This window comes from Bradyrhizobium sp. 160, from assembly GCF_023073735.1.
Lineage (GTDB): Bacteria > Pseudomonadota > Alphaproteobacteria > Rhizobiales > Xanthobacteraceae > Bradyrhizobium.
Genome location: NZ_JADPKD010000034.1, coordinates 1 through 229,117, shown reverse-complemented (window position 1 = coordinate 229,117; position 229,117 = coordinate 1). Strand labels below are relative to the sequence as shown.

At 63.5% G+C, this 229,117-nt stretch carries 208 protein-coding genes, 6 pseudogenes and 3 riboswitches (1 of these 217 cut by a window edge); of the genes and pseudogenes, 124 read left to right on the top strand and 90 right to left on the bottom strand.

The genetic code is table 11. The features are described from left to right. From IVA98_RS14925 to mmsB, 10 genes are all read left to right on the top strand, one after another. A protein-coding gene (locus tag IVA98_RS14925; protein WP_247306194.1) for a sugar ABC transporter ATP-binding protein crosses the window boundary here: on the top strand, nt 1-1,080 show its 3' portion. Its footprint begins 465 nt before the window's first position; the window shows 1,080 of its 1,545 coding nt (coding positions 466-1,545); the start codon falls outside the window, past its left edge; it ends in the stop codon at nt 1,078-1,080. Next, on the top strand, nt 1,077-2,069 hold the full coding sequence (locus IVA98_RS14920) for an ABC transporter permease (RefSeq protein ID WP_247278229.1): 993 nt from the start codon (nt 1,077-1,079) through the stop codon (nt 2,067-2,069). Before IVA98_RS14925 ends, IVA98_RS14920 begins: the two co-directional genes overlap by 4 nt. Continuing rightward, nucleotides 2,066-3,046, top strand: a complete 981-nt coding sequence (gene yjfF / locus IVA98_RS14915; RefSeq protein ID WP_247355155.1) for a galactofuranose ABC transporter, permease protein YjfF — start codon at nt 2,066-2,068, stop codon at nt 3,044-3,046. The genes IVA98_RS14920 and yjfF overlap by 4 nt, the downstream gene beginning before the upstream one ends. Beyond that, the gene (locus IVA98_RS14910; protein ID WP_247306190.1) at nt 3,043-3,819 is read left to right on the top strand and encodes a FadR/GntR family transcriptional regulator; all 777 of its coding nucleotides are present in this window, start codon (nt 3,043-3,045) and stop codon (nt 3,817-3,819) included. The genes yjfF and IVA98_RS14910 overlap by 4 nt, the downstream gene beginning before the upstream one ends. Beyond that, nucleotides 3,816-4,742 (top strand): Gfo/Idh/MocA family protein, encoded by a 927-nt coding sequence (locus tag IVA98_RS14905; protein ID WP_247355154.1) that lies wholly within the window; start codon nt 3,816-3,818, stop codon nt 4,740-4,742. Before IVA98_RS14910 ends, IVA98_RS14905 begins: the two co-directional genes overlap by 4 nt. A 2-nt stretch (nt 4,743-4,744) precedes the next feature. Then, complete coding sequence (locus tag IVA98_RS14900; protein ID WP_247306186.1) at nt 4,745-5,821, top strand: aldose epimerase family protein; 1,077 nt, start codon at nt 4,745-4,747, stop codon at nt 5,819-5,821. Then, on the top strand, nt 5,821-6,699 hold the full coding sequence (locus IVA98_RS14895; RefSeq protein WP_247306283.1) for an SMP-30/gluconolactonase/LRE family protein: 879 nt from the start codon (nt 5,821-5,823) through the stop codon (nt 6,697-6,699). Before IVA98_RS14900 ends, IVA98_RS14895 begins: the two co-directional genes overlap by 1 nt. Before the next feature lie 68 nt (nt 6,700-6,767). Beyond that, the gene (gene chvE / locus IVA98_RS14890; RefSeq protein ID WP_247306183.1) at nt 6,768-7,838 is read left to right on the top strand and encodes a multiple monosaccharide ABC transporter substrate-binding protein; all 1,071 of its coding nucleotides are present in this window, start codon (nt 6,768-6,770) and stop codon (nt 7,836-7,838) included. Nucleotides 7,839-7,958: 120 nt separating this feature from the next. Further along, complete coding sequence (gene mmsA, locus IVA98_RS14885; RefSeq protein ID WP_247306180.1) at nt 7,959-9,536, top strand: multiple monosaccharide ABC transporter ATP-binding protein; 1,578 nt, start codon at nt 7,959-7,961, stop codon at nt 9,534-9,536. Continuing rightward, nucleotides 9,533-10,723 carry a multiple monosaccharide ABC transporter permease gene (mmsB, locus tag IVA98_RS14880; RefSeq protein WP_247278222.1) on the top strand — a complete coding sequence of 397 codons (1,191 nt, stop codon included), beginning with the start codon at nt 9,533-9,535 and terminating at the stop codon, nt 10,721-10,723. The genes mmsA and mmsB overlap by 4 nt, the downstream gene beginning before the upstream one ends. 67 nt (nt 10,724-10,790) lie before the next feature. On the opposite strand, the gene IVA98_RS14875 is transcribed toward mmsB, so the two are convergent. Continuing rightward, nucleotides 10,791-11,066 (bottom strand): cupin domain-containing protein, encoded by a 276-nt coding sequence (locus IVA98_RS14875; RefSeq protein WP_346657720.1) that lies wholly within the window; start codon nt 11,064-11,066, stop codon nt 10,791-10,793. A gap of 3 nt (nt 11,067-11,069) precedes the next feature. Beyond that, nucleotides 11,070-11,216: a cupin domain-containing protein gene (locus IVA98_RS14870; RefSeq protein WP_247306175.1), complete on the bottom strand. Its 147-nt coding sequence runs from the start codon at nt 11,214-11,216 to the stop codon at nt 11,070-11,072. A 280-nt stretch (nt 11,217-11,496) separates the two neighbouring features. On the opposite strand from IVA98_RS14870, the gene IVA98_RS14865 reads away from it, so the two are divergent. The 16 genes from IVA98_RS14865 to IVA98_RS14790 all read left to right on the top strand — a co-directional run bounded on the left by IVA98_RS14865 (nt 11,497) and on the right by IVA98_RS14790 (nt 29,944). Next, entirely contained in the window at nt 11,497-12,162 is a 666-nt protein-coding gene (locus tag IVA98_RS14865; protein WP_247306172.1) for an HAD family hydrolase, read from the top strand. A gap of 8 nt (nt 12,163-12,170) precedes the next feature. Then, nucleotides 12,171-13,121, top strand: coding sequence for a sugar-binding transcriptional regulator (locus IVA98_RS14860; RefSeq protein ID WP_247306169.1), 951 nt, complete (start codon nt 12,171-12,173; stop codon nt 13,119-13,121). A 295-nt stretch (nt 13,122-13,416) separates the two neighbouring features. After that, nucleotides 13,417-14,730, top strand: coding sequence for an ABC transporter substrate-binding protein (locus IVA98_RS14855; RefSeq protein ID WP_247333487.1), 1,314 nt, complete (start codon nt 13,417-13,419; stop codon nt 14,728-14,730). Between the two features lie 91 nt (nt 14,731-14,821). Then, nucleotides 14,822-15,694, top strand: a complete 873-nt coding sequence (locus IVA98_RS14850) for a carbohydrate ABC transporter permease (protein WP_247355153.1) — start codon at nt 14,822-14,824, stop codon at nt 15,692-15,694. Between the two features lies 1 nt (nt 15,695). Next, nucleotides 15,696-16,526 (top strand): carbohydrate ABC transporter permease, encoded by an 831-nt coding sequence (locus tag IVA98_RS14845; RefSeq protein ID WP_247306166.1) that lies wholly within the window; start codon nt 15,696-15,698, stop codon nt 16,524-16,526. 15 nt (nt 16,527-16,541) lie between these two features. Continuing rightward, the gene (locus IVA98_RS14840; protein ID WP_247306162.1) at nt 16,542-17,549 is read left to right on the top strand and encodes an ABC transporter ATP-binding protein; all 1,008 of its coding nucleotides are present in this window, start codon (nt 16,542-16,544) and stop codon (nt 17,547-17,549) included. Nucleotides 17,550-17,580: 31 nt separating this feature from the next. Further along, nucleotides 17,581-18,354 (top strand): SDR family NAD(P)-dependent oxidoreductase, encoded by a 774-nt coding sequence (locus IVA98_RS14835; RefSeq protein ID WP_247278215.1) that lies wholly within the window; start codon nt 17,581-17,583, stop codon nt 18,352-18,354. A 36-nt stretch (nt 18,355-18,390) separates the two neighbouring features. Further along, nucleotides 18,391-20,034 (top strand): FGGY-family carbohydrate kinase, encoded by a 1,644-nt coding sequence (locus IVA98_RS14830; protein ID WP_247306159.1) that lies wholly within the window; start codon nt 18,391-18,393, stop codon nt 20,032-20,034. A gap of 5 nt (nt 20,035-20,039) precedes the next feature. Then, entirely contained in the window at nt 20,040-20,975 is a 936-nt protein-coding gene (locus IVA98_RS14825) for a carbohydrate kinase family protein (protein WP_247355152.1), read from the top strand. Nucleotides 20,976-21,091: 116 nt separating this feature from the next. After that, nucleotides 21,092-22,513: an amidase gene (locus IVA98_RS14820; RefSeq protein ID WP_247306279.1), complete on the top strand. Its 1,422-nt coding sequence runs from the start codon at nt 21,092-21,094 to the stop codon at nt 22,511-22,513. A gap of 81 nt (nt 22,514-22,594) precedes the next feature. Then, nucleotides 22,595-23,545: an ABC transporter permease gene (locus IVA98_RS14815; protein WP_247278213.1), complete on the top strand. Its 951-nt coding sequence runs from the start codon at nt 22,595-22,597 to the stop codon at nt 23,543-23,545. Then, on the top strand, nt 23,542-24,429 hold the full coding sequence (locus IVA98_RS14810) for an ABC transporter permease (protein ID WP_247306151.1): 888 nt from the start codon (nt 23,542-23,544) through the stop codon (nt 24,427-24,429). The genes IVA98_RS14815 and IVA98_RS14810 overlap by 4 nt, the downstream gene beginning before the upstream one ends. 2 nt (nt 24,430-24,431) lie before the next feature. Continuing rightward, the gene (locus IVA98_RS14805; protein WP_247306148.1) at nt 24,432-25,445 is read left to right on the top strand and encodes an ABC transporter ATP-binding protein; all 1,014 of its coding nucleotides are present in this window, start codon (nt 24,432-24,434) and stop codon (nt 25,443-25,445) included. Next, nucleotides 25,442-26,449, top strand: a complete 1,008-nt coding sequence (locus IVA98_RS14800) for an ABC transporter ATP-binding protein (RefSeq protein ID WP_247306144.1) — start codon at nt 25,442-25,444, stop codon at nt 26,447-26,449. Before IVA98_RS14805 ends, IVA98_RS14800 begins: the two co-directional genes overlap by 4 nt. A gap of 56 nt (nt 26,450-26,505) precedes the next feature. After that, on the top strand, nt 26,506-28,002 hold the full coding sequence (locus tag IVA98_RS14795) for an ABC transporter substrate-binding protein (protein WP_247306141.1): 1,497 nt from the start codon (nt 26,506-26,508) through the stop codon (nt 28,000-28,002). A 262-nt stretch (nt 28,003-28,264) separates the two neighbouring features. Next, nucleotides 28,265-29,944, top strand: coding sequence for an amidase family protein (locus tag IVA98_RS14790; protein WP_247355151.1), 1,680 nt, complete (start codon nt 28,265-28,267; stop codon nt 29,942-29,944). A 268-nt stretch (nt 29,945-30,212) separates the two neighbouring features. Here IVA98_RS14790 and IVA98_RS14785 read toward each other — a convergent pair whose 3' ends face one another. Then, the gene (locus IVA98_RS14785) at nt 30,213-31,985 is read right to left on the bottom strand and encodes an adenylate/guanylate cyclase domain-containing protein (protein WP_247306137.1); all 1,773 of its coding nucleotides are present in this window, start codon (nt 31,983-31,985) and stop codon (nt 30,213-30,215) included. Between the two features lie 634 nt (nt 31,986-32,619). On the opposite strand from IVA98_RS14785, the gene IVA98_RS14780 reads away from it, so the two are divergent. Further along, nucleotides 32,620-33,594, top strand: a complete 975-nt coding sequence (locus tag IVA98_RS14780; RefSeq protein ID WP_247306136.1) for a magnesium transporter CorA family protein — start codon at nt 32,620-32,622, stop codon at nt 33,592-33,594. A 42-nt stretch (nt 33,595-33,636) separates the two neighbouring features. On the opposite strand, the gene IVA98_RS14775 is transcribed toward IVA98_RS14780, so the two are convergent. Both IVA98_RS14775 and IVA98_RS14770 read right to left on the bottom strand, forming a co-directional pair. Continuing rightward, nucleotides 33,637-34,263, bottom strand: a complete 627-nt coding sequence (locus IVA98_RS14775; protein ID WP_247306134.1) for an alpha/beta hydrolase — start codon at nt 34,261-34,263, stop codon at nt 33,637-33,639. Then, nucleotides 34,260-35,198: a ring-cleaving dioxygenase gene (locus IVA98_RS14770; protein WP_247306132.1), complete on the bottom strand. Its 939-nt coding sequence runs from the start codon at nt 35,196-35,198 to the stop codon at nt 34,260-34,262. Before IVA98_RS14770 ends, IVA98_RS14775 begins: the two co-directional genes overlap by 4 nt. Before the next feature lie 124 nt (nt 35,199-35,322). On the opposite strand from IVA98_RS14770, the gene IVA98_RS14765 reads away from it, so the two are divergent. Further along, nucleotides 35,323-36,264, top strand: a complete 942-nt coding sequence (locus IVA98_RS14765; protein ID WP_247355150.1) for a LysR family transcriptional regulator — start codon at nt 35,323-35,325, stop codon at nt 36,262-36,264. 192 nt (nt 36,265-36,456) lie between these two features. After that, entirely contained in the window at nt 36,457-36,933 is a 477-nt protein-coding gene (locus IVA98_RS14760; RefSeq protein WP_247278202.1) for a hypothetical protein, read from the top strand. 11 nt (nt 36,934-36,944) lie between these two features. On the opposite strand, the gene IVA98_RS14755 is transcribed toward IVA98_RS14760, so the two are convergent. The 4 genes from IVA98_RS14755 to cobU all read right to left on the bottom strand — a co-directional run bounded on the left by IVA98_RS14755 (nt 36,945) and on the right by cobU (nt 39,468). Beyond that, complete coding sequence (locus IVA98_RS14755; protein ID WP_247306127.1) at nt 36,945-37,202, bottom strand: hypothetical protein; 258 nt, start codon at nt 37,200-37,202, stop codon at nt 36,945-36,947. Between the two features lie 347 nt (nt 37,203-37,549). Then, nucleotides 37,550-38,182, bottom strand: a complete 633-nt coding sequence (bluB, locus tag IVA98_RS14750) for a 5,6-dimethylbenzimidazole synthase (RefSeq protein ID WP_247306125.1) — start codon at nt 38,180-38,182, stop codon at nt 37,550-37,552. A gap of 3 nt (nt 38,183-38,185) precedes the next feature. Beyond that, nucleotides 38,186-38,968, bottom strand: coding sequence for an adenosylcobinamide-GDP ribazoletransferase (cobS, locus tag IVA98_RS14745; protein ID WP_247306122.1), 783 nt, complete (start codon nt 38,966-38,968; stop codon nt 38,186-38,188). After that, complete coding sequence (gene cobU, locus IVA98_RS14740; RefSeq protein ID WP_247306119.1) at nt 38,965-39,468, bottom strand: bifunctional adenosylcobinamide kinase/adenosylcobinamide-phosphate guanylyltransferase; 504 nt, start codon at nt 39,466-39,468, stop codon at nt 38,965-38,967. The genes cobS and cobU overlap by 4 nt, the downstream gene beginning before the upstream one ends. Nucleotides 39,469-39,590: 122 nt before the next feature. Between cobU and cbiB the strand changes: the two genes are divergently transcribed. Both cbiB and cobD read left to right on the top strand, forming a co-directional pair. Continuing rightward, on the top strand, nt 39,591-40,532 hold the full coding sequence (cbiB, locus tag IVA98_RS14735) for an adenosylcobinamide-phosphate synthase CbiB (RefSeq protein WP_247355149.1): 942 nt from the start codon (nt 39,591-39,593) through the stop codon (nt 40,530-40,532). 11 nt (nt 40,533-40,543) lie between these two features. Further along, nucleotides 40,544-41,509, top strand: coding sequence for a threonine-phosphate decarboxylase CobD (gene cobD, locus IVA98_RS14730; RefSeq protein WP_247306113.1), 966 nt, complete (start codon nt 40,544-40,546; stop codon nt 41,507-41,509). On the opposite strand, the gene IVA98_RS14725 is transcribed toward cobD, so the two are convergent. Beyond that, nucleotides 41,498-42,946 carry a cobyric acid synthase gene (locus IVA98_RS14725; RefSeq protein ID WP_247333497.1) on the bottom strand — a complete coding sequence of 483 codons (1,449 nt, stop codon included), beginning with the start codon at nt 42,944-42,946 and terminating at the stop codon, nt 41,498-41,500. The two genes, cobD and IVA98_RS14725, sit on opposite strands and share 12 nt — an antisense overlap. Nucleotides 42,947-42,958: 12 nt before the next feature. Then, a complete protein-coding gene (gene cobO, locus IVA98_RS14720; protein WP_247306109.1) occupies nt 42,959-43,594 on the bottom strand; it encodes a cob(I)yrinic acid a,c-diamide adenosyltransferase in 636 nt (211 codons plus the stop codon). Between the two features lie 40 nt (nt 43,595-43,634). Continuing rightward, nucleotides 43,635-43,855: riboswitch (cobalamin riboswitch) on the top strand. 92 nt (nt 43,856-43,947) lie between these two features. Here cobO and IVA98_RS14715 point away from each other — a divergent pair. Genes IVA98_RS14715 through cobJ form a run of 7 tightly spaced genes read left to right on the top strand, consistent with a single transcriptional unit; the run spans nt 43,948 to nt 51,855 of the window. Beyond that, nucleotides 43,948-44,322: a DUF1636 family protein gene (locus IVA98_RS14715; RefSeq protein WP_247306107.1), complete on the top strand. Its 375-nt coding sequence runs from the start codon at nt 43,948-43,950 to the stop codon at nt 44,320-44,322. After that, complete coding sequence (gene cobW / locus IVA98_RS14710; protein ID WP_247306105.1) at nt 44,319-45,353, top strand: cobalamin biosynthesis protein CobW; 1,035 nt, start codon at nt 44,319-44,321, stop codon at nt 45,351-45,353. The genes IVA98_RS14715 and cobW overlap by 4 nt, the downstream gene beginning before the upstream one ends. Further along, nucleotides 45,353-48,601, top strand: a complete 3,249-nt coding sequence (gene cobN, locus IVA98_RS14705) for a cobaltochelatase subunit CobN (RefSeq protein WP_247306102.1) — start codon at nt 45,353-45,355, stop codon at nt 48,599-48,601. The genes cobW and cobN overlap by 1 nt, the downstream gene beginning before the upstream one ends. Further along, complete coding sequence (gene cobG, locus IVA98_RS14700) at nt 48,598-49,761, top strand: precorrin-3B synthase (protein ID WP_247306099.1); 1,164 nt, start codon at nt 48,598-48,600, stop codon at nt 49,759-49,761. Before cobN ends, cobG begins: the two co-directional genes overlap by 4 nt. Further along, complete coding sequence (locus IVA98_RS14695) at nt 49,761-50,390, top strand: precorrin-8X methylmutase (RefSeq protein WP_247333500.1); 630 nt, start codon at nt 49,761-49,763, stop codon at nt 50,388-50,390. The genes cobG and IVA98_RS14695 overlap by 1 nt, the downstream gene beginning before the upstream one ends. Before the next feature lie 2 nt (nt 50,391-50,392). Further along, the gene (locus IVA98_RS14690) at nt 50,393-51,124 is read left to right on the top strand and encodes a precorrin-2 C(20)-methyltransferase (protein WP_247306095.1); all 732 of its coding nucleotides are present in this window, start codon (nt 50,393-50,395) and stop codon (nt 51,122-51,124) included. Next, nucleotides 51,121-51,855, top strand: a complete 735-nt coding sequence (gene cobJ / locus IVA98_RS14685; protein WP_247306093.1) for a precorrin-3B C(17)-methyltransferase — start codon at nt 51,121-51,123, stop codon at nt 51,853-51,855. Before IVA98_RS14690 ends, cobJ begins: the two co-directional genes overlap by 4 nt. Here cobJ and IVA98_RS14680 read toward each other — a convergent pair. Beyond that, nucleotides 51,831-52,577, bottom strand: coding sequence for a cobalt-precorrin-6A reductase (locus IVA98_RS14680; protein ID WP_247306090.1), 747 nt, complete (start codon nt 52,575-52,577; stop codon nt 51,831-51,833). The genes cobJ and IVA98_RS14680 overlap by 25 nt on opposite strands. Here IVA98_RS14680 and cbiT point away from each other — a divergent pair. From cbiT to cobT, 8 genes are all read left to right on the top strand, one after another. Then, nucleotides 52,576-53,757, top strand: coding sequence for a precorrin-6Y C5,15-methyltransferase (decarboxylating) subunit CbiT (gene cbiT / locus IVA98_RS14675; protein WP_247333501.1), 1,182 nt, complete (start codon nt 52,576-52,578; stop codon nt 53,755-53,757). The two genes, IVA98_RS14680 and cbiT, sit on opposite strands and share 2 nt — an antisense overlap. Continuing rightward, the gene (locus tag IVA98_RS14670; RefSeq protein WP_247306085.1) at nt 53,754-54,122 is read left to right on the top strand and encodes a cobalamin biosynthesis protein; all 369 of its coding nucleotides are present in this window, start codon (nt 53,754-53,756) and stop codon (nt 54,120-54,122) included. The genes cbiT and IVA98_RS14670 overlap by 4 nt, the downstream gene beginning before the upstream one ends. Beyond that, complete coding sequence (cobM, locus tag IVA98_RS14665) at nt 54,119-54,901, top strand: precorrin-4 C(11)-methyltransferase (RefSeq protein ID WP_247306083.1); 783 nt, start codon at nt 54,119-54,121, stop codon at nt 54,899-54,901. The genes IVA98_RS14670 and cobM overlap by 4 nt, the downstream gene beginning before the upstream one ends. After that, nucleotides 54,901-56,208: a cobyrinic acid a,c-diamide synthase CobB gene (locus tag IVA98_RS14660; protein WP_247306081.1), complete on the top strand. Its 1,308-nt coding sequence runs from the start codon at nt 54,901-54,903 to the stop codon at nt 56,206-56,208. The genes cobM and IVA98_RS14660 overlap by 1 nt, the downstream gene beginning before the upstream one ends. Then, nucleotides 56,205-56,936, top strand: a complete 732-nt coding sequence (gene cobA / locus IVA98_RS14655; protein WP_247306079.1) for a uroporphyrinogen-III C-methyltransferase — start codon at nt 56,205-56,207, stop codon at nt 56,934-56,936. Before IVA98_RS14660 ends, cobA begins: the two co-directional genes overlap by 4 nt. Before the next feature lie 45 nt (nt 56,937-56,981). Then, nucleotides 56,982-57,202: riboswitch (cobalamin riboswitch) on the top strand. A 37-nt stretch (nt 57,203-57,239) separates the two neighbouring features. Continuing rightward, on the top strand, nt 57,240-57,917 hold the full coding sequence (locus IVA98_RS14650) for an energy-coupling factor ABC transporter permease (protein WP_247306076.1): 678 nt from the start codon (nt 57,240-57,242) through the stop codon (nt 57,915-57,917). A 45-nt stretch (nt 57,918-57,962) separates the two neighbouring features. After that, nucleotides 57,963-58,712, top strand: coding sequence for a precorrin-6A synthase (deacetylating) (cobF, locus tag IVA98_RS14645; RefSeq protein WP_247333505.1), 750 nt, complete (start codon nt 57,963-57,965; stop codon nt 58,710-58,712). Between the two features lie 10 nt (nt 58,713-58,722). Further along, nucleotides 58,723-59,775 (top strand): nicotinate-nucleotide--dimethylbenzimidazole phosphoribosyltransferase, encoded by a 1,053-nt coding sequence (cobT, locus tag IVA98_RS14640; protein ID WP_247355148.1) that lies wholly within the window; start codon nt 58,723-58,725, stop codon nt 59,773-59,775. Between the two features lie 6 nt (nt 59,776-59,781). Here cobT and IVA98_RS14635 read toward each other — a convergent pair whose 3' ends face one another. Further along, nucleotides 59,782-60,354 (bottom strand): histidine phosphatase family protein, encoded by a 573-nt coding sequence (locus tag IVA98_RS14635; protein WP_247306069.1) that lies wholly within the window; start codon nt 60,352-60,354, stop codon nt 59,782-59,784. Nucleotides 60,355-60,426: 72 nt separating this feature from the next. Beyond that, a riboswitch (cobalamin riboswitch) is annotated at nt 60,427-60,628 on the top strand. A gap of 116 nt (nt 60,629-60,744) precedes the next feature. Between IVA98_RS14635 and IVA98_RS14630 the strand changes: the two genes are divergently transcribed. The 7 genes from IVA98_RS14630 (at nt 60,745) to IVA98_RS14600 (ending at nt 70,241) form a co-directional block, all read left to right on the top strand. Further along, a complete protein-coding gene (locus tag IVA98_RS14630) occupies nt 60,745-63,102 on the top strand; it encodes a TonB-dependent receptor (RefSeq protein WP_247355147.1) in 2,358 nt (785 codons plus the stop codon). Between the two features lie 12 nt (nt 63,103-63,114). Then, on the top strand, nt 63,115-64,548 hold the full coding sequence (locus tag IVA98_RS14625) for a PepSY domain-containing protein (protein ID WP_247306064.1): 1,434 nt from the start codon (nt 63,115-63,117) through the stop codon (nt 64,546-64,548). A gap of 229 nt (nt 64,549-64,777) precedes the next feature. After that, nucleotides 64,778-66,382 (top strand): ABC transporter substrate-binding protein, encoded by a 1,605-nt coding sequence (locus IVA98_RS14620; protein ID WP_247306061.1) that lies wholly within the window; start codon nt 64,778-64,780, stop codon nt 66,380-66,382. Between the two features lie 17 nt (nt 66,383-66,399). Continuing rightward, the gene (locus IVA98_RS14615; RefSeq protein WP_247306058.1) at nt 66,400-67,341 is read left to right on the top strand and encodes an ABC transporter permease; all 942 of its coding nucleotides are present in this window, start codon (nt 66,400-66,402) and stop codon (nt 67,339-67,341) included. Beyond that, a complete protein-coding gene (locus tag IVA98_RS14610) occupies nt 67,338-68,261 on the top strand; it encodes an ABC transporter permease (RefSeq protein WP_247306056.1) in 924 nt (307 codons plus the stop codon). Before IVA98_RS14615 ends, IVA98_RS14610 begins: the two co-directional genes overlap by 4 nt. Nucleotides 68,262-68,277: 16 nt before the next feature. Continuing rightward, complete coding sequence (locus IVA98_RS14605; protein WP_247306053.1) at nt 68,278-69,267, top strand: ABC transporter ATP-binding protein; 990 nt, start codon at nt 68,278-68,280, stop codon at nt 69,265-69,267. Next, a complete protein-coding gene (locus tag IVA98_RS14600) occupies nt 69,264-70,241 on the top strand; it encodes an ABC transporter ATP-binding protein (RefSeq protein WP_247355146.1) in 978 nt (325 codons plus the stop codon). The genes IVA98_RS14605 and IVA98_RS14600 overlap by 4 nt, the downstream gene beginning before the upstream one ends. Before the next feature lie 4 nt (nt 70,242-70,245). Here IVA98_RS14600 and IVA98_RS14595 read toward each other — a convergent pair whose 3' ends face one another. The 11 genes from IVA98_RS14595 to IVA98_RS14545 form a co-directional block, all read right to left on the bottom strand. Beyond that, nucleotides 70,246-70,533, bottom strand: a complete 288-nt coding sequence (locus IVA98_RS14595; RefSeq protein ID WP_247306045.1) for a YciI family protein — start codon at nt 70,531-70,533, stop codon at nt 70,246-70,248. A 66-nt stretch (nt 70,534-70,599) separates the two neighbouring features. After that, the gene (locus IVA98_RS14590; protein ID WP_247306043.1) at nt 70,600-71,574 is read right to left on the bottom strand and encodes a sugar ABC transporter substrate-binding protein; all 975 of its coding nucleotides are present in this window, start codon (nt 71,572-71,574) and stop codon (nt 70,600-70,602) included. Between the two features lie 42 nt (nt 71,575-71,616). After that, a complete protein-coding gene (locus IVA98_RS14585; protein WP_247333509.1) occupies nt 71,617-72,594 on the bottom strand; it encodes an ABC transporter permease in 978 nt (325 codons plus the stop codon). Beyond that, nucleotides 72,591-73,541, bottom strand: coding sequence for an ABC transporter permease (locus IVA98_RS14580; RefSeq protein ID WP_247355145.1), 951 nt, complete (start codon nt 73,539-73,541; stop codon nt 72,591-72,593). The genes IVA98_RS14585 and IVA98_RS14580 overlap by 4 nt, the downstream gene beginning before the upstream one ends. Beyond that, entirely contained in the window at nt 73,534-75,057 is a 1,524-nt protein-coding gene (locus IVA98_RS14575) for a sugar ABC transporter ATP-binding protein (RefSeq protein ID WP_247306037.1), read from the bottom strand. The genes IVA98_RS14580 and IVA98_RS14575 overlap by 8 nt, the downstream gene beginning before the upstream one ends. Beyond that, the gene (locus IVA98_RS14570; protein ID WP_247306035.1) at nt 75,054-76,448 is read right to left on the bottom strand and encodes an FAD-linked oxidase C-terminal domain-containing protein; all 1,395 of its coding nucleotides are present in this window, start codon (nt 76,446-76,448) and stop codon (nt 75,054-75,056) included. The genes IVA98_RS14575 and IVA98_RS14570 overlap by 4 nt, the downstream gene beginning before the upstream one ends. A 59-nt stretch (nt 76,449-76,507) precedes the next feature. Continuing rightward, on the bottom strand, nt 76,508-77,392 hold the full coding sequence (locus IVA98_RS14565; protein WP_247333510.1) for an intradiol ring-cleavage dioxygenase: 885 nt from the start codon (nt 77,390-77,392) through the stop codon (nt 76,508-76,510). A gap of 15 nt (nt 77,393-77,407) precedes the next feature. Continuing rightward, the gene (locus IVA98_RS14560; protein ID WP_247306031.1) at nt 77,408-78,310 is read right to left on the bottom strand and encodes an NAD(P)-dependent oxidoreductase; all 903 of its coding nucleotides are present in this window, start codon (nt 78,308-78,310) and stop codon (nt 77,408-77,410) included. A gap of 21 nt (nt 78,311-78,331) precedes the next feature. Then, nucleotides 78,332-79,699 carry an amidohydrolase family protein gene (locus IVA98_RS14555; RefSeq protein WP_247355144.1) on the bottom strand — a complete coding sequence of 456 codons (1,368 nt, stop codon included), beginning with the start codon at nt 79,697-79,699 and terminating at the stop codon, nt 78,332-78,334. A 4-nt stretch (nt 79,700-79,703) separates the two neighbouring features. Next, nucleotides 79,704-80,783, bottom strand: coding sequence for a maleylacetate reductase (locus IVA98_RS14550; protein ID WP_247306027.1), 1,080 nt, complete (start codon nt 80,781-80,783; stop codon nt 79,704-79,706). After that, entirely contained in the window at nt 80,780-81,103 is a 324-nt protein-coding gene (locus IVA98_RS14545; protein WP_247278159.1) for a Dabb family protein, read from the bottom strand. The genes IVA98_RS14550 and IVA98_RS14545 overlap by 4 nt, the downstream gene beginning before the upstream one ends. A gap of 107 nt (nt 81,104-81,210) precedes the next feature. Between IVA98_RS14545 and IVA98_RS14535 the strand changes: the two are divergent. From IVA98_RS14535 to IVA98_RS14515, 5 genes and pseudogenes are all read left to right on the top strand, one after another. Then, a pseudogene (locus IVA98_RS14535) lies at nt 81,211-82,133 on the top strand (LysR family transcriptional regulator). A gap of 13 nt (nt 82,134-82,146) precedes the next feature. Further along, nucleotides 82,147-83,592, top strand: a complete 1,446-nt coding sequence (gene xylB / locus IVA98_RS14530; RefSeq protein ID WP_247306022.1) for a xylulokinase — start codon at nt 82,147-82,149, stop codon at nt 83,590-83,592. A 131-nt stretch (nt 83,593-83,723) separates the two neighbouring features. Further along, the gene (locus tag IVA98_RS14525; protein ID WP_247306019.1) at nt 83,724-85,247 is read left to right on the top strand and encodes a sugar ABC transporter ATP-binding protein; all 1,524 of its coding nucleotides are present in this window, start codon (nt 83,724-83,726) and stop codon (nt 85,245-85,247) included. After that, on the top strand, nt 85,240-86,277 hold the full coding sequence (locus IVA98_RS14520) for an ABC transporter permease subunit (protein WP_247333513.1): 1,038 nt from the start codon (nt 85,240-85,242) through the stop codon (nt 86,275-86,277). The genes IVA98_RS14525 and IVA98_RS14520 overlap by 8 nt, the downstream gene beginning before the upstream one ends. 122 nt (nt 86,278-86,399) lie before the next feature. Further along, on the top strand, nt 86,400-87,347 hold the full coding sequence (locus IVA98_RS14515) for an ABC transporter substrate-binding protein (protein WP_247306013.1): 948 nt from the start codon (nt 86,400-86,402) through the stop codon (nt 87,345-87,347). Between the two features lie 76 nt (nt 87,348-87,423). Here the strand turns inward: IVA98_RS14515 and IVA98_RS14510 are convergent, their stop codons facing one another. Together IVA98_RS14510 and IVA98_RS14505 are read right to left on the bottom strand one after the other, a co-directional pair. After that, entirely contained in the window at nt 87,424-88,959 is a 1,536-nt protein-coding gene (locus IVA98_RS14510) for a glucosamine inositolphosphorylceramide transferase family protein (RefSeq protein WP_247306010.1), read from the bottom strand. A 30-nt stretch (nt 88,960-88,989) separates the two neighbouring features. Further along, nucleotides 88,990-90,165, bottom strand: coding sequence for a glycosyltransferase family 4 protein (locus IVA98_RS14505; RefSeq protein WP_247306007.1), 1,176 nt, complete (start codon nt 90,163-90,165; stop codon nt 88,990-88,992). A 284-nt stretch (nt 90,166-90,449) separates the two neighbouring features. Here IVA98_RS14505 and IVA98_RS14500 point away from each other — a divergent pair, with 284 nt between their 5' ends. After that, nucleotides 90,450-92,546 (top strand): GumC family protein, encoded by a 2,097-nt coding sequence (locus IVA98_RS14500; RefSeq protein ID WP_247306003.1) that lies wholly within the window; start codon nt 90,450-90,452, stop codon nt 92,544-92,546. Nucleotides 92,547-92,590: 44 nt separating this feature from the next. Here IVA98_RS14500 and IVA98_RS14495 read toward each other — a convergent pair whose 3' ends face one another. After that, entirely contained in the window at nt 92,591-93,937 is a 1,347-nt protein-coding gene (locus tag IVA98_RS14495) for a lipopolysaccharide biosynthesis protein (protein ID WP_247306000.1), read from the bottom strand. A gap of 461 nt (nt 93,938-94,398) precedes the next feature. Between IVA98_RS14495 and IVA98_RS14490 the strand changes: the two genes are divergently transcribed. Beyond that, nucleotides 94,399-95,622, top strand: a complete 1,224-nt coding sequence (locus IVA98_RS14490; RefSeq protein WP_247305998.1) for an FAD-dependent oxidoreductase — start codon at nt 94,399-94,401, stop codon at nt 95,620-95,622. Nucleotides 95,623-95,651: 29 nt separating this feature from the next. Here IVA98_RS14490 and IVA98_RS14485 read toward each other — a convergent pair whose 3' ends face one another. Beyond that, nucleotides 95,652-96,788 (bottom strand): GNAT family N-acetyltransferase, encoded by a 1,137-nt coding sequence (locus IVA98_RS14485; RefSeq protein ID WP_247305995.1) that lies wholly within the window; start codon nt 96,786-96,788, stop codon nt 95,652-95,654. Nucleotides 96,789-97,016: 228 nt separating this feature from the next. On the opposite strand from IVA98_RS14485, the gene IVA98_RS14480 reads away from it, so the two are divergent. Both IVA98_RS14480 and IVA98_RS14475 read left to right on the top strand, forming a co-directional pair. Beyond that, complete coding sequence (locus tag IVA98_RS14480; RefSeq protein ID WP_247355188.1) at nt 97,017-98,297, top strand: O-antigen ligase family protein; 1,281 nt, start codon at nt 97,017-97,019, stop codon at nt 98,295-98,297. After that, the gene (locus IVA98_RS14475) at nt 98,294-99,319 is read left to right on the top strand and encodes a glycoside hydrolase family 5 protein (protein ID WP_247305992.1); all 1,026 of its coding nucleotides are present in this window, start codon (nt 98,294-98,296) and stop codon (nt 99,317-99,319) included. Before IVA98_RS14480 ends, IVA98_RS14475 begins: the two co-directional genes overlap by 4 nt. Before the next feature lie 24 nt (nt 99,320-99,343). Here IVA98_RS14475 and IVA98_RS14470 read toward each other — a convergent pair whose 3' ends face one another. From IVA98_RS14470 to IVA98_RS14375, 20 genes are all read right to left on the bottom strand, one after another. After that, nucleotides 99,344-99,970, bottom strand: coding sequence for an FMN-dependent NADH-azoreductase (locus IVA98_RS14470; protein WP_247305990.1), 627 nt, complete (start codon nt 99,968-99,970; stop codon nt 99,344-99,346). 6 nt (nt 99,971-99,976) lie between these two features. Next, nucleotides 99,977-101,551 carry an isochorismatase family protein gene (locus tag IVA98_RS14465; RefSeq protein WP_247305987.1) on the bottom strand — a complete coding sequence of 525 codons (1,575 nt, stop codon included), beginning with the start codon at nt 101,549-101,551 and terminating at the stop codon, nt 99,977-99,979. 71 nt (nt 101,552-101,622) lie between these two features. After that, nucleotides 101,623-102,471, bottom strand: coding sequence for an MBL fold metallo-hydrolase (locus IVA98_RS14460; protein ID WP_247355141.1), 849 nt, complete (start codon nt 102,469-102,471; stop codon nt 101,623-101,625). Nucleotides 102,472-102,502: 31 nt separating this feature from the next. Further along, complete coding sequence (locus IVA98_RS14455; protein WP_247305984.1) at nt 102,503-103,387, bottom strand: amidohydrolase family protein; 885 nt, start codon at nt 103,385-103,387, stop codon at nt 102,503-102,505. After that, nucleotides 103,384-104,505: a vWA domain-containing protein gene (locus IVA98_RS14450; protein ID WP_247305981.1), complete on the bottom strand. Its 1,122-nt coding sequence runs from the start codon at nt 104,503-104,505 to the stop codon at nt 103,384-103,386. Before IVA98_RS14450 ends, IVA98_RS14455 begins: the two co-directional genes overlap by 4 nt. Beyond that, nucleotides 104,502-105,383, bottom strand: coding sequence for an AAA family ATPase (locus IVA98_RS14445; protein ID WP_247305978.1), 882 nt, complete (start codon nt 105,381-105,383; stop codon nt 104,502-104,504). The genes IVA98_RS14450 and IVA98_RS14445 overlap by 4 nt, the downstream gene beginning before the upstream one ends. Before the next feature lie 10 nt (nt 105,384-105,393). After that, nucleotides 105,394-106,416, bottom strand: coding sequence for a xanthine dehydrogenase family protein molybdopterin-binding subunit (locus tag IVA98_RS14440; protein ID WP_247305975.1), 1,023 nt, complete (start codon nt 106,414-106,416; stop codon nt 105,394-105,396). Then, nucleotides 106,417-108,009: a xanthine dehydrogenase family protein molybdopterin-binding subunit gene (locus IVA98_RS14435; protein ID WP_247355140.1), complete on the bottom strand. Its 1,593-nt coding sequence runs from the start codon at nt 108,007-108,009 to the stop codon at nt 106,417-106,419. A gap of 9 nt (nt 108,010-108,018) precedes the next feature. Further along, nucleotides 108,019-108,495 (bottom strand): (2Fe-2S)-binding protein, encoded by a 477-nt coding sequence (locus tag IVA98_RS14430; RefSeq protein WP_157331004.1) that lies wholly within the window; start codon nt 108,493-108,495, stop codon nt 108,019-108,021. Between the two features lie 12 nt (nt 108,496-108,507). After that, entirely contained in the window at nt 108,508-109,326 is an 819-nt protein-coding gene (locus tag IVA98_RS14425; RefSeq protein ID WP_247305968.1) for an FAD binding domain-containing protein, read from the bottom strand. Between the two features lie 2 nt (nt 109,327-109,328). Then, entirely contained in the window at nt 109,329-109,772 is a 444-nt protein-coding gene (locus IVA98_RS14420) for an SRPBCC family protein (protein ID WP_247305965.1), read from the bottom strand. Between the two features lie 2 nt (nt 109,773-109,774). Continuing rightward, nucleotides 109,775-110,212 carry an SRPBCC family protein gene (locus IVA98_RS14415; protein ID WP_247305963.1) on the bottom strand — a complete coding sequence of 146 codons (438 nt, stop codon included), beginning with the start codon at nt 110,210-110,212 and terminating at the stop codon, nt 109,775-109,777. Between the two features lie 10 nt (nt 110,213-110,222). Next, a complete protein-coding gene (locus IVA98_RS14410; protein ID WP_247355139.1) occupies nt 110,223-113,126 on the bottom strand; it encodes a flotillin family protein in 2,904 nt (967 codons plus the stop codon). Nucleotides 113,127-113,151: 25 nt separating this feature from the next. Then, on the bottom strand, nt 113,152-113,985 hold the full coding sequence (locus IVA98_RS14405; RefSeq protein WP_247278135.1) for a phosphoenolpyruvate hydrolase family protein: 834 nt from the start codon (nt 113,983-113,985) through the stop codon (nt 113,152-113,154). Nucleotides 113,986-113,988: 3 nt separating this feature from the next. After that, nucleotides 113,989-116,199 (bottom strand): ABC transporter permease, encoded by a 2,211-nt coding sequence (locus IVA98_RS14400; protein ID WP_247355138.1) that lies wholly within the window; start codon nt 116,197-116,199, stop codon nt 113,989-113,991. Continuing rightward, on the bottom strand, nt 116,192-116,974 hold the full coding sequence (locus IVA98_RS14395) for an ABC transporter ATP-binding protein (protein ID WP_247305957.1): 783 nt from the start codon (nt 116,972-116,974) through the stop codon (nt 116,192-116,194). Before IVA98_RS14395 ends, IVA98_RS14400 begins: the two co-directional genes overlap by 8 nt. After that, nucleotides 116,967-118,049 carry a branched-chain amino acid ABC transporter permease gene (locus IVA98_RS14390; protein ID WP_247355137.1) on the bottom strand — a complete coding sequence of 361 codons (1,083 nt, stop codon included), beginning with the start codon at nt 118,047-118,049 and terminating at the stop codon, nt 116,967-116,969. The genes IVA98_RS14395 and IVA98_RS14390 overlap by 8 nt, the downstream gene beginning before the upstream one ends. Before the next feature lies 1 nt (nt 118,050). Continuing rightward, complete coding sequence (locus IVA98_RS14385) at nt 118,051-119,061, bottom strand: branched-chain amino acid ABC transporter permease (protein WP_247305950.1); 1,011 nt, start codon at nt 119,059-119,061, stop codon at nt 118,051-118,053. 483 nt (nt 119,062-119,544) lie between these two features. After that, the gene (locus IVA98_RS14380) at nt 119,545-120,372 is read right to left on the bottom strand and encodes a helix-turn-helix domain-containing protein (protein WP_247305948.1); all 828 of its coding nucleotides are present in this window, start codon (nt 120,370-120,372) and stop codon (nt 119,545-119,547) included. A 123-nt stretch (nt 120,373-120,495) separates the two neighbouring features. Continuing rightward, on the bottom strand, nt 120,496-121,746 hold the full coding sequence (locus IVA98_RS14375; RefSeq protein WP_247278130.1) for an ABC transporter substrate-binding protein: 1,251 nt from the start codon (nt 121,744-121,746) through the stop codon (nt 120,496-120,498). 266 nt (nt 121,747-122,012) lie between these two features. Between IVA98_RS14375 and IVA98_RS14370 the strand changes: the two genes are divergently transcribed. The 5 genes from IVA98_RS14370 to IVA98_RS14350 all read left to right on the top strand — a co-directional run bounded on the left by IVA98_RS14370 (nt 122,013) and on the right by IVA98_RS14350 (nt 127,247). Beyond that, a complete protein-coding gene (locus IVA98_RS14370) occupies nt 122,013-123,140 on the top strand; it encodes a mandelate racemase/muconate lactonizing enzyme family protein (protein ID WP_247305943.1) in 1,128 nt (375 codons plus the stop codon). A 223-nt stretch (nt 123,141-123,363) separates the two neighbouring features. After that, complete coding sequence (locus IVA98_RS14365; RefSeq protein WP_247305941.1) at nt 123,364-123,570, top strand: hypothetical protein; 207 nt, start codon at nt 123,364-123,366, stop codon at nt 123,568-123,570. Nucleotides 123,571-124,108: 538 nt separating this feature from the next. Beyond that, complete coding sequence (locus IVA98_RS14360; protein WP_247305939.1) at nt 124,109-124,327, top strand: hypothetical protein; 219 nt, start codon at nt 124,109-124,111, stop codon at nt 124,325-124,327. 783 nt (nt 124,328-125,110) lie between these two features. Beyond that, on the top strand, nt 125,111-125,503 hold the full coding sequence (locus IVA98_RS14355) for a hypothetical protein (RefSeq protein WP_247305936.1): 393 nt from the start codon (nt 125,111-125,113) through the stop codon (nt 125,501-125,503). Nucleotides 125,504-125,954: 451 nt separating this feature from the next. Continuing rightward, nucleotides 125,955-127,247: a WD40 repeat domain-containing c-type cytochrome gene (locus IVA98_RS14350; protein WP_247355136.1), complete on the top strand. Its 1,293-nt coding sequence runs from the start codon at nt 125,955-125,957 to the stop codon at nt 127,245-127,247. Between the two features lie 36 nt (nt 127,248-127,283). Here the strand turns inward: IVA98_RS14350 and IVA98_RS14345 are convergent, their stop codons facing one another. Further along, complete coding sequence (locus tag IVA98_RS14345; RefSeq protein WP_247305931.1) at nt 127,284-129,254, bottom strand: 4Fe-4S binding protein; 1,971 nt, start codon at nt 129,252-129,254, stop codon at nt 127,284-127,286. A 218-nt stretch (nt 129,255-129,472) separates the two neighbouring features. Between IVA98_RS14345 and IVA98_RS14340 the strand changes: the two genes are divergently transcribed. The 10 genes from IVA98_RS14340 (at nt 129,473) to IVA98_RS14295 (ending at nt 138,576) form a co-directional block, all read left to right on the top strand. Further along, complete coding sequence (locus IVA98_RS14340) at nt 129,473-130,159, top strand: biotin/lipoate--protein ligase family protein (RefSeq protein WP_247306274.1); 687 nt, start codon at nt 129,473-129,475, stop codon at nt 130,157-130,159. Next, nucleotides 130,156-130,695, top strand: a complete 540-nt coding sequence (locus IVA98_RS14335; protein ID WP_247305929.1) for a DUF6505 family protein — start codon at nt 130,156-130,158, stop codon at nt 130,693-130,695. Before IVA98_RS14340 ends, IVA98_RS14335 begins: the two co-directional genes overlap by 4 nt. Then, nucleotides 130,692-131,699: a DUF6352 family protein gene (locus IVA98_RS14330; protein ID WP_247305926.1), complete on the top strand. Its 1,008-nt coding sequence runs from the start codon at nt 130,692-130,694 to the stop codon at nt 131,697-131,699. The genes IVA98_RS14335 and IVA98_RS14330 overlap by 4 nt, the downstream gene beginning before the upstream one ends. After that, nucleotides 131,696-132,211, top strand: coding sequence for a DUF3305 domain-containing protein (locus tag IVA98_RS14325; RefSeq protein WP_247305923.1), 516 nt, complete (start codon nt 131,696-131,698; stop codon nt 132,209-132,211). The genes IVA98_RS14330 and IVA98_RS14325 overlap by 4 nt, the downstream gene beginning before the upstream one ends. After that, nucleotides 132,208-132,834, top strand: coding sequence for a DUF3306 domain-containing protein (locus IVA98_RS14320; protein ID WP_247305921.1), 627 nt, complete (start codon nt 132,208-132,210; stop codon nt 132,832-132,834). The genes IVA98_RS14325 and IVA98_RS14320 overlap by 4 nt, the downstream gene beginning before the upstream one ends. A gap of 121 nt (nt 132,835-132,955) precedes the next feature. After that, nucleotides 132,956-133,735 carry a molecular chaperone TorD family protein gene (locus tag IVA98_RS14315; protein WP_247305917.1) on the top strand — a complete coding sequence of 260 codons (780 nt, stop codon included), beginning with the start codon at nt 132,956-132,958 and terminating at the stop codon, nt 133,733-133,735. A 29-nt stretch (nt 133,736-133,764) separates the two neighbouring features. Further along, nucleotides 133,765-133,983, top strand: coding sequence for a twin-arginine translocation signal domain-containing protein (locus IVA98_RS14310; RefSeq protein WP_247278119.1), 219 nt, complete (start codon nt 133,765-133,767; stop codon nt 133,981-133,983). Nucleotides 133,984-133,985: 2 nt separating this feature from the next. Next, nucleotides 133,986-136,928: a formate dehydrogenase subunit alpha gene (locus tag IVA98_RS14305; protein ID WP_247305914.1), complete on the top strand. Its 2,943-nt coding sequence runs from the start codon at nt 133,986-133,988 to the stop codon at nt 136,926-136,928. A 12-nt stretch (nt 136,929-136,940) separates the two neighbouring features. Then, nucleotides 136,941-137,537, top strand: a complete 597-nt coding sequence (gene fdh3B, locus IVA98_RS14300) for a formate dehydrogenase FDH3 subunit beta (RefSeq protein ID WP_027571966.1) — start codon at nt 136,941-136,943, stop codon at nt 137,535-137,537. Nucleotides 137,538-137,568: 31 nt separating this feature from the next. Continuing rightward, nucleotides 137,569-138,576: a formate dehydrogenase subunit gamma gene (locus IVA98_RS14295; RefSeq protein WP_247305911.1), complete on the top strand. Its 1,008-nt coding sequence runs from the start codon at nt 137,569-137,571 to the stop codon at nt 138,574-138,576. Nucleotides 138,577-138,605: 29 nt separating this feature from the next. On the opposite strand, the gene IVA98_RS14290 is transcribed toward IVA98_RS14295, so the two are convergent. The 5 genes from IVA98_RS14290 to IVA98_RS14270 form a co-directional block, all read right to left on the bottom strand. Beyond that, nucleotides 138,606-138,809, bottom strand: coding sequence for a hypothetical protein (locus IVA98_RS14290; protein ID WP_247305909.1), 204 nt, complete (start codon nt 138,807-138,809; stop codon nt 138,606-138,608). A gap of 275 nt (nt 138,810-139,084) precedes the next feature. Further along, the gene (locus IVA98_RS14285) at nt 139,085-140,413 is read right to left on the bottom strand and encodes an SCP2 sterol-binding domain-containing protein (protein WP_247305907.1); all 1,329 of its coding nucleotides are present in this window, start codon (nt 140,411-140,413) and stop codon (nt 139,085-139,087) included. Nucleotides 140,414-140,468: 55 nt separating this feature from the next. Then, complete coding sequence (locus tag IVA98_RS14280; protein ID WP_247305905.1) at nt 140,469-141,629, bottom strand: iron-containing alcohol dehydrogenase; 1,161 nt, start codon at nt 141,627-141,629, stop codon at nt 140,469-140,471. 74 nt (nt 141,630-141,703) lie between these two features. Beyond that, nucleotides 141,704-142,552, bottom strand: a complete 849-nt coding sequence (locus tag IVA98_RS14275) for an alpha/beta fold hydrolase (RefSeq protein ID WP_247305903.1) — start codon at nt 142,550-142,552, stop codon at nt 141,704-141,706. Next, nucleotides 142,545-143,162: a TetR/AcrR family transcriptional regulator gene (locus tag IVA98_RS14270; protein WP_247305901.1), complete on the bottom strand. Its 618-nt coding sequence runs from the start codon at nt 143,160-143,162 to the stop codon at nt 142,545-142,547. The genes IVA98_RS14275 and IVA98_RS14270 overlap by 8 nt, the downstream gene beginning before the upstream one ends. Nucleotides 143,163-143,379: 217 nt before the next feature. On the opposite strand from IVA98_RS14270, the gene IVA98_RS14265 reads away from it, so the two are divergent. The 4 genes from IVA98_RS14265 to IVA98_RS14250 all read left to right on the top strand — a co-directional run bounded on the left by IVA98_RS14265 (nt 143,380) and on the right by IVA98_RS14250 (nt 148,687). Then, nucleotides 143,380-144,489 carry an efflux RND transporter periplasmic adaptor subunit gene (locus IVA98_RS14265; protein WP_247305899.1) on the top strand — a complete coding sequence of 370 codons (1,110 nt, stop codon included), beginning with the start codon at nt 143,380-143,382 and terminating at the stop codon, nt 144,487-144,489. Next, nucleotides 144,489-147,599: an efflux RND transporter permease subunit gene (locus IVA98_RS14260; protein ID WP_247305897.1), complete on the top strand. Its 3,111-nt coding sequence runs from the start codon at nt 144,489-144,491 to the stop codon at nt 147,597-147,599. The genes IVA98_RS14265 and IVA98_RS14260 overlap by 1 nt, the downstream gene beginning before the upstream one ends. Before the next feature lie 15 nt (nt 147,600-147,614). Then, nucleotides 147,615-148,253 carry a TetR/AcrR family transcriptional regulator gene (locus IVA98_RS14255; RefSeq protein WP_247305895.1) on the top strand — a complete coding sequence of 213 codons (639 nt, stop codon included), beginning with the start codon at nt 147,615-147,617 and terminating at the stop codon, nt 148,251-148,253. A gap of 92 nt (nt 148,254-148,345) precedes the next feature. Further along, on the top strand, nt 148,346-148,687 hold the full coding sequence (locus IVA98_RS14250; protein ID WP_247305892.1) for a hypothetical protein: 342 nt from the start codon (nt 148,346-148,348) through the stop codon (nt 148,685-148,687). A gap of 88 nt (nt 148,688-148,775) precedes the next feature. On the opposite strand, the gene IVA98_RS14245 is transcribed toward IVA98_RS14250, so the two are convergent. The 5 genes from IVA98_RS14245 to IVA98_RS14225 all read right to left on the bottom strand — a co-directional run bounded on the left by IVA98_RS14245 (nt 148,776) and on the right by IVA98_RS14225 (nt 154,091). Next, entirely contained in the window at nt 148,776-149,921 is a 1,146-nt protein-coding gene (locus tag IVA98_RS14245) for a mandelate racemase/muconate lactonizing enzyme family protein (RefSeq protein ID WP_247332952.1), read from the bottom strand. 32 nt (nt 149,922-149,953) lie between these two features. After that, nucleotides 149,954-150,943, bottom strand: coding sequence for a Bug family tripartite tricarboxylate transporter substrate binding protein (locus tag IVA98_RS14240; protein WP_247305886.1), 990 nt, complete (start codon nt 150,941-150,943; stop codon nt 149,954-149,956). A gap of 115 nt (nt 150,944-151,058) precedes the next feature. Beyond that, nucleotides 151,059-152,336 carry a lipase family protein gene (locus IVA98_RS14235; protein WP_247355135.1) on the bottom strand — a complete coding sequence of 426 codons (1,278 nt, stop codon included), beginning with the start codon at nt 152,334-152,336 and terminating at the stop codon, nt 151,059-151,061. 146 nt (nt 152,337-152,482) lie between these two features. Further along, nucleotides 152,483-153,466, bottom strand: coding sequence for a Bug family tripartite tricarboxylate transporter substrate binding protein (locus IVA98_RS14230; protein WP_247355134.1), 984 nt, complete (start codon nt 153,464-153,466; stop codon nt 152,483-152,485). Next, the gene (locus IVA98_RS14225) at nt 153,432-154,091 is read right to left on the bottom strand and encodes an HD domain-containing protein (protein ID WP_247355133.1); all 660 of its coding nucleotides are present in this window, start codon (nt 154,089-154,091) and stop codon (nt 153,432-153,434) included. Before IVA98_RS14225 ends, IVA98_RS14230 begins: the two co-directional genes overlap by 35 nt. On the opposite strand from IVA98_RS14225, the gene IVA98_RS14220 reads away from it, so the two are divergent. The 9 genes and pseudogenes from IVA98_RS14220 to IVA98_RS14180 all read left to right on the top strand — a co-directional run bounded on the left by IVA98_RS14220 (nt 154,062) and on the right by IVA98_RS14180 (nt 162,802). Further along, nucleotides 154,062-155,141, top strand: coding sequence for a LysR substrate-binding domain-containing protein (locus tag IVA98_RS14220; RefSeq protein WP_247355132.1), 1,080 nt, complete (start codon nt 154,062-154,064; stop codon nt 155,139-155,141). The two genes, IVA98_RS14225 and IVA98_RS14220, sit on opposite strands and share 30 nt — an antisense overlap. 86 nt (nt 155,142-155,227) lie before the next feature. Next, nucleotides 155,228-155,445 (top strand): annotated as a pseudogene (locus tag IVA98_RS14215) (relaxase/mobilization nuclease RlxS); the annotation flags it as partial. Between the two features lie 697 nt (nt 155,446-156,142). Then, a complete protein-coding gene (locus IVA98_RS14210) occupies nt 156,143-157,402 on the top strand; it encodes an SRPBCC family protein (protein WP_247355131.1) in 1,260 nt (419 codons plus the stop codon). Then, nucleotides 157,402-157,896, top strand: coding sequence for an aromatic-ring-hydroxylating dioxygenase subunit beta (locus IVA98_RS14205; protein WP_247332946.1), 495 nt, complete (start codon nt 157,402-157,404; stop codon nt 157,894-157,896). Before IVA98_RS14210 ends, IVA98_RS14205 begins: the two co-directional genes overlap by 1 nt. Nucleotides 157,897-157,911: 15 nt before the next feature. After that, nucleotides 157,912-158,706: an enoyl-CoA hydratase/isomerase family protein gene (locus IVA98_RS14200; RefSeq protein ID WP_247332945.1), complete on the top strand. Its 795-nt coding sequence runs from the start codon at nt 157,912-157,914 to the stop codon at nt 158,704-158,706. Nucleotides 158,707-158,709: 3 nt separating this feature from the next. Beyond that, nucleotides 158,710-159,462: an SDR family NAD(P)-dependent oxidoreductase gene (locus tag IVA98_RS14195; protein WP_247355130.1), complete on the top strand. Its 753-nt coding sequence runs from the start codon at nt 158,710-158,712 to the stop codon at nt 159,460-159,462. Nucleotide 159,463: 1 nt separating this feature from the next. Further along, nucleotides 159,464-160,399 carry an alpha/beta hydrolase gene (locus tag IVA98_RS14190; protein WP_247355129.1) on the top strand — a complete coding sequence of 312 codons (936 nt, stop codon included), beginning with the start codon at nt 159,464-159,466 and terminating at the stop codon, nt 160,397-160,399. Continuing rightward, on the top strand, nt 160,396-161,589 hold the full coding sequence (locus IVA98_RS14185; RefSeq protein WP_247332940.1) for an acyl-CoA dehydrogenase family protein: 1,194 nt from the start codon (nt 160,396-160,398) through the stop codon (nt 161,587-161,589). Before IVA98_RS14190 ends, IVA98_RS14185 begins: the two co-directional genes overlap by 4 nt. Before the next feature lie 28 nt (nt 161,590-161,617). Next, nucleotides 161,618-162,802 (top strand): enoyl-CoA hydratase-related protein, encoded by a 1,185-nt coding sequence (locus IVA98_RS14180; RefSeq protein WP_247332939.1) that lies wholly within the window; start codon nt 161,618-161,620, stop codon nt 162,800-162,802. A gap of 32 nt (nt 162,803-162,834) precedes the next feature. On the opposite strand, the gene IVA98_RS14175 is transcribed toward IVA98_RS14180, so the two are convergent. The 7 genes from IVA98_RS14175 to IVA98_RS14145 are packed head-to-tail and all read right to left on the bottom strand — an operon-like array spanning nt 162,835 to nt 170,847. Beyond that, nucleotides 162,835-163,995: an ABC transporter substrate-binding protein gene (locus IVA98_RS14175; RefSeq protein ID WP_247332938.1), complete on the bottom strand. Its 1,161-nt coding sequence runs from the start codon at nt 163,993-163,995 to the stop codon at nt 162,835-162,837. A 28-nt stretch (nt 163,996-164,023) separates the two neighbouring features. After that, nucleotides 164,024-165,070 (bottom strand): branched-chain amino acid ABC transporter permease, encoded by a 1,047-nt coding sequence (locus IVA98_RS14170; RefSeq protein ID WP_247332937.1) that lies wholly within the window; start codon nt 165,068-165,070, stop codon nt 164,024-164,026. 4 nt (nt 165,071-165,074) lie between these two features. Then, the gene (locus IVA98_RS14165) at nt 165,075-165,947 is read right to left on the bottom strand and encodes a branched-chain amino acid ABC transporter permease (protein WP_247332936.1); all 873 of its coding nucleotides are present in this window, start codon (nt 165,945-165,947) and stop codon (nt 165,075-165,077) included. 1 nt (nt 165,948) lies between these two features. Beyond that, a complete protein-coding gene (locus tag IVA98_RS14160; protein WP_247355128.1) occupies nt 165,949-167,883 on the bottom strand; it encodes an AMP-dependent synthetase/ligase in 1,935 nt (644 codons plus the stop codon). After that, nucleotides 167,883-168,677, bottom strand: coding sequence for an ABC transporter ATP-binding protein (locus tag IVA98_RS14155; protein ID WP_247332934.1), 795 nt, complete (start codon nt 168,675-168,677; stop codon nt 167,883-167,885). Before IVA98_RS14155 ends, IVA98_RS14160 begins: the two co-directional genes overlap by 1 nt. After that, nucleotides 168,674-169,528, bottom strand: coding sequence for an ABC transporter ATP-binding protein (locus IVA98_RS14150; RefSeq protein ID WP_247332932.1), 855 nt, complete (start codon nt 169,526-169,528; stop codon nt 168,674-168,676). Before IVA98_RS14150 ends, IVA98_RS14155 begins: the two co-directional genes overlap by 4 nt. 5 nt (nt 169,529-169,533) lie before the next feature. Next, on the bottom strand, nt 169,534-170,847 hold the full coding sequence (locus IVA98_RS14145; protein WP_247332930.1) for a phytoene desaturase family protein: 1,314 nt from the start codon (nt 170,845-170,847) through the stop codon (nt 169,534-169,536). 121 nt (nt 170,848-170,968) lie between these two features. On the opposite strand from IVA98_RS14145, the gene IVA98_RS14140 reads away from it, so the two are divergent. Then, complete coding sequence (locus IVA98_RS14140) at nt 170,969-171,721, top strand: TetR/AcrR family transcriptional regulator (protein WP_247332928.1); 753 nt, start codon at nt 170,969-170,971, stop codon at nt 171,719-171,721. Nucleotides 171,722-171,988: 267 nt separating this feature from the next. Here IVA98_RS14140 and IVA98_RS14135 read toward each other — a convergent pair whose 3' ends face one another. After that, nucleotides 171,989-173,143 carry a class I adenylate-forming enzyme family protein gene (locus IVA98_RS14135; RefSeq protein ID WP_247332926.1) on the bottom strand — a complete coding sequence of 385 codons (1,155 nt, stop codon included), beginning with the start codon at nt 173,141-173,143 and terminating at the stop codon, nt 171,989-171,991. A 218-nt stretch (nt 173,144-173,361) separates the two neighbouring features. Next, nucleotides 173,362-174,501 (bottom strand): acyl-CoA dehydrogenase family protein, encoded by a 1,140-nt coding sequence (locus tag IVA98_RS14130; protein WP_247332924.1) that lies wholly within the window; start codon nt 174,499-174,501, stop codon nt 173,362-173,364. Nucleotides 174,502-174,582: 81 nt separating this feature from the next. Here IVA98_RS14130 and IVA98_RS14125 point away from each other — a divergent pair, with 81 nt between their 5' ends. The 5 genes from IVA98_RS14125 to IVA98_RS14105 all read left to right on the top strand — a co-directional run bounded on the left by IVA98_RS14125 (nt 174,583) and on the right by IVA98_RS14105 (nt 180,793). Beyond that, nucleotides 174,583-175,452, top strand: a complete 870-nt coding sequence (locus tag IVA98_RS14125; RefSeq protein ID WP_247332923.1) for a FadR/GntR family transcriptional regulator — start codon at nt 174,583-174,585, stop codon at nt 175,450-175,452. A gap of 56 nt (nt 175,453-175,508) precedes the next feature. Then, complete coding sequence (locus IVA98_RS14120) at nt 175,509-176,318, top strand: enoyl-CoA hydratase/isomerase family protein (protein WP_247332922.1); 810 nt, start codon at nt 175,509-175,511, stop codon at nt 176,316-176,318. A 9-nt stretch (nt 176,319-176,327) separates the two neighbouring features. Continuing rightward, nucleotides 176,328-178,550 (top strand): acyl-CoA dehydrogenase family protein, encoded by a 2,223-nt coding sequence (locus tag IVA98_RS14115; protein WP_247332921.1) that lies wholly within the window; start codon nt 176,328-176,330, stop codon nt 178,548-178,550. Between the two features lie 24 nt (nt 178,551-178,574). Next, entirely contained in the window at nt 178,575-179,759 is a 1,185-nt protein-coding gene (locus tag IVA98_RS14110) for a CaiB/BaiF CoA transferase family protein (RefSeq protein ID WP_346657718.1), read from the top strand. Between the two features lie 65 nt (nt 179,760-179,824). Next, nucleotides 179,825-180,793, top strand: a complete 969-nt coding sequence (locus IVA98_RS14105; RefSeq protein WP_247355127.1) for a Bug family tripartite tricarboxylate transporter substrate binding protein — start codon at nt 179,825-179,827, stop codon at nt 180,791-180,793. Nucleotides 180,794-180,804: 11 nt separating this feature from the next. On the opposite strand, the gene IVA98_RS14100 is transcribed toward IVA98_RS14105, so the two are convergent. Then, on the bottom strand, nt 180,805-181,758 hold the full coding sequence (locus tag IVA98_RS14100; RefSeq protein WP_247355187.1) for a Bug family tripartite tricarboxylate transporter substrate binding protein: 954 nt from the start codon (nt 181,756-181,758) through the stop codon (nt 180,805-180,807). Nucleotides 181,759-181,887: 129 nt separating this feature from the next. Further along, a complete protein-coding gene (locus IVA98_RS14095; protein ID WP_247332918.1) occupies nt 181,888-182,376 on the bottom strand; it encodes a MarR family winged helix-turn-helix transcriptional regulator in 489 nt (162 codons plus the stop codon). 180 nt (nt 182,377-182,556) lie between these two features. Between IVA98_RS14095 and IVA98_RS14090 the strand changes: the two genes are divergently transcribed. From IVA98_RS14090 to IVA98_RS14065, 6 genes are read left to right on the top strand one after another with little or no spacing between them, the layout of a single operon-like run. Next, nucleotides 182,557-182,880 carry a hypothetical protein gene (locus tag IVA98_RS14090; protein WP_247332917.1) on the top strand — a complete coding sequence of 108 codons (324 nt, stop codon included), beginning with the start codon at nt 182,557-182,559 and terminating at the stop codon, nt 182,878-182,880. A 24-nt stretch (nt 182,881-182,904) separates the two neighbouring features. Continuing rightward, entirely contained in the window at nt 182,905-184,224 is a 1,320-nt protein-coding gene (locus IVA98_RS14085) for a Rieske 2Fe-2S domain-containing protein (protein WP_247332915.1), read from the top strand. Between the two features lie 10 nt (nt 184,225-184,234). After that, nucleotides 184,235-185,191 (top strand): PDR/VanB family oxidoreductase, encoded by a 957-nt coding sequence (locus tag IVA98_RS14080; protein ID WP_247332913.1) that lies wholly within the window; start codon nt 184,235-184,237, stop codon nt 185,189-185,191. A gap of 25 nt (nt 185,192-185,216) precedes the next feature. Then, nucleotides 185,217-186,512: a CaiB/BaiF CoA transferase family protein gene (locus IVA98_RS14075; protein WP_346657717.1), complete on the top strand. Its 1,296-nt coding sequence runs from the start codon at nt 185,217-185,219 to the stop codon at nt 186,510-186,512. Next, nucleotides 186,509-187,705, top strand: a complete 1,197-nt coding sequence (locus tag IVA98_RS14070) for a thiolase C-terminal domain-containing protein (protein ID WP_247332911.1) — start codon at nt 186,509-186,511, stop codon at nt 187,703-187,705. The genes IVA98_RS14075 and IVA98_RS14070 overlap by 4 nt, the downstream gene beginning before the upstream one ends. Beyond that, a complete protein-coding gene (locus IVA98_RS14065) occupies nt 187,702-188,157 on the top strand; it encodes a Zn-ribbon domain-containing OB-fold protein (RefSeq protein WP_247332910.1) in 456 nt (151 codons plus the stop codon). Before IVA98_RS14070 ends, IVA98_RS14065 begins: the two co-directional genes overlap by 4 nt. Before the next feature lie 26 nt (nt 188,158-188,183). On the opposite strand, the gene IVA98_RS14060 is transcribed toward IVA98_RS14065, so the two are convergent. The 4 genes from IVA98_RS14060 to IVA98_RS14045 form a co-directional block, all read right to left on the bottom strand. After that, the gene (locus IVA98_RS14060) at nt 188,184-189,035 is read right to left on the bottom strand and encodes a FadR/GntR family transcriptional regulator (RefSeq protein ID WP_247355125.1); all 852 of its coding nucleotides are present in this window, start codon (nt 189,033-189,035) and stop codon (nt 188,184-188,186) included. A gap of 71 nt (nt 189,036-189,106) precedes the next feature. After that, nucleotides 189,107-189,874 (bottom strand): SDR family NAD(P)-dependent oxidoreductase, encoded by a 768-nt coding sequence (locus tag IVA98_RS14055; protein ID WP_247332908.1) that lies wholly within the window; start codon nt 189,872-189,874, stop codon nt 189,107-189,109. A 19-nt stretch (nt 189,875-189,893) separates the two neighbouring features. Further along, a complete protein-coding gene (locus tag IVA98_RS14050) occupies nt 189,894-190,274 on the bottom strand; it encodes a Zn-ribbon domain-containing OB-fold protein (protein WP_247332907.1) in 381 nt (126 codons plus the stop codon). A 4-nt stretch (nt 190,275-190,278) separates the two neighbouring features. Continuing rightward, nucleotides 190,279-191,439 carry a thiolase family protein gene (locus IVA98_RS14045; RefSeq protein WP_247332906.1) on the bottom strand — a complete coding sequence of 387 codons (1,161 nt, stop codon included), beginning with the start codon at nt 191,437-191,439 and terminating at the stop codon, nt 190,279-190,281. 89 nt (nt 191,440-191,528) lie between these two features. Here IVA98_RS14045 and IVA98_RS14040 point away from each other — a divergent pair, with 89 nt between their 5' ends. Genes IVA98_RS14040 through IVA98_RS14025 form a run of 4 tightly spaced genes read left to right on the top strand, consistent with a single transcriptional unit; the run spans nt 191,529 to nt 194,880 of the window. Then, the gene (locus tag IVA98_RS14040) at nt 191,529-193,040 is read left to right on the top strand and encodes an acyl-CoA synthetase (protein ID WP_346657716.1); all 1,512 of its coding nucleotides are present in this window, start codon (nt 191,529-191,531) and stop codon (nt 193,038-193,040) included. A gap of 8 nt (nt 193,041-193,048) precedes the next feature. Then, entirely contained in the window at nt 193,049-193,789 is a 741-nt protein-coding gene (locus IVA98_RS14035) for a Bug family tripartite tricarboxylate transporter substrate binding protein (RefSeq protein ID WP_247355124.1), read from the top strand. After that, on the top strand, nt 193,777-194,010 hold the full coding sequence (locus tag IVA98_RS14030; protein WP_247355123.1) for a type 2 periplasmic-binding domain-containing protein: 234 nt from the start codon (nt 193,777-193,779) through the stop codon (nt 194,008-194,010). The genes IVA98_RS14035 and IVA98_RS14030 overlap by 13 nt, the downstream gene beginning before the upstream one ends. A 9-nt stretch (nt 194,011-194,019) precedes the next feature. Beyond that, on the top strand, nt 194,020-194,880 hold the full coding sequence (locus IVA98_RS14025; protein ID WP_247355122.1) for a MaoC family dehydratase: 861 nt from the start codon (nt 194,020-194,022) through the stop codon (nt 194,878-194,880). A gap of 178 nt (nt 194,881-195,058) precedes the next feature. Here IVA98_RS14025 and IVA98_RS14020 read toward each other — a convergent pair whose 3' ends face one another. The 5 genes from IVA98_RS14020 to IVA98_RS14000 all read right to left on the bottom strand — a co-directional run bounded on the left by IVA98_RS14020 (nt 195,059) and on the right by IVA98_RS14000 (nt 200,748). Then, complete coding sequence (locus IVA98_RS14020; protein ID WP_247332900.1) at nt 195,059-195,547, bottom strand: hypothetical protein; 489 nt, start codon at nt 195,545-195,547, stop codon at nt 195,059-195,061. A 597-nt stretch (nt 195,548-196,144) separates the two neighbouring features. Beyond that, on the bottom strand, nt 196,145-197,050 hold the full coding sequence (locus IVA98_RS14015; protein ID WP_249816902.1) for a carbohydrate ABC transporter permease: 906 nt from the start codon (nt 197,048-197,050) through the stop codon (nt 196,145-196,147). Between the two features lie 44 nt (nt 197,051-197,094). Then, nucleotides 197,095-198,195, bottom strand: coding sequence for a carbohydrate ABC transporter permease (locus tag IVA98_RS14010; protein ID WP_247355121.1), 1,101 nt, complete (start codon nt 198,193-198,195; stop codon nt 197,095-197,097). A 116-nt stretch (nt 198,196-198,311) separates the two neighbouring features. Continuing rightward, a complete protein-coding gene (locus tag IVA98_RS14005; protein ID WP_247355184.1) occupies nt 198,312-199,937 on the bottom strand; it encodes a type 2 periplasmic-binding domain-containing protein in 1,626 nt (541 codons plus the stop codon). A 358-nt stretch (nt 199,938-200,295) separates the two neighbouring features. Beyond that, nucleotides 200,296-200,748, bottom strand: a complete 453-nt coding sequence (locus tag IVA98_RS14000; protein ID WP_247355183.1) for an RbsD/FucU family protein — start codon at nt 200,746-200,748, stop codon at nt 200,296-200,298. A 524-nt stretch (nt 200,749-201,272) separates the two neighbouring features. Here IVA98_RS14000 and IVA98_RS13995 point away from each other — a divergent pair. Further along, nucleotides 201,273-201,749 (top strand): DUF3833 family protein, encoded by a 477-nt coding sequence (locus tag IVA98_RS13995; protein ID WP_247355120.1) that lies wholly within the window; start codon nt 201,273-201,275, stop codon nt 201,747-201,749. Nucleotides 201,750-201,985: 236 nt separating this feature from the next. Here IVA98_RS13995 and IVA98_RS13990 read toward each other — a convergent pair whose 3' ends face one another. Both IVA98_RS13990 and IVA98_RS13985 read right to left on the bottom strand, forming a co-directional pair. Further along, nucleotides 201,986-202,405, bottom strand: a complete 420-nt coding sequence (locus tag IVA98_RS13990; protein WP_247335198.1) for a hypothetical protein — start codon at nt 202,403-202,405, stop codon at nt 201,986-201,988. Nucleotides 202,406-202,416: 11 nt separating this feature from the next. After that, nucleotides 202,417-202,638 (bottom strand): hypothetical protein, encoded by a 222-nt coding sequence (locus IVA98_RS13985; RefSeq protein WP_247355119.1) that lies wholly within the window; start codon nt 202,636-202,638, stop codon nt 202,417-202,419. Between the two features lie 123 nt (nt 202,639-202,761). Between IVA98_RS13985 and IVA98_RS13980 the strand changes: the two genes are divergently transcribed. The 9 genes and pseudogenes from IVA98_RS13980 to IVA98_RS13940 all read left to right on the top strand — a co-directional run bounded on the left by IVA98_RS13980 (nt 202,762) and on the right by IVA98_RS13940 (nt 210,402). Next, the gene (locus IVA98_RS13980; RefSeq protein ID WP_247355118.1) at nt 202,762-202,923 is read left to right on the top strand and encodes a hypothetical protein; all 162 of its coding nucleotides are present in this window, start codon (nt 202,762-202,764) and stop codon (nt 202,921-202,923) included. A gap of 487 nt (nt 202,924-203,410) precedes the next feature. Further along, a complete protein-coding gene (locus IVA98_RS13975; protein ID WP_247355117.1) occupies nt 203,411-203,737 on the top strand; it encodes a hypothetical protein in 327 nt (108 codons plus the stop codon). 329 nt (nt 203,738-204,066) lie between these two features. Further along, nucleotides 204,067-204,495 carry a hypothetical protein gene (locus IVA98_RS13970; RefSeq protein ID WP_247355116.1) on the top strand — a complete coding sequence of 143 codons (429 nt, stop codon included), beginning with the start codon at nt 204,067-204,069 and terminating at the stop codon, nt 204,493-204,495. A gap of 454 nt (nt 204,496-204,949) precedes the next feature. Continuing rightward, nucleotides 204,950-205,276, top strand: coding sequence for a hypothetical protein (locus IVA98_RS13965; RefSeq protein WP_247355115.1), 327 nt, complete (start codon nt 204,950-204,952; stop codon nt 205,274-205,276). A gap of 242 nt (nt 205,277-205,518) precedes the next feature. Further along, nucleotides 205,519-206,265 (top strand): ABC transporter ATP-binding protein, encoded by a 747-nt coding sequence (locus IVA98_RS13960; RefSeq protein WP_247355114.1) that lies wholly within the window; start codon nt 205,519-205,521, stop codon nt 206,263-206,265. Then, nucleotides 206,252-207,625 (top strand): ABC transporter permease subunit, encoded by a 1,374-nt coding sequence (locus tag IVA98_RS13955; RefSeq protein WP_247355113.1) that lies wholly within the window; start codon nt 206,252-206,254, stop codon nt 207,623-207,625. Before IVA98_RS13960 ends, IVA98_RS13955 begins: the two co-directional genes overlap by 14 nt. Then, the gene (locus tag IVA98_RS13950; protein ID WP_247355112.1) at nt 207,622-208,350 is read left to right on the top strand and encodes a LamG domain-containing protein; all 729 of its coding nucleotides are present in this window, start codon (nt 207,622-207,624) and stop codon (nt 208,348-208,350) included. The genes IVA98_RS13955 and IVA98_RS13950 overlap by 4 nt, the downstream gene beginning before the upstream one ends. Before the next feature lie 627 nt (nt 208,351-208,977). Then, nucleotides 208,978-209,502: pseudogene (locus IVA98_RS13945) on the top strand (superoxide dismutase). A 318-nt stretch (nt 209,503-209,820) separates the two neighbouring features. Then, nucleotides 209,821-210,402, top strand: coding sequence for a QcrA and Rieske domain-containing protein (locus IVA98_RS13940; RefSeq protein WP_247355111.1), 582 nt, complete (start codon nt 209,821-209,823; stop codon nt 210,400-210,402). A gap of 237 nt (nt 210,403-210,639) precedes the next feature. Here the strand turns inward: IVA98_RS13940 and IVA98_RS13935 are convergent, their stop codons facing one another. The 4 genes from IVA98_RS13935 to IVA98_RS13920 all read right to left on the bottom strand — a co-directional run bounded on the left by IVA98_RS13935 (nt 210,640) and on the right by IVA98_RS13920 (nt 213,835). Then, a complete protein-coding gene (locus tag IVA98_RS13935; protein WP_247355110.1) occupies nt 210,640-211,446 on the bottom strand; it encodes an ABC transporter permease in 807 nt (268 codons plus the stop codon). Then, nucleotides 211,443-212,039: an ABC transporter ATP-binding protein gene (locus IVA98_RS13930; protein ID WP_247355182.1), complete on the bottom strand. Its 597-nt coding sequence runs from the start codon at nt 212,037-212,039 to the stop codon at nt 211,443-211,445. The genes IVA98_RS13935 and IVA98_RS13930 overlap by 4 nt, the downstream gene beginning before the upstream one ends. Before the next feature lie 4 nt (nt 212,040-212,043). Next, entirely contained in the window at nt 212,044-213,075 is a 1,032-nt protein-coding gene (locus IVA98_RS13925; RefSeq protein WP_247355109.1) for a Cj0069 family protein, read from the bottom strand. A gap of 502 nt (nt 213,076-213,577) precedes the next feature. After that, entirely contained in the window at nt 213,578-213,835 is a 258-nt protein-coding gene (locus tag IVA98_RS13920; protein ID WP_247355108.1) for a hypothetical protein, read from the bottom strand. A 292-nt stretch (nt 213,836-214,127) separates the two neighbouring features. On the opposite strand from IVA98_RS13920, the pseudogene IVA98_RS13915 reads away from it, so the two are divergent. The 4 genes and pseudogenes from IVA98_RS13915 to IVA98_RS13900 all read left to right on the top strand — a co-directional run. Next, nucleotides 214,128-214,388, top strand: a pseudogene (locus IVA98_RS13915) (chromate transporter); the annotation flags it as partial. 381 nt (nt 214,389-214,769) lie between these two features. After that, a complete protein-coding gene (locus tag IVA98_RS13910; protein WP_247355107.1) occupies nt 214,770-216,548 on the top strand; it encodes a PQQ-dependent sugar dehydrogenase in 1,779 nt (592 codons plus the stop codon). 144 nt (nt 216,549-216,692) lie between these two features. After that, nucleotides 216,693-218,477, top strand: coding sequence for a type I secretion system permease/ATPase (locus IVA98_RS13905; RefSeq protein WP_247355106.1), 1,785 nt, complete (start codon nt 216,693-216,695; stop codon nt 218,475-218,477). Further along, a pseudogene (locus IVA98_RS13900) lies at nt 218,474-219,783 on the top strand (HlyD family type I secretion periplasmic adaptor subunit). The gene IVA98_RS13905 and the pseudogene IVA98_RS13900 overlap by 4 nt, the downstream one beginning before the upstream one ends. Before the next feature lie 289 nt (nt 219,784-220,072). Here IVA98_RS13900 and IVA98_RS13895 read toward each other — a convergent pair. Next, the gene (locus tag IVA98_RS13895; RefSeq protein WP_247355105.1) at nt 220,073-220,690 is read right to left on the bottom strand and encodes a xanthine dehydrogenase family protein molybdopterin-binding subunit; all 618 of its coding nucleotides are present in this window, start codon (nt 220,688-220,690) and stop codon (nt 220,073-220,075) included. 2,164 nt (nt 220,691-222,854) lie between these two features. Here IVA98_RS13895 and IVA98_RS13885 point away from each other — a divergent pair. Continuing rightward, complete coding sequence (locus tag IVA98_RS13885) at nt 222,855-223,037, top strand: hypothetical protein (RefSeq protein ID WP_247355103.1); 183 nt, start codon at nt 222,855-222,857, stop codon at nt 223,035-223,037. 1,093 nt (nt 223,038-224,130) lie between these two features. After that, nucleotides 224,131-224,334 (top strand): hypothetical protein, encoded by a 204-nt coding sequence (locus IVA98_RS13880; protein WP_247355102.1) that lies wholly within the window; start codon nt 224,131-224,133, stop codon nt 224,332-224,334. Nucleotides 224,335-224,849: 515 nt separating this feature from the next. Here the strand turns inward: IVA98_RS13880 and IVA98_RS13875 are convergent. Both IVA98_RS13875 and IVA98_RS13870 read right to left on the bottom strand, forming a co-directional pair. Continuing rightward, nucleotides 224,850-225,086, bottom strand: coding sequence for a hypothetical protein (locus IVA98_RS13875; RefSeq protein ID WP_247301110.1), 237 nt, complete (start codon nt 225,084-225,086; stop codon nt 224,850-224,852). A 165-nt stretch (nt 225,087-225,251) separates the two neighbouring features. Then, the gene (locus IVA98_RS13870; protein ID WP_247301109.1) at nt 225,252-225,506 is read right to left on the bottom strand and encodes a DUF6894 family protein; all 255 of its coding nucleotides are present in this window, start codon (nt 225,504-225,506) and stop codon (nt 225,252-225,254) included. Between the two features lie 797 nt (nt 225,507-226,303). Between IVA98_RS13870 and IVA98_RS13865 the strand changes: the two genes are divergently transcribed. Then, nucleotides 226,304-226,612 (top strand): hypothetical protein, encoded by a 309-nt coding sequence (locus tag IVA98_RS13865; protein WP_247301108.1) that lies wholly within the window; start codon nt 226,304-226,306, stop codon nt 226,610-226,612. Nucleotides 226,613-226,667: 55 nt separating this feature from the next. Here IVA98_RS13865 and IVA98_RS13860 read toward each other — a convergent pair whose 3' ends face one another. Together IVA98_RS13860 and IVA98_RS13855 are read right to left on the bottom strand one after the other, a co-directional pair. Next, the gene (locus IVA98_RS13860; protein ID WP_247301107.1) at nt 226,668-227,285 is read right to left on the bottom strand and encodes a hypothetical protein; all 618 of its coding nucleotides are present in this window, start codon (nt 227,283-227,285) and stop codon (nt 226,668-226,670) included. Then, a complete protein-coding gene (locus tag IVA98_RS13855) occupies nt 227,270-228,484 on the bottom strand; it encodes a TAXI family TRAP transporter solute-binding subunit (RefSeq protein WP_247301106.1) in 1,215 nt (404 codons plus the stop codon). The genes IVA98_RS13860 and IVA98_RS13855 overlap by 16 nt, the downstream gene beginning before the upstream one ends. Before the next feature lie 446 nt (nt 228,485-228,930). On the opposite strand from IVA98_RS13855, the pseudogene IVA98_RS37240 reads away from it, so the two are divergent. Next, nucleotides 228,931-229,020: pseudogene (locus tag IVA98_RS37240) on the top strand (taurine dioxygenase); the annotation flags it as partial. Nucleotides 229,021-229,117: the final 97 nt, after the last annotated feature.

The following is a 229,117-nucleotide window of genomic DNA, read 5'->3' as shown; positions in this document are numbered from 1 at the left end:
ACCGCGATCGCGCGGGCCGTCGATCTCTCCGCGCGCGTGCTGATCCTGGACGAGCCGACCGCGAGCCTCGACCGCCACGAGGTCGACATCCTTTTCGGCATCATGCGCCAGCTCGCCAAACGTGGCATCGGTATCGTCTTCGTCAGCCACTTCCTGGACCAGGTCTACGAGATCTCCGACCGCATCACCGTCCTGCGCAACGGCCGCCTGGTCGGCGAGCGCGAAACCGCTTCGCTGCCGCGGCTGGAATTGATCCGGATGATGCTCGGCCGCGAGCTGGCCGAGACCACCCGCGCACGGGCGTCTGCCACTGAGCACAAGGCGCGCGAGATCTGCGCGAGCTTCGAGAATTACGGCAAAGCCGGCTACGTCGCGCCGTTCAATCTCGAGCTGCGACATGGTGAGGTCGTTGGTCTCGCCGGCCTGCTCGGCTCGGGCCGGACCGAGACGGCGCGGCTGGTGTTCGGCGCCGAACGCGCCGATCGCGGCCAGGCGACGGTGGAGGGCGCACCGGTGCGGCTCCAGTCGCCGCGCGACGGTGTCCGCCACGGCTTTGGCTATTGCCCGGAGGAGCGCAAGACCGACGGTATCGTCGCCGAGCTCAGCGTGCGCGAGAACATCGTGCTCGCGCTCCAGGCCAAGCGCGGGCTGCATCGGCCGCTGTCGCGGCGCGAGCAGGACGAGATCGCGCGTCGTTACGTCAAGATGCTCGACATCCGCCCGGCAGATGCCGAACGCCCGGTCGGCCTGCTCTCCGGCGGCAATCAGCAGAAAGTGCTGCTGGCGCGCTGGCTTGCGACCTCGCCGCGGCTGCTCGTGTTGGACGAGCCGACCCGCGGCATCGATGTCGGCGCGCATGCCGAGATCATCCGCCTGATCCGCGAACTCTGCGACGATGGGCTGGCACTGCTCGTGATCTCCTCTGAACTCGATGAGATCGTGACCTATTCCGATCGCGTCGTGGTGCTGCGCGACCGCGCCCATGTCGAGGAGCTCGCGGGCGAGGCGATCGACGTCGGCAGCATTCTCGCGGCCATCGCCGCCGATGGCGCCGCGATCGCGCATGAGGGGCGGGCATGACAGCGCTGTTGCCGCGCCGCGGCCTTGCCCAGATCCTCGCGCTGATCGTCATCCTGGCGGTCGATCGCGTGGTGTCGCCGCAATTCTTCGACCTGCGTCTTCAGGACGGCCGGCTGTTCGGCAGCCTGATCGACGTGCTCAACCGCGGCACGCCGGTGGCGCTGCTCTCGCTCGGCATGGTGCTGGTGATCGCCACGCGCGGCATCGATTTGTCGGTGGGTGCGGTCATGGCGATCTCGGGCGCGATTGCGGCGAGCCTCGCCGACAGCCACGGTCTGCCGATCGTGCTGGGGGCTGCGCTTGGTGCCGGACTCGTCTGCGGCCTCTGGAACGGCTTCCTCGTCGCCGTGCTCGGCATGCAGCCGATCGTGGCGACGCTGATCCTGATGGTGGCGGGCCGCGGCATCGCCCAGCTGATTACCGAGGGGCGCATCGTAACTTTCTCCTCGCCCGATTTGGTGTGGCTCGGCAATGGCGCTGTGCTCGGCCTGCCGGTGCCGGTCGCGATTGCCCTTGGCATGCTGATCCTCACCGGCGCGGTGGTGCGCGGCTCGGCGCTGGGGCTGCTGATCGAGGCGACCGGTGGCAATGCGCGGGCGAGCGAGCTCGCCGGCGTCGGCACGCGCGCCATGATATTGTCGGTTTATGTCTGGTGCGGCGTCTGCGCCGCGCTCGCGGGCGTGATTGCAGCCGCTGATATTATGGGTGCGGATGCCAACAATGCCGGCCTCTGGCTCGAGCTCGACGCCATCCTCGCGGTCGTGATCGGCGGCACCTCGCTGTTCGGCGGCCGCTTCAGCCTGGTACTGGCCGTGTTGGGTGCGCTGATCATCCAAACCATGAACACCGGCATCTTATTGTCCGGCTATCCGCCGGAGTTCAATTTGCTGGTCAAGGCGGTGGTGGTGCTCGCGGTGCTCTTGCTGCAATCGCCGAAATTCGCCGGCATTGCCGGGACAGCCGCGCGACTGCGGAGGTCCAAAGCATGAAAGGCCTGCCGCCCGTCCTCATCACCGCCATCGTGCTGGTCGCCGGCTTTGCGCTCTGCGCGATGCAATTCCCCAACATTGCCTCGACCCGCGTGGTCGGCAATCTCCTCACCGACAACGCCTTTCTCGGCATCGTCGCGACCGGCATGACCTTCGTCATCATCTCCGGCGGCATCGATCTCTCGGTCGGCTCGGTGATCGGTTTCACGACCGTGTTCGTGGCGCTGGCCATCGAGCGCTGGGGCGTGCCGCCGCTGGTGGCCTTCGTCGCCATCCTCGTACTATCGGCAGGGTTCGGGGCTGCAATGGGCGCCGTGATCCACGTCTTCGACCTGCCGCCCTTCATCGTCACGCTCGCCGGCATGTTCCTCGCGCGCGGTGCGAGCTTCCTGCTCTCGACGGAATCGGTACCGATCACCGCGCCGGTCTACTCCACCATGTCGGACTTCGCGCTGCGGATGCCCGGCGGCGGACGGCTGACGGCCATCGCGATCATCATGCTGGTGATCGTGATCGGCGGCGCCCTGCTGCTGCATCTCACCCGCTTCGGCGCCAATGTCTATGCGCTCGGCGGCAGCCGGGCCACCGCGAGCCTGATGGGCGTTGCAGTCGGCAAGATGACGGTGAAGATCTACATGCTGTCGAGCCTGCTCGCTGGCATCGCCGGCATTGTCTTCTCCTTCTACACCAGCGCCGGCTATTCGCTCTCCGCGGTCGGCGTCGAGCTCGATACCATCGCGGCCGTCGTGATCGGCGGCACGCTGCTCACGGGCGGCCAGGGATCGGTGTTCGGCACCTTCCTCGGCGTGCTGATCCAGGGCTTGATTCAGACCTACATCAATTTCGACGGCACGCTGTCGAGCTGGTGGACCAAGATCGCGACCGGCATTCTGCTGTTCGCCTTCATCGCCTTGCAGCAGGGACTGGTCGCGCTGGCACGACGGCCGGTGAGGAAGAGTGCAGGAGCAACCTCATGACCTCACGCATCGTCGTCATCCCGACGCGGCGGGCCCACTCCAACCATGCGGAGGTGGCCCGCTCGATCGGCGTCGATATCATCGCCGGCCGCTATGCGGAGGGAACGCGGCTGCCCGGCGATGCCGAGATGATCGCGATGTTCGGCGTGTCGCGGCCGGTGCTGCGCGAGAGCGTCAAGACGCTGGTGGCCAAGGGGCTGCTCACCACCAAGGCGCGCGTCGGCACCGTCGTGCGCGAGCGCGGCGCCTGGAACATGTTCGACGCCGACGTGCTGGCCTGGCATCTGGACGCCGGCATCGACAAGCGCTTCCTCAACGACCTCGCCGAGATCCGTCTCGCCGTCGAGCCGCGCGCCGCCGTTCTCGCAGCTATGCACCGGTCCGAAGACGACGTCGCTGAGCTCCGTCGCTGCATGGATCGCATGCGGCTTGAAGCGTCGGACTCCGTCGGCTTTGCCGATGCCGACCTCGCGCTCCATGTTGGGGTGGCGCGCGCCTCCGGCAATCTGTTCATGCGCTCGATCGGGCATGTCATCGAGGCAGCGCTGCGCGCCTCGTTCCTGCTGAGCGCCCCGGTCGCGCCGGAGGACCGCGACACCGTGCTGCTCTGGCATCAAAAGATCGTCGATGCCATTGCAGCGGGGGATGCTGACGGCGCCTCGGAGGCGATGGTCTACGTCATTCACAACGGCATGAGCCGGCACGAACACACTGTGATCGAGGCCGCGCCGGCGGATCCGCTGCCACCTGCGAATACTGGAGAGCAAGCGTGACCGAACTTCGCATCGCCATCGTCGGCTTCGGCAAGATCGCGCGCGACCAGCACCTCGATGCAATCGCCGCGACACCGGATGCGACGCTCGCGGCTGTCGCCAGCCGCAGCGCCTCGCTGCCGGGGCTGCCGCATTTCGCCACCATCGAGGAATTGCTGGAGAAGGGGCCGCCGATCGACGCAGTGTCGCTCTGCACGCCGCCGCAGGTGCGCCGCGCCCAGGCGGCCGCGGCGCTCGCCGCCGGCAAGCATATCATGCTGGAGAAGCCGCCCGGCACCGGCGTCGCCGAGCTCGATCCGCTGATCGCGATGGCAGCGGCGGCGAAGCGGACGTTGTTTGCAACCTGGCATTCGCGCTACGCGCCGGCGGTCGAGCCGGCGCGGCAATGGCTCGCCGAGCGCCGCATCGCCACCGTGCACATCAGCTGGAAGGAAGACGTCCGCGTCTGGCATCCCGGGCAGGGCTGGATCTGGGAGCCGGGCGGCCTCGGCGTGTTCGATCCCGGCATCAATGCGCTGTCGATCCTGACCACAATCCTTCCGCAACCCGTGTTCGTCACCGCGGCCGAGCTGGCCTTTCCGGCCAACTGCCAGGCACCGATCGCGGCGAACCTGACGCTGACTGACATCGACGGCCTGCCTATCAGTGCCGAATTCGACTTCCGCCAGACCGGGCCGCAGAGCTGGGATATCCTCGTGGAAACCGATCAGGGCCAGTTGACGCTGTCCGGTGGTGGCAGGCGGATGGCGATCGACGGCAAGACCGTTGCCGAGGCGCCCGATGAGGAATATCGGGAGCTGTACCGGCGCTTCGTCGATCTCGCTGCGACCGGCGCGAGCGATGTTGACCTGGCGCCATTGCGTCTCGTCGCCGATGCCTTCCTGCTCGGCAAGCGGTCGATCGTCGAACCATTTGTGGACTGACAATGGCTGGCTCGAGAATCACAAGAGACGCTTTCGGAACACTGCCGGACGGTCGCGCGGTCGAGCGCGTCGTGCTGCGCGGGGAGGGCGGCTTCGAAGCGCGCATCATCACTCATGGCGCGGTGATCCAGGCGTTGATCGCGCCGGACGCTAAGGGCGGCTATGACGATGTCGTGCTCGGCCACGATGCCTTCCCTGGCTATCTCGCCGAACGAAAGTTCCTCGGCGCCACGGTCGGCCGCTACGCCAACCGCATCGCCAACGGGCAGTTCTCGCTTGACGGCGAGACTGTGCAGCTCGCCGTCAACAACGGCCCTCATGCGCTGCACGGTGGCCTCGATGGCTTCGACCGCAAGCTCTGGGAGATTGCGGAGATCGACGAGAGCGCCGAGCCCGCGGTGACGCTCACCTATGTCAGCCCGCATGGCGAAGAAAATTATCCGGGCCGGCTCGATGTGCGCCTGACCTATCGCATCACCGGTCCGACCGAGCTGTCGCTGAGCATGGAGGCCTGCACGGACCGGCCGACGATCGTCAATCTCACCAACCATAGCTTCTTCAATCTGGAGGGTGCGACGTCGGGTACGCCCATCCTTGATCATGAGCTGACGGTCGCCGCCGAGCATTTTCTCGCGATCGATCCCACGGCCATTCCGCTGCCGGAGCCGCCGCGTCGCGTTGCCGGCACGCCGTTCGACTTCCGCGAAGCCCGACGCGTCGGCGAGCGCATCCGCGACAGCGATCAGCAATTGCGCAACGGCAGAGGCTACGATCACACGTACTGTCTCGCGCGTGACGGCAAGCTTGCTTTCGCGGCCCGGCTGGAGGCGCCGCGCTCGGGGCGCATCATGGAGTTGTTCACCGATCAGCCCGGCCTGCAGGTCTATTCCGGCAATTATCTCGATGGCACGATCTCCGGGAAGGGTGGCAAGCTCGTCCGGCAGTCGGACGCGATATGCCTGGAGCCGCACATCTGGCCTGACGCGCCGAACCGGCCGGATTTCCCGAACCCGCGGCTCTCACCCGGCGAGGTCTATCGCCATCACACGGTCTATCGCTTTTCGGTGAGGACGCCATGATGGAAGAGGTGCCGACGTCTGTGCTCTCGGATCATCCTTGCCATCTCGGCGAGGGGCCAACCTACGACGCGACCACCGACACGGCCTGGTGGTTCGACATCCGCGAAGGGCTGCTGTTCGAGGCGCAGCTCGGCGGAGGTGGCGTCCGCGTCCATGCGCTCGGCCGGATGGCGAGTGCGCTCGGCAGGATCGACGCCGAGCGTCAGCTGATCGTCGCGGAAGACGGCCTCTACGTCCGCGAGCTCGCTGACGGCATGATGACGCTGCTCTGCCCGCTCGAAGCCGACAATCCGGCGACGCGCTCCAATGACGCGCGGGTGCATCAGTCCGGCACGTTCTGGATCGGCACCATGGGCCGCAAGGCGGAGCCGGGGGCAGGCGCGATCTACGCGTTTCATCGCGGCAAGATCTCGCTGCTGTTCCCCCGCATCAGCATTCCCAACTCGATCTGCTTCTCGCCGGAGGGCACCATTGGCTATTTCGCCGACAGCGCGCGGGCTGTGCTCTACGCCGTGCCGCTCAATCCCGGGACCGGCCTGCCGCGCGGCGAGCCGGAGGTGCTGCTGCGCCACACCGGCATCGGCGGCCTCGACGGTTCGGTGTGCGACGCCGACGGGCAGATCTGGAACGCCTGCTGGGGCGCGGGCCGCATCGATATTTACTCTCCGCAGGGCGAGCGCCTGCGCTCCTTGAGCGTTCCAGCGAAACAGGCGAGTTGCCCGGCTTTCGTCGGCCCCGATCTGTCGCGTCTCCTCGTTACCTCCGCCTGGCAGGACATGGACACGGCGGCGCGTGCTGCCGATCCGCAAGCAGGCCACACCTTTCTGCTGGAGGCGTCCGCGCGTGGTCGCGCGGAGCCCGACGTCAAGCTCGCATAGGAGACCCGAAGCAACCGACCTCTGTCCTCGAAACGAAAGAACAGTCTGACACCCAAAGGGAGTGAAACATGCTGAAACTGAAGACGACATTCCTCGCGCTCGCGCTGGCCGGCGCTGCCACGATGGCCACAGGCGTCGCCGCCTTTGCTCAGAAGGCGACAGTCGGCATCGCCATGCCGACCAAATCCTCGGCGCGTTGGATCGACGACGGCAACAACATGGTCAAGGTGCTGAAGGAGCGCGGCTACAACACCGACCTGCAATATGCCGAGGACGACATTCCGAACCAGCTCTCGCAGGTCGAGAACATGGTGACCAAAGGCGCGAAGGCGCTGGTGATCGCCGCGATCGACGGTACCACGCTCTCCGACGTGCTCAAGCAGGCCAAAGCCAAGGGCATCACCGTGATCGCCTATGACCGCCTGATCCGCGGCACGCCGGATGTCGACTACTACGCGACTTTCGACAATTTCCAGGTTGGCGTGCTCCAGGCGCAGTCGATCGAGCAGGGGCTCGGCCTCAAGGAAGGCAAGGGACCCTTCAACATCGAGCTGTTCGGCGGCTCGCCCGACGATAACAACGCCTACTTCTTCTACAACGGCGCCATGAGCGTTCTGAAGCCCTACATCGATAGCGGCAAGCTCGTCGTCGTCTCCGGCCAGATGGGCATGGACAAGGTGGCGACGCTGCGCTGGGATGGCGCCACCGCGCAGGCCCGCATGGACAATCTGCTCAGCGCCTATTACGGCAACAAGAAGATCAATGCTGTGCTGTCGCCCTATGACGGCATCTCAATCGGCATCATCTCCTCGCTGAAGGGCGTCGGGTACGGCAGCGCGGACCAGCCGATGCCCATCATCTCCGGCCAGGACGCCGAGGTGCCCTCGATCAAGGCGATGCTGCGCGGCGACCAGTATTCGACCATCTTCAAGGACACCCGCGACCTCGCCAAGGTGACCGCCGATATGGTCGACGCGGCGCTCGCCGGCAAGCAGGTCACCGTCAACGACACCAAGACCTACGAGAACGGCGTCAAGACGGTGCCGTCCTATCTGCTTAAGCCGGTCGTGGTCTACAAGGACAATTGGGAGAAGGTGCTGGTCGACAGCGGCTACTACAAGAAGTCGCAGTTCCAGTAGGCTCTGGCTTGCTCAGTCATTCCGGGGCGATGCGAAGCATCGTACCCGGAATCTCGAGGTTCCGGGTTCGCCCTTTGGGCTGCCCCGGAACGACGGTGAACTTTCCAAGGACACTATCCGATGACCGCCATGCTGGAGATGCGCAACGTCAGCAAGAGCTTTGCCGGTGTTCAGGCGCTGCGCGACGTCAATTTCGCGGTTCACGCCGGGCAGATCCACGCGCTCGTGGGCGAGAACGGCGCCGGCAAGTCGACGCTGATGAAAGTGCTGAGCGGGGTCTATCCGCACGGCAGCTACGAGGGGACTATCGTCTTCGAGGGCGAGGAGCGGCGCTTCCGCGACATCAACGATTCCGAGGCGCTTGGCATCATCATCATCCATCAGGAGCTGGCGCTGATCCCGCTGATGTCGATCGCCGAGAACATCTTCCTGTCGCATCCGCCGTCGAAGCTGGGGGTGATCGATCGCGACGAGGTCTACCGGCGCACGCGGGAACTGCTTGCGCAGGTCGGCTTGAAGGAATCGCCGGATACGCTGATCACGGATCTCGGCGTTGGCAAGCAGCAGCTGGTCGAGATCGCGAAGGCGCTGTCCAAGCGGGTGCGGATGCTGATCCTGGACGAGCCGACCGCGAGCCTCAATGAGGCCGATAGCGCCGCGCTGCTCGAACGGCTGATGACATTTCGCGAGCAGGGTATCGGCTCGATCCTGATCTCGCACAAGCTGAACGAGGTCGCAAAGGTCGCCGACCACATCACTGTGCTGCGCGACGGCCGCACGGTCGACAGCATCGATTGCCATGCCGAGGCGATCCAGGAGGATCGCATCATCCGCAGCATGGTCAACCGCGATCTTGCCCATCGCTTTCCGGAGCGCAGCGCGAAAATCGGGGAACCCGTGCTCACCGTCGAGAACTGGTCGGTCTATCATCCCGTCCATCCCGAACGGCAGGTGATCAAGACCGTCAATTTCAGTGTCAAGCGAGGCGAGGTCGTAGGCATCGCCGGCCTGATGGGAGCCGGCCGCACTGAATTCGCCATGAGCCTGTTCGGCCGCTCCTGGGGCACCACCATCAGCGGCAGTCTCCGGCTCGAGGGCAGGGAGATGATGCTGCCAAACGTCGCGGCCGCGATCGATGCCGGCCTTGCCTATGTCACCGAGGATCGCAAGCAGCTCGGCCTCATCCTCGCCGACGACGTTCGCAAGAACATTACGCTGGCGAGCCTCGACCAGGTCGCGCCTGGCCGTGTGATCGACGACATCGCAGAGCTCAAGGTCGCCAGCGACTACCGCAACCGGATGCGGATTCGCTGCTCCGACGTCTACCAGGAGACAGGCCAGCTCTCCGGCGGCAATCAGCAGAAAGTGGTGCTGTCGAAATGGCTGATGACCGATCCGAAGGTGCTGATCCTGGACGAACCGACGCGGGGCATCGACGTCGGCGCCAAGTACGAGATTTACTGTATCATCAACGAACTGGCGGAAGCCGGTCGCGGCGTCGTCGTGATCTCCTCGGAAATGCCCGAGCTGCTCGGCATCTGCGACCGCATCTGCGTCATGAACGACGGCGCCTTTGTCGGGGAGTTTGGGGGATCCGAGGCGACGCAGGAAAAGATCATGCGCGCCATCATGCGCAACGAGAGAAGCAACGGGAGCGGCGCTCGTGCGGCCGCGGAGATGGGAGGATCGCAGCCATGACCGACAAGACGGTGTCGCTGCCCGAGGAGCGCCGGCACGGCAGCTTCATCAAGAACAACTTGCGCAGCTACGGCATGCTGATCTCGCTGGTGGCGATCATGCTGTTCTTCCAGGTCGTCACTGGCGGCACGCTGCTCCAGCCGCTCAACCTGACCAATCTGGTGCTCCAGAACAGCTACATCGTCATCATGGCGCTGGGCATGCTGCTGGTGATCGTCACCGGCCATATCGACCTTTCAGTCGGCTCGGTCGCGGGCTTCATCGGCGCGGTGGCCGCCGTGCTCATGGTGACCTACAAGATCGACTACACGCTCGCCTTCATTGCCTGCCTCCTGATTGGCGCCGCCATCGGCGCGGCGCAGGGCTATTGGGTGGCCTATTTCAAGATCCCGTCCTTCATCGTCACCTTGGCGGGCATGCTGGTGTTCAAGGGCCTCGCGCTCGCGGTCTTGCAGGGCCAGTCGCTTGGACCGTTCCCGGCGACCTTCCAGAAATTGTCGTCGGGGTTCATTCCTGAACTGCTTCCGGAGGCCGGCACGCTGCATCCGACCTCCATGCTGATCGGTGCGGTGCTCGCGCTCGGCCTGGTCTATGCCAGCGCCAAGGGACGGTCGCGCGAGCAATTGCATGGCATTGAGGTCGAACCTTATGCGTTCTTCCTGGGCAAGAGCGTTCTCTTGGCCTGCGCCGTGCTCTATTTCACCTATCTGATCGCCTCGCATCGCGGTCTGCCGAATGTGCTGGTCATTATGACGGCGTTGATCGCGCTCTACGGCTTCGTGACCCGGCGCACCGTGATCGGCCGGCAGATCTATGCCGTCGGCGGCAACGCCAAGGCGGCAAGCCTGTCGGGCATCAAGACCGAGCGGCTGACCTTCCTCACCTTCGTCAACATGGGCGTGCTCGCCGCGCTCGCCGGCCTCGTCTTCGCCGCGCGCCTCAACACCGCGACCCCGAAGGCCGGTCTCGGCTTCGAGCTCGACGTCATTGCCGCCTGCTTCATCGGCGGCGCCTCGGCCTATGGCGGGGTGGGCCGCGTCGGCGGTGCCGTGGTCGGCGCCATGATCATGGGTGTGATGAACAACGGCATGTCGATCCTCGGCATCGGTATCGACTACCAGCAGGTCATCAAGGGCCTAGTGCTGCTCGGGGCGGTGTGCATCGACGTGTATAATCAGCGGCGGTAAGCTCGCGGCGAAGAACGTTGGGTGGGCAAATGGCGCCAAAGCCAATGCCAACGATTCTCGCGATCGATCAGGACTGCAGCACCGGTACCAATCCGTAGCGCAGCATCGTCTCCTTCATCTTTGCCGGATCGGGTGTGCCGGCGGCGAGCAGGGCCGCCATTTCCTTGAAATATTGCGGGCCAAGCACGCCGGGGGTGAGTGTGCACAGGCAGGTCGCCGGCCGGGGTGAACGGTTGGTGAAGCTGTGCACCACTCCGCGCTTGATGAACGCGGTCTCGCCCGGCGCCACGTCGACCTCCGTTCCGTCGATCCGCCAGGTCGAGATGCCGCTGAGTCCATAGATCGTTTAGTCCCAGCGATCGTGATAGTGAGGGATCGGCATGCGCGCGTTCGGTTGGAGGGTCATTTCGAACAGATCGAGGCTGCCGGCGGTGTCGTCCTTGCTCCGCAGAAAGATTAGCTGCAGCGCACCAAGATTGATGATCTCAGGCATGGCAAACTCATTGGGTCGTGTGCGGTCGCGAACCTTACCGCGTTCCGGCAATGGGCCAAAGCGCTCTGGCGATCCCATGATCTGGGTGACGCAATTGCGCAATCCTACGTCCCGACCCTGTTCCGCCGCGGCGGCTGCGTATCCTCGGCAGCATCAAGCGTTTGCCGGCGGCGCGCTGCCGGCGATCGACCGGCAGGTGGCGCATTGAGGCGCCGACCGCGCCGGGAGGGTTTGCAGCTGAGCTATTGCTCATCCGGTGGGTATATGATCGAATGGCTGGATGCACCAGGGCCGGCCGAAACCCGATCTGATCATCTTCGACTGCGACGGCGTGCTCGTCGACAGCGAGCTGTTGAGCTGCCGCTGCCTGTCCGAAGTGCTGGCCGAATTCGGCTTCGCGCTCAGTGAGGCGCAGGCACTCGAACTCTTTCTCGGGCGGAGCACCAAGGCGATCGAGCAGCATTACCACGATCTCGGGCAAACCGTGCCGGACGGCTTCCTGCCGCGATTGAAGTCGCGCGTGCTCGAGACGTTTGCCGCCTCGCTCGAACCGATCCCCGGGGTTGGGGCGGTGGTGTCGGACCTGACGGTGCCGTTCTGCGTGGCTTCCTCGAGCGATATCGATCGCGTATCGCTCTCGCTCGACGTCACCGGCCTCAAGCCGCTGTTCGACGATCGCATCTACACGGCCCAGATGGTTAAGCGCGGCAAACCGGCGCCCGACCTTTTCCTCCACGCGGCCGAGAAGATGCGCATACCGCCCGCGCGCACATTGGTGATCGAGGACAGCGTCAGCGGCCTGCAGGCGGGCAAGGCGGCGGGCATGACCGTCTGGGGATTTGTTGGCGGAGGCCATTACAGCACCCGGGACGGGCAGGCTATATTGTCGGCCGCCGGGGCCGATCGGGTTTTCGAGCGCATGAGCGATTTCTGGAAGGACGTCTGACGCCTGCCATGGCCGCCGAGAATGAGAAATCGAGGCTCGACGACGCCGCGCGCGCCGGCTGGCTCTATTTCATTGCCGGTCATACCCAGGACGAGATCGCAAAGATGCTCCAGGTCTCGCGTGCCTCGGCGCAGCGGCTGGTCTCGCTCTGCCTCGCCGAGCGGCTGATCACGTTTCGGCTCGAGCATCCCATCGCCGCCTGCATGGAACTGGCGGCGCGCCTGAAGCAGCGCTTTGATCTGGTTCATTGCGAGGTGGTGCCGGCCGACCCTGCGGCGCCGCAGGCTACCGCAGGCATCGCCGAGCGTTGCGCCAACCTGCTCGATTCCACGCTGCGCTCGGAGACGCCGGTCATCGTCGCCCTCGGCACCGGACGGGCGGTGCGCGCCGCGGTGGAGCGCGTCACGCCGATCGACCGGCCCAATCATCAGATCGTCTCGCTGGTCGGCAACATCTCCGCCGACGGGTCGGCGAGCTTCTACGACACCGTCGGCCGGCTCGCCGACCGTACTGGCGCGCGGCATTATCCGATGCCGTTGCCGTTCCTGATGTCGTCGGAGGACGAGCGCAACAAGATGGTCCGCATCGAGCCGATCGCCAAGGTGAAGGCGGTCGCGGCCAAGGCGGACCTTCGCCTCGTCGGCATCGGCCAGATGGACCAGAAGGCGCAGGTCCATGTCGATGGCTTCGTCACCCGCGATGAATTGTTCGAGATGATGCGGTTAGGTGCCATCGGCGAGATCACCGGCTGGGCCTATGATTCCAACGGTCGCCTGCTCAAATCCGGCACCAACAAGCGCCTGACCAGCATCCCGCCGGAAGTCCCGGCCAAGACCACGACGATCGGCGCCGCGATCGGCGCCCCCAAGGTGCCGGCGATCGCGGCCGCGATGAACGGACGGCTGATCAACGGCCTGATCACGGACGAGGCGACGGCAAGGGCGATCTTGGAGCGGTAGGCGGCTCGGCCCTCTCGCGTCAGCGAAGCGGCCGCTCTCTCCGCCCACACCCCTGTCATCGTCCGCGCAGTGTTTAGACCGGACAGATCACTGACAGGTGTTCGGAGACATAGATGCCCCGCCTTCGCGGGGAATGACAGCTGAGAGTGAAGCGACACCTCGCACCCCTCCCGCACCGCAGCACTCATAAGTTGCCGAAACTCTCGTGCGCCTGCTTGACAAGCACCGCGCGTCCGTTGAACATACGCCCAACGCGTGGGCATATACTCAAAAGCGCGACTCTAGGGAGGTCTCCGTGAAACACGTCCTCGGCGCCGTCTGCGGCGCGTCTTGCCTGCTGCTGGCCATCCCCGCGATGGCCGAAACGACCCTGACCATCGCCACCGTCAACAATGGCGACATGATCCGCATGCAGGGGCTGACGGGTGAGTTCACCAAGAAGAACCCTGACATCACCGTGAAATGGGTGACGCTGGAGGAGAACGTGCTGCGCCAGCGCGTCACCACCGACATCGCCACCAAGGGCGGTCAGTTCGACGTGCTGACCATCGGCACCTACGAGGTGCCGATCTGGGCCAAGAAGGGCTGGCTGGTGCCGCTCGCCAATCTCGGCGCCGATTACGACATCGCCGACCTGCTGCCGAAGATCAAGGATGCGGTCTCCGCCGACGGCAAGCTCTACGCCGCGCCGTTCTACGGCGAGAGCTCGATGGTGATGTACCGCACCGATCTGTTCGAGAAGGCCGGCCTGAAGATGCCGGAAAAGCCGAGCTGGGATTTCGTCATTGATGCCGCCAAGAAGCTCACCGACAAGAGCGCCGGCGTCTACGGCATCTGCCTGCGCGGCAAGGCCGGCTGGGGCGAGAACATGGCGTTCCTGTCGGCCATGGCCAATTCCTACGGCGCGCGCTGGTTCGACGAGAAGTGGGAGCCGCAGTTCAATACGCCGGAATGGAAGGCGACGCTGACCACCTACGTCAATCTCATGAAGGAAGCCGGTCCTCCCGGCGCAAGCTCCAACGGCTTCAACGAGAACCTGGCGCTGTTCAACGCCGGCAAGTGCGCGATGTGGATCGACGCCACGGTCGCGGCATCTTTCGTCACCAATCCGAAGGAGTCCAAGGTCGCCGACAAGGTCGGCTTCGCGCTCGCGCCCAACACCGGGCTCGGCAAGAATGCCAACTGGCTGTGGGCCTGGAATCTCGCGATCCCCGCCGGCTCCAAGAAGACGGAAGCGGCCGAGAAGTTCATCGCCTGGGCCACGAGCAAGGACTACACCAAGCTCGTCGCGTCGAAGGAGGGCTGGGCCAACGTGCCGCCGGGCACGCGGACCTCGCTCTACCAGAACGAGGACTATCTGAAAGTCGCCCCCTTCGCCAAGCTGACGCTGGCCTCGATCGACGCGGCCGACCCGAACAAGCCGACGGTGAAGCCGGTGCCATACGTCGGCGTGCAATACGCCGCGATCCCCGAATTCCAAGGCATTGGCACCCAGGTGGGCCAGCAATTCTCGGCCGCGCTTGCGGGATCGATGACCGTCGATGCCGCGCTCACCGCCGCGCAATCCGCGACCGAGCGCGAGATGAAGCGCGCCGGCTACATCAAATGAACCCGAGCTCTCCCACCTGAGCTCAAACTGGCGGCCATCCGCCCATCCCCGGATGGATGGCCGCCTTACTTCCCGAAAGGAGAAGTCAGGGATGGCAACCCGGCAGACGCGATTTCTTGCGCGCTCGCTTCTGACGCCGGCGGTTGGGCTGCTATTCATCTGGATGATCGTCCCGCTGGCGCTGACGATCTACTTCTCGACCCTGCATTACAGCCTGCTCGATCCCGGCTCGGAATCGTTCGTCGGGCTGGAGAATTTCCGCTACTTCCTCACCGATCCCGCCTTCCTCGCCTCGCTCCAGAACACGCTGGTGCTGGTCGGCTCGGTGCTGGCGCTGACCATCCTGCTCGGTATCCCCCTTGCGCTGTTGATGGACCAGCCGGTGATCGGACGCAATTTCGTGCGGCTGATGGTGATCGCGCCGTTCTTTGTGATGCCGACGGTGAGCGCGCTGGTCTGGAAGAACCTGCTGATGCATCCGGTGTCGGGATTGTTCGCCTGGCTCGCTTCACTGTTCGGCCTGACGCCGATCGATTGGTTCAACGATGTGCCGCTGTTTGCGGTCATCCTGATCGTGACGTGGCAATGGCTGCCGTTCGCGACGCTGATCCTGCTCACCGCGCTGCAATCGCTCGACGAGGAGCAGAAGGAAGCCGCCGAGATGGATGGCGCGAGCGCCCTCTCGACGTTCATCTACATCACGCTGCCGCATCTGGCCCGTCCCATCACGGTGGTGATCCTGATCGAGACCATCTTCCTGCTGACGGTGTTTGCCGAGATCTTCGTCACCACCGGCGGCGGACCGGGCCTGCAAACCACCAACATCGCCTTCCTGATCTATTCGCAGGCGCTGATCCAGTTCGACGTCGGCAGCGCCTCGGCAGGCGGCCTCGTTGCCGTGGCGATCGCCAACGTCGTCGCTTTCTTCCTGGTCCGCATCGTCGGTCGCAATTTGGAGGCCTGACATGGCACGGATGGCGACGACGCGGCGAGTGGCGATATCGACGGCAGCGGCCTGGCTGTTCGGATTTCTGATCTTCTTCCCGATCCTGTGGATGGTGCTGGCGAGCTTCAAGACCGAGCTCGAGGCCTTCGCCATCCCGCCGTCCTTCCTGTTCTTCCACTGGACCACGGAAAACTATGCGACCGTGCAGGAGCGCAGCGACTATCTTCTCCACGCGCTGAACTCGATCATCATCGCTGGCGGCTCGACGTTGATTGCGCTTTTGATTGCCATCCCTGCGGCTTGGTCGATGGCGTTCTCGCCGACCAAGCGCACCAAGGACATCCTGCTCTGGATGCTCTCGACCAAGATGATGCCGCCGGTCGGCGTGCTGGTGCCGATCTACCTGATCTACAAGTCCTTCGGCCTGCTCGATTCCCGCATCGGCCTCGTCTTCATCCTCTGCCTCGGCAATCTGCCGATCGTCATCTGGATGCTGTTCACCTATTTCAAGGAGATCCCGCGCGATATCCTCGAGGCCGCGCGCATGGACGGCGCCACCATCGGCCGCGAACTCGTCTACGTGCTGACGCCGATGGCGATCCCGGGGCTCGCATCGACGCTGCTGCTCAACCTGATCCTCGCCTGGAACGAGGCGTTCTGGACGCTCAACCTGTCGACCTCGAACGCCGCGCCGCTCACCACGTTCATCGCGTCCTATTCGAGCCCGGAAGGGCTGTTCTGGGCAAAGCTGTCGGCGGCCTCCACGCTGGCGATCGCGCCCATTCTCGTCCTCGGTTGGTTCAGCCAGAAGCAGCTCGTGCGCGGGCTCACCTTCGGCGCGGTGAAGTAGAGGGACTGCCGGATCATGGGTCAGATCACACTTCAGGGCGTGCAAAAATCCTTCGGCCCCGTGCACATCATCAAGGGCGCCGATCTGGACATCGCCGACGGCTCCTTCGTGGTGTTCGTCGGTCCCTCCGGCTGCGGCAAGACCACGCTCTTGCGCCTGATTGCCGGGCTCGAGGACGTCTCCGGCGGCAAGATCCTGATCGACGGCAAGAACGTGGTCGACACGCCGCCTGCCAAGCGCGGTCTCTCGATGGTGTTCCAGTCCTACGCGCTCTATCCGCATATGAGCGTGCGCGGCAATATCGGCTTCGGCCTGAAGATGGCGGGCCTTGCCAAGGATGAGATCAACCGCAAGGTCGAGGCGGCGGCCGCGACGCTGAATCTCACGCCCTATCTCGACCGCAAGCCGCGCGAGCTCTCCGGCGGCCAACGCCAGCGCGTCGCGATCGGCCGCGCCATCGTCCGCGAGCCCAAGGCGTTCCTGTTCGACGAGCCGCTCTCGAACCTCGATGCAGCGCTGCGGGTGCAGATGCGCATCGAGGTGACACGGCTCCAGAAGCAGCTCGGCACCACCGCGATTTACGTCACCCACGATCAGGTCGAGGCCATGACCATGGCCGACAAGATTGTCGTGCTCAACGGCGGCAAGATCGAGCAATATGGCTCGCCGCTGGAGCTTTATGAGCGGCCGGCCAATCTCTTTGTCGCCGGCTTCATCGGCTCGCCCAAGATGAATTTCGTAACCGGCGAGCTCGCCAAGCAGCAAGGCGCGGCCACCATTGGCGTGCGTCCGGAGCACCTCAAGATCGAGCGCGACGGCGCCGGCGGCTGGCAAGGAACGATCTCGGTCGCCGAGCATCTCGGCAGCGATACCTTTCTCTACGTCGATGCCGGGTCGCTCGGCATGCTGACGGCGCGCTACATCGGCGAATTGAGCCTGCACGCCGGTGATCGCGTGTCGCTGGTGCCGGACCCCGCGCGCATCCACCGCTTCGACGATGGCGGCAACGCGCTTCGAAGCTAACAAGAAACGGCAAGAAAACGGGAAGACGATCATGTACCTGGACAAATTCAAGCTGAACGGCAAGAGCGCGTTCATCACCGGCGGCGGGCAGGGCATTGGCCTTGCTTGCGCCGAAGCGCTGGCTGAGGCCGGCGCCAGGGTCGTGATCGGTGATCGCGACAGCAAGGTCGCCGACAGCGCCAAAGCCACCCTGAAGGCCAAGGGCTACGACATCGAGACCGCGATCATGGACGTCACCGATACCAAGCGCGTCGCGGAGGTCGCAAACGACCTCGTCGCCCGCCACGGCAAAGTCGACATCCTCGTCAACAATGCCGGCATCGCGCGCAGCGAGACGCCGGCCGAGACCGTCACCGACGAGCACTGGCTCAACGTCATCGACGTCAACCTCAACGGCACCTTCTGGTGCTGCCGCGAGTTCGGCAAGCACATGTTGAAGGCCAGAAGCGGTGCCATCGTCAATGTCGGCTCGATGTCTGGCTTCATCGTCAACAAGCCGCAGGAGCAGTGCTTCTACAACGCCTCCAAGGCCGGTGTGCACCATCTCACCAAGTCGCTCGCCGCCGAATGGGGCGCCCGCGGCATCCGCGTCAACGCGGTGGCGCCGACCTATATTGAAACGCCGCTCAACGCCTTCGTGAAGAGCAACCCGAAAATGTACGACGCCTGGATCGGCGGAACCCCGATGGCGCGGATGGGGCAGGTCGAGGAAATCGCCTCCGTCGTGCTGTTCCTCTCGTCCGAGGCCGCAAGCCTGATGACCGGCAGCATCGTGCTGGTGGATGGCGGCTACACTTGCTGGTAGGCTTGCGTCAAGACTGACGAAGCGACCGGAGCGACAATGCCGCGAGCGTATATCGGCGTCGACGTGGGGACCACAAGCACGCGGGCAGGGGTGTTTGACGAAGCGGGCACGCTGCTCGCTATGGCGCGACATCCGATCCGGACCTGGCACGAGGCCGGCGATATCGTTGAGCAGTCGTCCCAGGACATCTGGGACGCCTGCGCGACATCGGTACGCGCGGCGATGACGGAAGTTGGCATCACGCCCGATAGCGTCCGTGGCATCGGTTTCGATGCCACCTGTTCCCTAGTGGTCCTCGATAGGCAAGGCGAGCCACTCACGGTCAGTGGCTCCGGGGATAAGCAGCGCAACGTCATCGTCTGGATGGACCACCGCGCCACCGCCGAGGCGAGGCTGATCAACGAGACCGAGGATGCCGTGCTGCGCTATGTCGGCGGCTCGATCTCGCCCGAGATGCAGATGCCGAAGCTGCTGTGGCTGAAGCGGCATCTTCGCGCGAGTTTCGACGCCGCGGGTCACTTCTTCGATCTGGCTGATTACCTGGCCTGGCGCGCGACCGGCTCGCTCCAGCGCTCGACTTGCACCGTCACCTGCAAGTGGAACTACCTCGCACATGATGGCGGCTGGAGCGCGCCATTCTTCAAGCGCATCGGCCTGTCGGACTTCGTCAGCGAGACCTACGCGCGCATTGGCACCGAGATGGTCGCCCCCGGCACGCGGCTCGGTGCCGGTCTCACCCCCGCCGCGGCGGCCGAACTGGGCCTGTCGCCGGGCACGCCGGTCGGGGCGTCGCTGATCGACGCGCATGCGGGCGGCATCGGTGCGATCGGCGGCCGCGACGGCTCGGGCGGAGCAGCAGACGCATGCGATCGCCTCGCCTACATCATGGGGACGTCGGCCTGCATCATGGCGACCACGAAGGAACCCTGTTTCGTGCCCGGCGTATGGGGACCTTACTACTCCGGCATGGTGCCGAACTTATGGCTCAACGAGGGCGGCCAGTCGGCCGCGGGCGCCGCGATCGATCACCTCCTCAGGTCGCATCCGGGTTTTGGCGAGGCGAGCGCGGCGGCGCGTAACGAGCGCCTCGACCTCATCGACTTCCTCGAGCGCCGCATCATCGCGCGCGCAGGCGATGCCAGCCGCGCCGCGCTGCTCGCGCGTGACGTGCATGTGCTTCCCGAATTCATCGGCAACCGTTCGCCCTACGCTGATCCTGACACGCGCGCGGTGATCGCCGGCCTCGATCTCGACACCGACATCGCTTCGATGGAGCGGCTATTCGTCGCCGGCCTGTGCGGGCTCGCCTATGGGCTTGCCGAGGTGATCGAGGCCTTTGCCGCGCATGGCGTTCGCTCCAGCATGATGATCATGGGCGGCGGGGCCAGCCGTAGCCCGCTGGTGCGCCAGATCATGGCCGATACGACCGGCCTCACGGTCGCGCTGCCACAGACCAAGGAGCCGGTGCTGCTGGGCGCCGCGATGCTCGGCGCAGTGGCCGGCGGCGCCTATGCCTCGATCGGCGAGACCATGGCAAAAATGTCGGCGTTGGGACGCAAGAGCGAGCCGACCGCTCCCGACATGGCGGCGTTTCACGCCCGCAAGCGCGAGATCTACAAGCTGCTGCGCGACGTCGATCGCGGCAGCCGCGCGGCGATGCGCGACATCGCGAGGGGTTGAAACGGATGCTGATTGCCTGTGGCGATGCGCTGATCGATTTCGTGCCGACGCGAAGCACTGAGGGACGTGAAGCGGTAATACCCGCGGTCGGCGGCGCCTGCCTCAACGTCGCCATCGGCATGGCGCGGCTGGGGGCGCCGACAAGTTTCGTCGGAGGCATCTCGACCGACTTGTTCGGCCGCATGATCGCAGACCATACCGCGGCCTCGCATGTGGATCTCAGCTTCGCCACCCGCAGCGATCACCAGACCACGCTTGCCTTCGTCCGCATCGTCGCGGGCGAGTCGCATTATGCGTTCTATGATGCCGAGACTGCGACGCGGAACTGGAGCTATCGGCGCGGATCGATTCCGTTCGGTAAGGTCGAAGCCCTTCATGTCGGTTCGACGACGCTGGTCAACGACCACGGCGCGGCGGAGACGACTGCATTGGTCGCGGACGCGCGGGCGTCATCAACCATCTCCTTCGATCCGAACTGCCGCCCTAATCTGGTTAAGGAGAAGCCGGCCTATCTCGCGCGCATGGCCGGCTTCGCTGCCAGCGCCGATCTCATCAAGATGTCCGACGTCGACTTCACCTATCTCTTCGGAGACGAGCCATATCAACAACGCGCGAGCGCGCTGCTGGGGCAGGGTACGAGCCTCGTCGTCATCACCCGCGGCAACGACGGCGCGGTCGCCTGGCACGCGGGCGCAGGACAGATCGAGGTCGCCGCGCCCAAGGTCGAGGTGGCCGACACGATCGGGGCCGGCGACAGCTTTCAGGCGGCGCTGCTGTTCGCTCTGCACAAGCAGGGTCGCATTGCCCGGCAAACGTTGAAGGACATCCGTGCCGACGAGCTCCGCCGCGCGCTGTCCTTCGCCGCCAATTGCGCCGGCCTCACTTGCACCCGTCCGGGCGCCGATCCGCCCTGGAGCCACGAGGTGAGTTGGAGCTTGTAGCGAATGCCAGCCCTGCGGTTGCCGCGATTCGGTGGACAATGGTTATGCGCCCGCGGAAATGGACAGGATAGACCCGAGCTGGCAAGGTCCGAGCGTCCATGACGCGGGCCTTCGATATGAGCAATGATCCCTGTTTTTTGTCTGCCACTGAACTGCGCGGCCTCATTGCCGGGAAGCGGATCTCGCCGGTCGAGATCGTCCGCGCCGTGCTTGCGCGCGCCGAGGCGCTCCAGGGCGAATTGAACTGCTTCATCACCCTGTGCGGCGACCAGGCGATCGCAGAGGCGCGCGAAGCCGAGCGCAAGATGATGGCCGGCGAGCCCCTCGGCCTGCTGCACGGCATCCCCGTCACCGTCAAGGATATCGTCAACACCAAGGGTGTGAAGACCACCTTCGGCGCCGTTCCCTACAAGGACAATGTGCCGAACGAGGATGCCGTCGCGGTGGCGCGGCTGCGCAGTGGAGGCGCGATCCTGATCGGCAAGACCACGACGGCGGAATTCGGCAGCAAGTGCCTGACGGACTCGCCCTTGTTCGGCCGCACCCGCAACGCGTGGGATGCGCGCCGTTCCTCCGGCGGCTCCAGCGGCGGCGCGGCGGTTGCCGTTGCGAGCGGCATCGCGCCGCTTGCAATCGCGACGGACGGTGGCGGCTCGACGCGGATTCCGGCCGCCTGCAACGGCGTGGTCGGATTGAAGCAGAGCAACGGCGTGATCCCGCACAGCCAGGCGCTCGATGTGTTCGGTAACCAAACCTATGTCACGCCGACCACCCGCACGGTGGCCGACACAGCACTGATGATGCAGGCGATGGCCGGCGAGGATGCTTGCGATCCCTGGTCGATCGGCGTCCCCGTGCCTGATTTCATCGGCACCGCCGCCCCGCGCGGCGATCTACGCGGGCAGAAAATCCTATTCTGTGCTTCGCCGCCCGGACGTCCAGTGTCGTTAGACGTCGCGGCCAGCTTCAAGGCGAGCCTTGATCGGCTGGCGGAGCTCGGTGCCGAGCTTGAAGAGTTCTCCGGCGACGGCTTCGACATAGAGCCGATCTGGCGCGCCATCAACCACACGGTCTGGCGCACGCGCTTTGCAAAGCTCGCCGCCGAGCATGGGGACGAGCTGAGCGAGGCCTTTCTCAAGCAGCTTGCGCTCGCAAGCGAGGTCAGCGGCGTCGAATACCAGGAGGCGATGTTCGTGCGCACCGCGCTGTTCCGCCGGGTGCAATCGCTGCTTGCGCGCGGGCACCTGCTGGCAATGCCGACACTGACGCGCACGGCGCTGCCGATCGAGCAGGATTTGTTTGGCACCATCGAAATCGACGGGGCGCTTTTCGACAGCGTCCGGCCGCATTGGTTCCCCTGGACCATGCTATTCAACATGACCGGGCATCCCGCCGTCAGCCTACCCTGCGGCTTCGGCCGCGACGGCCTGCCGATCGGGCTGCAGCTCGTCGGCCGCTTCCGCGGCGATGCCGAATTGCTGCGCGTGAGCGCGCTGTTCGAGGCTTCAAGTGACCTTCTGTCCCGCTGGCCGGCCTGAGCCGACGGGCATGCAGCAAAGGGCTTGCCTCCGGCGCCCGGACATGTTGATCGTGCCTGGTAGCCCTGAAGCCGAGCGCGCATGAGCGTCTTTGTCCTCCGACGTCTGTTGACCTTGCTGGCGACGCTGGTCGGCGCATCGCTGATCATCTTCCTGGTGCTCGACGCGCTTCCCGGCAACGCCGCGCAGATGCTGATGGGCGCCGACGCCTCGCCGGACGCAGTCCGCGCGCTCACCGTCAAGCTCGGGCTCGACCAGCCGCTGGCGGTTCGCTACCTGCAATGGATCAAGGGCCTCCTCGTCGGAGATCTCGGCAACTCCTATGTCTACGGCACGCCGGTCGCGAGCCTCATCGCGGAGCGGCTGGTGCTGACCATTCCGCTCGCGATCATGGCCATGACGATCACGGTGACGCTGGCGCTCTCCGCCGGCATCTACACCGCCGCCAACCACAACAAGCTTGGCGACGTCGGCGTGATGTCACTGACGCAGGTGGGCATCGCGCTGCCGAATTTCTGGTTCGCGATCCTCTTGGTCCTGTTGTTCTCGGTGCGGCTGCAATGGCTCTCGGCGGGCGGCTTTGGCGGCTGGGACGATGGCCTCTGGTCGGGCATCAAGTCGCTGCTGCTGCCGGCGATCTCGCTCGCGGTGGTGCAGGCCGCGATTCTCGCGCGGGTCACCCGCTCGGCCGTGCTCGAGGTGCTGCGTGAGGACTTCGTCCGCACGGCCCGTGCGAAGGGCCTCGGCAAGCGCGAGGTGCTGTGGCGCCATGTGCTGCGTAACGCCATGATCCCTGTGATGACCGTGATGGGGCTGCAATTCGCCAATCTGCTCGCCGGCACCATCGTGATCGAGAACGTGTTCTACCTGCCGGGCCTCGGCCGCCTGATCTTCCAGTCGATCGCCAACCGCGACCTCATCGTCGTGCGCAACTGCGTGATGCTGCTCGCGGCCATGGTCGTCATCGTCAATTTCGTGGTCGACGTGCTCTATGCCTTCATCGATCCCCGCATCAAGGTCCACGACCTGTGAGCGACCCCCTGACCATCGACGCGCCGATTGCGACGCGGCCGCTGCCTGCTCGGACGTTCTGGCGCCGCGCGCTGCGGCATCGCAGCTTCGCGCTTGGCGGCGCGCTGAGCCTGCTGGTGCTCGCCTCAGCGCTGTTGTCGCTGGTGTGGACGCCGTGGTCGCCCTATGAGATCGACATCGCCTCGAAACTCCGGCCGCCGTCGGCATCGCACTGGCTCGGCACCGATTCCTTCGGCCGAGACATCGTCTCGCTGCTGCTCGCCGGCGCGCGTTCGACCATCATGGTCGGCATCATCGCGGTGAGCATCGGTCTCAGCTTCGGCGTCTGCCTCGGCTTGATCGCCTCGGCCAGGCGCGGCTGGACCGAAGAGATCATCATGCGCTTTGCGGATTTCAGCTTCGCCTTTCCGGCCGTGCTCTCGGCGATTATGCTCGCGGCCGTGGTGGGACCGGGCATGGTGACCTCGATCGTCGCGATCGGTATCTTCCAGATCCCGACGCTGACGCGGCTGACGCGCGGTTCGGCCAACGCGATCTGGGCGCGCGAATTCGTGCTGGCCGCGCGCGCGGCGGGCAAGGGGCGCTTCCGCATCACGATCGAGCACGTGCTGCCCAACATCCTGTCGATCCTGATCGTGCAGGTCACCATCCAGTTCGCGCTTGCCATTCTCGCCGAAGCCGCACTGTCCTATCTCGGCCTCGGCACTCAGCCGCCGCAGCCGTCATGGGGCCGCATGCTGAACGACGCGCAGACGCTGCTGTTCCAGTCGCCGATGCTCGCGGTCTATCCCGGCGCTGCGATCGCCGTCGCGGTGCTCGGTCTCAATCTGCTTGGTGACGGATTGCGCGACCTGCTCGATCCCAGACTGGCGCGGGAGCGGTAACGATGGCTGATTCCGCAACCATGCCACTGATCGAGGTCGCTGATCTCGGCGTGCGCCTCAACACCAGCCGCGGGCCGGCGCAGGCCGTGCGTGGCGTCAGCTTTGCCCTCAAGCGCGGCGAGACGCTCGGGCTCGTCGGCGAATCCGGCTGCGGCAAGTCGGTCACGGCGTTATCGCTGATGGGGCTGCTGCCGGACAGCGCAGTGGTCGGCGGCAGCATCAAGTTGGATGGCAACGAGCTCGTCGGGCTTTCGGATGCGGATTATTGCCGCCTGCGCGGCAACCGCATCAGCATGATCTTCCAGGAGCCGATGACCGCGCTCAATCCGATGCACACGATCGGCCATCAGGTCGCCGAGCCGCTGCGGCGTCATAAGAAATATTCGGCCTCACAGGCGCGGCGCGAGACCATCGCCTTGCTCGACCGGGTCGGCCTGCCCGATGCTATCAGGCGCGTCGACGCCTATCCGCACCAGTTTTCCGGCGGCCAGCGCCAGCGTGTCACCATTGCGATGGCGCTCGCCTGCGAGCCGGACCTCTTGATCGCGGACGAGCCGACCACCGCGCTCGACGTCACCATCCAAGGCCAGATCCTCGACCTCATCGCTGATCTCGTCGAGGAGCGCGGCATGTCGATGATCCTGATCTCGCACGATCTCGGTGTCATCGCCGAGAACGTGCAGCGCATGATGGTGATGTATGGCGGCACCGTCGTCGAGAGCGGGCCGACCGACGAGGTGTTCCGGCGCATGGGGCATCCCTATACGCAGGGCCTGTTCCGCGCCCGGCCGAAGCTCGGTGCGCGCAAGGGGACGCGGCTGAACACGATCTCGGGCACAGTGCCGGAGCTCGCCGATTTGCCGTCCGGCTGCACCTTCTCCGATCGCTGTCCCCTGGTGATCGATCAGTGTCGTGCCGCGTTGCCGCCGATGGTGGACGTCGGACCTGGCCATGGCGTGCGTTGCATCAGGACCGACGTATCGATGGGCGAACGTGTCGGAGCGCTGACCGCATGACCGCCGCCGGATTGCTTCTCGAGGTGAAGGATCTCGAGCAGCGCTATACGCTGCCGCGCGAAAGCCTGTTTCGCCCGCCGGGGCAGGTGCGCGCGCTGAACGGCGTCAGCGTGCAGGTCGCCGCGGGCAAGAGCCTCGGCGTCGTCGGCGAATCCGGTTCCGGCAAGTCGACCTTCGCGCGGCTGGTGATGGCGCTGGAGCGGCCGACGTCAGGGCAGGTCGCGCTGCTCGGCCGCGATCTCAACCGCATCTCTGCCGATGAACTGCGCCGTGCCAGGCGTGATTTCCAGATGGTGTTCCAGGACCCTTACGGCTCGCTGGATCCGCGCCAAACCATCGCCCGCATCGTCGCCGAGCCCCTCACCGTGCTGGAGGAGGCCGATCGCACCAAATTCCGCGAACGCGTCGCCGCAGTGCTGCGCCAGGTCGGCTTGCGCGACGCCGACATGGACAAATATCCGCACGAATTCTCCGGCGGCCAGCGCCAGCGCATCGCCATTGCGCGTGCGCTGATCACCCAGCCGAAGCTGATCGTCGCCGACGAGCCGGTCTCCGCGCTCGACGTCTCCGTGCAGGCGCAGGTGTTGAACCTGATGCAGGACCTCCAGGAGCAGTTCGGTCTCAGCTACATCCTGATCAGCCACGATCTCGCCGTCGTCGACTATCTCTGCGACGAGGTTGCGGTGATGTATCTCGGCCGGATCGTCGAACAGGGCCGGCCGCAGGACCTGTTCGAGCACTGCGCCCATCCCTATACGCGCGCGCTCTTGGATGCCGTGCCGCGGGCACGCGCCGGCGGCCGTCGGCGGCGGCGCGGGGCCCAGGCGATCGCCTCGCAATCGGCGGCGGCGACCGGATGCCCCTACGGCGCGCGCTGTGCCCTCGCTGACCAGCATTGCCGCGCGATCCTGCCTGAGTTACGCCAAGTAGGCGAGGGGCACCTTGCCGCCTGCCACAAGACGGAGGCGGTGATGGCGTTGCCCCGGCCGACCCTGGAAGGTTAGTCTCCAGGGCAGGATTGGCGTAGGCTTGAAGAACAGAGATGGCCGGGGAGTTACGCATGTTCAGGAAATTATCGATCGTTGCATTCGCCGCCGTGCTTGCCGCAGCGCCGTTGCCGGTGCTGGCGCAGAGCAAGAAGGACAGCGTCGTCATGGCGATGGCGCTGGAGCCGCCGGGCCTCGATCCCACCAACGCCGCCGCCGCCGCGATCGCCGAGGTCACGCTCTACAACATCTATGAGACGCTGACCAAGATCAACGAGGACGGCTCCGTCTCGCCGCTGCTGGCCGAAAACTGGAGCGCCTCGCCCGACCTGAAGACCTATACGTTCAAGCTGCGCAAGGGCGTCAAATTCCACAACGGCGAGCCGTTCGATTCCGCCGCGGTGAAGTTTTCGTTCGAGCGCAACGCCGTGCCGACCAGCACCAATAAAGACAAGAGCCTGTTCCAGAGCTTCGAGTCCGTTGCCGCGCCCGACGCCGACACGGTCGTGATCACGCTGAAGAATTCCGAGCCGAACCTGCCGTTCCTGCTCGGGCAGGCCAGCGGTTCGATCGTCGAGCCGAAGAGCGCTGCCACCAACATCACACAGCCGGTCGGCACCGGGCCTTACCAGTTAGCGGCCTGGGCCAAGGGCTCCTCGATCACCCTGAGCAAGTGGGCCGACTATCGCAACGCCGCCGCGATCAAGCTGTCCAAGGTGACGATCCGCTTCATCTCGGATCCGGCGGCGCAGATCGCCGCGCTGCTCTCGGGCGACGTCGATGCGTTCCCGCGCGTGTCGGCCCAGCGCAGCATCGCCCAGTTCAAGGCCGATCCACGGTTCACGGTGCTGGTCGGCGGCTCCAGGGCCAAGACCATCGTCGCGATCAACCACCGCAAGAAACCGCTGGACGACGTCCGCGTCCGCCGCGCCATCCTCGCCGCGATCGACCGCAAAGCGATGATCGACGGCGCCGTCGACGGTTTCGGCACGCCGATCGGCAGCTTCTACGTGCCGGGCGCGCTCGGCTATGTCGACACCACCGGCATCAATCCCTACGATCCCGACAAGGCCAAGAAGCTGCTCGCCGAGGCCGGCGTCGCCACGCCGCTGGAGCTTTCGCTGAAGCTGCCGCCGCCGTCCTATGCGCGGCAGGGCGGCGAGATCGTCGCGGCCCAGCTCGCCAAGGTCGGCATCGTCGCCAAAATCGAGAACGTCGAATGGGCGCAATGGCTGTCGCAGGTGTTCGCCGGCAATGGTCCGCACAATTTCGACCTCACCATCGTCAGCCATGTCGAGCCGTTCGACCTCGTCAAGATCACCGAGCCGGACTACTATCTCGGCTACAACAACGAAACCTTCAACGCGCTCTACAAGCAGATCGTGTCCACGCCGGATGAGGCGGCTCGTGCAAAACTTCTCGGCGACGCCCAGCGCATGCTGGCCACCGACGCCGTCTCCGCCTACCTGTACCAGCCGCAGCTGATCACCATCACCAACAAGAAACTGAAGGGCGTCTGGAAGGACGTCCCGCAATACGAGAATGATTTCTCGACCTGGTATTGGGAGTAGGGGCCGGCTGAAGTCGAGCCTATCCCTTCCATTTTGACCTCTCCCCATCGGGAAGAGGTCAATCGTTTGCCGTGTCCAAAACAAAAACCTGAAAAACAACCCCATGCACAGTAGGCGTGGATAGTCATTTCAATGGTTTACGCGTTGCGCGGTTCGGTGGTCGGCGCGATGCGCTCGGACGTTGACCCGTCGGGCAAAACACTGGCAATATATCATCATCGCGGCCTCATGGTTCGGGACGCGCCGTCAGGCGAGGCACGCCGTGAAGAAGCCATCCTGCCGCGACGCTGGCATGGTCGCGGCTGCCCCTAGCGCCGAGGCAACGACCCCTCTGAAGCTCGATGATGCGCCACTGAGCAATATCGCTCAGGCGCTGGCCAGTGGGCAGATCACCGCGACGGCGCTGACCAAAGCCTATCTCGCGCGCATCGAGGCCTACGATCGCGGCGGGCCTGCGCTCAACGCCGTGCGCGCGCTCAATCCCGACGCGCTCGCGATCGCGGGCAAGCTGGACACCAGCAGACCGACGGCCAGGCGGCCGCTGGCGGGCGTCCCGATTCTGGTGAAGGACAACATCGCGACCGGAGACAAACAGCCGACGACGGCGGGCGCGCTGGCGCTGGAAGGCGCGCGCGCTCGGGACGATGCAACGATCGTCAAGCTGCTGCGGGACGCGGGCGCAGTGATCCTCGGCAAGGCGAACCTGACCGAGTTCTCCAACATGCTCGCGGTCGACATGCCCGGCGGCTACTCGTCGCTGGGTGGTCAAGTGAAGAATCCTTATGCGCCGGCGCTGATGGGCGAGCATGGCATCCCGATCCTCACTCCCGGAGGCTCGAGCGCGGGTTCGGCGGTGGCGGTGGCGACAGGCCTGTGCGCAGCTTCTATTGGCACCGAGACCTCGGGCTCGCTGCTGTTCCCCGCCAGCCTGAACGGCCTCGTCACCGTCAAGCCGACCGTCGGGCTGCTCAGCCGTGCCGGCATCGTGCCGATCGCGCACAGCCAGGACACTGCAGGGCCGATGACGCGCACAGTACGCGACGCGGCGATGCTGCTGAACGTGCTGGCGGCCAAGGACCCGCTCGATCCGGCCACGCAAAAGCAGCGGCGGCCGGCCGATTACACTGCGGGGCTCGCGCGGGATGCGATGAACGGTGCGCGCATTGGCGTGCCGAGCGACCCGGCTGACCCGCTGAACGATTGCTTCTACGGCAAGCTGCTGCCCGACAGGGTCAAGGTCATGACCGAGACGATCAAGGTGCTGGAGGATCTTGGCGCCGTCATCGTGCGCGCCAATATGCCGACGCTCGGCTGGATCGGCGGACCGGGCACCACCATGGCCGTGCTCAACCGCAATCCGTTGAGCGAGCAAAAAGGCACTGTCGCAAGGCCGCCGGTCGTCTTCCTCTACGAGTTGAAGCACGACCTCAATCTCTATTTGAACACATGGGCCACAAACACGGACATCAAGAGCATCGCCGACATCGTGGCCTTCAACGAAGCGAACGCGGAGAGGGCGCTGCGTTTTGGCCAAGATCATTTCCTCGCCGCCGACATGACCAGGGGCGATCTCAGCGAGCGCGAGTACAAATCGGCGCGCGCCATGGATCTGCTCTCGGCCAAGACGCGCGGCATGGATGCCTACATGAACGAGCACAAGCTCGATGCGGTGCTGTTCCCAGGCGCCACCGGCGCCGCGATCGCCGCGAGGGCAGGCTATCCCAGCGTCATGGTGCCCGGAGGCTTCATCTCGGGAACGATCGACGGCAAGGACACGCCAGACTATCCGCTCGGCGTCACCTTCGCAGGCCGTGCCTGGAGCGAGCACAAGCTGCTGCGCCTGGCCTACGCCTATGAGCAGGCCTCCAACAAGCGCAAGCCGCCGCCCGGTTTGCTGGCGCCTTGGACCTCACCGGCAGGCAAGCGATCAGCCTTGCATTGATGACTTTGATCGCTGCTTTCGATGGTAACGCGGACACCGGGCCCGTCCGCGGGTGCCGCCTTTGTGACCCAACTGAGACATTGGCGCAGAGCTTCTGTCTCGCATCTTGCGTTCAGGAGCCCGGCGGCTCTTCGCTCGCCCCGGCTGCCTCACGTGGATGGTGACACCCTCCAAAATCGTCCGCCTATCGGTGCAGACCGGAAGTGACTAGCGGGCAGCCAGAACAACGCCTTTGACCCGATGCAGACAGGACCGTCTCGCTGCGAGCCTATCCTTCCGGCACACCTGCCAAGCTTAGGCCCTCGTAAATGCGCTCGCGCTGGGCCAGGAAGGTCGGGTTTTCACTGCGCCGCTCGTTGCGAAATCTAGCGACGGTAAAGTTCGGGTCCAGCCGAAGCCCGGCATTCCGGGCCTCCCGCGCCTCCGTAGCGCGACCGCTGAGCGCTGAGGCCGCGGCCAGGAAGAAATGCGGCATGGCGACATTAGGATTTATTTCAACTGATCTACGTAGCCGGTCGAGGGCTGAATCGAGCCGGCCGAGGAAGAGGTCGGCGATCCCAAGCAGGGCAAGCCAGCGATCCAGTCCGGGATCGCGGGGGCTCAGCCGGATTGCGTTCATGAGATCGGCTTCTGCCTCTTCCGCGCGTCCGAGTAGCACCTTCATGAAGCCTGCGTCGGCATGGGCCCAGGCCAGATTGCGATCCAGCGCGATTGCGAACTCAAGCTCGCGCAGCGACCGCTCCGTCGCGCCCGAGACATGCAGGACATTGGCGTGTACGAAATGGGCCAGCGCGTTGCCGGGAGCAAGCGTCAATGCCTGAGTGATCGCGGTATGGGCGATACGTAGCTGTTCCTCGCGATTGGTCGAGGCAAAGGTGCGAAGTTCGTTGCCATGATAGAAGGCGAGACCGACCAACGCCTCGACATTGCGAGGGTCCAACCTGAGCGCCGCGTCGAACAGGTCACACGCCGCGCGGTCGCGGCGCAGCGACAAGGGTTGGTTGAGGATTGCCCAGCCGCGCATCGCCAAGTCTACGGCATCCATGTTGTTCGGCCGTTCACGCTCGGCCCGGCGGCCCTCCGCGGCAACGAGCTGGATGCCCACGGTCCGGGCGAGGCGCGTGGTGATCTCATCTTGCATGTCGAAGATGTCGGCGCGCGGCTTGTCGAAACGTTCGGCCCAAAGGTGCGCGCCGGTTTCCGTGTCGATGAGCTGCGCGTTGACGCGTACGCGGTCGCCGCCGCCCTGCACGCTGCCTTCCATCACGTAGCGCACACCAAGCTCGCGGCCGATTACGCGGACGTCCACTGCCTTGCTTTTGAAGGTGAAGGCGGTGTTGCGAGCTATGACGAAGGCTCCAGGAATGCGCGACAGGTCGGTTGTGAGACTTTCAGTGATACCGTCGACGAAGTAGTCCTGCTCGCTGTTGCCATCGAGGTTGACGAAGGGCAGGACCACGATGGAGAGCCGCGGTGCGATGGCCGTGGGCGGCGCCGTTGCTGCGGCGCGCATGGGTGAAAGCGAGTAGACCTGCACCGGCTCGGCGATGTTCTTCAGTTGCTGCTGGCCGCGATCTTGCGCGGCGACGTCCATTTTGCCACGTACTTGGTGATAGGCCGCACTAGACAGGCAGATACCACCAGGCTCGGCAATCTGCTCCAATCGCGCCGCCACATTGACCCCATCGCCCATGAGGTCGCCATCGTCCTCCACGACCACGTCGCCAAGGTTGATGCCAATGCGGAACTCGATACGCCTATCCGGTGCCAGGCCGGCGTTGCTGTCGACCATAGCCCGTTGCACATCGACCGCCGAGCGAACTGCATCCACCACCGAGGCGAACTCGGCCAGGAAGCCATCTCCAGTGGTCTTGACGATGCGTCCGCGATGGGCCGCGATGACAGGATCGATCAAGTCCTTGCGGATGACTCGGAGGCGATCGAGCGTACCTTCCTCGTCAGTTCCCACCAGCCGACTATAGCCGACTACATCGGCCGCGAGGATCGTGGTCAACCGTCGGTTTGGCCGCTCGATCGCCAAGTTTCCCTCCTGGATCGATCGAGGCCAGTCTACGCATTTAGTTGCAGGTGCCAAGGGATTTGGCATGAGGGAGCGGTCGAGGTGTCTGATCCTGCTCCATAGCCTCGCCGGGCTGGTTCGCTAGCGTCGGCTCATGAAGACGGACCGGAAGCAGCCGGCCAAGCGGCTAAACGGCGCGGATGACCCGAAGCAGACAGGCGGGCCCTTCAGGTGAGTGATTGCCGCGGCCGACGCGATCCTTCCTCCGTCAGCCGTCGCAATTCCGATGATGTCGCCTACGCGCTCTGCAAGCGCTAAATAGAGGGGCCGCGCCGACGCCGACTCCGCTTTCGGGCAAACCCTTATGTCCGGTTGTGACCAGGAAGCGGACGTAAGGTCACCCATCGCTAGGCTGCTGTGGATAGTGGTTGGCGCGTGAGTCGATTCATTTGGAAGAATAACCTTTTTCGTAACTACCAAAGCGTGTGTGACAAAGTGAGGGAGCAACCGGGAAGCCGAACTGTCCAGAGTGGGGCCGGCGACGAAGGAGCTGCGCCGCAAGGGCATTGAACGTTTGGAACCCTCATGCGTTAGCCGCACGGATGAAGGCCGGATGGACCATCCGGCATGACGACGCGGCCACGGAGTTCGGTTCTTGCTTAAGCTTTACAGGTGGCCGTCTGACGACTGGCACGGCATCGGCGCGGAAATGCCCTCGGAGATTATCTGGGCCGATCTCTTGAACGCGAATGACGAGGAAAAGCAGTTCGTCGAACGACTGCTCGGGATCCGCATTCCCTCGGAAGAGTCCCTCAGCGAGATCGAGGCGTCGAGCCGCCTGATCCTCGACCACGGGACGCTCTATCTCAGCTCGCCGGCGCTCCGGCCCAGCGAGAACAACGAGGCCGAGATCACGCCGGTGGGGTTCGTCATTGGCCCGCATGTCTTGGTGACGGTGCGCTTTGCGGAGCTGCCGATCTTCGACGAGGTCGGCGAGCGCATCGGCTCCGACGACAGCCTGGAGAACGGCATGTGCGTGTTCACCAGCCTGCTCGAGGCCATGATCGACCGTGGCGCCGATGTCCTGGAGCATCTCGGCGCGAAGGTGGACCGGCTCTCGCGGGGCGTCTTTAGGGGCGGGCTGGTTCGCACCCAACGGCCGGTGCGCTCCAGCCGTAGGATGCGCGAGGCGCTGGAGAATATCGGCGAGTTGGCCGATCGGCTGGCCAAGGCGCGCGATGTCCTGCTCGGGGTCGGCCGCGTTGCCTCGTTTGCCGGCGATGTCGGCAGTGAATGGATCAAAGCGGCGTCGAAGAAACGTCTCGAGGCGGTCTCGAAGGACGTCGTTTCGCTCAGTGACTACGAGACGCGACTGTCCGACAAGATCCAGTTGCTGCTCGATGCGGTGCTCGGCTTCGTCAACATCCAGCAGAACGAGCTGTTCAAGATCCTGACGATCGTCTCCGTCGTCGGCGTGCCGCCGACCATCCTGGTCGGCATCTGGGGCATGAACTTCAAGCACATACCAGAGCTGGACTGGACCTTCGGCTATCCGTTGGCCTGGCTTGCGGTGATTGCCAGCGGCGTGCTGCCGCTGATCTGGTTCAAGCGGCGCGGCTGGTTCGATTGACGCGGCGGCGCACCGTTGGAAAGCGATGCGCCGCTGCTTTGATCATGCTGCCCTGGCGTCGACATTGCCGATCCAGTCGCGGGCCAGCGTGATGTCGGCTTGCGACAATGGGTGGCCTGCGGGCAGGACCCTGTGGGTGACGCTCGCGCCGGCTTGCGAGAGCAGAGCCGCGAGATGGGCCGAATTGCCAGCCGGCACGATCGGGTCGCCTTGCCCGGACAACAGCAGGATTGGCTTGCCTGCAAGATTGGCTTTTGGCGGATCCGACAACGGCACCATGGCGCGCAACAGGATCGCGCCTGCAAGCACGTCCGGCTCCAGCAGCAACAGCGCGGCAGCGATATTGGCGCCGTTGGAGAAGCCGACCGCGACGGGCGCTGCGAGGCCGTAACGTTGCCGCGCCTCCGTGACGAAGTCGGCGAGTTCGTGTGCGCGCCGGCGCAAATCGTCCTCGTCGAACACGCCCTCGGCAAGGCGGCGGAAGAAGCGCGGCATGCCGTGCTCGAGCACGCGGCCGCGCGGCGAGAGCAGTGCGGCGCCGGGCGATATCATGCGGCCGAGGCCGAGCAGGTCGTTCTCGTCGCCGCCGGTGCCGTGCAGCAGCAGGAGTGGGGCCGAGCCCGCGTTGGTCGCGGGCTCGAAACGATGGATGAATGAACGCTCGGTCATGACACACTCTCTTCAAGGTTGGGCAACACTTCCTCGATCTGCTTGCGGTGCGCTTCGAGGAAGCCAGGCAGCTTCAGGTCGCGGCCCAGGGTCGCGACGGGTTCGTCGACGGCGAAGCCAGGGATGACGGTCGCGATCTCAAACAGCACGCCGCCGGGTTCGCGGAAGTAGATCGAGCGGAAGTAGTTGCGGTCCCTCTGCTCGGTCGGGCGCAGGCCGTGATTGCTCACGAGCTTTTGCGCCATCTGGCCCTGCTCGGCGTCGTCGGCCGCGCGGAAGGCAATGTGATGCACCGAGCCGCCGCCCTGATGTCCCCGCAAGAAGCCCTTGGCTTCGTAGATATCGACGACGCTGCCTTCGGCATCGCCCGCTGCCTTGAAGCGGATCACCGAGCCTTCGCGCGCGGTCTCCTTGAAGCCGAACACGTCGGTGAGGACGGCCGCCGTCTTCACTGCGCTGTCGAGCAGCAGGGTCACGCCGTGGAAGCCGCGGATCGCATGCTCGGCCGGCACGTCGCCATTGCTCCAGCCTGGCTCGTTCTCGGCGCCGGGAATGCCGACTAGCGCGAGCGCCATCCCGTCGGGGTCGCTGAACGGCAGCACGGACTCACCGAAGCGCTTCTCCAAGGCCTCGTGAGCAATGCCCTTCTCGATGAAGCGCTGCGTCCAGTAGGCGAGCGAGCGCTGCGGCACGCGGAAGGCGGTCTGATGGGTTTCGCCGACACCGCGGCGGCCGGCCGAAACGCCGGCCCACGGGAAGAAGGTCAGGATGGTGCCGGGGCGGCCGGTCTCGTCGCCGTAATAAAAGTGATAGGTGGCAGGGTCGTCGAAATTGACCGTCTTCTTGACGAAGCGCAGGCCGAGGTCCCGGGTGTAAAAGCCGAAATTCCTCATGGGATCGCCGGCGATCGCGGTGACATGGTGCAGTCCAGACATTGTCGTCCTCCAAAATTCGGGGAGCGTCTTGCTCTGGTCGCAAATATCGTTCCGCTTTGGATCGGAGACAATCCATGCAAATATGACGGCTATGTCTATGAATTGGAAACAATAGGCCGAGCGATTGGACAAGGTGGCCAGCCTGCGGGCCTTCGTAAAAGTGGTCGAAAGCGGCAGCTTTGCGGAAGCCGGCCGCCAGTTGCGGCTGTCGCGCTCGGCGATCAGCAAATACATCGCCGACCTCGAGGAGAGCCTCGGCGTCCAGCTCCTGAACCGGACCACGCGGCACGCGAGCCCGACCGAGAACGGCCAGCGCTATTTCGAGCGTGCGGTGGTGATCCTCTCGGAGATCGAGGCTGCCGACCAGGCGGTGACGCAGGGCCAGTCGGCGCCGCGGGGCCTGTTGCGCGTCAACGCACCGATGTCGTTCGGCACGATGCGGCTGGGGCCGGTGCTCGCCGATTTCATGGCGCGCTATCCCGAGTTGCAGCTCCAGATCGTGCTCAGCGACGATTTGCTCGATCCGGTCCAGGACGGATTTGACGTGACGTTGCGGATCGCGGAGCTGGAATCCTCCAGCCTGATCGCGCGCAAGATCATGCCGGTGGCGCGCATGATCTGCGCTTCGCCGGATTATCTGGCGTGTCACGGCACGCCTATACATCCGCAGGATCTGCGCGAGCACGCCGCGCTAACCTACGGCTTCCTGCTCACCGGCAATCAGTGGAAGCTGACCGGCACTGATGGCGATCACTGGATCCAGCCGGCCTGGTCGCTCTGCGTCAACAACGCCGAGGTGCTGCGCGACGTCGCGATCAACGGCAGGGGGCTGGCGCTGCTGCCCGAGTTCATCGCCGCGGATGCGTTGAAGAAGGGCGAGCTGCGGACGGTGCTGGACAACTATTTCGCGCCGCCGCTCGCGCTCTACGCGGTCTATCCGCCGACGCGGCACTTGTCGGTCAAGGTGCGTCTGTTCATCGACTTCCTGGTCGAGCGTTTTGGCCGCGAGGAGGACGAAGCCGGCGGGCGCAGACGTGCGGAGGCTAGGGATACTATTATACCGTGACGAAAACTGAACTTTCTTCCGATCGCTCAGGACTCATACTTGCGTCCCGACTTCGCGCTTAGGACCAGAGAGCTTCAGCCGCTGCCGGGGCGTCGCCGAGGGCTCTCTTTCGTGCCGCTGCAAAAAGCGGCGGCGTGATGTGTAGCTCGCCGACACTTCTCGACTTGATTCCAACAAGCGCAGGAGGAGCCTATGCGGAAGTCTCTCAGCTTTTTCCTTTCTGGCGTAGCATTGATCGTCGCGGCGTCAACCGCTGTAGCGGGCGAGCGGGTGCTTGAGTTCAAGCTGGTCACGAAGCCCATTGATCTCAAGGTCATCGAGGCCGCAAACGTCGAAGGACAGACGGTTGTGTCAGGTAAATTCTTTGGGGTCGCCGTTTTCAACGACGGCCGTATCGGAGTGAAAGAGTTCGTCAATACTTCGGACTTGCTCAAAGGGTCGGGCCCCTTCTTCGGCTACAGCACTTACACGTTCGAGGAAGGCTCGATTACGGCGCGCTACACCGGTTCGGCCAAAGACGGCAAGTCAACGGGCGAATACACGATCCTATCGGGCACAGGTGCTTATGCGAACGCCACGGGTACGGGCACAATCGAAAGCGCGCCGAACCCATTCAAGGGCGTCAACCTGCTAAACATAAAGCTCGTCGTTAAAACGTCCGGCTCATGACAGCGCAATGATCACAGGTCCCACACCAAGGAAGTTGATCCCTTGTGTGGCGTGTTGGCCGGCCGGCGGCACATTGCCGGCCGGGCGACCTGCTGAAGAACCGGGCGGGCGCGGTCGCTCCACTGGTTTTGATCGTAGGCCTGCAGAATGCGGACAAAATCGGCCATGCTGGATTGATCTCGGTTTTCGGCCATAGCCTCAACCTGAGTATCGGATGCGGGCTGGCTCGCTTGCCAAAACCGCACGAGGACATCGGCGATGTTTCTCATGGCGTACTCTCTGCAGCCAACTGTGACAGTAGACACCAAGTACTGGAGCGGCATTGCGCCGTTCGCTAGGAGAAAAAGCCGGCGGACGCTACACCGCCGGACTTGTCCCGCAACTGCCGGCTCGCGGGGCCGGTTCCGTTGCTTTTCACTTCGCGTTCATAGCTAGCACTGAGCACTTTGTTGTCGCTATTGTGCGCGGGTATGGCGAGACCATACTGAGGTAGGGTCGGATTGATGAATCGGGATAAGTTCGATTCGCTCTGCCGCGAATTTGATACGCCGCGAAGAGTCGCGATTTCCGGCCTTCACCTTCAGGCATCGAGAGCGTTTCGATACGCTGGTCTCTACTAGCGCCTCAGCGTAAACTCGTCCGCACTGCGCCGGTGCTCCCATTTCGCCTGCTCCAGTTCGGGCTGGTCGCATTGGACTTCCGGATAGCCGATGCAGAGATAGGCGATGAACTTCCATGATTCCGGCACGTCAAGAATGGCGTGAACGCGCGCAGGATTCAGGATCGAGATCCAGCCGAGCCCGATGCCTTCGGCGCGCGCGGCGAGCCACATCGCGGTGATCGCCGCGACGACCGAATATTCCGTCGTCTCCGGCATGGTGGCACGGCCGAGGCCGTGACCGATGTCGCTGGCCTTGTCGGCAAACACGGCGAGGTGGCCAGGAGCCTGTTCGAGACCCGCCAGCTTCAGCGTGGCATAGCGGGTCGCGCGCTCGCCGGTATAGGCGTTCAACGCATCGGCATTGCACGATTGGAAGTCGTCGATCACGGCCTGGCGCCGTGCGGCGTCGTCGACCGTGACGAAGCGCCAGGGCTGGCTGAGACCGACCGATGGCGAGAGACAGGCGGTCTCGATCAGGCGCTCCACCGCGCCGCGTGGTAACGGATCGCTGCGAAAACGCCGGACGTCCCGGCGCCATACGAACAGCTCGCGTAATTGTCGGCGGAAGGCGTCGTCGAACTCGACCATGGGTCAGCGTCCGATCTGGAAGGCCGCGGCAACCAGCAGGATCATGATCTCGCCTGTCTGCTCGAACGCGCCGAGGATATCGCCGGTTTGCCCGCCGATTTGGCGGATGGCGAGCCGCGCCAGCATGAACCCGGCGAGCGACAGCAGGATCAGGGCGACCAGCGCCTTGCCCGGCCCGAGCGCGAGGGCGAGAGCGAGTGTCCCAAGTGCGAAGGCGATGGCGACACTGCGGCCCGGCGGCGGCCCCGCGCTCGCCGAAAGCCCATCCGGTCGCGCCAGCGGGACAAGCGACATGAAGGCCGGCACGCCTGCGCGGGCTGCGATGTGCGCCGCGCACAGCGCCAACGTGACCGTCCATGGATTGGCGATCGCCGCGAGCGCACTCCAGCGCAGGCCGAACGACAGGATCAGCGCGCAGACGCCATAGGTCCCAATCCGGCTGTCGCGCATGATCTCGAGCTTGCGCTCGCGCGTTCGGCCGCCGCCGAGGCCATCGGCGGTATCGGCAAGCCCATCCTCGTGTAGCGCGCCGGTGATGAGGGCGGTGGCGGCCAGCGCCAGCAGGGCGGCAAGGTTCGGCGTCAGTCCGAACCGGCTGCACATCTTATAGACCAGCGCGCCGGCAAGTCCGACCAGCAGTCCCGCGACGGGCAGCGCCCAGGTTGCACGCGCGATGGCGCCGTCGCCTGCAGGCTTCGACGATGCCGCCGGCAGGATCGTGACGAACGATGCCGCCATCCTGAGATCGGCGATGACGTCTCGCAGAAATTCGGCGCGCGGCATCATTTCAGTTTCATCGGCAGGCCGGCGACGACGAACTCGACCTCGTCGGCAGCCACCGCGATAGTCTGATTCATGAGGCCGGCGGCGTCGCGAAAGCTGCGTGCCAGGGCGTTGTCAGGAACGATGCCGAGACCGACCTCGTTGGTGACGAGAACAACCGGGCTTTTCAGCTTGGGCAGGGTGCCGGCAAGCTCTTTTACCTCGCTCTCCCAATCGCGCTCCGCATGCATCAGATTCGAGAGCCACAGCGTCAGGCAATCCACCAGCCTTGCGCCGCCGCCATCGCTTGCGACCAGCACCGGCACGAGATCAAGCGGCACCTCGCGCTCGATCCAGTCAGTTCCGCGCCGCGCACGATGCGTGGCGATGCGCGTCTCCATTTCGGCATCGAGCGCCTCGGCCGTCGCGACATAGACGGGCTGCCCGGGAAAGGCCCTCGCGCGCGCTTCCGCACGCGTGCTCTTGCCCGATCGCGCTCCGCCCGTGATCAAGATGACGGCCATGAAGGTCTCCTATCAGCCCTGACTAATCACCAAACACGGCCAAAGACAAAGCCGAAATCGGGCCTGTAGGGGCTTGCGCTCTGCCTTCGCTTTGCGCAACAGGGGCGGAACAGGAGGCGCGTGTGGGCTTTGCGGGGGCGATGGTGGTGGCGATGGCGGCGGATGCCGTGCTGGGCTGGCCGTCGTGGCTGTTCGCGCGGATCGGCCATCCCGTGACCTGGCTGGGCCGCCTGATTGCGACTGTCGACACCGCCTGGAATCGCGCGTCTGATCCGCCGGCGTTTCGCCGCGCCGCCGGCGTTGCCGGAGCGCTCGCGGTGATCGCGGTCTCAATCGCGCTCGGCTGGGTGCTTCAGTCCGTGCTTCCCTGGGGCTGGATTCAGATCGCGCTGGTCGGCGTCCTGGCCTGGCCCCTGGTCGCGCTGCGCTCGCTGCATGACCATGTCGCGGCTGTCGCGACGCCCTTGCAGGCTCGCGACATCGCCGGCGCGCGCGACGCGGTCTCGCGCATCGTCGGCCGCGATCCCGCGGCGCTCGATGAGCCCGGCATCGCACGCGCGGCAATCGAGAGCCTTGCCGAGAACGCCTCCGACGGCATCGTGGCGCCGGTGTTCTGGGGCGCGGTGTTCGGCCTCCCCGGCATTCTCGGCTACAAGGCGATCAACACACTCGACTCCATGATCGGCCATCGCAGCGAGCGGCACGAAGCGTTCGGCTGGGCCGCAGCGCGCATCGACGATGTCGCCAATTTCGTTCCGGCGCGCGTGACTGGCTTCCTCTTCGTGCTGCTGGCGCAGCGGCGATTAGAGGCGCTGTCGTGCATGAGGCGCGATGCGCGCCGCCACCGCTCGCCCAACGCCGGCTGGCCGGAAGCGGCCATGGCTGGCGCGCTCGGTGTGCGGCTGAGCGGCCCCCGCATCTATCACGGCAGCGTCACGAACGAGCCCTGGCTCAACGAGGGCGCGCGCGATCCGCTCGCTGCGGACATCAATCATGGATTGGCGGTCTATCGCAGGTCCATGCTGCTTCTCGCCGCGGTGCTTGCGATCCTGGCCTTCGCGTGAAAGAACGGGGGATGCGCGAGCACGGTGGAAATCTCGATTTGGCCCAGCAGCGTTTTGGCGGACGCGCAGAGGATTGGATCGACCTCTCGACAGGGATCAACCGGCTGCCTTATCCCGTAGGCGAGGTAAGCACGCGCGCCTGGGGCGCGTTGCCGTCGCGCGCCGAAATCGATGCCTTGCATCAGGCCGCGCAGTACGCCTACCGCACGAGCGCACCTGTTGTCGCGATGGGCGGTGCGCAGGCCGCCATTCAATTGTTGCCGCAGCTCGCGGCGCCTGGCCGCGCGCGCATTCTCGCGCCGACCTACAACGAATATGCCGGGGTCCTGTCGGCCGCGGGCTGGGATGTCCAGGAGGCCGGCGAATTTGACGCGATGGCCGGCGCAGACCTCGCGATCGTCGTCAATCCCAACAATCCCGATGGCCGGCGCCATATGCCGAAGGATCTGCTCGCATTGCTGCCGCGCGTCGGCCGTCTCGTGATCGACGAGAGCTTTGCCGACGCCGTTCCGCAGCTGTCGCTTGCTTCGGAAGCCGATCGGCCAGGGCTGTTGATCCTGCGCTCGTTCGGTAAGTTTTATGGCCTTGCCGGCCTTCGGCTTGGCTTTGCAATTGGCAATGCGGCGGACATCGGCAAGCTTGCGTCGATGTCGGGTCCATGGCCGGTCTCGGGAGCGGCGATCGCAATCGGCTGTCGCGCCTTGCGCGACGATCCCTGGGCTGAGGCTACCTCAGCGCGGCTCGCACGCGATTGTGTTCGGCTCGACGCCATGGCGCAGTCGCAAGGCTGGACGCTTATCGGGGGCACGCCGCTGTTTCGTCTTTACCAGACACCTAACGCGCTGGCCGCGCAGGAAAAGCTCGCGCGCGCCCAGATCTGGTCGCGCGTTTTCGCGCGAGAGCCGGCATGGCTGCGCCTCGGGCTTCCCGGCAGCGAATCCGAATGGACGCGCCTTGCCGAGGTGCTAGCGCGCTAACGCGAGCAGGCCTTCGAGGTCGAGGTGCCTTTCGATGTGATCGGCGAGGGCATCGAGCGCGCTCTCGATCCTGGCATGATAGGGCTCGTTACCCGCGGGAATATCGAGCTTTGCCAGATATGCCTTGCGGAAATCATCCGACGTGAACAGGCCGTGCAGATAGCTGCCCTGGACGCGGCCATCGCGCGAGATCGCGCCTTCCGGCTCGCCGTTCAGTTTCGCAAATGGCCGCGCGCGATCGGGCCCGTCGGTGTGGCCGATGTGGATCTCGTAGGCCTCGATCGGCCGATCTGTGGCGGCATGCACGGCCGCGACCCGCGTCAGCGTCTTCTCCGCGCTCATTTCCGTTGTCACGTCGAGCAGCCCGAGACCCGGCGTGTCGCCCGCAGGTCCCTCGATGCCATCAGGGTCGGCAACGCTGTGTCCGAGCATCTGATAGCCGCCGCAGAGCCCGAGCACATGGCCGCCCCGGCGGTGATGCGCCACGACATCAATGTCCCAGCCCTGTGCGCGCAGGAAGGCGAGATCGCCGCGGGTGGATTTGGAGCCGGGGATGATGACCAGCCTGACATCGCCGGGGATTGCTTCGCCCGGACGCACCATGACGAGATCGACGCCGGGTTCGAGCTTGAGCGGGTCGAGATCGTCGAAATTGGCGATCCGCGACAGGGCGAGGCAGGCGATCTTGCATTGGCCCGGCTTGCGCGCGTCACGCAGGCCCAGCGCGTCCTCGGCCGGCAGCTCGCTGGCGCGCGCGAACCAGGGCAGCACGCCAAAGCCGCGCCATGCGGTTTTCGCTTCGATCAGCCGGTAGCCGTCGTCGAACAGCGTGGGATCGCCGCGGAACTTGTTGATGACGAAGCCCCGGATCATCGCGGCATCGTCGGGGTCGATCACCGTCTTGATGCCGACGAGCTGGGCGATGACGCCGCCGCGGTCGATGTCGCCGACCAGCACGACCGGTACGTCGGCTTTGCGCGCAAAGCCCATGTTGGCAATGTCGGCCTTGCGCAGGTTGACCTCGGCCGGGCTGCCCGCGCCTTCGACCAGCACAAGATCGGCGCGCGTCTTCAAGCGCGCGAAACTCTCCAGCACGGCGCCCATCAGCGAGGGCTTCATCGCCGCATAATCACGCGCACGCGCGGTTGCGATGCGCTTGCCATGGACGATGACCTGCGCGCCGACATCGGTCTCCGGCTTGAGCAGCACCGGGTTCATGTCGGTGTGCGGTTCGACGCGAGCGGCGAGCGCCTGAAGCGCCTGGGCGCGGCCGATCTCGCCGCCGTCGATGGTGACGGCGGCATTGTTCGACATGTTCTGCGGCTTAAAAGGGAGCACGCGCAGGCCGCGCCGCGTGAAAGCGCGCGCAAGGCCGGCGACGATGAGCGACTTGCCCACGTCCGAGCCGGCTCCCTGGATCATCAGCGCGCGCGCCATGGCGAGATCGTATCAGAACTCGACGCCGGCTTGCGCCTTGATGCCGGACCGGAAGGGATGCTTGACCAGCGTCATCTCGGTAACGAGATCGGCGATCTCGATCAGTTCGTCCTTGGCGTTGCGCCCGGTGAGCACGACATGCGTCATCGGCGGCTTTTGCGTCGTCAGGAATTCGACCACCTCGGCGACGTCGAGATAATCATAGCGTAGCGCGATGTTGATCTCGTCAAGCACGACCATGCGCAACGCAGGGTCGCGAATCAGCTCCTTCGCCTTGTCCCAGCCGGCGCGCGCGGCGGCGATGTCGCGGGCGCGGTCCTGCGTCTCCCAGGTGAAACCTTCGCCCATGGCGTGGAATTGGCAGAGGTCGCCGAAATGGCCAGTGAGAAGGCGGCGCTCGCCGGTGTCCCAGGCGCCTTTGATGAACTGCACCACCGCGCAGGGCAAGCCATGGGCGACGCAGCGGACGATCATGCCGAAGGCCGAGGACGACTTGCCTTTGCCGGCGCCGGTGTGGACGATAACGAGGCCTTTTTCGCCGCTCTTGGTCGCCATGATCTTGTCGCGGGCGGCCTTCTTCTTCGCCATTTTGGCGGCGTGGCGGGCGTCGGTTTCCTCGCCCGTTTGGATATCCGGTTCAGGCGTCATCGTACCCGGTCCTTCGGCTTGACAAGTGGCGGCCACCGGCAAATGGTGGGCCTGCGCTGGTTCCTGTCCTATGACAGGCGAAGAGGGAATGCGATAGGGTCCGAATCGGCAAGATTTGGGTCCAAAATGCAGCCGCCCCCGCGACCGTGACCGGAGAGATGCCCGAAGCCACTGACCCCTAGCAGGATCGGGAAGGCGGGGATCGAAGGGCAAAAGCCCTGCTCCGCAAGCCGGGAGACCTGCCAGCGCGGACGATTTTGGACCGGCGGACGGGGTGTTCCGCGACGGGGAAACGGGCCTCTCACAATGGTTCGTGCGCCTCTTCGCCTCCCGCTGTTATTCTGGAAGAGGCGATGACGGTCACACTTCACGTCTGCATTACCTGCCGTGCCGGCGAGACGCTTGGCGAAGGCGACGTCACGCCGGGCAAGCGGTTGCATGGCGCGATCCTGGGCGCCGGCGTGCCCGATGGCGTCAATGTGGTTCCGGTCGAATGCCTCTCTGCCTGCAGCCAGGGCTGCTCGGTCGCGTTGAGTGCGCCCGGCCGCTGGTCCTATGTCTATGGCCGCCTGTCGGAGACGAATGCGCGCGACGTGGTCGCCGGCGCTGCGGCCTATGCGGCCGCGCCCGATGGCCTCGTGCCCTGGCGCAGCCGTCCCGAAATTTTCCGCAAGCAGTCGCTTGCCCGCATTCCCCCCATCGCCGTCGTGCCGGAGGCCGCCGAATGAATTCGCTCGCAAAAGTCCCGGTCACGGTGATCACCGGTTTTCTGGGCTCCGGCAAGACGACGCTGATCCAGCATCTGCTCGCCAATGCCGACGGCAAGAAGCTCGCCGTGCTCGTCAACGAGTTCGGCAGCGAGGGCGTCGACGGCGAGATTTTGAAGTCGTGCGCTGCCGCCAATTGCCCGGAGGAGAACATCATCGAGCTCGCCAATGGCTGCATCTGCTGCACCGTCGCCGACGATTTCATTCCAACCATGGAGCAATTGCTGGCGCGCCCCGTGAAGCCCGATCACATCCTGATCGAGACCTCGGGCCTGGCGTTGCCGAAACCGCTGCTGAAGGCGTTTGACTGGCCGGAGATCCGCTCGCGTATCACTGTCGATGGCGTGATTGCGCTGGCCGATGCTGAGGCCGTCGCTGCTGGCCGCTTCGCGCCGGACCCGATTGCAGTCGAGGCGCAGCGCGCGGCGGACGACAATCTCGACCACGAGACGCCGCTGTCGGAAGTGTTCGAGGACCAGATCGCCTGCGCCGACATCGTGCTGCTGACCAAGGCCGATCTTGCCGGCAGCGCTGGGATCGAAGCCGCCAAGGCGGCGATCACCGCCGAGATGCCGCGCCGCGTGCCGATGCTTCCCGTCACCGACGGCGCGATCGATGCGCGCGTCATCCTCGGTCTCGGCGCCGCCGCCGAGAACGATCTTGCCGCGCGTCCCTCGCATCACGACGGCGAAGAGGAGCATGAGCATGACGATTTTGCTTCCGTCGTGATCGACCTGCCGGAAGTTGCCGATATCGATGCGCTGGTCGCCTCCGTTCAGCGCCTGGCGCGCGAGCAGAACGTGCTGCGCGTCAAAGGCTATATCGCAATCGCGGGTAAGCCGATGCGCCTCTTGCTGCAGGCGGTCGGCGAGCGTGTGCGCCACCAGTTCGACAAGCCCTGGGGCGCAGGTGTCAGGCAATCAAAACTCGTCATGATTGGCGAGCACGGCGATATTGACGAGGCCGCGATCAGGTCAGGGCTAGCAACCTGATGCACGTCGTTTTCCGCGAGAGCCGCGGTCTTGAGGAGACCGCGACGCCAAGGGACATCGGCCAGGACCCGGCCGATCTCGTGGTGCTCTCATATTCGGATTCCGACCTTGCCGCCTTTGCGGCCGGCTGGCGGCGCGGCCGTACCAGCCTGCCGTCGCTGCGGCTCGCAAATCTTGCGGAACTGCGTCATCCGCTCTCGGTGGACACCTATATCGAGCGCACGCTCTCCCATGCGCGTGGCATTCTGGTACGTCTGATCGGCGGTGAATCCTATTGGCCGTATGGTCTCGCAACGCTCCAGCAACTTGCTAAGGACCGCAACATCGTGCTGGCCGTGCTGCCGGCCGACGGCCGTGACGATACGCGGCTCGACGCGTATTCGACCTTGCCGGTCTCGACCCTGCGCCGGCTCAAGGTGCTCTGTGACACCGGCGGCCCGGTCGCGGCCCAAGCCGCGATCGCGCAGCTCGCGCTGGCCTCGGGCCTCTATGCCGGGCCAGTCGTCGGCGAAATGGATGTGCCCGAGACGGGATTTTATGATCCCGCGCGCGGCGTCATTGCTGCGCCGGCGGGCGGCGAGGGGAAGCCGCTCGCGCTGGTGACGTTCTATCGCTCCTATCTCACCGCTGCGGACACCGGGCCGGTCGATGCCTTGATCGCCGCGCTGCGCGATAAGGGTTTTGGTGCCTATGGTGTCTTCGTCACCTCGCTGAAAGCCGCAGGCGTCGCGGATTGGCTGCGCGCGCATCTCGCGCGAAATCCTCCGGCGGCGATCGTCAATGCGACGGCGTTCTCGGCCGTAGGCGACGATGGCACGACGCCGTTCGACGTAGCCAAGTGTCCGGTGTTCCAGGTTGCGCTCTCGACGGCACGGCGCGAGGATTGGGCTACCTCGCTGCGCGGCCTCTCGCCGGGCGACCTCGCGATGCATGTGGTGCTGCCCGAGGTCGATGGCCGCTTGTTCGCGGGCGTGGTGAGCTTTAAAGCCGCTGCGGAGCGCGATCCCGATCTGCAGTTCTCCCATCTTGCGCATCGCGCTGACGAGGAGCGGGTGAAGGCCGTCGCCGCACGGGTTGCGGCCTGGCGGCGGCTCGCCGAGACGCCCGTCGCCAAGAAGCGTCTGGCGATCGTGCTTTCGAACTACCCGGGCCGTCCACACCAGATCGCGCATGCGGTTGGTCTCGATGCGCTGGCGTCCGTCGAGGTCTTGCTGTCCGACCTCGCGCAGACGGGCTTCGATGCCGCGCCAGTTCATGCGCTCGGCGAAACGCTGCTGAGGCAGCAGCTGACCTGGAGCGTCGCTGAGTACCGCACGGCGCTCTCGCGTCTGCCGCAAGCATTGCAGGATGATCTCGCACAAGCTTGGGGTGCGCCGGAGGATGATCCGAGCTGTCGCGACAGCGCGCTCCACTTCGCCGCGATTCGGTGCGGCCAGTCGATCATCGCGGTTCAGCCCGAGCGTGGCGATGCAACCACGCGCGATGTCGATTATCACGATCTCGCCCGCACGCCGCGCCATGCCTATGTTGCGTTCTATCTCTGGCTTCGAGAGCAGGGCTGTGACACCGTCGTGCATATGGGCGCGCACGGCACGCTGGAATGGCTGCCCGGCAAATCCGTGGCGCTGTCATCGAGCTGTTGGCCGGAAGCCCTGATCGGCGATCTGCCGGTCATCTATCCCTTCATCGTCAATGATCCCGGCGAGGCTGCGCAGGCCAAGCGGCGCGTCGGCGCCGTCACGATCGGCCATCTGCCGCCGCCTCTTGCCGCATCCGTCGTTCCGGAGGGCTTGCGCCGGCTCGAACGACTTCTGGACGAATATTCCACTGCCGATGGTCTTGACCCCGCCCGCCGCCAGCGGTTGATCGCGGCGATCCGCGACGAAGCCCGTGCCGCGGGCCTCGAAGACGATCTTGGCCTCGATGCATCGGCCACACCAGCCGAAGCGATTCCACGGATCGATCGTTTCGTCTGCGACCTCAAGGAAAGCCAGTTCGGTGACGGCTTGCACGTGTTCGGCCGCGGCGCCTGCGGCGACGCGGAGCGGGACGCCTTGCGCGCCGCGCTTTCGGGGCAGCGCATTGCGCCGGGGCCGTCGGGCTCGCCTTATCGCGGGCGCCAGGACGTGCTGCCGACCGGGCGCAATCTCTTCGCCGTCGATCCGCGCGCGGTGCCGACGCCGTCGGCGCATGCGCAAGGCATCAAGCTCGCGGAAGAGCTGCTGCGCCGTCACTTGCAGGATCATGGTGACTGGCCGAAGGGGCTCGTGGTCGATCTCTGGGGCTCGGCGACGATGCGCACCGCAGGCGAGGAGTTCGCGATGGCGCTGCATCTGGCCGGTCTTGCGCCGCACTGGGACCACGCCTCCGGCCGCGTCACCGGCTACGACATCATCGCGCCGGCCGAGCTCGGCCGCCCCCGTATCGACGTGACGCTGCGCGTATCCGGCCTGTTCCGCGACGTCTTTTCGGGTCTGGCGCAGTTGTTCGAGGCTGCGTCCGAGGCTCTCGCAAACCGCGACGAAGAGGGCGAGGAGAATCCCTATCGCCACCGTGCCTCACGTGTCTTTGCGCCGCGGCCCGGACAATACGGCGTCGGCTTGTCAGCGATCCCTGGTACCTTCACGCCCGAAACGCGTGATGCCGCCGGGGAAGCGTGGCTGTCGGCATCGTCCTTTGCGTTCTCGGCGGATGGCGCGATCAAGCCGGATCGCGCTGGCATCGAGGCGCGGCTTGCGTCCGCCGATGCCTTCGTCCATGTCCAGGATCTGCCAGAGACCGATCTTCTGCTCGCCGCGGACTATGCTGCGCATGAAGCGGGGGTCGCCGCAGCTGCGGCACATCTCGGCGCGGCAGGACCATCGCTCTATCACATCGACACGACGCGTCCCGAGCAACCGCACGCGCGCACGCTGACCGAGGAAATCTCGCGCGTCGTCCGTGCGCGCGCGGCCAATCCCGCCTGGATCGCCGGCATGATGCGCCACGGGTTTCGCGGCGCGGCCGAGATCGCCGCGACGCTCGAGCACATGGCCGCCTTCGCGCATCTCGCCGGCGCCGTGCCGCCGCATCTGTTCGATATCTATTATGACGCGACGCTTGGCAACGCCGACGTCCGCGCTTTCATGACGCGCGAAAATCCGGCGGCGCTCGCAGCAATGGAGACGTGCTTCATGCGGTTGCATGACGCCTCGCTCTGGCGGACGCGCCGCAATTCGATCGCCGCTGCGTTGAAGGAGGCCTCATGAGCGCTTCCGCGGTCAAGGGCTGGTGTCCCGGCGCGCTGCGGCCGATGCAATCGGGCGACGGGCTCGTGGTCCGCGTGCGCCCGTTCGGCGGTCGCCTTACAGCGGCACAGACTTCCGGCCTTGCTGACCTGGCCGAACGCTTCGGCAATGGTCTCCTCGACGTGACGAGCCGCGCCAACCTCCAGATCAGAGGTGTCAGGGACGAAAGCCACGGTCCGCTGCTCGATGGCCTTGCGCGACTGGCGCTGCTCGATCCCGATGCCGACATCGAATCCCGGCGCAACATCCTGGTAACGCCGTTCTGGAACGAGGGCGACGACACGCAGGCGCTCGCCGCCGAGCTCGAAGAGGCGCTTGCCGACAGCGCGCTCGAATTGCCCACAAAATTCGGCTTCGCCATCGATGACGGGACCTCGCGCGTGCTCGCCGGCGACTCCGCCGACGTGCGCATCGAGCGCGATCGTGCGGGCCGGCTTCTCGTGCGCGCCGATGGTGCGAGCTTCGGTCGTTGCGTCGGACGCGGAGGCGTCGTGAGCACGGCGCTCGCGCTCGCAGACTGGTTCATTACCTCCGGCGGGGTCCGCAGCGGGCGAGGGCGCATGGCGGCCCACATCGCTTCCGGTGCGGCATTGCCGGGGACCTTGCGCGGCGAGACCGAACCTGCCCCCGTGATGGCTGCGCTGCAGCCCGGACATTATCCGCAGGGCGCCATGGTCGGGGTCGCATTCGGGCAGATGCTGCATACGACGCTGCATCAATTCGCCGGTTGCGGAGATGCCCTGCGCATGACGCCATGGCGGATGGTCTTGAGCGAGGGCAAGCGTGCGATGCCGAACGGGGCCGGTCTCATCACCGAACCCTACGATCCCGCGCTGCGCGTCATCGCCTGCAGCGGCGCCCCGCGTTGCCGCGAGGCGCATGCCGACACCCGCGCGCTCGCCGCCGCGCTCGCGCCGCGCATTGCACCCGATACGCGGCTTCACGTCTCTGGCTGCGCCAAGGGCTGTGCGCATTCCGGCGCCACCGCCGTGACGCTGGTTGCGACCGGTGCCGGATTCGATCTCGTGCGCGGTGGATCGGCCCGCGATGAGCCCGCTCTGCGCGGCCTGAACCGCGATGACATCGTCAGCGATCCCTCCATTCTGGTGGGAGGGCACTGATGCCGCACAGTTACGAAACCGACGGCGCGGCGATCTACCGGCAGTCCTTTGCGACCATCCGCGCCGAGGCTGATCTTGCGCGCTTCTCGCCGGACGAGGAGCAGGTCGTGGTGCGGATGATCCACGCCGCCGGCATGGTCGGCCTTGAGGCGCATATCCGCTTCACGCCCGGCATGGTCGCCACTGCGCGCGCGGCCTTGCAGAATGGCGCGTCGATCCTGTGCGACGCGCGCATGGTCTCGGAAGGAATCACGCGCGCAAGACTTCCTGCGGCCAACCCGATCATCTGCACACTCGGTGATGCCACCGTGCCGGCGCTGGCGCAATCCATGCGCAACACGCGCTCGGCTGCGGCGCTGGAGCTGTGGAGGCCACATCTGGGCGGCGCGATCATCGCGATCGGCAATGCGCCGACTGCGCTGTTTCATCTCCTCAACATGCTCGAGGACCGCGATTGCCCGCGGCCCGCGGCGATCATCGGCTGTCCGGTCGGCTTCGTCGGTGCCGCCGAATCCAAGGCCGCGCTGATGGCCGATCCGCCGGCACCTGCGCTGACGGTCGAAGGCCGCCTCGGCGGTTCCGCGATCACGGTTGCCGCCGTGAACGCGCTGGCGAGCGGGAGCGAATAGTCATGGGACGCATCATCTGCTGCGGTCTCGGCCCCGGCGATCCGGATTTGATGAGCGTGCGCGCCGACCGCATGGTGCGCGGTGCCAGGCACGTCGCCTATTTCCGCAAGAAGGGAAGGCCGGGTCAGGCGCGCAGCATCGTCGAGGGCATGCTCGCCGCCGACGTCACCGAATACCCCATGGAATATCCCGTTACGACCGAGATCGCCTTCGACAGCCCCAACTATGTCCATCTGCTCGCCGGCTTCTATGACGAATGGGCCGAGCGCCTGGCGCGGCTTTCGCGCGCGGTCGACCTCGTCGTGCTCTGCGAGGGTGATCCCTACTTCTACGGCTCTTTCATGCATCTGCACACGCGCCTGCAGGGCCGCGTCGAGATCGAGGTGATCGCGGGCATTCCCGGCATGGTCGGCTGCTGGAACGGCGTGGGACAACCGATTGCGCTCGGCGACGATGTGACGACGGTGCTGATGGGGACGCTTGGCGAAGACGAACTCGAGCGGCGCATGCGCGATTCCGATGCACTCGTCATCATGAAGACCGGCCGCAATCTTGCAAAGGTGCGCCGCGCGCTTGCATCCGCCGGCCGGCTGGACGATGCCTGGCTGGTCGAGCGCGGCACCATGCCGGGCGAGCGCATCGCGCGGCTCGCCGAAGTCGATGCCGCCGATTGTCCCTATTTCGCGATCGTGCTGGTGCACGGCAAGGGCCGGCACCTGGACGCCGCCGAATGACGGGTACGCTGACCATCGCAGGGCTCGGCCCTGGCAGTGACGCGCTGGTGACGCCGGAAGTCTCCGCCGCGCTCGCGGCCGCGACCGATATTCTCGGCTACGCGCCTTATGTCGCCCGCGTCTCGCCGCGACCGGGGCTTACACTGCACCCGTCGGACAATCGCGAAGAGCTGCAGCGCGCAAGCGAAGCCTTGCGGCTTGCCTCCGAAGGCGGCCACGTGGTCGTCGTCTCCTCCGGTGATCCCGGCGTGTTCGCGATGGCCTCTGCCGTGTTCGAGGCGCTCGAGCAGGCTCCGCAATGGCGGGAGCTGCCGATTCGCGTGCTGCCCGGCATCACCGCGATGCTGGCGGCGGCCGCCCGCGCCGGCGCGCCGCTCGGCCATGATTTCTGTGCGATCAATCTTTCCGACAATCTGAAGCCCTGGGCGGTGATCGAGAAGCGCCTGCGGCTTGCGGCGGAGGCCGATTTTGCCATTGCGATGTACAATCCGCGTTCGGCGAGCCGAGCGGAGGGATTTGGCCGCGCGCTTGCGGTGCTGAAGGAGTCCGGTTGCGGCGAGCGCCTGATGATCTTTGCCCGCTCGATCAGCGCGCCCGATGAAGAGATCGAGACCGTCGCTCTGAACGAAGCGACACCCGAGATGGCCGACATGCGCACGCTGGTGATCGTCGGCAATTCGCAGACGCGCCGCGTCGGCCGCTGGGTCTATGCGCCGAGGCAGGTCCGATGACCGAGCCACTGCATAACCTCGGAAACGCTCTCCACCCGCAACCGCTCGGGCAGGTTTGGTCGCGAGATCAGGATCACGGGCAGGCCGAGCATGCGGGCCGCATCGATCTTGGCGCGCGCACCGTCTCCGCCGGAATTACGGGCAACGATCCAAGTGATCCCGCGCCCCCGCAGCAGCTCCAGCTCGCTATGAAGCGTGAACGGCCCGCGCGACACGATCACGTCGGCCGGAAAGGGCAGGGTTGTTTCGGGCGGATCCACGAAACGCAGCGTGTAGCGATGCTGCGGCGTCATCGCAAATGGCGCGATGTGTTGGCGGCCGATCGCGAGGAACACTTTGGCCGGCCTTTCGGGCAGCGTCGCGACGGCGGCGTTGACGTCGACGACCTCGATCCAGTTGTCGCCAGGCGCTTTGGTCCAGGGCGCGCGCTCCAGCGCAATCAATGGCGTGCCCGTCTCCGCGCAGGCTTCGACCGCATTGCGGCTCATCTCCGCCGCGAAGGGGTGGGTCGCGTCGACCACATGCGTGATGCCTTCACGACGAAGGTATTCGGCAAGCCTGCCCACGCCGCCGAAGCCGCCGATGCGGGTCGGCAGCGGCTGATCGGCGGGCGTGCGGGTGCGACCGCCATAGGAATAGACGGCCTTGATGCCCGCGCGCGCGATCGCCGCGGCGAGCAGGCTCGCATCGGCTGTTCCGCCCAGAACGAGGGCGCGCATCATGGCTGATCCCTGGCTGACCATCATCGGTATCGGCGAAGATGGCCTTGCCGGGCTGTCCGAAGCAAGCCGAAAGGCGCTTGCCAAGGCAGAAACCGTCTTCGGCGGCGAGCGTCATCTTGCGCTTGCGCAAGTTGGCAGCCGCGGCCGTCCGTGGCCGGTGCCGTTCGATGCAGATATGGTGCTGAGCTGTCGCGGCCGGCCGACGGTCGTGCTCGCCTCAGGCGATCCGTTCTGGCATGGCGCCGGTGCAAGTCTTGCCGACAAGCTGCAGGCTGGCGAGTGGATTGCGCACTCCGCGCCGTCGACGTTCTCGCTCGTCGCCGCGCGGCTTGGCTGGCGTCTGGAATCGGTGATCTGTCTTGGACTTCACGCTGCGCCATTCGAACGTCTCGTGCAGCATCTGGCGCACGGGGCGCGGATCATCTGTCTCGTCCGTAATGGCAAAGCGGCCGGCGATCTCGCGAACTGGCTAACCGAGCGCGGCTGGGGCCCTTCCGCATTCTGGACTCTCGCCGCGCTTGGCGGGCCGAATGAAAGCGTCAGAGAGTATCGCGCTGACAGCTTTACGCGCGCTTCGTCCGGAAACCTCGTTGCGGTTGCGCTGGAGGCGAAGGGCGGGCAGGGGCTGTCTCGCGGTTCGGGCCTGCCGGACGATCTCTTCGCTCACGACGGCCAGATCACCAAGCGGCCGATGCGCGCCTTGGCGCTCTCGGCGCTGGCGCCGTGTCCCGGCAGGACGCTGTGGGACATCGGCGCCGGTTCGGGCTCGATCTCGATCGAGTGGGCGCTGTGCGGCGGAACGGCGGTGGCCATTGAGGCGCGTGATGATCGAACTGCAAACATCCGCAGCAACGCGGCCGCGTTTGGACTGGAGCATCGGATCACGGTCATCGCGGGCGAAGCACCCGATGCTCTGACAGCGCTGGACGCGCCGGACGCTGTCTTCGTCGGCGGCGGCCTCGATGGCGCGATGTTTGACGCCATCTGGTCGCGGTTGGCGCCTGGGGCGCGGCTCGTCGCGCATGCGGTGACGCTGGAGACAGAGGCGCTGCTCGGCGAACTGCACCAGCGCCACGGCGGCGAGCTGATGCGGGTGGAGATCGCGCATGCAGCCCCACTCGGCCGCTACCGGTCATGGGAGGCGGCGCGGCCGGTGGTGCAATGGAGTGTGGTCCGATGAAAGTTGCCGGGCTCGGATTCAAGAAGGATGTGACGCTGGCTTCACTGCGCGAGGCGCTGCTGGCCACCGGCGGTTTCGAAGGCCTTGCTGCGGTGGCAACCGTCAGCGACAAGGCCGATGCCGAAGCGCTGAAGCAGCTCGCGCGCGAATGCGGTGTGCCGATCAAGGCTGTTCCTGCCGATGTGCTTGCGAGCGTCGACACGCCGACGCAGTCGAAGCTTATTGCGGAAAAGTTCGGCACGGGATCAGTCGCCGAAGCCGCGGCGCTTGCCGCGGCTGGCCCTCGCGCGCGGCTGATTGCGAGGCGGGTTGTCTCGCAGGATCGCACCGCGACCGCCGCGATTGCGGAAGGAGACGGCTTATGACCGTGCATTTCATCGGGGCCGGCCCGGGCGCGCCCGATTTGCTGACCTTGCGCGGCCGCGACCTGATCGCCGCCTCTCCACTGTGTCTCTATGCCGGCTCGCTTGTGCCGGCGGGTGTGCTGGCGCATTGCCCGCCGGGCGCGCGGATCGTCAACACCGCGCCGCTGTCGCTCGACGAGATCATCGCCGAGATCGTCGCCGCGCACGCGGACGGCAAAGACGTCGCCCGTCTGCATTCCGGCGATCTCTCGATCTGGTCGGCGATGGGCGAGCAGCTCCGCCGCCTGCGCGCGCTCGGCATTCCCTATTCGGTCACGCCGGGCGTGCCGTCCTTCTCGGCTGCTGCCGCTGCGCTGGAGACCGAACTGACGCTGCCTGGTCTCGCCCAGACGGTCGTGCTGACGCGCACGCCGGGCCGGGCCAGCGCCATGCCCGAGGGCGAGAAGCTTGCTGCGTTCGCCGCGACGGGCGCGGTGCTCGCGATCCATCTGTCGATCCATCTGCTCGACAAGCTCATCGCCGAGCTGACGCCGCATTACGGCGCAGACTGCCCGGTCGCGATCGTCTGGCGCGCGAGCTGGCCGGACCAGCGCATCGTCCGTGCCACACTGGCAACGCTCGATGCGGCTGTAGGCAGCGAGATGGAGCGCACCGCGCTGGTCCTGGTCGGCAGGACGCTGAACGCCACGGATTTTGACGAGAGCCGCCTCTATGCCGCCGACTATGATCGCCGCTATCGGCCGGTTGGCGCCGAGCCGCGCTTCCCGGAGGCGTCCTGATGGCGGCAGGTCTCGTCATCTCCGCACCGGCCTCGGGGGTCGGCAAAACCACGCTGACGCTGGCGCTCGCCCGCGCTTGGCGCAATCGCGGCTTGAACGTGCAGTGCTTCAAGAGCGGGCCCGACTATATCGATCCCGCCTTTCACGCTGCGGCGACGGGACGGGCCTCCGTCAATATCGATAGCTGGGCGATGGATCGCGGGGCGATCGCGCATCTCGTCAGCCGCGGCGCGGATGCCGACGTCGTGCTCGCGGAGGGCTCGATGGGCCTGTTCGACGGCGTCGCCGCGCGCGGCGTCTCCGGCACCGGCGCCACCGCAGACATCGCCGAGATGCTGGGCTGGCCCGTGCTGCTGGTGATCGATCCCTCCGGCCAAGCGCAGACCGCGGCAGCAATTGCCGCGGGCCTTCGCGACTACCGCCCTGGCGTGCGCCTTGCCGGCGTGGTGCTCAATCGTGTCGCCAGCCCGCGCCACGAAGATCTCGTGCGTCGCGCGCTGAGAGACGCCGGCATCGCCGTGTTCGGCGCATTGCCGCGCCATGCCGAGATTGGTCTGCCGAAGCGCCATCTCGGCCTGGTGCAGGCCGAGGAGCAGGCCGGGATCGGCAAGCTGATCGACGAGGCCGCGCGCTTCGTTGCCGAGCATGTCGATCTCGATGCGGTGCTGCGGGCGGCCGCCAACTGGTCGCCGGCAGCGAGCAATGGTTTGAACGTGACGCCGCCCGGGCAGCGCATTGCGCTCGCCCGCGATGCGGCGTTCTCCTTCGTCTATCCGCACATGCTGGAGGCCTGGCGCGCGGCCGGCGCCGAGATCGTGCCGTTCTCGCCGCTGGCCGACGAACCGCCTGACGCGAGCGCCGATGTCTGCTGGCTGCCCGGCGGCTATCCCGAGCTTCATGCCGGCAAGATCGCGGCCAACGCACGCTTTCGCAGCGGCGTGCGGTCCTTCGCCGAGACACGGCCGGTCCACGGCGAATGCGGAGGCTATATGGTGCTGGGGACCGCTTTGACCGATGCCGATGGCGTGCGCCATGAGATGGCGGGGCTGCTCGGCCTGGAGACCAGCTTTGCCAAGCGCCGCATGCATCTGGGCTATCGTCTCGCCGAACTGGCCACGCCGATGCCGGGGCACCGGGCCGGCGCACGCCTGCGCGGCCACGAGTTCCATTATTCGACGATCATCGCCCAGCCCGACACGCCGCTGGCCGTGGTCCACGACGCAACCGGCGCGGTCATTGCCGAGACCGGCTCGCGGCGGGGCCAAGCCACCGGCACGTTCTTCCATCTGATTGCGGAGGACCGGTGAGCGGTTTTGTCAGTTTCGTCTCCGCCGGCCCCGGCGACCCCGAACTCCTCACGGTGAAGGGGACTGCACGGCTGCGCGAGGCCGACGTCGTGCTCTATGATGATCTTGCCTCCGGCGCGATCCTCGATCTCGCCCGTCCCGGCGCCAATCTCGTCGCGGTCGGCAAACGGGCAGGGCGGCCCTCGACCAAGCAGCACCACGTCAACCGCCTCTTGGTTGACTATGCCGCAACTGGCGCGCGCGTGGTGCGGCTGAAGTCTGGGGACGCCGGCATTTTTGGCCGGCTCGAGGAGGAGCTCGAGACGCTGCGCGAGGCCGGCATCGGCTACGAGATCATTCCCGGCGTCACATCCGCCTGCGTCGCCGCCGCGCAAGCCGGCATCCCCCTGACCCGGCGCCACACCTCGCGGCGGGTGCAGTTCGTGACCGGGGCCGACGTCACCGGCGAGCTGCCGCAAAACCTGAATTGGGTGGCGCTGGCAGATCCGGAGGCAACCACCGTGGTTTATATGGGTCGGCGCACCTTTCCGGCCCTTGCCGCAAAATTGATCGAGCATGGCCTCGCCGCAGATACGCCGGCGCTGTTTGCGGAATCTCTTGGCCGTTCCGACGAGCGGCTGGTGCGCACCACCATTGTCGAGCTTGCCGAGCAGCTTGCCCGCGGCGGCGCCGCTTCCACCGCCGCCGTCATCCTGTTCGGGGCGCTGGCAGGAGACGATCTGTCATGATGGCCGCGGCCGCCCTTGGCCCCTTGACGCCCGGCTCGCGAAAGGGGCACACAGGAGAGGCATGGTGCTCGACGCGGCGCAAAGCGCCGGAGCATAATCGGGAATGGGGGCGGGCGGACCCAGTTGCGGCGCCCAAATCCCCAGCCGCCCCCGCGACTGTAAGCGGTGAGGGGCTCCGATCAGCCACTGGGCCGCAAGGCTCGGGAAGGCCGGAGAACCGCAAGTGAACCGCGAGCCAGGAGACCGGCCCTGCACGTTTTGAGGCCAAGGCCGTCGGGTGTGACGGCAGGAAGGATCTGAGCCATGCATATCGAACCCGGAATCGTGACGGGCGCCAAGCTCGTGTTGAGTTACGCAACCGGCATCGCCGCAGGCGGCGTTGCCTTGAAGCTCGCCGTGGGGACCGTGCGCGAGCAGGGCATCGGCTCGTTCGCGACGCGCACGCTCGCCACCACCGGCCTCGTCTTCAGCTTCTTCCAGGTGCTGCCGCACTTCCCGGTTGGCGTCTCCGAGGTGCACTTCATCCTCGGCTCGACGCTGTTCCTGCTGTTCGGTGCTGCGCCCGCCGCCTTCGGCCTTGCGTTCGGGCTGCTGCTCCAGGGCGTCTTCTTCGTGCCGACCGACCTGCCGCAATACGGCATGAACATCACGACACTCCTGGTGCCGCTGTTCGCGATTCAGGCGCTGGCCACGCGGATCATTCCGCGCAACACCGCTTACGTCGATCTGCAATACCGCCAGGCGCTGGCGCTCTCGACCGCCTATCAGTCCGGCATCGTCGCCTGGGTGGCGTTCTGGGCCCTCTATGGCTCCGGCTTCGGCGCGACCAACCTCGCCAACATCGCGGCGTTTGCGGCATCCTATGCGCTGGTCATCGTGATCGAGCCGCTCGCCGATCTCGCGGTGCTGGCGCTGGCGAAGTCGCTGCGCGGTGTCACCGCGCCCGGCCTCGTCACGCCGCGCCTTCATAACGGCGCTTGAGAGACAAGCGAAGGGCGGCCGGTGCGGCCGCCCTTCGCGCTCGCGATGCTCACGCTTTCCTTAATAGGCATCGGTTGCGGCGATCCCGGGCAGCTCACGCGCGCCGCGGCCCGTGCCATCAACGCCGCCGATCTCGTCCTGATCCCGCGCAAGGGGACGGCGAAATCTGATCTCGCAGATCTCAGGCGGACGATCTGCGCGGATGTGCTCACCAGCGCGAGCACGCGCATCGCCGAGTTCGACTTGCCAGTGCGGGACACGACTGAGGCGGACTACCACAAGGGCGTGGACGATTGGCACGATGCCGTGGCGGCAACCTGGTCGCAAACCATCGCAAATCATCTCGGCGGCGAGGGCAAGGTCGCGCTGCTGATCTGGGGCGATCCTTCGCTGTACGATTCCTCGCTGCGCATTGCGCGGCGGCTCCATCCGTTGCCGACGATCGAGGTCGTGCCCGGCATCACCTCGATCCAGGCGCTGTGCGCCGCGCATGCGCTGCCGCTCAACGATATCGGCGAGCCATTCCTGGTCACGACGGGGCGGCGCTTGCGCGAAGGCGGCTGGCCACAAGGGGTCGATACCGTCGCTGTGATGCTCGACGGCGGCACGGCGTTCCAGTCGCTCGATCCGGCTGGTCTCCACATCTGGTGGGGCGCCTATCTTGGCATGCCCGATCAGATCGTCATGTCCGGTGCGCTGGCCGAAATCGGCCCGCGTATTGTCGCTGCGCGGCAGCAGGCGCGCCAGCGGCATGGCTGGATCATGGACAGCTACATTCTCAAGCGCACGCGTTAAGCGAGGCAGCATGCTCCCCGAATGGGTCTACCAAGAGTGTCCCGACATCTCCGCGATGCACCGCGAGGCAGCGATCGCGCGGCAGACGCAATTGACAAAGCCGACCGGCGCGCTCGGCCGGCTTGAGCAACTGGCGATCGAGCTTGCGGGCCTGCAAGCGACGGAATCTCCTCGCGCCGCGCGCGTGCCGATCATCGTCTTCGCCGGCGATCACGGCATCGTCGCGCAGGGCGTGTCTGCCTATCCGCAAGGAGTGACGATCGCGATGATGGCGAATTTTGCCTCCGGTGGCGCCGCGATCTCGGTGCTGGCGCGTGAGCTTGGTTCCAGCCTGGAGGTGGTCGACGCCGGAACGCTGGCGCAGGAACAGATGGCGGGCGTCGTCACCGACAAGCCGCGGAGCGGCACGCGCGATTTCAGCGTGGAAGCTGCACTCGAGCCTGCGGAACTGGCATTCGCCTTCGCAGCCGGGCAGCGCGCGGTTGCACGCGCGGAAGTCGGCCGGCCTGATCTGGTGATCTTCGGCGAGATGGGCATCGGCAACACCACGGTCTCGGCGGCCATTGCGGCGAGCCTGCTCGGCATCAGCGCCGAGGAGATCGCGGGCAGCGGCACCGGTATCGACGCGGCCGGCCGCGCGCACAAGGCGCGGGTGATCGATGCCGCGATTGCGCGCCATGGCATTGCGGGCGCTTCGTCCGAACACATCTTGTGTGCCGTCGGCGGTCTCGAGATCGCGGCGATCTGCGGCGCTATCATCGCGGCGGCGCAACGCCGCCTTCCCGTATTGATCGACGGCTTCATCGTGTCGGTCGCGGCGCTGGTGGCGGTGCAGATCAACCCCTCGTGCCGACCGTTCCTGCTGCCGTCGCATCAATCGGCGGAGCAGGGGCATCGGCTGGTGCTGCGTGCGCTGAACGTGCAGCCGCTGATCAGCCTCGGTCTTCGGCTCGGTGAGGGCTCCGGCGCTGCGATCGCGTTGCCGCTGGTGCGGTCGGCTTGCGCGCTCCACAACGGCATGGCGACTTTTGCGCAAGCCAATGTGCCGGATCGCCCGGCCTGATCGGGCTCAGGCCATCCGCTGATTGACGGAGACGACGCGCCACCCAGTGGCGAGCCGGTCGATCCGGGTGAGCGACAGCGGATCGATCACGAAGCGCAAGGCGGCCTGCGGCGTCAGATCCAGCGCGATGCACAGCGCGGCGCGGATCGTGCCGGAATGCACGACGAGCGTTGCGGAGCCCGCGCTGATCCGCGAGAGCCCAAGCCGGACGCGCGCGACCTGATCCGCAAAGCTCTCGCCGCCCGGCGGACGTTCGCGCGCCGGATCGCTCCAGAATTGCGCATAGGCCTCGTCCCCGGCCGCGCCGATCTCGTCATGCCGACGCCCGGTCCATGCGCCGAAATCCTGTTCGCCGAATTCGGGGATCAGCTCGGGCGTGAGTCCCAGCGCATGCGCGGTCTCGATCGTGCGCCGCGCTGGGCTCGCATGGCTCGCCGCGCCTCTCGGCAGAGACTGCCGCAGCGCCTCTAGCTGCGCGCGATCGCGAAGATCGGCCGGCGCATCGGCGGCATGGATCGTCCCTGTGACGCCATCGACCGGCGCATGCCGTATCAGCCAAAGGAAGGTCTCGCCTTCCATGCTCGTCTCCAAGGAAGTTGGTTGCTGTGGCAATAACGCCGCAGCTTGCACATTGACTCTGTCTTGATCGTAATCCTAGATGCTGGCGACGGTTTCCCCGAGAGGGGATGAAAAGGGAATGCGGTGCGGGGAATTCGTCCCCAATGCCGCGGCTGCCCCCGCAACTGTAAGCGGTGAATCCTTCGTCAGAAGCCACTGGGTCCTCGGTCCCGGGAAGGCGACGAAGCGGTCACGACCCGCGAGCCAGGAGACCTGCCGTCAGCCGTGGTCACACGCGAAGATGTCGGTCGGGGAGTACAGACATTCGGCTTCATCGAAGGGCTGACAGGCCAAAGGTGAGACCTCGTTCGCTGTGACGTGCCACTGACGTCATACCGAGGTTTCGAAACCGTGTCTTCTCTCCGTTTTATACGACCGTACCGCTTCCTGCTTGCCTCCGCGGCGCTTACGTCACTGGCCGCCGTCGATGTATCTGCCGCCCTGGCGCAGCAGGTCCGCGAGTCGCTGCCGCCGGTCGAGGTGTCGCCCGCCCAATCCCGCAAGCAGGCCAAGCCGGCGGGCCGGGAGGCGCCGAGCGCCCGCCGTGCAACGGCGCGCAGGCCAGCGACTGCATCCACAGCGCCAAAGCCTGTCGTGCCGGCCGCCGCGGCACCAACGCCGCTCAACAGCAATGCCGTGGCTGAAAGCGCCTCGCGGCTCGGCCTCACCGTGCGTGAAACGCCGGCGACCGTCGAAGTCATCTCGGCCGAGACGATGCGCGAGCAGAGCTATCGCACTGTCTCCGAAGTGGCGCAGGGCGCGGTCGGCGTCACCTCCGGCGACAATCCGGCTGAACCTTCAGCCTTCTCCATGCGCGGCTTCACCAACAGCCAGATCAACACGCTCTACAACGGCATCAAGATCGGTCCGCAGAACATGACCTCGCGGATCGTAGACACCACCAATCTGGAGGCTGTTGAATTCCTGAAAGGTCCGGCCTCGCTGATATCAGGCGAGGGCGCTGCCGGCGGCGCCATCAACTTCGTCACCAAGCAGCCGCATACAGGACTGGTCCGGAACGAGGCTGATTTCTCTTGGGATTCCCTGAACTCGTTCCGCGTTCACTACGGCTCGGGCGGCAGCACCAACGTGCAGGGCCTGGACTATCGCGTCGACATCAGCCGTTCCACCCTCAACGGCTTTGCCGACGACACCAACGTCAAGACGTTCGGCACGTCCGGCCAGCTCAATTACCGCATCTCGGACAGACTCAAGATCTGGGGCGCAATCGAATACAGGGAGGATCGCTCCAAAGCCTACTGGGGCGCGCCGCTGGTGCCGATCGCCTTCAGCGGCTCGCACGCGACGACGGGGATCGTCTCCGGCAATTACGTCTCCAACTACAACGGAAGCAATCTCGGCGCCGTCACCATTGACGACCGCACCTTCAACACCAATTACAACGTCCTCGACAATCGCAACGCCGCGCAGGAGGTGTGGCTGCGCGGTGGCTTCGAGCTGAAGCTCGCGCCGGACCTGACGCTGAAGAGCCAGGCCTATGGCTACGGTGCAGAACGGACCTGGTTCAACAACGAGATCGAGGCGTTCAATTCCACGACGAACATGGTCGATCGTGAACGCTTCTATGTCGCGCACAGCCAGCGGCTGGTGGGCAACATCACCGACCTGATCTGGGACACGAACATTGCAGGCTTCGACAACCGGCTGGTCACGACGTTGTCGTCAAGCTATCTCGATTTCGTCAGGCCGGGTGCGGCAAACTTCCCAGGCGATTCCGTTTCGCTGGTCAATCCCGACCGCGGCTTTTACGGCCCGCTCACGATCCAGCAGCAAACCGCGCGCATCGACAACGAGGCGCTGTCGTTCGAGGACCGGCTGAAGCTGACACGTACCTTCGCACTGGTCGGCGGCCTGCGCGTCGAGCATATCGGGCTCGACCGCAACTCGATCGATAAGAACGGCCTGGAGAAGGCTGGCTTTCCGTTCACGAAAGACTGGGCGCCGGTCACCGGTCGCATCGGCTACACCTGGGAGGCCGTGCCCGGTCTGACCTTCTTCAGCCAGTACGCCACCGGCGCCGATGTCTCCGCCACCAACATCTTTCTGCTCGGGCCGACCCAGCCGCTCGAACTGACGACCGCGCGCACTTATGAGACCGGCGTCAAGCATCTGTTCTGGGACAACAGGGCGGAATGGTCGTTTTCCGCCTACGACATCGTGCGCAAGAACGTCTACGCCGCGGCCGGCGGCATGCAGTTGAATATCGCCGGACGACAGGAGTCGAAGGGCGTGGAGCTCGCGGCGTCCGTGCGCCCGATCGAGCCCCTGCGTCTCTGGGGAAACATCGCCTATGTCGATGCTCGCTACGCCGACTACAATTTCGTGGGCGGCTCGTTCACCGGCAATATGCCGCCGAACGTGCCGCGCATCGTGGCCAACGCCGGCGCGTCGTATCGGTTCTTCACGCCCTGGCAGGTGGAGCTCGGCATCACCGGCCGTCACGTTGGCGACCGCTACAACACCGATGCCAACGTGGTGACGATGAAGGCCTACACTGTGGCCGACGTCTATGCCTTCGTCGACATCCCCAAGACGGTGTTCAATGCGGTCGACCAGGCTCGCTTGATCTTCCGCGTCCGCAATATAACCGACAAGCGGTATGCGATCTGGGGCGATCCGTTCTACCCCGACCAAATCCTGCTCGGCGCGCCGCGGACCTACGAAATCTCCGCGGCGTTCAAATGGTGAGGTGTTAGACGGATGATGAGTGCGATCGTCCTGCTGCACCGCTGGCTCGGGATCGCCTTCTGCCTGCTGTTCGCGATGTGGTTCGCGACCGGGATCGTGATGCACTTCGTTCCGTTCCCGTCATTGACGGAGGCGGAACGCTTTGCCGGACTCGTGCCGCTGGATCGCGAAGAGACGAGAATACCGGTTGCCGGCGCCGTTGCCGCGAGCGGAATCGCGGATGCCACGCGCGTTCGGCTGATCCAGCGAAGCGACGGCGCGGTTTACATCGTCTCGGGTCCATCGCGTCAGCGCGCAATCCGCGCGGCCGACGGGAACGACGCGTCGGTGAAATCCGCCGATGTCGCACTGGCTATTGCGCAGGCTCATGCGCGCCAGCGCGAGATCGATGCCTCGCATGCGAGGATTGTCGGCCGTGCGGATGTCGATCAGTGGAGCGTACCGAACGGATTTGATCGCCATCGACCCTTGTTTCGCGTGGCCCTCGGTGACGCCGCCGGGACAGAAGTCTACGTCTCGTCGCTCACCGGTGAGATCGTCCTGGATACGACACGGCGCGAGCGCGGCTGGAATCTTGTCGGCAGTGTGCTGCACTGGATCTATCCGACCGTTCTGAGAAGCAACTGGGCGCTGTGGGATCGGCTGGTGTGGTCGCTATCGTTGCTGGCTCTGATCGCGGCTGTACTGGGCGCGGTGCTCGGGATTGTGCGGATCAGGATTGGCAAGAGGCAAATCTCGTCGCCTTACCGTGGCTGGCACGCCTTGCATCACTTGATCGGCTTGGCAGCGACGGTCTTCGTGCTGACCTGGATCTGCAGTGGCTGGCTCTCGATGGACCACGGCCGACTGTTCTCGCGCGGGCAGTTGACCCCGACAGAGGCCGGCCTAGTGAACGCAGCGCCGGATTGGCGGGACGCTTCATCGCTCGATGGCTGGCCGATATCTTCTTTGGCTCGCGAGGCCGAATGGTTCGCCTTCAACGGCAATGTCTATCGGCGCGATCGGGTGGCGCTCGGCCGTCAGACGTTGATCAGGAGAGGGGATGGGCCGCGCGATGGACCGGCGGGATTCCTTGACGTGCACGAGATTCAGGGGCTGACCGGGCGCTTTGCAGACGGCTGCGCTCCACCATCCGTCCTTCCTGACAACGACGACTATCCCGCCCGATCCATGATGCCGGGTGCACCGGTCTACCGCTCGTTCTGCGGCGAGGACTGGTTCGACGTCGATGGCGCCGACGGCGGCGTGCTGCAAAGATTGGATCCGTCGCGGCGCGCCTACCGCTGGCTTTACGGCGCACTGCACACGCTCGACTTCCCGGTCCTGCTCTCGCATCCGCGGTTGCGCGACGTCGTGACCGTCGGGCTCTGTGCCCTCGGGCTGGTGTTCTCCCTCACCGGCATCGTCATCGGCTGGCGGCGCTTGCGGTCCTCGCTGGCAGCCTGAATTAAGGCGCAAGGGCGCCTCGATACGGCAGGGATCTGCAGATCAGCGGTGCGTGGGCTGCGCACGATGCGCCGTGTCGCGGCGGCGCCTGCCAGGACGCGCGAAGTCCGATCCAGATCCCGCTGGCGAAGGCGCGGTTAGTGGCATACCATTTGCACGCCAATGGGCTCTGGTTTCACCTGCCCTTGGCCAATGACGGCCGGCATCACGGCAATACTGGGAGGACTTCATGGATCGCAGGACCGTATTGAAGGGACTGGCTGGTGCGGGCGGTCTGGCGTTGACGGGTGGCCTTTCGGCCCCCGCTCTGTCGCAAGGTTCGGCGGCGCGCACCCTGCGCTTCGTGCCGCAGGCAAACCTCGCCAATTTCGATCCGATCTGGGGCACTCAATATGTCGTGCGCAACGCTGGCGCGATGGTCTGGGACACGCTCTACGGCATCGATTCCTCGCTCCAGCCGCAGCGGCAAATGGTTGAGTCCGAGGAAGTGACGGACGACGGTACGACGTGGACGTTTCGCTTAAGGCCTGGCCTCAAGTTCCACGACGGCGAGCCGGTGCTGAGCAAGGACGTCGTCGCGAGCCTTTCCCGCTGGGCGGCCCGCGATCCGATGGGCCTCATGATCAAGGCGCTCCAGCAGGAACTCACCGCCGTTGACGACCGCACCTTCAAATGGGTGCTGAAGCAGCCCTATCCGAAGATGCTTTACGCGCTGGCGAAGAACAATTCGCCTTGCTCCTTCATCATGCCGGAGCGCATCGCGCAGACCGATCCGTTCAAGCAGATCACGGATTACGTCGGCTCCGGTCCGATGAAGTTCGTCAAGGGCGAATGGGTGCCCGGCGCGAAAGCGGTGTTCGATAAGTTCGCCGACTACGTGCCGCGGCAGGAGAAGGCATCCTGGCTTGCCGGCGGCAAGCAGATCCTGGTCGATCGCGTGGAGTGGGTGGTGATGCCGGATCCGGCCACCGCGGCCGCCGCGTTGCAGAACGGCGAGGTCGACTGGTGGGAGAGCCCGATCGCCGACCTCGTTCCGGTCCTGAAGAAAAACAAGAACATCAGCGTCGATATCGGCGATCCCCTTGGCAATATCGGGTCGTTCCGCATGAATCACCTCTTTGCGCCCTTCAACGATGTGCGGGCGCGCCGTGCCGTGCTGATGGCGCTGAGCCAGGAAGATTATATGCGCGCGATCGTCGGCGACGACACTGCGCTCTGGAAACCGCTGCCCGGCTTCTTCACGCCGGATACGCCGCTCTACAGCGAAACCGGCGGCGAGATCCTGAAAGGCAAGCGCGATTTCGATGCGGCCAAGAAGCTGCTCGCCGAGAGCGGCTATTCCGGCCAGCCGGTGACCTGCCTGGTCGCGCAGGATCAGCCGATCACGAAGGCGCAAGGAGACGTCACGGCGGACCTCCTGAAGAAGCTCGGCATGAATGTCGACTTCGTTGCCACCGATTGGGGCACGGTCGGCTCGCGCCGTGCGCAGAAGACGCCGCCCGGCCAGGGCGGCTGGAACATGTTCCACACCTGGCATGCGGGTGCGGATTGCATCAATCCGGCCCCCTACACCGCCATTCGCGCCAATGGCGACAAGGCCTGGTTCGGCTGGCCGAGCAGCCCCGGCACCGAAAAAGAGGTCACGGCCTGGTTCGACGCCAAGAACATCGATGAGGAGAAGGCTGCGGTCGCCCGCCTCAACAAGGCGGCGCTCGAGGACGTCGTCTATGCGCCGACGGGATTCTTCCTGAGTTACACGGCGTGGCGCAAGAACGTCTCCGGCATCACCAAGGGGCCGCTGCCGTTCTTCTGGGGCGTGTCGAAGTCCGCATGATCCTGCGTTGAGGCCAGATGCTCTCGTACATCCTCCGTCGCATCGTCGCAACACTTCCGGTGATGGCGATCGTCGCGCTGTTCGTGTTCAGCCTGCTCTACATCGCGCCGGGTGATCCCGCCGTGGTGATCGCGGGCGACCAGGCGAGCCCGGAGGATGTCGAGCGCATCCGCCAGAGCCTCGGCCTCGATCGTCCCTTCCTGGTCCAGTTCGGAAGCTGGGTCTGGCGAATCCTGCACGGCGATCTCGGCACCTCGATCTTCACCAATCTGCCGGTGTCGGCGCTGATCGGCCAGCGCCTCGGACCGACGCTGTCACTGATGATGGTCACCCTGCTGCTCACGATCGTGGTCGCGGTGCCGCTCGGCGTGGTGGCGGCGTGGAAGGCTGGCAGCCTGATCGACCGCGTGATCATGGGCTTTGCCGTGTTCGGCTTCTCGCTGCCCGTCTTCGTGGTCGGCTACATGCTCGCCTACGTCTTCGCGCTCGAGTTGGAATGGCTGCCGGTGCAGGGGTATACGCCGCTCGCGCAAGGCTTCTGGCCGTGGCTCGAGAACCTGATCCTGCCGGCGATCGCGCTCGGCTGCGTCTACATTGCGCTGATCGCGCGCATCACCCGCGCCACCATGCTCGAAGTCTTGCAGCAGGATTATATCCGCACCGCCCGCGCCAAGGGCCTCGGGCAGGGCGGCATCCTGTTTATTCACGCGCTGAAGAACGCGGCGGTTCCGATCGTGACCGTGATCGGAATCGGCATCGCACTCCTGATCGGCGGCGCGGTGGTCACGGAGAGCGTGTTCGCGATCCCCGGTCTCGGCCGGCTCACGATCGACGCGATCTTGCGCCGCGACTATCCCGTCATCCAGGGCATCGTGCTGCTGTTCAGCTTCGTCTACGTCCTCGTCAATCTGATGATCGACGTCATCTACACGCTCGTTGACCCGAGGATACGCTATTGACCGATACCACCGTCGATCCGCAATCGCTTCCCGCTGGCTTCGTCGTCGCGCCACAACTACCCGAGATCCTGCGGCCGGTCAGGATCCGGCTCGGTTTCATCGGGTTCTTGCGCGGCCATCCGACAGTCGCGATCGGCGGCGCGCTGCTGCTGACGCTGGTCCTGATCGCGATCTTTGCGCCCTATCTCGGAACAGTCGACCCGACCGCGCTTGCGCCGGCCAAGCGCACGCGGGCGCCGTCGGCCGATTTCTGGTTCGGCACCGACGTGCTCGGCCGCGACATCTATTCGCGCGTGCTGTTTGGCGCGCGGGTCTCGCTCACGGTCGGGCTTTCAGTTGCGATCTTCGCATCCGCGGCCGGCCTTGCCATCGGCATGGTTTCCGGCTTTATCCGCTGGGCCGACGGCATCCTAATGCGCTTCATGGACGGTCTGATGTCGATCCCGCCGATCCTGCTTGCGATCGCGCTGATGGCGCTAACCCGCGGCAGCGTCGGCAACGTCATCCTGGCCATCACCATCGCCGAAATCCCGCGCGTTTCGCGCCTCGTGCGCAGCGTGGTGCTGTCGTTGCGCGAGCAGCCCTATGTGGACGCAGCCGTGGCCTGCGGCACGCGCACGCCGATGATCATCTTGCGCCACATCCTGCCCAACACGGTGGCCCCGATGCTGGTGCAGGCGACCTATATCTGCGCCAGCGCCATGATCACGGAGGCGATTCTGTCCTTCATCGGCGCAGGGACGCCGCCGACTATTCCGTCCTGGGGCAACATCATGGCCGAGGGCCGCGCGCTGTGGCAGGTCAAGCCCTATATCGTGTTCTTTCCGGCTGCATTCCTGTCGGTCACCGTGCTCGCCGTGAACCTGCTTGGCGACGGTCTTCGCGATGCGCTCGATCCGCGCATGGCCAAGAGCCTTTGAAGAGGGGCTGATCGCGATGCCACTGCTCGAAGTCGAGAACCTCCAGACCCATTTCCGCACCCCCGGCGGCATCAACCGCGCGGTGGACGGCGTGTCCTTCCATGTCAACGAGGGCGAGACGCTCGCGATCGTCGGCGAGTCTGGCTGCGGCAAGTCAGTGACGTCGATGTCGCTGATGCGGCTGATCCCGGAGCCGCCGGGCCGGATCGCAGGCGCCATCCGCTTTGCGGGCAGGGACCTGCTGCAACTGTCCGATCGCGAGATGCGCGCCATCCGCGGCAACGACATCTCGATGATCTTCCAGGAGCCGATGACGAGCCTGAACCCGGTCCTCACCGTCGGCCGCCAGATCCGCGAGACCTTGATGATTCATCAGGGCCTGGACAAGCAGGCCGCCGAGACGCACGCCATCGAGATGCTGACGCTGGTCGGCATTCCCGAGCCGAAGCGCCGCGTGCGCGAATATCCGCACCAGCTCTCCGGCGGCATGCGCCAGCGCGTCATGATCGCCATCGCGCTCGCCTGTAATCCGAAGCTTCTCATCGCGGATGAGCCGACTACCGCTCTCGACGTGACCATCCAGGCACAGATCCTGAAACTGATGTTGGATCTGAAGCGCAGGGTCGGCGCAGCCATCATCCTGATCACGCACGATCTCGGCGTCGTCGCCGAAATCGCCGAACGCGTCATGGTTATGTACGCCGGCTGCAAGGTCGAGGAGGCGCCTGTAGCCCAACTGTTCCGTTCGCCGCGCCATCCCTATACGCAAGGCCTGCTCGGCGCGGTGCCGCGGCTCGGCTCCTCGCTGACCGGCACTGCGAGACGACTGGCCGAGATTCCCGGGCAGGTGCCTGACCTGCGCAAGCGGATCACCGGCTGCGTCTTTGCCGGACGCTGTGCGCTTGCGACCGACCTCTGCCGGCAATATGCGCCGGGGCTCGAAGAGAAGGGGCCCCGTCATATCGCCGCCTGCCACTATGCGGCCAAGGGAGCCGTCGCGGCATGAGTGCTCCGCTGCTCCAGGTCAACGACCTCAAGAAGCATTTTCCGGTCAAGACCGGCTTGTTCGGCCGCAAGTCCGAACGGGTCTATGCGGTGGACGGCGTGTCGTTCGAGATCGCGCGCGGCGAGGCGCTGTCGCTGGTCGGCGAATCCGGCTGCGGCAAGTCGACGGTCGGTCGCGCCATCCTGCGGCTGTTCGACATCACCGCGGGGCAGGTGATCCTCGACGGCCAGAGGATTGACGATGCCGCGTCGAGCACGATGCGTGAGATGCGCCGCCGCGTGCAGGTGGTGTTCCAGGATCCGTTCTCGAGTCTCAATCCGCGCATGCGCGTGCGCGACATCCTGGCCGAACCGATCCGCAATTTCGGCCTCGCCAAATCCGCGCAAGACCTCGAGCTGCGCGTCACCACGCTGATGGACACGGTCCGCCTGCCGCGCGAGGCGCTGAATCGCAGGCCTCACGAGTTCTCCGGCGGCCAGCGCCAGCGCATCGGTATCGCGCGGGCGCTCGCGGCCGAGCCCGAGTTGATCGTCTGCGACGAGGCGGTCTCGGCGCTCGACGTCTCGGTCAAGGCGCAGATCGTCAATCTGCTTCAGGATCTGCAGCACGAGTTCGGCCTTGCGCTCTTGTTCATCAGCCACGATCTCGCGATCGTCGAGCACATGACCCACCGCGTTGCAGTGATGTATCTCGGCAAGATCGTCGAGGTGGCGCCGCGCCGCGAGATATTTGCCGCGCCAAAGCACCCCTATACCAAGGCGCTGCTTTCGGCAGTGCCGCTGCCGGAGCCAGGCGCCCAGCGCAATCCGATCATCCTTACGGGCGACGTGCCGAGCCCGATCAATCCGCCGCGCGGATGCCGCTTCCACACCCGCTGTCCCTTCGTCTTCGACCGCTGCCGGACCGAGGAGCCGACGCTTCGCGCGACGGACGCCGAGCAGTGGGTGGCCTGTCACCTCGAAGACGCGCCGTAGCGCCTCAACCCTGGCGGCGCAGGAAGCCCGTAATCGTCACCTTCTCCCAGATGCCGGCGGCGGCAAAGGGATCGGCGCGGTTGAAGGCCTCGACGTCGGCGCGACCTGCCGCCTCGATCAGGAACAGGCTGCCGATCATGGTCGCGCCGTCGTCGGCGACGAGCGGTCCCGACATCACGATCTTGACGCCGAAGCGCGAGGTGTCGCTGAGGAAAGCCTTGTGGGCGTCGTAATTGGCGAGCCTGGTCGGCAGCGCGCCGGCGCGGTCGAGGGCGTGAATGGCGAACAGCATGGAGAGATCCGTTTCTTGGGACGGCCGCGAGGAGGCGGCCGTCCGGGCCTGTCGTGAGCGGTTGGTCTACTTCGCGCTGAGCTTGCCGGCCTCCTCGAAGGTCGGACATTTGCGCTGCTCAAGCGGCACGTCGAACGGCTGGTAATTGTCCTTGGTGATCACGGTCGGCTTCAGCACGATCTCGGCGATGACGGGCTCGTTGCGCAAGGCGCGGATGGCCATCATGGTGCCGAGGCAGCCTTGGGCAAATCCGTTGTAATCCCCACTTGCCAGCAGCTTGCCGGACTTGATCGCGTCGATCGCCTCCTTGGTGCCGTTGATGCCGATCACCTGCGCCTTGCGGTTGGCGCCGTCGAGCGCCTCGATCGCGCCGACCGCCATGGCATCGTTGGCGGCGAGCACGCCGTCGATCTGTGAATTCGACTGCATCAGATTCTCCATCACCTGGAGCGCCTGGAGCCGCTGGTAATTGCCCGGCTGCGAGGCGAGCAGCTTGGCCCCCGGGCTTTCCTTCAGCGCGTCGTTGAAGCCGCGGACCCGGTCGACATTGGTCAGCGAGCCCTTGACGCCTTCGATGATGACGATATTGCCCTTGCCGCCGAGCGTCTTGAGCAGGAAGCGCGCAGTCTCGAGCCCGAGGCTGTAATCGTCGGCGCCGACGAAGGAGAGGAACTTGCCGCCCGCGGAACGATCGGTGATGTTGACGACGGGGATCTTTGCCTCATTGATCTTCTCGACACCGGGCACCATCGCCTTGTAATCGACCGGCGTGAAGACGATCGCGCTCGGCTTCTTCACCACGACGTCCTCGATCTGGCTGAGCTGCTCGGGGATCGAGTCCGGCTTGGTCGGGATGTAGTGAAGCGTCTTCGCGTTCAGCGTCTTCGCCATATTGTCGGCGCCGACCCGAACCGTCTGGAAGAACGGGTTGGTCTGGTTCTTGGTGAAGACGGCGATGGTCTCGCCGTCGGCGCGTGCTTGCGTGGTGAACGCGGCCGCCATTAGCAGCGGTAGCGCCAGATAGCCCAGTTTCTGCTTCATGTTGCCTCCATCCCTCATTTTGCTTGTTGGAACCTCAAAAGCTCATTGCGTGCGGCGGCGGGTCTTCATGTCGAGCCAGACCGCGAGAATGACGATGATGCCGGTCACGAGCGGCTGCCAGTTGGCGCTGACCGAGAGCAGGTTCATGCCGTTCAGCACCAGCGTCAGGATCAGTGCGCCGATGAACGTGCCGAACACCGTGCCAACGCCGCCGAACAGCGAGGTGCCGCCGATCAGCACGGCCGCGATCGCGGGCAAGGTCAGGCTCTCGCCGATATCGGCCTCGGCCGAGTTCAGCCGCGACAGGAAGATGATCGAGGCAAGTCCCGCCATGGTGCCGGAGACGGTGTAGACCAGCAGTAGGCGGCGCGCGACCGGGATGCCGGAGAGGCGGGCGGCGACCGGATTGGCGCCGATCGCATAGATCTCCTGGCCCCAGATCGTGCGCTGCGCGAACAGCGTTCCGATCCCGAGGAACACCAGCAGCAGATAGACCGGGATCGGCAGGCCGAACAGGTAGCCGCTGCCGATCTGGCGGAAGCCTGCGGGGAAGCCGTGAAGGGTCTCGCCCGCCATGTACCAATAGGTGAGGCCGTTCAGCACCCAGAGCATGCCATAGGTGGCGATGAAGGAGGGGATGCGCAGCGCCGTGACCATGACGCCGTTGAGGAGGCCAACGATGCCGCCGCAGGCAAGCCCGGTGAGGATGCCAAGCGCCGGCGAGCCGGTCTTGTGGATCACGGTCCCGGCGATGCAGGCGGACAGCGCGACATTGGCGCCGACGGAGAGATCAAGGCCCGCGGTCAGCACCACCAGAGTCAGGCCGGAGGCGATGAAGAAGGTCAGGCTCGCCTGCCTCAGCACGTTGAGGATATTGCCGAGGCTCAGGAAGGAATCGCTCAGCACGGCGAGCACGGCGCAGATCAGCAGCGCCGCAAGCAGGCGATAGAACAGCTGGATCGCATCCTGCGACAGGAACGAGCGGGGCGGCGCGATGGCGTCCTTGGTGATGTCGGTCATGCGCGGCTCCTGAGGCCATCGAGGAACAGTGCGACGATGACGAGCACGCCGACGCTTGCCACCTGCACCGAGGACGGCAACGAGATCAGGTTCAGCCCGTTTCGCAACACGCCGACGGAAAGAACGCCGAGCAAGGTGCCGAGCAGCCAGCCATTGCCGCGCTCAAACGAGGTGCCCCCGACGGCAACGGCCGCGATGGCATCGAATTCAAGCCCGAGGCCGGCGGTGGGGTGGCCGGAATTCATCCGCGCGGTCATCAAGAGGCCGGCGATGCCAGCCATGGCGCCGCCGATCGCGTAGACCGCGATCAAGAGCCGGTTCGGCGACAGACCCGCATAGCGCAGCGCCTCGCGGTTGCCACCGAGGGCGAAGATGTAGGTGCCGAAGCGGGTATGATAGAGCAGGCCGTGAAACCCCGCGTAGGTCACGAGCGCCATCACGATCGGCACGGGGATGCCCAAAAGCGTCGCCGAGTAAATGTCGCGCACACTGTGGGGAATGCCGACCACGCTCTGGCCGTCACTGACGATCAGCGACAGGCCCTGCGCCATGCCGAGCGTGCCGAGCGTCGCGACGAAGGGCGGAATGCCGAGGATGGCGACCAGCCAGCCATTGGCGACACCGAAGGCGGTGCCGACCAGCAGGCCGGCACCTAAGCCCAGCAACATCGATTTCGTGGCGAGCGATACAATCGCGACGCCGAGCGAGGTCAGCGTCAGCACCGCGCCCATCGACAGGTCCAGCCCCTCGGTCATGATGATCAGCGTCATCGGCAGCGCGAGCATGGTGAGAATGGTCGATTGCACCAGCACGTTGGAGAGGTTGGCGACCGACAGGAAGCCGGGCGCGATCACGCTGAACAGCGCGATCAGCAGCACCAGCACCATGGCGACGCCGGGAATGCGTTGCAGCGGATTCGGCTCTGAGACGATCGCGGCTTCACGCATGATGCATCCCCAGTCGCACGATGTTCTCCTCGGTCAGTTCGTTGCGTGTCAGATGCCCGGCGATGCGCCCCTCGCGCATCACATAGGCGCGGTCGCAGACATGGCAGATCTCGACCTGTTCGGACGAGATCATCAGGGCGGCCGCGCCCTCCGCCACGAGGCGGTCGATCAGGGCAAAGATCTCCGACTTGGCGCCGATATCGATGCCGCGCGTCGGCTCGTCGAAGATGAATAGCTTCGAGCCGGCCGCTAGCCATTTGCCGATCACGACCTTCTGCTGGTTGCCGCCCGAGAGCAGGCCGACGGTCTGCCGCGCGCTCGGTGTCGCGATCCTCAATTGCCGGATCAGTCCGTCGGAGGTGCGCTGCGCACGCCGCTGGTCGAACAGGCCGCTCGGAAACAATTTTCGCAGCGCAGACACGACCAGATTATCGCTAACTGATCGCAGCAAGGCCAAGCCCTCGCTCTTGCGGCTCTCCGGGATCAGCGCGATGCCGCGACGGGTCGCGAGGTCGGGCTCGCCGGAAATGGTCTTGCCGTCGAAGACGATCTCGCCCGACGTTACGGGATCGGCGCCAAAGATGGCGCGCGCAACCTCGCTGCGGCCCGAGCCGACCAGGCCGCAAAGGCCGACGATCTCGCCCCGGCGCACCTTGATGTTGATATCGGAGATGCCGGTCGGCGCGGTCAGGCCCTTGACTTCCAGCAGCACCTCACCGGGCTTGTCAGCAAAATGGCGCGGATAGGTCACGTCGACATTGCGGCCGACCATCATGCGGACGAGTTGGTCCGGCGTGACGTCGGCGGGACGGACACCGTCGATGCGGCGGCCGTCGCGCAGCACGGTGATGCGATCGCCGAGCGCGAACACCTCGGCCATGCGGTGGGAGATGTAGACGATCGAGACCCCGTCGGCCTTCAGCCGCGCAATCAGCGCGAACAGCAGCTCGGTCTCGCGGTCCGACAGTGCCGCGGTCGGCTCGTCCATGACGAGGATGCGGGCGTTCTGGCTGATTGCTTTCGCGATCTCGACCATCTGCTGCTGCGCTACGCCGAGCTTGTCGACGGTGGTGGAGGGATCGATGTCGAAACCGATGGTGCCGAGCACGCGCCTGGCGTCGACCAGGATCTGGCGGCGGTCGATGGTACCGGGAATGCGGCCCTTCGGCTCGCGGCCGAGGAAGATGTTCTGGGCGATGTCGAGATAGGGGACCAGGGAGAATTCCTGGAAGATCACGGCAATGCCGAGCTTTTGCGCATCGGCAGTCGAGTTGACCGCAACCTTCTCGCCCTTGTGGTAAAACTCGCCGGCGTCTGCGCGGTAGGCGCCGCACAGCACCTTCATCAGGCTCGACTTGCCGGCGCCGTTCTCGCCCAGCAGCATATGGACTTCGCCGGGGTAGATGGCAAAGGAAACGTCGTCGAGCGCCTTGACGCCGGGAAATTCCTTGCTGATGCCGCGCAGCTCGAGCAGCGGCGTGGGTGAGGTGACCTCGATCGGAAGCGCGTCGCTCATACCATGGCTCCGCTCGCAAAGATCTTGCCGGGGTTCATCAGTCCATCAGGGTCCAGCGCCGTCTTGATCGACCGCATCACGTCGACGGCCTCGCCGAGCTCGTCGGTGAGATAGCCGATCTTGCCGAGCCCGATGCCGTGCTCGCCAGTGCAGGTGCCGTCCATGGCGATGGCGCGGGCGACCATGCGCGCCTGAAGCGCCCTGGCGCCTTCGGCTTCGTCGGGCTTTGCCGGGTCGATCAGGATCAGCATGTGGAAATTGCCGTCTCCGACATGGCCGACAATCGGTGCCGTGAATCCGTGCGCGTCCGCATCCCGCCGCGTCTCGGTCAAGCATTCCGCCAGCCGCGAGATCGGCACGCAGACGTCGGTGATCACCGCGCGCGCACCGGGCCGCAAGCCGAGGCCGGCATAGAGCGTGTTGTCGCGAGCATGCCAGAGCCGGCTGCGGTCTTCCGGCGCCTTGGCCCAGGCAAAGCCATGGCCGCCATGGTCGGCGGCGATCGCCTGCGCTGCCTCGGCCTGCTCGGCGACGGAAGCCGCGGAGCCATGGAATTCGAAGAACAAGGTCGGGGCCTCACGATAGCCGAGCTTTGCATAGGCATTGATGCCGTGCATCATGACGTCGTCGAGCAACTCGATGCGCGCAACGGGGATCGCCGACTGGATCACGGAGATCGCGGTATCGACGGCATTGTGCAGGCTATCGAAGCTGCACACTGCGGCCGAGATCGCCTGCGGCACGGGATGGACCTTGAGCGTGATCTCCGTGATGACACCAAGCGTGCCCTCTGCGCCGACGAACATGCGTGTCAAATCATAACCGGCCGCCGATTTGCGCGCGCGCCTGGCCGTCCGAATCACGCGCCCGTCCGCGAGCACCACCTCCAGCGCCATGACGTTGTCTTTCATGGTGCCGTAGCGCACCGCCATGGTGCCTGAGGCGCGCGTCGACGTCATGCCGCCGATCGAGGCGTCCGCGCCGGGGTCGATCGGGAAGAACAGGCCGGTCGTCCGTAGCTCCGCATTGAGCTGCTTTCGCGTGATGCCGGGCTGCACCACGACATCCATGTCGCTGTCGTGGACGGCAAGCACCCTGTTCATGCGCGCGAAGTCGAAGCAGACGCCGCCGGCGACCGCGGCCGCATTGCCTTCGAGCGAAGTGCCGGCGCCGAACGGGACGATCGGCATGCCCGCGCTCGCGCAGAGTTTCACGATCTCGGCGACCTCCTGCGTGGTTTCAGGGAAGACGACGATGTCGGGCGGCAAGTTGCGGTAATGCGACTCGCTCTGCCCGTGCTGGTCGAGCACGCCGCGCGCAACGCTCGCGCGCGGGCCGATCATGCCGGTAAGGCGATCGGCCAATATGCTCGTGCTGACCGGCGGTCCCATCCTCAGCTCTCCGTCTGCCCCCTGTTGCCGGACTCTTGTTGGTCCGCCGCCGCTTCAGCTTAAGCGGCCTTTGCGTTGCTCGCGACCTGCTTCAGGCCGAAATCGTAATTCAGGTGAAAATACTCGCGCTGCACCATGCGACCATCCGGCGCACGGCCGGCGGGATGCCGGACGAATTCGCGGATCAGGCTGTCCTTGACGCCGAACACCACATCGCTGTCGAGATACTGGTCGCCCGCGACGAACACGTGCGTCACCAGCTGCTCGAAACCCGGCGCTGAGATCATGAAATGCACATGGGCGGGGCGCCAGGGATGGCGGCCCTGGGCTTCCAGCATCTCGCCGACCGGGCCGTCATGCGGGATCGGATAGGCTGCCGGCTTGATCGACCAGAAATGGAAGCGGTCATTGGCATCGGTGTGAAAGCGCGCGCGCATCGCGAGATCGCCGATGGCGTCGAGCTGCTGCACGTCGTAATAGCCGTCGTCGTCGGAATGCCAGACGTCGACCACGGCGCCCGCAAGCGGCTTTCCGTCGACGCTCGAGACCGAGCCGGTGACCAGCATCGGATCGCCTTGCATCGGACCCGAGATATCGGCGCCACTATCCTTCTCCGGCGCAGCCTGGACGAAAAACGGGCCGAGCACCGTGGTCTCGGTCGCGCCTTCGGGCACCGGGTGATTGATGGCATCGACCAGCATGGAGACGCCGAGCGTGTCCGATAGCAGAATGAATTCCTGGCGCTTGTCGTCGCACATCTGCCCGGTGCGGGTCAGGAAGTCGATGCCGTATTCCCATTCCTTCTGGGTCGGCCGCACCTCGCGGACGAAGGCATGAAGGTGACGGACCAGCGCTTCGCTGATTTGCTTGATGCGCGGATCGGTCGCGGCCGCGATCCGCTCCAGCACCGCGTCTGTGATCGTGTTCTCATTGAAGTTACGCATGTGTGCCTCCATTGATCACAGCTTCGGCTCGCCGAGGCCGGCCAGCCGTTCGAGATGCTTGACGGTCGCAATGAAGTCGGTCTCGCCGTCGCCCTGCGCGACCAGCGAGCCATAGGTCTCGCGCACTTGCGCCGCGAGCTGTAGCGGCACGCCGACGGCGCGGCCGGCGCCGAGGATGAGGTCGAGGTCCTTGGCCATCTGCTTGCAGGAGAAAGTGGACTCGAAATCGCGGTTGCGCAGCGGCGCGGTCTTGTACTTCACCATCGGCGAAGCCACGGCACTGTCGTCGAGCACCTTCAAGATGTCCTGCCAGGCAATGCCGCCCTTGCGCGCCAGCGCCAGGCTTTCCGCCATCATCGCGGCCGAAACCGCGATCATCAGATTGACCGAGAGTTTTGCGTAGCGCGCTTCCTCGGCGGGTCCGAGATAGGTCTGGGCACGGGTGAAGGCGGCGAACAGCGGCTTTGCGCTTTCGAAGGCGTCCTTTGGACCCGAGACGAAGCAGGTCAGCGCGCCGGTGTGGACGATGCTGGCATTGCCGGAGACCGGCGAGCGAAGATAGGCAATGCCGTGCGCCTGCGCGGCGGCTGCAATCTCGGTAGAGGCCTCCACACTCACAGTGCTGGTCTCGATGAGAACAGCTCCGGGCGTCATCGCGGCGATGAGGCCGGCAGGACCGAGCAGCGCGCCGCGCAAGGCGGCGTCGTCGGGCAAGGACGTGACCACTGCCGTCTTGCCGCTCACGGCCTCGGCCGACGTAGCGGCAATTGCAATGCCTTGCGCGCGTGCCTCGGTGATCCGAGCCGCGTTCTGATCGAACGCGGTGACCGCGTAACCGGCCTTGGCGACGAGCACCGACATCGGCAGGCCCATCTTGCCGATCCCGATGAAAGCGACATTCCTTGACGTGTCAGTCATTGCTCTTGTCCATTGACGCCTTCAGGCGGCGCGTCCCTGTCGTTCGATGTCCTGCACCAGCCGCCGGCCCGATTGCGCCAGCAGTTCTTTTTTGCTCTCGAGCCCTTCGATCAGCAGCCGGCCATTTCGCTTCTTCCAGGCGCCGCCGATCATGACCGCCTCGATGTTGACGAGGCTCGTCTGCATCACGACGGTTGCGACGGCGTCGTGCACCGGGAAGAGGTTGAGATCGGAGGCGTTGATGATGACGAAGTCGGCGAGCTTTCCGGGCGTCAGCGAACCGATCTGGTTCTCGCGGCCGAGCATGCGGGCGCCCTCCGTGGTGATCCAGCGCAGCGCCTCGCGCACGGGGATCGTGGTCGTCGCCGGGATGGTGCCACTGGCCTTGCGCGTCTCCGCATTGTCGAGCGCGCGCTGCATTGAGAGCGCGACGCGGGCGGCGGAGAAGAGATCGCCGGCCAGCACGGATTCGAGATCAATGCCGATCGTCGGCCGCACGCCGCGCTTCAGCAACCGTCCGGTAACCGGAAAGCCGTGACCCTGGATCATCTCGTTCTCCGGCGTCACCGAGAACGAGACGCCAAGATCGACCATCCGGTCCAGGAGATCGTCGGGCAAATCGTTGCCATGGACGATGTTGATGCCGGCGCCGACGAGGCCGGCCTCGATCAGCTTCTCCCAGCCGCCGGGCGTTTTGGCGGGACCGCCGCCCTGATGCATGGAGGCGATCAGCTTGAACTCCCGCGCCAGGCGGAAATCGTGCATGGCAACGTCGAGCGTTGAGTAATGCGGGCCGAGAATGGCGAGCCCGAGCGTGACGAGCCCGTCGCGGTCGGCGAGGGGACCTGCCAGCAGCCGCTCGACTTCGCGGCGCGGATGCGGGATCTCAGAGAAATGCGGCTCGCCGGGCTTCGGCTCAGGTTTTGGCGAGCCATGGAAGAAGGCCGCGCGGATGCCACTCTCAATCAAGCCGCCGACCGCGGCGTCGGTATGGTCAGGGGTCGGATTGTTGTGGCACCAGTCGACGAGTGTCGTCGTGCCGCAATTGATCTGGTTCAGCGCGCCAACCAAGGTGGCGATGTAGATGTCGTCCGGCCGGAATACGGTCGCGAGCCCGGCATGCATGCGGCGGAAATATTCGAGCAGCGTCCAGTTCGCTGCATAACCGCGGAGCGCCGTCTGCCAAGTGTGCATATGCGCGTTGATCAGGCCCGGAATGACGATGCGCCCGGTGCCGTCAATGATCTCTGCCTCGCCGCTGCCGATATCGATCGACGGACGCACGCTGGCGATGCGGCTGCGCTCGACCAGCACGTCGCCGGTCTTGAGATCGCCGATCGCGTCATCCATGCTGATGACGGTGGCGGATTGGATCAGCGTGCGCCGCATCGCGTCACGTCACCGCTTTGTTGGCGGCCGGCCGGTCGCCGGCCCAGGCGCGCGCGATCAGGTCGCGGATGGCGGCCCTTTCGAGGGGCCGCGGATTCCAGTAGGGATTGGTGACAGCGAGATCGGCCGCCTTGCCGATGCCGCTCTCGGGCATGCCGACGTCGCGCAGCGCAAGCTTTGCACCTAGTCGCTGCGCAAGGTCGTACAACCCCTGCGACGCATCGGCTGCGCCGATCGCGCGCGAGATGCGCGCAATCGCATCCGGCACCGCCGGTGCGTTGTAGGCCAGCGCATGCGGCAGCACGATCGTGTGCGTTTCGGCATGCGGCAGATCGAAGGTGCCGCCGAGCGTGTGGCAAAGTTTGTGATGCAGCGCCATGCCGACGGTGCCGAGGCAGACGCCGCACAGCCAGGCGCCATAGAGCGCTTCGGTCCGGGCCTCGCGGTCGTCGCTCCTCGCGGCGATGGCGGGGAGGGCGCGGGCCAGCGCGCGGATGCCTTCCTCCGCCATCAGCGACGTGACGGGATTGGCGTCGCGCGCATAGAGCGCTTCCACCGCATGTGCGATCGCATTGATGCCTGAGGTCACAGCCAGGCTCGCTGGCAGCGTCAGGGTCAGCTCGACGTCGTAGATCACCGTCTCCGGCAGCACGGCGGCATCGCGCACCGTGGTCTTCAGGCCGTTCTCGGTCTGGCCGACGATCGGCGTCATCTCCGAGCCGGCATAGGTGGTGGGAATGCAGAGCTGGTTGACGCCGGTGCGCAAGGCCAGCGCCTTGCCAAGGCCGGTGGTTGATCCGCCGCCGAGCGAGACGACGCAGTCGGCCTCGCACGCCTTCATCGCCGCCAGCGCCCGCTCGGTGACCTCGACTGGCGTGTGCATAGTGGCGCCGGAAAACAGGCCGGCATAGACCGGTCCGAGCGCTGCACCGAGACTCTTGCCTTGCGCCTCCTGCTGCGGCGTCGTCAGCACCAGTGCGCGCTTGCCGCCGAGCCGTTCGACCTCGGCCTTGACTGAAGCAAGCGTTCCGCTGCCAAACACGACGCGGCAGGGCAGGCTTTCAAAGGTGAACGACCCGATCATGCGCCGGTCTCTTTGATGGGATAATCGACCTGGAAGCGCCCGATCCGCAAGTCGCCCAGCGCCTCGCGGACGCGTAAATGTTCGGGGTGGCTGGCATAGGCGGCAAGCGCAGCCTGGTCGGTGAATTCGGAGAACAGAACGACGTCACAGGCGTAGTCGACATCGCTGACGTCGAGGCCGACCTCGATATGAGTGAGGCCGTCGATCCGGCCACGCAGGCCCTCGAACAGGGACTTGACCTTGATCCGGGCGGCGGAGCGCTCCGCAGGCGTCTCCCCACGCAGCCGCCACATCACGATGTGCCTGATCGGCCCCGACATTTCCTGATTTCCTCGCCTGCGATTGTGCTTTGTTGGCGCCATTTTGCCTTGCAGAAATCGGAAATAAAGGTCAAAATTTGTAAGTCTCTTTTCCTCATTCTGCAAAAATGGACCGGCTGCTCCAACTCGAGGTCTTCTCCAAAACCGCTGACCTCGGCAGTCTTTCCAAAGCTGCCGAAAACCTGCGGATGTCGAACGCGGCCGCGAGCCGTCATCTCAGTGCGCTGGAGGAGCGGCTTGCGGTCCGGCTGATCGAGCGCAATACGCGCCGGCAATGGCTGACCGAAGCCGGGCAGGAACTCTTGCAGCGTTGCAGCACGCTGTTGAACGAGCTCGCCGAGGCCGAGGACGCGGTCTCGGACCGCGCGCTGTCGCCGAAGGGCATGCTGCGCGTGACGAGCTCGCTGCCTTCGCGATGATCTATCTCGCGCCGATGCTGCCTGCCTTCCGCGCGCTCTATCCCAATCTCAGCGTGCAGATCATCAGCGCAAACCGCTACCCCGACTTCATCGAAGCCGGCATTGACGTTGCCATACGCACGCGGGAGCATGAGCCGGATTCCAACATCATCGTCCGCCGCATCGGCCAGATGCATCGTGTGCTCGCGGCCGCTCCGTCCTACCTGGAGAAGCAGGGCCGGCCCGAGCATCCAAGCGATCTCACCCGTCACAACATGCTGATCTACAATCTCGCCAATGATCCCTATTCGCTCCGGTTGAGCCAGGGCAGCACGACGCAGACGGTCCGGATCGCGCCGACGCTCGACAGCAATGACGGCCAGATCATCTGTGGCGCAGCGCGTGCAGGACTCGGAATCCTGATCCAGCCGCTTTACATCGTGCAGGGCGATATCGCGGCCGGCCGGCTGGTGCCCGTCTTGACGGGCTGGGAGCTGCCGCTGCTCACCATGAACATCGCCTATCAAAACCGCGTCAGGCTGCCGGCCAAGATCCGGGTGTTTTCCGACTTCCTCGTCAGCTACATCCGCGAGCATTCGCAGCCGGGAATCTGGATCGACGCGGCGAAGTGAGCGGGACGCATTCATGTATCTCGGCATCGATCTCGGCACCTCCGCGGTCAAGACGGTTCTCGTCGACGCTGCGCAGCACGTGATTGCAAGCGAGAGCCGGCCGCTCGCGACCGTCTCGCCGCAATCCGGCTATTACGAGCAAGATCCCGCGCAGTGGATCGATGCGACCTTTGCCACGCTGGATGCTCTGAAGGCATCGCATGCCGACGCGCTGGCGGCGGTCGAAGGCATTGGGCTGTCCGGCCAGATGCATGGTGCCACGCTGCTCGATGCGAGCTTGAGGCCCTTGCGGCCCTGCATCCTCTGGAACGACGGACGCTCGGGCCCTGAGTGCCGTATCCTGGAGCAGCGCTGGCCCGCATTGCGTGCGACGACGGGCAACAAGGCGATGCCGGGATTCACCGCGCCGAAGCTGCTTTGGGTCGCGGCGAACGAGCCTGACATCTTTGCAGCGACCAAGCTCGTTCTGCTTCCGAAGGCCTATTTGCGCCTGGTGCTGAGCGGCGAGGCCATCGAAGACGTTTCCGATGCATCGGGATCGCTGTGGCTCGACACCGCGCGCCGCGACTGGTCGGACGCAGCATTGGCAGCGACCGGCCTGACGCGCGATCACATGCCACGCCTGGTCGAGGGATGCGCGCCCGCAACGCGCCTGCGCGGCGAGCTCGCGCGGCGCTGGGGCATGACCCGGCAGCCGGTGATCGCGGGCGGAGCCGGCGACAATCCGGCCGGCGCCGTCGGCATCGGCGCGATCCGGCCGGGAAGCGCGTTCATATCGCTGGGAACCTCCGGTGCCCTCATGGCTCCGACCAGCAGCATCGCCGCCAATCCGGACCGCGCGGTGCATACATTCTGCCACGCCATTCCCGGCATGTGGATTCAGGCCGGCGCGATCCTCTCGGCCGCCTCTTGCCTCGCCTGGGCCGCGCGCCTGTTCGGCGTCAGCGAGGCAGAGTTGCTGGCGCCGCTTGGAGTGCGCCCCCAGGCGCCGTCGCCGGTGAGCTTCCTGCCTTATCTCGCAGGCGAGCGGACGCCGCACGACGATCCCGCCGTGCGCGGCATGCTGGATGGTCTGAGCCACGGCACCGAGCGCGTGACCATCGTGCAGGCGGTGCTCGAAGGCGTTGCCTTCGCGCTTGCCGATTGTCGCGACGCGCTCGCGGATGCCGGCATTGCGATTGTGGAAGCCGATGTCATTGGCGGTGGTTCGCGGTCCCGGTTCTGGCTCTCGGTGCTGGCAAACGTGCTGAATGTTCCGCTCCATCGCTTTGCCGGAGGTGAGACCGGCGCCGCGTTCGGTGCGGCGAGATTGGGGCGACTTGCTGTCACCGGTGAGGCAATCGCCGCCGTCTGCACGCGGCCAGAGCGCATCGAGACGTTCGAGCCCGACGCTGAACTGGTCGCTGCTTATGCACAGCGGCTTGCCGCATGGCGCGAACTGTATCGGCCGCGCCACTAGCATCGCTTCGATGTTGCATTCACGTCTGTTCGGTATTGCCCTGTGCTGCGACGTTTTGTTTAATGCGCGAACCGCGCTGACAAAACCGATAGAGACGCGGGTGGGAAACGCATTGTGCGCCGGGAGGCACGATGAACGATCCGATCCTCGAGATGCGCGGGGTCTCGAAATCCTTCTTTGGCATCAAGGCGCTGCGGGCTGTCGATCTCACCGTCTATGCCGGCGAAATTCATGCCCTGATGGGAGAGAACGGCGCCGGAAAGTCGACGCTGATGAAGATCCTGTCTGGCGCCTACAGGCCCGATCCCGGCGGCGAGATCCGAATCGAGGGCAGCCCGGTGCGGATCGAAGGCCCGCTCGGCGGCCGCGCGGCGGGCATCTCGATCATCTATCAGGAGCTGTCGCTCGCTCCCAATCTCAGTGTTGCCGAGAATATCTATTTGGGACGGGAGCTATCGCGATCAGGATTGCTGGCGCGCGGCGCCATGCGCGAGGGCGTCGGTCCGATCCTGAAACGATTGGGCGCGGACTTCCTGCCCTCGACGCTGGTGGCGCATCTCTCCATGGGCCAGCGGCAACTGGTCGAGATCGCGCGTGCGCTGCATGCCAGATCGAAGATCCTGATCATGGACGAGCCGACCACCGCGTTGTCAGCCGGCGAGAGCGCGCGGCTGTTCGCGCTGATCCGCCAGCTTCGCGCCGAGGGGCTTGCCATCATCTACATCTCGCATCGCATGGACGAGGTTTACGCACTCGGCGACCGCGTCACCGTGCTCCGCGACGGCCGGCTGGTCGGCTCGCTCGACAAACCTGAGATCCGCGCCGACACCATCGTCCGGTTGATGGTCGGGCGTGACGTCTCCTCATTCTACAAGAAGGATCACGATCCGGAGGCGGGTCGGGGACATCCGGTACTCCGAGCGATCGGCATGGCGGATGGCCAGCGCGTCAAGGGATGCTCGCTGACCGTGCACGCAGGTGAGGTCGTCGGGCTCGCGGGCCTGATCGGCGCCGGTCGCACCGAGCTCGCGCATCTCATCGTCGGCGCGGCGCAGAAGTCCTCCGGCCGTATCGAGCTGGAGGGACGTCCGATCGAGATCCGCACGCCGGGCGAGGCCCTTGAGGCTGGCATCGCCTATCTTACGGAAGACAGGAAGGCGCTCGGCCTGTTTCTCGACATGTCATGTCTGGACAACATCAATCTCGCTGTGCTCGCGCGCGATGCGAAGCTCGGCTGGTTTCTGGATCGCGACAAGGCGCGCGAGCGCGCCGAGCGGGCCTTCGCCGGGCTCAGCATCCGTGCCGCCAATGTCGCCGTCCCCGCTGGCGGCCTGTCCGGCGGTAACCAACAGAAGGTGCTGCTATCGCGGCTTCTCGCTATTGCGCCAAAAGTTCTGATCCTCGACGAGCCGACGCGTGGCGTCGACGTTGGCGCCAAGTCCGAGATCTATTCGATCGTTGACAATCTCGCCAAGGCCGGCACCGCGATCCTCGTCATCTCATCCGATTTGCCCGAGATCATCGGCATCTGCGACCGCGTCATCGTGATGCGCGCCGGACACATCGCCGGTGAGATCAGGCGCGAAGCTGCGGCTCCCCTCAATCAGGAAGACATCATGGCGCTCGCGACAGGGACGGAGCAACTCGATGCATGACAGCTCGCCGAAAGCGGAAGCGGCTGCCGCTGCCGGCCTTGCGGCTGCGCAGGAGACGAAGCGTCAGCGCATAAGGATGCTGATCAGCGCGCTCGGCATGCTGCCGGTACTGCTAATTCTCTGCATCGGCTTCCACCTGTTGTCCGAGGGCCGCTTCTTCACCGGACAGAATCTCGGCATCGTATTGCAGCAGGCCGCAGTGAATACCGTGCTCGCTGCGGGAATGACTTTCGTCATCCTCACGGGCGGCATCGACCTGTCGGTCGGCTCGATCCTGGCGGCCTCAGCGATGGCCGGATTGACGCTCTCCAAGCTACCGGAGCTTGGCATGCTGTGGCTGCCAGCCGCGCTGCTCACGGGCCTTGGTTTTGGCGTCGTCAATGGCGCGTTGATTGCGTTGCTTCGCCTGCCGCCTTTCATCGTCACGCTCGGCTCTCTCACCGCCGTACGCGGCCTGGCCCGATTGCTCGGGGCTGACACCACCGTCTTCAATCCGTCGATTCCTTATGCCTTCATCGGCAACGGCTCGCTGACGCTCGTCCCCGGCGTCGCCTCGATCCCGTGGCTTTCGGTGATCGCCTTGCTCGTTATCCTCGCCTCGTGGCTGGTGCTGCGCCGGACCGTACTCGGCGTGCACATCTATGCGGTAGGCGGCAATGAAAGCGCGGCGCGGCTTGCCGGCATCAAGGTCTGGGCCGTGCTGATCTTCGTCTACGGCGTCTCCGGCCTTTTCGCCGGCCTCGGCGGCGCCATGCAGGCGGCGCGGCTCTATGCGGCCAATGGCCTCCAGCTCGGCCAGTCTTACGAACTCGACGCAATTACCGCCGTGATCCTTGGCGGCACCTCATTCGTCGGCGGCATCGGCTCGATCTGGGGTACGTTGGTCGGCGCGCTGATCATCGCCGTGCTGTCGAACGGCCTCATCCTCATCGGTGTCTCCGACATCTGGCAATATGTGATCAAGGGCCTGGTGATTATCGGCGCCGTGGCGCTGGACCGCTACCGGCTGCAGGGCTCTGCCAGAACGTGAAGGCTCCGCGAGAACCTGAAGGGTTTGGCGCGCACCTGGACTGCGCATGGCTTGATGAGAGATTCCGTTGCGGCAACTGGTCTGCCGTGCCGGAGATGAAGACAGACCAGGGGAGGAAGCCAATGTTGAAGACGATCACGCTCGCCGGCGCCGTGGTGACGCTTGCCCTAAGCACCGCGCCATCCTTTGCCAAGGAGCTCAAGTCGATCGGCGTCTCGCTGGGATCGATGGGCAACCCGTTCTTCGTCGCGCTGTCGAAGGGCGCCGAGTTCGAGGCGAAGAAGACCAATCCCAACGTGAAGATCACGACCGTCGGTTTCGAATACGACCTCGGCAAGCAGGTCACTCAGATCGACAATTTCATCGCCGCTGGCGTCGACCTGATTCTGTTGAACCCCGGCGATCCCAAGGCGATCGGGCCGGCGATCAAGAAGGCGCAGGCCGCTGGCATCGTCGTCGTCGCGGTCGACACTGCGGCCGAAGGCGCCGACGCCACGGTGACCACGAACAACGTGCAGGCCGGCGAGATCTCCTGCCAGTACATCGTCGACAAACTGAGCGGCAAGGGCGACGTCATCATCGAGAACGGGCCGCAGGTCTCCGCGGTGATCGACCGTGTCGTCGGCTGCAAGAAGGTGTTCGCGAAGAACCCGGGTATCAAGGTGTTGTCCAGCGACCAGGACGGCAAAGGCTCGCGAGAGGGCGGGCTCACCGTCGCGCAGGGTTATCTGACCCGCTTCCCCAAGATCGACGCCATCTTCGCCATCAACGATCCGCAGGCGATCGGCACCGACCTTGCAGCGCGCCAGCAAAACCGCAGCGGGATTGTCATCACGGCGGTCGACGGCGCACCTGATATCGAGGCCGCGCTGAAAGATCCGCAGTCGCCGCAGATCCAGGCCTCGGCTTCGCAGGACCCGTTCTTCATGGCGCGGCGGGCCGTGCAGGTTGGTGTCGGCATTCTCAATGGCCAGAAGCCGGCCTCGACCGTCGAGCTGTTGCCTTCGAAGCTCGTGACCAGGGACAATGTTGCCGAGTACAAGGGCTGGACGTCGGATCGTTCGCAGTAGAACGCCGCACCTAGCCGGTGCGCTCGACACACGAGATGACGGGCGGCGTCTCGAGCGATGCCGTCCGCTAAGCGATTCAGGAAGCGGTGTGTGGATTGGCTCGCGGAGACAAGACGGCCGATGGAGATCCGCTCGTGAAGGCGCGGGCCTTCGGTTGAACGCGCGATCCGTCGATCACCTCGAGCTGGCCGCAGCGGTTCAGCGTGTGCAACTTCCGTCCGGGCCATGCCGGTCCGGGCTTGAGGGAATGGCGGACGATTTGCCCAAATGTCGTCGGTGACAGTTCGACGATTTCTGCTAGTGCGAGCGCTGCACCGTAACCGTTCGTACAATTCTGGACCGGCCGCCACAATTTTTCATCGATAGTGACGAAATTCCCCGCCGGTCGCGTGCTTGCACGATCGATCAGGACCGGATTGCTAGCATGGGGCAACCACGGACCCGAGAGGCGATCGGCGTAATAGATCGCCAGCGCATCCGAATAGCCGCCCGCGCCGTCGCGCCAGGCTCCAAACAGATAGTGCAGGCCCTTGTGCTGCGTGATCGTGACATCGGCGAGTTCGAGCCCGGAAAGCAGCGTCGCGTGACGCTCCCATTTGTCCGGAAAACGAACGCATTTGTACAGCGCGACGTCGCCGTGAACCGAGCTCTCCGGGATCATCCACAGCGCACCATCGTTCTCGATCAGGAACGGATAGGAGAGGTGCCAGGGCTCCTCCAGCACCGGCACGACTTCGCCGACCGGACCTGCGTCGTTGAACTCGATCGCGGAAATGATCCCCTTTCCAATCCGGTGATCGAGATCTTCGAAGAAGACGAATGTTCGTCCCTGCCATGTGATGGGAAACGGATCGGCGTAGAAGCGATGGCCGGGATCGCCGAGGACATTCCAGCCCGGTCCGGACAGATTTCCGGTCTGCCAGACGCCTGCACCGTCATTGAAGCGCCATCCGATTTGCCAATGCGGGGCATAGCAGCAGAGCCGATAGATCTCCTTGGCGATCGACACGGCGAGGCCGCGCGCAACGTATGCCGCCGGCTGCCGGCCGGTGCCGTCTCCGGCGGGACGCGCCAGCTGCGGCACGATGCGCGGCCGTCCCGACAGGATTGCCGCCACCATGGTCAGGGTTCGCGCCATGACGGTTTCGAGTGCGCCACTCAAGCCGGCCGCAATCTCTCCGGACGGGTGACCGCGATCGAGCACTGCACCGTCGAGCTCGTTGACGATCTCGATCACCGGCAGGTCGCCGGCGAGAATGGCGGCGAGGGCGGCGTTTTCGCCGGCGACCCCGTTGAAGAGAGGGCGCAGATACAGCCGGGCGGAACAATCGGGATCGCGCGCGGCGCCCGTAAAATCGACGATCACGTCGGCCGTCCCGGTGCGAGCCTGCATCCGTTCCGGGATGATCTTCAGCTTGCCGGCGCCGCTGTGCCGGCCTCTGTGCAACACCATGCGTTCGAGTTCGAACAGGGCGTCGAGGCCTCGGGGCCGTGCCTCCGTGCTTGCTGTCCAGGCGATTTGAAGCGGGACATCTCGGCCGTCGATCGACAGCGCGTCGCGGTCCATCCACCGCCGCGCATGCTCTCGTTCACAGCGAAACTCGATGATCATGTCGAGCCAATCTGTTCCCACACATTCCGGTCAGATGACCTGGCCGAGAATCCGAACGTATTCCTCCACCATGGCATCTACCGAATAGCGCAGCCGCAGGCCTTTGGCGTTTTGTCGCAGTTTCTCGCTCAGTTGCTGGTCCGTCAGTAGCCTGGAGACGGCCGTCGACAGCTTCGCATGATCGGAGGCATCGACGAACAGCGCGGTAGGTTTTCCCTCGAAGGACAACACCTCCCGTAACACGGGTAGATCGGTGACGACGGAGGGGACACCGGCGTTTGCGGCTTCGACCGCAGCCAGGCCGAAGGTTTCGGCCTGTGTCGGGAACACGAACACGTCCAGACAGGCGAGAAAATCCGCCATCTGACGCGGGGCGATTTCGCCGAGCAGATGCAGCCGGTCCGATACGTTCAATTCATCCGCCAGCTGTCTCAGCCGGGCTTCGTCGGCTCCCTGTCCGGCCAGTGCAAGGTGCCAGGATGGTTGATCCGGCAACAGGCGTATCGCCGCGTCAAGCCGCTTGTGCGGGTGCAGCCTCGCTGCGCAGCCAAGCAGGACGCGAGCCGGCGGCAGATTGAATTTTTGTCGCGCAGCTTCCTTCGGCAATGTGAGGGCCTTGTCGTCGAAGCCGTGCGGGACATGCACCATGCGTGAGCGATAGGCCGCGGGGTAGCGCGAATACTCGCGCTGCATGTCCTTCGAGTTGAGCGTGATGCGGTCGAAGAAGCCGAGACTGCCCATCACGATGTCGGCAGCGCGGACGGGCCAGCTCATCGAGAGCGCGGACGAGACCTGATTGGCGATGACAGGCGCGCGGCAGACGAGGCGCGACACGCCGGCGCCGATCACGTTGCCAAAATGCTGAAAGGTCAGAACGGCGTCGGGTCTGCTGGTCCGGATATGGCGGCCGAGCGTCCACACCATCCGCAGCAGGGCCAAGGGATTGCCCGGCCGGCTCGAGGCGCAATAGAACGTATCGGGCGGCTCGTCGAACGAATCCGACTGGCGGAAGAAGAACAGATTGGTGACTCGGTAGCCACGGGCGGTGAGGCCGGCACCGAGCAGCCTGGAGATCTCCTGCGCGCCGGCGTTTTCGGCCTGGGTCTGTACGAGAAGGACATGAAGCTTCGGCCCGCTGCCGTCGGACGGCATGAGTGCTGTCGCAGTCGTCTCGGCCAACTCCTTGTTTGGCTGGTAATGGAGCACGGATCCCGACCCGCTGAAGAAACGAAATTTTCACCCTTCTTGATCCCGTACCTACCATGCGAGCATCGCGCGGACACCGGCTAGCAACAAACGGAGTTAATGCGCAGCCTGCCGGAACGGCATCGTTTGCCAGAGAATTCCGGTGGTTTGCAAATGAAGGGAGCGACCGCGTTAACCAATTGGTCATGGTCGCGCGAGGGGCGGGTAACGGCGGATTAACCATAGATATTTACGGTGGAGCAGGCCACTGAACAGTGTTCGCCAGTTGAATCCGAGTAGAGTCCATGACGTTCGGTCGCCGCGCAGACCCGACAAGTTCCGGATCGACCGGCGTTGCCGCGTCTTGGAGCCAAAATTCGTCGGGCGTCGAGGGGGCCGCCGGAGCCGCTGCACGCTTTGGCGGCATGTTCACTGCCGCCGGTGCGCTCGCCTTCCTCCGCGAAAACGCTCGGCGGATATTGGCGCTCGGTGTTGCGATCTTCGCGCTTGGCGCCGTCGTTCTCCTGATGATTCCGGTCCGGTTCGCAGCGACCGCACTGGTCGTCGTCGATCCCCGCGAGCAACGCGTGACCACGGAGCAGGACGTTCTGCCGGGCATAGGGCAGGATAGCGCCGCGCTGCAAAGCCTGGTCGAAGTGGCGAAATCCGACGGCTTTCTCGAGCCGCTGATCGAGCAGCTCAAGATCCGCGATGACGAAGACATTTCCGGCGGCTACACGGCCCCCGCGCGCCTGCTCGAGCGTTTCCGCAACCGTCTCGACATTTCCCGTCGCGGGCTGACCTATGTCATCGCCATCCGCTTCACCTCGAACCGGCCGGAGCGGGCTGCCTATTATGCCAACGCCATTGCCGAGGCGTTCGTCGCCAGACAGAGCCGCATCCGTACCGAGGCGACCGACGAGGCTGCCGACTGGCTCGGTGGCCGGCTCAAGACGTTGAGCGACCGGCTGAAGGCGTCGGAGGACGCCGTCGCCACATTCAAGCTCGAGCACAGGATCGTGAACGCCGGCAAGGACGCGACGACCCAGCAATTGCGGGTGACCGAGCTGTCGCAGCAGGTCGCCGCTGCGCGCGCGCGGACCGAGGAGGCCAAAGCCCGCTACGAGCAGGCGCAGCGTGACGTGAAGGCGAATGTCGAGGGCCCCGTCAAGCAGGACCTCCTGAGCGCGTTGCGCGCCCAGCGGTCGGCCCTCAATGATCAGATTGCGCAGAAGCGGGCGGTGCTCGGCGATCGCCATCCCGATCTCGTGATGTCGTACAGCCAGCTAAACGATTTGAACAGACAAATCGAGGTCGAGCGGACGAAAGGCATCGATACCGCGAAGTCGGAATATGAGGCTCAGCGCGATCAGCAAAAGGCTCTGGAAAGCCAGATGAAGGCGGCTGAATCGCAGCTCCTGGTCGACGGTCAGGCTCTGGTCCGGCTCCAGGAGCTACAGCGCGACGCCGAGGCCAACAGAAACATCTACGAGCAGTTCCTCTCGCGATCCAAGACGACGAATGAACAGCGCCTGTTGCAGAGTTCTCAGACCAAGGTCGCCTCGCCCGCCATTCCGCCGCTTCGCTCGACCCTTCCGCCGCTGTCTTTGCTGCTCGCCGCGCTGGCGATCGGATCGCTGCTGACATCGACGGCGGTCGTTGCCGCAACGGGACGCAGATCGAACAAGCCCGTTCCGGACGTTCGCGCGCCCGAACCGGCTCCGCGCCAGCCCGGCGCGTGGTCGCGTCCGCCGGTGTGGGCCCGCGTTCCCGAACTCTTGCCCAGCGATGTCCCGAGAAACATCTGGCAAGGTCCGGTGTCCGCGACGCGTGAGCTCGATCTCGGTCCTCATCTGCGTCCGCTCATTGACAGGCTGGAGCAATTGCCTGGAAGCCGGGGCAGGGTTGCGCTCGTGATGTCGGTGGGGAAGCGGGCCGGCGGCAACACCGTCGCGCGCTCGCTCAATCGGTGGGCGCTGAACAGGGGAAAGCTGAGCGTCCTGATCCGGGTCGAGCCGGATCTCGGTGGTGCCGGGGCCACCCTCGCCAAGGCGCCGGTGGATGGCGCAACCACGGCTGACTTTCGCAGCATCGAGGCGCTTCTGAACGTCGGCAACGGACCTGAATCGTCGCCCGCGGACGATATTCGTTCGGAGTTCGATCTGATCGTGATCCATGCCACCTCTCTGGCCTTGCAGCCGGAGGCGGCGGCGCTGGCCGCTCACGCTGATCTCGTCATTCTGGTCGTCCGCGAAGACGCAATCGATTCAGCCGCAATGCGCAGGGCGACGGCCGCGCTCTCACGCTTTGGCGGCGTGCCGACCGGGATCGTCGTCAATCGTGTGCCAGCAGACCCGTCGTCGGCTCAACGCCGGGGTGCAGCGCTCGGCCTGGCTGGTTGATCGTCGTCCGGCGTGTGCGCTGCCTGTCGCGATCGAACCGAAGCCTAATCGGCCGCGTCAGCGCTGCGGACTGCGTACGTGCCGCGCTTCGATGCGCCGAGGCGCAAGAGCACGAGAATTGAAGGGTCGACCCCCGTTCGCCGGCGACAGAGGACGTTGAGCGCGATGGTCGTTAGCGCCAACGACACCGTGGCCGAGATCGCCGCGCCAAGCACGCCAAGCCAGGGGATCAGCACGAGAAATCCGACCACCCGCAACGCCACGTTCGCCGCAACGACGGGGACATAGATGCGCTCATGGCCGGTGAGCTGCAAGATCGCCGCGGATGGACCGCCCGCTGCCTGAAACGCCGTTCCGATCGCGAGCACGATAAGGACCCAGTGCTGCGCGGCGAAGTGAGGCCCGAACAGGTTGAGAAGATGGGGGCCGCCGATCCAGATCAGGAAGAGCCCGCTGACCACACAAAGCGCGGTCACCTCCGCCATCAGCTGCAACGTCCGCTCGAATTCCTGATGGTTCTTGCTGAAGTACAGCGAGGGAAGCCGGCGCGCGCCGAAACTGTATAGCGCCGCCGACAGCATGGCGAAGATATTGGCAAGGCGCGAGGCGGCGAAATAGATGCCGGCTGTCGTCGGATCCAGCATCCAGTACACCAGAATGACGTCGAAATACTGATTGGCGGCTTCCAGGACGGATGCGATCCAGAAATGAAGCGCGCTCGATCTCCAGCGAGACGGCTCGGACCGTGCCGCCGTACCGCGAAGATCCGGCAGAGCTCGCGCAATCGAAACGATCTGCGCGACCAGGCCAACCGACATCGCGATCGTCATCACGGCGAACAATTCGGTGGGGTCGAGCCGCCGATGGTCGAACATGATTGCGAGCAGAAACAAGACGACACCGACCCGCCAGAAGAACTCTCTGTTTCCCTCGCCCATGAGGATGCTGACCAGCGAGCGCGCAACCTGGCTGCCGAGCATCACCCCCGCATTAACGGCGGTGTAGGCGGACACGGCGAGGATCAGCAGCCACCAGTCGCCCTTCAAGCTCGCCGCAATCGACATTGCGGCGATCACAACCAGCATTGCGACGGAGGAAATCTTCAGGCTCGACAGCAGCACTCCCTTGGTGAGATCGGGTCGATTTCCGACCTGATACTCGTTCAGAAAGCGCACCAGGAGCGATTCTTGGCCGACCAGGCCCACGACCGATGCGACCTGGGCAACCGAAAGCCAGGTTGCAAAGATACCGAAGCCGTCGGGCGACATCGTTCGTGCCGCGAGCGAGAACACCGCAAACGCAAGCGCGCCGCTTCCAACCTTGAGGAGGATGGTCCCGACGACACCGCGCGTCACGTCGCGCCGCATGAGTTGGATGATGGATTCGATCATGGACGTTAAGGGGCAACTCTCCCCTGAAGAGATACGTGCCGATACCGGCGCCAGCCTAGCATGCCGAAAAACCGCGAGTGTTAATGAGCGGCTTCCAGGAGCTCGCCATACACGACGTCGCGGCCAAGTCCGTTGCTTCACTGTGGTACATCGCCGTCTCCATTGTCTCCAGATCGTGCAAAGCCCGGCTCGACCGGGTGGCGGCAAAGGGCCAGATCGACCGCCCAAGACAGCACGATCAGCCGTTCGAATGCGGAATGGCTCGCCGGAATGGCCGCGGATCTATCAATGCGGGAACTCCGCAGAGCCTCCTGAGCAAGGTCCGTGCCGGGACATCGCAGGTCCAGATCTTCCTCCCGTCATTAACCTCGATCGCCGGAAATGATCGCGTTTGGCCCTGCGATGCGACATCAGGCGAGAAAGTTGCAGATGGAGCCATGTTAACCGTGAGAGCCCGGACCATGACGACCGATAGAACCGTGACTGAGCCGATCGCCGCTGCGGCAAGCGCGTCGATCGCGACGGACATCGCGATCGTCGGCGGCGGCCTTGCGGGGTCGCTGGCGGCAGCCGTTCTTGCGCGGGCAGGGCATCGCGTTGCCCTGGTCGACAAGCGTGCGGTCTATCCGAACGAATTCCGGGTCGAAAAGATCGGCGGGGGACAGCTGGAGGCGTTCCGCAGGCTGGGCTTCATCCGTGGTCTTGAAAGCGCCGCCTGTCCATACGACCGCGTGCTCAATATCCGGGAAGGTAAGGTGGTCGATGTCAGCGTCGGCCAGGCTTACGGGCTTGCCTATGCCGATCTCGTTGCGATGGCGCGCAGCCAGTTACCTGATCCATCCAGCCTGATCGTCGACGAGGTCATTGCGATCAGCTGTAGCGACGACCTCCAGCATCTCGAGCTCGCTTCGGGACAGCGCGTCACTGCGCGCCTCATCGTTCTGGCCACGGGCATGGCAGGAGTTCTCGGCCACAAGCTCGGCATCAGGCGGCGCGTGCTGGCTGCGGGCCACTCGGTCTCGTTCGGCTTCACGATCGCCCGACGCGATGGCGCGCCGTTCGATTTCAAGGCGCTGACCTGTTACGGCGAGCGCACAGGGGACGGCGTCGACTACCTCAGCCTGTTTCCCGTACGCGCAGGTATGAGGGCGAATCTTTTCATGTTCCGCGACCCGGCCGATCCGATCATGCGCGATCTACGTCGCGAAACGGAAGCGACCGTTCTGCGCCTGCTGCCGGGATTGCAGATCTATCTCGGCGACTTCCGCGTGATTGACCGGATACAGAACTGGGTGATGGACCTCTCGGTCGTCGAGGGCCACCTGCAGCCCGGTGTCGTGCTCATTGGTGATGCGTTCCAGACCAACTGTCCCGCCGCCGGAACTGGCGTCGCGCGCCTGCTGGTGGACGTCGAGCGTCTTTGTACCGAACATGCGCCGCGGTGGCTGATGACTCCCGGCATGAGCAGGGAGAAGGTCTCGGAATTCTACTCCGATCGCGACAAGGTCGCGGCAGACCAGCAGTCACTGAAGATGGCACGATTCCGCCAAGCCTTGACCTCGCGCGACGATATCGGCTGGGATGTGCGGCGGCGGCTGCACTTCCTGCGCCGCAGTATCACCCATCGGGTCGATCAAATGCGGCCAGGCTGGCTCGCGCATGTCCGCAGCGCGCTCCGCGCCTGAGCGCCCCGGCCGTTGGCGTCCCGCGCTCGTCAGCGTGTCGGGGTCGAGGTGCGGGTCGGCAGAAGCCTGAACTCCGAGATCCGCTTGGCGGCCAGTTTGAGCCAGGGAGCCTGCTTCAGCGCAAACAACGCGACCGCGCCTGCGGTGCTGCCGGCCTGTGTGACCGCCCACATTGGCGATGGCTGCCCGCCGAACAGTTTCTTGTACGGCTCGTCACCTATGGTGAAGTCGAGCATCTGGTCCCCGCGCTCGATGCAATCCCTGGCCACCTGCTCGAACATCAGCGCGCCCAGCGACTGGCTCTTGTAGCCCGCAATGTCGAAGGCGCTCATGATGACGTGGAAGGTGTCGCGGTGGCACAATCCGAGCACGGCGGCGATCACCTCGCCGTCCATCTTCATGGCATAGAGACGCACAAAGGAGCCGAGGCCGCGGAGGGCCACCTCGGAATAGAAGTCGAAATATTCGGGGCGCTGGAGCAGATCTCCGTCGCCTTGCGACTGGAACCGCGGTCCGCGAAATTTCTTCATGACCTCCAGCGCGTCGAGCGTGGAGGCGCTGTCGTTGCAGCACGAGAAGCTCAAGGCGCCCTTCTTCTGGAGCTGACGATATTTCTTCGCGAGCTCCTTCTGATAGGAGCGATCCATCGCGCTGGCCCGCCATTGCTCGAACGGCGCGATGAGAACGGTCGCGTAGGCATTGGTGTCCATCGAGACGCGGCGGGGTGCAGCCAGGAGGTTCTCGATCGGAAGCCGTCCGTCGGGAAGCTTGGTCATGCGGAGCAGGTCGAAAGGGCGGAGGAGGCTCCGAAGCTCCGCGCATGCGCTCTCGTCCGCGAGCAGTTGAGAAAATGCTCCCGGGCTGCAAACCGGCGCCAGATAGTCGGAGACGCGGAGGTCGGCGAATTCGACGGTCCGTATCGGACCACGCCGGATCCGCAGCAGAGGCAGCACCATCGCAAGGGCGCGCGTCGTGCGATGGCGGACCACGACGATGAAAGGGGTTGCCCCCGCATGAGACGCCAGCCTGGCATAGAGGCTGTGTAGCCACAGCGGATGCTGGAACGCGGTGGCGGCGGAGTTGTCAAACAGCTCTGCGTATTCCGGACACAGAAAGTCGAACGCCTGCTCGATGGCGATATCGAACGTGCTGCTGGATCTGTTCATGCGCAACCAAGAAAACCAGACAATTCGTGAAAATTCGATCGAGCTCGATCCGCGCTTTATAGCAGGGTCGTTACGGGCGAGACACCAGCGGGGTACGATTTGCATTAATGCGCCGCGCCGGGTCTCCTAGCGTTACCAAATCCCTAAATTTCGGCGTCCTGTGCGCTGGGAGTGGCGGAGCTCGACCGTGGTAGCAAATTATTAACCGTGCCTAGGGAAGGTCGGTTCATGGCCAGCCTGCAGACCGAGGTGGATTCCGGGACACTCGAGAGCGCGTTCTGGGAGACGCGCAGCGTTGGCGTTGAGAAGATTGCCCGAGCCGCAATCAGCTGTTCGATTACCATCAACGTGGTGGCATCGATGGGCATCTTCAACGCTGCGCTCCTGCCGCCGGAGCTGACCTTTGTGCAGCAGACCGTGGCGCTTCTGATGTGGGGCGTCCTCATCTACGCAAGTGCATTCGTGCGCCCGCGCCTGCGCCTGCAGCTCAATCCCGATCTGATCGCGCTGCTCGCGTTCTACACGTTCGCGGTCGTCTCAGTGTTCTGGTCGAGCCTGAGCGCGGCGGCGTTCATGAAAAGCGTGGCGCTTGCCATGACGACCTTCGGCGCGTTCTGTCTCGTCACACGCATCGAGATCGACGAGATTGTGAGGGCCACGGCGCTTGGGTTGTTCATATTGGTCGCCGCATCGGCTTTCTGTGCGCTTGCTGTCCCCGATATCGGGATAGACCAAACCTGGATGCATAGCGGTCAATGGCAGGGCGTCTATGAATCGAAGCAGACGCTCGGATTCGTCGGCGCGTATCTGATGTTTTTTGCCTGTTATCGTAAGATGAAGGGGCAGGGATGGCCGACGTTCCTCGTCGTGTTCCTGCTGGCCTCGACCTGCGTCGTCGCGTCGGAATCGCGTGGTGCCGGCGCGGTTGCCCTGGCGGCCTGTGCGTTGCTCGTGACCTCGATGTGGTCGGTCGCATGCATGAGGGTCTATGCGGTGCTGCCGTTCGTCATGTGTCTCCTGGCCGGAATTCTGTTTCTTTATTTTTACCTGACAGGCTATGACGCCATCCATCTCGGCGATGCCTCGATCGATTTCACTGAACGAACCTTCATCTGGCACTACGCCATCAGCCATTTCGACGATGCGCCGCTGCTCGGTTTCGGGATCAACGGTTTTTGGACGGTGCCGTCGATCTACGATTATTTCGAACAAAACCACGGCTGGGTACTCGACAATTATCACAGCGGCTACATCGCGATCCTGATGGAAACTGGATTTCTGGGATACGTGCTTTTCGCAGCGAGTGTCCTTCTGTTCTCGAGCAAGATTCTCCATCTGATCTCGACCAGATCGATCGATCGTTCGCACTGTGCTCTCATCATCGGATTTGTCGTCCTGAGCTTCCAGACAAATTTCACGGAGACGACATTCCTTCGTTCGACGATGTTCACGTCGGTGTTGCTGGTGGCGTTCTTGTTCGCGACCTGCAGGCCTGTGGACGCAAGATGACCGTCATGCGCGCGAGGTGGCCGGGGAGCGTCATGCTGGCAGCGACGGTGATATTCGTCGCATCGCTCTTCTCCGACGTTCGCGGAGCCGAGCGGGCCAATTCCCGCGACGTGCCGAAACTCGGCCGGGGCATCAATATTCTCGGCTACGATGGAATCTGGGAGGGCGGTCAGAACGCGCCCTTCCGTTTGGAGAATTTGACGGCAATCAAGAAGGCCGGATTTTCGCACGTCAGGATCAACTTCTTCGGCTTCAAGTTCATGGGTCCGGAGAATGTCCTGGATGAGATTGTTCTGAGACGGCTCGACACCGTCATCGAGGAAGTCCTTGCAAGGGGCCTCATTCCTGTCCTCGACGAACACGATACCCAGGTTTGTCAAAGCGACATTGCCGGATGCACTGAGAAGCTGAAGTCGTTCTGGAGGCAGATATCCGAGCGCTATGCGGGGCGGTATCCCTCGCTCGTGTTCGAGGTCCTGAATGAACCTGGCGGGCTCATGACGTCCGCCAGATGGAATTCACTGCTCAACGAGTGTCTCGCGATTATCCGCCGCACCAACCCTGAGCGGCCGGTCATTGCCGCCGTTCTCAACAGGGATGATATTCCTGTCGACGAGCTGGCTCTGCCGCCTGAGGACAGGAAGCTCATTGTCACGTTTCACTACTACGCGCCCATACGGTTCACGCACCAAGGTGCACCATGGTCTGAAACTTTCTCGAAGATTGGTCCCCTGGCTTGGGGTACTCGGGATGACGAAGCAAAAGCCGCAGCCGATTTCAGGAAAATGAGTCTGTGGGCGGAGCGTGAGAGGCGCCCCCTTTATCTCGGGGAGTTCGGGGTGTACGAGCGTGCGCCGTCCGGCAGTCGCTTGCGATACCTCTCCTTCGTGGCGAGAAGCGCCGACAGGCTTGGCTGGTCATGGGCCTATTGGCAGTTCGACCATGATTTCGCGGCCTTCGACAGCGCGCGTCAGGCCTGGAAGCCGGGCATCCTGCGCGCCTTGATCTCGCCGCCGCATTGAAGCGGCGACGTGTTCGCAAGGGCATCAGAAATTCGCAGCCAGGGCTCCGAGGCGCTTGAACGCCCGTTCACGGGCGGCCTCAATCGGTTGCGGTGGCCCCGTGGTCGGCCCGATCGGCACGAAACGGACATCGTTGATGCCAATGAAGCGCAGGATTTCCCGCACGTAGGGCGTCGCCATGTCGATGCGGCCGCGGTTCATGCCGGTGGAGAAATCGCTGCCGCTGGCGAGGATCACGAGCGTTGGCCGGTCCCTCAGCAGCGGAACGTATCCCTGGGACGGATCGAATCGAAAGGTAAGCCCGGGCTGGACGATGATGTCGATGAACTGCTTCAGCTTGTAGGGGATGCCGAAGTTCCACATCGGCGTCGAGATCAGCACGCGATCGGCGAGTGAAAAGCGCAGCGCGATGCGCTCGGCCTCGGTAAAGCTGTCGCGTTGAGGATCGCTGAAGCGCTGGCCGTTCATGCGGGCGTATTTGGCTTCGAGGATGGGACCAGCGAACTCAGGCATCCGCTCGCGCCAGAGATCCATGACGTCGATGTCCCAATCGGGATGGGCCTGACGAAAGCCGTCAATGAAGACCAGCGCGGCGGCACTCGATTCCGAGTCGGGGCGCGGCGAGCAGGACAGGTGCAGCAGCTTCGGCACTGCGCGTTACCCCAGCGCCCTGATGACCGCGTCCGCCTTAGTCACCACCGCGACGTTTTGCATAGCGAAGTTGATCGAGGCGTTGTGCCAATCGGCATTCATGGTCGAGCAGCAATCCTCGGGCACGATCATGAAATAGCCCTTGTCGGCACCGGTGCGCGCGGTGTGTTCGACCGACATGTTGGTCCAGGCGCCGGTGTTGATGATCATGTCGCGGCCGGTGGCTTTCAGGATCGTCTCCAGCCGCGTGCCTTCCCACGCGCTCATGCGCATTTTCTCGACGACGAAGTCGCCGGGTCGCGGCTCGAGGCCGGACACGGGCGCCGCACCCCAGCTTCCGCGCACCATCGCCTTGCTGTCGACGAGGCCTTCGAACAGCGGCGCATTGAGCGTGACGCCGGGCGCGCCGGGTTCGACGATGAACCAGACGTGGATGATGGCGACGCCGCGGGCGCGCGCGGTCTCGGCAAGGCGGCGGACGTTGTCCACCACGTGCTGCTGCCGCGCATGACCGGGGGCGCCCGACTCGGCGAAGGCGCCGCCGTCCATGATGACATCGTTCTGAAGGTCCTGGATGATCATCGCGCATCGCTGCGGATCGAGCCGCATCTCGCCCTCGGCGAGGACGGGCGAGGTTGGCGCGGAGCTTGGCGCTGTGCCGCCGCCGGCTCGCCGGCCGCTCATATAGGGTTCATGCCGCGGGCCGACCTTGGTCGGGATCGCGTACACCGAATGCGTCGCGGTCAGATACAGCATGCGGAAGTCCGGACCGCCCCAGGCGAGGTTGGCGACGAGCTCTGGCACCCGAACCTTGCCGAGCAGCTCACCGCGCGGCGAATAGACCCAGACGCCGCCGGGCGCGGTGACCCAGACATTGCCCTGCTGATCACACTTCATGCCGTCGGGCAGACCTGGCTCGAGTTCGGAGCGAATGCCGCTCGCGAACACGCGCGCGTTCGACAGTGAACCGTCAGTATCGACGTCAAAGACGCGGATCAGCGCCTGCACGGTGTCGTTGATATAGAGCAGCTTTTCGTCGGGCGAGAAGCAGAGCCCGTTCGGCTGGTCGAACAGGTTGCGGTCGACGACGAGCTTCGGTTCGCCGCCGGGTACGAGGCGATAGACGCCCTGAAAGCCGAGCTGGCGTGGCCGCTCGACGCCATAGACCGGCATCCGACCATACCAGGGATCAGAGAAATAAATCGCGCCGGAAGAGTGTACGCAGACATCGTTCGGGCTGTTGAGCTCCTGGCCCTGGAAGTGTGAAGCCAGCACCTCTCGCCGCCCGTCCGGGCGCTCGCGGACCAGCGATGACGTCGCGTGCTCGCAGACGATGAGGTTGAGCTCGGCATCATAGGTCATGCCGTTGCATTTGTTCGAGGGACGCTTGACCTCCACGACGCCGCGCCGCGCATCCCAGCGCCGCCGCACGTCGCCCGGCATATCCGAGAACAACAGGTAGTGATCGACCGGATGCCAGATCGGTCCTTCCGTGAACTCGAAGCCGGTGCCGACTTGCGCGATCGGCGCGTACGGGTCGATCAGGGTCTCGAATTCGGAACGCAAGGTAACGTGGGTCATCGGTCGATCCTCGGGACCATGGTCCGGAAAGTGCTGCGCGGACCCCGGCAAGATCATGCGCAGAAAGGGTCTCAGGCCGGGAACCAGTTGCGCTCGGGCAAGGACTGCACGATCGGGCCTGGGACCTGGTCGTGCAGCCGCCCGACGACATTGCCGCCTTCGATCTTGGCGGGGCGATCGTGCACGGGAAGGAGATAGCGCGAATTGCTGAGCAGCTTTTTGATCGCCGCCTTGTCCGCGCGCTTGCTGGTGCCGTGGTTGCCGGTGGTGCGCGGCTCCCAATCGTGGATCTCGTTGAAGGGCGTGACGATCTGGTCGTTGAAGTCGTAGATCACGTCGCCGCAGATGGTGGCAATGCCGTCGGCGGTGTGAACGATGATGTTCATCGATCCCTCGGTATGGGCGTTGGCGGCATCGCAATAGACGCCGGGCATCAACTCGATCGGGCCGGTGACCTCGAGATCCAGAAAGCGCAGCGCGCTCTTGGTGTGCAAGCGATCGATCAGGTGCTTGATGTCGGGCGCTGGATATTGGGGATGCATCAGGCCGGAAACGGAATATTCGAGCTCCCTGCGGTTGAGGACGACTGTCGTGTTCATCGGAAACAGATCGTCCTTGCCGGCATGGTCGATGTGCAGATGGGTGTGGCAGACGAAGCGGACGTCGCCCATGCGCACACCATGGCGCGCAAGCTGGTTCTCGATCATGTTCTCGTGGTATTGCAGCCCGCGCATGCCCAGCGTCTCCATGATCTGGTTGGAGCGATAGCCGGTATCGACCACGACCGGATATTTGCCGCCGAGGATCAGGAAGCCCAGGGTGAGGACGCGGCGCGTGCGGCCGCAGTCGCGGCCGAGCACCAGGAAGCTCGATTCCAGCTCGATATCGCCGTAGTCCAGGATCTTGATCTCCAGCGCCATTCGCGTCCCTCCCTGTCCTGCTTCTTGTCTGTCAAAGCCGATAGACGCGCGTAGCGGTTGCCCGAAAGATCGCGTCCTGTTGTTCGGTGCTCAGCGGTGCGGCTGCCGCGCAAAACGCGTCGACGAGCTCGCGATAGCTGGTCCACAATTTCTCGATCGGGAAATTGGAGCCGAACAGGCAGCGCTCGGCACCGAAAATCGCAACGGTGTCGGCGAGAACGGCAGCGATGTGCGCGGGATCGTTGCGATGGATGAAGGTGCCGAGCCCGGAGAGCTTTGAGACTACGTTCGGGCAGGCCGCAAGCCGCGCCATGCCGGCGCGCCAGGCGGCGCGGCCTGCCGCCGAGAGGTCCTCCAGCATGCCGGCATGCTGGAGGACGAAAGTCACCTTTGGACAAGCGTCGGCCAGCTCCGCTGCCTCCGGCATCTGCGGCGTGAACACCTGCAGGTCGAAGCTCCAGCCATAGTCGGCGAGATGCGCGACGTTGCGGCGGATTATGGGATCGGCGCAGAGATCGGGGCGGGCTGCAAAGCGGTAGAGCGGGTTCTCGTGCCAATGCAGTTGCATGCGCACGCCGCGCACGAGCGGATAGCGCTTGAGACGGTCGAGCTGGGGACGAACATCCTCGACGGCGAAATTGGCGTAGGCGACGATCGCGTGCGGCCAGCCGTGTTCGTCGGCGGTCTGTTGCACCCAGGCGGCCTCGTCCTCGAAGCGGTCGTTGGCCCAGTTGGTCTGCACATAGACCGAGCGGGTGACGCCGGTGCCCTCGAGGTCGTCGAGATATTCCTGGATCGGATAATCGCGTCGTATCGGCTCGTAGGGGCCGAAGATGCGCGGCTGCATCGGACCGATCAGCCAGGGCAGGTCGGCTTGCCGCCAGATGTGATGATGGCCGTCGACAATATCGGTCACGCCGCTCTCCTTCGTCCCAACGCCAGAATGTGCGCGACGATCGACGCGCTCGATCCGCCGTCCACGAGATCGTCGACGAAGCGCTCGATGGCAATGAGCGCTTCGGTCTGCGGGCGGAAGGCCGGGCTTGTGGCGAGCGGCGTCAGCCAGCTCAAGCGCCAGGACCGCCGCGATAACTTGGCGACAGCGTCGCGAAGTGCGTCGCCTTCACCGCGCTCGAGTCCATCGGAGACGATCACAACAGCGGCCCCACGCGCGTAGCCGCCGAACCGTGGCACGGCGAGGAAGGCTTGCAGCGCATCGCCAATGCGGGTGCCACCATCCCAGTCGCTGACGAGATGAGCGGCTGCGTTCAATGCCTGCTCGCGACGCTTCAGTCGTAAGGGGCGGGTGACCCGCGTCAGCCGCGTACCGAAGGTGAAGACCTCGACATTGGGCGCCGCCTGAACCAGCGCATGGGCGAGCTTCATGTTCTCATCGGTGCGAGTCTTCATGGAGCCGGACACGTCGATCAGCAGCAATATCTTCCGTGGCCGCTGCCGCCGCTTGAGGTGACCGAGCCGCAAGATCTCGCCGTCGCTGCGGACCGTGTCGCGCAAGGTGCGGCGGAGGTCGGCAAACGGTCCGCGGCGGGCGCGCATGCGCCGGTGGCCACGCCGTCGCGGCAGACGTCGCGGCGCCTCGCGCGCCAGGCGGCGTAGCGCGTCCGCGGTCGAACTCACCCCAAAGCGGCGCTCCACCAGCGCCTCGCTTCGGGTCGCGGCGAGGCCGGACTCGCTCGCCTCGTCGGAGAGCAGGGGCTCCTCGTCGCCGCGGCCCTCTTCCTGGAGGCGGACCGTCTCGTCGTCCTTGCCCTCGTCATCGCGCGCAATCGTTTCGCTGCCGCGGAAGTGGAGATCGAACAGCCGGTCGAAGGTGGCCCGGCGATCGGGCGGCGGAGCTAGCGTCGCCAGTGCAGCTTGTCTGATATCCTCGACGCTATCAGGGCCGAGCAACTCGATGGCCGCCAGGAACGTCGTGGTCTGCTCCGGCGCCACGGCAAAGCCATTCGCGCGCAGCAGCGCGACGAAGGCGACCAACACGCGCGCGGCGCGCGGGAGCTGCGGCTCGGTGCTCATGCGGTCGCCTCCGCGAGCATGGCGTCGAGCCGCGGCGAAATGAAATGCAGGTCTTCTTCGTCCTTCAGCGCCACGCCGATCGAGCGCTTGAACGCATCGGGCCAGCGCGCGCCGCCCTTGTGAAGGAGCGTCGCGGCCTCGGCCCAGTCGACGGCCTCAGCAATGCCCGGCGCCTTGCTGAGCGGCTCGCGCCGCAGCCGTTCGACGGCTGCGACGACCGCGCGTGCCGTGGCCTCAGCGACGCTCGAGGCGCGCATCATGATGATGCGGGCTTCGCGCTCGGCGGTGGGATAGTCAATCCAGTGATAGACGCAGCGGCGGCGCAGCGCTTCGTGCAGGTCGCGTGTCCGGTTCGACGTCAGCACGACCACGGGTCGCTCCGCCGCGCGTACCGTGCCGCGCTCGGGGATCGAGATCTGGAAGTCGGAGAGGAATTCGAGCAGGAAGGCCTCGAACTCCTGATCGGCGCGATCGATTTCGTCAATCAGCAGAACGGTGGAATCGGGTGCGCGCAGCGCGGCCAGCATCGGCCGCTCGATCAGGAACGTCTCGCCATAGATGTCGATGCTCTCGTCGCCGGCCTGGCGGATCGCGAGCATCTGGCGCGGGTAGTTCCACTCATAGAGTGCGGCCGACGCGTCGATGCCCTCATAGCATTGCAGGCGGATGAGCCGGCGGCCGAGCACGGCAGCGATCGCCTTTGCAGCCTCCGTCTTGCCGACGCCGGGCGCTCCTTCCAGCAGCAGCGGCTTGCCGAGCGCGAGCCCGAGATAGGCGGCGGTGGCCAGTCCCTCGTCGGCGAGGTAATAGGCTGCGCGCAGCGCCTTCTCCAACGCCTGTGGGCTGTCGATTCCGACGATGTTGCTACGAACCGCCACCGCCAATCCTCTAGCGTCGCGCCTGCGGCCGTGCGCCGCCCTGGGCCTTGATCGCGCGCAGCACTTTCTCGGGCGTGATCGGGAGATCGTCGATGCGCACGCCGACCGCATTGAATATCGCATTCGCCACGGCGGGCAGCACCGGGTTGGCGCACATCTCGCCGGGACCCTTGGCGCCGAAGGGCCCATCGGGAGCAGGGCGTTCCAGCACCGCGATATCGTGCGGGCAGATATCGCCGGGGCCTGGCATCAGATATTCGACGAAGTCGCGCGGGCCGTGAGCGGGGTCGGGATAGTAAGGCTCAGGCGTCTCGTAGAGCGCGTGGCTGACGCCCATCCAGGCGCCGCCTACGAGCTGCTGCTCGACCAGCCGCGGGTTGAGCGCGCGGCCGAGCTCATAGGCGGAGTCCATCCGGACCATCGCGACCTCACCGGTCTCGTCGTCGACCTCGACCTCGGCGACGAGGCAGGCATGGGCATAGCAGGTTGCCGGCGACATCTCTCCGGTTTCGGGGTCGACATCGGACAGCGGTACCAGGAATATTCCCCGGCCGGAGATGGTCTTGCCCTGCTTGAATTGCGCGGCGACCGCGACATCCTTGGTCGAGATCGAGCGATGCGGCGCGCCTTTGACATGGATGTTGCCGCGCCCGTCCGTCTCGAGGTCGGCGGCGTTGACCTCCAGCTCCTCGGCCGCAGCCTCCATCATCACGCCGCGGGCTTCGCGGGCTGCGGCCATCACGGCGTTACCGACGCGGTGTGTGCCGCGCGAGGCGAACGAACCCATGCAATGCGGGCCGGTGTCGGAATCCGCGGTGTCGACGTAGACGTCCTCGACCGGCACGCCCAGCGTCTCAGCGCAGATCTGCCGCGTCACCGATTTCATCCCCTGGCCGAGATCGATCGACGACAGCGCCACTGTGAACTTGCCGCTGGGATTGGAGTGAACCAGCGCCTGGCTGGGATCGCCGCCGAGGTTCATGCCGATGGGATAGTTGATCGACGCCATGCCGCGTCCGCGATGCCTGGTCATCTAGCGCCTCCTGGTCCCGAACACGGAAGAGAAGCGGGTGGCGCCGTGCGATGGTGCCGCCGGGCGGGGCGGAGGAGGCGGCGGGGTCGGCGGTGGCGGTTCGCGCGGCGGCTCTCTTGTCGCGGTCCCGGGTGCGCGGTCATAGGTCGTGCGCTGCTGGGCGGGCGCGGCCGGCCGCGCGCGTACATCCGTCGGCGTCGGCGGAATCGCGGCGCGGCTGCCGCCACCATCCTTGCGCGAGGAGGCGCGCCTGAACTCGTCGCGGATCGGCCATTTGGCCTTTTCGGCGGCGACCTGAACGCATTCGATCAGCGCCGTGTTCTTGGCCTCGCGCCGATGCGCCTTCATGTCGCCGTCGCGATAGGCGTTCAGAATCCGGAACTCCATTGGGTCCATGCCGACGAGGTTTGCGAGCTTGTCCATCTGGCACTCGATGGCAAAGTCCATCGCGGTGACGCCGAAGCCGCGCATGGCAGTCGCCGGCGTGCGATTGGTGAAGACGCAGTAGACGTCGCCATAAACGTTAGGGATGGTATAGGGGCCCGGCAGATGCGCGGCGCATTTCACCGCGGCGTAGCTGGAGAGCCGCGTATAGGCGCCGCTGTCGAAATAGGCACGGATCTTTCGGGCGACGATGCGGCCGTCGCGCATCACGCCGTCCTTGATGTAGATGCGCTCGGCGCCGCGCGGCGGGCCGTACTGCATCTCCTCCTCGCGACCGAAGACGTAGCGCACGGGCCGCCCGGTCAGCATGGCGGCGAGGATCGCGAGCGGCTCGGTCAGGGTATCCACCTTGCCGCCAAAGCCGCCGCCGACCGTGCCACCGATGAAGTGGAAGGTGTTGGAAGGCACATCCAAAATCTTGGCGCAGGTATCGACCGAGAAGAACAGCGCCTGCGTCGAGGTGTAGACGACGTAGCGGCCGTTGGTGTCGGGCGCGGCAATCGCGCCATTGGTCTCGGTCGGCGCGTGCTCGATCGGCGACATCTGGTAGCGCTGTTCAAGCACATGGTCGGCGTTCGCGAGTGCCGCATCGGCATCGCCGAACCGTAGGCGCTGGTGATCGTAGACGTCGTGATAGATAAAGGCGTTCTTCGGATAGGTCTCGTTGACCACGGGCGCGCCCGGCTTGAGCGCATCCTCGACGTCGAACACGGTCGGCAGCGGCTCATAGTCGATCCGCACCTTTGCGATGGCCTCGAACGCCTCACGCTCGCTGTCGGCGACGATGGCGAGGATCGGCTCGCCCTTGTAGCGGACCTTGTCGACGGCCAGTGATGGCTCGTCGTCCTTGCCGAAATTGATCAGGCTCAGCAGCGTGTTGAGATTGACCGGCACGTCAGTGCCGCGAATGATCCGGCGCACGCCGGCTGAGCGTTCTGCGTCCGTGGTATCGATGCGGCGCAGCCTCGCATGGGCCTCAGTCGAGCGAACGACCTTGAGGTGCAGCATGCCCTGGAGCTTATGATCGTTGAAATAGCTCGACGTGCCCGTGATGTGGCCGAGCATGTCCTGGCGCTGCGTGCCCTTGCCGATCTCCTTGAGATTGTCGTCGCGCTCGTCGGCGAAGATGTCCTTGCGTAGTTCCAGCATGGTCTGACCTCAGGCGCTGGCCCGGCCACCGGCGGCGGCGAGGATGGCATTGATGATCGGCTCGTAGCCGGTGCAGCGGCAGATATTGCCGGAGATCGCCTCGATCACGTCGGCCCGGCTTGGGGACGGATTGCGATCGAGCAGCGCCTTCGCGGCCATCAGCATGCCCGGCGTGCAATAGCCGCATTGGGCGGCAAAATTGTCGGCAAAGGCGCGCTGGAGCGGGTGCAAGTTCGGACCCTGCTTGAGGCCGTCGAGCGTTTCGACGGAGCGGCCGGCGACGGTCTCGGCGAGCGTCAGACAGGAGAGGTGGAGTTCTCCGTCGATCAGCACGCTGCAGGTGCCGCAGCCGCCCTGGCCGCAGCCGAACTTAGGCGTCATGTCACCGATCAGCTCGCGCAAGGCGACCAGCAGGTTGGTGCCGCCATCGACGAAGATGGCGACGTCGCGGCCGTTGTGACGAAATTGCAGAGGCGTCTTGGACATGTTGGTCCTTGTCTATTCCTGACCGGACAGCAAACGGCGGAGATGGACGCCGACGATCTCGCGGCGATACCAGGCGCTGCCGAGCGCGTTGTCCGCGGGCGATGTGCCCTCGATTGCGGCAGAGGCGGCTGCATTGATGTTCGCGGTATCGAGCGTGCGTCCTTCGAGGGCACGTTCCGCGGCCTTGGCGCGGATCTGGGTCGGTGCCATCGAGCCGAGCGCAATGCGAGCACCGGCGATGCGCCCGCCGCTGACCGGCAGATGGGCGGCCAGCGTGATGACCGAGCCGCCCTTCGGCTTGATGCGGGCAATCTTGCGATAGCGAAAGGCCTCGGCGCTGGCCGGCCGCGTGCAGGAGACCGACAGGACTAACGCGCCGGATTGCCGCTCGCGCGATTGCAGGAATTCCTCGATCGCGATGTCGCGGGCGCCGAAGCTGCCTTGCAGCGCGACCGTGGCGTCGAGCGCCAGCAGCGCCACGGTGAAATCGCCGTAAGGATTGGGCGCGAACAGATTGCCGCCCACGGTGCCCATGTTGCGCACGGCAGGACCACCAATCGAACGGGCGGGCGCGTGCAGGAAAGCGAGGTCGCGCTCGCCGAGAATTCTCGCGAAAGTGACGCCGGCACCGAGCGTGATGCGTGGGCCGGACGCATCGATCCGGGTCAGCGCCTGGTCACTGGCGCGAACGATCGTCGATATCGAGACGTCGCCCTCGTTCAATGCCCGCATCACCAGCGTGCCGCCGCCGAGATAGCGCGCGCTGCGGTCCGAGGATATTGCCCCGGCCGCTTCGCTGGCGCTGGCAAAGGTCTTTACGGTCACAGCCATGGTTAGGCGGCCTCCTTCAGATGGCGGCGGATCGCCTCGAATCCCGCCTGGTAGATGTCTTCCGCGACCATGTGGGTGATGCGGTCCCTATCCTCGGGCTTGGTGGTGAAGCGCGATTCCCAATGCCAGAAGGTGCGGTCGCCATCGGTCACCGGCAGCAGGCGGACATGGGCGACGTAATTGAACATCGGGATCGGGGTATCGAGCAGGCAATAGCTGAAGGTCTGCTCGAGGTCGGACAGCGCCAGCAACTGCTCGCGCAGCTCGGAGCCATCCTTGAGCTTGAAGCGCCTGATACAGCCGATCTTGTCGGAGGCCTGAGCGCGTTCGATCGAGGAGGTCGCAACCGCCGGATGCCAGCGGTCGTGGCCGTTGAAATCCCGCAGCACGTCCCACACCGCATCCGTCGGTGCGCTCAGGATCGTGCTCTTGACGATATGCGGCACGGCTAACCTCCGAACACGCGCTTCAGGGCGTCGAAGCCGCCCTGGAACACGCCGCCGCCGATGGTGCTGACGAGCTCGGTCTCGCGCTCCGGCGCGCAGTCGAATTCGGCGGTCCATTCCACAAAGGTCTGGTCGCCGTCGGTGACGGGCGTCAGCCGCAAGGTCGCGACGTAGTTCTCGACGCCCATCGGAGATTCCAGGATCGAGTAGGTGCAGAACATGTCGTAGTCGGACAGGCCCAGGAGTTTCTCGCGGATGCGGTCGCCGTTGCGCAGGCGGAAATCCCTGACGCAGCCGATCTTGTCGGCGGGTTCGCCGCCCTCGATCCGGCTTTCGGCGATGGCCGGATGCCAGTTCGGCAGGCCGTTGAAATCGCGCACCCGCGCCCAGACGCGGTCGTTGCGGGCGTTGACGATGGTGGAGACATAGACGCGAGCCATGGATTAGACCTCAGCTCTTCTTTCTCGGCCCGCGCTCGGCCGGCGGCTCGCCGCCTTCGGCCGCAGGCGGGGAGGCCGCCGGCTTGTCGCCGCCACCACTCTTGCGCGCGGAATCCCTGATGCCCTGCATGTCGCGCGCCTCGCGGATCAGGCCCGGCATTTTTGCGAGACTGCCGCCCTCGACGCCGATGTCCGACAGGAGCGAGTCAATCAGCGGCGCCTGCACGCGGTAGCGCAAGGCAGAGTCGATCACCTCGTCGGTGGCGCTGCGGCCGCCATTGCCATTTCCGTGGCCATTGCCGTTGAGGCCATCGACCTGGAGGATGCGGATGCCCTCGATCTTCTCCATCGGCTTGACGCTCTCACGTACGATGCCCTCGATGCGGTCGAGCAGCTTTCTGCGGAAGAGGGAGTAGCGCGCCTGGTCGGTGAGAACGTTCTCGGCCTCGTTGAGCAATCGCTGCGCTTCTGCTTCCACGGCCGCGCGTACGCGCTCGGCCTCGGCGGCGATCCGTGTCTCCTCGGCCTGCTTCTCGGCGATGAGAATTTCTACGCCCTTGCGACGTTTGGCAATCTCGTTCTCGCGTGCGGTGATGACGCGCTCGGTGGCTTCCGTGGCGCGCATCCGCGCTTCCTCGGCTGATGCCTTGGCCGCGGATTCCTCCAGCGACTTCGTGTGAATTGCGATCGCCTTTTCCATCAGCACGGTCTCGACCTCCTTCTCGCGATTGATTTCGAGCTTGCGCAGCTCGCGTTCGCGGCCGATCCGGGCTTCATCGAGGCCGCGGTCGGAGGAGATGCGGGCGCGCTCGACTTCTTCGCGCGCGGCAATCTCGGCTTCCTGCAAGGATTGCACCCGAGCGACCTCGAGCTGCTCGATGGCGCGACGCCGCTCGATCCGGGCGGCTTCCAGCGCCTGCTCGCGCGAGACGTCGGTGGTCTCGACCTCCTTGCGTGCGGCGATCTCTGCCTGCCGGACCTGGCGATCGGCGTCGATCCGCTCGGACTTCTTTGTGGACAGCGCGATGACGCGGTCCTCGTCGGCGATCTCGATCGCCTTCTTCTGCTCGATGTTGAGCACCTCGCGCTTCTTGGAGGAATTGATCCGTTCGGCCTCGAGCGCCAGATCCACCGTGATACGCTGGCGCTCGATCGCGTCACGCCGCTTCAGCTCGGCCGCATCCAAGACGCCGGTCCGTTCGATCTCCAGTGCGCGGGTTTCGCGCTCGGCCTGGATGCGCTCGGCCGCAACCGCCTTCTCCTGGGCGATGCGGGCCGCCTCGATCGCCTCGCGCGAGGCGATATCGGCTTCCTCGACGGCGCGGTTGCGGGCGATCTCAAGCGAGCGCACGCGCTCCTCCTGCGCGATGCGCGTGGCCTCCGTCGTTTCGCGCGCTGCAATGCCGGCGACGTCGAGCGCCTGGTTGCGCTCGATCTCGAGTTGCCGTGTGTTCTGTTCGGCGGCGATGCGCTCTGCCGCGAGCGTCCGCTCGCGGGCGATGCGGGCCGCCTCGACGGCGCGTTGAGCCTCGATCTCGGCCTCCTGGATGGTTCGCACCTGCTGGATCTCCAGCGCGCGGGTGCGCTCGTCCGAGGAGATGCGCTCGACATTGACCGTCATGGTCTGGGCGATGCGGGCCTTTTCGGTGGCTTGGCGCGCGGCAATCTCTGCCTCTTCCACGGCACGCGTGCGCTCGATCTCGCGGCGCCTCGTTTCCTCGTCGTTGGCGATGCGGGCGTCGGTCACGACGCGATCCTGCTGGATCCGCGCCTTCTCGACCGCCTCGCGCGCGGCGATTTCGGCTTCCTCGACCGTGCGCATCCGCTCGATCTCGCGCTGGCGCACCTCGCGCTCCGAGGCGATGCGGGTGGTGTCGATCGAGCGCTGGTTGGCGATCCGGGTCTTCTCGATCTCCTCGCGCGCCAGCAGTTCCTTCTCCTCGATGGTACGCGTCCGCTCGATCTCCTTCTGCCGGGTCTCGCGCTCGGAGGCGATGCGGGCCTCCGCGATCGCCTGATCATTGGCGATGCGCGCGCGCTCGATGGCCTCCCGCGCAGAAATCTGCGCCTGTTCGGCCTCGGTCTCGCGGAGCGCGCGTTCGCGGGCAACCTCAGTGCGCTGAAGGGCGCGGCGCATCTCGATGTCGCGCTCCTGCTCGAGGCGCGCGGTCTCGCTCTCGCGCTCGATCTCGAGCGCCTGCCGCTCGGCTTCCAGATTGCGCGAGCGGATCTTGATCATCGAGTCCTGCTCGATATCGTTGCGCAGCTTTCGCTTGGCCTCGATATCCTCCATCAGGCGGGTCAGGCCTTCGGCGTCGAACCGGTTCGACGGGTTGAAGAACTCCAGGTCGGTCTGATCGAGATCGGTGATCGCGACCGATTCCAGCTCGAGGCCATTCTGGGCGAGGGCTTCGGATGCATTGGTCTTGAGGCGTGCGACATAGTCGCCGCGCCGCTCGTGCATCTCCTCCATGGTCATTTCGGAGGCGACCGAGCGGATCGCGGATATGAATTTGCCGGCCAGCAGCGCATGCAGCTGCTCGGGCTCCATGGTGCGGCGGCCGAGCGTCGCGGCCGCGATCGAGACCGCTTCGCGGGTCGGCTGGACCCGGACATAGAAGTCGGCCTCGATGTCGACGCGCATGCGGTCGCGGGTGATCACGGCGTCCTGCTTGGAGCGGACGATGCCCATCGGCAGCACGTTCATGTTGACCGGCGTGTAGTCGTGGATGAACGGCAGCACGAAGGCGCCGCCGTCGATGACCACGCGTTCGCCGAGAAAGCCGGTCCGGACGAACGAGGTCTCCTTCGAGGAGCGGTGGTAGAGCCAGTTGACGATGTAGACGCCGACCACGATCACGACGATCGCGACGATCAGCCAGAGGATCAATTCACCGACGAGAATCCCCGACATCTTTCCCTCCCTCGTACCTTCGGCGTTACCGCGCGCCGATCGCCTTGAATTGACGCACCTGCTCCGTCAGCGCCCGCTCCACAGGCAGTCGCTCCATCGAGGACGCCCCGTAGAAGCCGTGGCAATGGCGGGTGTTCTTCATGATGAAATCGGCATCGGCGGGATCAGCGATCGGGCCGCCATGAGCCAGCACCAGAATGTCCGGATTGACGCTGAGCGCAGCGGACGCCCAGATGTCGATCTGCGCGGGACAATCCTCGAGCTTCAGTGCGGTCTGCGCGCCGATGGTGCCGCCGGTCGTCAGGCCCATGTGACAGACGATGATGTCGGCACCCGCGATCGCCATTGCGGCGGCCTCCTTCTCGCTGAACACGTAGGGCGTGGTCAGCATGTCCTTGTCGTGCGCCTTGGCGATCATGTCGATCTCCAGCGCATAGGACATGCCGGTCTCTTCGAGATTGGCGCGGAAGACGCCGTCGATCAGGCCGACGGTCGGAAAGTTCTGCACGCCGGCAAACCCGAGCGCCTTCAATTGGTCGAGAAACACGTCCATGTCGCGGAATGGATCGGTGCCGTTGACGCCCGCCAGCACCGGCGTCCTGGTGACGACGGGCAGCACTTCGTTCGCCATTTCGACGACGATGGCGTTGGCATCGCCGTAAGCCATCAGACCCGCGAGCGAGCCGCGGCCGGCCATCCGATAGCGGCCCGAATTGTAGATGACGATGAGATCAACGCCGCCGGCTTCCTCGCACTTGGCTGATAGACCGGTGCCGGCGCCGCCGCCGACGATCGGCTCACCGCGCCTTGCCATGTCGCGAAAGGTCTTCAGGAGCGCTGCGCGTTCAAACCTCGCCATCGGTCACCTCGCTACTCTTCGGCGCACCTTGGTGCGGCCGAACAGGGTTCGGAACGCACTGACAATGGCGGCGGCGAACTCGGGATCGTTGATGTTCTTGGGCACGCGAATGAGCTGGCGGTTGCCGGTCTGCCGCACCGTGCGCTCCAGCGTGCGAAACAGCGCGCTGTCGGTGTCCGGATCCCAGAACGGCTGGCCCCGCGCATCGAGGGCGGACACGCCGCCCTCGGGCAGGAAAAAGCGGACAGGGCCATCCATCTGATTGAGCCGCTCAGCGATCCAGCGGCCCATGCGCTCGTTCTCTTCGGCCGTTGTCCGCATCAGCGTCACTTGCGGATTGTGGACGTGAAACTTGCGGCCGCGGTAGCGTTCGGGAATGGTCCCGGGCGCGCCAAAATTGACCATGTCGAGCGCGCCGACCGAGCCGACATAGGGCACGCGGCTGCGGATGATTGCGCCGAAGCGATCTTCGGTCGCAGGAAACACGCCGCCCATGAGCAGATCGCAGATCTCGGTCGTGGTGAGGTCGATGACTCCGGCGAGTTGGCCGGACTCGACGAGCTTCTCCATCGAGCGTCCGCCGACGCCGGTGGCATGGAACACCAGGCATTCGACATCGTCACGCAACTCGGCCGCGATCTTCTGAACGGCCGGCGTGGTAACGCCGAACATGGTAATACCGACCGCTGGCAGGCCGCCGGCCTCGCGCGCCATTGCGGCGCCGGCATCGAGCCGCGCCTTGACCATGCCGGCGAGCGCATTGGCGCCATTGGCCAGCACCGCCCGCGAGATCGAGTTCAGCCCCTGCACGTCGGTGACCGAGTACATCATCGTGATGTCGGCGGGACCGACATAGGGCCCGACATCGCCCGAGGCGACGGAGGAGATGATCAGCTTGGGTACGCCGACGGGAAGCGCGCGCATGCCCGGGGCGACCAGCGACGCTGCGCCCGAACCGCCGGCCGAGATCACTCCGGCGACATTGCCCTGGCGCCGCAGCCAGTTGGCGAAAGCATCAGCCATCGCGGTCACGGCGGCGCCACGATCGGGACCGAACACCGCTGCGCCGCCACGGCTGTGGTTCAGGGCGATCTCCTGCGCGGAGACATCGCACGACGAATGCTTGCCACTCGTCGAAACATCGACCAGCCGTGTGCGCAGGCCGCTTTCCGCGATGATGTCGCGGATGAAGCGCAGCTCAAGGCCTTTGGTGTCGAGCGTGCCGACGACCAACGTCACAGGCGGGCCGGCGGCCTGCGTCGTCACCGGCTCGCGCTTGCGCCGCGCCGTCTCATCGAGCCGGGTGACTTGCGTCGAGACCGTGCGCGCAGCAGCTTCGATGCGGGCGATCGGTACCGGTTGCGACCATCGGGTCGGGAGCGTCGGGTTCGAGATGTAGATGCGGATCGGTCCGTCGCGGCGCGGCGCCGGCGCCGGCCTGGCTTCGACGCCGGATGCGGCGACATCGATATCCGGCTCGAGCTCGGCGTGAAGTCCGACGCCGAGCAGGCGCTGCTGGAGCTCGCGGTCGGCGGCGAGGCGGGCGGAGTCGATGATGCGGTTGATGCGGCCGTTGACCATGATCGCGACGTTGCGCGAGATCGCGGTGGCGACGCCGATATTCTGCTCGATCACGAGCACGGACATGTCGCCGTCCTCACCGAGCCGCAGCAGCATCTCCTCGACCTGCGCCACGATGACGGGCGCGAGGCCTTCAGTCGGCTCGTCCATGATCAGGAGATGCGGATTGGTGAGTAGCGCGCGAGAGATGGCCAGCATCTGCTGCTCGCCGCCGGAGAGCTGGCCGCCGCCGTGATCCTTGCGTTCGGCGAGCCGCGGGAAGGTCTCGTAGATGCGATCGACAGTCCAGGCGCCGGGCCGGAGGCCGCCGGCCAGCCGCAAATGCTCGTCGACGCTGAGCGAGCGCCAGAGCCGGCGTCCTTGCGGCACATAGCCGACGCCAAGCCTGGCGATCTGGGCCGGAGGCCGCCGCGTGATGTCTTCGCCACGAACGCGGATCGAGCCGCCGCTCACGCCCACTAGACCCATGATCGCCTTGCACAGCGTGGTCTTGCCCATGCCGTTGCGGCCGACGACGGAGAACACGCCGCTCTCCAGTGTGAGATCGACGCCTTGCAGGGCGTGCGAGTGGCCATAGTAGACATCGAGGCCGCGGACCTCGAGCGCGGCCTTGCTGCGGCGGACCTCATTCATGACCGCCTCCGAGGTAAAGCTCCTGCACCTCGGGATCGGACTGGATCTCCTGCGGCAGGCCTTCCTTGAAGATGCGGCCGTTGTGCATCATCGTGACGCTCTCGACGACGCGTAAAGCGACGTCCATGTCGTGCTCGATGATGATGTAGCCGATATGCGCCGGCAGCGAGGTCAGGATCTCGATCAGCTCGGCCCGTTCGGTTGGCGACAGGCCGGCGGCCGGTTCGTCGAACAGGACAAAGCGCGGGGCGCCCGCGAGCGCGAGCGCGATCTCGAGCTGGCGCTGCTGGCCATGCGCGAGCTCGGCCACGCGCTGGTCCTTCACGGCGGAAAGATGCACGGCCTGGACGAGATTGTCCGCCACATGCATCAGAGCATCGGTCTGTCCCGGACGCAGGAACGAGAAGCGTCCGCGCGAGACGCCGCGGCAGGCGAGATAGACGTTATCCTGCACGGTGAGGCCGGGGAACAGCGCCGAGATCTGATAGGTCCGCCGCAATCCGCGCCGGATGCGTTCATAAGGCGGGAAGTGCGTGACGTCCTCGCCGAAGAAGCGGATGGTGCCGGAGGAGGGCGGGAAGTCGCCGGTGATGCAATTGAACAGCGTGGTCTTGCCGGCGCCGTTCGAACCGAGCACTGCGCGCCGCTCACCTGGACGCACCGTGATGGTGACGTCGGTCAGCGCCGCCAGCGCGCCGAACAGGCGCGTCACGCCTCGGAGCTCCAGCGCAGCGCCGGCGCCCACGGCGGAGAGGCGTTGAGCGACGCTATCCATGGCGGCGCCCTCCGCCGGAACGGTCCGGCCTGCGGCGCTGACGTTGGCGCCATCGCTGCCATAGGCCGATGACGCCGTCCGAGGACCAGAACACGATGGCGAGGAAGCCGAGCCCGATCAGCAGGCGGAAGCGGTTGCCATCCAGGCCAAGCCTGACCAGGAAGTCGAGCGCGAATGTGCGCAGCAGCACGAAGATCAGCGCACCGATGAAGGGACCGATCGGGCGCGTGATGCCGCCGACAACGGCGATGATCAGCACGTCGATGCAGGCGCCGACGCTGACCGATCCCGGCGAGATCTGACGGTAGTTCCAGACCTGGAGCACCCCGGCCAGCGCGGCCACGAACGAGGCGAACGCATAGGCCGCGACGCGGTGCGCATTGACGTTGAAGCCGAGCGCAGCCATGCGCCTGGGATTGTCGCGCACGCCCTGGAGGGCAAGACCGAAGGGCGCGCGTGAGAGATATTCGACTGCGAAATAGCAGAGCGCGGCGACCGCGAGCACGACGTAGTAGAAGGGAATGTCGGCGCGCCAGTTCACGCCCCAGAAGTGCGGCGTGGCGACGGTGTTGATACCGGTATGGCCGTTGAAGATCGCCCAGTTCTGGTTGGTGAAATAGTAGAAGGCCGCGCCGATCGCCAGCGTGATCATGATGGTGTAGATGCCTTCGGTGCGGACCGCGAGCGCGCCGCCGAGCGTGCCGAAAGCGGTCGCCAGCGTCAGCGCCATCGGCACCGCGAGCCACCACGGCCAGCCCAGGCTGATATTGGCATTGCCGCTGACGCCGAACACGGCGACCATGTACGCCGCGAACCCCGCGATGGTAAGCTGCATCAGGCTGACCATGCCGCCATAGCCGGCGAGGAACATCAGGCTCAGCGCCATGGTGCCGAGGATCAAGGTGGAGGCTAAGATCTCGATCAGGAAGAAGCCGTTGGCGATAAGCGGCATGATCAGGAGAATAACCGCGACGATCCAGGCGGCGGGATTGTTGACCTCCGGCCACGTCCGTGCCGGGCGCTGCGCCATTGTGGCGGGGCGTACGGCAAGCCGTGCATCGTGGGCGAGCGACATCTCAGCGCCTCGCCAATAGGCCTTGCGGCCGGATGGCCAGCACCAGCACCATGATCAGGAAGGTCACGACGATGGCATAGGTCGGGATGTAGACCGAGCCGAGCTGTTCGGCGAGGCCGATGATCAGTGCGCCGAGTGCGGCGCCGGGGATCGAACCCATGCCGCCGACGATCACGACGACGAGGGACGCCAGCAGGAAGCGGATGTCCTCGCCGGGCGACAATGACTGGAACGTGCCGCCGACCACGCCGGCGATGCCGGCAAGTCCTGCGCCAAAGGCGAACACCAGCACGAACACGAGCTGGATGCGCACGCCGGTCGCAGCAAGGATATCGCGATCATCGACGCCGGCACGGATGATCATGCCGATCCGGGTGCGGTTGAGGGCGAGCCACATCGCCACGCCGATGATCACGGAAGCGGCGAAGATCACGAGCCGCACCAGCGGATATCTGAGATAGACCGGCTCGCCCGAGGATTTGATCGCCGTGATTAGCGGCAGCTCCACCGGGCCGATCAGCCAATTCGGCGTCTGGATCTGGTAGAAGTCGCCGCCGCAGGCCCACAGCATGAGGTCGGCGAATACGATCGAAAGCCCGATCGTCACCATGGTCTGCCTGAGATCCTGTCCCTCCATCCGGCGGAACACGATCACCTGGAGCAGGACGCCGACCAGGGCGGTCAGGATGAAAGCGACGATGAAGCTGAGGATCCAGGAGCCGGTCGAGGCGCTGATGGCGTAGCCGACATAACCGCCGAACAGATAGAGCGAGCCATGCGCGAGGTTGACGTTGCGCATCAGGCCGAAGATCAGCGTGAAGCCGCTGGCGACGAGGAAGTAGAGCCCTCCGAGCGTGATGCCGTTGAAGACGGCATTGAGGAAGACGCGCTTGCGGCCGATCGCCTCTTCGAGGCCCGGCGGCCAGACCGCGAAGACCAGCCAAAGCACGACGGCAATGGCAATGATCAGGATCAGCGCCCAGACGGGATGGCGTTCGACAAAGCGGCTCATGGTCTCGCCCCGCTTGCGGCAGGGCAATCGCATGTGGGAAGCGATTCCCTGCGGCGCATCCTTCCAGACGCCCGCTTTGGCGGGCCCCTCAGGATGAGGGCGGAGTGTACGGCAGCAGGTTCAACGGGCCGGATGCCAATTAGCCTCATCCTGAGGAGACCGCGGCGCGGGCGTCTCGAAGGATGCGGCGCTTGCTCAGGCCACTCCAAGAGATCATATCCGATAACCCTGCCGCTTCCGGGGAGAGGTCGCGTCCAACGGGTCGCGCCAAAGGCGCGCTCGATGACGGGCTTCGGCGCGGGTGCAGCCCAACCCTCTCCCCGCAAGTGGGACGAGGCGGCGTGCAAGCCGTGATCGGCTGCGAGCCCTGCCATGGGCGAACGTCCTCCCTGGACTCGCAATTCTCTAGCGAGATCGCGTTGCCCACATTCTAGCCGGGCTGCGAGCAGGACGTTTGATCGTGAGTATCTTTTCGCGCAGTGGCTAGGTGCGCAAAACTTTGGCCGCGCGACGATAATCGGTCGGGGCCATCCCGACATTGGCGGCGAAGAAGCGGGTGAAGCCGCTTTGCGAGGAGAAGCCGAGATCGAAGCCGATATCGGCGATCGGCGCCTCGCTCGCCACCAGCGCTTCGAGCGCCTGTTCCATGATCAGCGTGTTGAGATAGAGATTCGGCGTGACGCCGGTCTGGACGCGGAACAGCCGGTAGAAATGCGGTCGAGACAAACCGGATTCCCGCGCGATCGTATCGAGCTCCATCTCGGCCCCGGGGCTCTCCGACATCAGCCTGATGCATTTGCGCACACGGAAGTCGGTCACGGCACCATTGGCGCGCGGATCGCGCGCGATCTCGGCCTGTTGCCAGCTTTCATCGTAGCAGATGTCGATCAGCCGCCGCAGCTCGGAATCCAGGCTGGAAAGCGATGGTGCGCCGCACACGAGCGCGGCGGTTCGCCTGATGTGCTTGTCAAGCGCAGGCGTGCGCTTGAATTGGGTGCGGCCGAAGCGCAACCGGTCGGAGCCGGAGGCATCAGGCGCAAACCATTCGGCATTGACGTAAAGCACGAAGAAGATCGCGCCGCCGTCGACATCGGCCGGCAGGAAGTTGTGCGGCTCCCACGGATTGACGGCAACGACAGAGGATTCGGTGAGATCATAATGCCCGTTGCAGACATCGATGCATGCCGGCATGCCGCCGACATGGAAGATCAGATGACCTTCACGATGGGCGTGGATATTGAAAGGGCGGTTCAACTGATAAACCGTCGCCCGGCCGAACCGGCCGTGGAAGACGGCGAGCGCACGGCTCATGCCTTCCCCTCCGAATGTTCTTGTCTTTTCGGCCAGCGTTCAACAACCCCGGCGAGATTGCAAGAGCGGAGAGCGACCGCGTCAGCAAGTCGCTCTCCGCCGGTGCGGTGCAGGCGTGATGCGTCAGTACTTCTTACATTCCGGTACTGTGCGGCTCGGCAGCCCGATCTTCGAGAACACGGCCGGATCATAGCCGAGCGTCTGGTTCACGTTCGGGATCACCTTCACGACCTTGCTGAACAGCGCGCCCTTGCCGTCGTCGACGACCTCAGTGACGAAGTTGGTGCCGATCGCCTGGCGATTGGAGTCGAGCTTGATCTTGCCGTTCGGCGCGTCGAGCTCGATCTTCGCCAGGGCTTCCTTGAACTTCGCCTGGTTATTGGAGAGGTCGCCATTGACCTGGCGCAGCGCGAGGATCAGCGCCATGGTTGAATCATAGTAGTTGGTCGCGAGCAGCGAGGGGCTCGGGAAGCGCTTGTTGGGCGGAAAGGCGTCCTGATAGGCCTTCACGAACTTCTGCCAGCCCGGATCTTCCCAGGTATCGGCCTGGCCGCTCGCCGCAATGGTGCCGATCAGCGCGTTCTTGGCGTTGCCCTTCGACGACAGGATGGTCTGGTCGATCATGATGGAACCGCCCATCAGGTGCGCCTTGCCGCCGGCCTGCTGATACTGGTTGAGGAAGTTGACGGCATCCGCGCCGCCGAGCCCGAGATAGATGGCATCGACATCGTCGGGCAGGGCGGCGATGACGGAGGCGAAATCTTTCGTTCCGAGCGGGACCCATTGCCGATTGGTGACCTGTCCGCCGGCACCGCAAAACTCGAGCACGAGGCCGAACACCTGGGTGTAAATGAAGGAGTAATCCTCGCCGACGGTGGCGATCTTGCGATACTTCTTTTCGTCATAGGCGTATTTGCCGAGGCCGACCTGCCACTGTGCGCCGTCCATGTTGTACCGGAAGAAATTCGGGGCCGGATCGACATAAGTCGTCTCCTGGGCGCCGGAAGCCGCATTGATGAAGGTCAGCTCGGGATGCGTTTTTGCAAAATTCTTTACCGCGATGCCCTCGTCGCCAGAGAGCGGTGAGAGCAGGATCTGCACCTTGTCCTGTTCGATCAGCTTGCGCACCGCGCGCACGGCGGAGTCGGGCGTTGCGTCGGTCGAGGCGACGATGAATTCGAGTTCTTTGTCGCCGACCTTCTTGCCAAGCACGTTGAGGGCCGTCTGGTGGCCGCGCATGCCGTCCTCGCCGAGCACCGTGTAGGTGCCTTCGAGCGTCGCAGTCACGCCCACCTTGATCTTCTCCTGAGCGATCGCGGCGCCCGAAAGAAACAGGCTGCTCAGCGCCAGCAGTCCCACACTGCATTTCGACATGGTGCTCCTCCCTGTGTCGTCGATTTGTCGCCGTGCCAATCGGCGCGGCGCCCGCAGCTCGAAAGGCTGGCGGATTTGACGGGAAGGCTAGCCGAAGTCGCATGCGGTGCATGCGCGGGCGCCTCGTTCGGCTTGACGGGCAGTCTCATTTTGGATGTTGCGGCGCAAATGGTTTCGCGGTGCAGCACGTGACCGGTGACTTCGCGCGCGCCTGTTGAGATAGTGGCGGCCGCCACTCGTCGATCTCGACCCGCAGGATCTGCAACATGACGACTGACAGCTTCACCATCCGCGCGATCGAGGCGTTCTGCTATCGCTATCCGCTGGCAACGCCGGTGGTGACGTCGTTCGGCAAGATGCTCAACCGGCCCGCCGTCTTCGTTCGCGCTGTCGACGAGGACGGCGTCGAAGGATGGGGCGAAGCCTGGTCCAACTTTCCGGCTCCAGGCGCGGAGCATCGCGCCCGGCTCGTCAACGAGGTGCTCGCCCCCGGCCTCGTCGGACGCAAATTCGATAGTCCTGCCCAGGCCTTCGAGGCGCTGACCAAAAGCACCGAAGTTCTGGCGCTTCAATGCGGTGAACCTGGTCCGTTCGCGCAGGCGATTTCGGGCATCGATCTCGCCCTGTGGGATCTCTCCGCGCGCCGCCAGCGCCTGCCGCTGTGGCGGCTTCTCGGCGGTCAGTCGCGCAAGATCAAGGTCTATGCCAGCGGCATCAATCCCGGCGGTGCGGCGCAGACGGCGGAGGCCGCGCTCGAGCGCGGCCATCGCGCGCTGAAGCTGAAGGTCGGGTTCGGCGCCGAGACCGACCTCGCCAATTTGGCGGCGCTGCGCCGGATCGTCGGCCCCGGCATGCTTGCTACCGATGCCAATCAGGGCTGGTCAGTCGCGCAGGCGATGGAGATGCTGCCGCGGCTTGCCGAGTTCGATCTGCGCTGGCTGGAAGAGCCGATCCGTGCTGACCGGCCGCGCGAGGAATGGCGCAGGCTGCACGCCGCAGCGAAGATGCCGATTGCCGCCGGCGAAAACATTTCGAGCGCCGAGGGTTTCAGGGAAGTGCTGGCCGAAGAGGTGCTCGGCGTGGTTCAGCCCGATATTGCGAAATGGGGCGGGCTGAGTGTCTGCGCTCCACTGGCTCGCGACATTCTGAAGGCGGGCAAGACGTTTTGCCCGCACTATCTCGGTGGAGGTCTTGGCTTGCTTGCATCCGCGCACCTGCTCGCCGGTATCGGAGGTAATGGCTGGCTGGAAGTCGATGCGAACGACAATCCCTTGCGCGATCTGTTTTGCGGTCCGCTCCTCAACGTGAGGGAAGGCACGGTTGAATTGGAGGAAGAGCCGGGCCTCGGAGTAGCGCCTGATCTGTCATCTATCGAGCGTCATCGCACCATTTAGATTAGAGATTCGTCGGCTTCCGACCAACCCGCCCGCCGGGTGGCGATGTCATCGCGAGCCGGCGGCCGCGGAAATGGCGCGCGCCATCAGCGCTGTCGCCGTCGGACCTTTCAGGTGATCATCGAGAATGCCGAGGGGTGCACCCGCGACCGAGGACGCCTGCCTGTTCTGCTTCAAAGACCTGGCTGTGACCGAAGGCCTCGGGCTCTATCGGGAGAGGCCTATGGCGACAATGCCGGTCATCGGCCGGCGGCCTGACATCACGTTGCTCGTTTCGGATGTCGCGGACTCCGCCAAGAACCTGGACAACCACAAGGATCCCTCGAAACAGCCGGTCGTCTTCTCAAAAGGCGCCGCCTCGGTAATCGGCCCGGGCGCGGCGGTGGAATACATTCCTGCATGTGTGTGCCGCTTCACATTTTGTACGTGAAACGATGCTACCATTGATTTGAAAGTCCCTTTTATTTTTTGGCCGACGTCTGCGTTTTTTTTAAGCAGCCTTCCAGGGGCGCGTAATGAGTAGTCGTGATCGGGTCTGCGACCGTATGGTCATTCTGCACCACCGTGTCTGTTCGCTCAATTCTCAACTTGCAGAGCTTCGAAACCTTAGCACTCGGGTGCAAAAGGCGATGGAAAGAAGCAACGGCAAACGCTCAAGAGTCCCATGTGTTGGGGCCGTGCGGCGTCGAACTCGGAGATAAATGCGCGTTGAGAACCATGAGCCATAGCTCGGCCATGTGACCGCAACCCGCCGAAGGGAGGCTCTCTGCCAGAGGTCTGCTCTGGGGCCAAAAGCGCCATTCTAGTTGCCTGCTGGTCAGTTCAGGTCTGCGCCGATAGGCGCAGATTTGGAAGCCGGCCATGGGCATTCGCGTGGGGTTGATCCTTGGGGTGGTCCAATCGCGTACCGCTCTATTTCCATGTGTGCTATCTGTTGGGTAGCAAAACGGTAGCAGGAAGAGCGGATCATGACTGACGATCAGGTCAATCTTGTCGTTCAGCACCTTTGCGAGCATTTGCACTTGGCACTCCGATTGAAGGGCAGCGAGGCGCATCCACCAAACGCCAAGGATATTGGATTCGATCCTGCCTCCGTAAGAACCGTGTTCCTGACCGGGTTGCGTTCGGCGGGGGTCACGATCCATGCCGAGGCGGCCGGGCCGAGCGAAGAACCGCCGTGGTCCTAAAGGCAAAACGGGGGACACCCTAGACAGCCGACGCTTGGACGAGCATCGAGTTGGGCAGCGTCGGGCCAGACGCTGCCGTCGTGAACTTACGAAACACTCTTCGGCAGCTCCCGTTGCGCCTGGCCGATAATTGGCCGACTACGGGCCGGGTCGATGGCGGCGCTGATTGAAGCGTGCCGCTTTTCATCCGCTTGCAATGCTGCGTCTGGACGATTGCCGCATTCCCATCAACCGTCGCCTGGGAGCGCGGAGCGTAGAGGGCGGCATACCCAACCTTCTCCGCGATGTCGTCGAGGCTGAGCCGAGTTGCGGCAGCATTCGATTTGAGTGATGGGGCGATCACCTCGGACTGGCCGAGCCCACCGTTGCGGCTCTATCCGGTGCAGGTCAGGGCCGCGGAAATTTGGATCGAGGCGCAGAGGCGACATCCGCGTCGATGATGACATCATGCCCCTGTTTTGCCCGACGTGTCAAAAGCATCTGTGACATGGACTTGTTTTCTCAGGAAATTGTCCTTTGGAAACAAGGGCCTTCTACTGTGCATGGGGTTGTTTTCGCATTTATTGGTTCAGTGCTCGGCGGCAGCGTCGACCAGCAACGCCTTGAGAATAGTGGCTGCTTGGCCACATGCCATAATTGCCGATCTCGGGGATCATGCCGCCAAGAATGTTGAACATGGTCCTGAGACGGTGTCTCAGAGACGTACCCCGGTTGTGGCAAACGCTTGCGCGACTGGCTCCTGGACTCGATCCAAGATCACCATCCCTGCAATCGCGATCACCGTTGCCGCGACGCAGCCAAGAAGAAAAGCCCTCATCCGCAGCCTCCCTCGATCGAAACGTCAAGCTGTTATACGATACCGCTTGGCGCGAGCAAACTCGTCGATCGTATCAAGCCAGAAGCCGCCTACGGGCTCTTGAACATCGCATCGACGGAAAGTGCATCACCCATCAAGCCGAGGGACTGAAGTGCGGCGCGATTCCTGTCGATTTCCACTATCGCAAGAAGAAGCGCAAGCACGGCGGCAACGAGGATCAGGAAGGGCGAGGCGTCTCGGGAATCGGGATCTTGCGATCCATCAAGCGCGCGCAAAGCGCGCAGTCGCGCCAGCATCTGCAGAAATGGCCGGGTTCGCCTCTGCATGCCGTCATCCTTGACGTGGCCGCCAGAGATTAGTCTTGGGATCACCGGCATTCAAGCAGGAGGCGCAACGCCAGCCCGCTGCGACGCACACGGTCGGAACGGAATGCAGTGTCAGCCCGTTTAGTACGCACATTCGGAGGATCCAACGTGAAATTGCTGACAACGATTTTGTGCTTTGCAGCACTCTGCCTCTTCGAGCGCGCCTCCGCTGAACCTCCACAAACCAATTCATCTGCGGCGCCAACCCGGCCCGAGGAGAAGGGCCAACCACAACCGCAAGGCTGGACGGGTCCAATCAATACGGGTTCGGGTGGTGCGCCCGCCGAAAGTCCCCAAGGTCAGAGTCCGCCTGGAATGCAGCCCGCGCCTGAAGGGTCGTCCAAGAGCACGACGGCACCAGCCAAGTAAATGGGTTCGGATTTTCATCTCCGTGGGCTTCTGGCAATCTTCAGGCCGTGAACGTGACCAGAGCCGGTGACGGATGATGAGGTTACCTTTCTGCACGGGCGGCGCCGCAGCCCTGTGGGCCATCTTCGCCCTATCATTCGCGCACGCCGACATGGTGGGACATGGCGGCCCCGTACGGGCGCTCGCCATTTCCCCCGATGGCGAGGGCCTCCTGTCCGGCAGCTTCGACACAGCGGCCATCCGCTGGTCCCTGAAGACCGATACGGCAGAGCAAGTGCTGCGGTATCACGCTGACGCCGTCAATGCGGTCGCCTTTCTGAAGGACGGCCGCATGGTCACAGCGGGCGCCGATGCACGAATTGCAGTGTGGATGCCGGGCCGGCAGCAGCCGGACCGGGTGTTTGAAGGACACCGAGGTCCAATCGTGGCGCTTGCGGTTTCTCCTGATGGAGCGCTTCTCGCATCGGCTTCATGGGATCGGACCGTGCGGCTCTGGTCCCTATCGGACGGCGCGTCGCGCGTGCTCGAAGGTCATTCGCAGAACGTCAACGGTGTCGCTTTCACGCCGGACGGCAAGTCGCTTCTCAGCGTCGGCTATGATCTCACCTTGCGCATCTGGCATTTGCCGGACGGCCAACCTGAAGTCGTGACGTTGCCGGCGCCGCTCAACGTCGTTGCTGCGGCGCCGGACGGTGAAATCGTCACGGGCGCGGTCGACGGCACGCTGCGGATACTGACCACAGACGGCAAGCCGAGCGGCGAGGTCGCGGCCGGTCCCACGCCGGTGGTGGCCTTGACGATATCGGGAGACGGGATGTTGATCGCCGCGGCCGGCATCGGCGGCACGGTTGCGATCATCGACCGCAAGTCGCGCAGTCTGCTGCGAACGCTGGTCGTGTCCGGCTTGCCGGTATGGTCGATCGCCTTCCTTCCGGATCGAGAAAAAACACTCATGACGGGTGGCGCGGACGGCAGGATCAGGCGCTGGAATGCGCGCACCGGCGATCCCATTGGTTCGAACCTCTCGGGAACGCCGGCGGATCCGCTCGCCGCCTATGCCGGCGATCGTGGCGCCGATGTATTTCGGGCCTGTGTGGCCTGTCACACCCTGTCGGACAAGGATGTTCAGCGTGCGGGGCCGACGCTTGCCGGACTATACGGTCGCAAGATCGCTTCGCTGCCGGGCTATCGCTTCTCCGACGCGCTGAAGAGTATGGACATCGTCTGGACGCCGGAGACGGTCGCACGATTGTTCGAGGTTGGACCGAATGCCTATACCCCCGGCACCAAAATGCCGGAGCAGCGCATCGGCTCGGCCGAGGACCGCCGTGCGTTGACGGACTTCTTGGGCCGCGCAACGTCGCAATAATTGCCCCTTCCGACCCTGCGAAGTTGGCCGCTTCGCCTAATCCTTGCCATCGCGTTGGCGTAGATAGTCATCCGTCGTTCGCGGCGGCGTTCGTTCCGGAACGCCCTTGAACGGGTCGAATTGCTGTTCGCTCATGACGATGACGCGGCAGTCTGCGCACATCCTAAGTGCTGCGACCCGCTTGTCGCCGGCCGGATACATCCAGTGCCTGCCCTCGAGCTTGGCTGCGATGCGGTCGATCGTGCTCTTGACGCCGAAGGCCGTGCCGCAGCGGACGCAGAGTGCGGGCTCCTCTTCCTTGATAGTCACGGCGGAGGCGCGTGCCGCGCGGAAATCGATCTGCGGCTTGAGGCTGATGACTTTCTCCGGACAGGTGCTCTGGCACAGGCCGCATTGCACGCAGGCGTCCTCGACGAACTTGAGCACTGGCCGCTCGGGATCGTCGCGAAGCGCGCCGGTCGGGCAGGCCGAGACGCAAGACAGGCATAGGGTACAGCCGCTGGTATCGACGCTGATTGCGCCGATCGGCGCACCCTTGGGCAGGGCGATCACGTCGACCGGCGTCGGCGCCAGCCGATGCAACTCGCTCAGGGCGAACCGCAAAAGGTCGCGCCGCTTGCCGACGGTCTTGAAGGTCGCGGGCGTCGCGACGGCCGCGAGTGTGCCGATAGCAGCCAAATGCTCGCCGAGCGCGTCGGGATCATCCGTTTGGATGGTCGCGAGGCGGCGGCCCTCAAAGCCGAGGCCGCCAAGGATCGCTTCAGCCATGCCGATCGTCTGTGACAGTCCGGTGACATCGTGGCGTGGTCTTGCGCGGAGCAGGAATCGTATGGCCGATACGCCATAGGCAAAGGCCCCGACGATCGCCTCCAGCCCGACTTGCGTGAGTTCGTTGACGGCAAAGGGGAGCACGTTTGCCGGCAGGCCATCGCCATGCCGCGCCAAGGCATCGATCAATGGCGTGCCGTGCGGGCTATCATGAAAGAGCAGCACCGCATTCGTGCCACCGGCCTTGTGGTAAGCCAGCAGCATGGCACGAATTCTCTGAAGCTGCGTATCGGCGGGCGGGAGCGTATAAGATGCCGCGCCGGTCGGGCAGGCGGCGGCGCATTGGCCGCAGCCCGCGCAGATGTTCGGATCAATTGCGACATGATCGCCGACAGGCGTGATCGCTCCAGTCGGGCAGAGATCGAGGCAGCGCCGGCACCCCGTGCGCTTCGAACGCGAATGGGCGCAAAGAGCGGGCGTGACGTCGACATATTTCGGCTTGTCGAAGCTGCCGACGAGGTCTCGCGCGGTCAGCACGGCGCGAAGCACGGCGGTGGGATCGCTCGGATCGGCGCGCAGATAGCCGTCGCGTAACGCGTGGGCAGGAAACAATGGCATCCCACCGGAAATGTCGAGCACGATATCGCAGCGCGAGGTGACCCCGCTTCGCGGTGCGTCCAGTACGAAGCGATCGCGCGAAGACGGGCGGGGGCGCGCGTAATCGTCGATCGCAAGCTCGAAGGCGCCGAAATGTCCCTTTGCTGAGCGGATCGTGCCCTTCACGATCGGGAAGACCGTTGCAGCGGGCGGCACGATCTCGTCGAGCTGCTTCAGCATCACCGTCACGTCGAGGTGATCGGCAAGCAGGCGGCCGGCCTCGATCGCGGCCTCATCGCGTCCGTAGATCAGAACCACGCCCTCGCTCGACAAAGTGACGAGCGGATAGTCCGGCGCTGGGATGGAGGCGGAAGCGAGCAGGGCAGCCATTTTCGCGCCGGCGCGCGCGCCATCTCGCGACCAGCCGGCCGTTTCGCGGATGTTGACGAAGCTGATCGCATCAGGCCGCTCGCCGGCCTCATCAGTGAACTGCGCGGCCTGCTGCGTGCAGGCGACCGTCAGTGCGCCGCCAGCGGCCGCTGCGCTGCGGAAGTGATCGAGCTCGGCGCCGCAGAGATGATGAAAGCTTTTGATTTCGCAGTTGGGACATCCGCGCTGAATCGTGGCCGCGTCGAGACGCATCGTGTCTTCGCACGAGCAGATCAGGACCGTCTTGGATGGCTGCTCCAGGTTAACCCCTCCGCCAATCCGGCACCGACGACGGACTCGCGCCGGCCCTTCGCCTCGTATAGAACTTATCCATCGGGAAGAAAAGGAAAGCGGAGGACGGCCTGCCGTCGATCCCAGTCAGCCATGTTTCCCTGGCGGAACCGATTCATCTGCCGCCGCCGTTCACATTGGTGCGGCTGCGCGAGAGTGGCGACGCTTTTGCCCACGCATGCCGCATTGCACCGGAGAGCGGCGCCGGAACACTCGTCTATGTCGGCCGCTTTGATCTGGCGGAGTTCGCCGTGGTGCTGGAGCCAGCCGAGCCCTTACGTACGGCGCGGCGCGCGTTCTACGCCGGCATGATCGCGCTCACCGATGCCTTGCGTGCCTACGCACCGCCGAGCAAGCCGATCACGATCGGCTGGCCCGACGCCGTCAGGATCGATGGGGGGCTGGTCGGCGGTGGGCGGATGGGATGGCCTCCTGAGGCTGACGAGGACGCGTCGCCACCATGGATGGTTTTCGGCGCGATGATCCGGACGGTTGCCATGAACGAGGACGAGCGGGGTGTTCACCCGCTCGCTTCGGCGCTCGACCAGGAAGGCTTTGGCGAGGCTGGTGCGGTGCAGATCACGGAGAGCTTTGCCCGGCACCTGATGCTCGCATTCGATGACTGGCAGGCGAGCGGTTTTGAAGGCGTGGCGCGAGAATATCTTTCCCGCATGCCCCGCGAACGGCAGACCGTTCTGCGCATCGACGATCGCGGCGATCTCCTCACGCGCCGGATTGGGGCGGGCGAGATCGAGCGTGGCGATCTCGTGCAGGCGCTCGCGGCTCCATCCTGGCTCGACCCGGCACTCGGAGGGCCGCGGCTGTGAAGCTTCTGCGTACCATCGCGCTCGATCCCTCCGATACCTTCGTGTTCGACGTGGCGGCGGAGCCGGGGGAATGGGCCGTCTCCGGTGCTTTCCGCTTCTGGGATTGCGATGCTGCGAAGCTCGAGGGCAAGGCGCGCGCGGCGTTTCGCGGCGGGTTCCTCGGGGTGCAATCCTGGGGCTGGTCGACGCTGGCGCAGATCGTTCCGGCGACCGAGGACGATCACCGCAGCCTGATCGATCTCCTTGCCAGGCAACTTATCGATCGTCTCGGTGCGCCGGACATGGCCACAGCGATGACGGCCGCGGAAGAAGAGGTGGCGTTCTCGCAGTCGCTGTGCAGTCATCCGATCAGCTCCCTTATTGCAGTGCACCGGGCTTCAAGCGACGGCGAAGTCCGCGAGTCCTTTCGCCGACTAAAGCTCCGCGAAGGGCAGGGGCACAGCAAGGCGTTCTCGTTCATGGAAGTGGAGGACGACGTCCAGCCTGACGGCGATGTCAGGCTTGCGGATCTGGGCCGGGAGCCGACCGTCAGATGAATGATTTCTGGATCGCCTGCGGCCATCATCTGCTCGATCGCGACGAGGGCGGTGGGCTGTGCGTCACCGACGAATTCCTCAAGGCCTATTTTGCCCGTCCCGAGCTGATGCCGCCCGACGATGCGTGTCCGGTCGAACGCCGGTTGCATCGCGAGCTGCTCGCCGATCCGCGTCAGGGGGTCGGCGGCGACGAAATTGCCGGAATTTCCGATACCGACGCCCGGGAGAACTGGCGGTTCGTGCTGGCCTTTCGCGATCTCCTGTTGCGGCATCCGACGCTCGAAGCGGCCTATCTTGCATCGCTGCGATCAGGCGCGAACGACCTGCCGCCGCTGTTCGTCAACCAGCTGGTACATGTCATCCTGCGCAACGCGCTCGATGGCTGCGACGACCCGTTTGTGCTCCGCGCCGCCGAGCTATTCTTCCGGGTTCAGCGGATCCTGCCGCATGAGCACGCCCTGCTGCTCGGCGACGAGGAGATCGTCGGCGGCCGGAGCCCGACCCCGGTGCTCTCCCTGATGTCGATGCTGGGCGCCACCAACGAGGCGATGTGCGATGTATTGAGCGAAGAGAATGTCGAGACCTATTGGCAGCGCAGCGACCAGTTCGACATGGCCCTCGACCTCACGGCCGGTGGGCGCGGACCAACTGCGCTGGCACAAGCGATGACGCGCTGGGTGTCTCATCTGCTCGGCATCGAGGTCACGATCGAGCCGCTGCGCACGTTGCAGGACGCAAAGCTCACCTGGTATGTCGGGCTCGATGCCGAGGCCACCAGGCTTGGCGACCGTCTGTGGCACGGCGAAGAAGTCGACGAGCGCGACGCCGACCGGGTGCTTGCACTGTTCCGGCTGATTTTTGCGGATTCGAGCCGCGCGCACGACGACCTCCGGGACGAGCCCGTCTACCTGATCCTGTCGATGACGGCGGATCAGAAGCTCCGGATGAAGCCACAAAATCTGCTGACCGGCCTGCCGGTGAAGCGCCTGGAGATGTTCACATGAGCCCCGCGGCATCGCCACTCGCATCCATCTCTGTCGGCGTCGTCGTCGAGCGGCGCAAGGCTGCCTCGCCTTGGGTTGACTTCGTCTGGCGCGGAATTGCTGTCCTGCCGGATGAGCCGGCGACACAACCCTGGACCGTGCTTCGCGAGCAGGATGGCACGACCCTGTTCTATGCCGGAAGCGCGACCGTGGATCTCTATCCGTCCGAGACGGCGCGCTATCGCGATAATCTCGCCTCCGGCAATCCGAGCATCTGGACTGTGCTGTCGCCCTCGGAAGGCGCCTGGCCCTATGCCGTCACTGCGGTTACCGCAGACCCCGCGGAGGGCGAGGGCTTTACCGAAGCCGCCGATAATCTGGTCGAGGCCGTGCCGATGCCGGAGATGCTGCGGGAAGTAATTGAAAGGTTCGTGGTCGAGCACCATGTCGAGCGGGAGTTCGTCAAGCGCAAGCGGCGCCGCGCTGATCCGGAGGCGCTGGCGCGGCGCGAACATGAAGGCGGACAGGAATGACTGAGGAGGAATTCCTTGCACGTTGGTCCCGCCGCAAGCGCGAGGCGCAAGCGGAGCCGGCGGAGCCTGCCCGGGCGCAGCCCACGCCGCAGTCTGCGGCCAAGCACGATGAGAGCGAGTTCGATCTCTCGAGCCTGCCGTCGATCGACGAGATCAACGCTGCGACCGACATCACCGCCTTTCTGCGCAAGGGTATTCCCCAGGAGTTGAGCCGTGCGGCTCTTCGCCGCGCGTGGACGACCGACCCCGCCATTCGCGACTTCGTCGGGCTTGCGGAGAACGCATGGGACTTCAACGACCCGACCGCGATGCCGGGTTTTGGCCCGCTGGATTGCTCGTCGGAACAACTGGCGGCGCTCGTCGATCGCATCATCGGCGGCGTGCGTGAGGCGGTGCAGTCTCTCCCCGAGCCGTCGATTGAAGCAGCGGATTCCTCGGCGGCGGAATTGGATCAAGCCGATGCGGCGGGCGCGTCGGATATTGTCGGGACAGCAGGCGCCACGGAACGTCCGGCAACCTCTGTTGCGGTGCAACCATCAGTGGCGGAGAGATCTGCGGATTTCGCTGAGCCCATCAGGCACCGTATTCACGGTGGTGCACTGCCGCGCGAGCAGCACGACTAAAGGCTATAGGTTCGGGCTATGGACGGATGATTGACCATCCGTGGAACCGGGACTACGATTTCGTTAGAACACTGTTACAAAAGCAGTAATCAAGCAGACGGGACTCGGATGGGAGGTCCACGTGCGGGATGACGGGCTTGATCGCGCAATCGATGCCGCAGGCGGCATTGCTCAGCTTGCGCGCAAAATCGGCATCAGCCAGCCTTCGGTCTCAAACTGGACCCGGGTACCCGCACAACGGGTGGTTGCAGTCGAAACGGCCACCGGTATTCCACGCAACGATTTGCGGCCCGATCTCTACAGCGAAGAAGCCGTCCCAGCGGGGCTCATCGACCCCGTCGATGCTGCGCGCGCGCAGGAATACGCGTTGCTAGCAACCTTGCTGTCCGCGCCGCCGTCGAAACGACTGCTCGAGCAGCTCTCGGCATTGAGTGGTGACGCGACGCCGCTCGGCCGCGCGCATGCGGCGCTCGCCGACGTCGCCTCAAGCGCAGTCGCAGCTAAGGTCGAGCGCGAATATTTCGATTTGTTCGTGGGGCTCGGTCGCGGCGAATTGCTGCCTTACGCCTCGTACTATCTCACCGGCTTCCTCAACGAACGGCCGCTGTCGCGCCTGCGCGGCGACCTGACGATGCTCGGCGTCGAGCGCGTTGCCAACAATTCCGAACCTGAGGACCACGCCGCTATCATTTGCGAGATCATGTCGGGCCTTGCCGGCGGGCACTTCGGTGCCTCGCCAGAGGCACAGCGCGCCTTCTTCGAGAAACATGTGTCGCCGTGGATGAGGCGACTATTCGCAGACATCGAGAGCGCCGGGAACGCCGATTTCTACCGGGCGGTCGGCGCGCTCGGTCGCACCTTTATCGAGATCGAGACGGAAGCATTCACATTCGCCAACTGACCGGCGTGCGCAGGTCCAGGAGAGATGCGATGAGTGAAGACAAGAAGACCACAGTGGGACGCCGCGACTTCCTGCGCAAGGTCAGCATCGGCACGGTCGGTGTCGGTGCGACACTCGCGACACCGTTGGTCGGGTCGGCGCAGGCCGACGGTGAGACCAACGATGAGAAGCGCAAGGCGCGCTACCAGGAGTCCGACCACGTCAAGGCGTTTTACCGCGTCAATCGTTATCCGGCCAAGGGAGGCTGACCGTGCTGATCAAGCGAACACACCAGCATTCCCCTGGCCACGGCTCCGTTGTCGCGTCCCTTGCGGGCCAGGCCGGCGGTCTCGACCGCCGCAGCTTCTTGCGCAAATCCGGTCTGGCCGGCGGTGCGCTTGCCGCGCTCGGCGCCCTGCCGGTCGGCAGCGTGCGCAAAACAGAGGCAGCAATGGCTGGTCCGCTCACCGCAGGCGCAACCATCCGCAAGAACATCTGCACACATTGCTCCGTTGGATGCACGGTGACGGCCGAGGTCTTGAACGGCGTATGGATCGGCCAGGAGCCGAGCTGGGATTCGCCGATCAATCGCGGCTCGCATTGTGCCAAGGGCGCCTCGGTGCGCGAACTCGTACACAGCGAGCGGCGGCTGCGCTATCCGATGAAGCTGGTAAATGGGCAGTGGACCCGCGTCTCCTGGGATACCGCGATCAATGAGATCGGAGACAAGCTTCAAGCTGTACGCGAGAAGTCGGGCCCCGATTCCGTCTATTGGCTCGGCTCGGCCAAGATGACCAACGAAGGCGCCTATCTGTTCCGCAAGCTCGGTGCGTTCTGGGGGACCAACAATACCGATCATCAGGCTCGCATCTGCCATTCGACTACCGTGACCGGCGTCGCCAATACCTGGGGCTACGGCGCGATGACCAACAGCTACAATGATATTCGCAACGCAAAGACACAGGTCATCTTGGGCGGCAATCCAGCCGAAGCGCATCCCGTGTCGCTGCAACATCTGCTCGAGGGCAAGGAGCTGCAAAAGGCCAACTTTATCGTCATCGATCCGCGCCTGACGCGTACGGCGGCCCACGCGACGGAATATGTGCGGATGCGCCCGGGCACCGACATTCCGGTGCTCTACGGCATGATGTGGCACATTCTCCAGAATGGCTGGGAGGACAAGGAATTCATCCAGCAGCGCGTTTACGGTTTCGACGACATCAAGAAAGAAGTTGAGAAGTGGCCTCCGGAAGAAGTCGAGCGCGTCACCGGCATTCCCGGCGAGCAGCTCAAGCGCGTCGCCAAGATGTTCGCCACGGAGAAGCCGGCAACCCTCATCTGGGCCATGGGCCAGACCCAGAAGACCGTCGGCACCGCCAACGTCCGCGCGAGTTGCATTGCCCTCCTGATGACCGGCAATGTCGGGAAAGCCGGCGCGGGCGCCAACATCTTCCGTGGCCATGACAACGTGCAGGGCGCGACCGATGTCGGGCTCGATATCGTCACGCTGCCGTTCTATTACGGCCTCGCCGAAGGCGCCTGGAAGCATTGGTCGCGGGTTTGGGAGGTCGACTATGATTTCCTGAAGTCCCGCTTCGACTCCAAGCAGATCATGGAAACCCCCGGCATTCCGCTGACCCGCTGGTTCGAGGCAGTGACATTGCCCAAGGATCAGGTCGCTCAGAAAGACAATGTGAAGGCGGTGTTCGTACAGGGACACGCCTCCAACAGCATCACCCGCATTCCTGAGTCCCTGAATGGTCTGAAGGCTCTCGAGCTGCTCGTCATTGGCGACCCGCATCCGACGACCTGGGCCTCGCTCTCCGTCGAGGCGGGCCGCAAGGATGGCGTCTACATTCTGCCGGTCGCTACGCAATTCGAATGCAAGGGATCGCGCGTCGCCTCCAACCGCTCGCTGCAATGGGGCGAGCAGATCGTGAAGCCGATCTTTGAATCGAAGGATGATCTCGAGGTCATCTATCTGATGGCGAAGAAGCTTGGCTTCGCTGACCAGATGTTCAAGAAGATCAAGGTCGAAAACAATCTTCCTGAAGCCGAGGATGTGCTGCGCGAGATGAACCGCGGCAGCTGGTCGACTGGCTATTGCGGGCAATCGCCCGAGCGCCTCAAGGCGCACATGAAGAACCAGGCCAAGTTCGACATGCTGAGCATGCGGGCACCGAAGGACGATCCCGAGGTCGGCGGCGACTATTATGGTCTGCCCTGGCCGTGCTGGGGATCGCCTGAGGTCAAGCATCCCGGCACGCCACTGCTCTACAACACCAATTTGAATGTGATGGACGGCGGTGGCACGTTCCGGCCGCGGTTCGGCGTCGAGCGCGAGGAGAAGCTGCCGGACGGCACGACGCGGAAGGTGAGCTTGCTCGCGGACGGCTCGTACTCGTTGGGGTCGGGAATTCAGGACGGCTATCCGGAGTTCACGCTGGCGAGCTTGAAGAAGCTCGGTTGGGACACCGAGCTCACCGAAGCGGAAATGGCCGTGATCAACAAGATCAATCCGGCCAATCCGGACACGGTGTCGTGGGCGCTCGACCTGTCGGGAGGCATCCAGCGCGTGGCGCTGGCGCATGGCTGCGTTCCCTACGGCAACGGCAAGGCGCGCATGAATGCCTTCGGCTTGCCCGATCCTATCCCTGTTCACCGCGAGCCGATCTACACGCCGCGCGTCGACCTCGTCGCTAAATATCCGACGCTGCCCGACGCCAAGCAGTTCCGGATGCCGAATATCGGTTTTTCCGTGCAGAAGGCAGCGGTGGAGAAGGGAATTGCAAAGCAGTTCCCACTCATCCTGTCGTCCGGTCGTCTGGTCGAATATGAGGGCGGCGGCGAGGAGACGCGCACCAACCCGTGGCTTGCCGAATTGCAGCAAGACATGTTCATTGAGATCAACCCTGCCGATGCCGCCGAGCGCGGCGTCAAGGACGGTGGCTGGGTGTGGGTCACGGGTGCAGAGAACAATTCCAGGGCGAAGATGAAAGCGCTCGTTACCGAGCGCGTCGGCAAGGGCGTCGCCTGGATGCCATTCCACTTCGGCGGTTGGTTCGCGGGCAAGGATCTTCGCGGCAATTACCCGAAGGGCACCGACCCGATCGTGCTCGGCGAAAGCGCCAACACGATCACTACGTACGGATACGACCCCGCCACGGGCATGCAGGAGCCCAAGGTCACTCTCTGCCAGATCGCGGCGGTTTAGGGAGTAACGACGATGGCACGTATGAAATTTCTCTGCGACGCTGATCGCTGCATCGAGTGTAACGCCTGCGTCACCGCCTGCAAGAACGAGCACGAGGTGCCCTGGGGCATCAACCGGCGCCGCGTCGTCACTATCAACGACGGCAAGCCGGGCGAGCGGTCGATCTCGATGGCCTGCATGCACTGCACGGATGCCCCCTGTGCGGCCGTGTGCCCGGTGAACTGCTTTTACACCACGGCCGATGCTGTGGTGCTGCATTCCAAGGACCTCTGCATCGGTTGCGGCTATTGCTTCTACGCCTGCCCGTTCGGTGCTCCGCAATATCCGAAGGTCGGGAATTTTGGCTCTCGCGGCAAGATGGACAAGTGCACCTATTGCGCGGGCGGCCCGGAGGCCGACGGCAGCAAAGAGGAATACGAGAAATACGGCGCGAACCGGTTGGCCGAGGGCAAGCTGCCGCTGTGTGCCGAAATGTGTTCGACCAAGTCGTTGCTTGCGGGTGACGGCGAGATCATTGCCCAGATTTACAAGGAGCGCGTGATGAAGCGCGGTTACGGCTCGGGTGCCTGGGGGTGGAAGACGGCCTATCGCGAGACGATCGAATCCTGACGAAGGTCGCGCGAGCATTGAGGAGGAGCTCATGGTGTCGTTTGCAAAATTCGTTCGGGCGGCTGTTTGGGCTTGTGCTTTACTCCTCCTCATCGTGGCAGCTCCGGCACCGGTAGGCGCTCAGCAGGTCAATCCGACCGCCAGCGCCGTCAAGGAGCAACAGCTCTTGCAGGAGCTGAACCGGATCCAGGGTCGCGTCAGCATTCCTGATCAAAGGTCCGGCGTTCTCGAGCAGCCACAGGGGCGGGAATGGCGCGAGTTCCACAATGTCACGCTGCGCTGGATCGGCGGAGTCGCGATCATCGGCATGCTGGCGGTGCTCGTAATCTTTTATCTCACGCGCGGCATGGTGCGCCTCGAAAGCGGACGATCCGGCCGCACCATCGTGCGCTTCAACACGTATGAGCGTTTCGTGCATTGGATGACCGCCACCTGCTTCATCATTTTGGCGATCTCCGGACTGAACATCACCTTTGGGCGACCGCTGCTGTTGCCGCTGATCGGCTTCGAGGCCTTCTCCGAATGGTCGCTTTGGGCAAAGTACGCCCACAACTATCTGAGCTTCCCGTTCACCATTGGGGTCGTTCTGATCCTTCTGATGTGGATCGGCGGCAATATTCCGAGCAAGGTGGACGTCGAGTGGATGAAGCGAGGCGGCGGCATCGTCGGGCATGATCATCCTCCGGCCTACCGCTTCAACGCCGGCCAGAAGGCGATCTACTGGATCGTCGTGATCGGCGGCGGTCTTGTCGCCGCGAGCGGCTATGTCCTCATGTTCCCGTTCTACACGACGGGGATTGAGGGCATGCAGCTGGCCCAGATCGTCCACTCCATCGTTGCGGTCCTGTTTGTCGCCGCGATGATCGCGCACATCTATATCGGCACCATTGGCATGGAAGGTGCGTTCGAGGCCATGGGCTCGGGTGAAGTCGACGTCAATTGGGCCCGCGAGCACCATAGCCTCTGGCTCGACGAGCAGATGGCGCGAACGGGTCCGAACGACGGACAGCCTCAACCTGCGACCGCGGCGGCCGAGTGAGACGAACAGCCTGAAAGTGGCCGGGCGTTTTACTGAACCGGCTCTCTCGCAAACAGGACAGAGCGGTCCTGCATCTGCAGCTCCGGCAGCTTGCTCGCCTGACCGGTCTGCAGTTCCTTGATGGATGGCATGCTGCTCTGGCCTGCATGGAACAGCACGTGCGATTTGAGCACGCTGCTGGCGGCTCCGGCGAGAAGCAAGGCTGCGATGAGCGAGGGCATGAGGCGTTTCATGCGCATCTCCGTCTGCCATTCCACCCGGCACGACTGATAGACGTAAATTGCCTGGCGCGATGTGAGCCACTTCACAGCCGGCATTCAAATTACATCGGCCCCAGCGAGGCGGGAGTATGAAGAGAGGCAACTAAGCCGTTTCGCGCGAGCACACCCTGTAAGCTCCACGGAATCCCTGGTGTGCGCTATCGAGGGGCGCGACCTTGCGGCTATCGAAATGATTTGGGCGCCACTTGCAAGGTTCGGTTGCTCTCGAGGGACCGGCAGCCCGGGAGCTATTTCGGAAAGCAAGCCGCGAATGCTTTCATCAGCCGAGGCGATCCCTTGATTCGGATCGAGCGTGTCGCAAGGGCGCGTAGGATCGAGAGACGGCCGTCAAGAAATCTCAACCATGCGTTCGAATCGGCTTGCACCCGGAGATCGGCTCGCCCTTGCAGCCCCTTGACCATCGAGAGCGTCTGATTCCGGATCAGAACGGTCGCCTCGGCTGGTTCGGTGCCTGTGAAAACGAAGTGGTAAGTTGCGTTCAGTCCTTTCGCCTTGCCCCGTTGGAAGCCTAGTCTCATGCCGAAGAGGAACTGCGAAATGCTGCCCGCACGTGCCGCGTTGCGCACGTGACGAAGGGTCTTGTGCGGAAAGCGCTTTGCCGCATGCTCCGCCGCGTCCGAATTGGAGACGACGTAGAGCGTCTCTTTTTTGTCCTGCAGCGGTTTGACGATCGCGTCGACGTGCGCCTTCCGATCGGCGAGAAACCCGCCAAGGACATCCTCGCCGGCGGGGCAGACCGCCAGGCAGTAGGCAGCGTTGTAGTTCGGCCCGTAAGATAGACTTTGCCAACGCTGGAGCGTTTCACTTGGGGGATGGCGGTCGCTGTATTCCTTTGCCGATTTGGAATCTGCGATGTCTTCGATCCAGTGCGTAAAACCGCCCATGAACTGCTGGTAGTTGTGATTTAGGCACGAGGAGAAGTCGAAATAGCCGTCGGGCTTGATCGCGCCGACGGGGCAAGCGACGACACAAAGCTTGCACTCGAAACACGGATTGTAGTCGAGCGGTGTTCCGGGAGCTTCCATGTGGACGTCCACCAGCACGGTGCCAAGCAAGATGAAGCTTCCGAACTTCGGATGGATGATGCTCCGATGAATGCCGCGCTTGCCTACGCCGGACGCTTCAGCGACGAGCTTATGGGAAACGATCCACCCGCGCTGCGAGAATCCGTCCATCTCCATGGGGAAGGCCATGGGCGGATTGAGAGCTGGAATGCCCAAATCTTCGAGACGGCGCACCAGCGCCCGGCAAACGTCTTCGACGTCGTGGCTGACGTTGTGAAATTCGTTGTTGGCGGCGGATCGTAGCGGAGAGCGGATCGGCGCCCTGTGCATTCTACGGACAATCGAAATGGCGATGCGTGCCGACGGAAAGGCCCGGTGGATATGCGGCCGCTCTTCTGCAAGGGAGGGATCATCGAGGCTCACTATGCCGCAGTCATCCGCACCGCATTCCAGGGCCAGCGCCTTGAGCTCGTCCTGCGTTAGCTTTGGCGGCATGGTCGGCGTCCTGGCCCGCACACGCTTGGCAATCGGATGATCATCAAGTCCCGCCATGTCCGCACCTCGTTTCGTTATCCCTGCGCCGCCGGATTTCGCGGGGCTGTTTTGCCTAGGCAGCCATTCGCAGCAGACCGACGATGTCAGCTTCGCTTTTGAAGGGTCGCGGATTGGCCTGGACGAAGCGATGGTTGATCGCGATTTTGCTGATCCGCTCGAATTTGTCTTCGCCAACGCCGACGTCGGCAAGGCGGCCAGGTAATCCGAGACTTTTGGTGAATTCCGAGAAAGCGTCTGCGGCTTCGATATCCGGCGCACCAAGAGCCGTCGCCAAACGCTTCTGCGCGCCCTCGGTGAATGGCTTGTTATAGCGAAGCAGGCTCGGCATGATAACAGGTGTGCAATAGTAGTGCGGAACGTCGAAAGTCCCTCCCAGCACGTGGCCAATGCCGTGACTTGCTCCCATCGGGACGCGTGCCTGTAGCCCAAAAGAGGCGAGCCAAGAGCCATATTGAGATAGCCGGCGCGCCTCGATATCATCAGCTTGCTGCAAGGTCTGGAGCATTCCTTCACGCAGACTACGGATTCCCGCCAGGACGACTTCATCAGCCAAGGGTGTACCGGCTGGCGAGCACAATGCTTCGATGCCGTGATCCATCGCGCGGGTGCCCGATCCCATCCAGAGCTTTGAAGGCGTGTGAAGCGTCATAGCAGGGTCCAGAATGATCGCCACTGGCATCATTTTGGGGTGAAAGAAAATCTGCTTCAGCTTGTGGCGCTCATCCGTGACGAGCGCTGCGGCATTGTATTCGCCGCCGTTCAGTGTGGATGGCACGGCAATCTGCCGGACGGTCGGCGAGCGGAAGGGAGAATGGCTCAGCCCTGGACCCATGGGAAACGGATCGAAGCCCGCTTCATCGCGGATGTCGTGTTCCATCGCCATGATGACGATCTTGGCGAGATCGACGGCAGAGCCTCCGCCGACAGCCACGACCAGATCAGCGCGGGCGTCTTTTGCGTGGCAGGCAACCTCGGCCGCCTGCTTGCGCGTCGTATGCTCTGCAATTCCATCGAAGGTTGCTGCGTGCTTGTTGCCGAGCGCTCGGCGAATCTTCTCGATCTCGTCGGTCTTGGTGTTCAAGGTTCGGCTGACGATAAGGAAGACGCGTTTCGCGCTCAGTCGTTCGGCCTCTTCGCTGACGGCTTCAGACGCCGCTTTGCCGTAGATGACACGATCAATTGCTGGAAAATTATGTACACCAGTCCTGCGCATTTTTGTCCTCCCATTGATGTGGTCAAAAGCGCTTGAACATCGTTGCGCGCTCCTGCGTTTGGTCGTTGCCGCAATTATGTTCCCATTATCGTGCGAGCCAGCTCCGACGGGTTCTCAATAGCTGAGAAGTGGCCGGTGTTTTTGAGCGTTACCATCTGCGAAGCAGGAATCAGCGACCGTGTGCGTTCACGCTCGTTTGGCCGAGACCAATCGCTATCGCCATAAATGAGCGTCACGGGCGTCGTGATCTGGCGATAATAATCGCGTGCCCTGCTCCAGGATCGCCAGCCTGCCAACACCTTGCGTGCGATGCGCTTGTATCCGGGGCGCTGGGCGACTTCATTGAACTCGGCAAGCAGATCGGCCGGCAGTCTGCGGGGATCGTGAAATCCGCCGCCCATGATCTTGCCGAGGATCAGCTTGTTTTCGACCGATGCATTCACCGCGCCGAGCACCGGAATCTGCAAGCTGCCGATGATGAAATTCGCGAGCCAGTTGCCGCGTCGAATGCCGTCCCCGTAGCGGGTCTCGTAGTCGTAGGGATTGATCGCATAGACCCGTTTCACGCGCTGGGGAAGCGACGCCGCCACCGTGAGGGCCAATGCCCCGCCGATCGACTCGCCGACAATCGTCACGTCCGAGAGGTCTAGCTCATCGATGAAGCGAATGACGGCCTGCCTGAAGTACGGTTCGTCGAAGTTTGCGTTTGGATCTATTGGTGAGTGTCCGTGGCCCGGGAGGTCAATGGCGTACACGGTGTGCGATGTCGCGAGGAGGGGCGCAAGACTGCGGAAATATTCGAGCTGCGTCCGGATCGTATGGATGAGGAGCAGCGGAGGCCCGTTACCGGTCTTTTGAAAACGCACACTTAGCGTGTCCGATAGCTTCAGCAAACGTGGTTTGAGTTCACTCGTGCTAAGCATTCGGTCTCTCTGTGGTTCGAGGGGCAATCCTTCGGGCGCCTGCGGCGTCGCGAACCTGTTCGCCCGCCGCATCGAGAAGGGCCTGCGCCAGATCAGGGTCGTTGACGACCCGCGAGAGCGTCACCGCGCCGATCATCGTCGCGAGAATGGCCATGGCCTTGCTACGGGACTCCTCGCCGCCGGTCTCGGCGAGGAAGCGGCCGAGGACTTCGAGATGGGCCTTGATCCCCGCTTCGAATGCCGCTTTCACGCCGGGCCCCTGTCTGGCGGCATCTGAGCCGAGCGCCACGATCGGGCAGCCGTCCATCCTTTCTCCGCGATGGTCGGCACTGAGGTAGAACCCGATCACCGCGCCGAGCGGATCACCGGGGTTCTGCGCGGCCGCGTCCGACCATCGGAGGGAGGCGCTTTCCAATGCCCGGTTGGACGCCTCTACCGCCAAATCCTCTTTTGACGCGAACTGCTTGTAGAAGGCGCCTTGGGTTAGGCCGGCGGCCTCCATCAGATCCTTCAGGCCGATGCCGTCAAAGCCTCGCTCCCGGAAAAGGCGACTTGCCACATTGATCACGTTTTGGCGGTTTTCCGCGGCCTGAACGCGACTCACGCGCATCGGGGATCTCCTATTTAGATTTCGTTTGACCTCTATATGCGAGATAGAGGCTGAACGCAATCTATCAAGAGGTAGGCCCTGTGGCGAAAGCTCCTTACGCCGAGCTGGCGAACCCCCACCATGATCACGGTTCCGTGACTTCATGCTTTTAGATTGCGATCGAAATCTATTTGGATTATAGAGTTTGAAGGCAATCTAAATGAAGGCGGGAGTGGACATGAGAAAGAAGAGAATTGCGGTCTTGGCCGGTGTCGTGCTCGCGGCGTCCGGGGCGGCTGCCTTCGTGACTTTTGTCATTCCCACCCAAAGGGCCTCTGCCCTGAGCGATCCGAGACAAGAACGACCGGTCGTCAACCTGGTGACGGCAGCGCGAGTGGCCGGATCCGAACGCGGCTTCACCGGCGTTGTAGGGGCGAGGGTGGAAAGCAATCTCGGTTTTCGCGTCGCCGGCAAGATCGTGGAACGGCTGGTGAATGTCGGTCAGCAGGTCAAAGCCGGCGAGCCGCTGATGCGGATCGACGAAACCGATCTCCGCCTTGCGCTTGCGGCGAAGCGCAACGCCGTTGTCGCAGCGCGCGCTACCGTCGTTCAGACCGACGCGGATGAGAAGCGATACGCCAACCTCGTCAACGACGGATGGACGTCCCGACAGCGCTACGAGCAGGCGAAAGCCGCGTCCGACACCGCCAACGCGCAACTCGCCGCGGCCGAAGCCGATGCGCGCGTCGCCGAGAACCAAGCGACCTATTCCGTACTGGTGGCCGACGCGGACGGAACGGTCATGCAAACGCTTGGTGAGCCCGGCCAGGTGGTTTCCGCCGGACAGACAGTCGTTCGGCTCGCACAGTCCGGTCCGCGCGAAGCTGTGGTGGCGCTTCCCGAAACGATGCGGCCGGCGATCGGCTCGCTCGCCGAGGCGAGCCTGTATGGGAGCGATGGGCGCCGCTTTACTGCGCGTCTCCGGCAGTTGTCGGATTCCGCCGATGTCCAGACCCGTACCTACGAGGCCCGCTATGTGCTCGATGGCGAAGCCGCGGCGGCGCCACTTGGCGCGACGGTCACCATTCGGCTTGCAAGCCAGGAGAGCCAACCGGAAGTCCAGGTGCCGCTGGGAGCGGTGCTCGATGACGGCAGAAAGACCGGCGTTTGGGTCTTCGAGAGCGGCACCTCGGCCGTACACTTTCAGCCCATCAAGCTTGTGCGTGTGACCAGCGAAACCGCGGTGATCTCCGGGCTGAGCTCAGGTGATCGGGTCGTTTCGCTGGGCGCTCATCTCTTGCAGGAGGGCGCTCACGTCAGGACCGCCTCTCAAGACAGGAGCAACTGATGAGCTTCAATCTGTCCGCGATCGCCGTCCGCGAACGAGCCGTGACCCTGTTCTTCATCCTCCTGCTGGCGGCCGCAGGCGCGTACGCCTTCTTCATGCTCGGGCGGGCGGAAGACCCTTCCTTCACCATCAAGACCCTCACTGTCACGACGGTATGGCCGGGCGCGACGGCACGTGAGATGCAAGACCAGGTCGCCGAACCCCTGGAGAAACGGATTCAGGAGCTGACCTGGTACGACCGGGTGGAGACGACCACGCGGCCAGGTTATGCCTACATGACCGTTACGCTGAAGGACAGCACGCCGCCATCCGTCGTGCAGGAGGAGTTCTACCAAGCCCGCAAGAAGCTCGGGGATGAAGCGCGCAAGCTGCCGTCCGGTGTGCTCGGCCCCTTCGTCAACGACGAATATTCGGACGTGAGCTTCGCCCTTTATGCTCTTAAAGCGAAGGGCATGCCGATGCGGGAGCTCGCCAGGCAAGCCGAGACCATTCGCCAGGACCTCCTGCACGTGCCCGGCGTCAAGAAGATCAACATCCTCGGGGAACGTCCCGAGCAGATATTCGTCGAGTTTTCCTATCCCAAGCTGGCGACGCTCGGCGTGTCGGCACAGGACATTGTTGCCGCCTTGCAGCGGCAGAACACCTTAACTCCGGCTGGTTCGATCGACACCAAGGGGCCGCAGGTCTTCATCCGGGTCGACGGCGCTTATGCCAGTGTTGAGGCGATCGCCGACACGCCGATCGTCGCGGCTGGGCGGACGCTGAAACTCTCCGACATCGCCGTAGTCCGTCGCGGCTACGAGGATCCTCCCACCTACCTCATCCGGCACCAGGGCGAGCCCGCCGTCATGCTCGCGGCAGTCATGCAAGAGGGCTGGGATGGCCTCGCGCTCGGCAGGGCGTTGGAGGAGAAGTCCGCAGCGATCGCTCGGACGCTGCCGCTCGGGATGTCTCTGGCCAAGGTCAGTGACCAGGCCGTCAACATCACCTCGGCCGTTGACGAATTCATGATGAAGTTCGCGATGGCGCTCGGCGTGGTGCTGCTGGTGAGCCTGCTCAGCCTCGGCTGGCGCGTCGGCATCGTGGTCGCTGCCGCCGTTCCTTTGACGCTTGCCGTCGTGTTTCTCATCATGCTGGAGACCGGCCGGTTCTTCGACCGCATCACGCTCGGCGCGCTCATTCTGGCGCTCGGCCTTCTCGTGGACGACGCCATCATCGCCATCGAGGTGATGGTGGTGAAAATGGAAGAGGGCATGGACCGTATGTTGGCGGCGGCCTATGCCTGGAGCCACACGGCGGCGCCGATGCTGTCGGGAACACTCGTGACGATCGCCGGCTTCCTGCCGGTGGGCTTCGCGCGCTCGACGGCCGGCGAATACGCCGGCAACATCTTCTGGGTCGTGGGCTTTGCCCTCATCGTCTCGTGGATCGTCGCGGTGGTCTTCACGCCCTATCTGGGCGTCAAGATGCTGCCCGCGATCAAGCCGATCGAAGGTGGCCATCACGCGATCTACGGCACGCCCAACTATCGGCGCCTGCGCGCGCTCATTACCTTCGCCGTGCGCCACAAGTTCGCAACCAGTGGCATCGTCGCCGTCGCTTTCGCCCTTTCGGTCGTCGGCATGGGCGGCGTCAAGCAGCAGTTCTTCCCGACCTCCGACCGCCCCGAAGTGCTGGTGGAGGTTCGGCTGCCGGAAGGCACCAGCATCGAGACGACGACCGCCGCAGCCGAGAAGCTCGAGCGGTGGCTGCATGATCAGCCCGAGGCCAAGATCGTCACGAGCTATGTCGGTCAGGGCGCGCCGCGCTTCTTCTTCGCGATGGCGCCGGAGCTGCCCGATCCGGCCTTCGCCAAGATCGTCGTGCTGACACCGGATGCGGAGGCGCGTGAGGCTTTGAAGCACCGGCTCCGGCAGGCGGTGTCGGGCGGTCTTGCAGCCGAGGCCAATGTGCGCGTCACCCAGCTCGTGTTCGGACCCTATACCCCGTTCCCGGTCGAGTTTCGGGTCATGGGGCCGGATCCGGCGCAATTGTACGCGATCTCCGAAAAAGCGCTCGGTATCATACGTGGCGTTCCCGATGTGCGCCAGGCGAACCGCGACTGGGGTGATCGCACGCCCGTGCTCCGCTTCATCCCGAATCAGGATCGACTGAACCTCATCGGCCTTTCGCCAGCGGAGGTCGGCCGGCAACTGCAGTTCCTCCTCACCGGCATCACCGTGACGCAGGTCCGCGAGGACATTCGCAATGTCCCGATCGTGGCACGCAGCGCTGGCGGAGAGCGGCTGGATCCGACGCGTCTGGCGGATTTCTCCCTGATGAGCAGGGACGGCCGCGCGGTTCCGCTCGACCAGGTCGGCCATTCGGAAATCCAACTTGAAGAACCGATCATGAAGCGCCGCGATCGCACCCCCGTCGTCACCATCCGCTCGGACATCAACGAGGCGACCCAGCCGCCGGAGGTCTCCAAGGAGATCAAGACAGCACTTCAACCGCTGATCGCGTCTCTGCCCGCCGGCTATCGTATCGAATTGGGCGGATCGATCGAGGAGGCAACCAAGGCCAATGACGCTTTGGCGACGATCTTTCCCGCCATGATCGCCGCCATGCTGATCGTCATCATGTTGCAGGTGCGATCGTTCTCGACGATGGCCATGGTGGTGCTGACGGGACCGCTTGGCCTCGCCGGCGTCGTGCCGATGTTGCTGATCTTTCACCAGCCCTTCGGGTTCAACGCCATTCTGGGCCTGATAGGGCTGGCGGGCATCCTGATGCGCAACACGCTGATCCTGACCGAACAGATCAAGGAGAACCTTGCCGCCGGCCTTGATGACTATCACGCCGTCATCGAAGCCACGGTGCAGCGTACTAGGCCCGTGATTCTGACCGCACTTGCTGCGGTGCTGGCCTTCATCCCCCTCACGCATTCCGTTTTCTGGGGATCGATGGCCTACACGCTGATCGGCGGCACGGCCGTCGGCACGGTGCTGATTCTGCTGTTCCTGCCTGCGCTTTATGCCGTGTGGTTCCGGATCAAACCGACTGCCGATACGATTCATGAGCATTCAACGCAGGAACCGGAATTGCAAACATCGATGGCTGCCGAGTAGGGCTCGGTCGCATCCATGAATCGTCCGGTCCGAACGGTCACCGGCTCTGACGAGGTGCGCGCGCTTATCCTGGAGGTGGCGGAGGAGCACTTTCGCCGCGTCGGTTACCACAGGACGTCGGTGGCTGATATCGCCTCGGAGCTCCGCATGAGCCCGGCAAATGTCTATCGCTTCTTTCGCTCGAGGGATGCGATCAACGAGTCCATTTGCGGGCGGGTTTTGGAGGAGGTTACTGAGATCGCCTTTGCGATCGCAAGTTCGAACGCACCGGCCACAGAGAAACTCGACAAGCTCCTGACCGCCGTTCACCAGCACAACAAGATGACGCTGGTCAAGGAAAGGCGCATGCACGAGCTGATTGTCGCCGCCATGCACGAGAACTGGGCGGTCATCAAGGCGCACATGGAGCGATTGCTGACAATCTTCGAGGCGATCATACGCGAGGGCGCTCAAACGGGCGAATTCGAGGTCGAAGATGCCGCGGAAGCCGCGCGAGCGGTCAACGCCGCCTTCATGCCGTTCTTCCATCCGACGCTGATCGAGCATTGCCTGCAATGCGGCGAAGATCCGGAAGCAGGGTTGCGCGTCCAGATTCGCTTCATCCTGAAAGCTCTCGGCAGGTCCGACCAAGCAGTCTGCCTTAGCCGGACCTGATGCACTCGGTCGCCGCACACCGCCGTTTAGCGTTTGTGACTTCATCACGCGGCACGCCGATGCGTATACGGCGGCGAACTAGGAATACCTGAATGAAGTTTTCTGTGTGGTCGCTGGGGCTGATGCTGCTTACGACGTCTGCGACGGCGCGTGATGACGGGCGCTACGCCAATTCGCCCCTGAAAGGATGGTTCGAGAGCCTACAAAGCGAATTCGGGCAATGTTGCTCGGACTCAGACGGATACTTCATTGCCGATGTCGACTGGGAGTCCGATCACGGGCATTATCGTGTGCGCATTGACGGTGAGTGGGTGCTGGTTCCTGACGGGGCCGTGGTCACGCAGCCGAACAAGACCGGCAGGACCATGGTGTGGAAGTACTATATCGATGGTCATCCGCGGGTCCGCTGTTTCATGCCCGGCACCATGATGTGACTTATGGTCCTGACGCGACGCGGAGCGGTCTGGCATTCGATCTGGGCTTGCTTGCGCAGTGCGATACGTACGACAGCAGAAGCGTTTCCTAAAGACGCTCCGACCACGAGTCAGTGACCCATTGCTCGAGCTGTTCGGGCCGCAAGTCAACGCCCGTGCCGGGACCTTCCGGTACCGCGAGCATGCCGCGCTGATCAACCGATGGTGTGCCGGCGAGGCGCAGGAGCGGGTTATCCATCATGTCGTACTCCATGAATGGATACGCTGCGCAGGCCCCTCCGCGACGTGGTTCAAGCACAGCCGACATTTGAAGCGAGGCGTGGAAATTTACGGCCGTGCCAAACACGTGGGGCATGATGGGTAGATCATAGGCTTGCGCGAGCGCCCAGATTTGCCGAAAGCCGCTGTAACCTCCACATATCGAAAGATCGGGTTGAAGAATATCGAAGGTACCTGCGGCCAGAAAATCGCGGAAGGCACGCAGGCTACCGAGTGCCTCTCCGCCAGCGGTGGCAACCTTGGCGGCGCGCGTAAAGGATTGATAGCCCGGGAGGTCCTCCGGCTGAACTGGTTCTTCAATCCAGAGCAGGTCGGCATCCTCCATGAACTTTGCGGCCCGGATGGCGGCTGCTGCGGTATAGCTCTGGTTGATATCAACCATGATACCGATATCAGGGCCCACCTGCTTGCGAAGCGCGTTTGCCATGGTGCCGTCGGCTCTCGGCTCAACGCCGCCTCGGGGCTTGATGGCTTTGAAGTTCAGCGAAAGATACTGATCGACCTCGCGCTGATACTCCCGGTAGGGATCGGGCTGCATTCGCACGAAGGGGCCGCTTGCGTAAGCGAACACCTCGTTGCGCACCGCTCCGCCCATTAGCGCTGCTACGCTGATTCCGTGCATTTGCGCAGCAAGATCGTGCAAGGCGATGTCGATGGCCGATATCGCCATCATTGCCGCCCCGCGCCGATCATACCCGAGACAACCGCACATCGATTGAAAGTGGCGGCCATTGTCGGCGGGCGACTTGCCCAGGATGAGTCCGGCGAGCCGGGCACGAATAAAGGCGCCGGCGGCGTGTGGGGAATTGCCCGCCTCTCCCCACCCGGAAAGGCCGCTATCTGTTCGTATCTGGATAAGCAACGCGTCCCGCTTCCGGAACACATTGAGAGCGTTTCCCATGGGCTCGGCCAGCGGGAAGCTAAGATGGAAACCATGAACTTCGGTTATTTTCATAGCAGCTCACTGAGTGCACGTAAGGCCGGGGGTCAGCCCGGCTGAATGTTTCCCTTCTCCACGATACGCGTCCATTTGGCGATCTCCTCATCGATACGTGTGGCAAATTCGGATGGCGAGCTGCCAACGGAAACAAAACCGAGTTCCGTTGTCCTCAATCGGAGTGTCTCATCTTTGAAGGTCCTTCCGGCAACCTCTGCGAGCTTGTCGATGATGCGAGGCGGCAGCGCAGCCGGTCCGACCATGCCGAAAATCGGCGTGGCGTCGGCGGCCGGCAAGCCGGCCTCGGCCATGGTGGGGACGTCGGGCAGCTGTGCGATACGGGCGCTTCCAGTAATGGCCAGGCCACGAACCAGACCCTGACGGACCTGCTGTCCGATAGCTGCGACGGTGGCAAACGTCATCTGGACCTGCCCGCCGATCAGATCGGTAATAGCCGGTCCTCCGCCTCGATAAGGCACATGAAAAATATCGATCTCGGCGGCTTGTCGCAGTTGCTCTCCCGCCAAATGAATGGCCGTTCCAAGCCCAGCCGATGCAAAGTTGATCTTGCCCGGCTGAGCTTTGGCAAGGGCAACGAACTCCCTCAGGCTATTGGCAGGCACTGAGGGATGCACGACCAGAACGAGAGGGGAAGTCGCCAAAAGCGAGATCGGCGCAAAGTCTTTTTTGGTATTGTAGGGAAGTTTCGTGCGAAACAGCCCGGGGTTAATGACAAACGCGCTATCGATAACTCCTATGGTATGGCCGTCGGGGGAGGCGGTCGCGACTGCCTGCGTGCCGACCATGCTCGCGCCGCCGCCGCGATTATCGACGATGACGGGCTGGCCCAGCGCACGCTCCATTTCCGGTGAAATCAGCCGCGCAATGATGTCGGAGGCACCTCCCGCGGCATACGGTACGATGATTTTCACGGGTCGTTGCGGGTAACTCTGCGCCTCGACTGTTCGCAGGAAAGGCGAAACATAAATCGCCGTTGCCAGCCCTGAGCCGACCATCGTTCTTCGTGTAAATGAGCGCATGGCTCTTCTCCATCACCCAAGGGCTCTGTCTCGGGCAGAGCGGCGGCTTTGAGCCGGAGCCGTGGCCGATGCGGCAAGACCGAACCAGCCTAAGGCATGGTTTCCCCGCGTCTCATCAATCGTTGAATTTGAAACCGGGTAAGGCCTCGCCCGGCGGTCCCGGATCGGCAATCGAAGCGCAATTGGACTGCATCGGAGTCCCGGCCAGCGCCGCCTGAACGAATGCAAGTTCGTCGGAATAGGCTGCGTGCACCGTTCCGTTATGGCTCACGCCAGCATAGGTCTTCCAAACCACATGGCTCCCTGCAGCGCAGAGTGCTGCAACCGCAGCATATTGGCGCTGCGGGTAGATCGACTTGTCGGCCAGGCCTGTGGCGAGAAAGACCGGTACCGGCATTCGAACCGGACTCATGTCTATAACGGTGCTTACGCGATCCGCGATTTCAGGGTCTTTCAGGCTGTTTGCCAGAGTGAGGCCGTTGCTGCGAACGACCTGTGCAAGCTCCGCGTTACATCCCTCTCGGGCGGCTTGCAGCAATGGCTTCGCTGCCTCAGTTACGAGGTCGTCCGGCTTTCTTGCGTCGTCCCCGAGAGCACCGCCGATCATCATCAGAATGGTGAGTTGCGGCGGAACTGAACGTGCAAAACTCTCATCGCTGGAAGGCTTCTTGTCTGCGGCGGGAAAGGCGGAAATGACGCCGGTGGCGATCGATGCTTTTATGTTGAGTTCGGGTGCGTAGGAAGGCGCGAGGCGCGTTGCCCCGAGGGAGGCGCCGGAGTCCTGCGACTGGCCCGTGATGATGATCGCGTTGGCGATCTCTCCGTTGGAATGGTCGAGCGCTGCTCTTGCGGCATCGAGCACCGAGCGCCCTTCTGCTTCCCAGTTCAGATAAGGATGCGGGCCGGGCCCGCCGAGACCCTGGTAGTCGGTCGCCACGACGGCGAACCCTTGTTCCAGCCAATTGTTGATGTACTCGCCGTCCCTGGGTCGATGCCTGCTCCACGACGGGGCACATCTGTCGGAGCCGCCGAGCGTGCCGTGCGCCCAGGCAACAAGCGGCCATCCGCCCTGTGGCGCGGCTCGCTTCGGAAGATAAAGCGTGCCGCTGACCGGAATGATGCCGGATCGCCACCTTACATCCACCGAAGTGTACAGGATTTTCTTCGCCGTTGCGGCCGCAACGATCTCAGGCTGCTCCGGTATGCCCTCCTCGCGTAGCATGAGACCTGGCTTCTCGGGCAAAGCGGCGGTCCAGCGATAGAACGGCGACAGATCCTGATCACCAACGGTCGGGCCCTGAGGTAGCGACTCCGCTGCGGCGTACAGCACGCCCGGAAGAGGCAAGGCGCAGAGAGCGAGTGCCGCGAGGCTCATTTTTGCAAGTGCTTTCATCGTTTCGTTCCTCCGCTTTTTGGTGCAGCTCAAGAGGCTGCGCTCCTTCGTGACTCGTCGCATGTTTGCTTCAGCACTAAGCGCACATGGCGAGCTGCGCATGCGCCCCCCCAGTCGAAAACTGCATTGGCAGTCGATCGAGAATCCTATTCCACCTGCAACCCGATCCGCCGGATGACACCTCCCCACTTGTCCGACTCCGTCTTGAGCAGCGCAGCGGCTTGAGCCGGGCTCGTAGCCCGCGGCTCGAGACCGACCTTGGCGAACTGAGCCACCGCGTCAGGCTCCTGCAGCACGGCATTCAGTGCGGTGTTGATCTTGCCGACGGTTTCGTCCGACATCGCTGCCGGACCGTAGAGCGCGAACCATGTTTCGACTTGGTAGTTGGGTAAGCCTGCCTCGGCCGAACTCGGCACGTCCGGCAGCAGCGGCGTACGCTGCTGCGATGGGACGACCAAGGGTCGCAATTTTCCATCGGCGATGTAGGGCGCCGAGTTACCGACGGCGTCGATCATCACCTGCAGTCTTCCGCCGAGCACATCGGTTAGCGCAGGTCCGTTGCCGCTATAGGGAACATGCAGCATTTCGAAGCCGGCCATGTTCTTCAGCAACTCGCCGGCGAGATGCAGGATGACGCCGGTCGCAGAACCGTAGGCGAGCTTGGTTGGGTTCGCTTTGCCGTAGGTGATCAGTTCCTGCAGGCTGTTACTGGGCAGGCCAGGATTGACCGAGACCACCAGAGGCCCGGTGCCGATCAGTCCCAGCGAAGTGAAGTCGTTGATCCCGTCATAGGGTGCGAGCTTGCGCAGATGCGGATTCACCGCGTGGGTGGATACGCCGCCGAGCAGCAGCGTGTAGCCGTCGGGCGCCGATCTTGCGACGAATTGCGATCCAATGATCGCGCCCGCGCCGGGCCGGTTCTCGATGACGATTGACTGTCCCAGCCGTTCGCGCATCCGCTCTGCGATGAAACGGGCGAGGACATCGCTGCTCCCGCCAGCCGCGTAGGGCACGATCAGCTTGATGATCCGGTTGGGATAGTCGCTCTGCGCGCGGGCAAGCCTGGGAGTTGCGAGCGCGCTGAGCAGGCCAAGGCTAGCCCGCCGCGTCAGCCCTCTGGGCATTGTCATCCTGACTCTCCCGGTCTTTCGCCGGGCGCAAGGCGCGCGGCGCTATTTTCCGGCTTTCGAGCATGCCCGCCGTTTCCGCCTTAAGCAGGCCGAAACCTCCTGCAATCGACCACCACATGTGATCGGCGCGATGGACGATCAGGCATTCGAGGCTGCGATGCATCAGGTCGCCCTGGTAGGAATGGCCGAGTGCGATGTGCACGATTTCCTCGGGTAGCCCGACTGCAATGCAAATGTGGGCGCCGTAGACCGGATGTCGAAGTGCGGGCGAACCCGCCTGCGACTTGTCTGCTTCCCACCGCCTGCGGTTGGCAGGATCGAACTCCCAGGCCTTGCCGACATCGTGCAGCAGTGCACCCGCGAGAACGATGTCGCGATCGACAATGGCTTCGGGAAATTCCTGCGCAAACTCGTCTGCGATCGCGATCGCTAGTCGGGCCACGCTGCGCAGGTGTACCGCCTGGCTGCCCCGCTTTAGCGCAAAGACGCCGGGCGTCGCCTCTCCGGGAATGGCGGTGAGCCGCGGAAAATCCGTTTCGGCTAATGCATAGGCCCAGGCCTCGATGGCCTTGCGGCGCAGTTCTTCATCACGGACGTGCGCAAGTTCCGGCAGATCCTCAAGCACCGTCGCGCGCAGCGCGTCTGTGAGGGGGCGGGGCTGGCGCCGATCAAGGAAATACATGGACAACCACTATTCGTCTCGATCCATGTTGCCGCCGCCCCTAACATAGTTTCAAATACCGATTTGATCATAATTCATGCTCTGGAGTTATATATGTCAATCAGCGTACGGGAGATGGACGTCTTCCGGTGCGTCATGCAATCAGGCTCGGTGACCAACGCCGCCACCGCCTTGAATATTTCGCAACCGGCGGTCAGCCGCATGCTGCAACAGGCGGAGGACCGCCTCGGCTTCAAGCTGTTCGTGCGCCAGAAGAAGCGGCTGAAGCCGACGACCGAGGCGCAGACGCTTTTCGCAGAAGTCGTGAACGTGTTCGCGGCGATCGAGCATACTCAAAGGTTGGCGCTCGAGCTTCGCGACGGCCGGGCTGGGCTCCTGACGGTTGCGACCGTGACCGGGTTCGGTCACACCATTGTGCCGCAAGCGGTCCGGCGCTTTCGCGCCGAACGGCCGGACGTCTCCGTTGTCATTCAAACCATGACAGGGCCGGAGGTCGTTACCCGCGTCGCCCAAGGGCGAGCTGATCTCGGCCTGACCGTCGGCCCGATCGGGGATACGTCCCTCGAGAGCACTATTCTCTGCACGACCAGGCTCGGCTGCGTGCTTCCGATCGGTCACCCGCTGGTAGCTAAGGATGCATTGAGCGCGCCCGATCTTGCCGACGAGCAGGTGATTTGTCCTGGTCCGCATTTGTCGATCGGAGCCGCAATCGTCGTCGCCTTTGCCGAGGCGAATTTGCACTTGCGCATCGCGGTGGAGGCATCGCAGTCGAATATCGCCTGCGAGCTGGTTCGTGCCGGTGCCGGCATCGCGATTCTGGACGGCCTTGGGCTGCTCAGTGCCCGAACCGATGATCTCGTCACGCGTCCGTTCGCGCCAAGCCTGCATAGTGTCGCGCGGCTACTGAAAGGAACAAAACGCCCGGTCTCTCGTCTGGTGGAAGAGTTTGCCGATGTGGTGCAGAGGGTTACGGCCGATAGCGGCTTGACTTAAGCGTTCGCATCCCCGGCTCTCGATCGAACCCGCGGCGCATTATTGCTGATGCTGTCAATCGCGCAAACGGAGCGCAGCGTTAGCCACGCCACCAGTTCCGGTTCATCGTGGGCCCTGAGGACAGCGCGGAGCTGCCGGACCTAAAGCCCTTCGTCCGCGACCTCATGCGGCAGACGGAGCAGGACCTCGGCACTAGGCTCGACTGGGTCGCTGCTGACCATTCAACACCGGCCATCCGCATACCCATATCGTCCTGCGCGGCAAGCATGACGAAGGAAACGACCTCGTCATCGCGCGCGACTACAGTTGCCACCCGACCAGTCGATCGTGCTGGTCTCGGACCTGCGCCAGTCCGAGCGATCAAGCTGCGGCACTATGAGGACGCAAACTTCGTCAGCCGTCTGCGCAAGCGCCCGTCCTTGGTGGGCGACCAGTATGCCGAGCGGCCGGCGGCCCGACGATCTTCTTCCCTCGTTCTGAAGAGCATCCCTGATCAAACCAAAACTGTCGGCTTACGTCCCTGAAAGTGTGGCGCAGCGGCTCGCACTAGCAGCCAAGCGTCCCGGGCAAGAACGAGGCGATGAGCGAGGCCAACCGCATCCTCGACCTCCCAGTCGAAGTGGCGGTTGCGAGCGTCATCGCCGCTCCGTTACCACCCGTTCCATGAAAGGGGTGACGTCGCGTCAACCGATTCTTCGCGTCGTGGAGAGCGCCACCACGTCGCGAGCGCTGCCGGGGCTTCCGCTTTGGCGGTAAGCCCGGCGGCGGGCACGCGTTCTTTGCGCTATTGCGCGCGGCGCACCCGTGAGCTTCGCGGGCTTCGTTCGGACGGGTGTCAGGCTCCTCAACGGCGATGGGAGCGTCTCCCAACCTTGTCCCCAAAGATGGTGCTTGCAGAAAAAAGAGATCGTGTTATAAGTTAAACGGTCGTTCGGATTATTATTGGCCGAAGCCGACGGCAGAGTGGCGGGACGACGGACGAGCCGTGGGAGGTCCTGGAAATGAACGTCATGCCGCGCGTGTGGCATTGGAGCGAACTTATTCGGCCGGACCGGGTGCACGGCTCGCTGTACACTGATCCTGCGATATTCGAGGCCGAGCTGCAGAACATTTGGTATCGGACCTGGATCTATGTCGGGCACGAGAGCGAGGTGCCCAACGCCAACGACTATGTCGTCAAGTCGATCGGCCCCCAGTCCGTGATCATGACGCGCGACGAGCAAGGCAAGGTAAACCTCCTGCTCAATCGTTGCTCGCATCGCGGCAATCAAGTCTGCTCCTTCGAGCGCGGCAATGCGCGCTCCTTTACGTGTCCGTTTCACTCCTGGACTTTCGCCAATGACGGTCGTCTGGTCGGCTATGCCTTTCCGGACGGCTATGAGGGGCAGGACCGGTCTCATCTCGCGCTCGGGCGCGTGACGCGCGTCGAATCCTATCGCGGCTTCGTGTTCGGCTCGTTCGCAGCCGAAGGGCCGACGCTGAAGGAGCATCTCGGAGGAGCGGCCGAAACCATCGACCGCCTGGTGCGCACCTCGCCCGAAGGCGAGGTCGAGATCACCGCGGGATTCCTCAAGCATCGCGTGAAGGCGAACTGGAAGTTCATTCTCGAAAACGAGTGCGATGGGTATCACCCGGCTTTTGTTCACACTTCGATTTTCGGCGTCGCCGATAGCATGATCGGCAAGCTCTATGGCGGCGCCTCGACCGCGCTGACCCGCGATTACGGCAACGGTCATACCGAGATCGACCTGCGGCCAGAATTCCGCAAGCGCGACCTGCCGATGAGCTGGTTCGGCACCAGCGAGGAGCGGCTGCCGGACTACACGGCGCGGATGAAGGCAACCTATGGCGATACCTCTGCTCGCCAAATCATGATCGACGGCACGCCGCATGTGATGATCTTCCCGAACCTGTTCATCGCCGAGATCCAGGTGTTCGTGATCCAGCCGCTCGGTGTCGATGATAGCGTGCAGCACGTCACGGCACTCCAGTTCAAAGGCGCGCCCGATCTCAACCGCCGCCTGCGGCAGCAGACCATGGGGTCGGTCGGTCCGGCCGGCTTCCTCCTCGCCGACGATTCCGAGATGTACGAGCGCTGCCACCGGGGCGTGCAGGCGCGCAATCCCGAATGGGTTTTCCTCGGACGCGGCGAGAAACGCGAGCGTCGGGACGAGCTCGGCTTCAAGGTCGGCCACGTCACCGACGAGGTGCCGTCGCGCGGCATCTGGGCGCATTATCGCAAGCTGATGGAGGCAACCTGATGCTGTCGCGCGAGAGCAGCGCCACGCTGATGAGCGCCGTTACCGCCTTCCTCTATCGCGAGGCGCGGCTGCAGGACGAGCATCAATACGAGGCCTGGGAAAAACTTTGGACCGATGATGGCGTCTATTGGGTCCCGGCCAACGGAGCGAATATCGATCCGGAGCGGGAGATGTCCATCATCTACGACAATCGCTCGCGGATCGCGCTACGCGTGCGCCAGCTCATGACCGGCAAGCATTTCACCCAGACACCGCAATCGAATCTGCGCCGGCTCGTCTCCAACATTGAGCTAATGGACGAACAGCCGGGTGGTGATATCGCTGTCGCCAGCAACAGCCTGATCTTCGAATCGAGCCTGCGCGACGATACGCTGTGGGCCGCCCGCAACGAATATCGGCTGCGTCATGTCGAAGGCGAATTGCGCATCGCCTACAAGAAGGTGGTGCTCGTCAACAATGCCAAGGCGATCTACACGCTGTCGTTCCTTGTCTAGGAGAGGTCTTGCGCCATGATCGACAAGGGACCCGTTCTGCTCGACATCGACGGTGGCATCGCCCGCCTGCGTCTCAACCGGCCCGAGGCCGCAAACGGCATGAGCGTCGAGATGCTCAGCGCGCTCTGCGATGCCATCATGGCCTGTCACGGCCATCCCGGGCTGCGCGTAGTGCTGCTGAGCGGCGAGGGGACAAACTTCTGCGGCGGCGGCGACGTGCGCGCCTTTGCATCAAAGGGCGAGAAGCTTCCGGACTATATACGCCAGGCCACGGCCTACCTTCAGAACGCGGTCACTGGTCTATTGCGGCTCGAAGCCCCCGTCATCGCCTCGGTGCAAGGTTTTGCGGCCGGCGGTGGCGGCTTCGGTCTCGTCTGCGCATCCGATATCGTCATCGCGGGGGAATCAGCGAAGTTCCTGGCGGGAGCCACGCGCGTGGCGATGGCGCCGGATGCCGGTGTGTCAGTCACGTTGTCGCGCCTCGTCGGCCTGCGCCGCGCGATGTCGATTCTGCTGACCAATCCGGTGATCCCGGCGGCCGAAGCACTGCAGATGGGGATCGTCACCAAGGTCGTTCCCGATGGTGAGCTCGCTGATGCCTCGATGCTCCTGGCCCGCGAGCTCGCGGCCGGCGCGCCCAAGGCGCTTGCCGCGACCAAGCGCCTGGTCTGGGCGGGCACCGGGACGAGCATCGAGCAGTGTCTGTCGGAAGAGGCGCGCACCGTCTCCGAACTGTCAGGCATGTCCGACGCGCGCGAGGGTCTTGCGGCCGTGATCGAGCGGCGCAAGCCCGTCTTCACCGGACGCTGAGGCGTGACGGGGCCCCTGCCATTCGGACGCCTCGACAGCCGTCGCGCCTTCGTGTCAGGCGGCGCGCGGGGTATTGGAGCCGCGATCGCGCGGAGCTTTGCCGGTGCGGGAGCCCACGTAATGATTGCCGATCTCGATCTTGCTCTGGCCTCCGAACTGTCGCGACAGCTGGGCGCGGTGGCGGCAAAGGTCGACGTCGCCGATGCAGGTGCTGTGCAGGCGGTCGTGGCGCAGCACGGGCCGTTCGACATCCTCGTCAACAACGCTGGGATCGATCAGCACGCTTTCTTCACCGACACCTCGCCGCAGGACTGGGCCAAACTCATCGCGGTGAATCTCACCTCCGTGCTGGCCTGCACCCACGCCGTGCTGCCGGCGATGCACGCTGCAAGGTTCGGTCGCATCATCAACATCACGTCGGAAGCGGCTCGACTCGGCTCCAGGGGAGGGTCGATCTATTCCGCGGCCAAGGGGGGCGTGATCGCCTTCACCAAGAGCATGGCGCGCGAGAACGCACGCTATGGCATTACCGCGAATGCGATCGCGCCGGGGCCGATCCGTACACCGATGCTGGAGCAGGCGGTCGCTGGGGGCGGTGAGAAGATTTTGCGCGCGATGACGGATGCGACCCTGCTCGGCCGCCTCGGCGAGCCGGAGGAGGTCGCGGCTGCTGCGCTGTTCCTGGCATCCGACCAGGCCGCCTATATCACGGGAGAGACGCTGGGCGTATCCGGCGGCATGGGGATCGGCGGCTGAGATGAACGAAGCGGCCAGCGATATTGGGGCCACCCCGGTCGATCGTGCCATTGAGCGCCTCCGGTCGATCTATCGCAACTGGACGCGTGATACCTCTGTCGAGCAGATGCGCTGCGATTGGGATGAAGCGTTCGCCGGCTGCTCAGTACCGGTGACGTGTCGCCAGGTGTCTGCCGGCGGTGTGGATGGCGAGTGGACCGCGTCGGCCGCTGCGCGGCCGGACAAGGCGATCCTCTATCTCCACGGCGGCGGCTTCCGCATCGGCTCAATTGCCTCGCATCGCGACCTGATCGCACGGATTGCGCAAACCAGTAGCTGCCGCGTCCTGGCGATCAACTACCGTCTGGCGCCCGAGCACCGCTTTCCGGCGGCGCTGGACGATACGCTGACCGCCTATCGATACCTGCTGGATCAGGGCTTGCGACCGGCCGACATCGCGCTCGCGGGAGATTCGGCCGGAGGCAAGCTTGCGCTCGCCGCCATGCTGGCCTTGCGCGATCGCGGCGAGACGCTCCCGGCAGCCGCTGCACTGATGTCACCGTGGACCGACCTCGCTGCGACGGGGGCCAGCTATGAAAGTCGGGCCGAGGTCGACCCGATCCATCAGCGTGCGATGATCCTGGCGCTGGCGAAGAACTATCTCGGCGCGGATGGCGATCCGCGCCACCCGCTGGCCTCGCCGCTCTATGCCCGTCTGTCCGGGTTGCCGCCGTTGTTGATCCAGGTCGGCGACCGCGAGACCGTGCAGGACGATTCGACCGCGTTCGCCGCCAAGGCCAAGGCTGTGGGCGTGAACATCGATCTTCAGGTCTGGAGCGGCATGATCCACGTGTTTCAGATGTTCCCGGAAATCCCGCAGGCGCGCGAAGCCCTGGCGGAGCTTGCAGCATTCTTACGCAGACGTCTTCACATCGACGACGGGAGAGCGGCACAATGAACGTCATGACCTCTGGCCCCCGCCAGTCGACCGAAGGTGAGTTTCATTTCTCGGAGCAGCCCAATCTGCCCGAGGAGCTCCGCATGCTGCGCGAGCAGGTGCGTCGTTTCGTCGAGAAGGAAGTATTGCCTCATGGCGAGGCGTGGGAGCGCGACGGCAAGATCCCGCGCGAGATATTTCGCCGCATGGGCGCGCTGGGCTTCCTCGGTATGCGCCACGCCGTCGAATATGGCGGCACGGAGATGGGGCCGCTGGCGTCGATGGTGTTTGCCGAGGAGCTCGGGCGGTCCAGCTTCGGGGGCTTCACCTCGTCGACGCTCGTGCACACCGACATGTCAGCGGTCCACATCTCGCTGCGGGGCACGCCCGAGCAGAAGCAGAAATATCTGCCTGCCATCATCCGCGGTGAGACCATCTGCTCGATCGCGGTGACCGAGCCGGATGCGGGCTCTGATGTCGCGGGCCTGAAGACACGCGCGATCCGCGACGGCGAGGGATGGGTGATCAACGGTGCTAAGATGTTCATCACCAACGCCGTTTATGGCGACATCCTGATCGTCGCCGCCCGCACCGATCCGCATGCCAAGGGCAGCCGGGGAATTTCGCTCTTCATCGTCGAACGCAACATGCCGGGCATTGCGGTGACGAAGCTCGACAAACACGGCTGGCTCTGTTCCGACACCGCCGAAATCGCGTTCGCGGACGTTCGTATACCGGCCAGCGCCCTGCTCGGAGAGGAAGGCAAGGGCTTCTACGGCATCATGGAGACCTTCCAAAACGAGCGCATCTGTATCGGCGGCATCTGCGCCGGCGAATCCGCCAAGGCGATCGAGCTGACGACAAACTATGTCAAGACGCGGGAAGCCTTTGGCGGGCCGCTTTGGAACCAGCAGGCCGTGCGGCTCAAGCTCGCCCAGCTCGCAGCCAAGGCAGCGGCCGCGCGCCAGCTCGCCTATCACGCGGCCGAGCTTGCCGCAGCGGGACAGCCCTGCCTGCGCGAAGTGTCCATGGTCAAGGCCCTGTCGCCCGAGGTGCTACACGAAGTCGTGCATGGCTGTCTGCAGCTGCACGGCGGCAGCGGCTTCATGCGGGGTACGCCGATCGAGCGCATGGTCCGTGATGCGCGCGTGCTGACGATCGGCGGCGGCGCCACCGAACTCATGCTGGAAGAAGTCGCGAAGCGGATGTAACCGGGCGATTTGGACGGGAGCAAGAGACATGCCGAAGACTCGTTCAGATATCGCTCGCCTGCTTTATACGGCGCTGACTGTCGGGGACAAGGAGCAGCTTGAGATGCTGCTCCACCCGGATTTCGTTGGCGAGATCGCAGAAGGGATGCCGTTCGGCATTGGAGGGCGGCACGAGGGCCCCACTGCGATGCGTCGCAGCGGGTGGGGAGCGATCGCCCGGCATTTTGCGGCACGTGCCGAACCAGAGCGCTTTCTTGAGGTCGGAGAGGCCTGCCTGCTTGTGACGGGTCGGTACCGCGGCGAGGGAAAGCAGGGAGGAGCTCCTCTCGACGCGTCCTTCGCGCATCTCATTACATTCGAGGGTGAGCGCATCACACGCCTCGAACAATATACTGACACCGCTCGCTGGCATGATGCCGCGGGCCCCTTCAAGGCCGTCCTCCTCGAGATCGCAGACGGCATTGCAACTCTTCGGCTCAATCGTCCGGACCAAGGTAATGCCATCAATGAAGAGATGGCCGCGGATCTGGAAGAAGCCTCGGCGCGAATGGCCGAAATCTCCGGTTTGCGCGCCGTCCTGATCGCAGGGAACGGGAAGAATTTTACCATGGGCGGCGACATCAATCTATTCGCCGGTACACCGCCGGCCGAGTTGCCGGGCAAGCTGCGTCGCATGATCGATGGCTATCATCGCGCGATAGATCGCCTGACAAGCATGGATGCACCGGTCGTTGCGGCAGTGCGTGGCGCCGCCGCGGGAGGTGGGTTGGGCCTCCTCTACGCTGCAGATATCGTATTGGCATCCACTGACGCGCGTTTTGCCCTCGGATATAGCGCGCTGGGATTGACGTCTGACGGCGGCAACACCTGGTTCCTGCCGCGGATGATTGGCATGCGGCGGGCGCAGGAGCTCTTCCTGCTCAATCGCCGCCTGACGGCGCAGGAGGCGCTGGAATTCGGCCTGGTCTCGCGTCTCGTGTCGGACGACTCTGTCGAAGCGCAAGCGATGGCGGTCGCGAGGGAGCTGGCGGCGGGGCCGACGCAGGCCTTTGGTGCCATGCGCCGTATGTTGCGGCAGTCTTTTGAATCAAGCCTCGGCGCCCAGCTCAAAGTTGAAATTGAATCCATCGTTGCCGCGAGTCGCTCTGACGATGCACGCGAGGGCATCGCCGCGTTCGCATCCAGGCGTCGGCCTGTTTTCAAGGGGAAATGACCGGGGGCTGTCCCGGCCATTTCTCGGCGGCCTTACTTCACCGGCTTGAAGCTCAGTGTGGCGGCATCGGCCTGCATGATCTGCAGCTTCTGGTTCGAGAAACGGACGCCGGGACCGAAGCTGACCGGCGCCATCACGCCGGTTTCCACGTTCTTCGTCTTTTCGAGCTCGCTGATCGTGCAGGCCCAGGTCGGCTGCTTGCCGCAGCGCTCGATCGCCGCGATCAAGACCTTCGCCGCGGCATAGCCTGTCATGGTGTAGCGGTTGATGCCCTTGAACTCGGCCTCCGACACCAGCGGCCTGGCCTTCTCCAGGAACGCCTTGCCGGCCTCGCCGGCGAACGGCTCGACATAGTCAACGGCGTAGATGCCGTCGCCGGCCGGGCCCATCAGCTTGAGCACGGGCTCGATCCGGCCGGGCCAGAAGATGCCGGTTACCGGCTTGACGTTGAGTTTCTCGAGCTCCTTCATCATCGCGATGTTCTCCGCGATGATGCCGCCGGCCAGAAACACTTCGGCGCCCGAATCCTTCAACTGAAGCATGTCGGACGAGAAGTCCTGCTGGCCTTTCTTGTAATTGCCGCTGTAGACGACGTTCAGCTTTTTTGATTTCACCACGGAATCGAAGCCGTCCCGCACGGTAATGCCGTAATCGTCATCCTGCGTGATCAACCCCCATTTCTTGCCGGGGTTCTTCTCGGCGAGGTAATTCACGAGGTGGATGATCCCTTCCTCGTAAGACTGGCCGACCACGAACACGTTCTTGCGCGGGGGCTCCCACAGGAGCTTGACGGGTGCGACGTCGATCACGGTCGGGATACCCGCCTTCTCCAGCACGGGCATCACGGCGATCGACTGGCCGGAGCCGGAGATGCCGAGCATGGCGAACACCTTATCGACCTCGATCACCTTCTTGGCGCCCTGGATCGTGCGCGCGGTGACATAGCCGTCGTCCTCCAGCACGTATTTGATCTTACGGCCGTTGATGCCGCCGGCATTGTTGGTTTCCGCGATCGCGATCTTGTGGCCGATCGATGCGGCGACGCCAAGCAGCGCCGGCGGTCCGGTCAGGGGCTCGACGTCGCCGATCAGGATCTCGGTGTCGCTGATGCCGGGGTCGGCGGCAAGCGCGCCGCTGCCGGCCAGCAGGGTCGTCGCGAGCAACAGTGACGCGGTCGTCAGATGATTTTTCATTTCTGTCCTCCCTCCAATATCGGTTTTGTCAGTAACGCAGCGGCCAGTTCACCCATGCGCGTCTGATGTCGTGCCAGGCGCCGACCAGGCCGCGTGGCTGAAAGCGCAGGAACAGGATGATGACGAGACCGTAGAGCATGCTCTTCAGCTCCTGCGCGCCTGTGGTGAACACCGCGTCGATCTGGGCGCTGAACAGGCTGAAAACGAGGCGCGTTGCTTCCGGCAGCAGTACGATCACGATGGTGCCGAGCACGGCTCCGAGCGCCGAACCGAGGCCGCCGACGATCAAAATCGCCAGCGCCTCGATCGAGAGCAGGAACGGAAACCCTTCGACGCTGACGAAGGAAAGATAAATTCCGTAGAGCGCGCCGGCGATGCCGATGACGAAGGCTGACGTGACGAAGGCGAAGAGCTTGTAGGCATGCAGGTTGATGCCCATGACGCGAGCCGCGGTGTCGTTGTCGCGGATCGCGACGAAGGCGCGGCCGACCCGGCTGCGGCGGATGTTGAGAGTGGCAAACAGCGTCAGAATGGCGACGCCGAGGCAGAGATACGTGAATGCGGTGTCGCCGTCGAAGCTGATGCCAAAAATCTCCGGCCGCTGCACGGAGATGCCGCGGGCGCCGTTGGTAAGCCATCGCATCTCCAGGATCACTGTGTTGATGATGAAGGAGAAGGCGAGTGTTGTGATGGCGAGATAAAGGCCCTTCAGGCGCAGCGACGGCGCACCGACGATCAGGCTGGCCAGCGCCGGGACAATGCCGGCACCGAGAAAGCCGAGCAAGGGGTGCATGTGATACTTCGATACGAGGACCGCGTAGGCATAGGCCCCGGTGACGAGGAAACCAACGTGACCAAGGGAGATCAGGCCGGCGTAGCCGGTGAGGATGTTGAGGCCGAGCGCGGCGGTCACCGTGATCAGGATGATCATCAGGAACGACAGCGCGTAGGCGTTCAGGACATAGGGCGCGGCGATCAGCGCCAGCACCAGAACTGCCGACCACAGCCAGACCGGTGGGGAATCGATCAGCGCGACGAGTTCGCTGTAGGTCTGCTTGTAATCGCCTGTGCGCATCGCTTTAAACCCTCTCGATGTCGCGTTCGCCGAATAGGCCGAATGGGCGGATCATCAGGACCACGATGATCATCGCAAAACCCGCGATCTCCTTCATGCCAGAGCCGATATAGCCACCGGCGAGATTCTCGGCGATGCCGATCAGCAGGCCGCCGAGGCCGGAGCCGAGCACGGCGTCGAGCCCGCCGAGGATGGTTGCGGGAAACGCCTTGAGTCCGAGCTGGAACATCGCGGGCGACAGGTCGTAGGACAGCGCGAAGAACACGCCGCCGATCCCGGCGATGACGGAGGAAGCGGCCCAGGCCAGCGCATGGACGCGGGTGGCGCTGATGCCCATCAGGAGCGCGGTCCGGTCGTCGGCCGCGACGGCGCGCATGGCGACCCCCATCTTGCTGTAGCGGAAGAATGCCCAGATTGCGGCCAGCAGCACCAGCAGCGTTGCGATGACGGCGATTTGGCCGGTGCGGACGCCGATGCCACCGATGCGCACGATGTCACGGCCCATGCCGATGTCGAGGTCGTGCGGGTAGGCGTCCCAAATGAAGTTGATCGCCGAGCGCAGGATCACCGCAAGCCCGATGGTCACCATCACGGTGGCGAAGACCGGCTCGCCCAGCATCGGCCGCATCACGACGCGCTCAATGACGAGACCGAGCAGGATTGCAGCGAGAATCGCGCCGAAGGCGACCACGACCACATTGCCGCTGACGGTCGTCGAGATGGTCCAGGCGATATAGGCCGTGATCATGGTCATCTCGCCCTGCGCGAAATTGACCAGCCCGGTCGACTTGTAGATGACGGCAAAACCCATCGCGATCAGGCCATAGATGGCGCCGATCGCAAGGCCGGAGATCAGAAGTTGCAGCAGATACTGCATGTCAGCTCTCCGCAGGATAGATGATGGCGAGCTCGCGCGCGAACTTCTTCTCGATCATGGCGCGGCGCACCTTTTGGGTGGCGGTCAGCTCGCCGTCGTCATGGTCGAGCTCCTTCTCCAGGATGGCGAAACGCCTGACATTCTCGACCCGCGCGAAGCGTTTGTTGGTCTCGTTGACGATGCGCTCGACCAAGTCGTGCACTTCGGGCAGTTGCGACAGCGACTTGTAGTTGGTGTAAGCCAGCGCGCGGTCGCGCGCCCAACGGCCGACATTGTCGTAGTCGACCTGGATGATCGCGCCGAGATACTTCTTCGCTTCGCCGACGACGATGGCTTCCTTGACGAATTCGGAGTCCTTCAGCGCATTCTCGATCTCGGAGGGCGCGATGTTCTTGCCGCCGGCGGTGATGATGATGGCCTTCTTGCGGTCGACGACGGCGATTTCGCCATTGTCGAGCACTTCGATGATGTCGCCGGTACGGAGCCAGCCGCCGGTCTCAAGCGAGGCGGTGGAGGCCTTGTCGTCGAGGAAGTAGCCTTTGAAGACGCCGGGATTGCGCAGCAGGATCTCGCCGTCGTCGTCAAGCTTCCACTCGGTCTGCGGCAGCGGCAGCCCGCAGCCACCGATCCGGTGATGGCCCATCGCCTGGACGAAGGCGACACCGCCGCTCTCGGTGAGCCCGTAGCCTTGCGATACCGGGCGGCCGATGATGTCGAAGAAGCGCAGTGTCTCCGGCGAGATCGATGCGCCCGCGCAGAGCCGATGCCGGCTATAGGCGAAGCCGAGGTGGCGTTGCAGATTGCGGAACATCAGGAGATAGAGCAGGCCGTAACCGGCGCGATCGAACAGGCTTTCCTTGCCCGCCTGCCGGCGGTCGGAGAGCTTTCTGCCCCAGGCGAGACAGGCCCTGGTCAGGCCTTGCCGCAGCTTCCCGCTTTCTCCGAGCTTGAACAGGAAGCCCTGTTGCAGCTTTTCGTAGATGCGGGGAACGCCGACGAAGAAAGTGGGCGCGATCTCGCGGATGTTGATGGCGACGGTGTCGATCGACTCGGCAAAGCTGACGGTGCCGCCGAGCACGAGATGCATCACCATGCCGTAGCAGCGCTCCGCGACGTGGCACAGTGGCAGATAGCTCACCGCCTCGAACGGCTTGTCGGCGATGCCGACGGCTTCGGCGTAGGTATAGGCGGCGTAGACGAGATTGCGGTGGGTCAGCATCGCGCCTTTGGGCGGGCCAGTGGTGCCCGAGGTGTAGACGAGGATGCAGACATCGTCGGGCGCGCCTTGCGAGATCATGCGGTCGAGCGCGGCATTCGCGTCAGGATGCTCGCGCATATGGGCAAGGCCGCGCTGGCACAGCGCCTCGAATGACATCAGCGTCGACTGGCGGTAGTGCCGCAGCCCCTTCATGTCGGTGCAAACGATAGCCTCGAGATCCGGCAGGCCGCCATTATTGGCCATGGCCTCCAGCACCTTGTCCGTCTGCTCCTGGTCGCCGGTAACGACGACGCGAGCGCCGGAATGCTTGACGATATATTGCAGCTCGACCCAGGGGTTGGTCGGATAGATGCCGACGGACACGGCCCCGATCATCTGCGCGCCGAGGTCGGCGTAAAACCATTCCGGCGTGTTCTCTCCGGCGATAGCAATGCGATCTCCCGGCTTAATGCCGAGCGACAAGAGGCCCAGCGCGATCGCCCGTGCCGTCTCGTAGTAGTGCCGCCAGGAATAGGGATTCCAGATGCCGTAGTCCTTTTCGCGCAAGGCCCGCGCATCGCCATGCATGGCGGCACGCTGCCGCAGCATCTGCGGAATCGTGATGGCGGCATCCCTGAGCGAGGCGTGGAAGGTGGCCGCGTCGGTCGTTGGCGCGCTGCGGGCGGCGTTTGCTTGCAGTGGTATAAGCGTTGAGCGAAGGCTATCGAGCGTCGACATCATGACCCCGCCTTTGCAATTGGACTGGCGCGCCGGCCGCCGAGATAGGCTTCGGCGACGGCCGGGTCGTGCCTGACCTGATCGGGGGTACCTTCGGCGATCTTGCGCCCAAAATTGAGGACGTGGACGCGATCGGAGATGTCCATGACGATCCGCATCTCGTGCTCGATCATCAGGACCGTAATGCCGAGCTCGTCGCGGATATCGAGCACAAAGCGGGCGATGTCCTCGGTCTCCTCCTGGTTCATCCCGGAGACCATCTCGTCGAGCAGCAGGATCTTTGGCTCTGAGGCGAGCGCGCGCGCGAGTTCGACGCGCTTCTGCTGGCCATAGGACAGCGTCCCGACGACCGCGTCTCTGACATGCTCGATCTCGAGGAATTCGATGATGTGCTCGACCCGTTGCCGCGCCGCGATCTCCTCGCTACGGGTACGGCCGAAGAAGATCACGGCATCGAGCACGTTGGAGCGCAGATGGGTATGACGGCCGGTGAGGATGTTCTCGACCACCGTGCCGTGCTTGAACAGCGCAAGGTTCTGGAATGTGCGGGCGATTCCGGCGGCGGCGAACCGCCAGGGCGAGATGGTGGATAGGTCGATGCCGTCGAAGACGATGCGGCCGCCGCTCGGCCGCAGCACGCCGGAGATCATATTGAACAGGGTGGTCTTGCCGGCGCCGTTCGGGCCGATCACGCTGCAGATCTCGCCCGGCGCAACTGTGAGGTTGACATCGGCAAGCGCCTGCAGGCCGCCGAAGCGCTTGCTGAGGTTCTCGACGGTGAGGAGCGCGGTCACGACAGCCACCGCTTGCGGCGCTTGTAGTGCTTGATCTCGCGCAGGCTCTTGCGGTTGCCTGAGGAGGCGCCGAGATAGAACTCCTGGACATCCTCATTCGCCGCGAGCTTCTTGGCGGTGCCGTCGAGCACCACGCGACCGGTTTCGAGGATGTAGCCGTAGTCCGCGATGTCGAGCGCACGCTGGGCGTTCTGCTCGACCAGCAGCACCGTCATCTTCAACTCGTCGCGCAAGCGGACGATCACTTCATAGATGCGATCGATGATCAGCGGCGCGAGCCCGAGCGAGGGCTCGTCCAGCGCGAGCAGGACAGGATCGGTCATCAAGGCGCGGCCGATCGCAAGCATCTGCTGCTCGCCGCCGGACATGTAGCCCGCGATCTGATCGCGCCGCTCGTAGAGCCGGGGGAACAACGCAAACACCTGGTCGCGGCGTTCGCGCGCGTCAGGGCCGGTGCGGGTGTAGCCGCCCATCTGGAGATTCTCGTCAATCGTCAGCGCGGCAAAAACGCGGCGGCCCTCGGGCACCTGGACCATGCCGCGCCGGACTAGTTCGTCGGGCGGCAATTGATGGACGTCTTCGCCCCGGAAGCGGATGCTGCCGTTCTCGATCACGCCTTCCTCGGTATAGAGGATGCCGGACATTGCTTTCAGCAGCGTGGACTTGCCTGCGCCGTTGGAACCGAGTAGGGCGACGACGCCGCCCTGCGGCACCATAATCGAGACGTCGCGGATGGCCTCGATCGCGTTGTCATAGACGACGCGAATATTGCGGAATTCGAGCAGGCCATCGGGCATTGTTGCCGCTTGTGGCGCAGGAGACGGCGTCTGGAGCGGGATCGTCGTCGGCATCGCGGTCAGATCCGGCTCGACTGCGGCAGGCGAGGGCGCGCGGACAAGATCGCATCGGTCACGATTTTGGCGGTTTCGGCGCAGGCCTGTGTGCCGCCATTGCCATATTGCTTGACGGCGTCACCAACGCACCAGAGACCTGCGATGCCGGTCTCCCGCGGCAAATCGTAGCCGGCGCAGCTCCGCTGGGCTGGCCAATCGTCCCGCATGACGCGGATCGAGAGGATTCTTGCTCGATCGAAATTGCCGAACTGCTCGCGCAGATCAGCGAGGGCGAGCTCCACTTCGGCATTCGAATCGAAATCGCCTAGCGCGGGGACTGGTACGGCATAGGCGACATAGAGGTGCCAACCGGCCGGTGCGAGCTCCGGGCAAGTGGCCGATAGGTTTGCCATGTTGCAGAGCCGTCGCGTCTTGCCGAAGGTGACGATGCCGGGATGGTTCACCAGCGGCTCGCGGCTCGCGATGTTGATCACGATATTGGCGGCGGGCCGCAAGTCGTTTCGGACTTTTGCGACGTAGCCGGCAGGGAAGGCCGCTTCGCCGGCCAGCGCGACGGTGGCTTTCGGTCCGGCATTGCTGATGACGAGGTCGGTCTCAATGCGTACCGGCGCGCCATTCCTCTGGACTGCGACGCCGATAACACGGCCATCGATCGTGTGGATTTCGGTGGCCGGTGTTTCGAGCCAAACGTCGCCGTTTCGCTTGATGGCATCAGCAAGACTGGTCCAAACGCCGATCGTTCCATCCGGGCAGAAGCCGAATTTCTTGAAGGCACCCTTGCTGGTGAAATAGGTGAGGAAGGCGCGGGCCGGCAGCTCGGCGGCGTTGCAGGCGAAAATCGCAGCGCAAAGATTGCGAAAGAGCGCGTGGACCGTGGCGTTGTTGGTGTAGGCTCTGAGCCAATCCTCGGTCGATTCCCGACCGTCTGGGAGGTTGCCGGATCGGGCATCGGCGAACCTCTCTAGGATGCGGGAGGCCTGCTTCGTGAGTTGCCCGAGCAGTAGTGACCAGCCGCCCCGGCCGACGTCGATTAGCTTGCCGTCGATGAAGAAGGAGCTCGCAGGCTCCGGCGCTCGGATGTTGAGGGGCGCGCCGACGGTGCGAAAGGTCTCCTCGAACACGCCGCCGAACTCAATCGCGATCGCGCCGATATTGACCTTGAAGCCGTCGATCTCTTCCGTCGAGGCGCGTCCGCCGAGCCGGCTTTTGTCGTCGACGACAAGTGTGTGCAGCCCGCCATAGGCCAGCCGCGCCGCGGCGCACAGACCACCGGCTCCGGCCCCGATCACGACAGCATCGACCTTCTGCGCGTCCACGAACTGCCTCCCTGGATGCCGCCGGGTTGGCCCCGCGTGCCCCTATGTCCTTGCTGTGTTGAGGTTCAACATATTATAATCCGACCGGCCGTTCAAATTATTTTTTTGATCCAGATCAAATTTGGGCGGTCAGGCCGAAGAGTTCTGGTGGACGGCGGTGGCCAACACGGGACGATGCGAGCGTGTCGGTAGTATAGAGAGCGGAAGCCGTCGGATTGCGACGGCACGCTCGGAATGTGAGAGACGGTCAATGGCGCGAACGCGCTCCGAGAATTACGACGACATCCAACGCGGAATTCTATCTGCGGCCTGCGGCCTGTTTGCGAGCCAAGGCTATATGCGAGCTTCGATCGCCGACCTCGCCGATGCATGCAAGCTCTCGCGCGGCGCGCTATATCACTATTTCGACTCGAAGGAGGCGATCCTCTTCGCCATCTTGGACGAGCATGTCCGCCGGATGATCGCCGATGTCGAAGCTGGGATCGCAAAGCATGCATCCACGCTTGATCAGTTCCGCGCTGCGATCCATGCCATCGTTGATCTTAATGCGCGCTCGCCGCAGGAGCAGCGCCTGATTCTTAACGATCTGACCTTCCTAAGCGAAGCCGACCAGCAGACTATCAAGTCTCTCGAGCGCCGGATTGTCGATCTTGTCTCGGGGCTACTGCTGAAGCTCGACAATCAAGGCAAGATCGTCAAACGGACCAGGAAGGTCTACGCGATGATGCTGTTCGGAACACTTAACTTTAGCCACACCTGGTACGATCCGAATGGCGGCATTGGCCCGGGTGAGTTTGCGGATTTGGTCGTCGATCAATTCCTGTATGGGATCGCGGGCCAAGCCGCGCCCAAGGCCCTGCGCGCCGCGCCATGATTGGCGATGACTTCGAGGGATCGCGATTCGTTGTTATTTCCGGGTAAGCCCTTTGAACGAACTGGCCCTGAGTAGACCTTCGGAGGTGATGTCCCGGTACTCCGATTCGGCGAAGAACTTCGTCTCGACCCAAGTGGAAGTGATCCAAACAGTGTCTTAGCTTACGCTACGCCTTCGGGAGTCGATTACAGCACCGGCAATGCGGGGCTTCATCAAGCCCCAGCTTGCCACGCTAGAGGGCCTTTCGGCATGGTTCAGCTAGGGTGCCTATGAGCTTTTGACGTCCGGCAGGGACGGATGGCTCTGGAGATCGCGCTTGACCACCTTACCGAGCGCGTTTCGCGGAAATTCGTCTAGAAATACGACTGCCGAGAGCCTCTGCGTTTTTGCCAGTCGTTCGTTTGCCCATTCTTGAAGTGAGCCAACCTCGAGCTTGCTCTCGCGTTTTACGATAGCGAAGCCGATGGGCGTTTCTCCCCAGACCGGGTGGGGCACTCCGATGACGGTCGCTTCCAGAACATCGGGGTGCGCGCTCAGCGCCTCTTCGATGTCGGCCGGGTATATATTGAACCCGCCCGAGATGATCATATCCTTCTTGCGTCCGACGATATAGAGATAGCCCTCGTCGTCGAGCTTGCCCATGTCGCCGGAGCGAATGAACGATCGTCCTTTTTCGTCGCGCCAGACTATGGACTCGGTCTGCGCATCATTATTGTAGTATCCGCGCATCATCCACCCGCCGTAGAACGCGACCTCTCCGGTCTCGTCTCGCGCGACTTCTCGATCGTTGCCGCCCAGAATGCGAACATCATAGCCTGGGTTTGGTCGCCCGACCGATGACGGACGATCAACCATTTCTTCCGGCGAAATAATCGTGGCTCCGCCTTCCGAGAAGCCGTACAGCTCATAAAGCCGGGGCCCGAACGCAGATGTTATCTTGCGTTTGACATCTACTGTCATCGTCGAGCCCGCCGTCAGGCACATCTTGAGGCTGCTGAGGTCCGCCCGATGCAGCGCAGGTTCATCCAGCAGACGAATGTACTGGGTGGGCACCATAAAAACGTGCGTTATCTTACGCTCTTGAATCAAATCGAGGCAGTCCTTCGTTGAGAAGGACGGCATGATCACGATCTCGCCGCCTGTCATCAGGGCAGGCCACAGTGTGATCCAGCTGCCATTCGAGTAGATTGGCGTGGTGAGAAGGGTGCGCGCCGTCGAGCCGTAATTCATACCAATGGCGTAAGTCATGCCCATATTCTGACGAGCGCGATGAGAATAGGCGACGCCCTTTGGCAGCCCCGTCGTGCCGGAGCTGTAGCTGATGTTCATCAGATCGTCGAGTTCGAGCGCGACGTTCGGCTCGTCGTCCGGCGCGCCAGCCCACAACTCGCGGATGGATCGGCACCAGGACTTGTCCGCCATCGCTCAAACGCTGCGGCACCTGGACGCGGCGGAGGCCGGCTTATTTCCCGCCGCGTGGTGTTCATGAAGGGGACGGTGAGCGTCTTCAGTGCTGCGGCGCTCCGCCTGGCGGGCACTTTCCCGCGAGGTTGCGCAACAGCTTGGTTCGCGCCACATCTGCGTGCCGGAGGCGAAGTCGAGGGAAGGTGTGGCGCGTTCCGGATCAGGGCTGCGTTTGGCTAAATGAGCAACTCTCGGGCGATGACGACCCGCTGAATCTGGTTCGTGCCCTCAAATATCTGAGTTAGCTTTGCGTCGCGCATCATGCGCTCGACGGGATAATCCATGGTGTAGCCGTATCCCCCAAAGATCTGCACCGCATCCGTTGTCACCTTCATGGCCATGTCGCTAGCCACACACTTAGCCATGCTGGCGAGAACATTCAGGCGCTTCCAATCACTCGCGTCGCCGGCTCGTGCGCACTCATATACCAGCGCGCGCGCCGCCTCGATTTGCATCGCCATGTCCGCGAGTATGAATTGCACGCCTTGGAATTCCGAGATCGATTTTTTGAACTGCTTGCGCTCTTTCGCGTAGGCGACGCAGGCGTCGAGTGCGCCCTGAGCCAGTCCGACAGACTGGGCTCCAATGGTCGGCCGATTGAGATCGAGGGCGCGCATCGAGGCTCGAAAGCCCTTGCCTTCTTCCCCGACCAGATTTTCCAGCGGTACACGCACATTGTCGAAGAAGATCGGAGTGTTCGGCGCGCCCCGGAATCCCATCTTGCGCTCATGACGGCCAAAAGAGATCCCCGCCATCTTCTTCGGTTCGACAATGAAGGCGCTTATGCCGTCGGCGCCCGGACTGTCGCTGGTCCGTGCCATCACCACGATGTAGTCGGCGACCACTCCATAACTGCACCACTGCTTGCGGCCATCTAGGATATAGCAATCACCATCTTTCCGGGCGCGCGTTGCGATCGCGGTGACGTCTGAGCCGGCCTGCGGCTCGGAAATGGCAATTGCCGTGACGACACCGCCCTTGGCGATGATCGGCAGGTACTTCTTTCGCTGTTCCTCCGAACCGAAATGGAGCAGCGGCATAATGAACATCGTGTTCAGGCAGGCAATCGAAGCACAGGCCGGAGATATTCTCGAGATCTCCTCGCGCGCGATGCAGGCCATGGTGAGATTGCCATTTGGGCCGCCATATTGCTCCGGCACCCAGAGCTGCATCAACCCCATTTCGCCGAACAGCTTCACGAGCTCGGTCGGAAAGCGGTCGGTCTCGTCGATTTCGGCGGCGATCGGCGCCACATGCTTCTCGGCCATTTTGCGGACGGTGTCGCGGAAGGCGATCTGCTCCTCGGAAAAGCTCATGGACCCTCGTTGGTGGACATTTTTGAGTGAAAGCGAAAAAGGGCTTCCATTGAATGGGTGATCCATTTAATAATTCACCACATGGACACCAAGTCAAGCCCCCGCGCCGGTGCGCATTCACGCAATATTTCGTCCGGCAGGCGGGAGCGCCCGGCCGAACATCGGGCGACGGCAAGTCCCGCGCCGGCCCCCAGGTTCCGGCCGATCCATACGAGGCGGGCGTTCGAGGAGATCTGCGAACGCATTCGCGAGCAGCTGGCGCTCGGGTTGCTGAAGCCCGGCGACAAGCTGCCTCCGGAGCGCGATCTCGCTCAGCAGCTCGGTGTGAGCCGGAATGTCCTGAGGGAGGCGTTGCGCAGCCTCGAGATGGCCGGCGTGCTTCGATTGCTAAAGGGCGTCAAAGGCGGTGCCTTCATCCAGGAGGGCGACACCAGCCGCATGAACGACGTCATGCGGGACATGCTGAGCCTCGGCACGATTTCGGTCCGGGAGTTGTCCGAGGCGCGTGTCCACGTGCTCGACCTCGTCGTCGGTCTTGCGTGCGACCATGCACGTCAGTCCGATCTCGAGGCGCTGGAGGCCAACATCCGGCGAACCGAGCTTGCGACCAAGGAAGGGAGGCTGCTCGATCGGGTCGAATGCTCCCGCGAATTCTACAAGCTGCTGGCGGCTTCGACTGGAAACAAGGTCATCGCAATGATCATGGATGCCGTGACAGAAATTCACATGCGCTTTGTCTACGCCAAGGTGGCCTCGAGCGGCGTTGCGATGAGCCGGCTGGCTGAGCGGCGGCGGCAATTGCTCTCCGCCATAGCCGAACGAAACACCTCATCGGCGCGCCGCTTGATGCGCGCGCATCTCGAAGCTGTTCAGCGAATGCTCGAGCAGGACCCAGGCGCGATGTCGCTGCATGTCGCGCTGGCTGAGGTCCAGCCGGGCATGCGCCGCTAGCCGGGCTTGGAGCCAGCGGCCTGAGCTCAAACCACGACAACAACGGGAGGAACAAAGTGTCGAACTACGCGAAATATGAATGCCTCAAGGTCGACGTGTCGGAGAAGGTGGCGACGGTGACCCTGAACCGGCCGCAGTCGCGCAATGCGATCAATCAGAAGCTGATCCGCGAGCTGCGGACGATCTGGGACGACCTAGCCGATGACCATGCCGTTAGCGTCGTGGTGCTGACCGGTGCCGGCGATTTCTTCAGCGTCGGAGGCGACGTCAAGGCGATGTCGGAGCGCCCCGGCGGGGATGTCCTCGAGGAAGGCGAGGTGCATGATCCCATGATCAGCCGCCGCGGCGTTACCCGGCAGCTCGAGCTCGACAAGCCCATCATTGCGGCGATCAATGGCGATGCAATCGGGCTCGCTGCGACCCATGCGCTGCTATGCGACATCACGGTCATGTCCGAGGATGCGCGCATTGGGGACACGCACGTCTCGCGCGTCGGGCTGGTTGCCGGAGACGGCGGCACCGTGATCTGGCCGTTGCTGGTCGGCATCAACAAGGCCAAGGAGTTCTTGATCCGCGGCACGCTGCTCAAGGGCAGGGAAGCCGAACGGATTGGCCTGGTCAATCATGTGGTTCCTCGTGCTGACGTGCTGGGCAAGGCGCGGGAGATCGCCATTGAACTGGCGAACGGCCCAACCTGGGCGATCCGCTGGACCAAGCTGTCGATCAACCAGATCGTGAAGGATCGCGTGAACATGCTGCTTGAGGCGTCAATGGCGCTAGAGCAGGTCACGTTCGAGACAGCGGATCACAAGGAGGCAACCATGTCCTTCAAGGAGAAGCGCAAGCCGAGGTTCGGTCAGGCGTAGGCTCTCGCGATGGCGGCCTCCGGCATCGAAAGCGACAACGTTGCGGGCATGCTTCGCGATTCCTTGCGCGGGTTTCTCGAAGCGCATTGGCGCGCCGACTGCATGAAGGATGGTGCATCGCCGGACGCGATCACCAACATATGGGACAAGCTGGCCCGGCAAGGTGTCGCGGTTCTGGGCGCCGATCCGGGGGAGGGCGGCCTTCGCGAGATCCTGGCGGCGATGGAAGAACTCGGCCGCGCGGCGTGCCCAGCTCCGATGTGGTCTGCCGTGCTGGCCAATCTCGCGTTGTCGCATGCCTCTCCCGGTACAGGTGAGTTGCGAAAAGCGCTTCACGTGGGCGCGGCGCGTATTGTCTTTTCCTTCGCTGCGTTCGATTCCGATCCCGGTATCGGCTCGATCACGCTTCATGGCGAGGCGGCAACGGGATTGCTTCGGTTCGTCGAGGCGGCGGGTAGCGCTACGCACCTGCTCGCGCCAGTGGACGAGACACAGCTTGCGCTCGTCGACCTTCGGGCTCCCGGCGTTAATCGCATGCCGACGCGCGCGATGGGTACCTGGGGCAATTGGGAACTGACGCTCGATGCCGCGCCCGCAAAACTTGTTCCTGCTGCTGACATCAGCTTGAGCGACCTACGATCGATCGCCCGTCTGGCGCTACTGGCCCGCGCCCATGGTGCCGCGCGTCGTGCGTTCGAGCTAGCCGTGGCCTATGCCAGGGAGCGGCAGCAGTTCGGCCAACCGATCGGGCGGTTTCAGGCGATCCAGCACAAGCTAGCCAACTGCTTCATCGACCTCGAGGGCGTTCGCCTCGTTCTGCACCACGCGGCAAAGCTGCGGGACGAGAGCGACCACGACTGGGCGTATTTCTCCGATTGCGCCATGGCGTTCGCGGGCCCTTCTTTGCGACGCGTTTCGCTGGAGACGCAGCACACATTCGGTGCCATCGGCTACGCCGAAGAGCACGAAGCGCCTCTGCACTTCAAGCGCGTGCATTTGGACACCATAGCCCTTGGCGGCGCGGCCCATGCCAGACGAAGCCTCGCTGCCCATCTGTTCGACAATGGCGGTGCAGGGATGCCGCAATATGATCTTGGTCCCGCCGGGAACGAACTGCGCGAACATGTCAGGCGGTGGCTTGCGCGAAACTGGGCGGGCGGCAGAAAGGCCGCGTTTGACGCCAAACCGTTCGCAAAGCGCGAGTTCGACGCTGAGTTTGCTGCCGATATGGGAAGCACCGGCTGGATTGGGCTCGGCTGGCCCCAGGAGTTCGGCGGCCAGGCGCGTTCGCCGCTAGAGCAAATCGCCTTCATGGAGACCATGGAGCAAAACGAGGCTCCGCGCATCGGCGCGTCGATCCAGGCCAACGCCTTGATGATGTTCGGAACGCCCGAGCAACAGAAGAAATATTTGCCGGAAATTCTCCGCGGCGAGGCCATGCATGGGATGGGTTACAGCGAGCCGCAGGCAGGATCCGACCTCGCGGCGCTGCGGACCAGCGCAGTCCGCGACGGCGACCATTGGGTCATTAACGGCCAGAAGATCTGGACCACGACCTGGTGGGGAAAATACATGTTCCTGGCGGCGCGAACCGACAAGAACGCGAGGCCCCATGCCGGCATCAGCATGTTCATCGTGCCAATGAACACGCCCGGGATCACGATCCGGCCGGCAACCACCATGTACGATGGAACGTTCGCCAACATTTTCTACGACGATGTTCGCGTGCCCCTGGAGAACCTCGTCGGTGGTGAAAACGAAGGCTGGAAAGTCCTGACTGGAGCGCTTGCTTTCGAGCGCGGACTGGTCGGCGGCGGCATCGCGCTGAAAGTTGCGCATGCCTTTGAACAACTGCGCCAGCACGTCGTGGCCCGGCAGGAGTTGAGTGGAGATCCGATTGTCCGGGACCGCATGGCGGCGTTCGCCTGCGAAATCGAGATCGGCCGCCTGCTGATGATGCATTGCGCCGACCTTGCCGCCGACGGCATCACGCCGCCGGAATATGGCGCGATCAGCAAGGTCTTTTCCAGCGAGCTGATGGAACGCTTTGGCGAAGCCGCGCTCGACATGCTCGGCATGCGCGCGGCGCTGTCCGAACAGATGCCGGGCGCCATAGACAACGGCCGCTTAGAGCAAAACCTGCGTCATTCCCTGATGTGGGTGATCAGCATCGGAACGAACGAAATTCAGCGCAGCTTGATTGCGCAGCGTGCGCTTGGTTTACCTCGATAGGAACCGATGATGCAGGGCCAATCATTGAAATCACCACTCGAGGGCGTCCGCGTGCTGGATTTCTCCATCATGCTCGCCGGACCCTATTGCGCCCGGTTGCTGGCGGATGTCGGAGCCGAAGTGATCAAGATCGAGCCGCCGGAAGGCGAAGAGATGCGTCTGCGCGCGCCCCTTCGCGACGGCCAAAGCGCCTATTTCGGTCAGCTCAATGCCGGCAAGAAGAGCATCGCGCTGGACCTCAAATCGTCCGAGGCGATCAAGCTCGTGCATCGCATGGTCGAAAGCACGGATATTCTGGTTGAGAATTTCCGGCCCGGCGTCATGGAGCGCCTGGGTCTCGGATATGAGGCGCTTCGCAAGATCAATCCCCGTTTGATCTATTGCTCTATATCCGGTTACGGCCAGACCGGTCCGCAATCGGAACGTCCAGCCTATGCAATGATCGTTCATGCCGAGAGCGGCTTCGACCGCGCGCTGATGCGCTATGCCGGCGATCGCGACCGGCCGGCGGCGGGAGCGGTGTTCGTTGCCGATATTCTCGGTGGCGTTTTCGGCTTCTCGGCGATTCAAACCGCGATGGTGCAACGGGAGCGTATGGGAGCGGGGCAGCATGTCGATGTCGTTCTGATGGACTGCATGCTGAACCTTTTGGTGTATGAGCTGCAGGAAGCGCAGTTCTCGGCGCCGGTGGCACGCCCGACCTATGGTCCCGTGCGCGCCAAGGACGGCGATGTCCTGATCGCGCCGGTGTCGGCGCGCAATTTTGCGGCGCTTCGCGACCTGACGGGCCTACCGGAGCTTTCGTCCGACCCTCGTTTTGGCTCGGTGGCGACGCGTGGCGCGAACTGGAGCGCGATGATGCAGGTCGTCGAGCGGTGGACGATGCAGCACTCCGTAGATGAGTGCCTGGCAGCGCTCGATCGCGCCGGCATTCCGAGCGCCCGCTTTCGCGATCCCGCGGAAACGCTGGATGATCCGCAATTGTCAGCCCGAGGCGTATTCGCGCCGATCGCCGACGTCGCAGGCGAGTTCAAGGGCGTCAACGCGCCGTGGCGGATGTCGGGCGCGCAGACTGGAATCGGCCACGACATCCCCGCCGTCGGCGAGCACCGGGACGAGATTCTCGCGCGCGTGCTCGGCCTGTCCAAAAATGACATCGGACAGGCCGCTGCCGCCGGCGCATTTGGAAAAGGTGGGACGTCGCCGTGATGCGATGCTGTTAGCCGCGAATTTTTCTAACGCAAGATAATCAATAACAGCGTGGGAGGATCGACGTGAAGGTGCTACGTGTTCTGGCTTTCATATTCGGAGCGGCGATCCTCGTCGCGCCCGCCGCAGCGGACAATTATCCGTCGCGTCCGATCCGGCTCATCGTGCCATATCCCGCGGGCGGTTCGACCGACATCATGGCGCGTGCACTGCAGGAGCCCATGACAAAAATCCTCGGCCAGCCGATCGTCATCGACAATCGCGGCGGTGCGGCCGGCACAACCGGTTCCAACGAAGCGGCTCGATCGGATGCCGACGGCTACACGCTTCTGTTTGCCAACAATGGGCCGATTTCGATCGCGCCGTTGCTGCAGAAAGGCATCGATTTCGATCCGCTGAAGAGCTTTGCGCCGGTGTCGCTGGTCTCCACGGCGCCGCTGGTTCTGGTGGCAAGCGAAAAAGTGCCCGTAACCGACGTCGCCGGGCTGATTGCCTATGCCAAGGCGCAGAGCAAGCCGATGCTATATGCTTCCGCCGGACCAGGCTCGCTCGGGCATCTGAGCACCGAGCGCTTCCTCAATCAGGCAGGTCTGCAAATGGTCCACGTCCCATACAGAGGCCAGGCGCCGACGACGCTTGCGATCTTTGCCGGCGAGGTCGACATTCTGCTCACCACCACTTCCGATACGCTGAACGAGCACATCCGCTCCGGCAAGGTGAAGCTGCTCGGGGTTTCCTCGCCAGGTCCTTCGCCGGTTGCTCCCGGTGCGGCCTCCATCGGCAGTGCCTTGAAGGGCTATTCGGTCGAAACGTGGTTCGGCATTCTGGCACCTGCCGGCACTCCGCCGGACGTCGTGGCCAAGCTCAACGCCGCGCTTGGCACGGTCTTGGCGATGCCGCAGATACGGGATCGCTTTCTCTCCTATGGCGTCGAGGCCAGGGCCAGCACGCCTGCCGAACTGCACGCCCTGATCGCCGCCGAAATCCCGTCCTGGCGCAAGGTGATCGAGGAACGCAACGTCAAGACCGAATAGCGGAGACGATGCTAGTCGAGAGTGATGTTGGCCTCCTTCACTACCTTCGCCCACTTGTCGACATCGGTACGGATGGTGGCCGCGAAAGCTGCCGGCGTTGAACTCTTCGGTTCGACGCCGAGCTTCTTGAGAGCCTCCTGCACGGACGGCGTCGCGACGGCGCGCGTGACCGCGTCGTTCAGCCTGGCCACGATCTCTGGCGGGGTGCCGGCAGGCGCGAGGATCCCAAACCACACCACCACCTGAAACCCGGGAAGCGCCTCGTTGATGCTCGGCATGTCCGGAAACAGCGGCGAGCGCTCCGCCGTGCTGATGCCGAGCGATTTGAGCATGCCGGCCTGGACCTGACCCATGCCTTCGAGCGGGGTGATGAAGTAGACCGAAACCTGGCCCGCCAGCGTATCGTTCGTTGCCGGTGCGCCCCCACGATACGGAACATGCTGCATTTCAATGCCGGCCTGACGGCGAAACAACTCCGCCGTGACATGAGAGGCCGATCCTTGCCCGACCGACGCATAGGTGAGGGCGTTGGGATCCTTCTTGCCGCGTGCGATCAGATCGGTGACGCTGCTGATCCCGGTCGACGGCGCCGTCACCAGCAGGAACGGCACGTCGACAACCTTCGACATCGGCACGAAATCGCGGATAGGATCGTAGGCGAGCTTCTTGTAGAGGCTCGCGTTCAGCGCGTTCGGTCCGAGGTTGCCGAATACGATCGTGTATCCGTCCGGCGTTGCCCGAGCCGCTTCGGTCGTGCCGATGATGCCTCCCGCACCCGATTTGTTGTCGATGATGACCGGTTTGCCAAGGATTTCCGTGAGGGGTTGCAGGATGGCCCGCGCGAGAATGTCGGTGGAGCCGCCTGCCGGATAGGGCACGATCATCCGGATCGCACGCTCCGGATACCCCTCGGCCAGAACAGGGGCTGTGAATAGGAACGACAGCAACAGAACCAGCGCGCGCATCAGCACCTCCCCTCGACGGACGCTCTATGGCGCCTCGGAAATATTTTTAGTACGTATACGTATCGTATCGGCCAGGGGATTTCAACCACCATGGCCGGGCAAGCGGCGGTCTGGCAGCGGCTGCGGGCCTCAGGTGTCGGATTCGGGAGGGGGAGACTTCGCGATCGCCAGCATGCAACGCAGGAAATGAGCGCGGTCGTCCTGGCTCAAGGGAGCAAGCATGAGATCCTGCAGCCGAGCCGCGGCCGGAACCACGGCCATCAGCGCGCTGGTGCCCTTGGCAGTGATCTGGACCTGGATGGAACGGCGATCGCCGGGATGGCTCTTCTTGGAGATCAGCCTGCGCGCGGTCATCCGCTTCAGCATTTCGCTCAGCGTGTTCCGGTCGCAACTGATGCGTTCTGCAAGGGCCGATGCGGTCATTGGCCCCTCCTGCAGCAACGCCATCAGCACGCCGAACTGGCGGGGCGTGATGTCGGTTTGCCGCGTTACGCTCTGGTAGAGCCCGTCATATTTGGCTTCGAGCAGGCGCAGCAGAAATCCGATGCCGCTTTCCAGTCTCCACTGATGTGCCAGCGTGGCTACCGGATCTCCAGCTTCGTCCTTTTTGACTGACATGGCGCTTCGTTCCCCAACTGCTCCAGTGCAACAAGCGGTTAGCAGCTTGGCCGTGGCCTCTCAACCGCGGCGAATGGCGTTGCCGGCGGGCATCCGGATGATTGCCAGCGCCACGGCGATATGATACGCATACGTACTAAATGGCGGCTCGGAGAAGAGAGCCCCAGGGGAGGCCCTGCGTTGGATCTGCGCGCTCTGTTGTCGATTCCGTATCTGCTCGAGGCGGAAGCCGTCGAGACCGAGCCTGGAGAATGGCTCGTTCGCCTCGCTTATCCGGAGCTTCCCGGGTGCACCGCGGAAGGGGTCGTCGTTGAAGACGTGCTGAAGGATCTGGAGCGTCGGCGGATCGAAATGATCGTCAGGCTGGTCGAGGCCGGAAAGCTGCCGCCGATTCCGCGGCAGCCGCTTGCTTCATCCGACCCGTTATGGACGGCGCGCGATCTCGGATTGTCTGATCGGGTCATAGCCTTGCTGGATGCGAGAACGACCCAAAATCGAACCTGACAAAAAGCGATCGAGGAGAAAATCATGCTCTCGCACGAGGACAACGAGCGGCTGGTAAGAGTCGGCAAGGGCACTCCGCTGGGGGAGTTGTTCCGGCTCTATTGGATTCCGTTTCTGCCGTCCGCCGATCTGGCGCGCGATGGACAGCCGAAGCGCATCCGACTGCTTGGCGAGGATCTGGTGGCTTTCCGCGACACCGAGGGCCGCGTTGGTCTGGTCGACCAGGCCTGTCCGCACCGGGGCGCGCCGATGGTTTTCGCCCGCAACGAGGATTGCGGCCTGCGCTGCGTCTATCACGGCTGGAAGTTCGACGTGACCGGCGCGGTGATGGACATGCCGGCCGAACCGGTCCGCAGCCGGCTCAAGGAACGGGTGCACATCAAGGCCTATGCCTGCCGCGAGCGAAACGGAATGATCTGGGCCTATCTGGGGCCGGATCAGGCCGCGCCTCCGCCGCTGCCGAATGTCGAGTGGAATCTTGTCCCGGAGGAGCAGGTTCACATCTCGGTGCGGGTTCAGGAGTGCAACTGGCTGCAGGCCGTCGAAGGCGAGATCGATTCCGCGCATGCGCCGTTGCTTCACGGCCGTCTCGACGCGCAGGGCACCACCAGCGCGTGGATCCAGAAGCGCGACCTCCGCCCGACCTTCGAATGCGTCAGGCAGGATTTCGGCATGAGCATTGCGGCACGCCGGAACTACGACGCCAATACGCTCTACTGGCGCGTCAATCAGTTCATGCTGCCGTTCTACACGCTCGTTCCGCCGCTATCGCCGTTTCCCGATCTCAGCGGCCATGCATGGGTGCCCATCGACGACGAGAACACGCTCTGCATCATGTTCTCCTATCATCCCTCGCAGCCGCTGCTGGCCAAGACGCGCGAGGTCTTTGCGGAAGGGCACAAGGGCCGGGAGAGCGGCCACGCCAGCCGCCACGCGCTGGTCAAGCAGCCGGTGACGGTGCCGTACGCCGACTATTGGACGAAGTACAATCCGCAGAACGGATATCAATTCGACTACGAAGCACAGCGGACGACATGGTTTTCCGGTCTTCCCGGTCTTTGGGTCCAGGACGGCGCGTGCCAGAGCGGGGTGTCGCCGATCGCCGACCGCACCAAAGAGAATTTATGCTCCAGCGATACCGGCATCGCGATGACCAGACGGTTCATTCTGGAAGCACTCGGCGCCTATCGCGACCACGGCATCAGGCCGAAAGGTGTCGCCGATCCGGACGTGTTCATGGTCCGCGCGGTGTCCTTGCGGCTGCCGCCCGAGGACTCCTGGATCGATTCCGGCGCGCCTTTCATGCGGGCGAAGCTCGGCGCGGACTTCGGCTACGAGCTTTGAGCGCTTCGATATGGCTACCGACCTGCAGGAACTGCGAGTGAAGCGCATCGGCTATGAAGCCGAGACCATCAATTCCTATGAGCTGGTGCTTCCGGCGGGAGGCGACCTCGCACCCTTCACCGCCGGCAGCCACATCGATCTGCATCTGAAGAACGGCATGATCCGCAGCTATTCGCTCGTGAACGATCAGAGTGAACGGCATCGCTACGTCATAGCCGTCAACAAGGATGCTGCCGGGCGGGGCGGCTCGAGCTTCGTCCACGACACCTTAAAGGCCGGCGATATCGTTGCGGTCTCCTTGCCCCGAAACAATTTTGCGCTGCATGAGGATGCGGAATCTTCGCTGCTGATCGCAGGCGGCGTCGGCATCACGCCGCTGGTGTCGATGATCCAGCGCCTGCAAGCGCTGGGCCGCCCCTGGAAATTGTCCTACGCGGCAAGGACGCGGCGGGCTGCGGCATTTCTCGGCGAGCTCGGCGCCATCGGCTCTGACGCACAGCTCCATTTCCACTTTGACGATGAACATGGCGGGCGGCCCCTCGATCTTGCCGCCATCGTCGGAAATACGCCCGCCAGCGCGCATCTCTATTGCTGCGGCCCGGTGCCGATGCTGGAAGCCTTCGAGAAAGTCACCGCGGGCCGTCCGGCGGGGCATGTCCACATCGAGTATTTCCAGGCCAAACAAGCGCCGGCCGTCGACGGCGGATTTGAGGTCAGACTGGCGCGCAGCAATCGCACGATCGCGGTCGAGCCGGGCAAGACCATTCTAAATGCCGTTATCGATGCCGGCGTCATGGCCAATTACGCCTGTTCGGAAGGCGTTTGCGGGACCTGCGAAACGCGGGTGATCGAGGGAATCCCCGATCATCGCGACCTGTTCCTGAGTCCGGAAGAGCGGGCGGCGAACAAGACCATTATGATCTGCTGTTCGGGATCCAAGTCCGGCACGCTTGTGCTCGATCTTTGACCGGATCATCTCGAAACAAAGCCATATGGATGGAAAGATGCTGGATCGGATCGAAGCGGAGTTTCCGGAGCACACGCCCCGAACAACTGATGCGCCCAAGGCGCTTGCCGGGATCAGGGTCGTGGACTTCTCGCATTTCATTGCAGGGCCGTTCGCGACGATGATCCTGGCCGACATGGGTGCCGAGGTGATCAAAGTCGAGGCCCCTGTGCGTGGCGACGACCTGCGGCGCTACCCGCCAATTGATGCCAGGCTGAACTATGGTGCGCCGTTCCTGTGGACCAATCGCAACAAGCGAAGCGTGGCGATCAATCTGAAATCGCCCGAGGGCGTCGAGGTCGCACGGGACCTGATCCGCACGGCGGATGTTGTGGTCGAGAATTTCTCCACTGGGGTCATGGAGCGCTTCGGGCTTAGTTACGAGAGTTGTCGTCAGATCGCGCCATCGATCATCTATTGCTCGGTCTCCGCCTACGGCCGGGAAGGACCTTTCTCAGACCGGCTCGGCTTCGATCCCATCGCCCAGGTCGAGAGCGGGTTTGTATCCATGAACGGCTACGCGGACCGCGAGGGCGTGCGTGCACTGTCGCCGGTCATGGATATCAGCACGGCGATGATGGCCAGCAATGCCGTTCTCGGCGCACTTGTCGCACGCGAACGCACCGGCATGGGTCAGGCCATCGAGGTATCGCTGTTCGACACTGCCGTTCTGATGACCGGCTATGCGTCGCTGCAGCAGTTGTTCACCGGAACGGATCCGCAGCGCCACGGCAACACCAGTCCCGACACCTGCCCCTCGGGGGTCTTTCAGGCCGCCGATTCCACCTTCTACATCAACTGCGGCAACGACAAGATTTTCCAGCGCCTGATGTCGCAGGTGATCGATCGTCCCGATCTTGCATCGTCAGATCTCTATGCGACCGGAGCCGATCGCATTCGCCGGCGCGATGAACTGTTTGCGATCCTCCGCGAAACGTTCGCGCAGCATCCCTGGTCGCACTGGCAGTCGAAGATGCGCGCCGCGGCTGTGCCTTGCGGCAAGGTCCGGACCGTCGGCGAGGCGATCCGCTCTCCGGAAGCGCGCGAGCGCGGCATCGTCACGCGGATTCCTCATGATGAAGTGGGGTGGATACCGAACGTCAGCCTGCCGATCCGCTATTCGCAAACGCCGGTCGTCGATCCCGTAGCCGCTCCCGCTGTCGGCCAGCATACCGGGCAGGTGCTCCTCGATCTGCTTGGCTATGATGAAACGCGCCTCGCGCGGCTGGCCGAGGCTGGCGCTTTTGGTGCCGACGCCCTCCCGCGGGCGGTCAAGGCATGACCGCGCGGGCAATAGGCGAACGCACGCTGCGGGGCCGTGTTGCCGTGGTCGGCATCGGCGAGACGGATTACTATCGCCACGGCGCATCGCCCGACCCCGAATTCAAGCTGGCCCTCAAGGCGATCCTGGCGGCCTGCAACGATGCCGGGCTCGATCCGCGCGAGATCGACGGGTTCTCGTCGTACAGTGACGACCGCAGCGATGCGGCGCGCCTGGCGGCAGCGCTCGGCATACGCCGGCTGAGCACGACCACCATGCAATGCGGCGGGGGAGGTGGGGGCTGCTGCGCGGCGGTGGCCAACGCCGCTGCTTCGATCGTTGCTGGCCTTGCGGATTGCGTCGTGGTGTTCCGCTCGCTGGCGCAAGGGCAGTACGGACGCTTTGGACAAGCCGGCGATATCGGCACCATCTCCGGCGAGAGGGCGTATCTGATGCCGTATGGGGTGCTGGCGCCGCCGCAGCGCTTTGCGATGCGCGTGCGGCGCTACATGCATGAGCATGGCGTTCGGCAGGAAGCCATGCGGGCGATTGCGCTGGCCTCGTACCATCATGCGCAGTCGAACCCCCGCGCGGTGATGTTCGGCAAGCCGCTCGATCCCGAAAAGTACGACGCCTCGCGCTGGATTACCGAGCCGTTTCATCTTTTCGATTGCTGCATGGAGAATGACGGCGCCGCGGCGATCATCCTCGTGCCCGAGGAGCGGGCCGGCGATTTCCGTAACAAGCCCGCCTACATCCTCGGGGCGGCCACTGGCGCCGGATATCGCAGCGGAGCGATGCCGTATAATTCACCGCAATATGCCAGCGCCAGTTTCGAAACGCTCGCGCCGGCGCTTTACCGCATGGCGGGAATCGGCCCTGCCGATGTCGACGTCGTTCAAAGCTACGAGAATTTTACCGGTGGCGTGGTGATGGCGCTGGCCGAGCATGGCTTCTTCAAGCCCGAGGAGGCGAACGATTTTCTTGTGCTCGACAATCTGATTGCGCCCTCCGGGCGGCTTCCGCTGAATACCAGCGGCGGGAATCTCGCCGAATGCTACATGCACGGCTTCGAACTGGTGATCGAGGCGGTGCGCCAGATCCGTGGCCAATCGGTCAACCAGGTCAACCGCAACGACGTGGCGATGGTGATCGGCGGGCCGATGGTGACGCCGGCCAGCAACCTTCTCCTCGGCTCCGGAGCAACGCTATGAGCGACACTCCGCGCGCGGCCTATCTTCCCGAGGGACTGCCGATTCCGGTCCCCGAAAACGATGGATTATCGGCGCCGTATTGGGCGGGGTTGCAACAGAACCGCCTCTTGGTGCAGCGCTGTCCGCACTGCACGACGTGGCAGTTCGGGCCGGAGTGGCTTTGCCACCACTGCCATTCGTTCGACGTCGAATGGACCGAGGTCGAGCCGCGCGGCCGCATCTTCAGTTGGGAGCGGGTCTGGAGCCCTTCCCATGACGCATTGCGCGGGCGTGGACCTTACCTTGCTGTCCTGGTGGAGCTGCCGCATGCCGGAAATGTGCGCATGGTGGGGAATCTGCTCGGCGATCCCCTACAAGCCATCGCCATCGGTACTGATGTCGAGGGCGTCTTCGAGCATCACCATGACTCCATGCCGCGATATTCATTGCTGCATTGGCAAACCAGCGCATGAAGGCGGTGAGGTGAGGCCAACCGACGTCAGGCCGGCGCGCGCGAGCGACGGCGGGCGTCGCCGCGCAGCCGGACTTTCTCGGTATTCAGCAGGTGCTCGTTCAATTTGGTGAGATAGCTGCGCATCGTCTCACAAGCGCCCTTGGTATCCTTGGCCTTGATCTGCTCGATCAGCCGCAGGCGGGAGGCGATTACCGGGTCATGGGCGGGCGGTCCGGCGATCAGGACAAAGCGGCGGATCACGGATGCCATGGCTTCCAGAATCGCCGACAGCACTTGGTTGCCGGTCGAGTTTGCCAGCAAAGTGCTGAACTCGACGGCCTTCAACGTCCGCTCCTCGTAACGGCCTTGCCTCGTCAACTCGATGGTCTCGGCCACATTCCTGCTTAGCCGTTCGATGTCCGCGGGCTTCGCGCGCTCGCAGGCGGCGCGTACCACGGCGTCCATCACCATGAGCCTCGCTTCGAGCAACGTGGCCAGAGACACATGACCGAAGTCGAGCATGTCACGGAACGTCCGCGTGACCTGCCCGGCGCCGCTCCGGGTGATGAAAGCGCCACCCCGGCTGCCCTTTCGCATTTCGACGATGCCGGCGATCTCGAGGCTGCGGATGGCTTCGCGCAATGCGGTGCGGCTGACATCGAGCATCTCGGACAACTCACGCTCGGACGGCAGCCGGTCGCCGGCTTTCAGTTCGCCGCTGACGAGCTTGTCGCGGATCGCATCGCAGATCTCCTCGAAGATCCGGCGGGTCTTGATGGGACGGAAGGGCTTTCCGGCAGATCGGCTATCCCCGTGATCACCAGCCGATGGCGCCGGCGCGCCATCCGCTGTCTTTCGACCGGTACGCGGCTCTGGCCTGGATCGTTGTTGCGGCATGAGTCGTCCCTGGGGTTATCAGGTGTTCATCAGCCCGCACCCGCCGCTTTGCAAGAGCTTCGGCTGGCGGATCAGATAGATATGTGGAAACCGCCGTTGACCGCGATGTGTTGGCCGGTGATGTAGGAGGCGGCGTCCGAAAGCAGGAAACATACCGGCTGCACCACTTCTTCGGGCTGGGCCCAGCGCCCCATCGGAATGCGGGCCAGTATCCCGTCCCGGAACTTGTCGCCACGGATGGTTTCGGTCATGGGCGTTTCGACCACGCCGAAGCAGACTGAATTGGTCCGGACCCCGAACTTCGACCATTCCTTGGCCGAGGTCATCGTCATCCCCAGCATGCCGCTCTTGGCGGCGGCATAGTTGATCTGGCCCATCGCGCCGGCACGCCCTGCATCGGACGAGATATTGACGATGGAGCCGACGTTGGTCTCTCCGCCCTTTGCGCGTTGCAGCATGGTGCGTCCCACCGCCTGGGTCCACAGGAATGCTCCGGTCAGATGCACCTCGATGACCGCATTCCATTGCGCAAGCGTCATCTTCTCCGACATCGCCGGCCGGGTGATGCCGGCATTGTTGACCAGGCCATGGATCGCACCGAACCGCTCGACGATCTTCTTGACCGCATCCGTTGCGAACGCCTCATCCGTCACGCTGCCCGTGATGGTCATCAGTTGGCGGTCGGACGTGTCGTAGGTCGACAGCGTGTCGCGATTGAGGTCGATGGCAACCGCGTTGGCGCCGAGTTCTCGCGCCAGGTTGATCGTGGCTCGGCCGATGCCCTGGCCCGCACCGGTGACGACGACAGTCTTGCCTTCCAGGGAAACGATGTTGCGCATGGCTTTGCGTCCTCAAGCTTCAGATCAGGGCGAACATCGGCGCGAGTATGCCGTCAGCGCCTGGGCGAACGACCAGGCGGACGGCTGCGCCATTCGACAAGGCACTCGCCGGACTGTCGACTATTGATGTCATCAGCGTCGGGCCCTCGTCGAGCGTGACATAGGCAAGAACCGGCAGGTCCTTGGCCGAGCGCAGCACGCTGTAGGCGTAGATCGTTCCGGTGCCGCGGCTTTCCAGCCATTCGGTCGCGTCCGAAAAGCAGAACGGGCAGCCTGCGCGAGGATAGAAATGCGGTTGCCGGCAGTGCGTGCACGTTTTGATCAGCAGCTTCCCGTCGCGAAGGGCCTCGAAATATGGCTGGATTTCGGGATTCGGGAACGGTGCAGGGTTTTGCGACACGGAATTACTGCCTTTCCAGAATGACGGTGGCACTGCCATGGCGTGTTCCGAGCGAGCCGCCGGTGCCATGCGCCAGGGCCAGCGCGCAGTTGGGCACCTGCACGGCGGGATGGGCCTCGCCGCGCAACTGACGGACAGCCTCGAGCACTTTTGTCATGCCGCCCCGATTGCCCGGATGGTTGTTGCAAAGGCCGCCGCCGTCGGTGTTGAAGGGCAGCTTGCCATGTCCCGAGATCAGATTTCCGTCGGCCACGAAGCGGCCGCCTTGGCCTTTGGCACAGAAGCCGAGATCCTCCAGCGTCATCAGCACCGTGATGGTGAAGCTGTCGTAGATCGAGGCGTACTGGATATCTGATGGATGGACGCCGGCCTCTTCAAATGCGCGCGGTCCCGACCAGACGGCGCCGCTGTAGGTAAGATCAATCCTGCCACCGGCGGAATGCTTGATTGCCTCGCCGGCCCCACGAATGCTGACGACCGGTCTTTTGAGGCTTCGCGCGACTTGCGGGGCGACGAGGACGATCGCGCCACCGCCGTCGCTGATCACACAGCAGTCGAGGCGATGCAGGGGATCGGCCACCATCGGAGAATTCAGCACGTCCTCGACTGTCACGACGTTCCGCAGCATGGCGTGTGGATTGTGCTGAGCGTGATGGGATGCCGCGACCTTGATCCAGGCGAGTTGTTCCGATGTGGTTCCGAACTCGTGCATGTGACGATTAGCGGCTGCGCCGTACATCGTCGCGATCACGGGATTGAAGGGTGCCTCGAACGGTGCATCTGCCGTTGCGCCCGCTGCCGGACGGACCTGGTTTTGGCCGGCGGCGCGGGGCCGGCCTGCCAAGGTGATCAGTGCGACGCTGCATTTTCCGAGCGCGATCGCGGCCGCGGCATGGCCGACCGCCAGAACATAGGCGGAGCCGCCGGTATCCGTCGAATCGACATGACGCGGCTTGAGGTTGAGGTATTCGACCATGTTCATAGGACCAAGCCCGGGCGCATCGCCGGCGCAGAAATAGCCGTCCACGTCGTCTTTGCTGAGGCCTGCGTCGGCAAGCGCGCCGCGCGCGACTTCGGCGTGGATCTGGGCGAGCGACAGCCCGTCGGCCTTCCGTGTCGGGTGCTCGTAGATACCGGCGATGCAGGCCTTGCCCCGAATGCTCAAGGGTAGCTCCTTGGTCTATTGATCTAATGGTCAGTCCATTATATTGATGCCGATGTCAAGTTGGGCGGAGACCCGCGGACGGAGGAAATGTGAGCGACGAAACAGCGATGATCATCGTCGGTGAACGCACCCGCTCGAAGCCCGAACTGCTGGCGCGCGGCCGCCGGGCCGCCGCCGGCCTTGCGAGGCTCGGCGTTCGCGAAAATGACGCCGTGGCGCTGCTGCTGCGAAACGATTTTGCCTTTCTCGAAGCGACCCATGCCGCGAATGCCATCGGTGCCTATGCGGTGCCGTTGAACTGGCACGCAAGCCCCGACGAAATCACCTATATGTTGGGAGACTCGAAGCCGAAGGTGCTCGTCGTTCACGCCGACTTGCTTGAGCCGGTGCGCCGGATCGTTCCGGCAGCATGCGATATCCTCGTCGTGTCGAGCGCAGACGGCAATCCCGTCGCAGTGCGGGACGGCGATCAGGATTGGGACCGCTGGCTGGACGCACAGCCGGAATGGGACAGGCCGCCGCTGCCGCCGCGCGCGTCCTGGATCTATACCTCCGGAACGACGGGCCGGCCCAAGGGCGTCCGGCGCGAACCGGCAACGCCGCAACACGCCGCCGCGATGCGCGATCTGTTCCGTGTCGTCTATGGATGCCGTGAAGGAATGCGCGCATATGTCGGCGGACCGCTCTATCATGCCTCGCCCAACGCCTTCGCGCGGCAAGGCCTGGCGCTGGCCGACACGCTTGTGCTGTCACCGCGCTTCGATCCCGAAGAACTGCTCCGCCAGATCGACCGCCACCGTTTGACGACGCTGGTGATGGTGCCGACGTTCTTTGTGCGGCTACTCAAGCTTCCGGAAGAGGTGCGGCGCAAATACGATGTGTCCTCGCTTGAACTGGTGCTGCACACCGGCGCGCCGTGTCCGCCGGACGTCAAGCGGGCGATGATCGCCTGGTGGGGACCGGTCCTCGTCGAAACCTACGGCGGCTCCGAAACCGGCGTTGCCACGATTTGCACGTCGCAAGACTGGCTCACCAGACCCGGAACGGTGGGGCGTGTCGCTCCCGGCGGCACGATCAAGATATTCGACGAGCAGCGCCGCGAACTGCCGCCGGGCGTCAGCGGCGAGATCTACGCACGCTCGCCGGCCTATCCGGATTTCAACTATCACGGCCGCGATGATGACCGCCGTTCTGTGGAAATCGACGGCCTGATCACCTGCGGCGATATCGGCTACCTCGACGCCGACGGCTATCTGTTCCTCAACGACCGCAAACGGGACATGATCATCTCTGGCGGGGTGAACATCTATCCTGCCGAAATCGAAGCGGCGCTTCAAAGCTGTCCGGGCGTCCAGGACTGTGCGGTTTTCGGCATTCCCGATGCAGAGTTCGGCGAGCGCATCTATGCGGCGGTTCAACGCGACGCGGGCGCGGTGCTGACTGAAGACGATGTCAGGAATTTCGTCCGTGAACGCCTGGCGGCCTTCAAGGTGCCGCGCGAGGTGGTTTTCCACGACACGTTGCCGCGCGAAGAGAGCGGCAAGATCTTCAAGCGAAAGCTGCGCGAGCCGTTCTGGGCCGGACGTTCAACACGAATCTGAGAGGGGCCATGCTTACGCGACGTTCACTCATGCGAGGCGCCGCCGGCGTTGCAACACTCGCCGCGACGCCTGTGCTGGCACAAACAGCGGCCTGGCCCAGCCGGCTGTTGAAGATCATCGTTCCGCTGCCGCCGGGCGGCGTGATGGACGGCTTGACGCGCGTCGTGGCCGACCGGCTGGCGCCGCGCCTGGGCCAGTCCGTGATCGTGGAAAACAAGCCGGGCGCCAACGGCATGATCGCTGCGAGCGCGGTCGCGGGGGCGGACCCCGACGGCTACACCATCCTCTCCACCATGAGCTCGATCGTCCAGAACGTATCGCTGCACAAGTCACCGAGCTACAAGATGTCCGACCTGTTGCCGTTGGCGCCTCTCGGACGCTTGCCGATCGCGTTCATCGTGCCAAAGACGCTCGGCGTTACGACATTGCGGGAATTCGTCGAGAAGGCCCGCACCAGCGCCAAACCCCTGAGTTACGGAACCTACGGCCTTGGTTCGAGCGCGCATATCATCGGCGAAGTGCTGATGAAGAACACCGGCATCAAATTGCTCCAGGTGCCGTATCGCGGTGAGGCGCCGGCGCTGACTGCGATCCTCGCCGGCGAGGTGGACAGTGCGTTCGTGTCAGTCGGCGGCGCAGTGGCTCAGGCGGAGAACGCGCGGGCGCTGGCGATCGCCAATCCGGCGCGTATGAAGCGCTATGCCGATATACCCACTTTGACGAGGCAGGATTTCCCGTGCTCGGCCTGACCGGGTTTAGCGGCTTCTTCGCACCGGCGGCCGTGCCCAAGCCCGTTGCTGATCGGCTCGCCAGGGAATTGCGGGCAATCGTCGCGCTGCCCGATGTGAATTCCAGGCTGCTCGATCTCGGGTTTGAGGATATGAGCGACATCGCCGATTTTGCGGGCTTTGTCGACGATGAGGTCAAGCGATGGGCCTCCGTCATCCACGAATTCAATATCAGCATCTAGGATATTCCGGTGGCCATCAACCTCGAGGCGCTCCAGGCGCTGGAAATCACCGACATGCGGTTTGCGTATGGGGAGCGCGAGACGATGTTGTACGCGCTCAGCGTCGGCATGGGACGCGATCCGCTCGACCTGCGCGAACTGCCGTTCGTCTACGAAGGCGACGCTCTGCAGGCGGTTCCCGCGATGGCGGTGGTGCTCGCATCGACCGGAATAATTCGCAAGACCGGCGTCGACTTCACCAAGGTTCTGCATGGAGAGCAACGGCTCACCCTGCATCGTCGGCTGCCGGTCGCAGGCGAACTGCTGGCGAATTCACGCGTCGCGGCCGTCTATGACAAGGGCGCCGCCAAGGGCGCCGTATTGCTGCTCGAAACGACCGCGCGATCGGCAGCAGACAATGCGCCACTGTTTACGTTCCTCATGACGATCTTGGCGCGCGGTGACGGGGGATTCGGCGGACCGCAAGGATCGGGCCCCGAGCCGCATCAGTTGCCGGACAGGGCGCCGGACCAGACCGATATGTTCGAGACGCGCCCGGAGGCGGCGCTGCTCTATCGTCTGAACGGAGATCGCAACCCGCTTCACGCCGATCCGAGGGCGTCGCGCCGCGCGGGGTTTGCACGACCGATTCTTCACGGGCTCGCGACTTACGGGATTGCCTGCCGCGCCGTATTGCGGGACGTCTGCGACTGCGACGCGGGGCGGATCAAGTCGTTCGATGCCCGCTTCTCCGCGCCGGTCTATCCAGGCGATCGCATCGTGACCGACATGTGGACTGACGGCGATGTCGTGTCGTTCAGATGCCGCGTCCCCGATCGCGACGTGATCGTCCTCAACAACGGGCGATGCCTCGTGAGAGCCCGATCATGATTGTCGGAAGCACTGATTGGGTCCAGCTATTGCGTGTCATTCCGATGTAGTTCGCGCGACGTGCGGTCGGAGCATGCGTCGGGTTCTCCTCACGATTCGAGGATCTTGTCGAGCTCTTCGAGGGACGGACGTCGATCGCGCTCGCGGCTCTTTCCTGCAATACCGAGACGCCTCGCCACTACGAAGGCATCCTCATTGCGGTCTGATCAAGCGGACATGCCCATGCCGGCTTGGCCACGGCAAAGACTGCCCCCAAACGTGAAAGGTAGTTACCAACCGTTGACGGAGCGACGTTGACTATCAGTTCATTTGCAAGCGCTACGACGTCGGTGCTCGTGATTTCCGAACACCTCTTATTTGCCATGTCGTAGTTCTTGATCGCTCGCAGAACCTGCGCCTTGGTCCGACCGATTTCCTTCTCGCTCTCGTCAATGTACCGGTCGATGACGACGGACAAGGGCGGGTCGCTCGTCGCCAGCTTCGCGCGCTCGATCGCGCCGGGTTTTGATAGTTCCTCCTCGCGGCGGGCGATCCAGCCAGCGGCGGCCGGCCGGCCATCGAATGTCTCTGTCTCGCGATGGATCACCTTGCCCTCGCGCTTGATGATGATCTTTGCCATATAGGATTTGCCGCCCTTCTTCCGGGGGCGCTCGACCATCGTTCCCATTTCGGTATCACAAGGCTCCTGTCGGGGTCACAATGTGATACTAGCGGGCAAGGAATGCGCGGCGATGTAGGCAAATTCACAACGATACGCAACGCATTGCGCAACGATCTCAACGGAATATGTTAGAAAAAACAACCAAAACAGTGAGTTGCGAGCGGTGGCGTTTCGCGGTGGCCCCTATGATGGATGGGAGCGAGAGTTCAGGTTCTTCAAGTAGTTAGTAAGCGGCGTGTGCACGACGTGTGCACCGGGAGGTCAAAGAAAATCTCATCACAGCCAGTTTTGGAGCAAGGGGGTCGCCTTCAGTTGCGGTGCTCGACCAGAGCAAACGGATGACGGCCGGCAGGCGCCGACGGCAACCTGTGTTCTACACGTTGGAAACGTCATTGCCCGCCGCACAATCGGGGAACTCAGCCGATCCAACTTAGAACGAATAATAATAATATACTGTGGGGCGATAGCGCTCCCCCGGTACCAACGCACGATTGTCCGCTAAAAAATCCGATTTTCTGCGCGGTCACCGCGTTCCTGTAACACTCAGCCGTACTGTCGCCCGACCGATCTCGCAACGCGGTTTGGACCGGGCTTGATCTCCGGCTACTTTCCGGCTCCCGTAGTCAAGCCGCTGACGATGTAGCGCTCAAGGAAAATGCCAACCATGACGAGCGGTGCGATCGCCGCGGTCGACAGCGCCGCCATCGACCACCAATTGATGCCTTGCGAGCCAGTCTGGCTCGCCACCATGACGGGGAGCGTCTTCGCGTCGGTGCTCGTCAACAGCGCCGCGAAGAAATATTCGTTCCAGCACAGCACCAGCGAGAGAATAAATGCGGCCATCATTCCGGGGATAGCGAGCGGCAGAATGATCCGCAAGAAGGCGCCCCAGGTCGACAGGCCGTCCACGAAGGCGGCTTCGTCGAGCTCGATCGGAATCGCATTGAACTGATCGCGCATGATCCAGATGACGATCGGAAGTACGGTGAGCGTGTAGAGCAAGACAAGACCAAGTCGCGTGTCGAGCAGGGCCAATGCCTTGTAGAGGACAAGGAACGGCAGTGCGAGCACGACCGGCGGCAGGATCAACTGGGACATGAAGAAGAACAGGATGTCATCGTTGCGCATCCAGGCGAACTTGTAGCGGAAGCGGCTCAGGCCGTAGGCCGCCAGAGATCCGAGCATCAGTGCCAGCAAGGATGCGCCGACGGAGGTGATGATGCTGTTGAGGAAGCGATTCATGAATTCGGAGCGTGCCGTCGAGGTTCCGAACAGCGTATCTGGCGACAGGCCGAGCGAGCGCCATCCCTTCCAGTCCGGCTGAAAATCGACCCAGGGAACCAAGTGGGCTTGCGTCACGTCGACCGCCGATTTGAACGACGTCGTGACGGTCCAGTAGATCGGGAATAGGCAGATAATCGTCCAGAACAGGAGTGCTGCGTAGATCAGCACCCGGCTTAGCGTCCGCTTTGCGCGGGGCGCCGCCGGACGCCTCCGAATGGTCTTCAATGCCAAGGTAGATCTAGTCAATCGAGAGACTCCGTTTGGAAGCCCTAGACAACCTTCTGCGTCCAGCGCTTGGACAGGCGCAACAGAACGGTCAGGAGCACGATGATCATAAGCAGGTAAACCATAGCGAGCGCCGTGCCGTATCCGACGTTCGAGCGGTCGCGGTAGACGCGGTAGATGAAGCTCGACACCGTGTCGGTTGCGCCTCCCGGCCCACCAGCGGTGACGCTAATCACGAGGTCGGCGAGCTTCAGTTTGAAGATGATGCGGATAATGAGGACGGTGATGCTAACCGGCAGCATGATCGGAAACGTGACGTGCCAGAACGACTGCCAGCCATTGGCGCCGTCGACCTTCGCAGCCTCCTGCACCTCCTTCGGCATCGCCTGCAGGCCTGCGAGAAGGATGATCATGATGAAAGGGATCGACACCCACGCGTCCATCGCCTGGATGCTGAAGCGCGCCATCCACGGCGAGGCAAAGAAGGCCGGGTTGTCCCAGCCGAGATAGCGCGCCAGCGTCGCCGCCGGTCCGAAGCGATATTCCATCAGCGACTTGCCGATCATCCAGCTCACGGCGACGGGGCTGAGCATCATCGGCAGCAGGAAGACCACGCGGAAGAATTTGCGCGCGCGGATCTCAGCACTGAGCAAGAGCGCCAGTCCGAACGCAATCGCGTATTCGCCGAGCACCGCGGCGGTATAAAAGACCATGTTGCCGAGCGCATTCCAGTAATAGGTGTCGTGCAGCATGCCCTTGACATTGTCGAAGCCGCTGAAGCGCGGCCCTTCGATCGAGCTCAGATTCCAGTCGAGGGAGGCGATATAGATCCCGAAGATCGTCGGGAAGATCACGACGGCGACGGTGAAGAACAGCGCTGGCAGCAGGAACAGCGCGCGCTGGCCACGCTCGCCGCGGGTCAGAACTTGTCCGGCGCCAAACGCAACGGCCCAGACGAGATAGGCGATGAGGATCGGCCGCCAATCGGAAAATCCGGCAGTCATCGCGCCGGTCGTATGCAAGATCTGAATGAGGAGGACAAGCAGGAAGCCGAGAGACGCCAGCAGGACGAGCGCGCGGCCGGCGATCTTCCTGCTGCCGCGTGCGCGCTTCGTCGCGCGCTGGTCGTGCAGGTCGTCGCTCACGGGTATGGAATTCTGCATCAAGATGAGCCGCATGCTGTGCCGGCTCTGTGGCCTGGCAAGTCCTCGGCTTGCGCCGGACGCGCCAGCCGAGGGTGGATGGCTACGCGCAGGCGCCGCTATACTCCGAGGGAGGCCTTGTAGAGCCCGATCTGCCGCTCGCGGCCGATCTGGTCGGTCAGCTTCTCCCAGGCGGCGGCGATGTTGTTCGCGCCGGTTTGCGCGTCAACCTTGCCGGCGAAGATCTTGGTGAGCTCATCTTCCGCGATGCTGTAGTACTGGAAGATGCCGGGGATGCGCGGCTCCACGGCGCGGTTTGGATGATTGTAGGAGGCGAGCTGCGAGTTCAGGTAGGAGGTGATGTATTTGCGGTCGTAGCCCGCCGCCACCCATTCTTCGTACTGGAAGTGGCTGGTGCGGTGAACCTGGAAGCCCGAAGGATACATCACCATCCAAAGCGACAGATCCTTGCCGCCGAGATGCGCAGCCGCGCTCCACGCCGCCTTGTGCTTCTTCTCGTCGCCATTGACGCGGGCCATCACATAGACGCCCCAGCCGAGATAGGCGCAGTTCGGCGCATGGTTCGGGCCGCTCGAGAGCTTATCCCACTTTCCGGTCTTGGAGTTGTAGACATCGTCCGAGCCCGGCAGGATGTCGAAGGCGACGACGTCGCCGATTACCGAGGTGTCGCTCGCCTTCGCCACCTGGCCGATGTCGCCCCACCAGGGAATCATCGAGCCGATGCCGGCCAGAAATTGCTGGAAGCCGGTGGTGTTCGGATCCGCATTGAGCTGATCGGCAGGTTCGAACGGCAGCGCGTCAATCACGTCTTGGATGGCGCGGACCCAGGCCGGATTGTTGATGCGCGGCTTCATCGTGTCGATGTCGAACAGCCAAGCCTTGTCGTCGGGATGCTTGGCATAGGCCGAGGCGCGGCTGCCGAGGAAATAGAAGCCGAACCCGCCCCAGGGCTTTGGCGCGTCGAGATAGCCGAACGCGTTCTGGTTCTTGATCTTCTTGCCCTTAAGGAATTTCGTCACCGCCTGCACCTGCTGCCAGGTTTTTGGGACGCCCCATTCGGTCGAATTTCCCGCGTCTTTCCAGGCTTTGGCAAGGGTTTCATCGGAGAAGACGTCGGTGCGGTAGTTGAAGTTGTGACAGTCGCCGTCGATGGTGACGCGATAAGACTTGCCGTTCCACGTTCCGACCGGCGGCTTCAGGTAATCGACATAATCGTCGACATCTATCTGCTTCTTGACCCAGTCCGGCATCTCCGACGCCAGTCCCGTGCCACAAACGTCGCCCTCGAACGGCGCTCCCATCTCCAGAATGTCGAAATCAACCGTTCCGGTCGCGATCGCCTGTTGCAAGCGCGGATTGTAGTCCGCCTGGGCGAGATCGATCCAGGAAATCTTCGCGCCGGTATAGGCTTCCCATGGCTTCAGGAAGCCACGGAAGAGTAGGTTGTGCAGGTTCTGATTGTTGAGCCCCATGAAGGAGAGTTCGACGCCCTTGAACTCGCCTTCCTTGACGCTCGCCTTGGTCGGACCGAGGCAGAGCTCACCGACTTTCTGCCAGTCGGCATCCGTCGGCGCACCCTTGCCGACACCCGGGATTTGGGTGATCTGCGCGCGCAGATTGGCTTGCGCGAGCGCGAGTTCCGAGAACGTGCCGAGCGCGCCGCTCGTGCCCAATGCTGCGGCGCTTGCCGCACCCTTCAGCACAGTGCGCCGGTTCGGCTGCATTGCGGGATGCCGATCATGATCCTTCTGTTTCACCGCGATACCCTCCCTTTTGACTTTCTTGATGTGAAGTCTGAAGCGCCGCCGCACATCGAGGCCAGGGCTCAGGATTCGATGTCGTCGTGATGGGGTCAAAGAAGCCGCGCCGAGTATGCAACGGCGAACTCCAAAGTCAACGAAGCCAAGCAAGCTTGAAGTTGACGATATCGACGTGAATGGCGATGACACCGCTGATGATACCGCGCTGCAAGAAGCCGAGGATGACGTGCAGCGTCGACGGCATTCACGGAGAGCGCCAACGCGTTGGTTCCCGAGCGGCATCGGCCGGGTCCCCGACGTATAGAGCACCGCCAGAGCTCGATCAGGCGTCGGGCGGAATGACGCCCTTCTTGAAGATAAAGCAGCCGTAGAAGCGCCGTTCGCCGGTCTGAATCACGCAATAGGATTTCTTGGCGAGTTCATAGAAAGCAAATCGCTCGACTGATCCCATAGGAAACGAGCGTCCTTCTGCGGCATCGATTGCGGCCTGAACTTCGCGCTGCACCTCGGGGATTTCGCCGGGCTGGCCAACGATCTCCATGCGCGACGCCGGCTTGTCGACAAAACTGTCAAGCGGTAACACCGACAGGATCGCGCGCGCGGCGCGTCCAGCGCTGACATTGTCGATGCGTAACAACCGGCCCAGGACGGTCTGGCGGGCGACGGAGTCGGCGGGGAAATTGGTGTCGCAGAGGACGAGATCGTCGCCGTGCCCCATGGACCGTAGGGCATAGAGTACGTCTGCATTGAGAAGAGGGTCGATCGATTTCAGCATGGAGCCTCCCTGGACGCGATCAGAGTTGCTTGGACTGATTGGACTATCCAACGTGGCGGCACCGTCGTCCATACGGACGTGAGCAAATTCCAGGCGTCCATGTTTCTCGCCATCGATCACGTCTGCGACCGTGGTTCGCGTAGGCCCGTTTCGAGAAGATGCGCTCTGCGATGGGTTCTGGCCGAATCGTTTGGCATCGGCCCCTTGTTGCCGCTTGCGGCCGGTCTGCTCCCAGGCATGGGACAGGATGCCGAGGGCGCGCGACAGGCAGAAAATGCCCCGGGCCATCGGAGGGGTGAAGCCGAGCGCGGTGGCGCCGTCGATGTTCATCGGATGAGCCCGCTCTTGCGTTGCTGCAGCACCGCGAGCGTTTAGTGAGGGACTACGCTCACGAGTTCAACGTCGGCATCGCTCACGAACGGAAAGACGCTAAAGTCATCTCGGCGAGCATATTCCCGCGCCAGCTAGGAACCAGCCGGAGAAAGGAGATTTAGTTCGCTAGATGCATTTCGAAGGGTTTACAAATGGCGATCGATGCTTTTAGAGGAACAGCGCCGCTGTTTCTTCCTGAACGTTTTTTTGTCGGGCGGCTAGAAGGTTGGGCAGTGCTAGAAAGTCTGGTTGGCGGACTACTGAAGCGCGCAACAATTGCTGGTCACGGCGAACTAGATGCGGACACTGATACCGTGCTGTTCATCGAGGCATATACATTTGACGATGGACATAGCGACACTCTGCATTGGACGATCCGAAAGGGTGAGGAAGGCAAGTACACCGGCTTGGAAAACCGACTGGAAGGTGAGGCCATTGGGGAGCAAGCCGGCTGCGCATTCCACTGGAAGTACACGCGCGATACACCGCAAAGGGACGGTAAATCGTTCAAGCTGAATTTCGACCAGTGGTTTTATGGAATCGATGAACGAGCTTGCATGGTCCGCGGCCGTGCTGGCCGCGCTGGCATCCCGTTTGCGACGGCCCACGTCACTTACCGTAAGCTTTAGCTTCGCTGGTGTCCGCCACTGACACAGGCGAGAGCAGGTGAGGGGCTCAGGGAAGATCGAACCGCGAGCGCAGGTTGTCGGCAACCGGGGCGTCATCTCCGGGCGTGGAGTACGCCGCGCATGGCCCAACGGCGGCGTAGTCTTGTCGATACTGTAGACAATGATCTCGCGTCGCGGTCAAGCGGCAGCAAAGAAGCCGGCGCCAAGCCGCCGCGGAACACGGGCGACGTGAGCCCTTACCCGAGCGGCCGTGCTTGCCTGAAATGGAAACCGTTGGGCGCGAACCTCCGGGCCAAACTGCGCACTTCACTCTCGCATGTTTCCAGCGCGATCTTCTGTGCGAGCATGACGTCTCCGATCGGCAGAGCGCCGATCGGCATAAAACACAATCCCAACTGCTGGCGACCTCTCTCGTCGATCTGGCACACGTTAACCGAGGCCCCGGCGTGGATTCTGTATCGCATTCCGCTGTCGCTCCCAATCACCTCGAAGTAGCCCTTCCTGGCGAACTGCTCCCGCTGCGTCGGCGATAGCCATTCCCGCAAGAGCCGCAGCGACCGGCCCTCAGGCGTGCCCTCGGCGCCGTGCCTGATGAAGAGCGCTCTCACCGCTTTCATTCGGGAGCGGCCGCCCCGCGACGGTTGAAAGCCGAACATGACTGTCCCAGTTATCCGCCGACCAATCTGGGGAAGAAGACAGTTTCCTTCGCAGTCGGGTCGAACGATCTGATCTGCGAGACCTGACCTGGGCCGGTGCGGACCGCCGCGGTGAAGCCGGCATTGGTGAGTTCGTAGAACCGCTGCTCCGCTCTTGCCAGTTCTTGTGCGTCGTCCTCATTGAAATAACTTCGGCAGTCGCCGCTGCGGTCCATCACGATCTGGATTGCCATGATCGTCCTCCTCGGATTGCTGGTAGCCAAGGACCTCAATCGAGTATCCGGCCGAACTCGCAGAATTTCAAGAGGTCGTTGCAAAGGCGGACTAGCCAGAGTCGACGCAAAGGGCGGGGGATTATGGGCAAATCGATCGCGCCCATCACCAGTGTCAAGGCCGCGCAAGCATCTACCCGTGCAAAATGCCGCTCGGCCGGCGAAGGAAATGCTGATGCCGATGAAAGTAGCGCCGGTATGGCAGTGCAGGACTTCACGGAGGTCCTGATCAGTGACCAGTTTTAGCAGCCTCCCTTCCTTGGCGCCAATCGGGCTGCGGCTCTTGTGCAGATCGTCCTGATCAAGCCGAATGCCTCTCCTTTCCGCGAGCGCGCGAAGCCGGTCGAGGTTGGCCGCGGACCCGTCGCGCGCAGACGCGGAGCAGTTGCCAGCATCTCTTTCATGGACAGGTAATCTAAGCCAGATCGGCTTTGGTTCAGTGGCGAACTTTGGAGACCCGCCAGGGCAACCACGAAAACGGTCGATGAGGTCGGCAATGGGTCAAGGGCCGTCGAGTCGCCACTGACCTCGGTGCCGTCCGGTCTTCCCACACAATACCGCGGACCAGAATCGGCGGCGAAGGGCAAAAGATGACGTCTAATCGGTAGGTCATCGCATGTCCTGAGCCAATCCCCCTCTGATCGCCAGCCCTTTTGAAAATCGCCATCGGGACCACGAACGTTGGGAAAGGTGGCGCGTTTAGCCGGATGGGCCACCGCACTGGAGAAGAAGCATGCGAACCGTAACTCTCGCGATGATTGTAGTTGCCGGAAGCGCAATTGCCTTCCAAGCAACCGCGCAACAGCAAAAGGCCGCGCCTAGTGAGCAAACCAAAGACGAGATGCACACTGATGTAGACAAAGGGCTCAAGACGAGCGAACCCAACGAGCAGATGCAGCGCGACGCAGATAAAGGGGCCAAGACACGCAATTCAGGCGCGTCCGGATACGTGGCCGACCAAGACAAGCCGGGCGCCTCTGCGCATCCCCCGGGCCAACCGGGGAGTGAGCAGACGACTGGTTCGGGCAGCCAGACCGGCTCTTCGAAAGAAAGCCGCTAGTAATCGCTTTGGCCCGACCTCGCGCTCACTTGCGCGATGGTGATAAACGAGTGCCAAGGGCAGCGTCGGGTCATTCGCGTCGATTTGGCCGTATTCTCGGCACGTCCGGTCCCGCGTCACCTGCTGACGTGCCGAGCGCGATAGCGATCTTCGCCCTTGGGCCAAAAGCAGCGGATAGAATCAAGGAGGTCCTGAACCCCCACCGGGACCCGGTGCCGCCGTCCTCCGGACACGTGCCCAGATAATGCCACGAACCTGAACAAGCCTGTCGCCGCTTCGCGCATCACGCATGCGACTTAGATCGGTTTGCTCAACCCAAGGGGTGGGACATGAGGTACGTCACCGGACTTCTTGTGGCAACTCTGCTAATCCTAAATGTGTCAGAGGCAAGTTCTGCAGTACGCATCACGAATGATCGAGGCGGTCTGATCGCGAGTTACATCGTTGAATATCAGCGTCTAGCGTCCTCGGGCGAATCCGTGATCATCGATGGTCTCTGTGCCTCGCCGTGCACCATGGTTCTCAGCGCGCTCCCTCACGATAAAATCTGCGTAACTTCGCGGGCGACGCTCGGCTTCCATGCGGCCTGGAATTCCGGCCCCAGTGGTCGCGCCTTCACTGATCCCGAATCAACCTTGATGCTGTACTCGACCTATCCCACGTGGGTGCGCCGCTGGATCGCTCGCAGGGGTGGACTGACTCCTCACACTATCTGTCTGAGCGGAAAACGTCTGCAAGAGATGTATCGATCGTGCTGATCACGACGCGCGGCAGCTATGACCTTCAATCCATGGACTGCGGTGCCGGGAAAGATCGGGCTAGTACCGCATAATGCGAAACCAGAGAGCTAAGCCTGCGGCGAAGAGTGGTGTGCTAAGAGGCATAACCAGCAGGGCATGTCCGCTAGGGGTCACGAGCAGTAATGCTCTTATACACCGGAAGATCTCCGCTCGGCTCTCAGGAGCCGACGTTGCCTTTATGAGTAATCGCCTAGGCGAACGTCCGTAGGCGAATAGAGCAATGTGTCAATCCGGAGTTAGCAACGGACGCGGTGAACCCTTCATTGCGCGAAGGGGAAGATCGCAATTGTGCCGAGGCCAGCAGGTTAAGGGGGCCATGTGCACTGCAGTGCTTGAGCATGTTCGTCGCGCAAGCCTGTGAACCGAAAACCAGGCAAGTTGTTACACCTCCATCTGCGGAGGAGGAGAGATCATGCGCGTTCTTGCAGCAGCAATGGCAATATCATTGTCCTTTGCGTTGGCTCCCGCATCTGCCGAGGAGTCCGGACCATCCAAGAGAGACAAGCAGGCGCAATCGGTTCCGGTGCAGCCGGACCGCACGCCGGAACAATCGGACCAATCTCGCGACCAGGAGCGAGCGCGTGGTGAGAGCGTTCAGATCGAGCGCGATTGGAAGGCCCAAGAAAATGCCAACCGAACCGCGACCGAGCGCGAGGGATCTGCTGGCAAGACGGAGGAGGACCATCAAACAGTAGGTCGTGACTGGCGCGCACAGCCTGAACGAGACGAGAAGCGATGAAAATTCGCACCGGGGCCTTGCGAGAGCGGTCGGCTGTCGCGCTCAGGTTGGTGCTCGCGAAGGCTGAGCAGGGAAATTGATCAAGCTGAAGTGAATAGGCCGCCAAGCTCGCAAGTCTCGCTTCTGCCGGTTCCCAATTGACAGGCAGTCCCGCTTTGGCAGAGTCGCGGGCTGGGGATAGCGATCTCCCCATGAGGCGACATGCCCAAGTATCGCGTCCGGATTTTCGAGAAGGACGCAGCATGTCAACTGTCAACGACAGGTCTTCGCCAGATCGCTCGCCAGTTTTGCTGGGCGTGACAAATCTGACAAAGCGCTACGGAAGCGACGGCACCGCCATCGAGGGGGTGACATTCTCTGCTGCTCCCGGCGAAATCCTCGGCATTATCGGTCCAAATGGCGCCGGCAAGACGACGCTGCTGGAAGCCGTTGCCGGACTGCTGCCGGTGAACTCAGGCGACGTCTTTTGGCGCGGGGAGCGGCTGCAGGCAGAGCGCCGGCGTAACGTCCTGTTCTACGTGCCTGATGGCGTTCGCCCCTACCAAGATCAATCTGCACTGCAGGTCGTTTCGTTCGTCGGCAACGTCTTTCGACGATCAGAGGCAGACATTAGGTCGACCATTGAAGAAGTCGGGTTACCGCCGGTACTTCGAAAACGCGTGCACGCTCTATCAAAAGGTTATGCCCGGCGCCTGATGCTGACCATCGGACTGCTCGCGCCGCATGACCTGTTGCTGATGGACGAGCCATTTGACGGACTTGATTTGAGGCAGACGCAGGAAGTTACGGGCACATTGGGTCGTCAGGCGGCAAGCGGACGAACGCTGATCCTCTCCATCCATCAATTGCGGGACGCCGAACGGGTCTGTGACCGCCTTATCCTGCTCTCGGCGGGGCGGGTGCGCGGATCCGGAGGGCTCGCCGAATTGCGGGCGCAGACGGGACTGCCGAACGGCTCGCTGGAGGAGATCTTCCTTGCGCTCACGTGAAGCATGCTCTCGATCGACTGCGCCGATCATTCCGCTGCTTGCAAAAGAACTCCGCGAGGTTACGGCCGGGCGAGCACTTTGGACCATGTTGCTGCTGGTCTGTCCGCTCGTCGGATACAGCTTCGTCCAGGCAGTCTCCCTCTATAGCGAGTCAAGTGCAGCCGCTCTCCAATCGCCAGTTTTGGCGAGAAGCCTGTCACCACTCGACGGAATCCTGGTCCCGACCTTCGGCTCGTTCTATGTAGCTGTGACGTTGTTGTTTCCTTTCGTGGCGATCCGGGCGCTGGGGCAAGAGAAGGAAAGTGGCGCGTTGCGCCTGCTGGTCCAATTGCCGTATCCGCCTTCGTCGCTGGTTGCCGCAAAATTCTGCGCTATCCTGGCAGCTTGGGTGATGGTGAGCGTACCTGCGCTTTCTGCGCTGGCGATTTGGGCGATGTTGGGCGGCCATCTTGCCATGTCAGAGACGCTGAACCTTGTGTTTGGTCATTTGCTCTATGGTCTGTTGGCCGGTGTCATCGGATTGCTCGCCGCGGTCATTTCCGACAACTCGGCCACTGCCGCCATTATCGCCCTCGCTGTCACGATCGGATCATGGGTGCTGGATTTCACGTTCGCGGGTCGCTCGGGCCTGTCGACCTGGCTTGCGCAGTTGTCGCTGACACAGACGCTGCGTCCGTTTGAGCAGGGACTTCTCTCGGCCGGCCTCGTGCTCGGCATAACAGCCGTCATCGGCGGACTCGCTGCGGTGACAGTTGTCTGGCTCCCTCCTGGTAAAACGGTGCAAACGAAAATCGTCCGTTCTGTAGCTTGCGTGCTTGCGATTGCTCTTGCGCTCGCCGTTGCGGCACAGATCAGGTCGTCCGTGGATGTCAGCGAGGATCGGCGCAACTCTTTTTCGTCTGCTGACGAACACTTGCTCGCGACGCTTCGGCATCCCTTGGTCATTAAGGTCAATCTCGCTGCCGAGGATCCCCGCTATATCGATCTCCGGCGGAACGTTCTGGCGAAGCTCGAGCGCGCCATGCCTGACGTGACGGTGCGTCTCGCGAGCGAACGGCCGAATGTTGCCAATCCCTCGGACGATTATGGCCAGATCGAATATCTCTACGGTGATCGAAGTGATGTGAGCCGCTCCACCAGCCCTCGGGAGATATTGCCGCTGATATATGCGCTCGCGGGCGCGCGGCCACCGGCGTCTGGCGTGGGCGAAGAGTACCGTGGTTATCCATTGGTCGTTAGTGCGGACGCGACGCTGCTGTGGTTCTTCGGCGGGTTGCCGCTCCTCATCGTGCTCGCGTGGCGGCAGGTTCGCCGGCCGCCTCCGCACAGCTCTCTCGTTCATCAAGGAGTTAAGCCATGAGTGTCAGCAAGAAAGTCGGAGTGGTCATCTTCGCGGCTTTTGGTCTGGTAACGCTGGCGTTGCCCGGCATGGCCGCAGAACCAATCAAGATTGACCTCTCGAATGAGACCGTCGGCAGGGAGCCAAAATCGCTGGTGCCAGTGGTCGGCGTCTGGAGGATCGAGGAGGAGGGCGGAAAGAGGGTCCTCTCGGTCGATGGTCGGCAGTGGAAGGAGGGGCAGTCGTCGGCGGGCATCGCCGACAAGGCCCGGGCTCTTTACGGTGAACGCTACGCTGAGTTTCTCGATCGTGTGCAGGCGTATGCCTACTATCCCTACGCGGTTGCGCCAAAAATCGATAGTTTCAGCGATGGCGAGATCTCGGTGCGCTTTAAAGGTTTATCCGGCCGCATCGACCAAGGCGCCGGTATCCTGTTCAACCTCAAGCCCAACGGAGACTACCTGACAGTCCGCGCGAACTGTCTTGAGAACAACATCGTGCTCTGGAAGTTCGAGAACGGCAAGCGATCTTCGGTAAAGTGGGTGCGCAATACGCCGACTGCGACACGGCAGTGGCACGATCTCAAGGTCCGCGTGAACGGCACGAAGGTCGAGGGCTATCTCGACGGCAAGCTCTATCTGGAGCACACGCTCGCACAACCTGTCTCGGGCCGGATCGGGCTCTGGTCGAAGGCTGACAGCCACATGTACTTCGCAGACTACACCGTGGCCGCCGGCGGCAATTGAAAGGGGCAGCGAGTAAGATCCGTCAGAAAAGCAGATGGAGGATGAACAGGAAATGGATTCTGGCAGGCAGCGGCGCGCTGTTGCTGGCCTGTGGGTGTCGCCGTGGCTGCCGCCGAACCGGAAGGCGGGGGTGCGATCTTATCGCGGGAGACAAGCCGGTCAGCGAGGATCAGGTAGTCAAAAGCTGCAGTCGGACGGCTGGTCGAGTGTCCAAATCGTGCGCGACTACGGCCGGCGATGACGACGAGGACTGAGTAAATAGCTCGCTGAGGAGTTGAACGGATTTGGGGCGGGTTGGTTCAGGTCCTGCGTAGGCGGCTCCATGAACGATTCCGAGGCTCCGAATGGAATGACCATCGCCTTGACAAGTTGAGGAAGCGGGCTTTTATGTCTCTAGTTGGGGAAGCGATCTCCCCATGAGGCGACATGCCCAATAATCGCGTCCGAGTTCACCAACGGCGCACCATGTCTGCCATTTCCGCGATCGTTTTTCGAACAATCTTCCATCCCTTAAGCGGGACGCCGCCCGCCGGCGTCCGCGGCATTTGCCTGCCATCCATGCCACGCGTCGGGAGGTTGCCATGACGCGTGAAGCCGCTACCCTGTGACCCGAGCCGCATTCGGGGCATGTCGGAGCGGATGATCATCAGCCACTTACGAGAACAACTACGGTGGCGCGGTCAAGCGGCTCAATCTCATTGATGAGCAACTTGCCGGACTGGATTTTGCCACTGCGCTGGGCTTCCTGATCAACGGCTTGAAGCGCGAGCAGCTCATCGCGACCAACTCGCGATTCTCCATGAAGTGTTCTTTGCCGGCCTTGGTGACGAGAGCGAACCCGGTGCGAGTCTGAAGGAGGGGCTGGCGCGTGACTTTGGGTCGTACAAGCGATGGCGGGCCGAATTCGTAGCCATGGGCAAGGCTCTAGGTGGCGGCTCCGGCTGGGTGCTGCTGACCTGGTCGCCGCGTGACTGCAAGCTCGTCAATCAATGGGCTCCGGATCACTGCCACACGTTGGCCGGTGGCGTGCCGACCCTGGCCCTCGATACGTACGAGCACTCCTATCATGTCGATTACGGCGCCAAGGCTGCCAATTACGTCGATGTCAATTGGCGATCCGTTCAACGTGCGTTTGAAGAAAAACAAAGCTGATGCGCGGTAGAGGCGCTCTTCTCTGAACACTTTGCGCGGCGGCGGTCGCCGCCGGATCTCGGCGCGGACGCGGTCGGACCTGCCGTCAGTCCGTGGTGGCTCAGCGCGATGAAGATCCTCAACGGGATTCGATTGGCGAAATCGCGCGCTCTCTCGGCATGCGTGCCAAATCGGGTAACTAGTCCCACGTCGTAGACCCGCATTGGACGGCTTTCTCAGACAGTGCGTGTGGCGGCAAGCGTCACCGCGCCTTCTTTTTGGCCGACTCGCGGCGCTCAATTCTTAGGTCGGTTCTGCGAGAATTCAGGAGTTCGGGTCATGCATAGTCATAGTCAAGAACGACGATCGCTTCTTCTGACCGCCATTGCAGCCGGGGCGTGCTTGGCAACGAAATCTGTTCTCGCCGAGGACCGGCCGGGCAGCGACGAGCGACCTCAAAAGGGCGATCTTCTTGTCATCTCGGAAGGTGAGCAGGAGGGGCAGGTGATCAAGCCCGGCGATCTCAAGCTCGGCGGTCCCCCACTACGCGCGTGGCCAAAGGACCCCAAGACGTCGGTGATCCGAAACGGCTCGCGTCTCAACGAGGTCCTGATCCTAAAGCTCGACCCAGCCGATCTTGATGAGACGACACGAACTCGCGCTGCCGAGGGCATCATCGCATATTCAGCGATTTGCACCCACGCTGCATGTCCGGTCTCCGAGTGGGTAAAGGCCGAGCAAGGGAACAAGACGATCCTCAAATGTCCTTGTCACAATTCGGAATTTGATCCTCGCCAAAATGCGCAGGTCGTGTTCGGGCCGGCTCCCCGGCGCTTGGCTGCGCTTCCCGTGGCAATCGCCGACGGCGCTCTTCTCGTGGCCGGATCATTTGTCGGCAAAGTTGGCGGGCAGGCGGGATAAACTCGATAGCCAGCCCGCTACAACGGCCGCCTCAACGATCCATTCGGGCGCTTCCGGTGGTCGCAAGAAGAGCGAGGAGTCCGGATGCTGGCTTCATCGGTCTTCAGATACACACCGGCCGTCGCATTCAAACATCCGCGTCAGGCCCAATGTTTCTGTCTCTGCTTAAGCCATCCATTGCGCCATTGGCGGGCACCTGCAATCGGGGCATTCTTGCCGGGACGAGGACTGAAGCCTTTAAGTGGACGCTTGAGTAAGAATTCGATCCAAGCGTAATCGGTGTCGATGATCGGTCAGCAGGCGTGCGCCACCCAGGACGGCGGCCAGCGTTCCTAGCCCGGTCCCGCCGGCGATCAAGAACATGATCAGCAATTGATATTTGACGGCATCGACCGGCTCAACACCCGCAAGGATCTGGCCGGTCATCATCCCTGGCAAGGAAACGAGGCCGATCGCCGCCATACTATTCATGATCGGCATGAAGCCGCTTCTCAAGGCGTCCCGTATGACAGGCAGCAATGCCTGATGTCGGGTGCCGCCGAGCGCGAGACACGCTTCCACGGCGGCCCGCTCGCGCACTAGGCTGTTCGTCAGCACGTCCAGGCCCAGGCTTATTCCGGTCATGGTATTGCCCAGCATCATGCCCAGCAAAGGCAGCGCGTAGCGCGGATGATACCAAGGATCGGGGCGTAGCTCCGTCAGGAGCGCGAACATCGTGACGGTACCGGCGGCGAGCAGCGTGCATCCAGCGCCCAGACCGTACTTCCAGACGCCCTGAAGGCGCCGCTTCTGCCGCGCGACGATCTCCCGCGAGGCGAAGAAGACCATGATCAAGGCGGCGAGAGCGGTCCAGAGCGGCGACACCGCGGCAAACAGGAACGTCAGCACGTATCCGACGAGGGCGAGCTGGACCACCATGCGGACGGTCGCAATGGCCAGTTGCTTCTCAAGTTTGAGGCGGAGAACAAGCGAAAAGGCGCCGTCCATGACGACAAGGAGCGCGGGGAGGACCAGATTTCCGTACGAAAGCTGGATGTAGGTCACGGCCGGCTTTCCTCGATGCCGCCGTCGGGCCTCATCGCAAAAATCCTTGACCCAACGCGGCGGGCTTGGGCGTTGTCGTGGGTACTCCAGAGCACGCTCGTTCCATCCGAGATGCGTTCGGCGATCAGGGATTCCACGGCGGCAGCGGATGCCGAATCGAGCGCCGAGGTCGGCTCGTCCAGCAGAAGCACTCGCGATTGCAGCATGAGGGCCCGCACAAGCCCCACCCGTTGTCTTTCTCCGGACGAAAGTCTCTGAATCGGCCAAGATCCGCAGTGCGGCGGCAGCCCCAACCGTGTGACCAACGGTAGGGCATCATTCCAGCTCGAGAAGTGCTCTTGCACGTTGTCGGACCACCAGCCCGGCTCGGCGGCGAGGTAGGTCACTAGCTTTCGCCAGGCGGGGGAAGGCATCGCCTCCCTGAGCGTTCCGTTCAGCTTGACCGTTCCTTCGTTTGGATCAAGATCTGCGATGGCGCGAAGCAGCAAGGTCTTCCCGACGCCGGAAGGTCCTTGCAGGGCGACGCATTCACCGTCCTGCAAGTCGAATGAAACAGAGACGTGCAAGCGCCTAAGCGCGCGGACCGTGAGCATGGCGTTAAAGCTTGCCCTGGAGCCGATCGGCAACCCGCTTGGCGATTTCCGCCGGTGCCTCGTCCGGGTAAGGGTGCACCGAGCTGACGTTGATCTCGCCAAGCACGTAGCTGTTGCTGCCGTCCGTCTGCACTGGGCCAAGCATGAAGTCGGCGTCCCAGATGATAGGCAGGTCACCTCGCGCAATTTCCAGCAACGAGGTTAGCTGCGGCGTCCACTCGTCTTCCATCAACCGACGGAGCCGCTGGAAGCGCGGGTCTGCATTGGAAGAGTACAGCCGTGGCCCGGCCTCTGAACGCGCAGCCGGCGAGTCCACTAGGGCCTTGACTTTGTGGTGGCCGAAGCCGGCGCAGCGATCGCCTGCCATGTAGCAGCGCACGACACCTTCGCTCAAGCGAGGCTGAAACGGTTGATCGACCACGCTGGCATTTTCGAAATACTCCGCGCAGCGACGGAGGAAATCGTCCATCGTTACTTCCTCTGACGCGTCATTCGTCGCGTCCAGCACCCTTATCATGGGGGAAATCGGCAATTTCTCGACCTTCCAGACGCCTTGGCCACCGTTACCGCGGCTGCGCTTGATCACGCGCGAACCTGTGGCGAGCCGTGCCGGCAACTCGGCGCGCATCGCTTCGGCAGTTTCGTACAACGCCGTGTCGCTTCCCCACCCCATGGTGCGGGTACGATAGAGAACCTCCTTGGTGCCCATCTTGAGGATGACGTCTGGATGAGCGCTGACCCACACACCACGTGATGCAACGTCGCGCAGCAGGGCGTCGAGACCGGCGCGGTTTCGTCCGTCTTGAATGGGATTAACCCAGACGAGCACGCCATCGACCGCGAGCAACTGTTCGCGGACTTCTTCGGCGAAGCTTTCATCATAGATCGCGGGCTGGGCTTCGATGCCCACCGCGGCGAGCGCTTCGAAGACGGGGACGAAGCGACTGTTCTGCGGGGTCGCATCGCGGCGCGCGGCAGCGTCGCCTCGCGAGAGAATGGCCACTGAATGTAGGGAAGAAGATTGACGTTCGGTCATGCGCGAACTCCAAGTTTGCGTGCTGCGCAGAACTTGGACCGAAGTCTCACGGGGAGCCTGCTTGTCCCCTCGGAAGCACTTTATGTGAGATTATGGGGAGCTTTCAAGACGTTGGCACCGAGGACACGCCACCAGGCAGCGGGTTTCGCAAAGGTCCGCTTGAGATGTCCTGATCCATGCACAGGTCGACACAGGCGCGTGCACCGCTTGGAACCGTGCGGCTGGTCAGACGCAAAGGGCGGTTACGTCCGAATGGAATGATGCTCTAATGCAGGCGAAGCGAAGGAAGAACTTCGTAGACCGGTATAGAGATGGCGAGCGCCGCTATCAGGTAACCGAGCAAGGTGTTGAGCGTAGAATATCGGCCGTGCGGAGGTTCAGCCATCTCAAAGGTTTTGCCATTACACAGGCCCACCCGGTGCACCGTGCCTAAGTAACTTTCCTTGCGAGTGAGCTGATGCCGCTCTACGGGAGAAAAAGATGTACAACAAGCAGCCGTCGATCAGCAAGTGAGGATCAATACGCCGTAGGCCCAAGGGCTCTCCATCAAATTCACCTCGATCAATACCCTGGAGAAACCGAAGCCCACGACCCATGCATCGAAGCTCATGCAAATCCGGCGAAACGTCTCGGCATCCAGACGGCTGATGGCATAGGAGCCGAATGGTACTGCAATCGCAATGCAGGGAAAATATACCCATAACAGTTTGCCACTTTCGGCCGTAAACAGGCCAAGCTGGTAATAGACGATGGCCGTCACGCTTGACTCGGCCACCCGCACCAGTGCGAGACCAGTCCGAAATTCGGTTTGACCAGACCTTGATTGTTGAACAGGATCGCCAGCGGCGGTCCGGAGATGGTTGTGACGGAGTATAGGACGCCCAGCGTGGTTCCAAAGGGAAGACCGACCAGGCTAGCGTGACCGAACCCTCATCCTACCAACGGTCAGTTTGCAGGTCCGAACCCTTGGCGCGCGCATCGCCTTGCTTGAGCGACAGCCGTCGCCCGACCTTCACGACCAATGACCAATAGGCGGTTTCGCAGCGGTGAAAGAGGAGAAGAACTGGATATCGGAGAGCCGTTTCCGCCATGCTCTCAATTACTGCATGCTGCTTCCGGGACCCGAAGCGCAGCAGCTTGCGACCTACATCGGCTGGCTGCTGCACCGGATGGTCGGTGGCATCGTGGCGGGCGGCCTATTCATCTTGCCCGGCATCTTCGCCATGGTGGGGCTCAGCTACATCTACGCCGCCTACGGCAACATTGGCTTCGTCGAGGCGCTATTCTTCGGCCTCAAGGCGGCCGTCCTCAGTCGGCCGATCGCCGGTTCTCCGCAAGCAGATTGGATCACTCCGATACCGGCTTCGGCCATAAGACAGTTAATCGTACCCATTGCAGTCCGATCTCAGGCTTGGGGCTCTGACCAGCGATCAGCTCTCCGGACTGCATGATCAGCTCTCCCGACTGCATTGTTGAATCAGCAGATAAGTCAGCCGTAGCACCAGATCTTCGGCGCCTCGCTCGCGTGCTCCATCTGCCCCTCCAAAGACGGCACATAGCGCGGAAATAGGGGCGAGCAAATTTAACTTGCGAAGGACTGTTCGCTGAAATAGCAATACCCGACAGCTCACGGTTGGATGAGTTTGTTTGCTTGCTTTTTCGTTAGCCAAATTCTCTTGGTAGAGGAGGCTAATATGCAAGTGACTAGCGATGCTCATTTCGATGCTGCACTCGACGCTATTTTGGCTCGCATTGGCCATGCTCAATCGAGCGCTCTCGCATTAGCTGCTTCCGAGCTATCTCAACTCGCCAATCAGAACGCGCCGCCGTTGAATTCTCCTTTGAATGCTGCGTTGGAGGGAGTGCTGGAGCGCTTTGGTCAAATTCAATCGAATGGCAAAACCGGCGACGAGCACAATTGCGACGATCACGACGACGGTCACAACGACGGTCAATCGACCCCTGAGAACGTGGTCGTACCAGATGGCTACTCGCTGCAGGCTTTTGCCACCGGCTTGACGTTTCCGACCGCGATCACGTTCTCCGATGGCCATGTCTGGGTGAGCGAGTCAGGCGCCACGCCAAACACGGTGCCCGAGATTGTCGAGATCGGATCGGATGGGCATCCCATCCCGGTGCTCTCCAGTGATCAGCTCCCCACGGGGGTTTTGGCCGGACCGATTACCGATATCACTTTCCACGACGGCGAGATCTGGGTTGCACACCGGCAGCTCGGCGCCAACGACTGGCTGGTCGGCGCCATTTCGAAATTCGATCCCGCCGACCCGGTCGGCAGCTTCACGACTGTGTTGACGAACCTACCTTCGACTGGCGATCACTACACCGAAGAGATCGTCTTCGACTCTTCGGGGCGCCTGTATTTCTCGCAGGGGAGCGCCACGAATTCGAGTGTTGTCGGACCGGACAACGAGCTCGTGAGCGGCTGGCTGACGCAATTTCCTGATTTCCACGATTTCGCCGCGCACGATGTCGTGTTGAACGGCACCGAATTCCACGCTCCCATTGCTGTGCCGGGGCTCAACCCAGAGAACCAGGTCACGGCGCCATTCATGCCGTTTGGTTCAGGCCCGATTGTGCCAGGCACGGTGATACCCGCGGCCACGCCGGATTCGCCGCAAGAAGGAATGATTGCAGGCAATGCTGCAATCTATTCCTTTGATCCGACCGCTGATGATCCCGCGTCGACGCTGCGGCTCGAGGGTTGGGGATTCCGCAATCCGTTCGGCATCGGCTTTGATCCGTTGAACCCGGATCTGCTGTTCGCGACCAACAACGGCGCTGATATCCGGTCTGCTCCGCTGGATGGGCTGCACGTAGTCGAGTCGCGGCCGATCGCGAACGACTTCGACGATCTTTTCGCGTTGAACGCGGGCGGGACAGCGGAGTTTTTCGGATGGCCGGATTTCTTCCATGATCCGAATACAGGCGCAGTGCTGCCCGTCACCGATCCTCTGTTCGCGCAAGGCAAACTTCCGATCCCGCCTCCCGGCTTTGTCCTGGATGAGAACTTCCGGAGCAGCCTGCAGGTCGAACCTGCCGTTGCCCAGTTCGAGTATCACTCATCGGCCAACAAATTCGACTTCTCGTCGAACGCCCAGTTCGGTTCGGTCGGAGATCTGTTCGTGGCCGAGACCGGCTCGTTCGTTCCGGTTACCGGGGCGCAGGACCTAGTTGGCTACAAGGTGGTGCAGGTCGATCCGGCCACCGGAGCCGTGAGCGATTTCATCACGCACACCAGCAACACGGTCGAGGACATCTTCGACCCGAACGGGTTCAATAAGCCCATCGATGTCAAATTCCAGGACGGCACGATGTTCATCGTGGATTTCGGCGTGTTCGAGCCGGGGCTCAACCTGGCAGAGCCGAGGACTGGAAAGGTATGGATCCTCTCGCCAACCTCCATCGATCCAAACGATCCGGTTCATCACCACGATGGCGCGTTGTTGGCGTGAGGTGCGCTGTTGGACCCTTCTTTAGGTAGGGCAGACCATGGGCGCCTTAGCGAGATTCCTGGAATGGAACTGAGGCTGCGGCCAGCCGGTCAGAAACAGAGACGGACCGGCTGACCGCGACGTTGGCGGTATGTCAGCCGATGGATGGGTCGCCAGAGGAGGTGGGAATTGACCCGCTCGCTCTCCAGCTCCATTGCGCCGGGCCGGAACGAGGCCTCAGCGTCCCCATGGCGCGCGTGCCGCGGAGCCGTCCTCGGGGTGGCGCTGATCAGCGCGCTGGTGAACGTGCTCTATCTCACGGGCTCCTTCTTCATGCTGCAGGTCTACGACCGAGTCCTGCCGAGTCGCAGCATTCCAACACTCCTCGGGCTCGCCGTGCTGGCGCTCGGTCTTTACGTATTCCAGGGCATCTTGGACGTCGTGCGCGCTCGAGTGCTGGTGCGGCTCGGCGGTTGGCTGGACGAGGTGCTACGCTCGCGGGTTTACGACTTCATAGTGCGATGGCCGCTCGAGGCTGCGTCATCAGGTGGCGATGGCTTGCAGCCGCTGCGCGACCTTGATCAGATGCGCGCCTTTCTATCCGGCCCCGGTCTGATCGCGCTCTTCGACCTGCCCTGGATCCCCGTCTACCTCGGGATTTGCTACCTGTTTCATCCGCTGATTGGTGGGACAGCGCTCGCCGGCGCGCTGGTCCTAATTACCCTGACCATTCTGGCCGACGTGCTGACGCGATCGCCTGCCCGGCAAGCTGAAACAAACACGGCCAAGCGCAATGCGCTTGCTGAGGCGAGCCGGCGCAATGCCGAGGTGCTGCGCGCGATGGGCATGGGCGTGCCTCTCTCACGACTGTGGGACCAGGCGAGCGCGGCCTGTCTGGCGAGCCAGCAACGCGCCGCCGATATCGGAAGCAGCCTCAGCGCGATTTCGAGGGTGCTCCGCCTGATGCTGCAATCGGCGGTGCTCGGAGTAGGCGCCTATCTGGTGATCCATCAGGAGGCGACTGCCGGCATCATCATCGCAGGTTCGATCCTGACCGCGCGAGCACTGGCGCCGGTCGAACTCGCGGTCGCGCATTGGAAAGGATTGGTAACGGCCCGACACGGTTTGAAGCGCTTCAAGCAGTGGTCGACCTTTTTTACGGAACGAGACCAGCCGACCGCACTTCCGCCGCCGTGCAAAGCGCTCGCGGTCGAGTCCGTTTCAGTGTTGCCTCCGGGTGAGCGGCGGTTCGTTGTTCAGGAGGTATCATTCGCCCTGAAGGCGGGCCAAGCGCTCGGCATCATCGGCCCCAGCGCCTCCGGTAAGTCCTCGCTCGTACGTGCGATTGTTGGCGTCTGGTCGCCTGCACAAGGCACCGTACGGCTGGACGGAGCCGCGATCCAGCACTGGAGACCTGAATCGCTTGGTCGCCACGTCGGCTATCTGCCGCAGGACGTCCAGCTTTTTTCAGGAACCGTGGCCCAGAACATTTCCCGTTTCGAATCAGAGCCCGATCCCGCGGCCATCATCGAGGCAGCCGAGGCGGCCAACATCCATGAGCTCATTCTCCGCCTGCCCGACGGCTATGACACGCGGATCGGCGAGGGCGGTATATTTCTGTCGGCCGGACAGCGCCAAAGAGTGGCTTTGGCGCGAGCCCTGTACCGCAATCCGTTTCTGGTTGTGCTTGATGAGCCCAGCTCCAATCTGGACGGCGAAGGAGACCAGGCGCTCACCAGCGCGATCATCGCGGTCCGTGAGCGGGGTGGCATCGCCATTGTCGTTGCACACCGCGCGAGCGCGCTTGCAACCGTAGATCAACTGCTGGTCATGGCCGAAGGGCGCATGCGAGCGCTGGGGGCAAGGGACCAGATCGCAAGAAAGCTCTTTGCGCCGAAGCCGGTGCAGCCGGTGCCTCTCGAAAGCGCCGCTCAGGAGATCGGTTCATGAGCGTTGCGCTGACAAGCCAGGCGCTGCCCGCGATCCGTCGTCAGCTTCGCATTGGGATCGCCGCGGCCATCGTTCTGGTTGGAGGGCTCGGTGGTGGGCGGCCACAACCGAACTCGCAGGCGCTGTCGTCGCGACCGGCAGCATTGTGGTCGATTCGAACGTGAAAAAGGTGCAACACCCAACGGGGGGCGTCGTCGGCGAGCTGCGTGTGCGTGAAGGTCATCCCGTGAAGGCCGGCGACATCCTGGTACGTCTTGATGAGACCGTCACGCGCGCTAACTTGGCTGTGATCGTCAAGAACCTCACCGAACTCACGGCTCGTCAGGCCCGCTTCGAGGCGGAACGGGACGGCGGCGAGGCAGTGGCTTTCGGGGATGAGCTCGAACGACGGTCTTCCGATCCCGTCGTCGCGGCAGTGCTGAAAGGGGAGCGCACCCAATTTGAAGTTCGCCGCGCTGCCCGCGCCGGGCAGAAGGCGCAGCTGTACGAGCGCATTGGCCAGGTGCAGGAGCAGATCCGCGGCATGACTGAGCAAGTCACCGCCAAGCAACGTGAGATCGAGCTGATCAACCAGGAGCTCGATGGCGTTCGACAGCTGTGGCGCAGCAAGCTTGTGCCTATTACCCGGGTCACGGCATTGGAACGCGACGCAGCGCGGCTGCACGGTGAACGAGGGGCGCTGACGTCCTCCATCGCAGAAGCGAAAGGCAAGATCAGTGAGACGGCGCTGCAGATTCTCCAGATCGATCAGGACCTGCGGAGCGAGGTTGGCAAGGAACTCGGCGAGATCCGGGCCAAGATCTCGGAGCTGGTGGAAAAGCGGATCGCGGCCGAGGACCAGCTCATGCGCATCGATATTCGCGCACCACAAGATGGTCGCGTGCACCAGCTTTCCGTGCATACGGTGGGCGGTGTGATCAACCCGGGCGATGCCATTATGCTGATCGTGCCCGAGAGCGAGCCGCTGCTCGTCGAAGCCAGAATCGCGCCTCAGGACATTGATCAGATCCGGGTTGGTCAGCGCGGGCTGCTCCGTTTCGCAGCATTCAATCTACGCACGACCCCCGAGCTGAACGGTACGGTGATTGAGGTTGCGGCCGACGTCACGCAGGATTCAAAAACTGGGGCGGGATACTATACCATCCGAGTCGGCCTGCCAGATCAGGAGTTGGCGCGGCTCAACGGCCTCAAGCTCGTGCCGGGAATGCCCGTCGAGGCGTTCATCCAGACCGGTGAGCGCACGGCGCTGTCGTACCTGGTCAAACCGATTTCGGATCAGATCCTGAAGGCGTGGCGCGAGCGATGATATTTCATTCCGTTGTTGCTTGATTGCGCGCGGAAGCGCCTTGGACGATGACTCTCAGCGAGAGCTTAGCGTCCCTATTTCATTCCAGCCGATCGCGTACGCGGTTGCAGAGCACCTAGCAGCGCTTGCTGAGACCTACATGTCCCTCGACCCCATCGGCGTCTCGTTGCCGAAGGCGTGACTAGCTTTGGACAGATAATCAGGGCCAGAGGGAGGACGGCCGTTTGGTGCAAGGGCAACACCTCGGAGGGTTCCTTGCAACCATATCAAGGCTGCCATGGACGAACAATCAGGCCTTCGCAGCTGATTGGGTAACCTCGATCAATTTCACCACCTGTTGCGGCGAAATCGCGTGAAGTGCAATGAAGGGTGCATTCGTCCCCAACGCATTCTCGACTGCCGAGATCACCCACGCCGCAGCTGGAATAGTCCCGCCTTCGCCGGCCCCCTTGACACCGATCGGATTGCGAGGCGACGGGATTTCGAGATGGTGGATGTCGATTTGCGGCATCTCGGACGTTAACGGCAGAAGGTAGTCCGCGTACGTGGTGGTCAGAGGCTGACCAGCTTTGTCATGGATCATGCGTTCAAACAGCGCGTTGCCAATCCCGTGGACGACCCCGCCACGAATCTGGCCATCGACAATGAGCGGATTGATCAGCTTGCCGCAGTCGTGAACCACGACGTAGCGGACGATCCGCACATCGCCGGTCTCGGGATCGATCTCGACTTCGCAGGCGTTTGCGCCGTAGGCGAATGTCAGCGCCGTCGAGTTGAAGTATGCCGTCGCCGCGAGGTCCGGGTCCATGCCGCCGGGAAGGCCAATTCCGACATTCCCGGCCAGGGTGCGCGCGATCTCCGATAGCTTGACGTTCAATCCGGCAACGCCTTTGACAGATTTAAGCATGGTTGTGACCCCGAATAGAACGATGCTGAGCAGTTCAAAAACGGCCCCAGCCGCAGGATGGGGTAAGCAGCCGGCGCCGGCATTCCCATTCCATGTGCCGCAATCGGCGGTACGCGGCACGCTCAAGAGTAGTCACAGACGGTTCGCGCCAGCAAGGTGGCGATGCTTTCGTCCAGGACGTAATCAGGCCGTGCTCGGAAGCGGCTGCTGTTGGTTGTTTCGCGAACGGCCCCTAGTCCATTGATCGCGATGTAGCGCCCTGCTTGAGGAGGCACTTTCAAGCGGTCCAGCCCTCACGGCCGGCCCTCGCGGACCTCTCATCGATGCGATGCCACGCACGCTGCCGCTACGAGAGTTTAAGAGGGCCGCGCTCGCTTGGTCCCGCGAGCGTCGCCCCGAACCGCCTCCAAATCGTTCGAAAAACGAATCCTTCGAAGCCTTTGATGGTGGTACACGGCGGTGGTCCCAAAACACCACCGGAGTTTTCGCGAACGCCTTGTTTTATGGGGTTTCGGGAGACAAATGCGATGGGGGAAGGGAGTCCCACTATCTCCGCCAGCACGCCCTCCGCCAGCACGCCCCTTGCCGGTGCCGTAATCACGAACCCCTATCGAATCAGACCGGACAGCTCCTGACGTGATGTCCATCCTGGCAACCCTCGAGCGGAATCGTGGTCAACATTGCTACGCTGCGCCTTCAAGGGTGCCATACAAAATAAATCGCCGGACCGAAAAGTACAACAAAATCAGCAGCTGATAGCATTGTTGTCACAGTTCAATCGGTATAGCGCGTGGTCGCTCCGTTTCGGCAGTCCCGTTTGAGGCCAAGCAGCGGCGCGCGCGTTCGATCTGTGCGTCGCTAGCCCCGTGGTTGCGAGCGTACATCTCGGCCACTGGTGCCGAATATTTCGCGACGTAGTACCTGACCTCGCTGCAAGATATGCGTGTTGTGGGCCTGTGGTGACGCGAAGCGAAGGCTTCGGACCCCAGCGGGATCAGCAGCAACGCAATAATGGCTCCCGCCCGTATAATCATTCCCCGTTCTCCCCATATTCTATGTGAAAGAGAGCAGGGCCTGAGTCGCGCACACGACGCAAATTAACAATCGCGCATTGGTCAGAGTGCCGTGAACTGTTGCTCTAATGCTTCGGTTCTGCGCGGGCAGGCTGTAAAGGGACGTGACGCGACTTCGCGTCGTCGCATTGGACGGTGGCTACGGCCGCCGAAGAACTCTCCTTCTGCGGGCGGCCTTCCGGGTGCGCCGACCACTGCCAATCCGTCTTGCATTGGCGGCGCGCAGGTGGCGCCGGAGCGTCTGCAGTTCCCCAAACGATGCGAGCAGCCCCTCCGCCCGTTCGCGCAGAATACCGAATAGTTGTAAACCTGACGTCGATTACTCATTGGCTCGAACATTTCTTGTTGAAACGATATGCAGACGAGAACGGGAAAAGTATGCAATCGGAGGTAGGAACATTCAATCCCAAAAGACGGGGGCGTGAACGTGCAAGGGACCCCGGCCGACGCGGTAGGGGTTGGCGCTGCACGTCTCTTTCCCTTTGTTTTTGGATCGGCTTTCGTTTGAAAGTCCGGGTCACTCAGGTACCGCTGCGCGTCTTATGCCGCAGCACAAGGACGGGTTATCCGTGCAGCGCTTACTTCCGCACTACTGGCCGCCCCGGTCCGCGATCGAGAGGCCGCCGAGGGCTGGCGAAGCCCGTGGTGCCGGCGAGAGGGTCGGCATGTGTGGTGCTCCCAACCCGCTCAAACGTGGTGACGAATGCCGCGAAGGCTGTGACTGTCACTGTGATCGCGAACAACAGATCACGGTGCGGTCGGGATTCGGCTCAGTACTCGTGAGCAACTCCACTCAGACGCCCTGGCGGCTGAGCCGTCTGCGCAACTAGATCTATTAGCTTCGCCTCGAGAGCTTCGGCCGGCGCGCTCCAGATATCGACGTGAGCCTGCAAAGCGACGGCGATCTGATGCTTGCTCGGCATCAGCATCGCCCACCCGTCCCGGCTCTAGGCTGTGAGAGATCCTCCCGACATCGCGGAGAGCGGGTGCCTCACTCTCTCCAAATACGGTTTCGTGATCTGATCTCTATTTAATATCAATTAAATCCGTGACATTAATTGTACCAGCGTTTTTAAAGGAGCGCGAGCGCCATGCCAGACACAGATGATGGAGGCCGCCGTGAGTTCTTGAAGAACTGCGGCAAGTTCGCTGTCGTGACCCCGCCGGCGCTGACCGCGTTGCTTTCGACGTCGTTGACGTCAACCGCCATCGCGAAGTCTGGAGGGGGCCTCATCCATCATCATGAGCATCACCACCACCGCGACCGCGACTGACCAAGACAGCCGATCCGACCGACAGCTCAGATTGAGCCGAAGCGTGCCGCCGGTATTAAACAGCGAGCATCCGCCAACAATGGGTGCCGAGTAGACCAGCTAGCCCAGTCTCGAGTCAGCCCCAGACTGGGGCCTTTCTCTGCCTGCGGCGAACTATCGTCGCATCGGTGGCGCAACAGCACACCGCTCGAGCGTAAGACGAGGCAACAACCCAAGACTATCGGAGGCCAGGCCGTAGGGTGCCATGTACGTGCTGGGGCTTCCAGTCTGCCTTTATGCGGCTTGGCCTACCATTCGGGATCGTCGAAGCTGCCATATTCCCGCACGATGTACTCTCGCGTGAAGCGCTCTACGGGACGCCAGTGCTCGCGAACGACGATTGTCGGAGTTGGGGGCCTCCAATAGTCAGGATGGATGACTATTGTCGGAGACGGCGGGTAGAGATAGGGCGTATGAACACGCCAGCAAAGGTCTCCCCTACACGCAATGGCAGCCAAGGCGCCGTTAGTGGAGAGCGCAAGAAGAGCCGCGGCGAGGCTAGCGGTTAAAACTGCATTTCTGCCCAATGACCGGTTCGGCTGGTTCATGTTTTCCTCCTCCGCAACAGCGTTTCTTCTTTGCTGCGTCGAAAGAAACCCCAGCAGAAACCCCGTAGTTTCAATCTTCCAACATTAAAACTCACCTGACCTGGAAGGTGGTGATCAAGTCGTCCAGCCCTCTGGACGGGTTCACGCCTCCGTCTGTGTCGCATCGCGGTAGCGCAATGAGCGGCGCCAGTGGCATTCGGCGCCCTTCGGTCGGTGTAAGGACGGTCACGTTAGCTTCCTTGCGGTTTTGGAAGCGCTAGACTTGGGCAAGAGCCAGCGCGCAAATAAGTGGTGACGCATTTCGTGGTTCCTACCGCGCTAGGGCGGACCTTGTCCCGACGCAGGCTCCCTGGCCCTGACCAGTCGTTGTCATAGGTCCGCAATAAAGGCGTACTTATCTCGGTCCCAAAGGAGTCTCAGATCAATCATTGGAAGGTCCTCGCTATCGGTCGTTCGCGAGGAGTTTCACTTTGGTGTTTACTCTCGGTAAGCCGGATACTTGGCACATGACGTACGATGCAGCTACGGTGCAGATGCTACGCAATGTTCTTGACCAAGTGCTCGCCAGTACGACGTTCATCCGGCAGCAGCATCGGTCCGCGGTCGAACTGGCCGAGCGGATTCTTTGGCTTGCCTCGCAGGGAGAGCGGGACGCTGCCGCGATCAAAATGCACGTTTTGAACGTGCTCTTGGCCCGTGCCGCCGCATAGCGGCGCAGCGATTGCCAAATCGAATAGGCCCAGCGAGGTCTGGAAGATCTTGGACGTCGTCCGCATGAAGGTTGCGACCGCGGTTCTCCCAACGCCGTCGTGCGAACCAACTCTCAACCAGGAGCAGCGGAGCCTTGGCGAAAACTTCCACGGAATGTTTTGCGTTCTCTCTCCCCCGCTTCCCGCGGCTGGACTCTGAGGCGCGCCTGATCGCTCAATAGCCGGGGGGCTTCCGTCATCGCCGAGGTTTTCGTTGAAGGGTCCGTGCTGCACGAAGTCCGCGTCATTCGCGAGCGCGAGGACGGCTGGATTCAGGACCGCACGGACCCCACATGCTCGCGAGCGTGCAGTCGAATGGACGACACGCGTCCGGAGTGTCCCAGGGAACGCGGCTTTTCCAGTGCGGGCGGAATTGCAAAAGGACAGGACCGTGCAAAACGAGAGTTTGTGAAGGCCTGTATGCGCGGGACGCAAAGCGAATTGGACAACTTCTAACCGCGCAGGCCCATCTCGGGTCAATCGAAATCCGGCCGCACATCGGCGCCGCGCCGGCCGCATTTGCGACAGGTGAACTTCGGCTCGAGATCCGACAGGCGCAGGTCATCCGGCCATTGGTCAACCTCGGCCGACGCCAGCCGGACCATGTGGCCGCATTTGTAGTCGGCGCAACAAACTAGCAGGTGGCGTGTGCCGCCGCGGCCGCCGTCCGGATTGCGCATCTGACCGAGCGTGATCTTCTGATCGCGCGCCATTACTTGCCCTTGCTCTCGCTAGGCGACCGCGAGAGCGCGGCGGCCGCCGAGCGACTCCCCCATGTCGGTGAGCGTCGACCACGACCAGAGGCTCGCGCGCAGGCGCGGCGCCTCACATTGGCCGAGAGTGATCTTCTGACCGGTCACTTTCCTTCCGCGGCTGTATCAGCTGACGTTCGCCTGGATATGCAAGACGAAGAGCGTGTTTTGAAACTCGTCCGTCACTTCCATCCGCCAATCGCGTCCGGGCGCAAGCTTTCCGTCGAGCTCGTGTAGGGTCTGCCCGGCCATAACGGTGGCCTCTTTCCATGCGGCATGCTTGTCAGGCAGCTCCTCGCCTTCCTCGTCGACGTGCGTCCGGCCGTGAATGACATGAAAGAAGTACCTCTCATGGCGGTAAAATGCTGCAGTCGAAAACATGTTCCGGATAGTGTCGTCTTTCGGGTGGGCAGCTAGCGCTCGTTCCGCATATATGGGCTGTTCTTGGACACAAAAAGCATAGATGCATCGGAGTTCGGCACGCCTCTTTGGTCGAACGAAATTTTGGGCAGGGCTACGATGCAGATGCTCGCGAGTAGGGTGATTGAGGACAAAGCCCCCACTACAATCCAAATCTCCCTCTGCATCTCAGCCCTCCTAGCAAGAGCATCAATGGCACGGCCAACGCGAGCCGTGGAGAGCTGTTCCTATCACCTAAAATTCGGCGAAGGCCGCTCCCGCGGCTATCTCCGCGCCCAAGTTGCCATCGAAGAAAGCTGTCGGCTGCGCGATCAAAGGAAAGCCTTAACGGATCAGCGGGCGCCGCTGTCAGGTCCGCTTATCGCTGAAGAGCTTGCGGCGCTCGCCGAGAAGGTGCCTCCCCCGTCTCCGCCGCAATATCGAAGTGAGCGCGCCGGAGTAGGACTGTGCGCAGCGCCTTCCTCGCCCGATAAACGATGGTCGCCTATTGCCGAAGAAGAGCGGGTCGGATGAAGTCGTCTAGAAAGACGAAGCCGCAGCAATGTTTTCGCTGCAGCGCGCACACAGTGAAAATAGACCGGGCAAAACGATCTAAATCCGGGTGCAGAAGAATTTAAATCGACCTACGTGCGAATGATTTTGCGTCGCAGAACGGGAAAAGTCCGAAGTTCCTTTAATCTATGTTAGCCGGAGAGGACATCCGGCTTAACGTGGGACCCTTTCGGGAAAAATGGGTACATTCCCGGAGAGGAACGACCATGAAGCAAGCCCACCTAGAGCTACTTCGCGGGCAAATTGCAGAATGCGAGCGCACGCAGCAGGCCGCGAAGAGTGAACTCAAGCGGGATGCGTTCGCGAGGCTGCTCGCACGCTACAGGGCTATCGCGGTCGAGCTTGAAGAGGCGATTGCAAAGATGCCTGCTCGAGAGACTTTCAGAGATCGGACCAAGGAAGCAGGGCAGGTCGCCAAAGGGGCTGCTGGTGACCTGCTGGTGCTAGCAAAGAAGCTCCGTCCAGAGCGGGGTGCTCCAGCGCGTACCGAGGCATTGTTTTTGCGACGGAGTTGAGTGCCTCGTCGGATTCCTTCCCTTGCCGCGCTGCCCGCGTCAACCGAGGGTAGCCCTAGTGACCGAGGACGAGCCGGTGTACTGGCGTCTTGCCCGGTGGTGTTGTGCGCGTTTTCGCAACGCGCTCTTCCTGCTTCTTGGTCACATGCCAGATCACAACGTGGTAGTGCGGCATGTCCACTCCGGGGTGACCCGGGTTGAAGTAGAAGCTGACGTGGTCAACTCGTCCGGCGAACCCGGTGGTCTCCATTGGTTTGTGATCGTTGATATCTTTTGTCGGGACCATATACACGGTCGCTACCAAGCGATCCTTCCGATCGAAGCAAAGGAAGGGCCCTAGCGGCAAAGTTTCGGGTTTGACAAAGATGATGCCAAGACCTGGAAAGAACTTTGGGAAGTTCACGAGTTCGCTGACCCGTTGGTAACCGTCCCTTTCGGCAATCTTCCGCTGATTTGGAAGCGAACGATAGACGTGAGGCCTCCTGTGTACTTTGTCGCGGCCATGACCTCGGGCGTGCATTTCCACTTCATGATGGGCCAATTGCAATCGCATTAATGCAGGCGCCTCCCCCGCCGTGCGTTCGGCTCGATCAGGTTGCGCGCAAGGCCGTCGCACGTCGGCCGTAATTCCGAGCAATGCAGCTAGTGCCGCGACGGCTACTCGATTGCGCATTCAGGTCTCCCGATTCGCTCACTCCGCCGGTTTCCGTTCTTCCCACCGCACGAACTGCTGGAACAGGGCTTCGCGTTCGGACAGATTGTCGATTGATTTCTGTTCGAGGAATCGGCCGAACGTCTTACGAAGTCCGGCCTCTTCCCCAGTGGCCGCTGGAGCCAGCGCTCTGCGGGACGAAATCGCTGCCACCCCGGAAGCAGCGCCGCCAAGTTCACGTCTCTCCACTTTGGGTGGTGAGCGTCCCCTAGAAAGTCGGGGAATCGCGAGAACAATGTCTGGACAAACAATTCCGTTAGTTGGAACCGCTCGCTGCGGATCGGCCAGTTGTAAGCGAAAAGAGCGGATTGGATTGCAATCGTGCCGACGCTTTCGCCAGCCGGGATGATGTTTGGATAGTCCTCGTGACGGAAAGCCGATGGCAGGTAATCATCCTCCAGTCTTGGCGAATACGGGATCGGCAGGAAGTGAATGCCTTCGGATTCCTGATAACGCGCTAAGAAGTTGACCGGTTTTCCCGAAACCAACAGGGTGGCGAATATTTGCCCCTTTCGCATTCCATCTAGCGCGGCGTCCAAACCCAGGTTCAATTCGCTGATCGTGACGCCTAGGCGATTGAGCACGTCACGACCAAGTACAGCTCCAGAGCTGCCTTCTTCGCCGAGATTGACTGTCTTTCCCCCGAGATCTGTCAGAGTTCTGATTTCAGGCCGTGCGAGCAGATGGAACTCTTGGGGAAAAAGAACGGTAATGTAGACAAGCTTCTGACGGATATCGCCGAATGTCCCTGAATCACGCACTCGATTGGCCAAGACGACGGGCGCGATTGCCATGTCGGCTCCCGAGGCGGGACGCATGTCCAGGATGTTGCTGATGCCACCGTTCCCCGCTATGGGCATTACCCGCAAAGCCACCTCTCCGCGAGGGCCGGTCTCTTGACCGCTGGCCAACGCGGTTGCGATTTCTTGAGCTATGGCGAATTCGGTGCTGCGCGGTGTACCAGTAACGACTCCGGCCCTGTACCTGTTCTCGGATGTTCCGGCTTCCTTCCTGGGGGCGCTTTCCTTCGCCGGAGGCACATTCGCGCTTTCATTCGGAGAAGCGGATGGTCGCCTTTGCGCGAGGGATGGTTCGACGAGCCAGGCGGCTGCAATGAATATAGTGAACAACGCGACCCGCGCCGCTTCGCAGACGGTCATTGTCGAACCTGTTCTGCAGACCAGCCCTCGCCTGAGCGTGACATCCTCTCACACCCTATTCATTGGTGTAGCTGCCGCCGCTACAGACAACCCGCGGCAAACATCGTTGTAGTAACACCAGGCAATCTGGCCTGAGTCGTTTATGGTTAAGTCACCACGCTATTGAGGGCGATTGCATGATCGATCATCCTGTGAATACGTGTCGTCTAATGTGGCTGACACTTCAGCAGCTTGGGGTGGCGGAGATTACACCAAGCCAAGGAGCGTGACCGTATTGTTTGGTACCTGACTTGTTTGGCCTGAGGCACATTCTTGGAGAAGCGATCCGACCATGTGCCATCGCTGAGCATCAAAGCGAAAGCGAAATACGAAATACAATCAAATGCTCAAAGTGACTACCCCGTTGGTATGTCAGCCCCATTCTTCGAATGCTCCGGCAAGCTCCACCGAACGACGAGAGCGACGCGATGCTCGCCTATCTCTACCAGCATGTCGAAAACCCGCTGTTTCAATGCCGCTTCCGCTGGACCAAGAGTATCCCTCCGGCGTCGGCCGCCTTGTTTAGTTTGAGAGGCGGCCCGAGGATTTGACCTTAAGTCTAGCTTTAAGGTCACGGTGCGAATGCAGGTGAAT

Coding starts and splice junctions, on each gene's coding strand:
- IVA98_RS14920 (WP_247278229.1), top strand. CDS start 1,077: ATGACAGCGCTGTTGCCGCGCCGCGGCCTTGCCCAGATCCTCGCGCTG.
- yjfF (WP_247355155.1), top strand. CDS start 2,066: ATGAAAGGCCTGCCGCCCGTCCTCATCACCGCCATCGTGCTGGTCGCC.
- IVA98_RS14910 (WP_247306190.1), top strand. CDS start 3,043: ATGACCTCACGCATCGTCGTCATCCCGACGCGGCGGGCCCACTCCAAC.
- IVA98_RS14900 (WP_247306186.1), top strand. CDS start 4,745: ATGGCTGGCTCGAGAATCACAAGAGACGCTTTCGGAACACTGCCGGAC.
- IVA98_RS14895 (WP_247306283.1), top strand. CDS start 5,821: ATGGAAGAGGTGCCGACGTCTGTGCTCTCGGATCATCCTTGCCATCTC.
- chvE (WP_247306183.1), top strand. CDS start 6,768: ATGCTGAAACTGAAGACGACATTCCTCGCGCTCGCGCTGGCCGGCGCT.
- mmsA (WP_247306180.1), top strand. CDS start 7,959: ATGACCGCCATGCTGGAGATGCGCAACGTCAGCAAGAGCTTTGCCGGT.
- mmsB (WP_247278222.1), top strand. CDS start 9,533: ATGACCGACAAGACGGTGTCGCTGCCCGAGGAGCGCCGGCACGGCAGC.
- IVA98_RS14870 (WP_247306175.1), bottom strand. CDS start 11,216: ATGCCTGAGATCATCAATCTTGGTGCGCTGCAGCTAATCTTTCTGCGG.
- IVA98_RS14865 (WP_247306172.1), top strand. CDS start 11,497: ATGCACCAGGGCCGGCCGAAACCCGATCTGATCATCTTCGACTGCGAC.
- IVA98_RS14860 (WP_247306169.1), top strand. CDS start 12,171: ATGGCCGCCGAGAATGAGAAATCGAGGCTCGACGACGCCGCGCGCGCC.
- IVA98_RS14850 (WP_247355153.1), top strand. CDS start 14,822: ATGGCAACCCGGCAGACGCGATTTCTTGCGCGCTCGCTTCTGACGCCG.
- IVA98_RS14845 (WP_247306166.1), top strand. CDS start 15,696: ATGGCACGGATGGCGACGACGCGGCGAGTGGCGATATCGACGGCAGCG.
- IVA98_RS14840 (WP_247306162.1), top strand. CDS start 16,542: ATGGGTCAGATCACACTTCAGGGCGTGCAAAAATCCTTCGGCCCCGTG.
- IVA98_RS14835 (WP_247278215.1), top strand. CDS start 17,581: ATGTACCTGGACAAATTCAAGCTGAACGGCAAGAGCGCGTTCATCACC.
- IVA98_RS14830 (WP_247306159.1), top strand. CDS start 18,391: ATGCCGCGAGCGTATATCGGCGTCGACGTGGGGACCACAAGCACGCGG.
- IVA98_RS14825 (WP_247355152.1), top strand. CDS start 20,040: ATGCTGATTGCCTGTGGCGATGCGCTGATCGATTTCGTGCCGACGCGA.
- IVA98_RS14820 (WP_247306279.1), top strand. CDS start 21,092: ATGAGCAATGATCCCTGTTTTTTGTCTGCCACTGAACTGCGCGGCCTC.
- IVA98_RS14815 (WP_247278213.1), top strand. CDS start 22,595: ATGAGCGTCTTTGTCCTCCGACGTCTGTTGACCTTGCTGGCGACGCTG.
- IVA98_RS14805 (WP_247306148.1), top strand. CDS start 24,432: ATGGCTGATTCCGCAACCATGCCACTGATCGAGGTCGCTGATCTCGGC.
- IVA98_RS14800 (WP_247306144.1), top strand. CDS start 25,442: ATGACCGCCGCCGGATTGCTTCTCGAGGTGAAGGATCTCGAGCAGCGC.
- IVA98_RS14795 (WP_247306141.1), top strand. CDS start 26,506: ATGTTCAGGAAATTATCGATCGTTGCATTCGCCGCCGTGCTTGCCGCA.
- IVA98_RS14775 (WP_247306134.1), bottom strand. CDS start 34,263: ATGACCGAGCGTTCATTCATCCATCGTTTCGAGCCCGCGACCAACGCG.
- IVA98_RS14770 (WP_247306132.1), bottom strand. CDS start 35,198: ATGTCTGGACTGCACCATGTCACCGCGATCGCCGGCGATCCCATGAGG.
- IVA98_RS14760 (WP_247278202.1), top strand. CDS start 36,457: ATGCGGAAGTCTCTCAGCTTTTTCCTTTCTGGCGTAGCATTGATCGTC.
- IVA98_RS14755 (WP_247306127.1), bottom strand. CDS start 37,202: ATGAGAAACATCGCCGATGTCCTCGTGCGGTTTTGGCAAGCGAGCCAG.
- bluB (WP_247306125.1), bottom strand. CDS start 38,182: ATGGTCGAGTTCGACGACGCCTTCCGCCGACAATTACGCGAGCTGTTC.
- cobS (WP_247306122.1), bottom strand. CDS start 38,968: ATGATGCCGCGCGCCGAATTTCTGCGAGACGTCATCGCCGATCTCAGG.
- cobU (WP_247306119.1), bottom strand. CDS start 39,468: ATGGCCGTCATCTTGATCACGGGCGGAGCGCGATCGGGCAAGAGCACG.
- cobD (WP_247306113.1), top strand. CDS start 40,544: ATGCGCGAGCACGGTGGAAATCTCGATTTGGCCCAGCAGCGTTTTGGC.
- IVA98_RS14725 (WP_247333497.1), bottom strand. CDS start 42,946: ATGGCGCGCGCGCTGATGATCCAGGGAGCCGGCTCGGACGTGGGCAAG.
- cobO (WP_247306109.1), bottom strand. CDS start 43,594: ATGACGCCTGAACCGGATATCCAAACGGGCGAGGAAACCGACGCCCGC.
- IVA98_RS14715 (WP_247306107.1), top strand. CDS start 43,948: ATGACGGTCACACTTCACGTCTGCATTACCTGCCGTGCCGGCGAGACG.
- cobW (WP_247306105.1), top strand. CDS start 44,319: ATGAATTCGCTCGCAAAAGTCCCGGTCACGGTGATCACCGGTTTTCTG.
- cobN (WP_247306102.1), top strand. CDS start 45,353: ATGCACGTCGTTTTCCGCGAGAGCCGCGGTCTTGAGGAGACCGCGACG.
- cobG (WP_247306099.1), top strand. CDS start 48,598: ATGAGCGCTTCCGCGGTCAAGGGCTGGTGTCCCGGCGCGCTGCGGCCG.
- IVA98_RS14695 (WP_247333500.1), top strand. CDS start 49,761: ATGCCGCACAGTTACGAAACCGACGGCGCGGCGATCTACCGGCAGTCC.
- IVA98_RS14690 (WP_247306095.1), top strand. CDS start 50,393: ATGGGACGCATCATCTGCTGCGGTCTCGGCCCCGGCGATCCGGATTTG.
- cobJ (WP_247306093.1), top strand. CDS start 51,121: ATGACGGGTACGCTGACCATCGCAGGGCTCGGCCCTGGCAGTGACGCG.
- cbiT (WP_247333501.1), top strand. CDS start 52,576: ATGGCTGATCCCTGGCTGACCATCATCGGTATCGGCGAAGATGGCCTT.
- IVA98_RS14680 (WP_247306090.1), bottom strand. CDS start 52,577: ATGATGCGCGCCCTCGTTCTGGGCGGAACAGCCGATGCGAGCCTGCTC.
- IVA98_RS14670 (WP_247306085.1), top strand. CDS start 53,754: ATGAAAGTTGCCGGGCTCGGATTCAAGAAGGATGTGACGCTGGCTTCA.
- cobM (WP_247306083.1), top strand. CDS start 54,119: ATGACCGTGCATTTCATCGGGGCCGGCCCGGGCGCGCCCGATTTGCTG.
- IVA98_RS14660 (WP_247306081.1), top strand. CDS start 54,901: ATGGCGGCAGGTCTCGTCATCTCCGCACCGGCCTCGGGGGTCGGCAAA.
- IVA98_RS14650 (WP_247306076.1), top strand. CDS start 57,240: ATGCATATCGAACCCGGAATCGTGACGGGCGCCAAGCTCGTGTTGAGT.
- cobF (WP_247333505.1), top strand. CDS start 57,963: ATGCTCACGCTTTCCTTAATAGGCATCGGTTGCGGCGATCCCGGGCAG.
- cobT (WP_247355148.1), top strand. CDS start 58,723: ATGCTCCCCGAATGGGTCTACCAAGAGTGTCCCGACATCTCCGCGATG.
- IVA98_RS14635 (WP_247306069.1), bottom strand. CDS start 60,354: ATGGAAGGCGAGACCTTCCTTTGGCTGATACGGCATGCGCCGGTCGAT.
- IVA98_RS14625 (WP_247306064.1), top strand. CDS start 63,115: ATGATGAGTGCGATCGTCCTGCTGCACCGCTGGCTCGGGATCGCCTTC.
- IVA98_RS14620 (WP_247306061.1), top strand. CDS start 64,778: ATGGATCGCAGGACCGTATTGAAGGGACTGGCTGGTGCGGGCGGTCTG.
- IVA98_RS14615 (WP_247306058.1), top strand. CDS start 66,400: ATGCTCTCGTACATCCTCCGTCGCATCGTCGCAACACTTCCGGTGATG.
- IVA98_RS14605 (WP_247306053.1), top strand. CDS start 68,278: ATGCCACTGCTCGAAGTCGAGAACCTCCAGACCCATTTCCGCACCCCC.
- IVA98_RS14600 (WP_247355146.1), top strand. CDS start 69,264: ATGAGTGCTCCGCTGCTCCAGGTCAACGACCTCAAGAAGCATTTTCCG.
- IVA98_RS14595 (WP_247306045.1), bottom strand. CDS start 70,533: ATGCTGTTCGCCATTCACGCCCTCGACCGCGCCGGCGCGCTGCCGACC.
- IVA98_RS14590 (WP_247306043.1), bottom strand. CDS start 71,574: ATGAAGCAGAAACTGGGCTATCTGGCGCTACCGCTGCTAATGGCGGCC.
- IVA98_RS14585 (WP_247333509.1), bottom strand. CDS start 72,594: ATGACCGACATCACCAAGGACGCCATCGCGCCGCCCCGCTCGTTCCTG.
- IVA98_RS14580 (WP_247355145.1), bottom strand. CDS start 73,541: ATGCGTGAAGCCGCGATCGTCTCAGAGCCGAATCCGCTGCAACGCATT.
- IVA98_RS14575 (WP_247306037.1), bottom strand. CDS start 75,057: ATGAGCGACGCGCTTCCGATCGAGGTCACCTCACCCACGCCGCTGCTC.
- IVA98_RS14570 (WP_247306035.1), bottom strand. CDS start 76,448: ATGGGACCGCCGGTCAGCACGAGCATATTGGCCGATCGCCTTACCGGC.
- IVA98_RS14565 (WP_247333510.1), bottom strand. CDS start 77,392: ATGCGTAACTTCAATGAGAACACGATCACAGACGCGGTGCTGGAGCGG.
- IVA98_RS14560 (WP_247306031.1), bottom strand. CDS start 78,310: ATGACTGACACGTCAAGGAATGTCGCTTTCATCGGGATCGGCAAGATG.
- IVA98_RS14555 (WP_247355144.1), bottom strand. CDS start 79,699: ATGCGGCGCACGCTGATCCAATCCGCCACCGTCATCAGCATGGATGAC.
- IVA98_RS14550 (WP_247306027.1), bottom strand. CDS start 80,783: ATGATCGGGTCGTTCACCTTTGAAAGCCTGCCCTGCCGCGTCGTGTTT.
- IVA98_RS14545 (WP_247278159.1), bottom strand. CDS start 81,103: ATGTCGGGGCCGATCAGGCACATCGTGATGTGGCGGCTGCGTGGGGAG.
- xylB (WP_247306022.1), top strand. CDS start 82,147: ATGTATCTCGGCATCGATCTCGGCACCTCCGCGGTCAAGACGGTTCTC.
- IVA98_RS14525 (WP_247306019.1), top strand. CDS start 83,724: ATGAACGATCCGATCCTCGAGATGCGCGGGGTCTCGAAATCCTTCTTT.
- IVA98_RS14520 (WP_247333513.1), top strand. CDS start 85,240: ATGCATGACAGCTCGCCGAAAGCGGAAGCGGCTGCCGCTGCCGGCCTT.
- IVA98_RS14515 (WP_247306013.1), top strand. CDS start 86,400: ATGTTGAAGACGATCACGCTCGCCGGCGCCGTGGTGACGCTTGCCCTA.
- IVA98_RS14510 (WP_247306010.1), bottom strand. CDS start 88,959: ATGATCATCGAGTTTCGCTGTGAACGAGAGCATGCGCGGCGGTGGATG.
- IVA98_RS14500 (WP_247306003.1), top strand. CDS start 90,450: ATGACGTTCGGTCGCCGCGCAGACCCGACAAGTTCCGGATCGACCGGC.
- IVA98_RS14495 (WP_247306000.1), bottom strand. CDS start 93,937: ATGATCGAATCCATCATCCAACTCATGCGGCGCGACGTGACGCGCGGT.
- IVA98_RS14490 (WP_247305998.1), top strand. CDS start 94,399: ATGACGACCGATAGAACCGTGACTGAGCCGATCGCCGCTGCGGCAAGC.
- IVA98_RS14485 (WP_247305995.1), bottom strand. CDS start 96,788: ATGAACAGATCCAGCAGCACGTTCGATATCGCCATCGAGCAGGCGTTC.
- IVA98_RS14480 (WP_247355188.1), top strand. CDS start 97,017: ATGGCCAGCCTGCAGACCGAGGTGGATTCCGGGACACTCGAGAGCGCG.
- IVA98_RS14475 (WP_247305992.1), top strand. CDS start 98,294: ATGACCGTCATGCGCGCGAGGTGGCCGGGGAGCGTCATGCTGGCAGCG.
- IVA98_RS14465 (WP_247305987.1), bottom strand. CDS start 101,551: ATGACCCACGTTACCTTGCGTTCCGAATTCGAGACCCTGATCGACCCG.
- IVA98_RS14460 (WP_247355141.1), bottom strand. CDS start 102,471: ATGGCGCTGGAGATCAAGATCCTGGACTACGGCGATATCGAGCTGGAA.
- IVA98_RS14450 (WP_247305981.1), bottom strand. CDS start 104,505: ATGAGCACCGAGCCGCAGCTCCCGCGCGCCGCGCGCGTGTTGGTCGCC.
- IVA98_RS14440 (WP_247305975.1), bottom strand. CDS start 106,416: ATGACCAGGCATCGCGGACGCGGCATGGCGTCGATCAACTATCCCATC.
- IVA98_RS14435 (WP_247355140.1), bottom strand. CDS start 108,009: ATGCTGGAACTACGCAAGGACATCTTCGCCGACGAGCGCGACGACAAT.
- IVA98_RS14430 (WP_157331004.1), bottom strand. CDS start 108,495: ATGTCCAAGACGCCTCTGCAATTTCGTCACAACGGCCGCGACGTCGCC.
- IVA98_RS14425 (WP_247305968.1), bottom strand. CDS start 109,326: ATGGCTGTGACCGTAAAGACCTTTGCCAGCGCCAGCGAAGCGGCCGGG.
- IVA98_RS14415 (WP_247305963.1), bottom strand. CDS start 110,212: ATGGCTCGCGTCTATGTCTCCACCATCGTCAACGCCCGCAACGACCGC.
- IVA98_RS14410 (WP_247355139.1), bottom strand. CDS start 113,126: ATGTCGGGGATTCTCGTCGGTGAATTGATCCTCTGGCTGATCGTCGCG.
- IVA98_RS14405 (WP_247278135.1), bottom strand. CDS start 113,985: ATGGCGAGGTTTGAACGCGCAGCGCTCCTGAAGACCTTTCGCGACATG.
- IVA98_RS14400 (WP_247355138.1), bottom strand. CDS start 116,199: ATGAATGAGGTCCGCCGCAGCAAGGCCGCGCTCGAGGTCCGCGGCCTC.
- IVA98_RS14395 (WP_247305957.1), bottom strand. CDS start 116,974: ATGGATAGCGTCGCTCAACGCCTCTCCGCCGTGGGCGCCGGCGCTGCG.
- IVA98_RS14390 (WP_247355137.1), bottom strand. CDS start 118,049: ATGTCGCTCGCCCACGATGCACGGCTTGCCGTACGCCCCGCCACAATG.
- IVA98_RS14385 (WP_247305950.1), bottom strand. CDS start 119,061: ATGAGCCGCTTTGTCGAACGCCATCCCGTCTGGGCGCTGATCCTGATC.
- IVA98_RS14380 (WP_247305948.1), bottom strand. CDS start 120,372: ATGAGCCGTGCGCTCGCCGTCTTCCACGGCCGGTTCGGCCGGGCGACG.
- IVA98_RS14375 (WP_247278130.1), bottom strand. CDS start 121,746: ATGTCGAAATGCAGTGTGGGACTGCTGGCGCTGAGCAGCCTGTTTCTT.
- IVA98_RS14370 (WP_247305943.1), top strand. CDS start 122,013: ATGACGACTGACAGCTTCACCATCCGCGCGATCGAGGCGTTCTGCTAT.
- IVA98_RS14365 (WP_247305941.1), top strand. CDS start 123,364: ATGGCGACAATGCCGGTCATCGGCCGGCGGCCTGACATCACGTTGCTC.
- IVA98_RS14360 (WP_247305939.1), top strand. CDS start 124,109: ATGACTGACGATCAGGTCAATCTTGTCGTTCAGCACCTTTGCGAGCAT.
- IVA98_RS14350 (WP_247355136.1), top strand. CDS start 125,955: ATGAGGTTACCTTTCTGCACGGGCGGCGCCGCAGCCCTGTGGGCCATC.
- IVA98_RS14345 (WP_247305931.1), bottom strand. CDS start 129,254: ATGCGTCTCGACGCGGCCACGATTCAGCGCGGATGTCCCAACTGCGAA.
- IVA98_RS14330 (WP_247305926.1), top strand. CDS start 130,692: ATGAATGATTTCTGGATCGCCTGCGGCCATCATCTGCTCGATCGCGAC.
- IVA98_RS14325 (WP_247305923.1), top strand. CDS start 131,696: ATGAGCCCCGCGGCATCGCCACTCGCATCCATCTCTGTCGGCGTCGTC.
- IVA98_RS14320 (WP_247305921.1), top strand. CDS start 132,208: ATGACTGAGGAGGAATTCCTTGCACGTTGGTCCCGCCGCAAGCGCGAG.
- IVA98_RS14310 (WP_247278119.1), top strand. CDS start 133,765: ATGAGTGAAGACAAGAAGACCACAGTGGGACGCCGCGACTTCCTGCGC.
- fdh3B (WP_027571966.1), top strand. CDS start 136,941: ATGGCACGTATGAAATTTCTCTGCGACGCTGATCGCTGCATCGAGTGT.
- IVA98_RS14295 (WP_247305911.1), top strand. CDS start 137,569: ATGGTGTCGTTTGCAAAATTCGTTCGGGCGGCTGTTTGGGCTTGTGCT.
- IVA98_RS14290 (WP_247305909.1), bottom strand. CDS start 138,809: ATGAAACGCCTCATGCCCTCGCTCATCGCAGCCTTGCTTCTCGCCGGA.
- IVA98_RS14285 (WP_247305907.1), bottom strand. CDS start 140,413: ATGGCGGGACTTGATGATCATCCGATTGCCAAGCGTGTGCGGGCCAGG.
- IVA98_RS14280 (WP_247305905.1), bottom strand. CDS start 141,629: ATGCGCAGGACTGGTGTACATAATTTTCCAGCAATTGATCGTGTCATC.
- IVA98_RS14275 (WP_247305903.1), bottom strand. CDS start 142,552: ATGCTTAGCACGAGTGAACTCAAACCACGTTTGCTGAAGCTATCGGAC.
- IVA98_RS14270 (WP_247305901.1), bottom strand. CDS start 143,162: ATGCGCGTGAGTCGCGTTCAGGCCGCGGAAAACCGCCAAAACGTGATC.
- IVA98_RS14265 (WP_247305899.1), top strand. CDS start 143,380: ATGAGAAAGAAGAGAATTGCGGTCTTGGCCGGTGTCGTGCTCGCGGCG.
- IVA98_RS14260 (WP_247305897.1), top strand. CDS start 144,489: ATGAGCTTCAATCTGTCCGCGATCGCCGTCCGCGAACGAGCCGTGACC.
- IVA98_RS14255 (WP_247305895.1), top strand. CDS start 147,615: ATGAATCGTCCGGTCCGAACGGTCACCGGCTCTGACGAGGTGCGCGCG.
- IVA98_RS14250 (WP_247305892.1), top strand. CDS start 148,346: ATGAAGTTTTCTGTGTGGTCGCTGGGGCTGATGCTGCTTACGACGTCT.
- IVA98_RS14245 (WP_247332952.1), bottom strand. CDS start 149,921: ATGAAAATAACCGAAGTTCATGGTTTCCATCTTAGCTTCCCGCTGGCC.
- IVA98_RS14240 (WP_247305886.1), bottom strand. CDS start 150,943: ATGCGCTCATTTACACGAAGAACGATGGTCGGCTCAGGGCTGGCAACG.
- IVA98_RS14235 (WP_247355135.1), bottom strand. CDS start 152,336: ATGAAAGCACTTGCAAAAATGAGCCTCGCGGCACTCGCTCTCTGCGCC.
- IVA98_RS14230 (WP_247355134.1), bottom strand. CDS start 153,466: ATGACAATGCCCAGAGGGCTGACGCGGCGGGCTAGCCTTGGCCTGCTC.
- IVA98_RS14210 (WP_247355131.1), top strand. CDS start 156,143: ATGAACGTCATGCCGCGCGTGTGGCATTGGAGCGAACTTATTCGGCCG.
- IVA98_RS14205 (WP_247332946.1), top strand. CDS start 157,402: ATGCTGTCGCGCGAGAGCAGCGCCACGCTGATGAGCGCCGTTACCGCC.
- IVA98_RS14200 (WP_247332945.1), top strand. CDS start 157,912: ATGATCGACAAGGGACCCGTTCTGCTCGACATCGACGGTGGCATCGCC.
- IVA98_RS14190 (WP_247355129.1), top strand. CDS start 159,464: ATGAACGAAGCGGCCAGCGATATTGGGGCCACCCCGGTCGATCGTGCC.
- IVA98_RS14185 (WP_247332940.1), top strand. CDS start 160,396: ATGAACGTCATGACCTCTGGCCCCCGCCAGTCGACCGAAGGTGAGTTT.
- IVA98_RS14180 (WP_247332939.1), top strand. CDS start 161,618: ATGCCGAAGACTCGTTCAGATATCGCTCGCCTGCTTTATACGGCGCTG.
- IVA98_RS14175 (WP_247332938.1), bottom strand. CDS start 163,995: ATGAAAAATCATCTGACGACCGCGTCACTGTTGCTCGCGACGACCCTG.
- IVA98_RS14170 (WP_247332937.1), bottom strand. CDS start 165,070: ATGCGCACAGGCGATTACAAGCAGACCTACAGCGAACTCGTCGCGCTG.
- IVA98_RS14165 (WP_247332936.1), bottom strand. CDS start 165,947: ATGCAGTATCTGCTGCAACTTCTGATCTCCGGCCTTGCGATCGGCGCC.
- IVA98_RS14160 (WP_247355128.1), bottom strand. CDS start 167,883: ATGTCGACGCTCGATAGCCTTCGCTCAACGCTTATACCACTGCAAGCA.
- IVA98_RS14150 (WP_247332932.1), bottom strand. CDS start 169,528: ATGCCGACGACGATCCCGCTCCAGACGCCGTCTCCTGCGCCACAAGCG.
- IVA98_RS14135 (WP_247332926.1), bottom strand. CDS start 173,143: ATGGCGGACAAGTCCTGGTGCCGATCCATCCGCGAGTTGTGGGCTGGC.
- IVA98_RS14130 (WP_247332924.1), bottom strand. CDS start 174,501: ATGAGCTTTTCCGAGGAGCAGATCGCCTTCCGCGACACCGTCCGCAAA.
- IVA98_RS14125 (WP_247332923.1), top strand. CDS start 174,583: ATGGACACCAAGTCAAGCCCCCGCGCCGGTGCGCATTCACGCAATATT.
- IVA98_RS14115 (WP_247332921.1), top strand. CDS start 176,328: ATGGCGGCCTCCGGCATCGAAAGCGACAACGTTGCGGGCATGCTTCGC.
- IVA98_RS14100 (WP_247355187.1), bottom strand. CDS start 181,758: ATGCGCGCGCTGGTTCTGTTGCTGTCGTTCCTATTCACAGCCCCTGTT.
- IVA98_RS14095 (WP_247332918.1), bottom strand. CDS start 182,376: ATGTCAGTCAAAAAGGACGAAGCTGGAGATCCGGTAGCCACGCTGGCA.
- IVA98_RS14085 (WP_247332915.1), top strand. CDS start 182,905: ATGCTCTCGCACGAGGACAACGAGCGGCTGGTAAGAGTCGGCAAGGGC.
- IVA98_RS14080 (WP_247332913.1), top strand. CDS start 184,235: ATGGCTACCGACCTGCAGGAACTGCGAGTGAAGCGCATCGGCTATGAA.
- IVA98_RS14075 (WP_346657717.1), top strand. CDS start 185,217: ATGGATGGAAAGATGCTGGATCGGATCGAAGCGGAGTTTCCGGAGCAC.
- IVA98_RS14070 (WP_247332911.1), top strand. CDS start 186,509: ATGACCGCGCGGGCAATAGGCGAACGCACGCTGCGGGGCCGTGTTGCC.
- IVA98_RS14065 (WP_247332910.1), top strand. CDS start 187,702: ATGAGCGACACTCCGCGCGCGGCCTATCTTCCCGAGGGACTGCCGATT.
- IVA98_RS14060 (WP_247355125.1), bottom strand. CDS start 189,035: ATGCCGCAACAACGATCCAGGCCAGAGCCGCGTACCGGTCGAAAGACA.
- IVA98_RS14055 (WP_247332908.1), bottom strand. CDS start 189,874: ATGCGCAACATCGTTTCCCTGGAAGGCAAGACTGTCGTCGTCACCGGT.
- IVA98_RS14035 (WP_247355124.1), top strand. CDS start 193,049: ATGCTTACGCGACGTTCACTCATGCGAGGCGCCGCCGGCGTTGCAACA.
- IVA98_RS14020 (WP_247332900.1), bottom strand. CDS start 195,547: ATGGGAACGATGGTCGAGCGCCCCCGGAAGAAGGGCGGCAAATCCTAT.
- IVA98_RS14005 (WP_247355184.1), bottom strand. CDS start 199,937: ATGCAGCCGAACCGGCGCACTGTGCTGAAGGGTGCGGCAAGCGCCGCA.
- IVA98_RS14000 (WP_247355183.1), bottom strand. CDS start 200,748: ATGCTGAAATCGATCGACCCTCTTCTCAATGCAGACGTACTCTATGCC.
- IVA98_RS13995 (WP_247355120.1), top strand. CDS start 201,273: ATGGCGATCGATGCTTTTAGAGGAACAGCGCCGCTGTTTCTTCCTGAA.
- IVA98_RS13990 (WP_247335198.1), bottom strand. CDS start 202,405: ATGTTCGGCTTTCAACCGTCGCGGGGCGGCCGCTCCCGAATGAAAGCG.
- IVA98_RS13985 (WP_247355119.1), bottom strand. CDS start 202,638: ATGGCAATCCAGATCGTGATGGACCGCAGCGGCGACTGCCGAAGTTAT.
- IVA98_RS13980 (WP_247355118.1), top strand. CDS start 202,762: ATGGGCAAATCGATCGCGCCCATCACCAGTGTCAAGGCCGCGCAAGCA.
- IVA98_RS13975 (WP_247355117.1), top strand. CDS start 203,411: ATGCGAACCGTAACTCTCGCGATGATTGTAGTTGCCGGAAGCGCAATT.
- IVA98_RS13970 (WP_247355116.1), top strand. CDS start 204,067: ATGAGGTACGTCACCGGACTTCTTGTGGCAACTCTGCTAATCCTAAAT.
- IVA98_RS13965 (WP_247355115.1), top strand. CDS start 204,950: ATGCGCGTTCTTGCAGCAGCAATGGCAATATCATTGTCCTTTGCGTTG.
- IVA98_RS13960 (WP_247355114.1), top strand. CDS start 205,519: ATGTCAACTGTCAACGACAGGTCTTCGCCAGATCGCTCGCCAGTTTTG.
- IVA98_RS13950 (WP_247355112.1), top strand. CDS start 207,622: ATGAGTGTCAGCAAGAAAGTCGGAGTGGTCATCTTCGCGGCTTTTGGT.
- IVA98_RS13940 (WP_247355111.1), top strand. CDS start 209,821: ATGCATAGTCATAGTCAAGAACGACGATCGCTTCTTCTGACCGCCATT.
- IVA98_RS13930 (WP_247355182.1), bottom strand. CDS start 212,039: ATGCTCACGGTCCGCGCGCTTAGGCGCTTGCACGTCTCTGTTTCATTC.
- IVA98_RS13925 (WP_247355109.1), bottom strand. CDS start 213,075: ATGACCGAACGTCAATCTTCTTCCCTACATTCAGTGGCCATTCTCTCG.
- IVA98_RS13910 (WP_247355107.1), top strand. CDS start 214,770: ATGCAAGTGACTAGCGATGCTCATTTCGATGCTGCACTCGACGCTATT.
- IVA98_RS13905 (WP_247355106.1), top strand. CDS start 216,693: ATGGGTCGCCAGAGGAGGTGGGAATTGACCCGCTCGCTCTCCAGCTCC.
- IVA98_RS13895 (WP_247355105.1), bottom strand. CDS start 220,690: ATGCTTAAATCTGTCAAAGGCGTTGCCGGATTGAACGTCAAGCTATCG.
- IVA98_RS13885 (WP_247355103.1), top strand. CDS start 222,855: ATGCCAGACACAGATGATGGAGGCCGCCGTGAGTTCTTGAAGAACTGC.
- IVA98_RS13880 (WP_247355102.1), top strand. CDS start 224,131: ATGACGTACGATGCAGCTACGGTGCAGATGCTACGCAATGTTCTTGAC.
- IVA98_RS13875 (WP_247301110.1), bottom strand. CDS start 225,086: ATGGCGCGCGATCAGAAGATCACGCTCGGTCAGATGCGCAATCCGGAC.
- IVA98_RS13870 (WP_247301109.1), bottom strand. CDS start 225,506: ATGTTTTCGACTGCAGCATTTTACCGCCATGAGAGGTACTTCTTTCAT.
- IVA98_RS13865 (WP_247301108.1), top strand. CDS start 226,304: ATGAAGCAAGCCCACCTAGAGCTACTTCGCGGGCAAATTGCAGAATGC.
- IVA98_RS13860 (WP_247301107.1), bottom strand. CDS start 227,285: ATGCGCAATCGAGTAGCCGTCGCGGCACTAGCTGCATTGCTCGGAATT.
- IVA98_RS13855 (WP_247301106.1), bottom strand. CDS start 228,484: ATGACCGTCTGCGAAGCGGCGCGGGTCGCGTTGTTCACTATATTCATT.